Source organism: Nocardia cyriacigeorgica (genome assembly GCF_005863245.1).
Taxonomy (GTDB): Bacteria; Actinomycetota; Actinomycetes; order Mycobacteriales; family Mycobacteriaceae; genus Nocardia; species Nocardia cyriacigeorgica_C.
The window spans coordinates 1-229,372 of record NZ_VBUT01000010.1 but is presented as its reverse complement, the minus strand read 5'-3'; the positions used below and the strand labels follow the sequence as shown (position 1 = coordinate 229,372).

Here is a 229,372-nt window from a genome sequence, read left to right as displayed (position 1 = left end):
CCCTGGCAGGTGGCGCCCGCGCTGCACGCCAACAACATTTTCTCCTCGGTGACCCTGGACTTCACCGAGGCGATCATGACCACCCAGGTGGTGGAGCTGCACGTCGACGACTACTTCACCGGGCTCACCCTGATCGTCCCCAGCGAGGCCACCGTCGACCTCAACGGCCTCGACCTGGTGGGCTCGACCGCCAACAACAAGGTCCGCACCGGCCCACCCATCGGCCGCCTGCACCTGATCGTGCACGGCCGCACCCGCTTCGGCACCGTCACCGCCAAGCACCCGTTCATGTCGAACTGGCGCAAGCTCATGGGGTTCTGATGGCCGCTTCGACTGGTCCCGGATCACCCTGCCGGGAGCCGCGCCGCATCAGGTCGGCTTCGCCGGGCGAGGAGCCGGCGAGCGGGACCGCAGTCCGGCCGCGCCGGTTCGTCTCGAGGGAAGAATTCGCGGAGGGTACCGCCGGGGCGCCGATACTCGCCGCGGAGCAGGTTCGGGCTGACCTGGACGCTATCGCCCACAGCGAATTAGGCAGCCCGTACGACCGATGAGAATGGACGCCGCTCCCGCCGCGCGTCCAGCCGACTGGGCCGACCCCCGTTGCGGGCTCTGGAACCGACGCCGAGCCGCTGCCCGAGCTGAACCGGGTATGGGTTCTCGCTGTCTACTGGCGACGCCAACCGCCCGCGGTAGCCCGTGTACCTGCGGATTCGGGTAGATATTCGCCGGTCGCCGGGTGTTTCTACTCATGTGTGCCGCGCGTGCGGGAACGAGCATTTCAAGTATGGGTACAGCTATTGATCCGGTGCTGATCTCGCGGTTGTCGGGAGAGTTCGAGACGCTCGGCAACCAGATGTGGGCGTTGGGGCGCGACCTGGAGCTCTTGCGATGCCAGGTCGCCGTGGAGCGAGCAGGACGACCGGGCGGGGAGCCGTCGCCGGGCCCGTCCGCCGGGGCGAGCGCGGCGATCGCCGGCTCGGCGCGCACCGGCCCAGCGGAGGCCGGCGCGGCCGGCGCACCTGGATCCGCGTCGGGCGCTGCGAGTCCGGGTGAACCGGCCCGCGCCGCGGGGAAGGCCGAGGTGCGGGACGGCGATGCGGCAACCGAGGCATCGCGCGGTGCGGCGGTCGCAGCAGAGCGCGTTGACGCGAGCACAACCACCGCCGCCGTGCCGCAGGCCGATGAACCAGAGCGCTCAACGGGCAACGCCACGCCCGGGGCGTACGGGCCGGGTGGCCAGTACGCCCAGCCGGGTGGCCAGTACGCGCGACCGGGTGGCGGGTACGCGCAGCCAGGTAGCCGATACGCGCAGCCAGGTGGCTCGTACGGGCAGACAGGTGGCAACTACGCGCAGCCGGGCTGGGCTCCGCAGGGCGGCGTTCCGTATGGGGTCCCGCGGGGTGGCCGGGGGTGGGGTGCGCCGGCGGGGGCGTGGCGGCCTCCGGAGCGGCCGAAGCGGACGCCGTGGTGGCAGCAGGAGGGCGTGATCAGCCGGGTGCTTGCGGTGGCCGGGGTCGCGGTGACGTTGATCGGGGTGGTGATGCTGCTGGTGCTGGCGGCGCAGGCCGGGTTCTTCGGGCCGGTGCCTCGGGTGGTGAGCGGTGTGGCGTTCTCGGCGGCGCTGGTGGGCGCGGGGGTACGGGTGTTCGGGCGCAGTGGTGGGCAGGTCGGGGGAATCGCCTTGGCGGCCACCGGTATTGCGGGTGGTTACCTGAATGTAGTCGGCGTTACCACGGTGTACGGGTGGTTGCCGCCGGTGGTGGGGCTGGCGCTGGCCTCGGCTGTCGCGGCGGCGGGGGTGTGGCTGGCGATGCGGTGGAATTCGCAGACGCTGGCCGTGCTGGTGGTGGCGGGGGCGGCGGTGCTGTCGCCGGTGGTCACGGTGGAACTGGCGCTGCTGGGGTTCCTGATCGTTCTGCAAACTGCCTGCGTGCCGGTGCAATTGGCGCGCAACTGGCCGGTCCTGCACGTCATCCGCACGGCGCCCGCGGTGCTCGCAACACTGGCCGCGATTGCCGTGGCCACCTTCGACAACCCCGAGCGGGCGCGGTTGTACTGGCTGCTCACCGCCGCGGTGGCGATCGCGGCCGTCGGGTTGGTCGGTGCGGTGCTGGCGGTGCGCAAACGGTCCGGCGATATCACCGCCACGATCACCCTCGCGATGGCGGCCACGCCGCTGCTGGCCGCGCCGGTGATGTTCGAGCGCCGCACCTCGGTGCTCGTTGCCGCGCTCTTCGCCGCGGTTCTGCTGGCCGTCGCGGCAACGGCGGTCGTGCCGAAGCAGCGTGTGCACCAGTTCATTCCGCCGCACACCGCGATCACCGCGGCCGTCGCCGGCTCGTTCGCGCTGCTCGAGGCGTGCATCGGGGTGACGAATGTGCAGACCCTCCCGATCGCGCTGTTCCTGGTCACGCTCGGCTTCCTCGGTGTCGCCGGACAGCAGCGCAATGCGGTAGCCGCTGGGATCGGCGCGATGTTCGCGGTGCTCGGCGCGCTGGTTTTCCTCGACAGCGCGTCGCCGGAAACCCTTGCGGTGCAACGATTCGCCGAGGAGCAGCTGGGCATCTCGACGCTGCTCGCCGCGCTGCTGGCCCTCGCGGTCGTGGTGGTGGGCGTGTGGGCGGTACGCAGGCTGCCCGGAATCGACGGCGATGTCGCCGACGCGGTGCTCTGGGTGACCGGGAGCCTGGCCGGCTTGTACGCGGTGACGGCGGCGACGGTGTCGATCGGCGTGGCCTCGGGTGCCACCGATGGGTTCCTGATCGGGCACAGCGCCGCGACCATCGCCTGGATGGCCGCCGCCACCGCCGCCCTGCTCTACGGCCTGCGCAAGCTCTCCCGCTCACCGGCCGTGGCCAAACTGGCGCTCGGCTCCGGCCTGCTGGTGACCGCCGCCGCCCTGGCCAAACTGTTCCTGTTCGACCTGGCCACCCTCGACGGCCTGGTCCGCGTCGCCGCCTTCCTCATCGTCGGCGTGCTGCTCCTGCTGGCAGGTACCCGCTACGCCCGCGCCTTCGCCGACGCGGGCAACGAGAACTCGCCGACGCCGTAAACGGCGCGAGCGGAGAAACCCGGCGGAGATCCGCCGGGTTCTTTCGTCGGTGGGACGGCCCTATTCGCTGTCGCGCCGCCGCAGCAGCTCGTTGACGCTGACCGTGCGCCCATCGCCGGAGTGGTGGCGACCCTGGTCCGGCGGCGGGGTGCGGCGGCGCGAGGAGCGCAGTTCGGCCATCCAGTTCTCGATGCTGCTGCGGCTGTCGTCGCCGGGTTCGGGTTCGGGCGCCTGCGCCGAATCCGATGGCTGTGCGGGGACTTCCGTCGTTGCCGACTCGTCGGGTGCCGGCGCCGGACTCGCCGATGCACCCGGCGTGGAGACGCGTGGCAGTAGCGGACGCGGTGCCGCCTGCGGTTCCGGTGCAGGAGCCGGCGAAGGTGCCGGAGCGGCTTCGGTGGACGACCCGGAACCGGGCAGCGGAGGCAGCCGGTCGGGCGCGGGCTGCTCGGGCACCCGGAAGTACGCCGTCGCCGTCGCGTCATCCGGAGTCGGCTCTGCGCGGTGGGTGGGTGCGGAGTCGGTGGGGGCACGGTGTGGCGCCGGGTCGCCGTGGCGGGCAGGCGATTCGGCACCACCATGGCGGGGGCCGGGCTCACTCGCTGTGGCGCTGAACGGATCACGCTGCGGCCCAGACGTTTCCATCGCACCATTGCCGTGACCGACGGGTTCACCGAACGCCGCGAACGGCTGCTCCGGCGGGTGCGGACGCGGACGCGTCGGATCGGCGGGACCGAACTGGCCGCCGAAAGCGGATGAGCCCGCAGCGGATTCGCCCGAGTTGCCCGGACGCGATTCGGCCGAGTGGCCGGGACCCGTTCCGCCCGAGTGGCCCGCACTCGTTTCGGCTGAATGGCTGGGAGTGGGTTCGCTCGCGTGGCTCGGCGTGGAACCGATCGAACCGCCGATGACACCGGACTCCGACACCGGTGCGACCTCACCGGCCACCCCGGCATCGGGCGTGACCGTGCGCGGCGGCCGGACGCGTTCGGAACCGCGCGGTTGCGGGGAATCGGGCGTCGACCGCAAGGTCGATCCGCCGGTCTCGCCCGCACGAGGCTCCGGCTCCGGCGGCGTCGCGTGCGCCGCGCGCGGCCTGGTCGGATCCGGCGGCACCGGCATCGGAATGTGCTGCGTGGACGACGCCCCGCGCGGCCGGTTCGGTTCCGGCGGAAGGGCATCCAGGCGCTGGGTGGGCGCCTCGGCCTCGATCTCCTCCACCGTGCGCGGGCGCCGCGGCGTCTTACGCTGCTGGCTTTCCGGCATGGCGGGCATCTGCATCGTCACCGGATCGGTGATGGGGGTGGTCTTCACCAGGTCGACGACCTCGCCCTTGGTGGGCCGTTCGTCGTCGAGGATGGGTTCGCCGAGGCCGATCTTCTGCTGAATGCGCTTCATCCAGGCCGGCGCCCACCAGCAGTCGTCGCCGAGCAGCTTCATGGTGGCGGGCACCAGCAGCATGCGCAGGATGGTGGCGTCGATGAACAGCGCCGCGATCATGCCGTAGGCGATGTACTGCATCATCACCAGATCGGAGAACGCGAACGCACCGGTCACCACCAGCAGGATCAGCGCGGCCGCGGTGATGATGCGGCCGGTGTGCGCGGTACCGATGCGCACCGCCTCGGTGGTGGAGGCGCCCTGTGCGCGCGCTTCCACCATGCGAGATATCAGGAACACCTCGTAGTCGGTGGACAAGCCGTAGACCACCGCGATGATCAGCACCAGCACCGGCGACATGATCGGCTGCGGAGTGAAGTTCAGCAGATCGGCGCCGTGACCGTCGACGAAGATCCAGGTCAGGATGCCCAGCGTCGAACCGAGGCCGAGCGCGCTCATCAACGCCGCCTTGATCGGCAGCACCAGCGACCCGAAGGTCAAGAACATCAGCACCGTGGTCACGAACAGCACCAGCGCGATCATCAACGGCATGCGGTCGATCAGCGCGTCGATACTGTCCATGGTGAACGCGGGTTGCCCGCCGACCAGCAGCCGGACGTCGTCGGGAACCTCCATCGCCCGCAGGTATTCGATGGTGGGCCGGTAGTCCTCGGAGTCGATCAGCGTCGCCGTGGTGCGGTAGACGTCGGTCTGCTCGGTGGAGCGCGACGGCACCTCGAACTTGCCCGCCAGGCCCGGCGCCTCGCTGGCCTGCTTCCAGACCTTGCCGACCGAATTGCTGTTGTCGGAAACCATGATCAGCTGCACCGGATCGGATTTGCGCAGCGGGAAGATCTCGTCGAAGTTCTGCTGCGCCATCCTGGTCGGGTTGTCCGGCGGCAGATACCGTTCGTTGATGCCGCCGAACTGGAGGTTCTTCACCGGGATGATCAGCAACAGCAACAGGATGGTGATCGGGATGGCGATCTTGAGCGGATGCTTCATCACCCAGCGGGTGGAGCGACCCCAGAAACCGTTCTCGACTTCTTCGGCCGTCTTGGTTTTGCGGAACCACTTGAGGCCGAACTTGTCCACCCGCGGACCGAGGATGCCGAGCATGGCGGGCAGCAGCGTGATCGAGGTCAGCGCGGCCAGCGAAACCGTGGCGATGGTGCCGTAGGCCACCGACTTCAGGAAGCCCTGCGGGAACAGCAGCATGCCGCCGAGGCTGGCGATGATCATGGTCGCGGAGAACACCACGGTGCGCCCGGCCGTCATCACCGAACGGCGGACGGCGGCCGGGGTGTCGTAGCCCTCGGCGAGTTCTTCGCGGAATCGGCTGACGATGAACAGGCCGTAGTCGATCGCGAGACCGAGGCCGATCATCGACACCACGTTGGAGACGAAGGAGTTGACGTCGGTGAAATTCGTCAACGCCATGACGATGCCGTTGGCGCCGATCACCGTCAGGCCGCCGACGATCAACGGCAGCGCTGCGGCCACCACACCGCCGAAGATGAAGAACAGCAGGATCGCCACGGCCGGAATGGCCAGGACCTCCATGCGTTTGGAGTCGCTGGCGATGGTGTCGTTGAGAGTGCCGGCGACCGCTTGCAGGCCCGCGACCTGCACGTCGACGCCGTCGATATAGAAGACGTCCTTCACCGCACGGAAGTTGCGCACCATCTCGGTGTCGTTGTCGCCGACGATGGCGATGGAGGCGAAGGTGTGCTTGCCGTCCTTGGAACCGAACAGACTCGGTTGCGCCGGACCGGTTTCGGTGGCCCAGTAGGCGCCGTTGATCTTGGCGATCTGCTCGGGATGTTCACGCGGCAGCCGGTTCAGGCTGTCGATGATCTTGCTGCTGAACTCCGGGTCCTGGATGGTCCTGCCCTCGGGCGCGGTGTACAGCACGATCACGTCGCTGGTGTGATCGCGGCCATAGGCCGAGTCGGAAATCCGCGCCGCCTCGGCCGATTCCGAGGTCGGGTCGTCCCATCCGCTGTTGCTCAAATGGTCGCCGAGTCCGAGACCGTAGCCGCCGAGAGCCAGCAGTGCGGCCACGACGACGCCGATGACGGCGAAACGTAGTCGGTAGACCAGATCGCCCCAGCGGGTGAACACTAAGCGACTCCTTGTGCGGGGCGAGAGGTGAGCAGCGCCGACAGCGGCCGGAACGGCTGCAGCCAGGCACCCTCGTCGGGCAGCGAGTCGAGGCTAACCCGTGGCAGCGGTTCACGGAACACGCCGGGAATGTCCTCGAGATCGACGAACTCGAGGGTATCGGATGTGACCGCCCAGCTCGCGTGCTCGCGGAAGCCCAGTACCTGGACGGGCACACCGTCGGCGGCGATCTGCTCGAGCGGCTCACGGAAGGCCTGCCCGTCGGCGGAGGCGACCATGATGCCCGCCAGGCCGGCGCCGCGGCGGCGCATGGCGATATGGGCGAGCATGTCGGCGTCGACATCGGAATCTTCGTCGATCTTGGGTTTGGCGAAGACGGCGTAACCGACGTTGCGCAGCGCCTCCACCCACGGCCGCACCACATCGGCGGTGCCGGGCGCGATATTGGTGAACACCGTGGCCTCGGGTTCCACCCGCTGCCCGGCGCCGACCGACAGCTCCGCGGTGCGCGAAAGCAGCCAGCGGCCGAGGGCGTCGAAACGGGGACGGTAGGCGGCGGTCGGCCTGCCGCCGAGGATGGCGCCGAGTCCCATGTCCAGATTGGGGGCGTCCCAGACCAACAGCACTCGGCGGATATCGGCGGTGTCGGCGCCGCGCACCTCGCCGGCAACCTCGTCCGCGGCCGCTGCCATCTCACTGACGCTCATCATTCGATCTTCCCCCATATGAACTCGGTGATAGCGCTTCCGGCGCGATGGGCCTTGCCCTCGAACTTGGTGACCGGGCGCTCGAAACCGATCGGCGCGCTGTCGCGATGCTCGGCGCTGACCCCGCCGGTGGTCTCGTTCAGGCCGGTCAGCAGGGGTTCGGCGGCGCCGACCTCGGCGATGTGCTCGGCGTAACCCGCGTGATCGGTCGCGACGTGCAGCACACCGCCCGGCTTCAACCGGTTGGCGATGAGCGCGAACGTCGCCGGCTGCAACAGCCTGCGCTTGTGATGGCGGGCTTTGGGCCATGGGTCGGGGAAGAACACGCGCACGCCGGTCAGCGACTCTTCGGCAATCATGTTCTCCAGCACATCGACGGCATCGCCGCGCAGCAGCCGGATGTTCCGGATCTCCTCGCGCTCGATCGCCTGCACCAGCTGGGCCAGGCCGGGCTGGTAGACCTCGATGCCGATCAGGTTCAGATGCGGTTCGGCCTGCGCCATCGCTGCGGTCGCGGTGCCGGTACCGCAGCCGATCTCGATGACCAGCGGGGCCGAACGGCCGAACCAGGCGTCGGCGTCCAGCGGTTCGTCGGCCACCTCGCGACCGATCAGCGGCCAGGTGCGATCCCAGGATTTCTGCTGGTTGGGAGTGAGAGCGCCGCGCCGGGACCGGAAACTGGTCACCCGTGGATACAGGCGGGACCCGGTCTTGGACCGCCGGCCTGCCTCAGCCGGAGCCGATGCTGTGGACGGTGGGACCGGAACTGACTCGTCTGTATGGTTCGCGGCGTCGTTCACACGTCCATTGTCCAGCATCGGGTGTTCTACGGCGCAGGCGACCGCGTGGTTACCGGGCCGCGCGGGCGGTAAACGGGCATTGACCGGCCCTTGACCGGGTCAGGCTGAATCGACCTGGCCTGACCCGGAGGGCCTGCGTGGTGACGCTGCGCTACCGCCTCCGGCCCTTGACCGGATCAGGCTGTATTGCCTTGGCCTGACCCGGAGGGCCTGCGTGGTGACGCTGCGCTACCGCCTCCGGCCCTTGACCGGATCAGGCCGCTTTCGCCTGTTCGACCTCGGTGACCGGCGGCTCGGGTGCGCGCAGCGGACGTCCGAGCGCGACCAGCACCGCCGTGCGCGCCATCTCCAGCAGTCCGCGCACGCCCACCGGCGAGGCGAGCACCGACCAGACCGTGCTGTCGCGCGCCTCGGTGACCGGCTTGCCCGCGAGCCGGGCGTCGAGCCAGTCGAGGGTGATCGGGGTGGCCAGCGGCAGCAGCGAGAAATGCTCGCTGAGCCGGTCGCGCACATAGGTGACGTCGGCGCCGCCCTTGCGGTAGCGGTGCACCTGACCGTCGATGCCGTCCATGTGGATGACCTGGTCGTGCACCGGCTGCACCACCAGCACCGGGCATTTCGGCGCGGTATTGCCCAGCCGCAGGTCGTCGAGCATGGCCTGCATCTCCGGTGCGGCCAGGATCTCGTCGAGCGGACGCGGCAGGTAGTCGTCCATCTTCTTGTTGGCCAGGCCGAGCACGGCGGCGATGGTGGTGGACCGTTCGGCGCGCGCGACCAGCTCGAGCCCGTCCGGGGTGAGTTCGTTCTGGATGATCGCACCGAGCGCCGGATAGATCCGGCGCAGCGCCGCGATCACGATGGCGGGCAGGCCGGCGAAGTAGCCGCCGTTGAGCCGCTGGAAAACCTGACCGGGATCGCCGACGGGAGCGCCGAGCACCGCACCGGCGATATCGAGTTCGGGTGCGTAGGTCGGCGCCATCTCCACCAGCCAGGAACTGGCCATCCCGCCACCGGAATAGCCCCACGCCGCGATCCTGGTGTCCGGGCCGAGGCCGAGCGGGGCGAAGGCGAGCGCGGCGCGGATGCCGTCGAGGGCGCGGTAGCCGGGTTCGCGCGGCGCGCCGAAGTTGCCGCGCGGGCCCTCGTGGTCGGCGATGCTGACCGCCCAGCCACGCCGCAGCGCGTTCGCCACCAGCAGCCATTCCAACTGGGTGATCGACCCGAGCGCATGCGCCCCGCGGCGCAGGGCATAGGAGGGCGAACACCGTTCCGAGACCGCGTCCATCGCGGATTGAAAGGCCAGCAGCGGGCGGGATTCGGCCGGTTCGGCGCCGTGCGGCAACAGGACGGTGGTGACCGCGGCCTCGGGTGTGCCGTGCAGGTCGCAGCTGCGGTAGAGCAACTGCCAGGCCGAAACCTTCTGCGGTACCACGCCGAACAGCGCCACCTCGACCTCGCGGCTGCGCAGGATGGTGCCGGCGGGCTTGTCCGCGAATCCGGGCGGCGGGCGGTGGAACGGATCACGGCTCGGCAGCAGCGTCGTGTCCGTGGCGCCGATGGTCGTCGTGGGATCGGCACTCGGCCGGGTCGCCCTGTCGCGAGTCATCGCAACCTCCTCGTCGAGGCCCGATGCACGATCTCGGGCACTTCCAGCGGCGTCTCGCCGCCGCGCGGTCCGGCTCCGCGCGTGTGTCGCCCGCTCGTCGTGAACGAAAAGTCAAGCTACGCACCGACTGTGGTGCCGACCATCTGGTCAGGGTAAGTTACCCGGCATTCGCCGGGCCAGCCCCAGCGGATAGTACGGCACGGTGTGACGAAGCCCATTACGCTGCCTGGCATGGGTGGTCCGACGGTTTTCATCACTGGCGCTGCGGCGGGCATCGGCCGCGCCACGGCGCTGCTTTTCGCTGCCCAGGGCTATCACGTCGGCGCCTACGACGTCGACGAGGTCGGGCTGACGCGGCTCGCGGCCGATATCGGCCAGGCGGGCGGCAGTGTGCGCACCGGGCTGCTCGATGTGACAGACACCACAGCGTGGACCGAGCGGCTCGCCGAGTTCTGGGACGACGCCGGACGCCTGGACATCCTGATCAACAACGCGGGCATCCTGCGCGCCGGGCCGTTCGAATCGATCGACCTCGCCCAGCATCAGGCCATCGTCGATGTGAACCTCGGCGGCGTCATCAACGGCACCCATTCGGCATTCCGCTATTTGCGTGACACCCCCGGCGCCCAGGTGGTGAACCTCTGCTCGGCCTCGGCGATCTACGGCCAGCCCGAACTCGCCAGCTACGGCGCCACCAAATCCGCGGTCAAAGGCCTGACCGAGGCGCTCGACCTGGAATGGGCGCACCACGACATCCGGGTGATCGCGATCTGGCCGCTGTTCGTGGCCACCGCGATGGTCGACGGCGTCAACACCAAATCCACGCGCTCGCTCGGCGTCCGGCTGACCGCCGACGACGTCGCCAACGGCATCTGGTCGGCCACCAGGAAACAGGGCAGGCTGCCGCGGGTGCACTACGAGATCGGCGCGCAGGCGAAACTGCTCGCCACCGCGGCGAAATACGCGCCCAATTGGGCGGTGCGCACGGTGAACAAATACGTCAGCGGATCGTGAACCGGCCCGCACCGGCGCCCGCCCCGACTTCTGAGACAATGCCCGCAGAACTCGACAGGGGGGTGCGCACCGATGCCGAAAGCCGCCGGACCGGATGGAACCATGCTCGACCGACGTGAGCACACGCGTGAGCGCGATCAACTCGACGAACTGCTCGATGTCCTGCGCCAGGGCCAGGGCAACGACCCGCAGATCGGCTACCACGCCGGGCTCGCGGTAGAGCGCTGGCGGATGCCGCCGCGCATCCAGGTCACCGGCCGTGCGCACACCGGCCGCACCACCGTGCTGCACGCGCTGGCGCTGATGTCGGCGGTGGAGACCGGCCCGGTGGACGAACCCGGCCTGCCCGATCCGGTGCTCGACGGCGACATCATCGTCTACGTGCTCGCCGCCGCACCCGGCCCGGCCGATCTGCGCATCATCGGTTCGCTGCCGCCGGACCGCACCATCGTCGTGCTCAACAAGGCCGACGCGGTGGGCGCCCGGTGGGCCGACGCCGTCATCGCCGCCGAACAGTACGGGCGCGAGCTCGGCCGTCAGGTGCTGCCCGTCGTCGCCTCGCTGGCGGTGCGGACCAGGGCCGGAGCGGTCACCGAGGCCGATCTGGCGACGTTGCGCAGGCATGCGGGCAACACCGATCCGGCCTTCACGCTCTCGCCGGACCTGTTCACCTCGCCCGGCGCGGGCCCCGATGTCGCCGAGCGGACCCAGTTGTTGCAGCGCTGGGACCTGTACGGGGTGAACTGCGCGCTCACCGTGGTCCGGAACCAGCCGGAGATCACCGGCCAGGCGTTGTTGCAGGTCCTGCACGCCGCGAGTGCGGTGGACCCGCTGCACAAGCTGCTGCACCGCCGCTACGAGCAGGTCTCGGCCCAGCGCGGCGGCGAGCTGCTCGACGAACTCACCCGGCTGGCCGCGCGCGCCGTTCCCGGTGACGGCGGCCGCGCCCGTGACGTGCTCGAGGACTACCTCTACGGCGACGACGCCCTGTGGACCGGGCTGTGCGCCGGCCTGGCGCATCCGTCGGTCGCGCACTTGGCCGCGGGCTATCCCTCGCCCGCGCCTGCCGACGCCGACGACGCCCTCGACCGGGCCGCGCGCTGGCGTTCGCTGGTCTCCAGCGATATGCCGCCGGCCGCTCGCCGCGCCGCGGTGCGGGTGCACAACGGCTACGTCCGGCTATGGGAGCGAATGAGCAGTGCCGGTCTCTGATCCCCCGGAACACCCCTCGCGCACCGATTCCGCCGCCTCCGTCGCCGCGCTACCCGCGGAGCTGGAAGCGGTGGTGCAGCGATGGAATCCGCAGGGGATGGCGTTGCTGCGCGCCGTCAGCGGTAACGGCAACGCCTCCGGTGTGGTGCTGATCGGCCCCGATGACGCCAACACCACACTGTTGCGAACCGAACTGGCCCGCTTCGAACCACACGTCGACCTCACCGATCCCGTCGCCGACGCCCGCGCCGCCGTCGAAACCACCTCACCATCGGGCGAAGCGCCCGCCGCGGTGGCGCTGATCCTGCTCGACGCGGGCACCACCCTCGGCGCCGGTGTGCTCGACATGGTGCGCGGGCTGCGCGCCGGCGGCACCAGGGTGCTGCTGGCCATGAACGGCATCCACGCCCACCAGGATTGGCGCGCGGTGCGCGAACGCGATCTGGCGCTGCTGGCCGGGCAGGGCATCACCGATATCGATATCGTCCCGGTCTCCGCCCGGCTCGCGGTGGCCGCGCGATCCTCCGGCGATACCGCTCTGCTGGACCGCTCCGGGCTCGCCGCTCTGCACGCCGAGCTCACCGCGGCCACCCTCGGCGCCGCCGACGACGGTGCGGACCGGCTGGCCGCCGTGCGCACCCGGGTCCTCACCGATACCAGGGCCCGCATCGTCGAACAGGTCGCCTCGCTGCGCGCGGGCACCGCGGCAATGCGGCTGCGCGAGGAACGCGCCACCCTGCTCGCCGGGCGCGACGGCGGCCGGGCCGCGGCCATGTCCACGCTGCGCAGCCAGCTGCATCTGGCCCGGCTGGATCTGATGACCGAGGTCGGCGCCCGGGTGCGGGCCCTGCACACCGCGGCGCGCGCCGAACTCGACCGGCTCGGCCGCGGCAGCATCGGCGACTATCCGGATCGGCTGCAACAGGCGGTGACCGAACTGGCAGGCGCCGTCGACGTCGATATCGAACACCGGCTGGCCGAACTGGCCGCCCGCGTCGGCGGCCCCGACCCGGGCCCGGTGCGCCGCGATCCGCCGCCGCGCGTCGGCCCGGATCCCGAGCCGCGGCAGCGGGGTGTCGAAGATCACCTCATGATCGCGCTCGGCGCGTCGGCGGGTGTCGGCCTCGGCCGGCTGGTGGTCTCGCCGTTCAGTCTGGTGCCCGCGCTCGACGTGGCGACCGTTCCGGTGACGCTGTTGCTCGGCGCGGGCGTGGCCGCCTGGGTGGTGCGGGCGCGCGCCCAGCTCGCCGACCGCAATCACCTCCGGCAGTGGGTCGCCGACGCCCTCGTCAATGTAAAAGCCCAGCTCGAGCAGCGTGTCGGCACGGCGATGGTGGAGGCCGAAGGGCAGTTGTCTGAGCGGGTGGTGCGGGCGAGCACCGAACGGATGGTCGAGATCGACCGCAAGGCGGCCGAACTGGAGGCCCGGCTGCGCCGCTATATCGCCGAACAACCCGGTCAGCTCGCGGCCTGTGAACGCGATATCGAGAGCATCGATCACTGGATGGCGTCGGCCGGACGTGGGACGAATGATCGGCACTGATCGGGGGTACCTATGAGGAACCCGATTCCGTACGGTTCGTCATATCGCGTTAACCTCTAGACAGGAACCTGGGCGTCCGCTTCGCCCTGTGCGCTGTCCAGCCGGCCGGCGTGATCGACGGGCCGTAGCGGGTGCCATCCAGCCAATGGTGGCGCTCGGTGGTTCGGGGCTGGTCACGCGCCGATTGGGCCAGGATCGAAACACCGCAGAACCGCCCATCTCAGGAGAGTTTTCATGACCTCAGCGACCATTCCTGGTCTTCGTGGATCCGACGGCAAAGCGCCGACCGAACACAGCGAACTGCTCACCTGGGTACAGGAAGTCGCCGAACTGACTCAGCCTGATCGGGTGGTCTGGGCCGACGGTTCCGACGCCGAATGGGATCGTCTGACGACCCAGCTGGTCGAGGCGGGCACCTTCAAGCGCCTGGACGAGAAGAAGAAGCCCAACTCCTTCCTCGCCCTGTCCGACCCGTCCGACGTCGCGCGCGTCGAATCGCGCACCTACATCTGTTCCAAGACCGAGGCCGACGCGGGCCCGACCAACAACTGGGTCGACCCCACCGAGATGCGCGCCACCATGACCGAGCTGTACCGCGGCTCGATGAAGGGCCGCACCATGTACGTGGTGCCGTTCTGCATGGGCCCGCTCGGTGCCGAGGACCCCAAGCTGGGTGTGGAGATCACCGACTCGGAGTACGTCGTCGTCTCCATGCGCGTGATGACCCGTATGGGCGCCGCCGCGCTGGAGAAGCTCGGCACCGACCGCCCGTTCGTGAAGGCGCTGCACAGCGTCGGCGCGCCGCTGGCCGAGGGCCAGGAAGACGTGCCGTGGCCGTGCAACGACACCAAATACATCACCCACTTCCCCGAGGACCGCGAGATCTGGTCCTACGGCTCCGGCTACGGCGGCAACGCGCTGCTCGGCAAGAAGTGCTACTCGCTGCGCATCGCCTCGGCCATGGCGCACGACGAGGGCTGGCTGGCCGAGCACATGCTGATCCTCAAGCTGATCTCCCCGGAGAACAAGGCCTACTACATCGCCGCCGCCTTCCCCAGCGCCTGCGGTAAGACCAACCTCGCGATGATCCAGCCGACCATCCCCGGCTGGCGCGCCGAGACCCTCGGCGACGACATCGCCTGGATGCGTTTCGGCAAGGACGGCCGCCTCTACGCGGTGAACCCGGAGTTCGGATTCTTCGGCGTCGCGCCCGGCACCAACCACAGCTCCAACCCCAACGCCATGGCCACCATGGACGCGGGCAACACCGTCTACACCAACGTCGCGCTGACCGACGACAACGACGTGTGGTGGGAAGGCCTGGAGGGCGAGCCCGATCACCTGATCGACTGGAAGGGCAACGACTGGTACCTGCGGGAGACCGAAACCCTCGCCGCCCACCCGAACTCGCGCTACTGCACCCCGATGTCGCAGTGCCCGATCCTGGCCCCCGAATGGGACGACCCGCAGGGTGTGCCGATCTCGGCGATCCTGTTCGGCGGCCGCCGCAAGACCACCGTCCCGCTGGTGACCGAGTCCTTCGACTGGCAGCACGGCGTTTTCATGGGCGCCACCCTGTCCTCGGAGCAGACCGCCGCCGCCGAGGGCAAGGTCGGCACCGTGCGCCGCGACCCGATGGCGATGCTGCCGTTCATGGGCTACCACGTCGGTGACTACCTGAACCACTGGATCAACGTCGGCAAGAACGCCGATGCGGCCAAGCTGCCGAAGATCTTCTACGTCAACTGGTTCCGCCGCGGCGACGACGGCCGGTTCCTGTGGCCCGGATTCGGCGAGAACTCCCGCGTGCTGGAGTGGATCGTCGACCGGATCGAGGGCAAGGCCGAGGCCGAGACCACCCCGATCGGCAACGTCCCCACCGCCGCCCAGATGGACCTGGAGGGCCTCGACGTCGACCCCGCCGACGTCGACGAGGCGCTGAAGGTCGACGCCGAGGAATGGAAGAAGGAGATCCCGCTCATCGAAGAGTGGTTCGAATTCATCGGCGACAAGCTGCCGTCCGGGGTGCGCGACGAATTCGAAGCCCTGAAGCAGCGCTTGGGTTAGTCACACCGCGTATTTCGATACCGTCCGCATCCTCATCGGGTGCGGGCGGTATTGATTTTCCCGCTCGGCCTGCGGTTTCGGCGCGACGCGCCACGGGTACCTGTCCGTTGTGCCGGGTTGAGCCTGTTGTGTGGCTTATGCTTTGGGTGTTCTTCCGTCTCACGACAGCACAGTTCGATTGCCAACAGTTAACTGATCGACTGAACTGCTTCCTCGATCCGCTCGTGGCGCGGAAGACAACCGCCGCCGACGACGCGATCGCCGCGCGAGAGGGTGTGGAGCATGGCCGATGGGTACACCGGATCTCCGGTAGCCGAACTACCGACCGCGGCACTGCCGCACGCGAGCACACCGTTGCGCAGGGCGGCGCAACGCCTGCAATCGGTCCTGCCGCCGGGCTGGTGCGTCGAAGTGGTCGACGCGCCCGGGTCCGCCGAGGATCCGCAATCGATTCTGCGCGTGGTTCAGCCCCCGGAGTGAGCCGGCCGTCGGCCGCCCGCCCCGGAGGCTGATTCGCTTTCTGCGCCGCTAGCCGGTCCAGCCGAGCGGCATCAGCACCGACTTCTGCTCGCAGTACGCGTCGACGCCCTCGGGGCCGTTCTCGCGGCCGAGACCGGAGTTCTTGTAACCGCCGAACGGTGCGCACGGATCGAACGCGTACCAGTTGATCGCGTACGTGCCGGTGCGCACCTTGGCCGCGATCTCGGCGCCGTGCTCGACGTCGCTGGTCCACACCGAGCCGGCCAGACCGTAATCGGAGTCGTTGGCCAGCGCGACGGCCTCGTCCTCGGTGCCGTACGGAATCACCGAAAGTACCGGCCCGAAAATCTCTTCCCGCGCGATCGTCGAGCTGTTGTCCACATCGGCGAAGATGGTCGGCTCCACGAACCAGCCCTTGTCCAGCCCCTCGGGCCTGCCGCCGCCGAGCACCAGCCGCGCCCCTTCGGCCTTGCCCTTGGCGATATAGCCCTCGACGCGCTCGCGCTGGCGCTGCGAGATCAGCGGGCCGAGTTGGGTGGCCGGATCGGTCGGATCGCCGACGGTCATGGTGCGCACATGCGCGACCAGCGCGTCGACGATCTCGTCATAGTGGCTGCGCGGGGCCAGGATTCGGGTCTGCGCGACACAGCCCTGGCCGGTGTTCATCAGGCCGGAGAAGGCCAGCGAGGGGATGCTCGCGGCAATGTCCATGTCGGGCAACAGGATTGCCGCCGATTTGCCGCCGAGTTCGAGCGAGACCGTCTTCAGCTGCCCGGTGGCGATGGCGCCGATCTTGCGGCCGACGGCGGTGCTGCCGGTGAAGGTCAGCTTGTCCACACCTGGATGCGACACCAGGTATTCGGAGGCCTCGGCCTCGGCGGGCAGCACCGAGAGCACGCCTTCGGGCAGCCCGGCCTCGGCGAAGATCTCGGCCACCTTGTTGGTGGTCAGCGGCGTCAGCGGGGAGGGCTTGAGCACCACGGTGCACCCGGCCAGCAGCGCGGGCCCCAGCTTGTTGGCCGCGAGGAACAGCGGCACGTTCCATGCAGTGATGGCCGCGACCACACCGCGCGGTTCCCGCGAGACCCGGGTGGTGCCGAAGACGCCGGTGCGCGTCTCGTTCCAGGGGAACGATTTGGCCAAGCCGGCGTAGTAGTCCAGCGCGGCCACGGCCGGGATCTGGTTGAGCGTGGTCGCCGCCATCAGCGGGGCGCCCATCTCGGCGGTGAGGGTGGCGGCCAGGTCGGCGCCGCGTTCCTCGATGAGGCGGGCGGCGCGGGTGAGCACCTGGGCCCGTTCCTCCGGCGGCGTCGACGGCCACGGGCCCGAATCGAAGGCGGCGCGGGCCGCCGCGACCGCGGCGTCGACGTCGGCCCGGTCGACGGCGGGAACGCTGCCGACCGGCTCCTCGGTGGCCGGGGAGATGACCTGGATGCGCTCGGTGGTGGCGGGCGCGGTCCAGCGGCCGCCGATGAACAGGCTGTCGTAATCCATGAGAACACGTTACAGTTTTGTCGCGCCGTTGTCTGTAACAGGTTTCAGTTTGATCTTCGCGCGCTGCCATGAGCTGCGTGAATTCCGACCTGTCGGTTCGCTTTTCGTCAGAACGCACTATTGCGTTCTGTTGCTGGAGCGTGGATGCTGTAGCTACTGATCAGCTCGCTCGACCCATCGAACCGATACCGCAATTGGGGAGTCCGATTCATGGCGGTGCAAGTGATCGGCCGGTCGTTGATGACCAGCGACCAGACCGAGCATCAAGCTAAGAGCGTTGGCAGCGGCGGCTGGGTAGTGTCCTTCCTACCCGGCCGCACCTTGACCATGGAGCAGGCAACCGCCGCCATGCAGGCCGCGGAGGCGGTCGCCATGGTCGGCACGCTGGCCGATCTGGTCGGGTTGACCACGCTGGAGACCGTGGGCCTCGCCATGCAGGAATCGCCCTGGCAGGAAGCCCGGCACGGCACCAGGGGCCGGCGCCTGGCGCTGTGGGCGCGCTGATAAGCGATCGTCTGTTCCGCCGTCCGAGAACGACGTTCAGTCCGGTTTGATCGCGACGACCACCAGGTTGCTGACCAGTAACTCACGCAACCACGGGATGCGAACCAGCCACCAGGCCCACCGCGGGTGATAGCGCGGGAACACCGCGAACACCTGGGCAGGCGTCCGCTGCGCCCACCGCAAACCATCGGCCGCGCGCACCGCGAACATCGACCGGCCGAACCTGTTCTTGGGCTCGCGGCCATGCTTGCGCACATACCGGCGCGCGGCGTACTCGCCACCCAGGTAGTGCCACGGACCGGTCTCGTGCCCGCCGAACGGGCCGTGCCACACCGTGTAGGACAGCACGATCACCCCGCCCGGCCTGGTCACCCGCACCATCTCGTCGGCCATCAGCCACGGATCCGGCACGTGCTCGGCGACATTCGAGGAAAAGCAGATATCGACCGCGCCATCGCGGAACGGCAACGCCATCCCGGAACCCCGCACCGCGCCCGGCACCGTCAGCCCGGCGGCATGCAGTTCCGACGGGTCCGGCTCCACGGGGATGTATCTGGCGCCGGTGCGGGCGAACTCGTCGGCGAAGTAGCCCGGGCCGCCACCCACGTCGATGATGGTCGCTCCAGCCAGCTCCCTTCCGGTCACGTCGGCATAGAAATCGCTGATCATGGCCGCGCTGTCGGTGGCGAGGCCGCCGTAGAACACCGCGGGCGCGGTCTGCTCGAAGCGGAAACTGCTCAGCAGCCGGATCGACCGGCGCAGGGTGGCGCGCTCGGCGAAACGGGGACGCCGTCGCCCGGCCCGCGCGGCTGCGGGTACGGGCGCCCGCCCCGGTCGCATCCGGGCCTGCGGGGACCACCCAGTCGTTTTATCGGCTCTGAGCACGGCGCCGAGTCTCGCACAATCCGCCGTGCGGCACGGTAACGGCTGCCGGCTGGGGCTGCCTGCGTTGCTCGATTGCGGCCCGTGTCGGCCGGGTGCGGCTGCTGGAATCGGCCGGGTGCGGCTGCCCTGTGTCCGTCGGGGTCGGATGCCGGTCTACGGCCGGTCAGGGCCGGGTCGGCGGCCGGTCAGGGCCGGGATCGGACCACGGCCGGAAGCCGTCCACTAGGGTGTACGACGATATCCGACGTTCCCGACGGGGACCCGACGACCGGAGAAGCTCGACCGTGCGCGAAGTCCTACTGCTCTGCTGGCGCGACACGGGGCATCCGCAGGGCGGGGGCAGCGAACGCTACCTCGAGCAGGTCGGCGCCCACCTCGCCGCCCGCGGCGTAAAGGTCACCCTGCGCACCGCCCGCTACCCCGGCGCGGCCCGCAGGGAAACCGTCGACGGCATCGACATCAGCCGGGCCGGTGGCCGCTACTCGGTGTACCCGCGCGCACTCGCCGCCATCGCCCTCGCGCGCCTCGGCCTCGGACCGCTGCGCGGCATCCGGCCCGACGCGGTGATCGACACCCAGAACGGCATCCCGTTCTTCGCCCGCGCCGCGAGCAAGGCGCCGTCGGTGGTGCTGGTGCATCACGGGCATCGCGAGCAGTGGCCCGTCGCGGGCAAGCTGGTGGGCCGGATCGGCTGGTGGATCGAATCGCGGCTGTCGCCAAGGGTGCATCGCGACAATCAATACCTGACGGTTTCGCTGCCTTCGGCAGAGGAATTGACGACGCTCGGCGTCGACGGATCGCGCATCGCGGTGGTACGCAACGGCGCTGAACCTGTTCCAGTCGATGCCCCCACCGGCGCCGCCGAAACCCGTACCGCCGAGCCGAGAGTGGTGGTGCTCTCACGGCTGGTGCCGCACAAGCAGATCGAGGACGCCCTCGCCGCCGTCGCGCAACTGCGCGGCCGGATCCCCGGCGTGCAGCTCGACGTCATCGGTGACGGTTGGTGGGCCGACAACCTGAAATCGGTCGCGGCGCAGCTGGGTATCGCCGACGCGGTCACCTTCCATGGACACGTCGACGAACGCCGCAAACACGAACTGCTCGCCCGGTCGTGGGTGCACGTCATGCCGTCGCGCAAGGAAGGCTGGGGGCTCGCGGTGATCGAGGCGGCGCAGCACGGTGTGCCGACCGTCGGCTACCGATCCTCGCGCGGGCTCACCGATTCCATCGTCGACGGCGTCACCGGCGTTCTCGTCGACGACGTCGACCAGCTGGCCGAATCGGTCGCCGAACTGCTCGACGACGCCGCCGCCCGCACCATCATGGGCGAGAAGGCGCGCTCGCGGGCGCGGGAATTCTCGTGGGAGAGTACGGCTTCCGGGGTGTATCAGGTGCTGTCGGCGGCGGCGGACGGGCGCAAGGTATCCGGGCTGATTCCGCCGGTGTGAGTTAGGGGAAGTGCGTAGTCCCGGGGCGGCTCGAGTTGGCCGAGGCTGCGATTCCGGCCGGGACGCGTGCTGCTCCCGTGTGGTTCACGGCATGTGCTCGTGCGCAGGCCGTTCGACGGCACCCCGCGCTTCCCCCGCCGGCCCGCCTACAGCACGTCGGGTGCGGCAGGCAGCGATGCGGCACCGGACCTCCCGATGCCGGTGCTGACACGGTGTGCGGCTGATGTGTCGGCCGCTCCTCAGCGATTTCGGTCTGATCGACGCAGAGTCGGCACGAACGTGAGCAGCGGGGCCACGAGTAATGCGGCCCAGAGTATGTGGGCGCCGATCACCAGCGGGCGGTGTGCGCTCGATCGCTCGGCGATGGTGCCGGGCACGCGGTAGAGCGACAGATCCGGGGTCCGCAACATCGGGTCCAGTTGGGCGAGCGTCGTTTCCGACTCACCCATCGGCCCGGGAGTGCGGTGTTCGACCAACACCCAGCCCACGCCGAGCGTGGCGAGTTCCGTCGGCGAACCCCCGTCCAGCAGCAGTTGTTCCACCCTGCGCGCCCTTGCCCCCTCACCCGACACTGTCCGCCCGCGCACCGGCAGCTCACCGGTCTGCAACACATCGTTGGGCAGCATGCGCGGCGCGGGATCGAGCACCGGGGCGCTCCCGCTGTACGGAAACTTCCGGAACATCCCGCCCGGCAGGACCGCTACGTCACCGGGTCCGTCCACCCGCGCGGCCGCTTCCTGCCACGCCGCCGGATACCGCACCGCCCGCATCTCCCCGCCGACGCCCCAGGCCAGGTCGATGAGCGGGAGGATAAGCGCCGCGATGAACAGTGCCGCGACCGCGGTGACCGCGGGGCCTGTCGTGGACGGTCGGTGGGCCGCCACCGATGCGCTGTCCGGCTTCGGAGTGGCAGGGTCGGGCCCGGAATCCGGCCCAGGGGTGGTGGCGCCGAACCGTTGCGCGAGGACGACGCATCCCGCTGCGGCGCAGAGGACGTACGCGGGCATCGCGAGGGCGACGTATTTCTGGGTGTCGCGCAGCAGGCCTGCGCCGGGGACTTCGACGACGAGCCATTCGAGAACGTCCATGCCCCAGGCGGTTGCGCCGAGGGCAGGCAGCAGCACGGCCGCGACTGCCAATCCGACGAGCCTTCGGCCGGTGCGGGCAGCTATGGGGTCGGGGGTGGGTGTGGACCGATCGGAGGGCGGCCGGTCGCCGTCCGTGGCTGCCGGGCGGAGGTCGGTGGCGTCGGTGTCGGTTTCGTCGGGTCCGGGGGTGGCCTGTGGAGGCGCGCCTGCTGAGGTGAGCGGAGTGCTGCGGGCCGCGGGGGCAGGGGTGGATGTGGACAGATCTGAAGGCGGTCGATCGCTGTCCGTGGCTGCCGGGCGGGGGTCGGTGGCGTCGGCGTCGATCTCGTCGGACACGAGGCCGGCTTGGGGGCGAGAGTCGGTTCTGTCGGCGTCGGTCTCGTCGGGCGCGGGGGTGGCTTCCGGCCGAGCGCCGGAGGAGACCGGAGCGCTATCGGTAGTAGAGGCGCTGCCGGTGGTGGTTCGGCGGCGAAGGAATCCGCCGGCCACGGTCCGGACGCCGAGGGCGACCAGGACCAGCAGGATCGCGGTCCCGATGAATGCGATGGGTGTGGTGCGTGACCAGGGGACGGCGTCGGCATTCCAGATGCCGCCGAGCCCGGCGAGGCTGCCGAGGGTGCCGAGGCCGGGTTCGGCGCGGGCGGCGAAGGCGGCGATGCCGGCGGGGTCGGAGGTTTCGGTCCCGGCTCCGGAGGCGATGGTGGCGACCAGCCATGGGGCGGAGGCGGCGATCAGCAGCGCCAGGACGCCGGGGAGATTGCGGCGTCCGGCCACGGTCAGGCCGACGAGGCCGGCCAGCAGGGCGCCCGTCGGCGTCAGGCCCGCCGCCGCGAAGCTTCCGGCCAGGACCGCCCAGTCCCGGTATCCGCGGCCACTGTCGTCCTGCGGCCCAGGGCTTTCCCGGCATCTGCTGCCCTGCCCGGTGCTGTCATGTCCGCTGCGCACCGCAGCGTTGCCTTGTCCGGCGCCGCGCCCCGTGATGCGCTGCTCGCCGCTGCGCTGCCGGACGCCGTCTTTTCCGCCGATCCGCTGCTGAAGCCGATGCGCCGCGAGCGCGGTCCAGGGCAGGGCCGCGTATCCGGTGAGCAGGCTCCAGTGGCCTTGCAGGAGACGTTCGGCGACAAAGGGATTCCAGATCGCCACCGTGACGGCCACCAGCTGCGCCGCCGTCGGCACCCGCAGCAGCTCACACGACAGGACCGCCGCGCCGTATCCGGCGGCCCACAGCGCGGCCAGCAGGATCGCCTTCACGATCAGCCCGCCGTCCACCACCGTCGACAGCGTCGCCAGCAGCGCGTCCTGCGGGACGGCACGCGGAGCGGCGTCACCGAGGCCGAGGGCGGAATCGGTGAGATAGGACCGCGGCGTACTCACCGCATCCCGCAGCAGCAGATAGCCCGGCCCGAGCAGTGGACCCGCGACGACCAGCGTCAGCAGTGCGCTGTACACCGCCGGAACGACCGCCGCCCACCGACTGCTCCGAGCACCCGCACTCACGACCGAGCATCCTCGGCGGGTTGGCGGGCGGCTGTGTAGAGCACCAGAACCGCGACGATGGCGGTGGTGGTGCCCGCGACGCCGGCGGCGGTGATGATGAGCGCGGGGATGGTGCGGGCGAAGGCCAGCATGAGGGCGACTTCGATGGCGAGGCCGAGCCAGGTGAGCCCGGCCAGCGCGGTGCGGTCGACGGCGATGGCCGACAGCAGCGCGCCTTGCAGCACCGCGAGAACGGCGCCGTGCAGGGCGAACAGCCACAGCAGCCCCTGGATCGGCGCGTAGTCCTCGCCGGCGAACAGCGGCGCCAGCGGGGCCGCCACCGCCGCGCCGAGCACCGCGAGGACGCCGATGCCGGACAGCACCGCCAGCGCCGAGCGGATCGCGCTCGCCGAGTGCGCGGGCTGGGCCATCCGCGGATACAGCACCATGCCGACGGCGGCGGGCAGCCAGAAGGCGATCTTGGTGGCCATCGTGGCCAGCGCGTACCGGCTGGCATCGTCCTCGTTCAGCACGATCCGCACCACGATCAGATCCGCCGACGACAACGCCATCAGCGCCGCCTGCACCTGCGCGGCCCGCACCACCGCGATCACACCCGCGAACCCGGCGTTCGGGACCGGGGCGTAGAGATCCAGCGCCGCGCCGTCGAGCGCGGCGGGTGGCTCGCCGTTGTCCGGCACCACGGCCGCCTCCGAGGAAGGCCCGGCCACGTACCGCGCGAAGACCGCCGCACCGGCGATGCCGAACGCCGCCGCCCACAACGCGGGCCCGGCGCCCACACCCAGCGCGAGTACCACGATCGCGGGCAGTACCCGCGCGATCCCGGCCGCGCCGAGCACCACGGCCAGTCCGCGAAACCGCCTGCCGCCCTGGAGAACGCCCTGCTCACCCGACAGCATCACCAGCGCGGGCGCGGCCATCAGCGCCGCCGCGCAGGCCACCGGGCTCACTTCGAGCACCACGGTCACCACCGGGATCAACGCCGCCGCCACCGCCGCGACGATCACGGCGCACCGCCACTGCAACCCGCGCAGCGCCGTCACGCTCGCACCGCGCACCAGTTCCCTCGCGACCACGTTCTGCAACGCCAGCGCGGGCACCGCGCACAGCAGCTGCACCGCGAGCAGGCTGGCGAATTCGCTGTACCCGGCGACGCCGAGCCAGCGCCCGGCCAGCAGCTGAAGTAGGTATCCGGCCACATTGGCCGTCATCGCGCCCGCCGTCACCAAGCTCAGATCCGCCACGACGGGTAGGCGACGAACAGCAGGCACGCCCGCCATCGTCGCACCCCGCACCCCGGCCGCGCCCCTCCGCCCCCGACGCCGCGCCGGGCCGCGCCCGAACGCTCACCGCGCGCGTGGGTTCGACGCCCGCCGGACACCGGCTGCGCACACAAACAACTCGGCTCCCCTGGCGCGATGCCAGGGGAGCCGAGTCGATCAGTGCGTGTCTACCGCGGAGGGATCAGGGCTTCTCGGGAAGCTTGATCGTCTCGGTCGGCGCGTCCGCGTCACCACGGCGCGGGCTCGACGGTGCGGTGGGAGCCGCGGGAGCCGGGCGACGCGGCGGCACACCACCACGACCGGCCGGAGCAGCGGCGCCGCCACCGCGCACACCGAGGACGATGCCCGCGATCAGCGCGATCACGCCGACGACGCCGAGGATGATCGGCACGATGCGCCCGAACAGCGACAGCTTGTCGATGTTCTCCTTGGCGACCGACAGCTGCGATTCGATGGTCGGCTCGTCGAAGGTCAGGGTCGCCTTCAGCGCGGTGACCTCGGGCTTGTCGCCGGTGCGGCCGTAGTACATGTGGATGGCCTCTTGGCCGTCGACGACGGTGCCGGTCTCCGGCTCGATGTACAGGTCGCGGGTGTTGGTGTACCAGCGGTCCATCGAAATGTCGCCTTCGCCCTCGATACCCCACTTGGCGGCGGGCAGCTCGAGGCGGAACGCGGGGTTCTTGGTGGCCTCGTACAGGTTGGCCGGCTCGACGACCTGGCGGAAGTGGTAGACGGTGGTGCCGTTGATCTCGGTCTCCTCGATGAACTTGGCATCGGAGGTGACGCGGGCGGTCCGGTCGAAGTACGGGTAGTCCTTCTTCTCGGTGCCGATCGGGAATCGGTACTGCAGGCCTTCACGCTTGAACGGCTCGGCGACGCTCTCGCCTTCCTTGTTCACCGTGCTGGCGATGGAACCGTTGGGGTCCTCGTCCACCGGCTCACCGGTCTTGCGGTCGATGGTGACCCGGTCGATCTCGGCGGTCAGCAGACCAGTGTCGCCCTGCTTGTCGGTGCGCCGGAGCGTGGTACCCGCCTGGACGGTCATCTTCTCCGCGTCCGAGGGTTCCTCGACGGTCACGAACCGCTGGAAGACCAGGGGAACGTTCTGGTCGACCTTCGCCGAGCCCTCGGGGGCGGTCAGCGATTTGGCGTCGAGCACGAGGCTTTCCTGGCCTGGCACATTGGTGGCGATGGTGGTGATCTCGAGGTCGAGGGGAGTCTTCGCCATCTTGCTCAAGGTATAGGTCGGGATCATCAGCGCGGCCACGATGAGCAGCGCGCCGAGGCCTACGAGCAGGCAGGCAACCGTCCTTTTGGTTCCGGCACTCTGTGCCATGCAAAGTCTCCTCGTTGTAGAACACGGGTCGCTCCGTCGGTACTGTGGGCATGCCACAGCACTCGTGAGCCCCGACACTAACAGCCCGGTGATGAACCACGCCGTGCCGAGGCCGGAATCGGACCTAAAATCGCCCGAGTCTAGCGCGAAAAGTGAAATGTCGGATTCTCATGTCGAAATCCGCAGGGCAGACTGGACCCGATGATCGCCACCGCACCCACCACCACGGACGCCCCGGCTCGTCCGCGCGCCTTCCTGCCCGCATTGGAAGGCATGCGCGGCATGGCGGCACTGGGTGTCCTGCTCACCCATGTGGCGTTCCAGACGGCGGCGACCGGGATTCCGGTGCTCGGCCGGGTGCTGGAGCGCTTCGATATGGCGGTGGCGGTGTTCTTCGCGCTGTCGGGGTTTCTGCTGTGGCGCCCGCACGCGGCTGCTGCCCGTGGGCTCGGCACCGCACCCGGTGTGGGCCGCTACCTGCGGCACCGCGCCGCCCGCATCCTGCCCGCCTACTGGGTGGTGGTGTGCGTGGTGCTGGTGTTGCTGCCCAGCGCGGCCGATACCGCGGGCTTCCGGGTGTGGTTGTCGAATCTGCTGCTGTTGCAGGTGTTCATCCCCCTGACGCTGACCGACGGCTTGACCCAGATGTGGAGTCTGTCGGTCGAGGTGGCCTTCTATCTGGTGCTGCCGCTGCTGGCTTTCGCGCTGTCGGGCCTGCGTGGTGCGGCGGCGCGGGCGCGGATTCCGGCGGTGCTCGGGCTCGCGCTGATCAGTCTGGGCTGGAATTTCCTTCCGGTGCCCACTCCGGACGCCATTCACGCCGACAATTGGCTGCCCGGATATCTGCCGTGGTTCGCCGCGGGCATGCTCTTGGCCGAGGTGATATTCGATAGCCGTCCGCTATTGCGCTTCCGGCGGATCGCGGGAAATCAACTCCTGATGTGGAGCGTGGCGCTGGTCGTGTTCCTGATCTCGGCGACGAACTTCGGCGGCCCCGCCGGGCTCACCCGCGCCGAGCCCTGGCAGTACGCGGCGAAGATGGGCCTGGGCGCGCTCATCGGATTCACCCTGCTCGCGCCGCTGATCCTGCGCGACGCCGAAGCGAAGCCGCACCGCTGGCTGGAATCCCCGGTCTGCCAGGCCATCGGCCGCTGGTCCTACGGCATCTTCATCTGGCATCTGGCGGTGCTGTCGATCGTGTTCCCGGTCTTCGGCATCGTGCCCTTCAGCGGTGATTTCCTGCTGGTGCTGACCCTGACCGTCGCCATCACGCTCCCGATCTCCGCCGCCAGCTACGCGCTCATCGAAGAGCCGGTCCGCCGGTATGTGCGCCGCCGCGAGCAGCTGGTAGCGGAGCGCAAGGAGCAGGCCGCCGCCAAGGCGTAGCGTCGACCGGCTCGCCCTATGGCAGTTGATCGGACTCGGGTGTTTCCCCTTTGCGCCCGCGCGGCGGCAGCGCGGCGATGCCGACCGCGATGACGGCGATGAGGGCGGGCAGCTGCACCCACAGCGAACCACCCATGTAGCCGGTCGGGGAGCGCCACGGTCCCGTCGACAACGCCGCCGCCGAGAGCGCCGTGCCGACACCGGCGATCACCACCAGCGCGGTACGCGGAATGCGGTGCACGAAGCGGATCAGGGCGAGACCGGCCGCGGTCAGGGCGGTGCCGACCGGACCGGAGATGATCGTGGTCGCGGCGGCAAGGCCGACGGCGGGGACCCAGCGGGAGCGCCAGGTGTGCGGGGCCGGGCCGTCCGGGAGCGGGCGGCCGCGACGCGGAATGGCCAGGGCGACAAGAGGGATCAACAGCAGCAGGCCGCCGAAGATGGCGAGGCGGTACCAGCGGTCGACGGGGAACGCGACGGTGATCGGGCCTTCGACGTCCTCGGGCAGCAGCCAGCCCTGCTTCCAGCCGTCGACCACGACCGGGTCGAGTTCGCGGCCGTCGGCGGTTTCGGCGGTCCAGCCGACGTTGGTGCTCAGCGGCAGAACCAGCAGCTGAGGGCCTGCGGTGACCGGCGGATTCGGTACCGGGTCGACGGCGGGGTTGTCCAGCCGCAGCCGGTCGACGAAGAACAGCTCGGTCGGCGCGGCGATGACATCCACGCGGCCGGGGAACAGGTCGACGGTCGGGGCCGCGGTCTGTGCACCGTCGGCTGCGGGGGAACCAGCGACATCGGCCTCGCTGTCCGTCGAGCCCGGATCGGCGAGCGGCGCACCCGATTTGGGTCCTGGCGTACCCGGTTCGCCCGTCGGCCCATCGACGCCACAGACCTGCGCCGAAACCGGTGCCCCCGACAGCAGTTCCGCAGCGGTCGCGGTGACCGAGGTCTGGAAGACCGCTCCACCCAACGCCACCGTCGGCCCGTCCGCGCAGCCGATGGTGATCAACCGGTCCGGGTCGGCGGGCGCCGGGTAGTCCGGTCCGAGCACCGACACCTCGGCGAGTCCGGGCGGCTGGGTCTGGGCGAAGCCGAGCGCGGTGCGGTCGAGTACCGAATCCCAGCTCTGCAAGGTGAGTTCGATCCGGTCGGTGACGGTGGGGTGCAGTGCGATCCGGGTCGTCTCGTCGTCGAGTTCGCGTACCTGCGGTCCATTGCCGAGGTTCACCGCGACCGACGTCGGCGCGGCCGGGAGCCCGCCCAGCGAGGCGGTGATGTCCAGGCCGGTCACCAGCGCCGGTTCCGGCAGCTCGATGGTCAGGGTGGGCCTGCCGCCGAGCAGGTTTCGCACGGTGTCCTCGGGTGCGGTCCAGCTGGTGCGCGGATCGCCGTCGGTGGCGGCGAAGGCCGAACCACGCAGGTCGCCGACGTCGGAGGCGCCGCGGGCGATCGGGCGGCGCGGGTCGGTGAGCAGCGCTTCGAGCGCCGGTCCCTGGCGGGTGCGCAAGGTCAGCTCGGGCGTGACGGTCAGGCCCTCGGGCACCGACAGCGTCCGCTGGAAGGCGCCGAGTTCCTCCGGCGCGAGCCCGAGGCCCTTCCCGCAGCGCACCCGGTCAGGCGCATCGAAACACGCACTGCGACCGGGGAATTCCTGTCCCAGATCCCAGCCGGCGACGGTCGCGCCTTCGGGTGCGGGTGGCAGCACCGTGCGGTGCTGGATGTCGACGCGCACCGGGGCGTCGCGCACCGAATAGTCGTCGAGGGTGAGTTCGCTGATGCCGAACTGGCCGCCCGCGGTGCCGTCCCTGGTGCGGATGGCGGTGATGGTCATCCAGCTGGTCGTCCCCGCGGGCAGCGAAATCGACACCTGCGCACCGGGTTCGGAGATGCGGGCGGACACACTGCCGTTGTCGGTGCGCACCTCCACCCATTTCACCGGGTCGCCGATGGCGGCCGCGCTGGTCGTCACCTTCAACAGGCCCGCGCGGATGGGCTTGTCGAGGTCGAGCCGAAGCCATTGCCCCACCGCGCGTTCGGCGCCATTGCTGACCCAGCCGGTCGCGGGATCACCGTCGACGGCCGCCGCGGTGGAGCTGCCCGGCGCAGAACCGCCGATCTGGGTGGCGTCGGCGGCGGAACTGGATGCGGTGACGGTCGCGCCGGACCATTCGCCGCGTACCAATTCCGCACCGGGAACCGGATAGTCGGGCACCAGATTGTGGGTGCGGCGCGCGTCGTCGGGTGCGCGCAGGGCCGAATTGTGGTTGTCGACCTTGCCGAAATCGGTTTCGCGGGCCATCGGGGTATCGGTGATGGTCACCGGACCCATCGGCAGCCCGGCGCGCGCCCGGTCGGCCGCGAGCAGCCTGGGGTCGGCGCCGGCGCCGGGATCGCGATTGAGTCGTTCCAGCACTTCCGGCCCGCCCTGCACGGTTGGCACGGTGCTCAGTGGGACGGTGTAGGCGCCGGGCAGCTCATCCGGTGCGCCGGTGCCGCTGCGCAGCTCGGCGGGGGTGCCCGGCGCCGGTATATCCACCCGGTAGATCTCGACGGCAGGGTAGGCGGGGCGCAGATCGCCGTCGGCGACCAGCCCGTCGGCGATGACGCCGGTTTCGATCGGGTTGCCGAATTCGGCCACCTTGCGCAGTCCCGGCGAGTTGTCGAGCGCCTGATGGGCGAGCATGGGCCGGGTCGAGCGCGAGGTGTCCGGGTCCAGGTCGTTGCGCAGCACCACCACGCCGATGCCCTGCCCGGCCAGCGTCGCGGCCAGCCCGGCGGAGGGGCGGCCGTCGGCGATCAGCCGCTGCACCGAATCCATCGCGCGGATGGTGCCAGGCGGGTTCAGCGGCACCGCGTCGCGAACCGCCCACGGTGTCCGCGCCAGCGCTTGCAGCGGTTCGTCACGGGTCAGGCCCCACACCTGACTGCCGAACGGCGCCCCCGGCACCACGAGCGCACGGGTGTCGGCGGCATTGTCGTTCAACCACTGCGCGGTCTGGCGCCAGTACTCGGGAACCTCGTCGTAGGCGCCGCGCGGGGCCAGCTTGCCGGTCCAGGCCAGCGAGGTGGACAGCGCGAGCGCGGTGAGGATCAGCGCGGTCACCGCCACTTTCCGGTCCCGTTCGGGATGGGCGAACGCGCTGCGCCAGACCGGCATCGGCACCGAGGCGGGCAGCGGAACGCGGGCGATCAGATGCGCCAGGCCCAGCACCAGCGGGATGCGGATGAGCGGCTCGAGCTTGTGCACATTGCGCAGCGGCGCGCCCGTCGAATCCAGGAACACCCGCACCGATTCGGCGAACGGTCCGCCGAGTTCGCCGACGTATCCGGCGGTGATGCCGACGAGTCCGACGCACAGGATCAACGTCAGCCGCCCGCGTCCCGGCATCGACCGCATCGCGAGCCCGGCCATGCCCGCCGCCGCGATCAGGCCGGTGGCCAGCACCGCGGCCGGTTGGGTGACCAGCACCGCGCCCGCGATGCGTTCCGGCGAGACGAACGGCGTCCAGCTGTCGGTGCCGCGCAGCACCTCACCGAGCGAGGCCCACTGGGTGGTGACGCCGGAGGATTCGATGTAGTCGAGGAACGGCGGGCTCACCCGGCCGAGCAGCAGCAGCGGCACCGCCCACCAGAACGTGGCGAGCACCAGCAGCGGAACCCACGCCGCGGTGAACCGCCACCAGCGGCGATTCGGCCGGTACGACGCCCACCACAGCAGCGCGGGCAGGAACGCCGCGACGGTCGCCACCGCGTTCACCGCGCCCATCAAGGCCAACGCCAGCGCACTGCCCGCGGGTGAGCGCGCACCACCGCGTCGTCGCTGATACGCCGTACCGAGTGCTGCCGGGGCCAGCAGCACCCACGGCGCCAGCACCATCGGCAGCGTCTCCGAGGAGATCGACCCGAGCGTGGTGAGCACCCGCGGCGAGAGCGTGAAGGCCACGGCGGCGATCACGCGCGAGCCCCGGCTGCCGATGCCGAGCGTTTCGGCCAGCTTGACGATCCCCCAGAACCCCGCGAGCAACAGCAGCGCCCACCAGATCCGCTGGGTCACCCAGGCGGGCAGCCCGAGCAGATCGCCGAGGGAGAAGAAGCTGCCGTGCGGGAAGAAGTACCCGTAGGCCTGGTTCTGCACCTGCCCCATCGGGGCCTGACTGCTCCACATGTGCGAAGCGCGGTCCAGGAAGCCGAGCGGGTTCTCGGCCAGGTCGTATTTGGTGTCGGCGACGGTGAAGCCGGGCGCCTGGAGGAACGTCAGCAGGAAGGCGGCGACGACGGTGCCCGCGAACCAGCGCCTCCCGAGGGGCGCGGTTTCTTCGGGTGCCCGATCCGCCCTGGGTACGCGTGTGGAAGGCCGGTCGGCGTCCGGTCGGCGCACGGAGGTTGCGGTGTCGTCGGGCATCACGTTCGTATCAGTCGGCGTCGCGGGCATCGGGGCGAGCGATCGCGCCTACCCGCCGGATCACGACTATCGGAAGCGCAGACGGCAGAAGGGAACGACTCGCGATGTTCTCGCGTGCGTCCGGACCACGGTGCCGCGCAGGGTCGACGCGCGGCACGGTCAGCGGATCGCTCGCGACGGGCGCGAGCGATCCGAGAGAAACCGAGGGTGGATCAGCGGCTGCCGTATTCGACGTTGTTCAACAGCGAGGAGTCGGCGTCGCCGCTGCGGTCGATCTCCGGGCGGGTGTTCTGCTGCACTGCCGCCGTGATGATGAACACCGCGATCGCACCCAGGACGGCGCCGGCGACCGCACTAGCGGCACCAGGTACAGCAAACTTCATCGGGGCACTCCAATACTTCGCGGAAGGCAGGTATTCCCGGCCAACCTAGCAGGACTTCGGGGATTCGCGTATGCGCAGGTCTGCTATAGCGAAAAGATATTTCCGGATCGGCAGGTGACGGGGCACACCGGGCGGGCGACCGAGGCCGAGGTCCGCGGGCAGATCTGCGGTGGCCGTATTGCTCTGCGCCGTTCTCGCCGAGGCACAGACCGAACCCGCGACGGACGAACGCCGGCGGCGGTCACGGTCGCTGTCGCGGGTCGGCGGTAGTTCGCGGCGCGATTCGGCCGTGCTTCGAATCGCGCCGTGGCGGTGTCGACGATTCCGGGCGTGGTGCCGGCGTCGACCGGATCATGTCGGCAGCGCGCAGTTGAGACTGTCGAGCAGGGTGCGCAGTTTTGCGGTCGTCTCGTCCAGTTCGATCCGGGGCTCCGAGGCCGCGACGATCCCACCGCCGGCGAACGCGCGCAGCGAGAGCCCGTCGGCCGCGATCTCGGCGCAGCGGATCGCCACCACCCAGTCGCCGTCGCCGTCGGCGTCGCACCAGCCGGCGGCGCCACCGTAGAACCCGCGGTCGCCTTCGAGTTCGATGATCGCCTCCAGCGCGTCCGGTGTGGGGGTCCCGCACACGGCGGGCGTCGGATGCAGCAGCAGCGCCAGTTCCAGGGCGGTGGGCGCGGGATCGCGCAGGGTGCCGGTGATCGGGGTGCCCAGATGCCAGACCTGCTGGGTCTGCACCAGTTCGGGGCCCTCCGGGATCGATAGCGATGAGCACAGTGGGCCGAGCTTGTCGGCGATCCAATCGATGACGAAGGCGTGCTCATCGCGATTCTTGGTGCTGGACAGCAGTTCCCGGGCCTGCACGGCGTCGGCGTCCGGGTCAGCCAGGCGGGGTAGGGTGCCCGCGAGCGGATGCAGGGTGACGGTCGTGCCGTGCCGGGAGACCAGCACCTCGGGCGTCGCGCCCACCAGCGCCTCGCCCGCCCGCCCGGCCGGGGTCAAATCCACCGCGTAGACGTGTGCGCGCGGATGCCGGGTGAGCAGATGCGCAGCCACCACCTCAGCGTCCAGCGGTTCGGCGGCAGCGGCGAGCACCGACCGCGCCGCCACCACCTTGCGCAACGGCCGACGGGTATCGCCGAGCTGTTCGACCAGTTTCGCCACCCGCGCCAGGTGCTCGCCGGTGCTCGGCAGCTCGCTGATCACGCTGACCGGCGGCAGTTCGGGAACGGCGGCCGGGCGCCACGGTCCAGCGGTGTGCTCCACCCGCCCCGGCACGCTCAACGCCGCCGGTTCGCGCGGGTCGAAGGGCAGGGCGCCGACCACCATCGCGGCCGTCCCGTCGCGCAGCGCGGTGACCGCCCGCTGTGCGTCATCGAAGGTGGCGCGTGTGTCGTACGCCCGGACCACACCGTCCGGGGCGGCCAGCAAGAACCCGTCCATAGCCCGACGGTAGCCCCGGAATTCCCGGAGTTGGTGAGCTACGTCCGCCGGGGCGACGTAGATCTCATCGAGCCTCGGCCGGGCGCCGGCGGTGTAGCGAAGGCGTCGACCGGGATGACCGCTGCCGACTGAGGCCGCACATCGCAGGGCCGGGCGGCCGGTTCACTTGGCCGGCGGAACCAGGAAGACCGGCCGATGGCAGTGCTTGAGCACCGCGTCGGCCACGCTGCTGTGCAGCAGCGCGCGGATGCCGGTGGCGCCGCGGGTACCGGCGACGATGACGTCGACATTCAGCTCGTCGGCGCATTCGACGATGGCGTTCCAGATCGTCGAGGTGCATTCGGCGGTTCTGGCCTCGGCGTTGAGTCCGGCCAATTCGGCCAGGCGCACACCTTCACGATTGGTTTCGCGGGCCGAGACGTAGGCGACGTCCTCGATCTCCTCGTCGGGAACCCATTCCGGCTGCATCACACCGGAGAGCCCGGAGATGCGGGCGGCCTGGCGCACCATGGGTTCCCATGCGGTGAGCACGACCGCGCGATTGGCCGTGAGGAACCGCCCGGCGTATTCGATGGCCCGCTTGGCGTGGTCGGACCCGTCGTAGGCGATGAGCATCAGATCGCAAGGCACGGCGACCTCCCGGTGGTCTCCTGGCTACGTCCTCAGGTTACTCCCGGACCGGGCCGGTGAGCGGCTCCCGCGCGGGCGCGCTCACCGCCGATGGGCGGTGCGGATTACCGTCGACCCGTGCGCGCGGATTACCGTCGTTATATGCGCAAGACGCCTCTGGTCCTGTTCGCGGTTCTGGCTGCCATCGCGACCGGATGTTCCGGTGGTGATGCCGGGAATTCGGCCACCTCGCGCCCGGTTGCCACCGAGGCGACTCCGGCCGCCACGCCCGGCGCCACCACCACCGCCGAACGCGACTGTTCGGCCGATTATCTGGCGAAGTTCACGCCGCGTCAGAAGCTGGCCCAGCTGCTCACCGTCGGTGTCAACAGCACCGCCGACGCGCTGGCCGTGGTGCGTGATCACCAGGTGGGTGGCATCTTCATCGGCGGCTGGACCGATCAGTCGCTGCTGGCCGACGGTCAGGTGGAACAGGTGAAGGCGGCGGCGAATGTGCCGCTGATGGTCACCATCGACGAAGAGGGCGGGCGCGTCTCGCGGGTCAGCGATCTGATCGGCCCGGCGCCCTCGGCCCGGCAGACCGCCAAGACGATGACCACCGAGGAGTTCTACACCGCGACGCTGGAGCGGGGTAAGGCGCTCAAAGACCTCGGCGTGACGGTGAATTTCGCGCCCGACGTCGACGTCAGCAGCCAGCCGGACAACTCCGTCATCGGCGACCGATCCTTCTCCGACGACCCGATGGTCGTCACCGAGTACGCCGGCGCCTACATCCGCGCGATGCGCGAGGTCGGGGTCGGCACCGTCATGAAGCATTTCCCGGGGCACGGCGCCGGTTCCGGCGATTCGCATCTGGGCGCGGTGCGCACCCCGCCGCTGGATCAGTTGCAGAACCGCGATCTGGTGCCGTTTCGCGATCTGGTCGGTTCGGGTGCGGGCGTGATGGTCGGGCATCTGGACGTGCCGGGACTGACGGCGCCGAACGTGCCCGCCAGCATCAGCCCGGCGGCGATGGAACTGCTGCGCAAGGGCACCGGTTACGGCGCGGCCCCCTTCGACGGGCCGATCTTCACCGATGATCTCGGCGGCATGGCGGCCATCACCGATCGCATGAGCATTCCGGAGGCGGTGGAGGCCTCGCTGGTGGCCGGTGCCGACAACGCCCTGTGGATCACCACCGATGCCGTTCCGCAGGTGCTGGACCGGCTCGAACAGGCGGTGTGGAGCGGGCGGCTGCCCATCGCGCAGGTGGACGCGTCGGTGTTGCGGATGGCGTGGTTCAAGGGTGCGCCGCTGCACTGCTGACAGGCCCGCGGCGAAAAACTCATTCTGAGCGACTGCCGGGCAAATCTGTCCAACAAGAACTTACCTTGGAGTAATATAGGGTGCTCACCCTGTAGTAGGAGAGCGGATGGCGGGCGGAACGAAGCGACTTCCTCGGGCGGTTCGTGAGCAACAAATGCTCGACGCCGCCGTCGAGGTGTTCTCGCGTAAGGGTTTCCACGAAACCTCGATGGACGCCATCGCCGCCGAGGCCAAGATCTCCAAGCCGATGCTCTACCTCTACTACGGTTCCAAGGACGAACTGTTCCGCGCCTGCATCCAGCGCGAGGGCCTGCGGCTGATCGAATCCGTCGCACCGGCCGGAAATCCGCTGCTGTCCCCGCACGAACAGTTGCGCACCGCGCTGGAAGGCTTCCTCGGTTTCGTCGACCACAACCGGCATTCCTGGCAGGTGCTCTACCGCCAGGCCATCGGCCAGCAAGCCTTCGCCTCCGAAATCGAGAACGCCCGCGAGCGCGTCATCGAACTGACCGCCAAACTGCTCGAATCCAGCGCCAAGCACGCCGAACCCGGCACCGACTTCGACGTCGTCGCTGCGGCCGTCATCGGCGCGGGCGAGGCCATCGCCGACCGCGTCGCCACCGGCCGAATCGAAGTCTCCAAGGCCGTCGACCTCCTCGACGACCTCGCCTGGAGCGGTCTCGCCGGCCGCAAAAAAGCCGAATAGCCCCGCGAGCGCTACATGAGCGAGGGCGCTACTCGCGAAATGCCTCAGCCATGTAGCACTCGTGCGGGCTCTGAGGGGGCGCGGGCGGCGGCGGAGTTGCCGCGCGGCGCGGTAGGTGCGAGAGTTCGGGGCGTTCTACGGGGCCGGGGATTTCGGCAAGACTTCGCGGAGGGGACGTTTGTTCGGGTTGCTGAAGCCGTGCGCGCACAGTGCGGCGAAGTACGGGGTGGATCCACAGCAGTGGCAGGCGCATATGTGCGGGCTGTGCCTGGGCCTGCGCGACGGGCACGGGCAACTTGCCCGCAGCGCCACCAATACCGATGCCATCGTGCTGAGCATGCTCACCGAGGCGCAGCGCGAAGGCCGGGTCGAGCGGATCTCCGCCGGACCGTGCGCGCTGCGCGGCATGCGCCGGGCGCAGGTGGCCACGGCTGATTCGGCGGGGATCATGCTGGCCTCGACGGCGTCACTGCTGTTGGGCTCGGCCAAGATTCGTGACCACGTCGAGGACGACGGCGACACCTCAGTGCTGACCCGCCGTCCCATGGCGAAGATGTCGACCCGCTGGGCCGACGCCGCCCGCCGCCAGGCCCAACTGATCGGCTTCGATGTGGAACCGCTTGTCGCGGCGCTCGATTCGCAAGCCGATCGCGAACGCCGCGCGCACCTGCTGACCCTCGACGAGCTGACCGAGCCCGCTCAGCTGTGCGCCGCGGAATTCTTCGCCCACTCCGCCGTGCTCGCAGAGCGGCCGGACAACATCGCGCCCTTGCGCGAGGCCGGCAGGCACTTCGGCCGCATCGCCCACCTGGCCGACGCCATCGAGGACTTCGAGACCGATCGCGAACGCGGCCGGTTCAACCCGCTCGTCGCCACCGGCACCGGCATGCCGCAGGCGTATGACCTACTGCACCAGTCGGATTCGCGCTTGCGTGCCGCCATAGCGGCGACCAATCTCGGAGACCGGCCCGCGGTGCGATGGATGCTGCTCGACCCGCTACACGCGCTGATGCGGCGCATCGGGCGCGGCGCGGGGGCCGTGGCCCACGTGTGCTCGGTCGCACCGCTTGAGCCGGAATTCCCGGACGGACGCCGGGCCGAGCGCGGCCGCTTCGGCGCGCAGGCGCGCAGGGACCGCACCGGCCATCGTCCGCCGACCCGCCGCCCCGGTATCGCCGAGGCCATACCCGCCATCCTCGGCATCTACTGCACCGGATACGCGTGCTGCGCCGACCACACCAATCCGTGTAACGGTGAACAACGCCCGGCCTGGTGGAAAGAAAACCTCGGCAATTGCTGCGATGGCATCGACTGCTGCTCGAACTGCGGCAGTTGCTGCGGCGGGGGTGAAGGCGGGGGCGGTTGCTGTGATGGCTGCTGCTGCAACGGATGCGGTTGCGACTGCTGAACCGAAAGAGCCGCGCACCCCGGAAGGTGCGCGGCTCCAGTCGCATCGCCCGAATCCGCTCAGCGCAGCGTCGCCGTCAGATGCGGGTATCCCTTCTTCGGGTGCCGCAGCGCCAGATCCCAGCCGCCGTCGGCCTGATCGGCGTACAGGTTCACCGTCGACGGCAGGAAGATCGGCTTACCGAACTTCACCGAATAGGTGACCTGTTCCGGAATCCGGCCCTCGATCGATCCGAGAACCGTTGCCGCCGACCACATGCCGTGCGCGATCGGCTTCGGGAAACCGAACGCCTTGGCGCCGAGGGCGGAGGTGTGGATCGGGTTGTGGTCGCCCGAGGCGGCCGCGTACCGGGTGATCGTCGGCTGATCCACCCGCAGGGTGCGCAGCGGGGGCGGCGGCACCTCGTCGGGCTTGGGTTCGGGCTTGGGCCCACCCGAGAGCGAGGTGCGCTGCTGGTGCAGGAAGGTGGTGACCTGACGCCACACCAGCTCGCGGCCCACCCGGATCTCGCTGATCGCGTCGACCAGCAGGCCCTTCGGATGCTCGCGCAGATTCTCGATATGGGCGGTGATGTCGAGCGGTTCGCTCACCGAGATCTCGCGGGTCCGCTCGATGACGTTCTCCGCGTGCACCGCGCCCACCGCGACGAACGGGAAGTCGCGCTGCACCACCAGCTGCATCACCACCGGGAAGGTGAGGATGAACGGGTAGGTCAGCGGCAGCGAATCACCGAACCGCAGGCCCGTCGCCCGGCAGTAGGCGGCCAGGTGATCGGGATCCACGCGCACGCCGTCGAGCTTGATCTCACGGTCGGGCAGCGTCGGCTTACGCGCCGAGACCAGCGGCAGCGGTACCGAACCGAGCGCTGCCTTCAGGTACAGCTTGCCGTTCTTCGGCGGCTCGGTGAGGGTGATGGTCTCGGTCATCATGCTCCGATCAGGCTCTGACCGCAGACGCGAACCACGTTGCCGTTCACCGCGTTCGACGCCGGGCTGGCGAAGAAGGCGATGGTCTCGGCGACGTCGACGGTCTGGCCGCCCTGCAGCAGCGAGCTCATCAGCCGGCCGGCCTCGCGGGTGGCCAGCGGGATGGCGGCGGTCATCGCGGTCTCGATGAAGCCGGGGGCGACGGCGTTGATGGTGATGCCCTTCTCAGCCAGCTTCGGCGCCTCGGCGTTCACCATGCCGATGACGCCGGCCTTGGACGCGCCGTAGTTGGTCTGGCCGCGGTTACCGGCGATACCGGCGATGGAGGACACGTCGATGACGCGGCCACCGGCCTTCAGTGCGCCCGAAGCCACGAGGCCCTCGGTGATGCGGTGCGGTGCGGCCAGATTGACGTTGATGACCGAGTTCCAGCGGCCCTCGTCCATGTTGGCCAGCAGCTTGTCGCGGGTGATGCCGGCGTTGTGCACGATGATGTCGATGCCGCCGAAGCGTTCGGTGGCGAATTCGGCCAGCTTCTGCGCGGCGTCGGGGGAGGTGACGTCGAGCGCAAGCGCGGTGCCGCCGACCTTGTTCGCCGTCTCCGACAGCGCCTCACCGGCGGCCGGGATGTCGGCGACGATCACCTGGGCGCCGTCGCGGGCGAAGACCTCGGCGATGGTGGCGCCGATGCCGCGGGCGGCGCCGGTGACCACGGCGACCTTGCCCTCGAGCGGGCGGTCCCAGCTGGCCGGGGCCACGGCGTCGTCCTTGCCGACCCGGAAGACCTGGCCGTCGACGAAGGCCGACTTGGCCGAGAGCAGGAACCGCAGCGTCGATTCCAGGCCGGTGGCGGCGGCGGAGGCCTCCGGGTGCAGGTACACCAGGTTGGCGGTGGCGCCGCGCAGCAGTTCCTTGGCGACGCTGCGGGTGAAGCCCTCGAGCGCGCGCTGGGCGATCTGCTCGTCGACGCTGGAGGCCAGTTCCGGCGTGGTGCCGATGACGACGACGCGGCCGGAGGCGGCGATGCTGCGCATGGCCGGCTGGAAGAACTCGAACAGTTGCGAGAGGTCCTCGATGGTGCCGATGCCGGTGGCGTCGAAGACCAGCGCGCCGTACTTGGTGCCCTGGCTGGGGGCGTCGGCGAAGGTGTAGTCGGTCAGCAGGGCGCGGATCGGTTCGGCGACCCGGCCTTTGCCGCCCAGCAGCACCGGACCCGGCAGCGCGGGCTCACCCTTGACGTAGCGCCGCAGGGTTTCCGGCTGCGGCAGGCCCAGCTTGCTCGCGAGGAAGGCGCCGGGGGCGGAATGGACGAACGATCCGTAGAGGTTGGGTGCACCCTTGCTCTTGGCTGCCACGATTCCCACCTTTTCTGTGCTCGATGTCTTGGATGTCGGTGCGTCCCCCTGATTGCGCTCGCATCACTCCATAGGCTGCCTGACCAGCGGCGCAGGCTTCGCCCGTGAGGTGCGCGAGCGCACAATTGCGGGGTGCGGTATCGACAACAAACTTACTCCAGAGTAAGTTTAATGTAAACCGATTGCGACCGGGCGCCGAACCGTGTGGAGGGGTTCCGCACCAGCGCCCGGGACGCGGCGGAAGATCCCGACGAGACCTTGGAGACTCGAGTGACTAGCAAAGCCCGTTCGACGAAGAGCCCGGCCACCACCACCAAGCAGCCGCGTCCGGTCGCGATCGTTGGCGGTAACCGGATTCCGTTCGCTCGTTCCGACAAGGCGTACGCCCACGCCTCCAACCAGGACATGTTCACCGCCGCCCTGGACGGCCTGGTCAGCCGCTTCGGCCTGCAGGGCGAGCGGCTCGGCATGGTCGTCGGCGGCGCGGTGCTCAAGCGGGTCGGCGAGCACGGCATGATCCGCGAGAGTGTGCTCGGCAGCAAGCTCAGCCCCTACACCCCCGCCCACGACCTGCAGCTGGCCTGTGGCACCGGCCTGCAGGCCATCGTCACCGTCGGTGACGCCATCGCGGCGGGCCGTATCGACGCCGGCATCGGCGGCGGCACCGACACCACGTCGGACGCGCCCATCGGCGTCAGCGAGGGCATGCGCGAATGGATGCTCGACGCCAACCGCGCCAAGACCAACAAGGACCGCCTGAAGCTGGTCGGCCAGCTGCGCCCGAGCATGCTCGGCATCGAGATCCCGCGTAACGCCGAACCGCGCACCGGCCTGTCGATGGGTGAGCACGCCGCCATCACCGCCAAGGAATTCGGCATCGCCCGCGAGGCCCAGGACGAGCTGGCCTACCTGTCGCACAAGAACATGGCCGCGGCCTACGACCGTGGTTTCTTCGACGACCTGATCACCCCGTTCCTCGGACTGACCCGCGACGACAACCTGCGCCCCAACTCCTCGATCGAGAAGCTGGCCACCCTGAAGCCGGTCTTCGGCGTCAAGGCCGGTGACGCGACGATGACCGCGGGCAACTCCACCCCGCTCACCGACGGCGCCTCCGCGGTGCTGCTGTCCAGCGACGAATGGGCCGCCGAGCGCAACCTGCCGGTGCTCGCGCACCTGGTGGACTCCGAGGTCGCCGCCGTCGACTACATCCACGGCCCCGACGGCCTGCTGATGGCGCCCACCTACGCGGTGCCGCGCATGCTCGCCCGCAACGGCCTGACCTTGCAGGACTTCGACTACTACGAGATCCACGAGGCCTTCGCCTCGGTCGTGCTCGCCACCCTGCAGGCGTGGGAGTCCGACCAGTACTGCAAGGAGCGCCTCGGCCTGGACGGCGCGCTGGGCTCCATCGACCGCAGCAAGCTCAACGTCAACGGCTCCTCGCTGGCCGCGGGCCACCCGTTCGCCGCCACCGGCGGCCGCATCGTGGCCTCGACCGCGAAGATGCTGGCCGAGAAGGGCTCCGGCCGCGCGCTCATCTCCATCTGCGCCGCGGGCGGTCAGGGCGTGGTCGCGATCCTGGAGCGCTGATCCGCTCCGCGTTCGCGCGGAATCCGATGTGCGGGGTGGCATCCGGCAGTGCGCCGGGTGCCACCCTTTTGCGTTGTCCGGCCTCGGGTGACAGCAGCGGCATTCGCTGCCGAGCTGATGTGCGTTACTGTTTTGTGATCTTTTGCATGCCATTCGGTCGATAATCCGGCGGCGATATGCCGCGTGGCGACGTCGACAGTCCCGCAATTACCAGGCGATCTCCCTTCGATTCCACTGATTCCGCGGACGCAACTCCCGGCGCGTGGCATGGTTGCATTTGCCGGTCAGGGTGTGTTTACCTGCTCGTAACCTGCTGGGCTGTCGGGGCCGGGGTGATCGATCGGTGTTTCGGCATCCGAGCCGGTTTGTCCGGAATGTGGCTATCCGCGGGAAATGTGCTGTCACAGCGCGCATTTCTTGAATTCGAGCTCGAGAAATCGAGCGTGCGAAGAGGAAGGCTGAACGGCTGATGCGTATCGGAATAGTGCTTCGAGCGGCAGTGGTGTTGCTCGCTGCCGCGGTCGGGCTGGGCCTGGCCACGGCGCCGGCCGCGGCCGACGACCTGGACCGCTATCTGGATCTGCCGCTGGTGAACCGCAATGCCGAAGCCGGACCGGGCGGCGTGCACCCGGACCTGCCCTACGACGCGGCCCAGCTGCGCGGCCTGCTCGACCAGGCGCGCGCCGAGGGCGTCGCCCCCACCCGCTACGCCGCCCTGCTCTATCAGTACTGGCTGGTGGACGCCACCAACAAGGCGGGAATCGACCTGCGCTCATGGAATCCGCGGGCAGGCGTCGAGGCCAATCGGCAGAACCTGATCCGGTCCTACCGCTACTACGAAGATCTGCAAATGGCGCACCGCGAATTGCAGTGGGCGGGCATGGGCGGCCAGGTCGGCGCCGATTTCGGGGGCGGCCTCATCGATTTCGAGCTGATGAGCAACATCTATTCGCTGCCCGGCCTGTCGGAATCGGCGCGCAGGGTGATCGGCGCGGTCGAGCAGGCCGCGGGCCCGCAGGCCGTCGCGATGCTCCCGCGTGGACTGGCGGCGCTCGCCGAGGCGGGACCGCGGATCACACCCGAGGACCTGCACTACATCATCGGGATGATCCTGGTGATGCAGAAGAACATCTTCTCCGACCTGATGCCGATGCACGACGCTTACGTCACCACGGGGCTGCCCGCGCTGGAGGAATTCCAGGCCGCCGGGCTCTTCGGCGCCGACATCATGAACGCCTGGCGCGATATCGCCTCCGGTGACCGCGACCGGATCGCCGCGGGCAACGCCACCCTGCTGCGCCGCGAACAGGAATGGGCGATCGGCGGGCAGTGGGACGCGGTCCGGGCCTATAAGGGCGCAGTCGGTGAGGCGATCACCTACGTCAGCGGTGCGGCCGGTTCGCCGTCGGTGGCCGGTGTCGCTCCGCCGCGCGAATTCAATCCGGTGCGAATTCCGTTCACCATGGCCGACGGCAGGCCCGCGCTGCTGACGATGCCGCTGCCGGATTGGAACTGGTCGGTGCTCGACGCCCGCTGGGAATACATCACCTCCGAGCTGCTGCCGAAATACAAGTGGCAGGTCGAAAACAATTGGCCCGCATTGGAAGCGGTCATGCGCACGCCATACGAGGTCCAGATGGAAACGCATCGCCCGCTGCTGAATATCCCGCAGCTGCTCGATTCGGCGGTGCGGCAGATGAAGGTGACGCCGGTGGGCGCGGAAATGGCGGTGAACTGACCATGAAGGCAGCACAATTCATGCGCTCGAACCAGCGGCGGAACGGCACTCGCTCACTGCGCCGTCCGCTGACCGCACTGTCGGTGGCGGCGCTGACCCTGTTCGCCGGTGCCGGAATAGCCTTCGCGCAACCCGCGCCCCCGGAGCCGTTCGTGCCACCGCGTACGCCCGGCCTCGGCGAAGTGTTCAACGGTTACGTCATCGGCACGCTCCAAGGCGCCACCCTCGCCTCACCGGGCGAAGCCTTCCAGGCCCTGCTCGCCAACGACCCCTTCTATCAGGAACCGCCGCTGACCGGCGACGAAAAGCCCGGCACGGTCCTGAAAGCCAAGAGGGTCGACGTCATGTTCTCCGGAGTGAAACCGGCGAACCTCGATGCCTACAAACTGATGTACGTGACCACCGGCGTCGACGGTGTCACCCCGGTGATCAGCACCGGCATCCTGATGATTCCCGTCGGCGGCAAGCCGAACGACCAGCGCAAGCTCATCTCGTATCAGGAGGCCAACGACAGCGTCGGCTGGTCCTGCCATCCCAGCACCCAGTGGACCGGCGGCGATCCGCTCGACGGCGCCTCCTGGTCGGCGCTCGGCCCGCTGGCGATGCTGTTCGGCAAGGGCTACGCGGTGATGATCTCCGATGTCGGCAATGACGCCGACCGCAAACCGCACGGCGTCTTCGCAGGCAAATTCGCCGCCCACGCCCAGCTCGACGGCGCCCGCGCGGCTCTGAACTTCCGGGAAGCGGGCCTGGATCCCAAGGCCCAGGTGGGTCTGTTCGGTATCGCCGGCGGCGGCGTCGGCGCGGGCTTCTCCGCCGAACTCCAGCCCACCTACGCTCCGGAACTGGATGTGAAAGCGACTGTGCTGGAAGGAATGGTGGTCAAGCCACGCAACTTCATGCGCGTGGCCGACGGTTCGGTGGGTTCGGGCTTCGCGTTCGCGACCCTGCTCGGTCTCGAGCCCTGGTATCCCGAGATGAAGATCGACGAAAAGCTCAACCCCGCGGGCAAAGCCATCGCCGACTTCTTCCGCACCCAATGCCAGACCCCCGCCTACTTCGGTATGCCGTTCGTCCCGCTGAAGATGCTGTTCAAGTCCGGTCTCAACCCCGCCGACGAACCGGCGTTCCAGCACGCCTACGACGACAACATCCTCGGCCAGGCGGGCACGCCGAAGTCCAAGGTGCTCATCACTTCCTGCGCCGCCGACGACTCGTTCATGTCCTTGGTTCCGGCCGCGGATTCCCGCGAACTGGCCGATATCTACCGGTCCAAGGGAACCGACGTCACGTACGCGCCGTCTAATTGCAGCATGATCCGCATGATCACCGACCTCTACGGTTGGGGCACCGATCTTTTCGGTATGCAGACCATCGATTGGCTTGATGCGCAGTTCGATTGATGCGGTAGGTGCCGCCCGGTCCGTGGGATAACGGCCGGGCGGCCGGCGGATCACGGCGGGTCGAGACGGCACTCCACGTCGGCCGCCGGTAGTTTCCCGTCGAGCAGGAAAGTGTCGACGGCGTCGGCCAGACATCGGCTCGGAAGCCCGAGGATGCCGTGCCAACGCACCGCACGCAATGTGACCAGCCGGGATTCACTCATCGCGCGCCGCATGGACTGCGCACCCGAATAGGGGGTGCGGATATCACCGTCGGCGTGCAAGAGCAGCACCAGCACAGAATGCTGGATCCGGGTCGGCGGCTCGAGTGGCGCGGGCCAGAACGCGCACGGTGCGATGTTATTGAACAGCGGGCCGAAGATCGGGCGCTCGATCCGGCTGCGTTCGATATTGCGCCAGTACCACTCCGGATCGCGCGGCGCGGCGACGTCACCGCATTTGACGGCCATATGCGCTTCGAACATTCCGCCCGATCCGGCCCACCCTCGCACCGCCTCCCACAGCGGAATCGGATGCACAACCGCGCCATCGCCCGCTGCTCGCAGCTGCTGAAGGAGCTCGGCCAGCCGGGCGGCATACGGCCCCAACGACAGCGCGAAGTTCAACGTCGTGAGCAAAATATCGTCGTCGACCGTCAACCCTGCGATCTCGATCGGTCGCTGCGCGACTCGCGCCATGAGGTCTCGAACGGTGGCCAGCACCGTCTCGGCGCTGTCGCCCAACTGAAACTGTTGCTGCTCGACGGCCACCTTCTCCGCCCACACCGCCAACGCGGCCTCGTTGGCCACGCCCGAATCCTGGAACAGACCGAGCCAGTACCGTTCCGGGTCGACCACACTGTCCAGCAGGATCCGGTCACTGTGTTCCGGGAACATCTGGGTGAACACCGCACCGAGGTAGCTGCCGTAGGACGGCCCGTAATAGCTGATCTTCGACTCACCGAGCACCGCGGCGATCATCCGCATGTCCCGCGCGGTGTTGCGGGTATTGATATGCGGTAGCGCCGCGCCCTCCGCCCCGATGCACAGTGCGGCCAACTGCGCGGCGCGCTGGACATCGCGATCGAAGGCCGCACGATCCTGGCCCGGCTGGGCATCGCCACCCGGCACCCGGCCCGGGGGCCATCCGCAGCTGACCGGCGTGGACTGTCCTACTCCGCGCGGATCGAATCCGATCAGGTCGTAAGCCGCACGCACCTCGGCCGACAGCCCGTTGCCGACCGCATCGCCCGGGTCGAGACCCGGCGCCCCAGGGCCACCGCTGTTGGTCAGCAGAACCCCACGCCGCCGAGCCGGGTCGGTCGACGGCACCCGCGAGATGGCGAGGCTGATCGTCCGTCCGCCGGGCGCACTGTAATCAAGGGGCACCCTGATCTCCGCGCATTCACCGCGCACAGCGATCAGATCAGGATCCGAACATCCATGCCACACCACCCGCTGACGCTCGAACGGTTCGAGTCCGGACCCTGCACCGACAAACCCGGCCCCGGTCCGGGCGAATGCGGCTCCGGTCCCGGCGAGCCCGGCTCCCGCTCCGCCCACCCCAGCCGCAGTCCGGGCGATTCCGGCCGCCGCATCGCCGAATCGGGCTTCCGCTCGGGATTGGGTACCGAGCCCCACGACGCTCGCCAGGGCTGCGCCGACGGTGACAAAGGCAGCGAAGCGCTGAAACCACCTGGCGTGCATATGAATCCCCTCCTGAGGGGAAGGTTATCGCGGGTGCGGTGGCAGGACAACGAAAATCCTCGCACCGCCAGCCGGCCCCGGACCTCGTCCGATGCGCGCTCTTTGTCGGCTGTTCCGGCGGTCCGATACACGGCAACCGGGCATGATGAGGACGTTCGGCCCCGAATCCACCGCCCTGTCGCCGAGGAGGTACCGGTGCTACCCGTCACGTACTCGATGAGCGTTTCGCTGGACGGTTTCATGGCCGGCCCCGGCGACGACATCAGCTGGACCGCCCCGGAGCCGGAGATCTTCCGCTTCCACATCGAGCAGACCCGCCACCTCGCCGGGATCGTCTGCGGCCGCAAGCTCTACGAGGCGATGCTGGTGTGGGAGACCGCCGAGGAAACCATGACCGACGAGGCGGAATTGGAGTTCGCCCGCATCTGGCGGCCGATCCCGAAGGTGGTGTTCTCGAAGACCCTGGACTCGGTGCAGGGCAATGCCCGCCTGGCCACCGACGATCTCGCCACCGAAATCGCGCGGTTACGGGACCAGCCGGGTGACGGCGTGGTGGAGATCGGCGGCGCCACCCTCGCCGCGGCCGCCATCGCCGAGGACCTGATCGATGAGTACCGCCAGTTCGTCTACCCGATCATCCTCGGCGCGGGCACGCCGTTCTTTCCGCCGCGCGCCGAACCCCTCGAACTGGAGCTGGTGGAGTCACGGGCACTGAGCCCGACCGTCGCCTACCTACGCCACCGCCGCAATCGCTGAGTTCCGCGGGTAGCCGCTCGAGCCGGCCTTCTTGATATTGATTCCCGGGCCGCCGCTCGAGTCGGCACTACATCGGGTGGTCGTTGAACACGTCGAGTCGGTTTCGGCACAGTCAGTCGATGCCGTCATCCAGGTCTTCCCACGACACCGAGACATCGAACGGCACCAGTGTTTCGATGGCGCGGCCCCCACGCGTGCGGCTTCGATGTGCCGCCGACACATAGCTCCCACTCGAGTCCAGCGTCAGCATCTCGACCGACACAGCGGGACCATCCTCGTTGGCCATCCGGACAATCCAGTAGTTGGGAATCCCGAACCGCGCGTACTCGGCGCGCTTATCCACCAGGTCGGCGGTCACGGTCGTCGGCGAGACGACCTCGACGACCAGCAGGGTATCCGCGACAGTCGGCTTGCGGTTCCACCGCGGACGGGGTTCGTCGATACAGCGGTAGACGATCACGTCGGGGCGTTTGTAATGAAACGGGACTTCGGACACCAGCATGTCGATATCGCGGTTCACCCGCACGCACGGCTCATCCGCAGACCGCTTCTCCTTGGCGTCCAACAGCGCCCGCTCGATATTGCGTGACACCGCGTTGTGGTTCGGCGACGCGGATTCGCAGTGAATGATCATCCCGTCTTTGATCTCGATCCGCCGCGCCAGATCTTCCGGCATGGCCAGATAGGTGTCGATGTCGACGGCGAGGCTGTAGGTTTCCGGGGCCGACCAATCGAATGCTTCCGACACGCTGACCATCCTTCGATTCGAGTCGAGGTCATCGTAGAGCAGGCTTCGTGGGCGTATGGCCAGCCTTCCGCCGCCCGGCCCCTCGCTTCACATAAACGGTCGATCCGGGTACACCTGCACGGACGTCCACTGGCGAGCGTAGGTCTCGTACGGCTGTGTGGTGATGATGTCGGCGGCCGGTAGGACGAGGTCGAAGGTGGCCTTGTCGAGGTGGGCGAGGGTGGGGACGATGACTGCTTCGGCGCGGTGGGCGTAGATAGCTGCCAGTAGATGTTCGGTGCGGTGCTCGGTGGCGGCGGTGTGTTCGATGACGTCGCCGGTCAAGGTGTATCCGAGTCGTGCTGCCCGGGTGATGATCTGGGCTCGGTCGAACTCGGCGGCCACGCCAGACAGGTCGGTGCGCAGGTATCCGACCGCCGGGGCCGGATCGTTGTCGTTCATCGGCTCAGGGCTCCAGGTAGAGGCGCTCGCAGGGCAGGCGGGTCAAACCCGTTGTGGCCCCGGGGAGGATCGCGGCGGATTCGGTGTGGCGCAGGGACCACTCGCGCAGAAACGCCGTCGCCGCGGAAACGCAGGCCGCGTAGTCGAAGCGGGCGCCGTGCAGGAACACGCTCAGGTGCACATCCGGTTCAGTGGGGCGCGGTGAGGTCATGGGTTGGTCCGGGCGGAATCCGGCGTTGGCCGGGTGTGAGGCACGTTTCCACTGGTAGAGCGGATGTTGTCGAACGCTGGTTGCTGCATGAGGTGTGCTTCCCCTCGACTCGGGCCGGATTGAGAAGGACTGTGATGACGCGCGATACACCGAAGAGTAAATCGATTAATTTAAGCAGACAAGAAATCCGCGAATCATGGCCAAAATTCGCGCTAGAGTGGGCCTTGTCTTCATACGCCACTGGGAGGGAGTGTCATGGTCTCGGCCTCGCCGACTGTTGCGGCATGGGAACTCGTCCTCCGCATTCGAGAGCAGAGCAAGGCGTGCGGGATCAAGGCTGTCGCGATCCAGAAGGCGCTGGATGTCAGCGCAGCGTACTGGTCACAGGTGATGAACCATCGCGGCATCCTGACCGAGGAGAAGCTGATCCAGCTCATCGAACTGCTGGATTTCGATGCGGACGAGCGAGCCGAGCTGCTCGCGCTCCGCAAGGTGGCGAAGGAGCGCGGCTGGTGGGCGGAGTACTCGTCGATCCTGCACCCGGAACTACTGCGGTATTACGGACTGGAGGACGGCACCCGGCATTTGCGTGACGTCGAGGGGAGTGTGATACCCGGACTGCTCCAAACCGAGGACTACATCCGGGCCTTGATGTCCTCGGTGGTCTCAACTCGCCCGACGGAGGCTGAGCGCCGGGTGCGGATTCGGTTGCGCCGCCAGCGCTTGCTGGAGCGCCGGGACCCGCTGCAGCTTTCTGTTGTCCTCGGTCAGGCCGTCCTGATGCAGCAGGTTGGCGGGCCTGACGTGCAACGTGCTCAGTTACGGCATCTCATGGATCTTGCTGACAGATACGCCGGCAACTTGGATCTCCGGGTCGTTCCCTTCGACGCGCAGGGATCGGCCGCGAGCCTGAACGTGTCGACCCTGCACCTGATGGATTTCGATAGCGTCCGGCTGCCGACATTGGGCTGGCTCGAATCAGCGATCCATTTCGAGGTGATCGAGGACAGGCCACGGATCGAAACGCTCGAGTACCAGTTCAAACAGGTCGTCGGCATCGCCCTGGATCAAGATGCGTCACTTCGACTGATTGATCGGATCGCCACCCGGATAAAGTAGGCGGCATGCGCGCCGATTGGTTCAAGTCCACTTTCAGTGGCGGTGAGGGAGCGTGCGTCGAGGTCGCGCACCGGGCTACCACCGTTCTGATTCGCGACAGCAAGTACACCGGCCCCGCCACCGATCAGCCGATCATCGAGGTCCCCACCTCCCACTGGCGCCGATTCCTCGACGACTGCCTGAGCGGCAATCCCACCACCATCCCCGGCATCCTCACGCTGGCCATCCATCCTGATGGGTCTGCCACGCTCGCTACCCCCGAGGGCACGGAACTCGCCTACACCCCCGCCGAATGGGATGCGTTCGTCAAGGGAATCGCGGACGGCCAGTTCGACCGCTCCTGAGCGTGAGCGCGGCCCGATCGGCAAGATTTTGCCGATCGCGTCCTGTTGCGTTCGGGCTGGAGCGGACACCGGCCATATCGGCAATATTCTGCCGTTCGGCTGCTCATGACGGTGCACCTCCGGACGCGGGTTCAACGCTGTCTCGAGGGCGAGGGTGATGGGCCACGAGCCGGGAGGATGACACGCTCGGCCCGCGAGGGAGGCTGATCGAGCGGCAGTTCTCCCGGCCTGCCCGGTCGATTTCTGCGATCCTTGATTCGTCGCAGTCCTATCCCGAGGTGCTCGTATGCTCAAGCCTCTCTTCGTGACCACGGCGAGCTATCTCGCGGCCGTCGGTCTGGCCTTGATATTCGTGCCGTCGCAGTTCGGCGTCGGTGCGGTGCCCGACGATGCGTCGCCGGAACTGATCGCCCTGCTCCGGCTGCTCGGCGGGCCGCTGCTGGGGATCGCGGTGTTGAACTGGACCTCGCGTAATGCGGAGCCGGCGTCGGTGCGTGGCACTGTGGTGCCCGCGAATATCGTCGGCTTCGGTGCTGTCGCCGCCAACGATGTGTGGGGCGTGTTCAGCGGCGATGCCCGCGACCTCGCCGCGGTGTTCCTCGTCGTGCACCTGGGCTTCACGCTCGGCTTCCTCTACGTGTGGGTGCGCAGCCGGAGGGCGTGAAGGCGCAGCTCAGGCGGGTGGGTGTTCGGCGTACCACCGGTCGATCAACGCCGGAAGCTCTTTGCCCATCCACACGAAGAATTCGTGCATCTCGCGTACCCGGGAAGCCTGCTCGCTGTCCGGGTCCTCGAACAGGGCCAGCCCGCGCGAGGTCATCGCGGTCAGGTCCTCGTACTGGGTGCTCTGCTGGCGGGTGAGTTCGGGGAGCACGCCCGCGCGCAGGATGTAATAGTCCTTGCGGTCGCCCGGTTTGGAGATCTTGTCGACCCAGCGCATCGTGGTGAGGTTTTTCAGCGCATTGGAGATGGAGCCCTTCGACGCCTGCAAGGCATCGGCGATCTGCGCGAAGGTCTGTTCGGGCGGCGAGCAGACCATCAGCCAGCCCATGGCGCGGCCGGTCATCCGGACCAGGCCCATGCGTTCGAGCACGAGCGCGAAATCCTCGACGAAGGCCAACTGCTCCGGGGTCGGGGCCGCCGGAAAGCGTTCCGAACTGGTCATCGGTCGAGTATCCCTTCCGGGGTGGAGAAACGGGAAAACGGGGCGGGCCACCTCGGCCCGCCCCGTACGTACTGTTCACACCGCCAGATCCCGGCGATCGAAGCACACCAGCGCCGCGATCAGCGCGAGGCCCGCGCACACCGCCAGCACCGCGAGGTGCCCTGCGTTCCAGCCGTTGACAAGCGGGGAATCCCCGTTGGCGTAGTAGAACGGCGAGAGCTTGCGCAGCCAGTCGTCGCCCAGATTGTTGGCCAGGTATCCGGCGACGGTGAGCAGCGCCGCCACACCCAGCGCCAGTGCACGCTTGCCGGTTGCCGCGCCGACCAACAGCGCGACGGCTCCCGCGAACAGGGCGAGCAGTCCGAGCCCGGCGCTGGCAGCGACGATATTGCCGGTCGCCACCTCGAGGTTGCCGGAGTCCGCGCCGGCGACCACGCTCACCGTGAGCACCACGCTCACGATCGCGACCTGAACCGCGAGCGCGGCGAAACGCTGCAACAGCAGCCCGGTGCGGCTGATCGGCTGGGCCAGCAGCAGATCCAGGCTGCCGTTCTCTTCCTGGGTGGCCGTCCTGGTGGCGATGGTGACCGCGAAGATCAGCATCAACAGCAAACCCATCAGCGAGTACACCGTGGAGTTGAGAAACCCGGTGCCGCTGGCGAAATCGCTGAGCCCCATCGCGTCGTACATGCTGTTCTGCTGGATATCGAGCGAGCCCTGCTCTTTCAGCGATTGATAGGACGGCAGATAGATCATCGGGACGATGGCCAGGCCGATCGACCAGCCGATCAGGCCGCGGCGCTGTTCTTTCAGGGTCTGGGTGAACACTGTGCGCTTCATATCGAATTCTCCTGTGCGGAAGGGTGAGTGGGGTCAGCGGCCGTAGAGGCTGAAGAAGATCTGTTCCAGGTCCGGTTCGTTGGACAGCACGCTGACCAGCTGGTATTTGGCGGCGACCTTGAACAACGCGTCCACCTCGCCCTCGGTGGTGCAGCGCAGGGTGGTGCCCTCGATGTCCAGATCGCGCACGCCGGGCAGGCGGGTGAAATCGTCGGGGAAGATCTCCTCGCCGAACGTCAGCTCGACCGCACGCGGCGAACGCCGCCGCAGATCCTCGACGTTCTCGGTGCCGAGCAGTTTCCCGGCCCGCATGATGACCGCGCGGTCGGCGGTCTGCTGCACCTCGGTGAGGATGTGCGAGGACATGAACACCGTCTGCCCGTTGCCCTTGGCCTCGGTCACCAGGTCCAGAAAGCGCTGTTGCAGTAGTGGATCGAGCCCGGAGGTGGGTTCGTCCAGGATCAGCAGGTCGGGGTTGTGCATGAACGCGGCGATGATGCCGACCTTCTGCTTGTTGCCCTTCGACATCGAGCCGACCTTCTTGGACAGATCCAGGTCGAGCAGCTCGGCCAGTTCCGCGATGCGGCGCTGGGTGACGTCGCCGCGCTGGTCGGCGAGAAAGGTCAGCAGTTCGCGTGCCGACTGGCGGCCTTCGATCGCCAATTCGCCGGGCAGATAACCGATTCGGTGACGCAGCTCGGCGCCGCCGGCGCGTGGGTCCATGCCCAGGACTTCCACGCGGCCCGAGGTCGGCCGGATCAGGTCGAGCAGGATCCGGATGGTGGTGGATTTGCCCGCGCCGTTGGGGCCGAGAAACCCGAACACCTCACCCTCGAACACCTCGAGGTCCAGATCGGTGAGCGCGACATGCTTGCCGTAGTGCTTGGTGAGGCCCTCGGTGCGGATGGCGGCGGTGGTCATGATGCTCCTTGCAGAGGATTCCGTTAACCGGTTCAGTCTTGCGAGTTCCGCAATGACTGATGTGTTCAGTAAAGACTGAACATAGAGAACCTGTCAAGATCTCGCGGGGAGCTTCGTTCTGGCGATCCGGTGATCTGCCTATGACCTGCGGTTATGCATCACGGGCTGCGATTCGGCCGGACCGGGCGTGGCGCCGCCACCGCCCATCGGCACCGTTCCGGGGCCGGGGACAGGGTCGAACGGCGATGGTCCGGCCCGACGCCGCATCGAGGCTGTGCCGGGTCGATCGAGTTCGGTCGCGGGCGACTGCCGACTGTTCAGGCGTTGACCGGCGCAGGCTTCGGCGTCGCCGACTCCAGCGTGCTGCGCAGGTTCACGATCACGGTCCGTCCGAGCGCGTTGTTGCCAACGCCGCCGATCACCGCGCCGATCCCGGCCGGAATCACCTTGCCGAACATCAGCGCACCGCGTCGCACCACGAATTGGACCAGGAAGCGCTTCATGGTCGAGTCGTCCATGCGGTTCAGTCCCGGAATCCAGTTGCCGAGCGCGTCGGCCCACTTACCGGCGGTATGGCCCGCCGTCTGCCCCAATGCCTTCGTCCCGGCCTGGCCGAGCACCACCGCCGAGACGAGGTGGCTGTCGAGGATCTCCTCCGGCGACTTCCCGTGCACCGTGGCGGCACCAGTGGTCAGCACGCTCGAGGCCTCCAGGAACACCAGCGTGTCGGCGCCCGTCGCGAACAACGCCACCACCGTGCCCACGCCGGGAACCGCCGCACTCAACCCGACACCCACACCGCTCGCGGTCACCGCGATCAGGTACTGCCGCTCCAGCCGACGCACGATCTGCTCCGGCGTTTCCTCCGGATGCCGGTCCCGCAGCCACCCCGCGTACTTCGCCACCACCGGCGCCTGCGTGTGCGCGGCGCGATCCAACGCCGACACCACACCCTTGTCCAGGAATTCCCGCAGCATAGAACCAGCCTCCTAGCCTCCCGCCGCACCACGACGGTCGTTCGGTACCCAGAGTCGACACACGGGAAGCGCCGATCCTCACGCGCCCCGGCCGATGATCCTGATCACCCGGCGCGCCGGCCGTGCCGAATATAACCCGCCCCCTCGAGCTGGGCCGCAGACGCGCAGGTCAGGAAGGTCTATCGGATTACTCCTTCGGGAGCTCGTTGTGGCCGCCGAAGGCCTTGCGCATGGCGGAGAGCATCTTGTCGGCGTAGTGGGATTCGCCGCGGGAGGAGAAGCGCTGGAACAGGGCCGCGGACAGGACGGGGACCGGGACGCCGATGTCGATGGCGGCGTCGACGGTCCAGCGGCCCTCGCCGGAATCGGAGACGCGGCCGCCGAAGGAGTCGAGATTCGGGTCGGCGTGCAGGGCGGCGGCGGTCAGATCCAGCAACCAGGAGGCGACCACCGAGCCACGGCGCCACACCTCGGTCACCTCGGGGATGTCGATGTCGTAGCGGTAGTACTCGGGGTGCTCGAGCGGGGTCTCCTCGGCCGAATGCGCCCCGCCGTCGTAGTCGACGCCGATATCGGCCTTGTGCAGGATGTTGAGGCCCTCGGCGTAGGCGGCCATGGCGCCGTACTCGATGCCGTTGTGCACCATCTTCACGAAATGCCCTGCGCCGGCCGGCCCGCAGTGCAGGTAACCCTGTTCGGCGGGGGAGGGCTCGCCGGTGCGACCGGGGGTGCGGGGCGCGGCGTCCACGCCGGGAGCGATCGAACGCAGCAGCGGCTCGAGGTACTTCACCGGCTCGGCCTCGCCGCCGATCATCAGGCAGAAGCCGCGGTCGCGGCCGAAAACGCCGCCGGAAGTGCCGATATCGACGTAGTGGATGCCCTTGGGCGCCAGTCGCTCGGCCCGTTCGATGTCCTCGTGATAGCGGCTGTTGCCGCCGTCGATGATGATGTCGCCCGGCGCGAGCAGTGCGGCGACCTGGTCGATGACGGCGCCCGTCGCGCCGGCCGGAATCATCACCCACACCACGCGCGGGGTTTCCAGGCGCGAGACGAACTCGGTCAGGTCGGTGGTTCCGGAGAACGAGTCGCCCAGTTCGGCGCTGAGCTCGTCGATATGCGGAGCGTGGCGTTCGTATCCGACGGCGGTGTGCCCGTCGGCGACGATCCGGCGCACGATGTTGGCGCCCATCCGTCCGAGGCCGATCATTCCCAGCTGCATGCCATCATCTCCTCGTTCGTCGTCACCCCTGGTCGCGCACGATTGTCCCGCGCCGGAGGAAATTGATGTGGCAGGCGGGTGTAACGCGGCGAATGCGGCGCCGATAGACAGATCGGCTCCGTGTAGTTGCCAGACCCCCGACCCGGCAACTGCACGGAGCCTTTTGGTGTGCGAACTGCGACTTTGCCCATCGTTTGCTGGATCGCGATCCGGTGTGATCTGTGCGGCACTGACGTCGTCGGTGCCGACCGTTATCGTTGGGCGAGCGCGCACCGCGCGAGAAACTTGTAACCCGATGTGGGGAGGACGATTCGTGACCGGCGAGTCGAACACCGGACGCGGCGAGAGATCCGAGCCCGCCCGCCGCGCACAGCCCACCAACGGCGGGCTACGCCAGTTCCTCGAATCGGCCCGCGCCCAGCAGCAACAGCAGCGCCGCGAGGCCGAGCAAGCCCAGCAGCTCCAGTCGCCACAGGAGTCCCAGCAGGCGCAGGAACCGCGACAGCCGCTCGTGGACCATCGGCACCCGCAGTCCCAGGATTCACCAGCACGGCCGGGCCTAAACGCGCAAAATCCGCGCAACGCCGAGCGGCCCGGCAACACGCCGCCCGGCGAGCCCTCCCCGGCGCATCAGCCCGACCCCGCGCCGGCATTCGGCCGCGCCACCTCACCCCTCGACCGCGCGACCCTGCGGATCCCCATGCCGGCCAACCCGCCTGGATCGTCGCAGGAGCGCCCGCAGAGCGCGCCGGAACCGCGTCAGGGGCACATGCCTGAGCCGTCGCCCGAGCATCTGACGCAGCGGCTGCCCGTTCAATCGAATCCGCCCCGCCCGCGCCCGGAGCAGGCGCGATCCGCCGACGCACCGCAGGAACCGCTGACGCGCCGTCTCCCGGTCCCGCCTACCGCGGGTGCGCCCACGGCTCACCAGGTCGATGACACGGGCGCGACCGACGCGCTCCCGGTCGAGCAGCCCCATCGAGGGGGAGAATTCACCCCCGCCTCGGCCGCCGACATGCCCAACGGCGCCGCTCGCCCCGGCCCCGGTGTCGCTACTCCGATAGAAACCGCTCGCTCCGGATCCGGCGTCGAAACGCCTAATGGTGGACGTCGCCCGGGCCCCGGTGTCGATGCGCCGAGGGGTGCCGGTCGTCCCGACTCGGTCGGCGGTGCACCCTTGGGTTCCAGTAGCACCGCCCCGACCGCCGATGCGCTCAACCGTCCGGGGCATCCCGGCTCCGACCCTGGTTCGAGGAGCGGTGCCCGTCGTCCGGGCCCGGCTTTCGATACGCCGAAGGCCACCGATCGCCCCGACGCGGCCGGGGATTCGCCCACCGAGGTGATGAGTGCGGTCCCACAGGCCGCAGGCCGGGAAGACAATCCGCAGTCGACGCTGCGATTCGCGCCCGCAGCGGCGCCGGCACCGCAGGAACCTGCCCAGCCTGCGCACGACCGCGAGGGGGCGCACGACCAGGAGACAGCGGCCTACACCGCATCCGAGCGCACTCCTGCAACGCAGGAGACCACCGCCTACCCCCACTCCGCGCAGAGCCCGGCGAATCAGGAAGCCGGTTACGACGATGACGAGCAGGGCGCTCCCCGCCCGCCGGCTCCACGCGCGCCGGGTGAACGTCGCCCGATTTCCCGGCAACCGGAGGAATCGAAGAAGCGGCCCGAGTTCTTGGAGATCATGCGGTCGCCGAAGGCGCGCAAGATCGGGATCGCGGTCGGCGCCCTGTTCGGCCTCGGCCTGCTGGGGTATGTGGCCGATCTCGCGATGTCCTCGGGTGAGGTGCCGCGTGGTGTGGTGGTCGCCGGGGTCGAGATCGGTGGCATGGACAAATCCGCGGCCGATGCTCGCCTGCGCGCGGAACTGGATGGGCGCGCGGGCCGGGAACTGCCGGTGACGATCGGCGACGTGCAGACCACGCTGGTGCCCGGTTCGGCGGGGCTCAGCGTCGACTGGGACGGCACCTGGGACCGGATCGGCGGCCAGCCGCTCAACCCGATCACCCGCGTGACCTCGCTGTTCGGCACCGAGACCGTCGAGGTCGATACCGCCGTCGACGAGGAGGCGCTCGGCGCCACGCTCGACGGGCTACGCGTGCACGACCGGCCGACCGTCGAGGGCACCATCGTCTTCGAGAACGCGCAACCGGTGGCGGTGGCTCCGGTCCCCGGCCGCGTGCTCGATGCGGCTGCCGCCCGCGATGTGCTCGTGCACAACTGGGTCGCCGGCACGCCGATGAACCTGCCGGTGGTGCCCGCGCCGGTCGCCGTTCGCCAGGACGCGATCGACCAGGCGTTGCGGCAGATCGCCCAGCCCGCGGTGTCGGCGCCGGTGATCTTCGACGGCAAGGGCGGTAAGGCCCAGCTGGTTCCCGAGCAGATCGCCACCATCGTGTCGTTCGCGCCCGACGGCAACGGCGGGCTCACCCCGCGCATCGATCAGAAGGTCGCCACCGACCTGCTGGCCCCGCAGCTGAAGGAGTCCGAGGTCGAGCCCAAGGACGCGACCTTCACCCTCTCCGGCGGCAAACCGACGGTGGTTCCGTCGGTGGTCGGCGACAAGATCAACTGGCAGAAGACCCTCGAGCCGCTCGCCACCCTGCTGGCCGCCCCCGCGCCGCAGCGCACCGCGCCCGCGGTGTACGAGAAGGTCGAGCCGAAACTGACCACCGAAGCGGCCGCGGGCCTCGGAATCGTCGAGCCGATGGGCGAATTCACCACCGGCGGGTTCAGCGGACCGTCCGGGGTGAATATCCGGACCGTCGCCAGGAAGGTCAACGGCGCCGTCGTCAAACCCGGAGAAACCTTCTCGCTCAACGAGTTCACCGGGCCACGCGGCACCGCCGAGGGCTATGTCGAATCCGGCATCATCGACCACGGCAGGCCGAGCAAGGCGGTCGGTGGTGGCATCAGCCAGTTCGCCACCACCCTCTACAACGCCGCCTATTTCGCGGGTCTCGAGGACACCGGCCACACCGAGCACAGTTATTACATCTCGCGGTATCCGGCCGCCCGGGAAGCGACGGTGTTCGACGGCGCCATCGACCTCAGTTTCCGCAACAACACCGCCAACGGCATCTATATCGAAGCCTCGGCGAACAATTCCGAAGTGACGGTGCGGATCTGGGGCACCAAGACCGTCGAGGTGGAATCCATCACCGGCGAACGCACCAAGCCGACCAAACCCAAGACCATCACCCTGCCCAAGGGTGAGGGCTGCATCGCAACCGAGGGCGCTGACGGATTCACCGTCAGCGACACCCGGGTGATCACCGATATCGCTACCGGCAGGGAAGTGTCGCGGACAACGCGCACCGTGAAATACGATCCGATCCCGATCGTCAAATGTGAATAGCGGCTCGCCCGGCCATTACGCGCCGGGCACCAGCCGGTACAGCATCCACGGCCGCCTCGGGAATTCCGGCGCGTAGATGCGCGCGATCATGCCCCGGTTGCGCCGGGTGACGGGGTCGCGCACCAGCACGCGATCGCGGTGCAGCTCGTCGGGCCGCAGCGGAGCGGTCCACATCCGGTCCCATTCCGGTGCGCGCCCGCAGCGGTCGGCGATCTCGGCGATCCGCTTATCGTCGGCGAGCCCCGGCGACAGCACCCGGAACGCATTGACCAGCAGCCGCGCCTCGGCGGACCATTCGGGCAGTACCGCTTTCGCGGCGGGGTTCAGGAACATCCATTCCAGCGCGTTCGTTCCGGCCTCGACGCCGGGAAACCATCGCTGATACGCGGAATTGGCGGCGACGATATCGAAGGTCGGCAATACCTGGAAGCAGGCGGGATGGGTCAGGCTGCGTAGATCCGCCAGGTCGTCGGGGGTCGGGGTGTCCGGTACGGCACCCAGCCCGCTCGGCAGGAAGTCGGGGCGAGTAAGGCTGCCGATATGCCCGCGGAACCACACCGGCACCTGCAATGCGTCGAACAGCTGCGTCAGGGTGTCCGAACTGGGTTCGCGCGCACCGCTTTCCACCTCTTCGGCGACCACGCGCGGAATGCGGGCCCGCACCGCCATTTCGCCGCAGCTCATTCCTACCGAATGCCGCCGTTCCCGAACGTATTCGCCGATCGTGTAGCGCTGTTCGATCATGTCCCCTCACCGCTTTCGCCTGAAACCACGAAACCGGCACAGCAGAGCGCGCTGGAAACTGCCGCTGCCGCGCCGGATGACTACATTGCGCAGAACTCGGTACCGAGAAGGCAAACGATAGGCGCCGATCCCTACCTCGGCGCATTCCTACACCGAGTCGTCGCTCATTCGTTACCCCAGCCTTCGAAAGCATTGCAGCGAAAGGCAATCGGTATCGCGCGCAGAGTATGGCACACCGGCGCGCCCGCGGCAGAGGCGGCCGTGGCCGAGCGGATCAGCGGCGAAAACGCCTCGGGCAGGCGAGAAATCGGCTACCGACGGGTCGCGCCCCTACAGCGGCGTGCGCATCAGGATGACGTTGTACTGGTTGTGCACGGTGAGCAGGAAATACAGGTCGCTACCGGTCTGGTAGGGGTAGATCATCGGCGCGTACGCGGTGGGGAGAGCGGCCGCTTCGATCAGCGTGCGTGGCGGGCTCCACGGGCCTTCCGGCGCGGGTGCGGTGCGTAGCACCACCGAGTTGGCGGGGTCGGTGGTGAGCATGACGTACTGGCCGAGGTGGTCGTTCCACTGCACCGACAGTTCGGCGACCCCGCCGACGATCGGCGCCGCGGCCTTGGCGTCGTTGGGTTTCCAGCCGTGGCCGTCCCAGTATTCGTAGGCGTCGAGGTTGGCGATCTCGTGCTCTCTGACCCGGGAGATGTAGCCGGCGTGGTCGCGGCCCGCGGGCGTGCCGTACTTGTAGACGTAGCCGCCGCTCTTGACGAAGGCGTTCTGCTGGAACTTCTCGAACCCGTCGACGTTGGCGCGCCGGGTGGTCGGCAGCTGCGCCCAGGTCTGGCCGCCGTCACCGGAGACGGCGAGGGTCGCGAAATTGGTGTCCCACTTGCCGTGGTCGCCCCAGTGCCGCACCGACATCATGGACATGTACTGCACCCCGCCCACGGAGATGCCCGCGGTGGGGATGAGGCTGATCTCGATACCCGGAATCTTCGGGCTCGGCAGCGGATTGGGCACCACGCCGTCGAACATGATGCCGTCCGCCGGGTTCGGATCATGGCTGCGGAACAGCACATTGCTCGTCCACGCCCACACGCTGCCGGCCAGCAGGTTCGGCACGCCGAGCCCGGCGCTGTCGCCGAAGGCGGTGATCATGCCGCCACGCCCGTCGTCCCACATGATGCCGAGATCGGTGCCGAGCACATTGGCGCGCTGGGTCTGGTTCGGGCTGTCCATCCCGGTGACCTGGAAGACCGCCTGCGTCGGGCCCGGCAGCGCGGGCAACCCACGCGGCTGACCATTGATTCCGGGAATCGGATTGACGTTGTTCGGATCCGCGACGGCAGGCCCCGCGAGAACCATCGAACACACCGCCCCCACCGCCCCGGCGCGAGCGAGCGCAGCCAACGACCGGTTCAGCTTCAACGTTTCCTCCTGGCCAGATCCCACCGGTTCCGAACGCAACGAGAACCTTATCCGGGCCCGCCGACACCCGCCAGATGACGACGACCCGGGATACACGAAAAGAGCGGCCCGGAAGAGATCCGAACCGCTCTTTTCACTTATGCCTGACTACCTCAGAAGGCCGCCTCGTCCAGCTCCATGATGTCGTTGTCCAGGTTGGACAGCACGGTGCGGGTGGCGGTCAGCTCCGGCAGGACGTTGCGGGCGAAGAACTGCGCGACCGCGACCTTGCCCTTGTAGAACGCCTCGTCGGCACCGGTGACGCCCTCGTCCAGCTTGGCGCCGGCCACCTCGGCCTGACGCAGCAGCTGCCAGCCGATGAGCAGGTCGCCGACGGCCATCAGGAAGCGCACCGAACCGAGGCCGACCTTGTACAGCTCGGTCGGCTGCTCCTGGGCGCCCATCAGGTGCCCGGTCAGGGTGGCGGCCATGGCCTGCACATCCTCGAGCGCGGTGGCCAGCAGCTTGCGCTCGCCCTTCAGCCGGCCGTTGCCCGCCTCGGAGTCGATGAACTTCTGGACCTGGCCGGCCACGTGCGCCAGCGCCACACCGCGGTCGCGGGCGATCTTGCGGAAGAAGAAGTCCTGCGCCTGGATGGCGGTGGTGCCCTCGTACAGCGAGTCGATCTTGGCGTCGCGGATGTACTGCTCGATCGGGTAGTCCTGCAAGAAGCCGGAGCCACCGAAGGTCTGCAGCGATTCGGTCAGGTACTGGTAGGCGCGCTCGGAACCGACACCCTTGACGATCGGCAGCAGCAGATCGTTGACGCGGAACGCGGTGTCCTTGTCCGCACCCGAGACCAGCTGGGCGATGTCCTCGTTCTGGTGCGCGGCGGTGTAGAGGTACACCGCGCGCAGGCCCTCGGCGTAGGCCTTCTGCAGGGCCAGCGAGCGACGCACGTCCGGGTGGTGGGTGATGGTGACGCGCGGAGCGGTCTTGTCGGTCATCTGGGTGAGGTCGGCACCCTGCACGCGCTCCTTGGCGAACTCCAGGGCGTTCAGGTAACCGGTCGACAGGGTCGCGATGGCCTTGGTACCGACCATCATGCGCGCGTTCTCGATGACGTCGAACATCTGCGCGATGCCGTTGTGCACCTCGCCGACCAGCCAGCCCTTGGCGGGGATGCCGTGGCCGCCGAAGGTGACCTCACAGGTGGCCGAGACCTTGATGCCCATCTTGTGCTCGACGTTGGTGACGAAGACACCGTTGCGGTCGCCCAGGGTCTGGGTCTCGAAGTCGAAGTGGTACTTCGGCACGAAGAACAGCGACAGGCCCTTGGTGCCGGGGCCTGCGCCCTCGGGGCGGGCCAGCACCAGGTGCATGATGTTTTCGAACAGGTCGTCGGAGTCACCGGAGGTGATGAAGCGCTTGACGCCCTCGATGTGCCAGGAGCCGTCTTCCTGCTTGATGGCCTTGGTGCGGCCGGCGCCGACGTCGGAGCCCGCGTCGGGCTCGGTCAGCACCATGGTGGCGCCCCAGTTGCGCTCGGCGATGATCTGAGCCCACTTCTTCTGCTCATCGGTGCCGTTGTTGTAGAAGACCTGCGCGAAGCCGGCGCCCGCGCCGTACATCTGCGCGGGCGGGTTGGCGCCGAGGATCATCTCGCTCAGCGCCCAGACGACGCTGGAGGGCGCGCCGAGGCCGCCGAGCTCCTCGCGAACGCCGACCTTCATCCACTCGCCGTCTTCGAGGGCGCGGTAGGACTTCTTGAAGGCCTCGGGGAGGGTGACGGTGTGGGTCTCGGGGTCGAAGACCGGCGGGTTGCGGTCGCCCTCGACGAAGGAGTCGGCCAGCGGGCCCTCGGCCAGGCGCCGGACCTCGTTGAGCATTTCCTTCACGGTGTCGGTGTCCAGGTCACCGTAGGCGCCGCTGTCCAGCACCGAGCCGATGCCGAGCACCTCGAAGAGGTTGAACTCCAGGTCGCGGACGTTGCTCTTGTAATGGCCCATGTCTGCTACTCACTCTCCATCGAGTTGGTGCGGTCGGTTGTTCTGCCGTTCCCGCCCGTTGTCGCCTCCGGGTAGCCATACCGGTTTTCCGCATGCTACTCGCGGGTAACTTATTCGCCATATTACCGGCCAGTAAGGCGGTCGCAAAGACGAAAACCGCCAATGTGACGCGTTGAACACGCGACCCCTCGCCGAGTCGGGGCTGGCAGCTGACCTGCGGTTACTGTGAGGTGTGCGGATCGAGACGAGTGCCGGGCCCGCCGAGGTGCAGCTGCGCCGCCCCCGCGAGGCGAAGTTCCTGCTGCTGCTCACCCACGGCGCCGGTGGAGGCGTCGATACCAAAGACATTCTGGCTGTTCGCGATTCGGCGCTCGCCGCCGGTGGGGCGGTCGGGCTGGTGACGCAGCCGTACCGGGTCGCGGGCGGCCGGGCGCCGGGATCGGCGGCGAAACAGGACGCGGCCTGGGTGGAGATCGTCGAAGCCGTGCGCAGGCGCGCGGGCAAGAAACTGCCGCTCATCCAGGGCGGGCGCAGCAATGGGGCGCGGGTGGCGTGCCGGACCGCGCTCGAGGTGGGCGCGCACGGGGTGATCGCACTGTCGTTTCCCCTGCATCCGCCGGGCAAGCCGGAGAAATCCCGGCGGGAGGAGCTGCTCGCGACCGGCGATATCGAGGTGGTCGTGATCAATGGCGGCAGCGATCCCTTCGGCATCCCGGATCCGGGTGATGCCGCCGAGGTCTGCGTTATCCCAGGTCAGCCGCATTCCTTCCGGGCGGGGTTCGACGTCATCGCGGAGACGGCGGGTGCCTGGTTGCGGCGGTGGAGCGGGTAGTCGGTATCGCACCGTGTCGGCCGGCGTGTCGGATGCGATGCGCGTCGGACCGGGTCACTCTGCCGGCGTCGGCCCGTCCGGCTCCGGTGCGAGATCGGCCCGACGGGCGATGACTAGGGCGTCGATGGCATCGCGCCCCTCCGTCGGCCGCTGGATGCGGTCGGCGACGCGGATGTGGATATCGGGCAGGCCCTCGAGATCGGTGACGATGTCGTCGGGTGTGAACAGGATCTGCGGGTCCTGCGGTCCGCCGTAACCGTCGGTGAGGTTGGTGCTGTCGTGGCCGAGGACCAGCAGGGTGCCGCCGGGGCTCAGCAGCCGCGCCACCTGCCGCACCAGCGGGCGGCGTTGGGCGGCGGGCAGATGCAGGAACACCATCAGCACCAGTTCGTAGGGGCCGGTGAGGCCGGTGGACTCGACATCGGTGAGATCGGCGCACTGCCAGGTCAGCCGCTCCCGGACCGACCGCGACAGCCGGGTCGCGACCGTCCGTCCCTTGTCGATGCCCACCTGCGAGAAGTCCACCGCGTGTACCCGCCAGCCGTGGGTCGCCAGCCACAGCGCGTTGCGGCCCTCGCCGCAGGCCAGATCGAGGGCGCGCGGCAGATCGGGGACCACGCCGTCGGGGCCCGGATGCAGCGGCGTCACCCGGTCCAGACCGAAGACGTGTTCCACCACGGTGCTGTTCGGCGGTGCGCCCCACACCAATTCACCCTGCGCGTACCGCGCATCCCATTCGGCCGCGTCCATGATGGTCAGTGTATTGACCCCCGTGGGGACAACCCGGCGAACGCGGCGCGGCAGGTAGACGCGACGGCGAGACCGCGGCGCCCCGGGCCGAGCAACTCCCGGCCCCGAGGTCAGGCGGAGAACTCGGGCAGCCACTCCACCGGCGTCGTCGCACGGATGTGGATCAGCGCGTCGAAGGCGGCGGCGAGCGAGTCGACCGCGATGAGGGCTTCGTCGTCCTTGGCCGGGTCGTAGATTCCGCTGATCGTGCGCAGTTTCGCCGGCCCGCGCCGCCACCGGTCGACGGATTCGGGAGCCTCGCCGTGCAGGTCGACGACGAAGGCGGGCAGATCGACCGCGCCCAGCTGGGCGTCGATCAGCTCGGGCGCCGGGTCCGGCGCGATCGCGAGACCGAGATCGCCGTGATGGAAGCCGATCGCCACCGAGGCGTAGCGCTCGCCGAACGCCGCCCGCAGATGGACGCCCGCGCCGCGGAATCGGTCCGGCTCGGTGCGTCCGACGCCCGCACCCGTGCCCGCGGTGTGGCCGATCCCGTCCCAGTAGACGATCTTCGCGCCGGTGCGCCGCTGCCGCTCGATGATGGTCTCGGCCGAACGCCGCTCGTCCCTGGCGAATCCGCCCTGACCGGCGACGCTGTACCGATGGAAATCGACGATCATCCGCATGCGCGCGGCGATGTCGTCCGGAACGCCGGTCAGTTGTTCGATCAGCCGCTGGGCGTCACGGGCATGCTCGATGAACGGACGGCCGGGATGAATCCCCTGATGACGCTGGACATGTTCGTCGACGCGGTGCGCGGTGCGGATCGGCTCGAGATGGGATCGCAGCTGCGCCAGCGCATCCGGTGCGTGCTCGCGGACGTGATCGAGGACCGCGTCGTAATCGGCGGGTTCGGCGGCGGGCGGTTCGATGCCGAACACCGTCACCGGATCGTCGGGATGCTGCTCGTTGAACGTCCGGATCCAGTCGAGCGCGGCCACCATGTCCGCCGTCCGCCACGGCCGCCAGGCCCCGGCGAGCGCCGCCGCCGGATCGCCCTGCCCGGTGCGGACGTAGGCGTCGAGCCGGTCGCCGGAGCGGGCGCCGTCCTGAATCGCCAGGGCACGGAAACCGTGCTGCTGCACCAGCGCCCGGAAGATGCGCTCGCGCACGCCGAAGGTCTGCCGGGAGAACCGGGTCGACTCGCCGAGGCCCACGACGGTCGCCGCGGCGAGTCGTGCGATCAGTGGATCGAGATCGGTGCCGACGCCGTCGGCTTCGGTGCGCAGCGGCTGGGCGCGGGCGCGCAGCCAGTGCTGTATTTCGGTGGTGTCCGAGCTCAGTTGCGCGGTCATGATGTCCTCCCGGGTGATCGTGTGTCAGCCCAGGCTCGTACATCAACCTTTGTTCAGGTCAAGCGCGCGACATCGGCCGACTCCGGTTCGGACGAGACGGCCCCGCTCCGGCAGGACGCAGCCGAGCCGATCGGTATGCATCCGCGCGCCAACAGCTGCGCGCATGGAGCTGCTTGCCAGGCCGATCGCGCGCGACGGGCACCCGAACGCACCGATGCCCGCGCGGACGGTTCACTACCCAGGAATCGACTGCCGAACCGGAGCCGAGCAGCCATGGGCGTACCAGTGGTGGACGAGAACTCTGACGGGCCGGTCGGGTCGATGCCGGAGCCCGCCGGGAACCACGCGGGCATCGTGACAGCGGACCCGATCTACAGGCGCGTGCGCATCAGCAGCACGTTGTACTGACTGTGCACCGTCGTCAGGAAGTACAGATCGCTCCCAGTCTGATACGGGAAGATCGAGGGCGCGTACGCGGTCGGCAGCGCGCGGGTATCGATCAGCACCTCGGGAGCGCTCCACGGCCCCACCGGCGAGGACGCGCGGCGCATGACGACCGAGTTCCACGGGTCGGTGGTGAGCGAGATGAACTGGCCGAGATAGTCGTTGTACATCACCGACAGCTCGCCGACGCCGTGCATGATCGGCGCCGCCTTGTTCACGTCGCGGATCCAGCCCGCGCCGTCCCAGTACTCGTAGGCGCCGAGGTTCTGCATATCGGGCTCGCGCACCCGCGAGATGTAGGCGGCGTTGTCGCGGCCGGACGGCGTGCCGTAGACGTAGACGAAGCCGCCGTCCTTCAGGAAGGCGTTCATCTGGAAGTTGGCATTGCCGCCCTCGTTCGGGCGCCGGGTGGCGGTGAGATCGGCCCAGGTCTCGCCGTTGTCGGCGGAGGCGGCCAGGCCGGAGAAGTTGGTGGTCCATTCGCCGGGCGCGTCCCAGGTCTTCACTGACATCGTGCTCATGTACTGCACCCCGCCCACCGAAATGCCGGCGGTGGGGATGCGGCTGATCTCGAGGAACGGAATCTTCGGGCTCGGAATCAGATCGCGGGCCTGACCGAAGACGTCGCGCACCACGCTGTCGAAGTAGATGCCGCCGGAGGGGTCCTTGGTGTGGCTGCGCACCAGAATATTGCTGCGCCAGGCCCACATACTGCCCGCCAGCAGGTTGGGGAAGCCGAGGCCCGCGGTATCGCCGAAGGCGGTGAGCATCTCGCCGTGGCCGTTGTCCCACATGATGCCCAGGTCGGTGCCGAGCACGTTGTAGTTCTGGGTGACGTTCGGGCTGGCCATTCCCGTCACCTGGAAGACGGCCTGGGTGCGGCCCGGTAGATTCGGCAGGCCGTTGGTGCCGTTGAGCACCGGGATCGGGTTGATGGCGTTGGGGTTTGCCGTGGCCGGGGCGGTCGCGGTGAGAAGCAGGGCCGATGCGCCCGCGAGCGCGGACATCAGGATGGACGCGGTTCTGCTCACAGGGTGGGCCCTCCGGGGTCGCGCCGAAACGGGCCTCGATCCACGGAACGCACGCGTGTGTCGTGCACCACATTTCGACTGGCTGGCAAATCGTCGGAAATGCTAGCAGTGAAATCCCCAGAATTGGGGGGTTGCGCCTGCGACCGGCCGATTACCAAATCTATTTCGGTGTTTTTCCACCCGATCCCAATGCGCGCCGCACGATCAGCGGCAACTGCGCAGCACGCTCGAGGGCGAACGCGCGGCGGGCCGAGGCCTGCCAGGCCCGGTCGATGAGGCGTTTGGCGGCGGCTACGGCCTCGGGCGGGCGGGCCGCGATGCGGTCGGCGAGCTTCTCGGCCTCGGCCATCGGATCGGCGCTGATCTCGGTGATCAGTCCGATCCGGGCCGCGTGCGCGGCGTCGACGGTGTCGGCGGTCATGGCGAGCAGCAGGGCCTGATCGGCGCCGACGAGCCGGGCCAGCGTCGCGGTGCCGGTCATATCGGGGATCAGGCCGTGCTTGACCTCCATCACCGAGTATTCGGAATCGGGGGTGCCGAAACGGAAGTCGGCGGCCAGGGCCAGTTGCAGGCCGCCGCCGTAGCAGCGGCCGTGCACGACCGCGATCACCGGGACCGGCAGCCGGCGCCAGGCCCAGCACGCCTCTTGGAAGGTATTGGTGCCGCGCCAGGGCAGCGGAACGAAATTGCGCACGATGGCGAGCGGATCGCCGGTGGCCTCGGCGATATCGAGTCCGCTGCTGAAGCTCGGCCCCTCGCCGGAGAGGATGACCGCGCGCACTTCGCGCCGCTCGGCCACGGTATGCGCGGCCGCGACCAGATCGCGCAGCATCTCGATGGTCAGGCCGTTGTGCTTGTCCGGGCGGTTCAGCGTGACGTAGGCGCGTTCGCCCTCGAATCGCACCGCGATATATGAGCCCATGGCACTATCTTACTCTGCGGTAAGTTCAGCTGCGGGGCGCTTTCCGAGTACTCCGGGTCGTATCGGTCCGTGGCGCCGGTTCGCTGAGCGGGAGAGCGAGCCGAAGCCGGGTCACGCGCGGCCCACCTCGCATAGTGTCGATCCCGGTGGTCGTCGACGATCCGATGACGGCCAGGTGCTGCCCATCGAGAGGACATCCCATGACCGATCTGGTGCTGGTCGAACGGCGTGATGCGATCACCGTGCTGACCGTCAACCGTCCCGAGGCCCGCAATGCCATCGACCTGGCCACCGCCAAGGCCATCGAGGCGGCCGTGGACGCGTTCGAAGCCGACGTGGAAGCCCGGGTGCTGGTCCTCACCGGCGCCGGCGGCACGTTCAGCGCCGGAATGGATCTGGTCGCCGCCTCGCGTGGTGAGATGCCGATGACCCCGCATCGCGGACCGCTGGGGATCGCCGCGAAACCGCCCGCCAAGCCGATGATCTCGGCGGTCGAGGGATATGCCCTCGCCGGTGGTTTCGAGCTGGCGCTGTCCGGCGACATGATCGTCGCCGCGCGCGACGCGCAGTTCGGGATCCCGGAGGTCAAGCGCGGTCTGGTGGCGGCGGGTGGTGGTGTGCTGCGGCTGACCCAGCGACTACCGCGCAGCACCGCGGCCGAACTGGCGTTGACGGGCGGGCGGATCAGCGCCGAGCGGCTGTATCAGCTCGGCCTGATCAACCGGGTCACGGAGCCGGGCGGTGCGCTCGATACCGCTCTCGAACTCGCCGCCGAGATCGCGGCGGCGGCCCCGCTGGCCGTCGCGGCGAGTAAACGGATCATCGACGAATCGCCGGACTGGAGCACCGCCGAAGCCTTCGCCAAGCAGGGCGAGGTCGCGTTGCCCGCGCTGTTCTCCAAGGACGCCGCCGAGGGTGCGCTGGCCTTCGCGCAGAAGCGTGAGCCGCAGTGGCAGGGGCGCTGACCCACTAGCTCGTCTGGCGCGGCCGTCGCCTCGCAGGGGGAGGCGACGGCCGGTCGCTCTCGGCTGACCGAGCGGGTGCAGCGGCACTCGCGATCAGCCAGCGGGGTTGTCGTTGAAGGGGGTGTGCCGGCCGGCTCGCAGGGGCGGCGGCTGCCGGTCAGTCGAGTCGGTCCAGCGGCGCTCGCGCGGCCCGCGGGGTCGTCGGCGATGGGTGTGCGCGGCTGTCTCGCCGGGAGGCGGCCGGTGCCGGTCAGCCGAGTCGGTCCAGCAGCACGCGCGCGCAGCCGTCGGGATCGTCGTAGAACGGTGTGTGCCCGCTGCCGTGCAGCGTGATGTGCTCGGCTCCCGGCAGTACGGCCTTGGCGCGGCGCGCCTGGGTGGCGTAGGTGAGCAGGATGTCGCGGTTGCCCCACGCAATGGTGACCGGGAGGTCGGCCAGGGCGGTGGGGTCGGGGAGGCGGAAGTCGGTGAAGGAGGCGAGGGCGTCGTCGAACCCGGGGGCGTCCATGGCGCCGACGGCGGTGGCGACGGCGATCTCGGTGTCCAGCGCCCAAGGCTTGCCGATGACAAGGCTCAGGAAGGCGGTCCGCCCGGCCGCGGTGCCGAGTACTTTCCGCAGCGCGGGGCGCAGGCGGTTGCCGATGGCCTTCGACTTGCCCAGCGACTGCTGGCACCAGATCCGGCCGGGAGTATCCCAGAAGCCGATCGGCGAATACGCCGTCACCGAGCGGGCCAGCCCGCGGGCGCCGAGGGTGAGCGAGATGCCGCCGCCCATCGAGTTTCCGGCGAGATGCGGGCGTTCGATGCCCTCGGCGGCGAGGAAGTCGGCCAGGGCGTCGGCGAGGGTGGCGACGGTGGTGTGCGGCAGCGGCGCCGATTCGCCGAAACCGGGCAGATCCACCGCGATCACCTCGAAGGATTCGGCCAGCGCCGGGACGATCGGCTCCCACACCTGCCTGCGACTGCCGACGCCGTGCACCAGGACCAGCGGTTCGCCGGTGCCGAATCGGTCGTGGGCCAGGGTGCTCATCGTGGGACTCCGATCGCTCTTGTGGGCCGTCAGATTAACAGCAGGCGCATGCTGTCAGTTCGATTCCGAGGGTGGGCAGCTGGCCCGGTGACCGGTACGATAATTGGTATGGCAACGCGTAAGGTCACCCTTTCGCTGGACGAGTCCGCCTGGTCGTTCGCCGAACAGGCCGCCGCCCGCGCGGGAATGTCACCGTCGGCCTGGATCTCCAAGGCCGCGCGCCGCGAAGCCGTGCGCACCGGCGTCGGGCCGATCCCCGCGCCCGCCGACATCTCCGCCCAGGCGGCGAGAGACGCGGCCGAGATGGCCGCCGCGGAGGAGGCGATGCGTGCGCAGGGGTGAACTCTGGCTGTATCACCCGCACGGATCGCCACGACACCGCACCGTCGTGCTCATCAGCAGCGACGGCATCAACGAATCCCCGCGCCCCTGGCTGATCGCCGCGGAACTGCTCGAGCAGGATCCGCAGGACATCCTCGCCGTTCCGCTCGGCTCGCTGGGCTGGGTGCACGCGGGCAATATCGGCCGGATCTATCGCGGCTGGCTGGCCGAACGGGTCGACGAGGCAGACGCCGAGACGATGGACCGCCTCGATACCGCACTGCGCGCCGCTATGGATCTCTGAGGATCTGTGGAATACCCGGAAAACGTCGTTTCGGGTTGCGGACTTCGTATCGCTGCGACTACACACGGGCGTGGATCCGCGCCGTCACGCGCTGCGGACCCGCCGGCCCGGCGCCATCGCCGGCCCGGCTGCTACACCCCTGAGAGAGGAATTCGGTGCGGATCAAGCTGATTGCCACGGCGCTCATCGCCCTGCCGCTGCTGGCTGCGTGCGGCGGCAGCGATGCCGAGGCGGCCACCGTCACGGAGGCGGACCTGTCCAAATCCATGCAGGACAAGGGCATGCAGGACAAGGCGCTCGCCGATTGCGTGGCGAAGGTGTTCGTCGCCGAGGGCATCTCCCAAGACGGTCTGCGCACGCTGATGTCCGGCGAGCACGACCCGCAGGCGCCGGACTCGGAGAACTTCGGCATGAGCAAGGAAGACGCCGACAAGACTCGCGCGGCGCAGGCCAAGATCGTCACCGAATGCGTGAAGCTGCCGAGCTGACCCGATGAGCGGCGCGCGGATCAGATCGCGATGACGATCTCGATCCGCGCCCGCGACCCGTCCACCAGATCCTCGGCGAGGCGCACCGGCTTCTTCACCGGCAAGATGTAGGTGGCCCGGGATTTGTCGGGGAACAGCGACGTCGACCAGCGGCTGCCGCCGATCGTCACCCGGACCCGCACCGAGCCGAACCCGCCCGCGCGGTGCCCGTACAGCTCCTCGATCTCGTCGGCGATGTCTTCGGGCAGGTCCACGAAATGCCATGAGCCCTGCCCGTGGTGCTCCCACACCCGCGCCGTGAAGGTGTATCGCCCGCCAGTCACGCCGTGACCATAGCCCGCGGCACCGACAGGTAGTCGTTTCGATCGCGCTGCGCGTAACCGGTGATCTCGGCGGCGGTCTGGGCGATCGTTGGCCGATGACATCCGCGACTTCTGTTTCCGACGCTGAGCTGGACGCGACCTTCGCGCCGATTTTCGACCGGATCGCCGCGGGCGCGGTCGAGCGCGAGATCGACCGGAGATTGCCGCACGAGGAGATCGGCTGGCTGAAGGCGGCCGGTTTCGGCGCGCTGCGGGCACCGGTGGAGGCCGGTGGCTTCGGCGTCACCGTCCGGCAGCTGTTCCGGCTGCTCATCGACCTGGCCGCCGCCGAATCCAATCTGCCGCAGGCATTGCGGGTGCATTTCTCGTTCGTCGAGGATCAGCTGCTCGCCGAACCGGGGCCGACCCGCGACGCCTGGTTGCGTGCGGTCGGTTCGGGCACGCTGGTCGGCAATGCCATCACCGAGCCGGGCGTCGGCGCTGTCGATCGCTACCGGACGACGCTGACCCGCCGCGGCGACCATTGGCTGCTCAACGGCGTCAAGTACTACAGCACCGGTTCGCTCTACGCCGATCACATCCTGGTGGCGGCCGACCGCGACGGCGAACGGGTCGGAGTCCTGGTCGACGCCGACGCCGACGGGGTCCGTCAGCACGACGACTGGGACGGTTTCGGTCAACGGCTCACCGCCAGCGGCACCACCGAATTCACCGATGTGGTGGTCACCGAGGAACGTATTCTCGGCCCGGGCTACGGCGCGCCGGGCCCCACCTATGCCACCTCGTATCTGCAACTGGTCCAGCTCGCGGTGCTCGCGGGTATCGCCGCACGCGCCGAACGCGACGCCCGCGCCTGGGTCGTCGAACGCACCCGCACCTACACCCATGCCGCCGCGGACCTGCCGCGCGAAGATCCGCTGGTGCAGCAGGTGATCGGGCGGCTGTCGGCGGCCGCGTTCGGGGCGCGGGCGAGCGTGCTCGCGGTGGCAGATGTGCTCGATGAGGTGCTGGACGCTGGGGCAACCGACGAAAAGGCGCTGGCAGCAGCCGAATTGGCGGCGGCCCAGGCGCAGCTCGGCATCATCGATACCGTGCTCGCGGCCACCACCCAGCTGTTCGAGGTGGGCGGGGCGTCGGTGGTGTCGGAGCGGCTGCGGCTGGACCGGCACTGGCGCAATGCCCGCACCATCTCGGTGCACAATCCGGCGATCTTCAAGGCGCGGGCCATCGGCGATCACCTGCTCAACGGCACCGAGCTGCCGTTCGCGTGGAGCGCGGGCGCGCGCGGCGAGGCGGCGACCCGATGACCAGGCGGATCCGTTTCAATGCCTTCGATATGAACTGCGTCGCCCATCAGTCGCCCGGACTGTGGCGTCATCCGGAGGATCAGTCGCACCGCTACAAGAGTGCGCGCTAGTGCTCCGTCTTTCGCAGGGGAGATGGAGGCGCACGGGAGGCCTGCCAAGAGCCGAGGGTGCCTAGATGGGGCGGCTCTGCTGCTCAATGTACTGCCGCAGCACACTGATCGGAGGGCCTCCCACCGATCCGGCGAAATACGAACCCGACCATAAGCGCTGCGCACGCCAGTAGTGGCGAACCAGTTCGGGGAACTCCTGCCGCATCCGCCGCGATGACACGCCCTTGAGACTGTTCACCAGCTTCGACAGAGCGACTTTTGGGGGGAAGTGCACCAGCAGGTGGACATGGTCGCTGTCGCCGTTGAACTCGACCAGTTCGACCTCGAAGTCCGCGCATACCGCCCGCATGATCTCCTCCATCCGTTTCAGGTGCCGGTCGGCGAACACGCGATGCCGATACTTGGTGATAAAAACCAAATGTGCGTGAAGGATAAAAGTGCAGTGTCTACCAGTACGAATATCGCTGATGGCGGTCATAAACCAATGCTAGACTTGTGTGGTGCAGCTCCGATACCAGTACCGCCTGAACCCCACACCGGGGCAACAGGCGGCGCTGGCGCGCGCCTTCGGGTGCGCTCGGGTCGTGTTCAACGATGCGATCGCCGCACGCGAACAAGCGCGCCGCGACGGCCTGCCGTACCCGAAGGATGCGGAACTGTCCAAAGCCCTCTCCGCGGCCAAGGCCACGCCCGAGCGGGTGTGGCTGAGTGAGGTGTCGTCGGTGGTGTTGCAGCAGGCACTCGCCGATGCGAACACGGCCTACCGCAACTTCTTCGCCTCGGTCACCGGGAAACGGAAAGGCCGCAAGGTCGGGGCACCGCGATTTCGGTCTCGCCGCGACCACCGGCAGGCCATCCGATTCACTCGCAATGCTCGCTTCGCGGTCACGACGGGTCGGAAATTGCGCCTACCGAAGATCGGCGACGTTGCGGTCCGCTGGTCTCGCGACTTGCCGTCCGAACCGTCGTCGGTGACGGTCATCAAGGACTCTGCGGGCCGGTACTTCGCGTCGTTTGTCGTCGATCTCGACCCGCAACCGCTGCCCGAGGTCGATATCGAGATCGGTGTCGACTTGGGGTTGACCACGTTCGCGGTCTTGTCCAACGGTAAGACCGTCGCCTCTCCGAAATTCCTGCGCCGAGCCGAACGCCGACTCCGCAAAGCGCAACAGGACTTGTCCCGCAAGGACAAGGGCAGCAATAACCGGGCCAAGGCACGCTTGCGGGTTGCCAAAGCCCACGCCAAGGTCGCCGATGCCAGGCGCGACTTCGCGCACAAACAGTCCACGACACTGATCCGCGAGAACCAAGCGATCTATGTCGAGGACTTGTGCGTGACCGGTTTGGCACGGACACGGTTGGCGAAGTCGGTCCACGACGCCGGGTGGGGCATGTTCACCCGGATGGTCGAGGAGAAAGCTGCCCGATATGGGCGGCACTTCGGCAAGGTCGATCGGTTGTTCCCGTCGTCGCAAACCTGCTCGACATGTGGGCGGGTCGATGGAAGGAAACCGCTGTCGGTGCGGGAATGGGGGTGCCCTTGCGGCGCGGTCCACGACCGGGATCTGAACGCCGCGATAAATATCCTCGCCGCCGGACGGGCGGAGAGGCGAAACGCCTGCGGAGGGGCTGTCAGCCTTTCCGCCTAGCGGGAAGCGAGCCCCAGTGAAACAGGAACCCACCGAGAGCGTCCGGCACGACGCTGGTAGGAATCCTCGGCCTTCAGACCGGGGAGGACGTCAAAACCAGGCCGACGAGTGTGTGTGTGTCGTCGTAGTCGGTTCAGAACGAGGCGAGGAAGATCCCGGCCACGGCCTCCAACCCGAGGCGGTCGGTGGTGTCGAAACGCCCGGGCAGCGGGCTGTCGAGATCGAGGACGCCGATCAGCTCACCCTCGCGCACCAGCGGGATCACGATTTCCGAGCGGGTGTCCGCGTCGCAGGCGATATGCCCGGGGAAGGCGTGCACGTCGGGGACGAGCTGGGTGACGCGGGTGGTGGCGGCGGTACCGCACACCCCCTTGCCGAGGGCGATCCGCACGCAGGCGGGTTTGCCCTGGAACGGGCCGACCACCAGTTCGTGTCCGTCGAAGAAGTAGAAACCGGCCCAGTTGAGGTCGGGCAGGGTGTGGAACAGCAGCGCGGACAGGTTCGCGGCATTGGCGATCCGGTCGGATTCGCCGGCGACCAGCGCCCGCGCCTGTTCGGCGAGCCCGCGGTACTGCTCGGTGCGGTCCCCACTCAATTCGGTGACGGTGAACGACATGCCGCCATGGTATGCGTCATCGTCATACGGTCTCCCTATTGATTCTGCGTGATCGCAATACTGCCGGAAGAGATTGGACACCAGCACCATTCACCCATGACAACGCAGCATTCCGCTTCCCGCTCCACCCGTTCGGCCGCGGTGATCGGCGCCGGCCAGACCGGCGTCACTGCGGCCCTCGGCCTGCTCGACGCAGGCTTCGACGTCACCCTCTACAGCGATCGCGATCAGCGTGCGCTGCGCGACGATGTGCCCGCCACCGGCACCGCCCTCGAATTCGGCGAGACCCAGCAGGCCGAGGCCGCGCTCGGCCTGGACAGCTACACCGGGCGCGCGCCACGGCACACCGGCCTCAGCGCGCGCATCGTCGGGCCGGACAAGGCCGAGCTCATCGCCTTCGACGGGCAGTTCGACGGCTATGTCGGCGTCGCGGTCGATACCAGGCTCAAGGCCGACGATCGGCTCACCACCTTCCGTGAGCGCGGCGGCGCGTTCCTCGTCGAACCGGTCACGCCGGAAACGCTGGACACCATCGCCGCCGCCAATGACCTCACCCTCGTCGCGACCGGCAAGGGCGGTCTGTCCGACCTGTTCGCCATCGACCCGCAGCGCACCGTCTACGACAAGCCGCAGCGTTCCCTGCTGACGGTCACCGTCACCGGTCTCGGCCACGATCAGGGCGTGTTCGCCCATCGCGGCCCGGCCGGCGGTGCGCACAGCGGCTTCTCCATCATCGCCGACCAGGGCGAAGGCTGGTGGGGTCCGTACCTGCACAAGGACGCGGGCCCGAGCTGGGCGTTCCTGGGTTGGGCGCGGCCGGGCAGTGAGTGGGAATCGCGGTTCGCCGCAGCCGATTCCGCTGAATCCGCACTGCGCATCGTCAAGGACCTCTACCGCGATTTCGCCGAATGGGATCTGCCGGAGGTACTCGCCACCGAGGTCATCGCCGAGGACCCGCATTCCTGGCTGAAGGGCGCGGTGCGGCCGGTGGTCCGGGCCGGGGTCGGCCACACGGCCAACGGTCATGTGGTCGCCGCTCTCGGTGACACCGCCGTCGCCTACGACCCGATCGCCGGGCAGGGCGCGCAGAGCGGTCTGATCCAGGCGCAGCGGCTGATCGCGGCGGCCGCCGTGCACGACGGTCCGTTCGACGCGGCCTGGCTGCAGGCGCAGTACGACAGCTTCCTCGCCGCCCGCAGCGACGCCGCCAACAAGGTGACCAGGCTGTTCCTCAGCGATCCCGCTCTCGGCGAGATCGCCGAGCTGTTCTTCGCGGCCGCGGCCGTCGACCCGCGGTTCGCCTCGGCGCTGGTGGGGTTGCTGCACCGCCCCCAGCCCCTGCTCGCCATCGACTCGGCCGCCGACGCCGCCGCCTACATCACGCAGGTCACCGGCGTCGACGCCACCGAGTTGCTCGGACGGTTCGCGCCTGCGGGCCGGTTCGAGCGGTCGTCGTTCGCGCCCGCGCTCGCCGTGGGCTGACTCGCGATCCGATCGCACAGATTCAAACCCTCGTCCGGTAACGGGCCCGGTGCTGGAGTGGATGGTGCGCCGACCGTCCACCCGGCACCGGCCCGGCAACCACGAACCCGACCTTGGAGCGACTATGACCACCGAGCAGATCACCGACCGGATCCGGTTCGCCTACTGGGTGCCCAACGTGAGTGGTGGCCTGGTGACCAGCGATATCGAACAGCGCACCAGCTGGGATTTCGAGTACAACAAGAAGCTCGCGCAGACCGCCGAGAACAATGGTTTCGACTACGCGCTCTCCCAGGTGCGCTACACCGCCTCCTACGGCGCCGAATTCCAGCACGAATCCACCTCGTTCAGCCTGGCCCTGCTCGGCGCCACCGAGCGGCTGAAGGTGATCGCCGCGGTGCATCCCGGGCTGTGGCATCCGGCGGTCCTGGCCAAGTTCGGCGCGACCGCCGACCATCTGTCCAACGGGCGCTTCGCCATCAATGTGGTGTCGGGCTGGTTCGCCGGTGAATTCACCGCACTCGGTGAGCCGTGGCTCGAACACGACGAAAGATACCGGCGCAGTGCCGAATTCCTCGAGGTGATCCGCAAGATCTGGACCGAGGACAATGTGAACTACGGCGGCGATTTCTATCGCATCCGTGATTTCACGCTGAAGCCGAAACCGCTCAATTCCCCGGAACGCCCCAATCCCGAACTGTTCCAAGGTGGTAACTCGACGGCGGCACGCCGCAACGGTGGTCGTTTCGCCGACTGGTACTTCTCCAACGGCAAGGATTTCGACGGCGTCACCGAACAGCTGGACGATCTGCGTGCGGTCGCGCGCGAGCATCAGCGGGAGGTGAAGTTCGGCCTCAACGGGTTCATCATCGCCCGCGACACCGAAAAGGAAGCCCGCGACACCCTCCGCGAAATCATCGAGAAAGCGAACAAGCCCGCGGTGCAAGGGTTCCGCGATGCCGTCCAGCAGGCCGGTGCCTCCACCCGCGACGGCAAGGGCATGTGAGCCGATTCCACCTTCGAGGACCTCGTGCAATACAACGACGGCTTCCGCACCCAGCTGATCGGCACACCCGAGCAGGTGGCCGAACGGATCGTGGCCTACCGCGACCTCGGCGTCGATCTGATTCTCGGTGGATTCCTGCACTTCCAGGAGGAGATCGAATACTTCGGCGCCAAGGTGCTGCCGCTGGTGCGGGAACTGGAGGCGGCGCGCACGCCCGTCGCAGCCGGACGATGACCGCCGTCGCCGCCGACCGCATCACCTCCGCCGCGCACGCCCGCGCGGTGGCCGGCCGGCTCGCGCGCGAGTTCGCCGAAGGCGCGGCGGCGCGGGATCGGGATCGCGAGTTGCCCTATGCGGAAATAGATCAGCTGGCTTCCTCCGGACTGCTCGCCATCACCGTGCCCGCCGAGTACGGTGGCGCGCAGTTGCCGCCGAGCGTGGTCGCCGATGTGGTGCGCATTCTCGCCGCGGCCGATCCGAATATCGCGCAGATCCCGCACAGCCATTTCGTCTATCTGAACCTGCTGCGATTGGCCGGCTCGCCGCAACAGCGGAGCAGGTATTTCGGGGCCGTACTCGACGGGGCCCGGATCGCGAATGCGCAATCGGAGCGATCGGGGGCGACGGTGGCCGATATCTCCACCACCGTCCGGCCGTCGGGTTCCGGCTTTCGCGTAGACGGCACCAAGTTCTACTGCACCGGTTCACTGTTCGCCGACATCCTCGCCGTGCTCACCCGGCTCGACGATCCGGACGGCCGGTCCGGGTTGCCGCCGGGGGAGTACGTAGCGTTCCTGCCCGCCGACACCGACGGCGTCCGGATCGTCGACGACTGGCACGGCATCGGCCAGCGCACCACGGGCAGCGGGACCGTCGAGTTCGATGGTGTGCTGGTCACGCACGATCAGCTGGTCGCCCGGGCAGCAGCGGTCGGCGCACCCAGCGGCTACGGCGCGTTCGCTCAACTGCTGCACGCGGCGATCGACACCGGCATCGCACGCGGAGCCCTCGCCGCGGCAACGAAATTCGTGCGTACCAAGTCGCGGCCGTGGTTCGAGGCGGGCGTGGATCGGGCCGTGGATGATCCCCTGCTGATCCAGCGTTTCGGGGAATTGGCGGTCGCCGTGCGAACGGCCGAGGCCACGCTGGCAGCCGCCGGGACTGCGGTCGACGCCGCAACGGCGGCAGTTCCGCACAACGTCGATCACGCCGACCCGCCGCGTGAGTCCGCAGGCCTTCCGGTACTCGACGGTGCTGCCACTGTGGCACTTCCGCGCGAAAGGCGCCATGGCGAGTCCGCACAGCACGACGTGTCGGCAGCGCTGTCATCCGAGTCCGCCGGGACCGGGCATACCTCCAGCTTCCCTGCGCTGTCACTCGACGCAGCCCAGCCGTCCGACCAGCGATCACTCGCCGCCGAGGCGTCGCTAGCGGTCGCCACCGCCAAGATCGTGGCCGACCGCGCCGCGAATGAGGTATCCGCCGCACTCTTCGAGGTCTCCGGAACGCGCAGCGCCGCAGCGGAAGCCAATCTGCACCACTTCTGGCGCAATGCCCGCACGCACACCCTGCACGATCCGGTCCGGTGGAAGTACCAGCACATCGGGCGGTCGGTGCTGCACGGCACACCGCCACCGCTGCACGGTGTGATCTGAGAAGTGAGGAGACGAAAGTGGCAGTGACGGTGGTCGTCGGCAATCCGAAACCCGCCTCGCGCACCCTGACCGCGGCGACGCTGCTCGCCGAAACCCTGCGACCGGAGTCCGACCCGGCCGTGGTGGATCTGGTGTCGTTCGGCCCGGCCCTGCTGTCGTGGGGTGACCAGCAGGTCGGCGAGGCGGTGCGCACGGTTGCCGCCTCCGAACTGGTGGTATTCGCCAGCCCCACCTTCAAGGCCACCTACACCGGCCTGCTGAAGCTGTTTCTCGAACAGTTCGACGGCGGCACCGGATTGGCCGGGGTGGTGGCCGTACCGCTGATGCTCGGCGCCGGACCAGCGCACGCCCTCGCATCCGACCTGCTGCTCAAGCCGGTTCTGGTGGAACTGGGTGCGACGGCCCTGCCCGGGCTCTACCTGTCGGATCGAACCTTCCGCGACGACGGCGTCATCGCCGCCTACGCCGAGCGGTGGCGGCCGGTGGTCGCGGCGCTGGCCGGAACAGGAGTGCCCAACCATGGATGAGCTGTTCTCCTCACCCGCCGACGGCGCCGGTCTGCGCCGCGCGTTCGCGAATTTCCCCAGCGGCGTCGTCGCGGTCTGCGCCCGGGTCGACGGGGTACCGCACGGTTTGGCGGTGGCGACCTTCGTGCCCGTCTCGCTCGATCCGCCGCTGGTGTCGTTCTGCGTGCAGAACACCTCCACCACCTGGCCGCGATTGACCGGCGCCGATCAGCTCGGGTTGAGCCTGCTCGGCACCGACCAGCAGGACGCCGCGCGTGCCCTCGGCAGCAAGTCCGCCGATCGCTTCCATGGCCTCGACCTGCATCACGGCAGTGGCGACGCGGTGTTCATCGACGGTGCCTCGGCCTGGATCGAAGGGACCGTGCAAGCGCAGGTTCCGGCGGGTGATCACCAGGTCGTCATCCTCGGCATCGACCGCATCGCCACCCATCCGCACCGCGAACCGCTCATCTTCCACGGCTCCCGCTTCCGGCTGCTGCGCGCCGGCTGAGTCGCGACGCGCCGTCGTCAACCGGACACGACACGCGCGGGCGTCCGGTTTCGGTCGTGGGGGTTGCGGTGTCCCGCTGGGTAACCCATCGTGGAAGGCGCTGGGTCAAGGCTTGTGTTCTACAGTCCAGTCGTACCCGAACGACGAGCGAAGGGGGCCGAAGTGGCGCGAACTGTGCGGATCGATCCGGATGCGGTGAACACATACAAGGTGGTCGCGGATCAGGTGGCAGGTGAGCTCGCGGGTGCGGCGGCCCAGTTGGAGCCGGGCACCGATATCGCTCGCATCGCCGCCGGAGTCGGGCTGCTCGGCGCCGATTTCGCGACCGAGTTCGTCGCGGCCGTCGCCGACGACCACACCGCGCTGACCACGGCGGCGACGCTGGTCACCGCCTACGGGCAGACGGTGCAGGGGCAGGCCGCGGCGGCCGCCGACCAGGACTCGACCACCGCCGCCGCACTCGGCCGGGCGGGTGAGCAGGCATGAAACCGATCTCCGATCCGCCCATGGTCACGGTGCTGGCCGAACCGCTGCGGCGCTTGCGTTCCGGGCTCGGCTCCGGCGCACCCGCCCCCGACCAGCAGGTATTGGGCGCGTTGACCACCGCATCGGCCACCGCCGACGCCACCGAATCCACCCAGACCCGTGGCCTGCACGCGCTGGAATCGTCGTGGACGGGGCAGGCCGCCGATACCGCGGTGCCCGTCATCCGCACCACGCGCAGCGAGATCGGCGCCGTCGCGGACCGGGGCCCGCTGTACGCGGCGCTGCTGTCGGACGCGCACGGCACCAGCAGCCGCGCCGCCCGTGAGGTCGACGTCATCATCGACGATTTCCGCCGCGACGCCCGCGCCATCCTGGACACCGCCACCTCGGCCCCGGAAACCGATGCCGTCATCGACCGTGCCGCCCAAGCCATCCGGGAGGCGCTCGGCGTGGTGAACACGGCCCAGGGCGAGATGGACGGTCATCGGCAGCGATTGCGCGATATGGGTCCGATGACGATGACCACCCCGCAGGGCGTGCTCACTACCCCTGGTACCACCACAACCGTGCCGGGAACGGTCCCCGGCCAGCCGATGGACCCGGCGCTGGTGATGCAGTTGCAGTTGCAGCAGCAGCTCGTGGCCGCCGGCGTGCAGCTCGGCACCACCGCCATCGACGCCGGGGTGGAACTCGGCACGAAGATCATCGACCGGATCGCCGATGTGGGCCTGAAAGTGGTCGACACGGTCGGCGCGCAGGCAGGCACCGCGATCGAGCAGGCGCTCAACCCGGACAAGGCCGACGACGCCAAGACCGGCCCCGCCTCGACCGCACCGGCCGGCACCCCGGGCAACCCCGTCCCGCCGAAGGCCTTCGACTTCGGTGGCGGGCCCGCACCGAAACCGGAGACGGCCCCGTCGGCCCCCGGTGCGGCGATGGCAGCGCCGCCCCCGGCCCCGCCGCGGTCGATTCCGGCCGAGCCCAAGCCGTCCGACAACGGCGGCGGTGGTGGTGGGCCGTTCGCCGCGCCGCCCCCGTCCTCGGGTGGGCACCACGGCGGCATGGTCATTCCACCGGGCACCGGTCAGGGCGGCGGCGATCAGGAACGCAAGCCGCGGCCAGGGCAGCTCGGTGTGACCGTTCCCGCGGCCCTGCCGACCATGGTCACCGCACCCGCGATCGGCGCCGACGACGACCGATGAGCGACAACCCGTTCGACCCCGGGCTGCCGATGGTGCGGGTGCCGCCGCCGCGCAAACGCGGACGCCGGCGCAGGCCGCCACCTGCGGCCGGCGCGCAGCCGGACGGGCCGGGACAACGCGAAGGCAGCTGGGACGACTGGCTCGAAACCCCCACCGGCCCACTCGAACCGCCTGCGGCCACCGAAAAACCCGCCGACGACGAGCTCGAACAGTGGCAGCAGGAACCGGAGTACGACGCCCCCGAGGAGACGGTCGCCGCCTACCTCGATCACGAGCCGTCGCTGCTGCCGCCGCTGATCGATCGCAGCGGCAAGATCGGCGGCGGCAGGCGCGTGCCCAAGGCGAAGCGCGCGACCAGCGAAGACGGTAGCGGCGGCGGCCGGGCACTGAGCATCCTGATGGGTGTCGGCCTCGCCATCGGAATCGCGGCCGTCGCCGTCGTCATCTCGACCTCGACCGACGGCGACGACAAGCGCACGGTGACCGCCGACGTCCGCGGACAAGCACCCAACGCGGCCGAGCAACCCAACGGCGGCAACCAGCTGCCGACCGCCACCGCCGCGCCCACATCGGCACCACCCGAGTCACCCGCCGAATCGCCGCCATACGCCGCCGACGGCTGCGTGCAGCAACTCGACGGCACCGACGGCGCCGTCGTCTCCGGAACACCCACCGGCGGAACGGGTTCCGGCGCCGACGCGATCTTCGGCTTCGAACACGCCTACTACGTCGCCCGCGACGGCCACCGCGCCCGCAATTTCGTCACCGCCGACGCCGCCGTCTCCGACGCCGCGGGCATCGACCGCGGCATCGCCCAGGTCCCCCTCGGCACCCGCTACTGCGTCACCATCACCCCCCTCGCCGATTCCGCCCCCCAGCGCTACCTCGTCGACCTGGTCCAGCAGTACCCCGGCGAGCCCCCCGATACCTTCCACCAGATCATCACCGTCGCCACCCTCGACGGCCACACCCGCATCACCCGCATCGAAAAAGCGCCGAGCTGACCGGCATCCAGTGGTTGTGAGCTAGATCAGCAGCGACGACGGTGCGCGTCCCACCATGTCCCGCGCCGTCCGCGACAAGTGCGCCTGATCGGCGAACTCCGCGTGCGCGGCCGCATCGGCCACCGATCCGGTGGGCAGCACGCCGATGGCGGAGCGCAGCCGTCGCCACCGCCGCAGCCGGGCCAGTGGAACGCCGATCTGTTCGTCGACGAGGTAGCGCAACCGCGGCGCGGACAGTCCGACGGTTCGTGCCAGCTCGCCCAGCGTCGGCACCTCGAGCAGATGCTCGAGCGCTCGGGCCACGCGCGGATCGAGAGGACCGGGCTTTCCGGCGAGCCGGGTGATCTCCCGGCGGAGCGCGGCCAGGTCGGGTGCGCCGTCGAGGTCATCGGAGATCGCCAGTGCGTTACGGAGTCGTCGCTTGCTGCGCTGGGACAACGCGATCGGCCCGGTGCCGCGCGGCAACAGCGGGGTGTCGAGGAAGATCCCGATGTAGCCATCGGAGATATGGCTGGCGTGCGGCCACCGGGGCGGGATCAGCACAGCCGGCGGCGTCAGGAGTGCACCGCGCTCGACCGCGGCCGGGCCGTCGCCGATAGGAAGTAGCAGCTTCCAGGCCGGGTGCTCGTGGCGGCCGGCCGACGCGCTGCCGGTATCGGCGAACACGGCCGTCGACTCGTCGCAGGCGAACAGCACGCGGCGATCGTTTCGTTCAAGCCGCCACAGGCCCTCCGGCGACATGCTCACCCCATGCACGCTATCGCAGCCACCCTGCTCGGACTGTTCCTCATCGGCTGCGGCCTCGCGCACTTCCTGGCCCCCGCGTACTTCGCGAGCCTGGTGCCCTCATGGCTGCCACGGCCGAAACAGCTTGTCGCCGTGTCGGCCATCGCCGAGATCGTGCTCGGCACGATGCTCATCGTGCCCGCCACCCGCGCCCTGAGCAGCTGGCTCACCGCCGCCATGCTCGCGGTCTATCTGCTGCTCTGGCTGGACCGTCTGCGCACCGCGACCGGCCCCCGCCGCGCCGAGGCCGCCGGTGTGGCGGTCAACGCGGGATACCTCATGTGGGGCGGATATGTCGCGATGGCGGGTGGGTGAGCGCCGCGGCCCACAAGAGTTGACCGGCGCGGCGCTTGGTCTGATAAGCTCGCGGACGCGCGAACGCGTATGCCGATGTAGTTCAATGGTAGAACTCTTGCTTCCCAAGCAAGTAGCGCGGGTTCGATTCCCGTCATCGGCTCAGAGCGAAGGCCCCGGGTGATCCCTCACCCGGGGCCTTCGCGTTCGTATGGGCTGTACTCGGGACGTGAACGGTTGCCTGCTCCGCCGCGACGTCGAGGTCGGCGTACTGACCTGCGCAGTCTTTCGTCCGGGGGCCGTCGCGGCAGAAGATCGTTATCCTGCGAAAACAGCGAACGGCGCCGGAGCGACCCGCACAGGACGGTCCGCGCCGCGCTTGGTGGACGGGAAGTTAGGAACACCCAGCACATGAGCACGACCACGCACGCATTCACCGACGACGCGCTGGGCGAGATGGACGCGGTGGCGCTGGCCGCCGCGATTCGCGACGGGCAGGTGGGGCGGGCCGAGGTGATCGAGGCCGCCATCGCACGCGCACAGCGAGTGAACCCGCAGCTCAACGCGATTCAGGTCGAATGCTTCGCGCGGGCGCGGGCCGCGCAGCCGACCTCGGGGGTGTTCTCCGGGGTGCCTGCTTTCGTCAAGGACAACACCGATATCGCCGGGCTGCCCACCTGCCACGGTTCGGCCGCCTTCGATCCGCGTCCGGCCGCGCGCACCAGCGGGCCGGGCGCGCAGTTCCTGCATCCGGGGTTCGTCGCGCTCGGCAAGTCGACGCTGCCGGAGTTCGGGCTGACCGCGAGCACCGAGTACGCCGACCGTCCGCCGACGCGCAACCCGTGGAACACCGACTACTCCGCCGGCGCCTCCTCGGGCGGTTCCGCGGCGCTGGTCGCGGCGGGCGTGGTGCCGATCGCGCACGCCAACGACGGCGGCGGCTCGACCCGCATCCCCGCCGCCGCCAACGGCCTGGTCGGCTTGAAACCCACCCGCAACCGGCTGCTCGACCAGCCCGGCGCCCGGCAGCTGCCGGTCCACCTGGTCGCCGAGGGCGTACTGACCCGGTCGGTGCGCGATACCGCGCACTACCTGGCGGCAGCCGAACGCTTCCACACCAATACCAAGCTTCCGCCGATCGGCCTGGTGGAAGGCCCGAGCGAGCGACGGCTGCGCATCGGCGTGATCCGCTACGACGTGCGCGGCCGGGCCGTGCACCCGGAAACCGGCGCGGTGCTCGACTCCGCGGCCGCGGTGTTCGCCGGTCTCGGCCATGAACTGGTGGAGACCAGGCTCGAGGTCGACGAGCAGTTCATCGAGGATTTCAAGCTGTACTGGGCGGCGGTGGCGGCGCTGCTGTCCACCTCGTTCCGGATCGCGCAGCGCAAGCATTTCGATCCGCGGCGGCGCGATCCGTTCACCAAGGGACTATCGGCGCTGGCGACGAGCAGGCCGCTGAGCGTGGCGCGGGCGGTGCGCAGGCTGCGTACGGCCCCGGCCATCTACGACCGGCATTTCACCGCGGTGGATGTGCTGCTCACCCCGGTGCTCTCGCATCCGGCGCCGCTGATCGGCGATCACTCACCGAACCTGCCGTTCGATGAGCTGTTCGCCAAGCTCGTCGACTACGTCGGTTTCACCCCGCTCAACAATGTGGGCGGCGGGCCCGCCGTGTCTTTGCCGCACGGGCGCATGTCGGCGAACCTGCCCGGTTCGATCCAGCTGTCGGCCCGCCGCGGCGCCGAACGCACGCTACTGGACCTGGCCTACCAGTTCGAGGCGGCGAGCCCGTTCCCGCGGATCACCGACGTGGCGGCCGCGCGGGAACAGAGCGCGAGCTAGGCGCGCCGGCTGGACTGCGCCGGAGCGGCCTTAGGCATCGGCAGTGGCGCGCCCCCTGGACCCACGCCTCGGTCCAAGGATGACGCCGGCGACTCGGTCCGGAAAGAACCTGCACCCGCCGGGCGCGAACCTACTGTTCCGCCCACACGCCCAGCTCGTTCCAACTCGGGTCCGTGAAATGGAACCGCCGCCCGCCGGGGAACTCGTACGGCCCGTTGACAACGGTCCCGCCCGCCGCCTCGACCGCCCGCACCGAGCCGTCCAGATCGTCGGAGTACAGCAGCACCAGCGGGCCGCCCTGACGCGTCTGTTCGGCCAGCGCCAGCCCTCCGACCTCGGGTTTTTCCGAACCGGCCGGGTTGCGGATGCCAGCATAGGCAGGGCCGTAGTCGTTGAACTGCCAGCCGAACGCCTCGGTATAGAAGCGCTTGGCCGCCGGCAGATCGGTGACCGCGATTTCGATGTAATCGATGGCGTGATGGCGGTGGCCGCCTGCGTCGGTATCGGACATGGACCGATGATGCACCGGGGGTACGACAACTTCCCGGTGACCGGCTGCCGACGGCCTGGCAGCCCGCCCGTGCGGGTGCTGCTTTACGCTCGTTCGCGTGCTGCTTTCCGATCGTGACATCCGCGCGGAGATCGCCGGTGGGCGTCTCGGGCTCGAGCCGTTCCAGGAAAACCTGATCCAGCCGTCGAGCATCGACGTGCGCCTGGACGGGATGTTCCGGGTGTTCAACAACACCCGATACACCCATATCGACCCGGCCCAGCGGCAGGACGAGCTGACCAGCCTGGTCGAGCCCGCGCCGGGTGAGCCGTTCGTGCTGCATCCGGGCGAGTTCGTGCTCGGCTCCACCCTCGAGGTGTGCACCCTGCCCGACGATCTGGCCGGTCGCCTGGAGGGTAAGTCGAGTCTGGGCCGGCTCGGCCTGCTCACCCATTCCACCGCCGGGTTCATCGATCCCGGTTTCAGCGGTCACATCACGCTGGAGCTGTCGAATGTGGCGAACCTGCCGATCACGCTGTGGCCGGGCATGAAGATCGGCCAGCTGTGCCTTTTCCGCCTGACCAGCCCCGCCGAGAACCCCTACGGCAGCGCCACCACCGGCTCCAAATACCAGGGTCAGCGCGGCCCGACGCCGTCGAAGGCGTACCTGAACTTCCCGCTGCCCAGCCTGGACCGCTGACACCCGCCCCCGCTCGGCCCGGCGCACAGCTTCCTCGTCTATGCGCTCGGGCCGAGCGCGGCCGCGATCAGTCCGGCCGATCCGAACCGACCGCGAGGGCGGCGGTGACGATCGTCGACAACGGCGGCAGCGGCCTGCCCCGCTCGGGTGGTTCGACCCAGTGACAGCCTTCCCTGGTCCAGCGGCCGAGGCCGGTGGGCAGCATGACCGCGCTGCCGACGGCGGGGATGCCGATGTCGAGGCGGTTGAGCACCTCCATGATCTGCGCGCCCGGCCTGCTGTCGGGGGTGGCCAGAAAGCTCCAGCGGATCTGCCTGGCCAGCATGGGAACTCGCACGCCCTGCTGTTCCAGGGCCGCGCGGACCTTCTCGGCCCGCCAGGTGGGTAGATGAATCACGCAGGCCCGTGCGGTGATCGGTAGCATCACGAACCCGCCGCGTTCGGTGACCACCAGCCCGAATTCGTGCCGGTAGAAGGCCGCCCAATCGTCGATCGTCCTGAGTTTTTCCACGTTCATCGCGTAGCCCCCTGGCCCGCTGACGCCGGGCCGGTCGGAGTCGGATTCGCCACCGATTCCAGGCTCGCGGTAATCCCCGGCGCGCCACAAGCGCCTACACGCCGGCGTTCCACTGCCCTTGCGCTGCCAGTTATTCGGGTCGAAAAGGCATGTGGCAGCGCTCACAATTTGCTCGTAACCTGTGGAGGACGTTTCGTTCGAAGGGAAGACAACGTGGTCCGGCAGTGGTCAGGGAAGGAGACCCGGGCGCTGCGCGACGCCATGCGGATGAGTATCCGGGAGTTTGCCGCCCATTTGGGGGTGCATCAGCGCCTGGTATCCAAATGGGAAGCGGGCGGCAGCCGGGTGCATCCGCGCCCGGTGAACCAGGCCGCGCTCGATACCTCCCTGGCCAGGTCCGACGATGTGGTGCGGGCACGGTTCGCGGAGCTGATCAGTCAGCCCGCCACACCGCGATTCGACGCGCGAGCCGGCGACTCGGCGCACAGCAGTTATTCCAGCGACGCGGAACTCTTGGACCTCATAGACGCCGGCGCGGTGAGAGGCGATGCGTTAGCAGCGATTTCGGAGAGGGATCTGATAATGGCGGCTGCCCACGAGGCCAGTGAACACGCGAGCCGGGCCGAGAGCACCAATATCGGCGCGATGACATTGGAACAGCTCGACGCCGACGTCACCCGAATCGCCAACGACTACGTGCATATTCCGCCGGTCCCGATGATGGTGGAGATGCTGCGGGTGCGGCGGCGGGTGTACCGGTTGCTGGAGGGGCAGCAGCGTCCCGCCGATACCAGTCATCTGTATCTGCTCGCGGGTAGCTTGTCCGGGTTGCTCGCCAACGCCAGCACCGATCTCGGCCATTACGACGCCGCCGCCGAACAGATCCGCGCTGCCAGGGCCTACGCCGAATTATGTGGGCACAACGGATTACGCGCGTGGACCCGCGGCATGCACGCGCTCATCGAGTACTGGTCCGAGCGGCCCCGCCGGGCGGTCGAATTGGCCCAGAGCGGATTGGAATTCGCCGATTCGGCGACGGCGCGGGTGCGGTTGAGCAATATCGAGGCCAGGATCTGGTCCAAGATCGGCAGCGCCGCCGATACCGAGCGCTGCCTGCGCGCGGCCACCGACGCCCGCGGCGGCTCCGGTTCGGACACCCTGCACGACGGCGTCGGCGGCGTCTTCGGATTCCCGGACGCGAAGGCGCAGTACTACGCGGGCGCCACCTATATCCATCTCGGCATGGCCGAACCCGCCCTCGCCGCGACCGAGCAGGCGATCGAGCTGTACTCCACCGGCCCAGCCTGGCAGCGCTCCTACGGCGCCGAGGCCCTGGCGCGAGTCGACTCGGCCGCCGCGCACCTGATCAACGGCAGCCTCGACGGCGCCACCGAGGCCCTGCACCCGGTGCTCGGCCTGGCCGAGGACAAACGCATCGCCCAGCTCGAGGAACGGCTGACCGGTGTGCGGCGCCGCCTCGCCGCCCCCGCCTTCGACGGCGCCACTGAGGCCGCCGCGCTCGATGAGCGCATCGAGGAGTTCTGCGGCACCACCGCGGCGAACGGGCTCGCGGCGGGTTCGCCGGGGTGAACGCTGCTACTTCGGCTGGGTGGGCTCCATCCCGGAGCACAGCCATCGCCCGTCGACCTGTTCCATCATCACCGTCAGTTCCTGACGCACCGTCTGGGGAGCCTCGAAGGCTTTTGTCACGGTGTGCTCGGAATGAACACTCACCTCGGCGCGCTTGTCATCGCCGGATTGATACGAGCACTGGACGTCATTGCTGGTCGACGACATCTGTGTCAGGACGATGAGCTCGCGCACCTGGGGGAATGCGCTGTTGAAGTCGGTTTTGTACCTTCCGGTCGATCCGGCGTCGATGGCCCGCTGGTAGGAATCCAGATCGCGATAGTCGTAGGTGGACATCAGGGCAGCGAAATCGCACGCCGCCCGCTGTGCCGCCGCTCGCGTATCCGGCGTCCGCCGCTCGGTCTGCGTCGGCTGGGTCTGCGTCGGCTGGGTTTGCTCGGCAGCCGGTGAGTCGCCGATCGCGACACCGATCGCCACCCCAGCACCGCCGATCACCAGCACAGCCGCGACCGCCGCGCTGATCAGGGCGATACGGCGACGTCCGGGCTCGCGAGGTGGGGATGGTGGCTGCGGCCCGGCGAAGGTGGGGTAGGGCATCGGCGCGCCCGGCTGCATCGGCCCGTCGGGCCCGCCCGGTCCACCTCGCCCGCTCGGTCCGCCTGATTCGACAGGTCGGCCCGGTCCGCCCGGTTGACCCGTCCCGCTCGGTCCGCCTGGTTGACTCGCCCCGCTCGGCCCTCCTGGTTGACCCGCCCCGTCCGCCCCGCCGTTTCCGCTGTCCAACCCGGTCTCCTCCACCCGCAGTTACGCCGGTCACCCTACGGGATGACGGGGCGGGGAGTCGGAGAAGCAAATCCCGAGGATGGCACCATGGAGCGGTGAGCACTGGTCATCATCATCGCCCGCCGCGTGTTCTGGAGCAATCCACGAAGCTGCAGGACGTCGTCTACGAGATCCGTGGACCGGTACTCGCGCATGCGGCACGGCTGGAGGCCGAGGGGCATCGCATCCTCAAGCTCAATATCGGCAACCCGGCGCCGTTCGGTTTCGAGGCCCCCGATGTGATCATGCGCGACATCATCGCGGCGCTGCCGTACGCCCAGGGCTACTCCGAATCCAAGGGCATCCTGTCGGCCCGGCGCGCCATCGTCACCCGCTATGAGCTGGTGCCCGGCTTCCCCGAGCTCGACGTGGACAGCGTCTACCTGGGCAATGGTGTCTCGGAGCTGATCACCATCACCATGCAGGCGCTGCTGAACAACGGCGACGAAGTGCTCATCCCCGCCCCCGACTATCCGCTGTGGACCGCGATGACCAGCCTGGCGGGCGGCACGCCGGTGCATTACCTGTGCGACGAGTCCAACGGTTGGCAGCCCGATATCGCCGACATCGAATCGAAGATCACCGACAAGACCAAGGCGCTGCTGGTGATCAACCCGAACAACCCCACCGGTGCGGTGTACTCCACCGAGGTGTTGCAGCAGCTGGTCGACCTGGCACGCAAGCATCAGCTGTTGCTGCTGGCCGACGAGATCTACGACAAGATCCTCTACGACGACGCCAAGCACATCTCGCTGGCCACGCTCGCCCCCGACCTGCTCTGCCTGACCTTCAACGGCCTGTCCAAGGCCTACCGGGTGGCCGGCTACCGGTCCGGCTGGCTGGCGATCACCGGCCCGAAGGAGCATGCGGCCGGCTTCATCGAGGGCATCGACCTGCTGGCCTCGTCACGGTTGTGCCCGAATGTCCCCGCCCAGCACGCCATTCAGGTGGCACTCGGCGGACACCAGAGCATCGAGGACCTGATCCTGCCCGGCGGCAGGTTGCTGGAACAGCGCGATGTGGCCTGGGAACGGCTGAACATGATCCCCGGCGTCTCGTGCGTCAAACCGAAGGGCGCGCTGTACGCGTTCCCGCGGCTGGACCCGAACGTGTACGAGATCTACGACGACGCCAAGCTCATTCTCGACCTGCTGTTGCAGGAGAAGATCCTGATGGTTCAGGGCACCGGGTTCAACTGGCCCAACCACGACCACCTGCGGATCGTCACCCTGCCGTGGGCCCGTGACCTGGCCGTCGCCATCGAACGCTTCGGCAACTTCCTGTCCAGTTACCGCCAGTAGCCGAACACCGTCAACGGGGCCAGACCCTGGTTCCTCTGGTGAAAACAGACTTCATGTTCGAGTAATCGCGGTTTTTGGAGACTTACTAGCGCAAAACAAGTTCTTTTGTGTACAGTGGGCATCGGCGCTTTCGAGCGCCCGGTCGGGTTGTCTACCCCCCCTGGACAAGCCGACCTTGTGGGTCAGGCTGCCTACCCCCCCTGGGCGCCACCCTGCGGCCGGCGGAGACATCCCCCTGCTCTCCGCCGGCCGGTCCGCAGTTCCGCCTCTCCGGGATTTTTTGGCCAGACTTAGGCGCGGGGTTCCTTGCGTTGGCGGGCGGCGGTTAGGCATAAGGGCGAGTTAGCCCGTACCCGGTGAGTTACCCGGATCTTGCGAGATCAGTTGGTGCGGTGGGTGAAAGACCAGCTGGGCATCTTTTCTGAAGCTTGCGGCGGCGGTTGGTGGCGGGATGAGTTTGGTCGTGTCCGATGGGACTATTCGCAGATCTCGCGAGTTTGGTTGGTGCGGTCGGCAATAGGGGTTGTGCACCACATCTGCTGGTCTTCGTGGCGGTCTTGGCTGCTCCCGCTGCTCTTGAAAATCACGTCCATTAAGCTCGGCGCGTGAGCGACCACCATCACCATCATGATCACTCCGGGCCGATTGCTATCGGGGCTACCGCTGCGCGGGTCGTTGTCGGGTTACTAGCGGTCATCGGGGTGGTCGTGGTGATCGCCACCATCGCGTTGTGGCCGAGTGAGCAGCAGGTGGATATTCCGCTGCCGATGCAGAACGCCGGGGGTGGGGCGGTGCAGACCGAGGCGGGGACGGTGGTGTTGCAGGACATGGGGGCCTGCGGTAGTCCGTCGCTGGGCAAGGTGTTCGCGGACAAGCCGGACCCGCCTGCCACCAACGCCTATACCTGCCAGCGCAGTCTGATCGCCATCGAATCCGGCCCGCACGAGGGCAACCACACGCTGCTCGAGATCGCGCCGGGGCCGGGGCAACCGGAATTGAAGGCGGGCGACCACATTCGGATCGTCCGGCAGACCGCGCCCGACGGGACCCCGCTCTACTCCTTCGACGACTACGCGCGCGGCCTGCCGCTGACGCTGATCGCGCTGGCCTTCGTCGTGGTGATCATCGCGGTCGCCCGCTGGCGCGGACTGCGCGCACTGCTCGGACTCGGATTCGCGTTCGGTGTGCTGGTGATGTTCATGCTGCCGGCCCTGCTGGACGGCAAACCGGCCATTCCGGTCGCGCTGGTCGCGGGCTCGCTGATCCTGTACGCGGTGCTCTACCTCGCGCACGGGGTGAACCTGCGGACCAGTTCGGCACTGCTCGGCACCCTGACCTCGATGGTGCTGGCGGCGGTGTTGTCCTGGGTCGCCATCGGCGTCACCGACCTGACCGGCCTGTCCGAGGAACAGAACACCAACGTCGCCACCTACCTCGAACACGTCAGCATCACCGGACTGCTGCTGGCGGGCTTCATCATCGGTTCGCTCGGTGTGCTCAACGACGTCACCATCACACAGGCCTCGGCCGCCTTCGAGCTGGCCGCGCTGGACGAGGGCGCCTCGCGGCGAGAGATCTTCGCCGCCGCCATGCGCGTCGGCCGCGACCACATCGCCAGCACCGTCTACACCCTGGTGCTCGCCTACGCCGGTGGCGCACTGCCGCTGCTGCTGCTGTTCAGCGTCGCCGGGCGAGAGATCCGTGACGTCCTGGTCGGCGACGCCGTCGCGATCGAGATCGCCCGGTCCGCCGTCGGCGGTATCGCACTGGCCCTGTCGGTGCCCCTGACCACCGGTATCGCGGTGCTGCTCGCGCGCCCGTTCGGCTCGGCGAAACCCGCACCGCAGGTGACCAACCGGCCCCGGCACGCGAAGGCCTGACGCCGATCAGCCCGCTCGCATTACTGACGCGGGCCCTCGGACCCGGACCGCAGGGGCCCAACCGGCCGCGCCACGCGAAGGCCCGACACCGGTCAGCTCGGTCGCAGAGTCGCCGCGTGGGCCATTCGGATCCGGGACTCCCCACTGCGGATGATCAAGCGATCGCGGGACGCGAAGACGCGCCGTCGGTCAGCTCGCTCGCAGTGCTGCCGCGTGGGCCCTTCGGATCCGGGAATCCGCAGCGCCGATGACCAACCGGCCGGCGACAGGCGAACTCCGCTCAGCGCGGCGGAGGCGGCGGGAACAGCGGCGGGATGGTCGGAACGATGATCGGCGGCAGTCCAGGAACCACCACGATGGTGTTGGGTCCGACGGTCGTGGGTTCGGGCTCCACCGGACCTCGACGCTGCGGCGGCGGCACGGCGATCGCCTCCTCGGCCTCGGTGGTGGTGGGCGCAGCGGTCTGCGGATGCGGGGCGCTGGCGCGTGAGGGCGTGGTGGGCAGCGGGGAGGTATTGCCCTCGCTGGTGTGGGAATCGCCTTCCAGCACCTGCGGTCCGTAGCCGAGTCCGAGACCGATGGCGGCCACCACGGCCAGCGCGCTCACCGTCAATGCGGCACCGCTGATCTCGCGGCGCCCGCGCCGGCGTTCGGTGGGCGCCGACAGCCACGAAGGCGCCAGTTCATCGTCGTCGAAGACCGGCGCCGGTGCAGGATGCGCGGCCACCGCGACCGGACGGGGCGCGCGCACGGCCCGGGCCAGCAGCGCCGCACCGCGGGCGGCGACCGTCTCCGGATCCTCCGGAACCACCACCGGCAGCCCGAGCGAATGCTCCAGAACCCGCGCGACCAGCGGAATCCGGGCGCCGCCGCCGACCACGAGCACACCGTTGACGGGCATGCCCGAGCGCATCACCACCTCGCGCGTCATCCGCGCGGAGGACTCCACCGCCAGCGTGATCAGCGCTTCGAAGTTCTCCTGCGCCAACAGCACCAGGCCTTGTTCGCTGGGTAGCGCGACCGCGGTATTGCTCGACAGCTGTTCCTTGGCCTGCCTGCACAGCGCGTCCAGCTGCGCCAACCCGGACGGGTCGTGCGGGTGCGCGATGCGCCCGGAGGCGATCTGCTGTTCGCGGATCAGCGAGTCGATGTAGTCGCCGCTGATATCGCTGGTGCGTTCGGTGTGGCGGACCTGCCTGGTCTCGACGTCGACGATGCTCACCGACAGCCCCGAGCTGCCGAGGTCGTAGACGACCAGCATGGACGCGCCGCGGATATCGCCGCTGCGCTCGGCGAATTCGACGATCGCGTTGAGTTCGGGAACCAGCTCGTAGTTGGTGACCTGCTGTTTGGCCATGGCCGCGCGCAGCGCCCTCGCCTGCTGGTCGGTGCGGTAGGCGATGGCGGTGGCGGCGATATCGGGGGACGCCTCGAGCGTCACCCCGACGGCCTGGGCGGTGAGTTCGGCCGGGTCCTGCTCGGCTACCGGAACGGTCTGGAGGTCGAAGGACTGCGCGGCCAGATGCTCGTGCTGGTACCCGGTGTGGGGGCGGGCCAGCCGAACGGCGCAGGCCCCCACCGCAACTCCAAGTACCGAACCCATCAGCTGCTCATCTTCCCGCTCCACGACATGTGAGCCCGCACCGTCTACTCGCGGCGGCTCGTCCACGAACCCTACCGACCGTGATCCGCGGAGTTCGCGGCAGTGCTGGCCGTTTACCTGATGGCCCCCGCCTCGACTGGCAACTCTACGGTGTGCCGAGCCCCGCGTACACCCATCCGGCCTCCCGCCAGGTGGCCGGTAGGAGACAGTTGCGGCCGTCGATGATGGACCGCGACCGCACCACCGGATCCAGGTCGTGCGGTCGCAGCGCGGTGAATTCGGACCATTCGGTCAGTACCAGCACCACGTCGGCGCGATCGCAGGCCTCGGCGACCGAGGTGGCGTAGTTCAGGGTCGGGAACACCCGGCGAGAATTTTCCAGCGCCTTCGGGTCGTACACGGTGACCACGGCGCCGTGGAGCTGCATCATTCCGGCGACGTTGAGCGCCGGCGAATCGCGCACATCGTCGGATTCGGGTTTGAAGGCCGCACCGAGCACCGCGACGTTCGCGCCGAGCAGCGATCCACCGCAGGCCTTGGCGGCCATATCCACCATCTTGGTGCGGCGGCGCATATTGATGTTGTCGACCTCGCGCAGGAAGGTCAGCGCGTGGTCGGCGCCGAGTTCACCCGCGCGGGCCATGAACGCCCGGATGTCCTTGGGCAGACATCCGCCGCCGAATCCGAGACCGGCATTGAGGAAGCGGCGGCCGATGCGGGCGTCGTAGCCGAGGGCGTCGGCCAGCACGGTGACGTCGGCGCCGGTGGCCTCGCACACCTCCGAGACCGCGTTGATGAACGAGATCTTGGTGGCCAGAAAGGCGTTCGCCGATACCTTCACCAGCTCGGCGGTGGCTAGATCGGTCAGCAGGAACGGGATGTCGGCGGCGATCAGATCGGCGTAGACCTCGCGCAGCAGTTGTTCCACCCAGGCGGATTCGGCGCGGTCGCGGTCGACGCCGAGCACCAGCCGGTCCGGGCGCAGCGTGTCCTGCACCGCGAAGCCTTCGCGCAGAAACTCCGGATTCCATGCCACTTCGACATCGGTGGAGGTCAAAGCCCTGGCGCGGGCGCCGAGTTCGGCGGCGGTGCCGACCGGGACCGTCGACTTGCCGACGATCACCGACGGCCGCTCGAGCATCGGCGCCAGCGTGTCGATCACCGCGTGCACGTATTTCAGGTCGGCGGCGTATTCGCCCTTCTTCTGCGGCGTGCCGACGCCGAGGAAATGCACGTCGGCATGCGCGGCCGCCTCCTCGTAGGAGGTGGTGAAGCGCAGTCGTCCGGCGTCCAGGTTGCGGCGCAGCACCGCCTCCAGCCCCGGCTCGTAGAACGGCACCACCCCGTCCGAGAGCTTCGCGACCTTGCCCGGATCGACATCCACCCCGATCACGTCGTGCCCGAGTTCGGCCATACACGCGGCGTGCGTGGCCCCCAGGTACCCGGTTCCGAAGACTGTGCATCGCATGATCGATTGGTAAGCCGCGCCGGTGGCTACTCCGCCACACCGAGGCAAGAGTCCGGGCAACAATAGATGTACAGGGAGTGGAAACTCGCTTGAACTGCGGGTTTGCCTGTGGTCGCCGGTAGGGCCGGAAGCCGGTCCGGGCGCGAGCTGGTCAACCGACGAGGGAAACCGGCGGCTCCGATTCGAAGGCGGTGTGCAGCACTTCGGCCAGCTCCGCTGAGGCGCCCAGCCGGGCGTCGCCGATCCGGTCCACCGCGATCCCCGGTGTCCACGAATTGAGGACGACAGCGCCACGGAAACCGGACACGTCCGCCGGCCGGACCACCTCGGTCCGCTGTGGCACCCCGGCCGCCTGGAGCTGTCGGCGAACCGTGCCCATCATGGTGCCGGTGAGCACGGCAGCCTCCGGCCAGACGACGGCGTCCCCATCCCAGAACGCGAGATTCCAGATCGAGGCCTCGGACAGCCGCCCCTGCCGGTCGACGAACGCGACGTCATCGAAGCCATCGGCACGGGCGCGGCGCATGTAGTAGGTCTTGGCGCCCTCACCGACATGTTTGATCTCGGGCATGAACCGCTCGTGTTCGACGATCGCGAGCGAGAGCGGGCCACGCGGACCGTTCGCGGGGACGGCGGTCCGGATGAGCGTGTGCAGCGACGGCTCGGCGGAGCCGTTGGTGAATTCTCCGGTGGAGTCGAACACGGTGAGCACCAGCGACAGATCGGGCGGGGACGCCGCGACCGCGGTCCGCAGGTCGTCGAGGAAGCGTTCGGGTGCGAGTTCGGCACCGAACAGCTGCCGGGACGCGTCGACCAACCGGCGTAGGTGCAGGTCGAGTCCGCGCACGGCCCCGGCGCGCACCTGCATCGCGGTGAAATGCGCGAACCCGGCGAATGCGCGGGAAACCAGTGCGTCGGGGTCGGCGGGCTGCCCGTCGATCAATGCCAGAGCCGGAAATGTGCTCATGAATGCGAAGGTAAGCCTTGATACCGGTATCAAGGTCAAGCCCGCACGTGGAGGGCGCGTGCTTGCCCGCCGCGGTGTCTATCTGCGCTGGCGCACGGCCCGGATAGGATCGGGCGATGCGGCGGATCGGCGGAACTGTGCTGGTCGTCTGCGTGGTGCTCGCGATCGTCACAGTCGCGCTGTGGCCGGTGTATGTGCGGCCGCAGACCGAACAACCCGCGCCCGCCGACGCGATTCTAATCCTCGGCGGCGCGCACGACGGGCGTGAGGAATTGGGTCTGACGCTCGCGCGGGACGGTTATGCGGCGCGGGTGCTGGTGTCGAATCCGTACGAACACAGTGCGCTGGTCAACCGGATCTGCCATGGCGGATACAGCTTCGACGTGGAATGCTTCGACCCCGAGCCACGCACCACCCGTGGTGAGGGCAGGTATCTGGCTCGGCGTGCGCGCGAGGAGGGCTGGACGCGCGTCATCGTGGTGACGTTCACACCGCATATTTCCCGTGCCCGTTACATTCTCGGCGAATGCTGGTCCGGGGAACTGCTTTTCGTGGATCCGAAGCCGAAGCTTTCGCCTGCGCGCTGGGCCTACGACTATCTCTATCAGTCCGCCGGTTACGTCAAGGCGGCATTCGAGGACTGCTAGGTTTCGGTGCCGAATGCCGCGCTGCCCGGCGGCGGATCCGGGCAGCGCGGGCTCTCACGGTCTGGTCAGGCGGGCGTAGCGGTTCACATGGTAGGCGCTGGAACCGAATTCGTTCTCGATCGCGGTGAGCCGCTTGAAATAGTGGCCGATGGCCAGTTCCTCGGTCATGCCCATCGCTCCGTGCAATTGCACCGACTGCTGGCCGATGAAACGCGCGGCACGCGCGATGGTGACCTTCGTTGCGGAAATGGCGCGAGCCCTTTCCGACGGCGAGGCAGACAACGCGAATGCCGCCAAATACGCGGCGGCCGTGGCCTGTTCGAGTTCCATATACATATCCACCATGCGGTGCTGCAATACCTGGAACTGGCCGATCGGCTGCCCGAACTGCTGACGCTGTTTGCTGTATTCGACCGTATCGGCGACGACCTTGCGCATCAGCCCGACCGATTCGGCGGCCACCGCGGCGATCGCCTCTTCCAGGGTCGCCTCGATGATCGCGGTCGCCTCGCCCTCGGCGCCGAGCAAGGCCGTGGCGGGCAGGCGGAAGCCGGTGAAGGTGAGATCGGCGGCCTGCCGGTCGTCGATGGTGCGGTAGCTGTGCACCTCGAGTCCCGCCGACGGCGACGAGGCGTCGAATTCGGTGAGGAACAGCGATACGCCGTCACGATCGCGCCGGTCGCCGCCGGTGCGGGCGCTGATGATCAGATGCGTGGCCAGCGGGGCGCTGGTGACCACGATCTTCGAACCGTCGAGCACCCATTCGTCGCCGTCCTTGCGGGCGGTGAGCGAAATATCGTGTGCGGATTCTCCCGCCGAGGCCTCGAGGCTTGCGAAGGCGGTACGCGCGCTGCCCGCGACGATTTCCCGCAGCACCGCGTCGGCCCGCTCGCCGCCGGCCCGTGACAGCAATCCGCCGCCGACCACTACCGTGTCGACGAACGGTTCCACCACCAGGGCGTGGCCCAATTCCTCGGCGATGACCATCAATTCGGTCGGACCGCCACCCATGCCGTCGACCCGCTCGGACAGCGTCGCGCCGAGAATGCCGAGCTCCTCGGCGAAACCGCGCCAGATCTCGGGCTGCCAGCCGGCCACGGATTTGGCCGCGCTGCGACTTTTCTCCAGCTCGTACCGCGCGGTCAGGAACCCCGCGACGGAATCGCGCAGCAACTGCTGTTCATCGGTGAGTGAGAAGTCCATCAGAGCCCCAATGCTGCCTTGGCGAGAATGTTCCGCTGAATTTCGTTGCTGCCCGCGTAGATCGAACCCGCGCGGTCGTTGAAATAACGCAGCGGCGCGACGGCCTGCCACTGCGGTCCGCCGTGATAACCATCGGCCGGTGGCGTGAACTCGGCAATCGGGCCACCTGGTTTGGTGGCGTGCGGCTGGTAGGCCCGTCCGCGCGGTCCGGCTGCCAGCAACGCCAGTTCGGTGAGCTGCTGGCTCAGTTCGGTGGCGAGGATCTTCAGCATAGACGAGGCCGGGCCGGGGTCGCGGCCCTGCGACAGCGCCGAGATCGTCCGGTATTCGAGAATCTCCAGCACATCGGCGCGGATGCGGGCATCGGCCAGGCGCGCGGCGAATCCGGCGTCGTCGATCAGCGGGCCTCCGTCCGGTCCCGGCTGCTCGGCCGCCGCCTCGGCCAGTTCCTGCGCCATGACCTGCAGGGCAGGCGCGGCCGCGCCGCCGCGTTCGTGCACGAGCACGTACTTGGCGACCGACCAGCCCTCGTCGACGCGACCCAGCACATTGCGCTTGGGCACCCGCACATTGTCGAAGAAGACCTGGTTCTGCACCTGCTCGCCCGAGGTCATCACCAGCGGCCTGACCTCGATGCCCGGCGAGGTCATATCGATCAGCAGGAAGGTGATGCCCTGCTGTTTCTTGCCGGTGCGCGAGGTGCGGACCAGGCAGAAGATCCAGTTCGCCTCGGTGGCGTGGGTGGTCCAGATCTTGCTGCCGTTGCAGATGAAATCGTCGCCGTCCTCGACCGCGCTCATCGTCAGCGATGCGAGATCGGATCCGGCCTCGGGTTCGGAGTATCCCTGGCAGAAGAACACCTCGCCGGTGAGGATGCCGTTGAGGAAGAACTGCTTCTGCTCGGGCGTGCCGAAGGCGATGATGCCCGGCGCCACCATCCGGATGCCCATCGGCGACAGCGGCGGCGCACCGGCCAGCGCCAGCTCCCGGTTGAAGATGTAGTGCTGGGTGAGGGTCCAGTCGCAGCCGCCGTACTCCACCGGCCAGGTGGGCGCGGCCCAGCCACGCTCGTGCAGAATCTGCTGCCACCGCATGCTGGCCTCATGGTCGGGATAAACGCTCGTTGCCAAACGCCCCGCCGCCCGCAGCTCCGGCGTCAGCTTCTCCCGCAGGAACTCCCGCACCTCTTCCCGAAAGGCCGAATCGGCCTCCGACCAGTCGAAATCCATCCATACTCCCGAGGGCTGTGCATAGTCGCCGCAGCGCCCGCGTCCCGGGCACCCATGAGAGAAGTTATCCGCAATTCTCGCATGGAGTCAAACTGAAGGCATATGCCATCAGGTGAGGTGATGCTGCGTGGGCCGTCGCTCACGCGGTTCTGCCATGCTGGGCTCATGGGTGTCTTGACCAGGTGGTTGACGTTTGTTGCTGCGTGGCGCGATACGGCATCGGCGCACGCCGATCCCCGCATCCGGGCCGATGGCTCGGACCTGCATTACCTCGACGTGCCGGTGCCGGTGCCGCGCCCCGAGCGGGAACCCTTGGACACCGAGTAGGCCGAGTCTTCGCGGGCATCCTTGCTTACCCGCGTAGGCGGTACGCGGCGGCCGGCTCGGACTCGACGTATTCGGCCCAGGTCTGGGTGCCGTCGGCGTGATCGGGGCAGGTGTTGGCGCCGGCCCGGAAGGCGCCGGCGACCCGACCCGGGACTGGTAGACGCATCGTCCGGGTGGGGCGGCCGCGTAGGGCGCGCCAGGTCTCGGTGAGTTCGGCGAGGGTGTGTACGTGCGGGCCGCCGAAATCGGGCGCGTGGCCGAGTGGCGGGCCGTCGATGAGTTCCGCGACCCTGGTCGCCACGTCGGCGGCTGCGACGGGTTGGAAGCGAAAGTCGGTCGGGAGCGGCGCGATCGGCCAGCGCTCCACGGTGCGCAGCGCGAAGGCGATCAGCTCATGGAACTGGGTGGCGCGCAGGATGGTGTGCGGGACACCGCTGCCGGCGATCAGGCGTTCACAGGCCAGCTTGTTCTGATAGTAGGAGAACGGGATTCGGTCGATGCCGACGATCGACACGTACAGCAGGTGCTTGGCATCGCCCGCAGCGGCGAGCAGATTCTCGGTGTGCTTGCGATCGTGCCGCCCGGCGCGCCGGAAATCCGAGGCGGCGTGCACGATGAGTTCGGCTCCCGCGGCGGCCTCGGCCACACCGGCACCGGTATCCAGGTCGCCGACGTGGGTTCCGGCTCCGGGGCGCCGGGACAACACCCGGATCTCGTGGCCGGACGGTCGCATCCGCTCGACGATCAGCTTGCCGAGCGCGCCCGTGCCGCCGGCGATCAGAACTGTGCTCATATCGTTCGGCTCCCCTCTGGCCCAGCGGATTTCGCGGGCCGCTGAGACGACTCGACCCGGGCCACTGTGTGGGACCCGGGTCGAATCATTGTTGTTCAGTTGTGGACGGTCAGCTCTTCCGGCCCGGCGCCTTCGCTCCGGACTTGAATCCGAGACCGCCCGGCTTGGCGGTGGGCAGCGGGGCGTCCGCTGCGCCGTTGCCGTTGGCGGGGGTCTCAGCGGATTCCGTCGCGGTGGTCGCCGACGCGGTTTCCGCAGGCGCCGAAGCTGTTTCGGACGAAGCCGGGGCCTCGTCGGCCGCCGACTCGGCCGGAGCCGGGTCCGCCGCAGGAGCCTTGGCGCCGGGCGCTTTCGGTCCGGGGCGCTTGAACCCGGACTTCATGGCCAGACCCTTGGCGGCGACGGTCGGCATGGATTCGGCAGGCGCCGAGGCCGATTCGGTCGCGGCCTGCGCCGGAGCCGATACCGTTGAAGCCGAAGCCGGTTCCGCAGGAGCCTCGTCGGCCGGAGCCGATTCCGCCGGAGCAGCCGGAGCCTTGGCGCCGGGCGCCTTCGGTCCGGGGCGCTTGAACCCGGACTTCATGGCCAGACCCTTGGCGGCGACCGTCGGCTTGGTCTCGGTGGGCGCCGACGCCGATTCGGTGCTTGCCGCAGCGGTTTCGGCGGCAGGAGCTTCAGCAGCCGGAGCCGCCGCAGCCTTGGCGCCGGGAGCCTTTGCCGCGCCCTTCATCGCCAGACCCTTGCCGCCGGGCGCTTTCGCCGCACCCTTCATGCCGAGTCCCTTGACCGGGGGAGCCGCCGGAGTCTCGGCAGCGGCCTCGGCCGGAGCTTCCGCCTTGGCACCGGGTGCCTTGGCGGCGCCCTTCATCCCAAGACCCTTGGCCGGGGCCGGAGCAGCGGCTTCGGTCTCGGCCGGTGCCGCGGCCTTCGCACCGGGCGCCTTGGCCGCGCCCTTCATACCCAGACCCTTACCGGGAGCCTTCGCCGGGCCCTTCATGGCCAGGCCACCACCGGCCGGCGCGGCCTTCGCCGCGGCAGGGGCCGCCTCGGCGACCGGCTCGGGCTCGGGTTCGGGTTCCGGCTCGGGTTCGGCCTTGGGCTCCTGGATGACGGTCAGGTTCTCGGTCAGCTTCGCCGGCTCGACCCGCTCGATCGCGTCCAGCATCAGCTGGGCGACGTCGACGACCTCGACACCCTCACCCTTGCCGTCTTCCTGGCGCGCGGTCACACCGTCGGTCAGCATGACGCGGCAGAACGGGCAGCCGGTGGCGATCTTGGCGGGGTTGGTGGTCAGCGCCTCGTCCACGCGGTCGATGTTGATGCGCTTGCCGAGCTGCTCTTCCATCCACATGCGGGCACCACCGGCGCCACAGCACATGGAACGCTCGCCGTGGCGCGGCATCTCGACCAGGTTCGAGCCCGAGGCCTCCATCAGCTCACGCGGAGCGTTGTAGACCTTGTTGTGCCGGCCCAGGTAGCAGGGGTCGTGGTAGGTGACGTTCTGCGACACCGAGGCCACCGGCACCAGCTGCTTCTGCCGCACCAGCCGGTTCAGCAGCTGCGTGTGGTGCACCACCTCATAGGTGCCGCCCACCTGCGGGTACTCGTTGTTGAGCGCGTTGAAGCAGTGCGCACAGGTGACGACGATCTTCTTCTTTTTCTGCTCGACACCTTCGAACACCGAGTCCAGCAGTTCGATATTCTGCTGCGCCAGCTGCTGGAACAGGAACTCGTTGCCCGCGCGGCGCGCCGAGTCACCGGTGCAGGTCTCTTCCTGACCGAGCACCATGAACTTCACGCCCGCGGTGGCCAGCAGCTCGGCCACGGCCTTGGTGGTCTTCTTGGCGCGGTCCTCGTAGGCGCCGGCGCAACCGACCCAGAACAGGTATTCGTAGCCGTCGAAGCTGTCGGCGTCCTTACCGAAGACCGGAATGTCGAAGTCCAGCTCGTTGATCCAGTTGAGCCGGTCCTTGGCGTTCTGGCCCCACGGGTTGCCCTTGTTCTCCAGGTTCTTGAACAGACCGGCGAGCTCGGACGGGAACTCCGACTCGATCAGCACCTGGTAGCGGCGCATATCGATGATGTGGTCGACGTGCTCGATGTCCACCGGGCACTGCTCGACACACGCACCACAGGTGGTGCACGACCACAGCACCTCGGGATCGATGATGCCGCTGACGTCCTCGCCGCCGACCAGTGGACGCTCCGCCTCCGCACGCGCGGCCTCGGAGATCTTGGCCAGCTTGGCCTCGTCGGGCTTGCCGTCGGCGTCGACCAGGCCGATCTCGTCGCCACCCATGTCCTTGCGGCCACCGGCCAGCAGGTACGGCGCCTTGGCGTAACCGTGGTCGCGCAGCGACATGATCAGCAGCTTCGGCGAGAGCGGCTTACCGGTGTTCCAGGCCGGGCACTGCGACTGGCAGCGACCACATTCGGTGCAGGTGGTGAAGTCCAGCCAGCCCTTCCAGGAGAAGTCCTCGATCCGGCCGGCACCCAGGGTGTCGGTGTCGGGGTCGACATTCTCCATATCGAGGGCCTTGCCCTTGGACATCATCGGCTTGGCGGCGCCGAGGGCGACGTCGCCGTCGTCTTCACGCTTGAAGTAGATGTTCGGGAAGGCCGACAGGCGGTGCCAGGCCACACCCCAGGTGATGTTGCGGCCGACCATGTACAGCCAGATCATGCCGGACATCAGCTTGACGAAGGCGAAGATCGAGATCAGCGTGACGTTGGCCGGGATGATCTTGGCGATCTGCCCGGTGATCGGGTCGGTCCAGGCGGAGTGCCCGTGCAGCGACAGCACACCGGCCTTCACCAGCACCATGCCGAGGCCCTCGGCGAGCACGACCCATTCCACGAAGTAGGCGGGGCCGAACTTCGATCCGCTGAAACGCGAGAGCCGATCGGGCAGCCGCGGGTGGTTCAGCTGACGGATGACCATCAGCGTCACGATGCCGACGACGGTGCCGACGCCGAGGATCTCGTCGCCCAGGTGGAACCACCAGGTCTCACCGATCAGCGGCCACGACCAGGTGGGCTTGAAGGTCTGGCCGTAGGCCATGAACCAGAACTGCGCGCCCGCGATGAAGCCGACCATGACCAGCCAGTGCGCCCAGCCGACGGTGCGGAATTTGTTCATGCGGGTGTGCGCGATGAACTCCACGAGCATCTGCTTGAAGCGCGGAAAGAACGGCCGCCACCGATCGGGTGCGGACTGACCGATCATGATCGTCCGCACCATGGTTCCGGCGCCGCCGAAGAACGACACCCAACAAAGGAGGCTGAGCGCCGCTCCAAGGGTGCCCAGCGTCACGGTCAGGGCATTCATGTCGCGACCTTTCTATAGAGGCAACACGAGCTGTCGAGGCTGTGCGCCTCGGGTTGGCTCGTATCCTAACTGCCAGTAAGTTACCCGCCAGTAACAACTGGTGTCCAGCGTAGGATCTGCGGTTGGCTGGTGCCCCATCTTCCTGGGGGTTGACCGCCGATTCTGCTGTGATCAAGCTCACATAAGTGGATTCGATCCATATGCGACCTGAGCTGTTCAACACCGTAAAGGGCATGCAGAACCGGGTATGAGATAAGGACAGGCTTACCCGAGCGCATTCGTAACCACACGTAAAGAATCTCGCATCTGGACTTTTGTTCGACTAGGCTCACGGCGTTCTGTTCTGTGTGCCTGTCTTCACAATGCTCGGAGGGGATTTCGGTCCGGCCGACCGGAATGAATGAGCTCGCTCGTGAGGCGTCCACGGCATACGGACAACCTGATGATGGATTGGAAACTGAATGAAACTCCGCAAGACCACCGCGGTTGCCGCGATGGTGACCGGCGCGATGGCCATGGGGTTCGGCACGGCCCACGCTGAACCCGCAGCCGAGGCGGCACAGCCCATCAGCTATTCCGTCAAGCTGGTCGACAAGACCGTCGTCACCACCCTCAAGAACGGCACCTTCGAGCTGACCAAGTCCTCGAAGGACGTCAAGAAAGACGACGTCTACCTGATCAAGGACGAGAAGGGTGCGACGGTGGTCTCGCTGCCGATCGCGTTCAACGTCGCCGACGTCGTGGTGCCGGTGAAGCCCGTGGTCAAGGAAGAGGGCAAGGTCCTCGAGCTGACCCCGGACAAGGCCGCGGTCCCGGCCGACAAGCTGGCCGACAAGAAGGTCAACGCGGTCAACCTCGGCCTCAAGTCGGTGGCCTCGCCCATCGAGAACCAGCGCGCCCAGAACGAGTTCGCCAGCCAGTTCGGCATCGCCACGGCGGTCGGCGGCTTCCTCGGCACCGCGATCGGCGTGGTCGCGGGCGGTCTGATCGGCACGGCAGTCGGCCTCGTCGAGTGCCTCACGATCGTCGGGTGCATCGCGGCGATTCCGACGATCGTCGCGTTCGCCGGTATCGGCGGCATCCTCGGGACGATCGCGGTCGGTGGCCCTGCCCTGGCGATCGCTGGTATGGACCTCATCAACACCCTGAACGCGGCTCCCGGCACCACCAAGTGGTCCGACGAGAACATGAAGGGCGGCAAGTAATTGCCGTAAGGCAATTCGCGCCGCGAGCACCGGCCCGTCCCGAAAGGGGCGGGCCGGTTTGCGTTTGCGGGACGGGGTCCGGACGGTGGCGTCGCGAGTTGGACCGGGGCCCGTCGATCCTCTGCGCTCCTCAGGTGTCCGAAAGCCCTGGGGTAACCCGGAGTTCATCCGCCGTTCGTTCGCGGCGCTGCGAGGCGTTCAGGCGGGAATACGGAGCAGACCCGAGCGAGCGCACAGCGCTGACGACATGAACGCAGGGCGCCGCGCACAAAGTCCGGCCGCGCCCCCTGCATGACGGGCGCCTCGAATGCCTTACGCCGCAGCGGTTGCCGCCCAGCTGTCAGCGCATCCCACCACTGGTTCGCAGCCTGTCGTCTATCGGCGCACAAGCCCGTCGCAAACCCACCCGGGAAAAGCGAAGAGGCCGGCAGCACGAATGCTGCCGGCCTCTCGACGTCTCTGCCGAGCGTAGAATCTAGTTGGTGCGGATTCGCAGGCCCGGGTTGTCCGAGAGCACCACGCTGACGGGCTGGGCGAACAGCTGCGGGGTGTTGCCGGTGAGGGCGCCGATCAGGTTGGGGATCTCGCAGACCGGGAAGTCGGCCACCGAGGAGGCGCTCGAAATGCCGAGGGCCAGACGGCCGGTCACGATCGGGCCGCCGCTGTCGCCGGGCAAGGCGCAGATATTGGCCGAGAAGCTCTGGGTGAGCTGGCGGTCGCCGACCTGCACGGTCTGATCGACGGCGTTGACCACACCGCAGCTGAAGCCGGTGCGCGAACCGGACTTGCAGACGGGCGCGCCGACGACCGGCGTCGCGACACCCTCGACCAGGACCGGAGCGGCGCCGGGCACGCGAACAGCGTTGTTGGCGAAGCGATCCCGGGCCTGGTCGGCGATGCGGACGATGGAGTAGTCCTGGTTGCCGAGCACCGACTTGCTGAAGGTGCCCAGCCGGCCGCCGAGCTTGTCGCCGGGCAGCAGTTCGTGCACGGCGGCGGCGTTACCGCCACCGGCGCTGCCGATGTCGGGGTTGCAGTGGCCCGCGGTGACGTTGACGGTGGCGCCGTCACGGTCGATGCCGTTGAAACCGAAGGAGCAGCGCAGCGAGGTGCGTCCGGCGACCGAGGCGTAGCCGTCGCCACCGGCCAGCGACGCACCGGTGACCTCGGCGATCGGGTCGGCCGACGGCAGCGCCTCACCGGCGACCGGCGGGGCCATCACGATGACGCGGGCCGGGTCGACGAAGCTGGGCATCGGCAGGCCCGGCTTGTCCACCCGCACCGCGATACTGTTGTTGACGGTGTCGATGACGACGCCGCGCACCAGCGAGGCCACCGGCTCCGGCTGTTCGTCGAGCCAGCGTTCGAAGGCGCTCTTCTCACCACGCAGCGCGGACTGGCTCTTGGCGACGTTGCGCACCTCGAATCCGGCCGATTCGGCGGCGGCACGAGCCTCGTCGATGCCGGAGCCGGGCGCGAGGGCGACGACGGCCTTGCCCGCGTCGTCGAGCCACGCACCGCCGAACACCTGCGGGAACTGCCGCTGTGCGGTGGTCGCGAACGCGGCGACCTGCTGGGCGAGATCGGCGCGGCGCAGGTATTCGTCGGCCGAGATCTTCAGGTCGCGGGAGACCGCGGTGATGAGCTCGGCGGGCAGCCCGGGATCGGTGTCGGGCTGGGCTGACGCGACCGCCGCGGTGGGGCCGAACAGCAGGATCGCGGCCGATGCGGCGATCGCGGCTTTTCGCATCCCAGTCCGTTGCGGAGCGGTCCGGTGCGACCGGAAATGACCTATGCGTGGCAGGAGCATGACCAGACTATATGGGGTCTCACGCGGGATGCCTACTTGTTCGGCCGACCGGTTTGCTCGAATCCGGACAGATCAGGCGGGGTGCGAGGCACTGTGGGCCGCCGGGTTTGTAGGTCGCCACTGATCTTGTGCGGATGACCTTGTCGATCACCACGAATGCCACGATCACCACAACGCGAACCGGGCCGTCCGCACGCTGGTACTCAGCGCTCGGACGGCCCGGATCTGTTGTTCGGAAAAGCCTTGCGGCTCAGCCCGCGTTCGGGCGGGTGCGCACGGTGATCCCGCTGCCCACTCCACCACCGGCGGAGGCGTTGATGTCGGCCAGGATCGGGCGGATCGGGATGCCGAGGGTGGCGGTGCCGCCGTACTGGGCCAGCGCGATATTGGCTTCGTCGCAGCTCGGCGCCTCGGCGGCATTGGAGCCGCTGGTGATGCCGAGGGCGAGGGTGCCCGAGACGATCGCGCCGCCGCTGTCGCCGCCGAGGGTGCAGGCGGTGCTGGCGAAGCCGCGCACGGTCTTGGATTCACCGTCTGCGGTGAACAGCTGGGTCTCGACCCGGTCGGCCACCACGAAGCCGCAGGTGAAGGTGGACGACTGGCCCGACTTGCAGACCGGGGCGCCGATCACCGGGTCGGCGATGCCGGTGACGGTGAGCGTGGTGCCGTTGGCGCCGCGCACCGACGGCTGGTCCATGCCGGCCCGCACCGCGCGGTCGTTCAGCTTGATGACCGAGTAGTCCAGGCCGCTCTGACCGCCGAGGTTGGCCCGCACGAAGGTGCCGAGCTCCGGGCTGGCCGGGATGTCACGCACATTCGGCATGTAGACCCCGGCCTGCTGGTCGCCCTTGCCGAGATTCGGATTGCAGTGTCCGGCACTGATATTGAGCGCGTTACCGGCGGCGTCGACGCTGTTGAAGCCGAACGAGCACACATCGACCCCACGCAGCGCGGTGTCCTTCAGCGAGCCGGGCGCGCTGATGTAGGTGTCGCCGCCCATCGGGCGACGTTCGACCGGGCCGCCGCCGCCCGGCGCGAGGATGACCTTGATGTTGGCGATCAGCGTCGGCAGGTTCAGCATGTGCCCGACCGGGGTGTTGGCGACGCTGAGCACCAGCTGGCTGTTGAGGAAGTCGATGGCCACCGAGTTGATCGCGCTCGACAGCTCGTTCGGCAGCGTGCTGATCCACTGGTTCAGCTGGGTCAGCGAGGTTTCCAGATTGTCCGCCGACACCGGGGCCAGCCGGGTCTGGTAGCCGTCGGCGGCGGCGATCTTGGCGGCGTCCGGCGAGGTCACGGCGACGACCGGCTTGCCGTCGGTACCGATCCAGGCACCGGCGAACGCGTCCGGGCGCTCGGCACGGAACTCACGCGCGTAGCTGCTCAGCTGCTGGGCGCGGGCCGAACGATCCAGGTACTCGGTCGGGGTCATCTTCAGGTCGCGCGAGATGGCCTGCACCAGCTCGGCCGGTAGCTCACCGGGTTTCAGCTGCGGGGCCTCGGCCACGGCGGGGCTGGTGCCGAACATGGGGGCGAGGAGAACGGTCGAGGCGATGGCAGCCTTGACCGCGGCGCGACGCGCCACCGACTTGCGCATGAAGTCCCTTCGTCGGCACAGATGTGCCGGGTAATCCGTGGCCACGGGCAGAATCCGTTGGCGCACAGCCTACGTGGAGCTATGAACCGGTGGTGCGCGGGATACCGCTGTGACCGGTCAGCGGATCACTTTATGCCACACATCACACCGGTCGCCACTCGTGTCTGATTATCGCCGGGTGCCGGGGATTTCCAGGGCGGGCGGCAGCGGCAGCTGCGGCATCGGCCGGAACGGTCCGGTCGTCGTCGGCCTGCTCGTGCTGGTCGACGAGCTGCCGGTGCTGGTGGGCGGCTCCGAGGTGGGCGGGGGCGGCGGGCTGCTCGGCGGCGGCGGGGGCGCGGGTTCCGGTTCGGTGGTCGGCGCGACCGTCACCGGCGGCTCCTCGGTGACCGGCGGGGCCACAGTGGTCGGCGGCGGCGCGACCGGCAGCGGGCCGGGCGGCGGCGCGTGCGGGGTGGGGCTCACCGTCACCTGTTCGGACTTGGCGTCGCGCATCGGCGGAATGGGGGTGCTGTCGTCCTCACGGAAGAGCACGGCGACACCGATGCCGCCGAGGATCAGACCGAACAGCGCGGCCACCGCGATCAGCACGGGTGTGCGGCTGTTGGTGGCCGGTTTCTCGGACGTCGCGGCCGGTTCGGCGGGTGCGGCCTCGGGCGCGACCGCGGCCATCTCGGTCGCCATCTCGGTGGCGGGCGGTTCGGCGATCGGGATCGCGGCCGAATACGCCTGCGCGACCGGCTCCGGCGCCGGAACCGCGGGAATGATGTCGGTGTCGAGGGTCGAGTTCTCGGCCGTCGCCGGATCGGGCGGGGTGTTGCCCGCGGGCGTGGCCAGCACCGCGGTCAGCGCCGTGGCGGCCGCTCCGTAGGCGTAGACCCGGGCCGGGGTGTCGGCGCCCGCGTCGGCGGGCAGTTCGCTCGCGGTGGGCAGTTCGGCCTCGCTGACCAGCACCACCGAACGCAGCCCCAGATAGTCGAGGGCATCGCGCAGGGCCGTGATCTGCTCCTGCGGCCAGTCGCCCGGATGGGTCGCGTAGAACTCCGCGGCGCCGTTCAGATGGTCGGCGGTGAGGTTGATCAGGCAGAACAGGGCAGTTGCCACCAGGTCTTCGGCCCGGTAGGCGGGTCCGTCGTCGACCGAGATCCCGGCCGGGTCGCCGACGGCTTCGGCGAATCCGGTGATGGTGTGGGTGTGCCCGGCCGGCGCGGTGCCGCCGAGTTCGGCGTCGCCCTCGTCGGACATGTGCAGTACCGGCTCACGGACGATGTACTCCGGCTCGCCGTCGTTGGTCACGATCGCCGCGGTGCACTCCTCGGCGGCGATACGCAGGCCCACCCCAGTGGCCATCCTCATGTCCTCGCTTCGGCGTCCTGCTCGATCCGGATCGTTGCGCGGGACGGCCACACCAGTAGCGAACCGTGTCCCATTGCGCTGAGCATCGACAATAACTCCGCTCGGGACCCGGCACCGATCCGGCGCCGGATCCGGGACACATGGTGCCCGACGGTTTTGGCCGAGATGTAGAGCCGCGACCCGATCTCGCGGTAGGTGAGGCCGAGCAGCAGCAGCTCGGCGACCTGCTGCTCACGGTCGGTCAGCGGGGTCGCCGGCGCGGGGCTCGGCGGCGGCGGGTCGGCGGGGGCGCTCGCGTGCAGGTGGTGGCCGGCCAGCGCCCGGCGGTCGGCGATCGCACCGGGATCGGCGCCACTGGCCACGGCCGCCGAATAGAGGCGCACCGCGTCGACGCCGCCGGCGCGATCAGCGGCCGCGACGAGGAATTCGGCCAATCGCTGATCACGCACCCCGGACGCGGCGAACAGCAGCGCGGTATCGGGGCGCAGCAGGCCCGCGTCGAGCCGGGTGGTGAGCAACCGCCGCTGTACCGTGACGAATCGCTGGGCGCCGAGCTGGGCTCGCAACGGTGCGACGGCGGCCGCGAGCAGCAGATCGGCGTCGGTCACCAGGGCCGTCGCCCGCGCCCGGTCGACGAGATCCTGGGCCGAGGCGAAATCGATATCGAACACCTCGGCCAGCTCGCTCGCATCGAGCCCGGTGCCCGCGCTCGCGACGACCAGGGTGTCGAGCAGGTCCGGTGCGAGATCCGCGAGCAGGCTGGTGGCCCAGTCGGCGACCGCCAGATCCACCGCGGCGACCGCGGCATCGCGGCGGGCCGCGCAGGCAGCGCGCAGGGCGGCGACGATCCCGGCGCGAATACCGCCGGTGCAGGCGTGAATGTACTCGGCGAGCGGGCGCGGCACGAGCAGGCCCAGTTCCCGGGCGAACGACAGCAGCTCGGGCAGGCCGAGGGTGCGCAGTTCGATGACCCGGCCGTGCCCGGCCAGCGTTTCGGTGAGGGCGCGCAGGCCGGGGTCGTGCGGACGCGGTTGCGCCGCGACGACGACGGTGTGGCGGCGGGCGCCGACCACCGCGCTCAGTATCTGCATGTCATCGGCGGTGAGCAGGTGGATGTCGTCGATGAGGACGGCGCGCCGGGCCGCGGTCTCGTGCTCGGTGCCCGCGAGCAGACGTTTCGGCAGGGTCGCCAGATCGTCGAACACCTTGACGTTATGCGAGGTCAGCAGGTCGCGAGCCGCGCCGAGCAGAGCGGACTTCCCGGTGCCGGCGCGGCCACGCACCAGGTAGGCCGGCGGTGGGCCATCGCGGCGGTTCAGCTCCCGCAACATCGCCTGCGCGAACGGCATGGACTCGAATCGGTGACCCGGCCCGGGGTCGGCCTCGCCACGGCGCTCGGCCGATCCGACCGCGGCCGGATGCTGCGCGCGCGACGCGGCGGGCCCCTCGATCGCACCCGGTCGCGTCGCGGTGACGGGCATTTTCGCCGCCGGTGGATCGGTGCCCGGTGGTGAACCGTTGTGTTTCGGTCGTTTCGTGTTGTTCGCGATCTCGGCTGTCATCTGAACCCCCGTCCGAGCCTAGGCGCAGCGCACCAGGCGTTCGAGTGTTTGCGTCCTCCCACCGAAGTTTTCGATCTCGGCCGCGCCGCTGTTAACGGCCCGCCGGGCGTCAGACCAGCAGCGATCCGTATCCCATCGCGCGCAGCATGGCCAGCAGCTCCGAGCGCGAACCGGCGCCGAGGCGACGGCGGATCCTGGCGACGTGGTGTTCGACGGTCTTGGCCGAGATGTAGAGCCGAGCGCCGATCTCCCGATAGGTCAGGCCGAGCAGCACCAATTCGGCGACCTCGCTCTCCCGGTCGCTGAGCAGGCCGTCGTCGCCGGTGTCGGAGGCGGCGGCACGTCGTGGCGGGGTGATCGGGGTGAGCGCCGACGGGCGGGCGTCGGAACGCACCGTGCGCGCCAGCTTGAGCAGCGAGGTCGCGGTGGCGGAATCGGGCGCGGCCAGCGCGGCATCTCCGGCGAGGCGCGCCGCGTCCCAGCTCAGCCCGATCGCACCGAGTTCGGCCACCGCGGCCTCCACGCGGCCGGCGTGCACCTCGCCGCGCAGCACCAGCACCCAGGTGCGGCCGGCGTCGGCGAGGGCGGCCGCGTGCCGGTCGCCCGACTCGGCGGCGGCCTTGAGCGCGTGGGCGTGCGGCAGTAGTTCGTCGGGGCGCTCGCGGGCGATGGCGGCCTGCACGCCGTACCAGTGGAACAGGTTGGCCCAGGCCGGCGGGTGGCCGAGCCGATCGAGCAGCGTGTGGGCGCCCGCGACGAGCGCGGTCATCCGGTGGTCGTCGCCGCAGCGGATGCTCGCCAGCCACAGCTCGCCGATCGGGAGCAGCGTGAGCAGATCGGCCTCCACCTCGTCCAGCAGCGGCTGGGCCGCCTGCCAGGCCTGGGTGAGCGCGGCCTGATCACCGCTGCGCCGGGCCAGACCGACCGCGGCGGCATGGGCGAGCAGCGCGTCGCGGACGTCGAGGCCATCCCAGTCGACGGTGGCGAGCGCGGTGGTGGCGCCGGTTTCGTCACCGCCGGCCAACGCCGTCCAAGCGGCGAGCACCGGCAGCTGGGCGCCGGTCGCGCTGGTCCGGCGCAGGGTCTGGGCGGCGCGCGCCGGGTCGCCGGTGCTCAGGCACAGCAGGACGGCAGCCGAGGTGGGAGTGCAGGGCGCGAAGCGCGTAGAGGTGGTGTGGGTGGCGCGAGACAGGGTGGCGATCGCGTTGGCCGTATCGCCCGCACGTCCGTGCAGGGAATGGCCGAGAGCCTCGGCGACCAGCCGGATGGGGGTGGTCGCTTCGGTCGGCGGCCATCGGCCCGCGCTCGCCGCCATGGCCGCGGCGGCGTCGGCGTCACCGGCGAGGTAGAGGACCGCGGCGCCTTCGGCCCACTCGGCGCCCGCTCGGTCGGGACCCAGCCAGGCGTAGAGGCGGGCGGCACGGTCGGTCAGGCCGCGACGAGTCAGGAGGCAGGCGCACAGACGCACGGCGGCAGCGAGATTCGCGACGGGGACATCGTCGCGGGCGAGCAACGGCTCGGCCAGGCGCAGCGCGGTGTCGTAATCGCCGTCGTGCGCAGCGGCGTGGGCCCAGCGCACGGCAATGGCGTCGCGGTTCGCGCCGGCCTGCGCGGCGGCGGCGTAGTAGCGGACGGCGTCGTTGCCGCTGTTCTCGGCTGCGGTGCAGAGGAATTCGGCCAGGCGCGCATCGCGCACACCGGATTCGGCGAGCAGTACGGCGGTGTGATCGCGCAGCAGCCCGGCATGCAGGCGGGCGGTGAGCAGATCGCGCTGAATCGTCAGGAAGCGGCGTTCGCCGAGCAGTGCGCGCAGCGGCCGCACGGCCGGCGCGAGCAGCAGATCGGCGTCGGTGATGAGCGCGGTGGCTCTGGCGCGGTCGATCAGATCGCGGGCGGTGCCGGGATCGACGCCGAGCACCTCGGTGAGTTCGCCTGCGTCCAAACCACTTCCGGTGGTAGCGACGGCCAGTGTGTCGAGCAGAGCCGGATCGATATCGGTGAGGACCGCCCTCGCCCAGGCGTCGACCGCGGCGTCGACGGCCTCGATGCCCGCATCGAGGCGACCGTGACTGGCCGCGGCCAACGCCGCCACCACACCACCACGGATGCCGTCGGTCTGCTTGTGGATATGCGCGGCCACCGCGCGCGGCACCGACAGGCCGAGTTCTCGTGCGAACGGGGCGATCTCGGCGACCCCGAGCGGGCGCAGTTCAGCGACCCGGCCGCGCCGCAGGGCGGCATCGAACAGCGCGCGCAGCCGCGGATCGTGATGGCGGGGCCGGGCTGCCGCGACGACGGTATGAGTGCCGGAATCGATGGCGGCCCGCAGGGAGTCGAGCTCGGCGTGGTCGAGAACGTCGACGTTGTCGACCACCAGCGCCGCGCCTGCCGACGCGCCGTTGCCGCGCGGGCTGTCGAGGACCGTGACGCCTCGTTCGCGCAGCTTGGCTCGTACCGCCTCGAGCAGCGTCGACTTGCCGGTGCCGGAACGTCCGCGGATCAAATGCACCACGGGCGCTTCGGAATCCAGTTCCCGGAACAGCTCACGGGCACAGGGCAGCGTGTCGAAGGCCGCGGCCGGTACCGGTTCAGCCACCGGAACCGCCGAGTATCTCGCCCGGCGCGCGCAGCACGGTGCCAACGGTGCCGCCGACACCCTCGACGGTCTCGCCGAGCGTGTCGGTCAGGCCGTCGGTGGGTAGCTTCGGCGTCTGCGCGGGCGGCTGCTGCGGGGCCGGAGCCGGTGGTTGCGGTGCGGGCGCGGGCGGAGGTGATTGCGGTGCGGGCGGCGGGGCCTGCGGTGCGGGCGCGGGGGCTTGCGGTGCGGGCTGTGGCGCCTGGCCCGGTCCGGAGGCGGCGGGCGACGGTGCCGAACCGGGCTGACCGGCGGGGGCGCCCTCGCGAGCGGGTTGCGAGTTGACGACGGTGACAGCTCCGGGCGTAGACGGATTCGCTTGACCTGCGCCATCTTTCGATGTCCCGGAATCGGCGACGGTGCCCGCCGTGCCGCCGGTGGCCGCCGATCCGTCACCGGGGGTGGTCGACCCGCCGGCCGTCGCGGGCGTGCCCGCCGTCGACGACGTGGAATGCTCCGGGGCAGCAGGATGCTGGGTGCCCGTCCCGGCGCCCGTGCTGACCGCGACGGTGCCGGTGGCGAGCAGGCCGATCGCGGCCGCGGCGGCCGCGACGATGGCGATCCGGCGGCGGCGAGTCCGGGCGGTTCCCGGCGTGCGGGTGTCGGCCGGGAGGGGCAGCGAGGTCGGCGCGGATACCGGGCGGGCCGACTCGGTAGCCGGTTCGCCGGACTCGTCGGACATGGTGCCGATCGCGGCGAACGCGACGGTTTCGACGGCCGTGTCGGCGAGATCGGCGGCGAGGGCCGACGCGCCGAGGGCACTCGTGTGCGCCGGTTCGGCAGCCGAGACAACCGGTAGGCCGAACTCGGAGGAGATGAGTTCGGCGAGCAGCCCGATCGCGCCGCCACCGCCGGTCAGCAGCACCTGCTGGACGTCACCGATATCGATGCCCGCGCGGTGCACAGCGTCGCGGATCAGGTGCATGGAATCGCGCAGCGGCGCACGGAGTAGATCTTCGAGTTCGTCGCGCACCAGCCGGACGGTGGCGCCGTCCGGGCCGGAGCCGGTCGTCACCACCGTCGCGGTATGTGTGGAAAGCTCTTCTTTCGCAATTCGGCAGCGTTCCCGCAGCGCCGACAATTCGCGTTCGACGGCGGGGTCGAAGGGGTCGGCAGCAAATTCGGTGGGAGCGTTTGCCAGCACATAGCGCATGGTCAGCAGATCGAATTCGGCGCCGGCGATATCGGTCGAATACGCGGGAGTGCCGAGCAGCTCGATTCGATCACCGGTCCGAACCACCGAGACGGTCAGGCCGGTGGCGCCGAGATCGTAGACGAGGACGGCGCCGTCGCCGGTGGCCGTCCGGCCAGCGGCGCACGACCAGCGCACTGCCGCAACAGGTTCCGGGATCAACGCGATATCGGGCAGGCCCGCGTCGTCGAGAGCGGTGCGCAGCACGGAGACGGTGTGCGCGGTCCAGTGCGCCGGATGGCAGGCGACCACTGTCGCGTCGGCGTCGGCCGCCTCGTCGACGAGGCGGGCAATAGCCGTCGCTACCAGGTCGGATGAGGTATGAGAGGTGCCGTCGTCGGCGAGCATGGGCACCGGGTCACCGACTCGCGACAGGAACCCGTCGATCCGCACACCGGGCGCGTGCCTGCCGCCGTCGGTCGCCTCGCTGCCGAACAGCGCGGGCGCGCCGGGAACCAGGCGCAGCACGGTCGGATGGGTCAGGACCGCGGCACTGTCGATGCCGGGTTCGCCGTCCCGGCTTGCCAGTACGGCAACCGAATTCGCCGACCCGACGGTAATGCCGAGCGCCAGACGCTGTGTCATGCCGAAGATCCCCATTCGAACCGAGTGCCGCTGCCGATACCGAGATTGTTTGATAAGGAAACGAATCGGGGCGCTGCCCGACTCAACCCGCATGTCGGTTGCTGGGTGTCCGCTGTTACCGGCTCGGGGTGATTCGGGGAAATTCCCCTAACGGATCGAATGCCCCTAATGGGTGCGGGGGCGCGATTGTGGGGCTTTGCCCCGTTCCGGAGTAACGACTCGCGTCCCTAGCGTGAAATGCATTCCAACGACCGCGGATTTTTCGGTCCGCTGAGCCCAGGAGACGATTCTCGATGACACCCAACGCGATTCTCGAGTTCATCCTCGACCTGCTGCGCGACCCGGAAGCCGCGGCCGGCTACTGCCTCAACCCCTGCCAGGCCCTCGCCTCCGCCGGGCTGCCGGACGTGACGCCCGAAGACATCACCGCCGTTGCCCCGATGGTTGCCGAATCGGCGCTGGTCAGCGGCGGCTCCCAGCTGACGGCCATCATCGCCGCGGGCGCCCAGACCGCCGCAGGCGCCGCCCTCGGAGCCGTCGGCGCGGTAGGCGCGGGCGCCGCCGCCAACGCCGGCCTGAACCTCGGCGCCGACCTCGGCCTGAACCTCGGCGGCTCCGCCGACACCGACCTCGACATCGACCTCGGTGGTGGTGCGAACACCGGCATCGATATCGATCTGGGTGGCGGCGCCGACACCGATATCGACATCGACCTGGGCGGCGGCCTGAACACCGGCCTCGACCTCGGCGCGATCGTCGACGGCGCCATCGACATCGGCGCGAACCTCGGTGGTGATCTGGCCGGTGGTATCGGTGGTGCGATCGACACGGGTCTCGAACTGGGCGGCGATCTCTCGGCCGGAGTAGGCGGAGCCATCGATACCGGACTCGAGCTGGGCGGTGACCTGGCGGGCGGGATCGGCGGTGCTATCGACACCGGACTCGACCTCGGAGCCGGCCTTGGCGGTGTAGCCGATGGTGCGATCGACGCAGGTCTGGAGGTGGGTGGCGACCTGGCCGCCGGCATCGGCGGGGCTGTGGATACCGATCTCGATAGCAGCATCGGCGGCGCCCTCGACACCGGTCTCGAACTCGGTGGTGAGCTGGGTGCGGGCCTCGGCGGCGCGATCGACACGGGTCTGGAGCTGGGTGGTGACCTGGCGGGCGGCATCGGTGGTGCGATCGAGACAGATCTCGGCGCGGTGGTCGACGGAGCAATCGGCAGTGGGCTCGAACTGGGTCTGGGCGGCTCGTCGGACGCCGGCGTCGACCTCGGTGGTGAGCTGGGGGCCGACCTCGGCGCCGGTGTAGGCGGTGCTGTCGACGCCGGGCTCGATCTCGGCGGTGATCTCGGAGCAGATGTGGGCGGCGCCATTGATGGTGCGCTCGACACCGGTGTGGGGCTCGGCGGCGATCTCGGGGCCGGCATCGGCGGGGCTGTGGATACCGACCTCGATGGAACCATCGGCGGCGCCCTCGACTCCGGTCTCGAACTCGGTGGCGAGCTGGGCGCCGGAATCGGCGCTGGTCTGGGTGGCGCTGTCGACAGTGGACTGGATCTCGGGGCTGGTGTCGGCGGCGCTGTCGGCGCGGGGCTCGAAGTAGGTGGTGACCTCGGAGCAGATCTGGGCGGCGCGATCGAGGGTGCACTCGAAACCGGTGGGGAACTGGGTGGTGATCTCGGTGCGGGTGCCGAGGCCGGGCTCGGTGGTGTTGTCGGCAGCGGTGCCGAGTTGGGTGCCGGTCTCGGTGGTGCCGTAGACGCGGCGGCCGGGCTCGGTGCGGGTATCGGTGGTGCGGTAGAGGCAGGTGCCGGGCTGGGGGCAGAGCTCGGCGGCGAGCTGGAAGCCGGGCTGGGTGGTGCGGTCGGCGCGGGGCTCGGGCTCGGTGCCGATGTGGCGGCCGGAGTCGGCGGTCTTGTCGATGCGGGCGCGGGTCTCAGCGGTGGAGTCGGTGGGGCTGTGGATGCCGGCGTTGATCTGGGTGGGGCTGTGGATGCTGGTGCGGATCTGGGGGCGAATGTGGGTGCGGAGTTGTCCACAGGGGTTGAGGGTGTGGTCGAGGCCGGGGCTGGGCTGGGGACGGATCTGGCGGCCGGAGTGGACGGTGCGGTGGAAGGCGGTTTATCCACAGGGCTCGGCGGTGTCGTCGGGGCCGCGGGGGATTTGTCCACAGGCGTGTCGGGCGATCTGGCCGGTGCCGTGGGCGCGGGGCTGGACGGAGCTGTGGATACCGGGGCGGGGATCGGAGCTGGAGTCGGGTCGGAGCTCGAGGGCGCGGCGTCCGGCGGCGTCGAAGGAGGGGCACAGGCCGGGGCCGATCTGGGGGCGACGATGGCCGCCGGGCTGGGGACCGTGGTTGGCGCCGGGGCCGAGATCGGTGGGGATGTGAGCACCGGGCTCGAGGGCGTCATCGAGGCGGGCGGTGACGCCGGTACCGGGCTCGAGCTGGGGCTCGGCGGATTGTTCGGTGGAGAAACCGACCTGTCCGCCGGTGTGGACGGGGCTGTGGAAGCTGTGGGTGAATTCGAGAGCGGTTTCGGCTTGGGCGCGGTGCTCGGGGCAGAGGCGGCAGGTGGGCTGGGCGCCGGACTGTCGTCGAGTGTCGATGCTGTGGTCGAAGGCGGTGCCGACGCCGGCGCGGACCTCACCGCAGGCTTGTCGTCCTCCGCCGACGCTGTCGCCGCCGCGGGAATCGCCGCCGTAGCGGAGGCGGGCGCCGACCTGGAAACGGGGTTGTCCACAGGTCTTGGTGGAGCCGCAGGGCTCGGTGCTGAACTCGGTGGGCAGCTGGGGACGGGCCTGGAGACGGGGTTGTCCACGGGTGTTGGTGCTGCCGGTGATCTCGGTGCCGGTGTGAGCGGTGCGGCCGACGTGGTCGCGGGCGCGAGCGCGGAGCTCGGCGGCGGCCTGGCTGCCGGTACAGATGCCGTCGGCGGGATCGGTGGACAGCTGGGGACGGGCCTGGAGACGGGGTTGTCCACAGGCGTTGGTGCTGTCGGTGACCTCGGCGCCGGTGTGAGCGGTGCGGCCGCCGGGGCCGCAAGCGCCGGAGCCGAGCTCGGCGGCGGGCTGTCCGCAGGTGCGGATGCCGCCGGCGAATTCGGTGGGCAGTTGGGGACAGGTCTGGAAACGGGTGTTTCCGGCGGAATCGATTCGGCCGTCGGAGTCACCGGCGCGGCAGGGACCGGCCTCGAAACCGGCCTCGGTGGTGCCGCCGACGCCGGGCTGGAGCTGGGTGGCGGTGTCGATGCGGCAGCCGGTGCCGCCGGAACGCTCGGCGCGGACGCCGCGGCCGGTATCGGTGGCTCCGCCGCGGGCTCGGTCGACGTCGCCGCCGACACCACAGCGGACCTCGGGATGTCGGCGAGCTCCACCATCGATTCCACGGCGAGCACCTGGTCCACCGTCGACGTCTCCAGCGCCTTCGGTTCCGGCCTCGACGGCGGTATCAGCGGCGAGTCCGGCCTTTTCGCAGACACGGGCATCTCAACCACCTCGCCCACCGTCGACTCCGACGACGCTCTGCTCTGACCCGAAGGTCGCACCGAGAACCCGAGAAGGAGAACAACCGAGATGGTTGTACCGGCCACCACAACACCGCCTGCGGCCTCGCTGCTCTCGGTGCTCGGTGAGACCATCGCCGCCGCGCGCGCCGCGGATCGCGGTGATCTGGTCGCCCGCCTGGAAACGGCGGCCGACCGGGTCCGCGATCCGCGGCGGCGGATCGTGATCGCCGGGCAGCGCGATCAGGGCAAGAGCCGGTTCGTCAACGCGCTGTTGAACAGCGATCTCTGCCCGGTCGGCGACGACGCCACCACCACTGTGCCGACGGTGCTGTCGCACGGCCCGGCCACCGACGCCTACCTGGTGTTCACCGGCGCGGACCGCTCCCAGGAGGAGCGCGTGCAGGTCGACGACGTCGCCGCCGCCACCCGCGCCCCGGTGGTGGCCGATCGCCGAGCCGCCCGCTTGGAGATCACCGCCCCGAATCAGCTGCTGGCCGACGGGATCGTCCTTGTCGACACCCCTGGCATCGGTCAGGGAAACAACAGCACCGCATCCATTCTCGGCATGGCACCCGCCTCCGATGCGGTGCTGGTGCTCTCGGACGCCTCCACCGAACTCACCGAACCCGAGCTGGCGTTCCTGCGGCAGGTCCGCCAACTCTGCCCGGCGGTGGCCCTGGTGCTCACCAAGATCGACCTGTATCCGCATTGGCGTCAGGTGGCGGCCGCCGATCGTGCCCATCTGGACCGCGCGGAGCTGCCGGTGCCGATCATCGCGGTGTCGTCGCTGCTGCGTTCGCACGCGCTGCGGTTGCAGGACAAGCAGCTCGGCGCCGAATCCGGTTTCGGTGTGCTCTTCCAGTTCCTGCGCGAGCAGGTGGTGGCGCGCGATCTGCGGGCGACGCGGATCGCGGTGTCGCGCGATATCCATTCGGCGGCCGAACATCTGGCGCTCGCCCTCGGTAGCGAGCTCGTCGCGCTGCGCGATCCACGGCAGGGCGCGGCCGCGGTCACGGAGTTGCAGCAGGCGAAGTCGGCCGCGGAGGAATTGCATCGCCGCACGGCGGCCTGGCAGCAGACCCTCGCCGACGGGATCACCGATCTCGCGGGCGACGTCGACCACGATTTGCGTGACCGGCTGCGCACGATCGCCCGCACCGCCGAGGAATGGATAGACGACCATGATCCCGGCCGGCATTGGTCGCGCATCGAGGAATGGCTCACCGGCACAGTCGATTCGGCCCTTGGTGACAACCTGCTGTGGACGGGTGCGCGCGCGGAGCGGCTCAGTGAGCGGGTGGCCGAGCATTTCATCGAACTCGGCGCGGTCGATCTGCCCGATGTGCGTCCCGGCGAGCAGGACGACCAATCCCGTTCGGCGGCGGTCACTCTCGCCGATCTGGAACCCGATATCGGCGTGGGCAGCAAGCTGCTCGTCGGTATGCGCGGTTCCTACGGTGGCGTGCTGATGGTCGGCCTTGCCAGCACGTTCGCCGGTCTGGCCCTGCTCAATCCGATTTCGCTCGGCGCGGGTGTGCTGGTGGGCGGCAAAGCGTTCCGCGACGATGCGAAAACCCGCTTGGCCAAGCGCCGCAACGAGGCCAAGGTCGCGGTCCGCCGCTACGTCGACGATGTGGCGTTCCAGGCAGGCAAGGAATCCAAGGACCGCCTGCATCGCATCCATCGAGCGCTGCGTGACCATTACACCGGCGTCGCGCAGCGCAGCCTGCGTTCCATCGACGATTCGCTGCGCGCCGCGCAGGAGGCCGCGACCATGGAGTCCGCCCGCCGCGCCGAACGCTGCGCGGAGCTGGAACGTCAGCTGCGCGCGGTGGCCGCGCTACGCAATCACGCCGACGCCATGCGTCCAGCGGAGTTGCGGTCTACCGAGACGGGATCGGCCGCGGCGCCGGATATCAGCCCGGTACGGTGACCGCGTGAGAGCGGAGCTCGAGACCGAGCCGGGAATCGTGACCGAGGCCCGCGGGCTGATCGCGGCAGCGCGCCGGGAACTGGCGGAGGTGCCGCGGGCGCGCGGGCTGCTCGCCGACTGTGCGCGCAGGCTCGATCAGCCGTTGCGGGTCGCGCTGGCCGGCTCGCTCAAAGCCGGCAAGTCCACCCTGTTGAATTCGCTGGTCGGACAGCAGATCGCGCCCACCGACGCCACCGAGTGCACGCGCGTGGTGACCTGGTATCGCAACGGGCCGACGCCGGCGGTCACCGCCTTCTCCGCCGACGGTCGCGCGGCGAACGTGGTGGTGCGCCGCGGTGGCGGCGCGCACGGCTTGACCTTCGATCTCGACGCCCTGAACTGGGGTGCGTCCGGCCCGCGCGAGGTGGATCACTTGGAGGTGGAGTGGCCTGCCGCGACGCTGGCCGCCACGACGATCATCGACACTCCCGGCACGTCGTCGCTGTCTCGTGAGGTGTCGGCTCGCACGGCCCGGCTGCTGACGCCGGAGGATACGAGCATTCCCGGCGCCGACGCCGTCGTCTATCTGTTGCGCAGGCTCGACGAGGCCGACATCCGGTTCCTGGAGCGGGTCGGGACGGCCGGTGGTGGCTCGGGCCCGCTCGGTGTGATCGGGGTGGTCTCGCGCGCCGACGAGATCGGCGCGGGCCGCATCGACGCCCTGCATTCGGCGCGCGAGGTGGCCGCCGGATTCGCCGCCGAACTGGAACGGACCGGGCTGTGCCAGGCGGTGATCCCGGTGGCGGGGCTGCTGGCATTCGCGGCCGCGACATTGCGCCAGCAGGAGTTCGCCGCCTTCGAGGCGCTGGCCGGGGTGCCGATGGAGGAGCTGTCGGCCGCGCTGCTGTCGGCCGACCGCTTCGCCCGTCCCGATCTGGCGCTGCCGGTCGCACCCCAGTTGCGCGCCCAGCTCGCCGATCGTTTCGGGCTGTTCGGCATCAGGCTGGCGATCACCCTGGTGCGGCTCGGCGCGCGCGATAGCACCACGTTGGCCGCCGAACTCACCGAACGCAGCGGTGTCAACGAATTGCGCTCGGTGCTCGACGTGCAGTTCGGTCAGCGCGCCGATCAGCTCAAGGCGCATTCGGCGCTCAGTGCTCTGGACCGGGTGCTCACCGCCTATCCCGGCACGGCGGCCGACGCGCTGCTGCCGCAGGTGCGCACGCTGCTCGCCGACAATCATGGTTTCACCGAGTTGCGTCTGCTGGGCCGGTTGCGGACCGAGGAGCCCGGTCTGCCCGAATCCGAGTTGGCCGAACTGGTCAGGCTCATCGGCGGGTCCGGCGTCGCCACCCATCTGCGGCTGGGCGTGCCCGCGGATACCGATATCCAAGCCCAGCGTGCCGAAGCCGTCGCCGCCGCACGCAAATGGCGTGCGCGCGCCCAGCATCCGCTCGCCGACCAGTTCACCGCCACCGCCTGCCGTACCGCGGCGCGCAGTGCCGAAGGCGTTCTCGCCCAGCTCACGCCACGGATGTGAGCCGATCCGTGCGTGGCGCCTGCTCCCCGTGCACACTGGAAAGGGATGGGACAGCGAGATGTGGCGCACGCATTGCTGGACCGGGCGGGTACCGGGTACGCCGCCGCGGCGGGCATCCAGCTGGCCGATAAACCGGCACCGCTGTTCCAGCTACTGATGCTGTCGGAGCTGCTCAGTACGAGAATCTCGGCCGATCTCGCCGTCGACGCGGCCAAGGAACTCATCGACAGCGGATATCGCACGCCGCAGCGCGTCGCCGATGCCGACTGGCAGGAGCTGGTGGACGCGCTCGGCCGGGCGCACTACCGCCGATACGACGAATCCACCGCCTCCCGCTTGGGCGCGATGGCCGCGACCGTCCTGGACCGCTACGACGGCGACCTGCGCAAACTCGCCGAGGAAGCCGACCACGACCCCACCCGCGCCGCCGAACTCCTTCAGCAGTTCAAGGGCATCGGCCCGGTCGGCGCCGACATCTTCCTGCGCGAAGTGCAGGACGTGTGGACCTGGGTGCGCCCGCATTTCGACGAGCGCGCACTACACGGCGCCGAACGCGTCGACCTGCCCACCGACCCCGATCGGCTGGCCGAGCTCGCTCCGCGCGGTCACGTCGCGGATCTGGCGGCCGCGCTGTTCGCGTCACGCTCGACGACGACATCGCCGAAGAGGTGCGCGCCGACAGCAGGTGATCCGGCTCATGCGCGACCGCGCTCCGGTCCGGCCGTGGTCACCATCCTGCCGACCTCGGGCGGTCGGCAACGCGTTCGGGGTGTCGTCGCTTCCCAACCGGCGCCGGTCACCGGCCGAGGCCGGCGTGCCAGCGGTGCAGCATTTCGGCAGGTCTGCGACCCGCTGCCCATGGCCGTCCGCATTCCGGCGGCCCAACCGCCGCGGGCTCCGGTGTCGGCGCTCAATCCGGCTGAGCCAGTTCCTCATCGATGCTCATGCGCAGCGCACCGAGCAACTCCTCGAACTGCCGCAACACCTCGGGCGGATAGCCGTCCAATACGGCGTCTTGGCGCGCGTTGACCGGTGCGAAGAACTCATCCGCCAGGCGTTTGGCCTCCGCGCTCGCGCGCAGCGTCACCACCCGCCGGTCCTCGGCTTCGCGTGAGCGGCGCACGTAACCTGCGCGTTCGAGCCGGTTGAGCAGGGCCGTCATCGCCCCGGACGACAGCGGAATGCGTTTGCTCAGCAACGCGGGTGACAGCGGAGTGCCTGCTTCGTCCGCGGCCGCGATCTCGAGCAGGGCGAACGCGTCGGTGGAGTGCACGCCGAGCGCGACCGCGAAGCGCCTGCCGAGCTCGGTGAAGCTCGCGCCGTACGCCATCAGGCTGTCGGTCAGCTGCCGACGCTGCGCCGCGGTGCCGGTCGTCCGGTCCGCCATGTCTGCCTCCGTTCGCGCGCTGTTCTGGATTGACAACCTACCGACTCCAATTAACCTTCACCATCAAGTATCTTTACGATGGAGGTAAATTGAGTACATCAATCGAGGCGCCGACCAGGCGGGCGTGGCTGGGATTGATCGCGGTCTCACTCGGCGTCGCGCTGATCGTGGTCGACCTGACGATCGTCAACGTGATCGTCGCGCCGATCATCGACGACCTGGGCATCAGCTCGATCCAGGCGCAATGGGTGCAGGAGTCCTACGCGATCGTCTTCGCCGCGCTGCTGCTGCTCGTCGGCAGGCTGTCGGACCTGTACGGCGCGCGCAAACTGTTCCTGATCGGCCTCGCCGTCTTCGGGCTGACGAGCCTGCTGGCCGCGCTCGCGCCCGGCGGAGCCCTGCTGATCATCGCCCGATTCGCGCAGGGCATCGGCGGCGCGTTGATCCTGCCGACGTCGTTGGCGCTGGTCAACGCTGCCTTTTCCGGTGAAGCCAGGGGCCGGGCCTTCGCGGTGTGGGGCTCGACCATCGGCGCGGCCGCCGCGGTCGGCCCGCTGCTCGGCGGTTGGCTGGCCGATTTCTCCTGGCGGTGGGCCTTCGGCATCAATATCCCCGCGGTGGTGCTGATCGCGGTCGGCGTGCTTCGCTTCATGCCCGCATCGACGCCGGTGCGCGGGCGCGTCGACGTCATCGGTGCGCTGCTGTCGATCTGCGGTCTCGGGCTGCTGTCCTTCGCGCTGATCGAGGGACGCGTGCACGGCTGGCTACTGACGACCGAACCGCTGAGCCTCGGCGGATTCGACTGGAGTGGCGGACCGTCGCCGGTGCTCGTGGCGTTCGTGCTGTCGGCGGCGACGCTGCTGGCGTTCTGGCTGCGGCAGTCCCGGCTCGGCCGGGCCGGCGGCGAACCGCTCATGGACGTCACGCTGTTCGGTATCAGCTCGTTCCGGCAGGGCAATGCGGTGACGCTGCTGGTGGGTCTGGGCGAGTTCGGCATCATCGCGGTGCTGCCGCTGTGGCTGCAATTCACCTTGGGCTACACCGCCTTGCAGGCCGGGCTCGCGTTGGTGCCGCTCGCGGTCGGCAGCTTCTGTGCCAGCGGCGCCAGCTTCTCGCTCACCGCCTCGGTGTCGGCGCTGGGTCAGGTGCGCATCGGGCTGGTGCTCGAGGCCGTCGGCCTGGTTCTGCTCGGGCTCTTCGCCGCCGCGGACAGCGCGTGGTGGGCGATCGCGCTGGCCCTGTTCATCTACGGCATCGGCGTCGGCTTCGCGACGGCGCAGGTCACCAATGTCGCGCTGGCCGACGTCCCCGCACCGAGCGCGGGTCAGGGCTCGGGCATCCAGACCACCGCCCGCGAGCTCGGCTCGGCCCTCGGCATCGCCCTGCTCACCACCCTGTTCTTCAGCGCCCTCGGCAACGGCGTCCGCGACCGCCTCACCGACACCGGCCTGCCCGATGAGCAATCCGACCAGTTCGGTGCCGTCATCACCGACAGCGCCGGCTCGGTCATCCCGGCCCTCGCCGCCGACCCGTCCACCGAACCCGTCGCCACCGCGGCCCGCGAAGCCATGTCCTCGGCCGTCGAACTGTCGAGCTACCTCTGCGCCGCCCTCCTCGCCGCCGCCCTGCTCGCCACCCTGCTCATGCGCCCTACTCGCGCGGGCGACGCACAGCCCGGCGAGCAGCTCGACCGCCAGTAGGCGGACGCCCGGCGGGCTGGGCGAGCCCGACGCCCGGCGCACGCCGGGACCGACCGCAACCTCGGCATGCGTCCCCGCCGCCCGGATCACCTCCGGCCGGGCGGCGGGAAGCAGTCCCGGGAAGGATCGACGGCGGTTGCGGCCGGGTTCGGAAAATTTCCCGAGTCGCGGGGAATAGAGGCGGGGTGCCGCTGGTTGAGGTGATCGAGCAACATTGAGTGTATGGCGCTCAAGTTTGACTTGACGCCCGGTGTGGGCGGCGGGCAGGATTGAGCCGACCACGCTCAGTGTTGCTGGGACCGTGCTCCGTGCAGTGTCAGGGGCTGGTCCATGGCGCGGTACCGCGCCTGCATGGGCTGACAGCCCCGACACCACACAGGCATCGAAAAATAGGAGGAAACAATGGCTCGTGCGGTCGGAATCGACCTCGGGACCACGAACTCGGTCGTCGCCGTTCTCGAAGGTGGTGAGCCGGTCGTCGTCGCCAACTCGGAGGGTTCGCGCACCACGCCGTCGGTCGTCGCGTTCGCCAAGAACGGCGAAGTGCTGGTTGGCCAGCCGGCGAAGAACCAGGCAGTGACCAACGTCGACCGCACCATCCGTTCCGTCAAGCGCCACATCGGCACCGACTGGACCGTTGGCATCGACGACAAGAAGTACACCCCGCAGGAAATCAGCGCTCGCGTGCTGATGAAGCTCAAGCGTGACGCCGAGGCCTACCTCGGTGAGGAGATCACCGACGCGGTCATCACCGTCCCCGCCTACTTCGAGGACGCCCAGCGCCAGGCCACCAAGGAAGCCGGCCAGATCGCGGGCATGAACGTGCTCCGCATCGTCAACGAGCCCACCGCGGCCGCGCTGGCCTACGGCCTGGACAAGGGCGACAAGGAACAGACCATCCTGGTCTTCGACCTCGGTGGCGGCACCTTCGACGTCTCGCTGCTGGAAATCGGCGAGGGCGTCGTCGAGGTCCGCGCGACCTCCGGTGACAACCACCTCGGTGGTGACGACTGGGACGAGCGCATCGTCAAGTGGCTGGTCGACAAGTTCAAGGGCACCTCGGGCATCGACCTGACCAAGGACAAGATGGCCATGCAGCGGCTGCGTGAGGCCGCCGAGAAGGCCAAGATCGAACTGTCGTCCTCGCAGTCGACCTCGATCAACCTGCCCTACATCACCGTCGACGCCGACAAGAACCCGCTGTTCCTCGACGAGCAGCTGACCCGTGCCGAATTCCAGAAGATCACCTCGGACCTGCTCGACCGCACCCGCGCGCCGTTCCAGTCCGTGATCAAGGACGCAGGCATCAAGGTCTCCGATATCGACCACGTCGTGCTGGTCGGTGGTTCCACCCGTATGCCCGCGGTCTCCGAGCTGGTCAAGGAACTGACCGGCGGCAAGGAGCCCAACAAGGGCGTGAACCCGGACGAGGTCGTCGCCGTCGGCGCCGCCCTGCAGGCCGGTGTGCTCAAGGGTGAGGTCAAGGACGTCCTGCTGCTCGATGTCACCCCGCTGTCGCTGGGCATCGAGACCAAGGGCGGCGTGATGACCAAGCTCATCGAGCGCAACACCACCATCCCGACCAAGCGTTCGGAAACCTTCACCACCGCCGACGACAACCAGCCGTCGGTGCAGATCCAGGTGTTCCAGGGTGAGCGCGAGATCGCCTCGCACAACAAGCTGCTCGGCTCCTTCGAGCTGACCGGTATCCCGCCGGCCCCGCGCGGCGTGCCGCAGATCGAGGTCACCTTCGACATCGACGCCAACGGCATCGTGCACGTCACCGCGAAGGACAAGGGCACCGGCAAGGAGAACACGATCAAGATCCAGGACGGCTCCGGCCTGTCCAAGGAAGAGATCGACCGGATGATCAAGGACGCCGAGGCGCACGCCGCCGAGGACAAGGCCCGCCGCGAGGAGGCCGAGACCCGCAACCAGGCCGAGTCGCTGGTGCACCAGACCGAGAAGTTCATCAAGGACAACGAGGACAAGGTGCCCGCCGACGTCAAGGAGAAGGTCGAGGCGGCCATCGCCGAGGCGAACGAGGCGCTCAAGGGCACCGACATCGCCGCGGTCAAGTCGGCCGTGGAGAAGCTGGCCACCGAGTCGCAGGCGCTGGGCCAGGCGATCTACGAATCGTCCGCCGCCGACGCCGCGGCTTCCGGTAACGGTTCCTCCGCGTCGGCCGACGACGATCAGGTCGTCGATGCCGAGGTCGTTGACGAGCCCGTCGACACGGAGAAGAAGTGACGAACGCGAACGCTGGGAACTCCGAGGAGCCGATCAGCTTCGTCGACAAGCGCAAGATCGATCCCGAGACCGGTGAGGTCAGGGAGCCGGCCGGGGCGGGCAATGGTTCCGCCCCGGCGGATCCGGACACTGCCGTCGAGGGCGATGCCGCCCAGGTCGACGGCGCCGAGGTGCCCGTGTCCGACGCCGCGGTCGAGCTCGCCGAGCGCACCGCCGACCTGCAGCGGCTGACCGCGGAGTACGCCAACTACCGGCGCCGGGTCGAGCGCGACCGTAAGGCCGCGGTCGACGCGGCGAAGGCGGGCGTGGTCACCGAATTGCTCGGCGTGCTCGATGATCTCGATCGCGCCAGGGCGCACGGCGATCTGGAATCGGGGCCGCTGAAGTCGGTTGCCGACAAGCTGAGCGACGCATTGCGCAAACAGGGTCTCGAGGAGTTCGGTTCGGAGGGTGAGCCTTTCGATCCGACTCTGCACGAGGCGGTGCAGCACGAGGGTTCCGGTCACGATCCGGTGATCGGCCTGGTGATGCGCAAGGGTTATCGGTTCGGTGACCGGGTGCTTCGGCACGCGCTGGTGGGGGTAACCGACGGCGTGGGCGATCTGCCCACCCCCGCTCCCGCCGATCAGGGCGAGGCGCCCGCACCGGACGAGGCCGAGGCATCGGATGCTGATGCCGGCACGAACGAAGGATAAGAGCGCGGCCGAGCCGCACCGTACAAGAGGAACGAAAGGAGGAGATGCCCGGTGAGCCAGCGGGAGTGGATCGAAAAGGACTTCTACAAGGAGCTGGGCGTCTCCTCCGGTGCCTCGCAGGACGAGATCAAAAAGGCCTACCGCAAGCTCGCGCGTGACCTGCACCCGGATGCCAATCCCGGCGACACCAAGGCCGAGGAGAGGTTCAAGACCGTCAGCGAGGCGCATGCCGTGCTGTCGGATCCGGTCAAGCGCAAGGAATACGACGAGACGCGCAAGCTGTTCGCCGGCGGTGGTTATCCGCGCGGTGGATTCACCCCCGGCGGCGCCGGCGGCGGATTCTCGCAGGAGTTCAACCTCGGCGACATCTTCGGTGCCGGCGCGACCGGCGCCGACGGTGGCCTCGGCGATCTGTTCGGCGGCCTGTTCAACCGGGGCGGCACGCGATCGGCGAGCCGGCCCCGGCGCGGATCCGATGTGGAGACCGAGACGACCCTCGGTTTCCGCGAGGCCGCGCAGGGCGCCACCGTCCCGCTGCGGATGACGAGTCCCTCGCCGTGCACCACCTGTCACGGCAGCGGCGCCAAGCCGGGAACCAGTCCGCGGGTCTGCCCGCACTGCAACGGCACCGGCGTGATCAGCCGCAACCAGGGCGCGTTCGGGTTCAGTGAACCCTGCGACGACTGCCGCGGTACCGGTTCGATCATCGACAATCCGTGTGTGGACTGCCACGGCAGCGGTATCCAGAACCGGACCCGCACCATCACCGTCCGCATCCCTCCGGGTGTGGCGGATGGTCAGCGGATCCGGCTGGCCGGGCAGGGCGAGGCCGGGTTGCGCGGCGCGCCCTCGGGCGATCTGTTCGTGACCGTGCACGTCAGCCAGGACCGGGTCTTCGGCCGCAGCGGCGACGACCTGACCCTGGTGCTGCCGGTCAGCTACAGCGAACTGGTCCTCGGCACCACGGTGTCGGTGCCGACGCTGGAGGGCCGGGTCGGGGTGAAGGTGCCACCGGGCACCGCCGATGGCCGCATCCTTCGGGTGCGCGGTCGCGGTGTGCCCAAGCGCGGCGGCGGAGCCGGTGACCTGTTGGTCACCGTCAAGGTCGCGGTGCCGCAGAAACTGGATGACAACGCCACCGAGGCGCTGCGGGCGCTGCAGGAGGCGGAGAAGGCCAGCGGTTTCGATCCGCGAGCAGGATGGGCAGGTGCGTGATGTCCGGAGATCCGAAGCAGGCGTCAGGTGGGCCGTCAGGCCGGTCCTCGAACGGACCGTCGCGAGCCGAGTACTTCATGATCTCGGTGGCGGCCCAATTGGCCGGTATGCATGCGCAGACGCTGCGCACGTATGACCGGCTTGGGCTGGTGACGCCACAACGCACTTCGGGCGGCGGGCGACGCTATTCGGCCAGGGATGTGGAGTTGTTGCGTGAAGTGCAGCGGCTTTCCCAGGACGAGGGCGTCAACCTGGCGGGCATCAAACGCATCATCGAACTCACCAATCAGGTCGAGCAGTTGCAGCAGCGGGTTGCCGAGCTGAGTGCGGAACTGGAACGCGCGCGGGTGAATTACCGTGCGGATCTGACCCCGCCGCAGCGCAGCACCGCGCTGGTGGTGTGGCAGCCGCGCCATCGCCGGTAGCCGTTCGCCGGATGAGTTCTCGGGCCCCGGCCCGGTTCAGGTAGTGGACCGGGCCGGGGCCCAAGCTGCGTCCATGATCGTTTCGGATTTGCCGATAGGTCGCTGTCGGATGCGAACTTCATTGTGAAGCTTGCATATTGAGTGGTCGAGTGACGGATTTCACCCGATTTATCCAGTCTTGCAGTCGGTTTCGCTGCGAATTCGTACGCAATACCCTTGTTTTGTCGGAATTACACGTGGGATGTTTCGTCCGTCCATTCCACTGCCGGCAAACCTCGCCTACACTCCAAGCCACGGCTGCTGACGAGTGTCCCGCAGCACCTCACTCGCCGGCACGGATAGTGCTCGAATGCGAAATGGGGTTGTGGCACATATGGATTCGCGGACCGTCGCGTTGATCAGGACGACGTTCAAAGCGGTTGCCGCGGAAGAGGGTGGGGCGGAACGGTTGTCCAAGTCGTTTTATTCGATCTTGTTCGCCGAATATCCGGGTGTCCGCGATTATTTTCCCGCGGCGATGGACGCACAGCGTGATCGCCTTGTCAAGGCCATCGGATATGCGCTCGACCGGCTGGAGGAGCCGGAAAAGTTGCTGCCGTTTCTCGCCCAGCTCGGCCGCGATCACCGCAAGTACGGCGTCCAGCGGGCGCACTACACGGCGGTATCGGAATCGCTGAAGACAGCCATCCGCCGATTCGCCGGTTCGGAGATGTGGACCGACGAGGTCGAACGAGCCTGGACCGAGGGCTTGGCGCTGATCTCGGAGACCATGATCGGCGCCGCCGAACAGGAGAGCACGCCGCCGGTGTGGACCGGAACCGTTGTCGAACGCCGCGAGGTGCTACGCAATTTGGCGGTGATCCGCCTGCAATTGGACCAGCCGATGCAGTACGCGGCGGGTCAATACCTGAGCGTGCAGATCCCTTCGCGACCACGGATGTGGCGATATATGTCGCCCGCGGTCCCGGCGAATGCCAACGGCGAAATCGAATTCCATATTCGCTCGGTGCTCGGCGGCTGGGTCAGCCCGGCGATGGTCGGCAATACCGTGGTCGGCGATCAGTGGCTGCTCGGCTCCCCGCTGGGCGGGCTGGGAATTCCGCGCAATGTGAAACGCAAAATGCTGATGATCGGCTGCGGCACCGGGATCGCGCCGCTGCGCGCCCAGCTCATGGCAATGGCGCAGCGACGCATCAATCCCAAGGTGCACCTGTTCGTCGGCGGCCATCATCCCTGCGATCTCTACGATCTGGAGACGTTGAGCAGGCTCGCGGTCGCCAACAAATGGCTCACCGTCACCCCGGTGACCGAACGCGACGAGAACCCGTGGTGGTACTACGATTCCGGCGAATCGGAAAGAACCTGGCCCGGCCTCGAACCACGGGTGACCGGGCAGATCGGGAAGATCGTCGCCGGCTACGGCGCATGGGCCGACCGTGATGTGCAGATCGTCGGCTCACCCTCCATGGTGCAGACCACCAAGTTCCGGTTGATGGCCACCGGAACCCGCGCCATGAACATTCGGCACGACCCGCTCTTCTGAGCCGGAGCCGGGATCAGCCGCCCTCGTACTGAATTCGTTCCGCGGGCGTCCCGGTGTCCAGCAGCCGCTGCATGGTCGCACGCGTCATCGCGGGGGAGCCGCACACCAGCACCTGATGCCGGTCGAACGCGCCGTGCGAGCCGACCACCTCCGCCAGCGTCCCGTACAACATCTCATCGGGTGCGAAGCCGATATCGACGCGGGAACGCTCGTACCATTCATCCGGCACAGCGGGATCGTCCGGGCTCTCCACCACCGGAACCACTGTCAGCCACGGCAATTCCTCGGCCAGCAGCGTCAGCATGTCGGCCGCGTACAGATCGCGCGGCGACGCACCGCCGACGAACAGATACGTGGGAGGCTGAACCTCGCGGCGGGCCAGTTCCAGGATCTGCGAGCGCATCGGCGCCAAACCGGTTCCGCCCGCGATCATCACGACCTCGTCGCCCTCGGGGTCGACGAAGAACGTGCCGGCGGGCGCGCCGATCGTCCACTCATCGCCCGCCGCGGTATCGGCAACGATCCCGCCGCTGCACCAGCCGCCCGGCACGGTGCGCACATGGAACTCGAGTTTGCCGTCAAGCGAGGGCGGCAGCGCGGGCGAGAGCCTGCGCCGCAGACCGGGGAACTGCGGCACCCGCACCTCCACCGATTGGCCGGCGGTGAACGGCACGAATTCGCCGATCAGCCGGATCACCGCGAGATCATGGCGCAGCCGATGATGACCAACAACGGTCGACTTCCACACGGGCGCTTCCGGAATCGCGCCGTTGCGTGGCGCATGCGGATCGATGTCCATACCTACTCTCAGACGGGATCGGAACTGATGATCGACTCCGGTGTGCCCACCGCCAGCAGTGCGCGCCGGGTATCGGCGATCATCTTCGCCGAGCCGGCGATCTGGATCTGGCGATCCGACCACGACCCGAAGCTGGCGACCACCGCACCGAGATTACCGACCAGGCGCCGGTGCATGCCGTAGGGCGCGTCGGCAGCCGGATGCGGATACCACCACGGGTTGGTCTTGTGCTCGCACACCGGAACGATCGTCAGCCACGGGTTGCTCTGCGAGAGCTGCCACATGTTCTCCACGTCGTACAGATCGCACGGATACACCCCGCCGATGAAGAAGTGCACCCGAGGGTTGATACCGCGCTGTCCCATCTCGATGAGCTGGGCGCGCAGCGGCGCGATTCCGGTACCCGAGCCGATCATCAGGACGTCCCGGCCGCTTTCCTGATCCACGTGCAGCCCACCCAGCGGTCCGCCGATCAGCCAGCGGTCGCCGACGGTGGTCTCGTTGACGATGGCCGGGCTCACCCAGCCGCCGCGCACCTTGCGGACGTGGAATTCGATCTCGCCGTAGGGGTTGGCCGGAATCGCCGGTGACAGGTATCGCCACATCTTCGGCCGCTGCGGCACCGCGACCGGCACGTACTGACCGGCCTGATAGGGGATCGGGCTGTCCGATTGCAGCCGCACGATGGCCAGGTCGTCGAGCACATGCCGGTGGCCGACGACGGTGGCCTCCCAGTAGGGCGGGGAGTCGTCGGAGTTGGCGCCGATGGCCATGGCGGCGGAGATCAGCAGGGCGACGTCGCGCCAGCCGTCGGCCAGCTCATCGCTCCAGGCGGCGCCGTTGTAGGTGCGCGCGGCCGCGAACAGGGCGCGTCCGGCGAGGTCGTAATGGGAGGCTTCGACCCCGTATTTGCGGTGATCGCGGGCCAGCTGTTCGAGGAACTTCTGCGCCCGGTCCCAGTCCTCGAGGTGATCGAGCATGTACTGGATGGCGGTGACCAGGCGTTTCGGCTGCATATCCATGGCGGGCGGGAACAGATCCCGCAGCCCGGGATTCTCGGCGAACAGGTGACCATAAAACGCACTGATCAACCGCTCGGGTCCGTGCGGTGAATCGACCACCGAACGGAAGTTGGCGCGGACCAGCGCAGCCGAACGCGCATCCACGGCGTGGGCTTCCTTTCCCTCGAAGAGCTGCCCGGGGACCTACCCGTAACCGGCGGTCCTCCGTCGAGGCAAGTATCCCTGAAAACGCCGTGGTCATGTGGGTATGGGCAGGTTACCGGCATTTGTCACATGTTGGATGCGCAACACCGGTTCCGCGGTCACGGTCGCGGCGTAGCGTTCGGGTCGAGTCCGGCTTGCCGAGGTCGCTAGAATCGGCAAAGTTGAGCGGAACAGACTCAACCTTTCCAGCGTTGAACCGAAGGACACCGTGCCGAGGCGATGGCAGCCGCTGTACGCACTCGGCACCGGGGAGATTATCGACCAGTAGGAAGGTGCTTTGTGGACTCGTTCAATCCCACCACCAAGACCCAGGCGGCGCTGACCGCTGCCTTGCAAGCGGCCTCGGCCGCGGGTAACCCGGAGATTCGTCCGGCGCACTTGCTGGTGGCGTTGCTGGATCAGACCGACGGCATCGCCGCCCCCTTGCTGAAGGCCGTCGGTACGGATCCGGCGGTCGTACGACGCGAGGCGCAAGAGATCATCGACCGGTTGCCGAGCGCGACCGGCGCCACCACCACCCCCCAGCTCGGCCGCGAAGCACTGGCCGCGATCACCGCCGCGCAGCGACTCGCCACCGAGATGGGCGATGAGTACGTGTCCACCGAGCACGTCATGGTCGGCCTGGCCGAGGGCGATTCCGACATCACCATGCTGCTCACCAAGTACGGCGCCACCGCCGACGCCCTGCGCGAGGCGTTCACCGCCGTACGCGGCAGCGCCCGGGTCACCAACCCGGACCCGGAGGGCAGCTACCAGGCGCTGGAGAAGTACTCCACCGACCTCACCGAGGCCGCCCGCTCCGGCAAGCTCGACCCGGTGATCGGCCGCGATACCGAGATCCGGCGCGTGGTGCAGGTGCTGTCGCGGCGCACCAAGAACAACCCGGTGCTCATCGGTGAGCCCGGCGTCGGCAAGACCGCCATCGTCGAAGGGCTGGCCCAGCGCATCGTCGCCGGTGACGTCCCCGAATCGTTGCGCGGCAAGTCGGTGATCTCGCTCGACCTGGGCGCCATGGTGGCTGGCGCGAAGTATCGCGGTGAGTTCGAGGAGCGGCTCAAGGCCGTGCTCGAAGACATCAAGAACAGCGCGGGCCAGATCATCACCTTCATCGATGAGCTGCACACCATCGTCGGCGCGGGCGCCACCGGTGAATCGGCGATGGACGCGGGCAACATGATCAAGCCGATGCTGGCCCGCGGCGAGCTGCGCCTCGTCGGCGCCACCACGCTGGAGGAGTACCGCCAGCACATCGAGAAGGACGCCGCGCTCGAGCGTCGCTTCCAGCAGGTGCTGGTCGGTGAGCCGTCGGTGGAGGACACCGTCGGCATCCTGCGCGGTATCAAGGAGCGCTACGAGGTGCACCACGGTGTGCGCATCACCGACTCCGCGCTGGTCGCCGCGGCCACCCTGTCCGACCGCTACATCACCTCCCGGTTCCTGCCGGACAAGGCGATCGACCTGGTCGACGAATCGGCCTCGCGGCTGCGCATGGAGATCGACTCGCGTCCGGTGGAGATCGACGAGGTCGAACGCGCGGTGCGCAGGCTCGAGATCGAAGAGGTCGCCCTCGCCAAGGAAACCGACGAGGCGTCCAAGCAGCGGCTGGAGAAACTGCGCTCGGAACTGGCCGACTCCAGGGAAAAGCTCAACCAGCTCACCACCCGCTGGCAGAACGAGAAGAACGCCATCGACCAGGTCCGGGTGCTCAAGGAGGAGCTGGAATCGCTGCGCGGCGCCTCCGAACGCGCCGAACGCGACGGCGATCTGGGCAAGGCCGCCGAGCTGCGCTACGGCAAGATCCCCGCGCTGGAGAAGCAGCTCGCCGAGGCCGAGAAGGCGTCCGCCTCGGCCGGCGACGGCGAGGTGATGCTCAAGGAAGAGGTCGGGCCCGACGATATCGCCGAAGTGGTGTCGTCGTGGACCGGGATTCCGGTGGGCCGCATGCTCGAGGGCGAGACCCAGAAGCTGCTGCGCATGGAGTCCGAACTCGGGCGGCGCGTGGTCGGACAGGACGAGGCCGTGCGGGCGGTGTCGGACGCGGTGCGCCGGGCCCGCGCCGGTGTCGCCGACCCGAACCGGCCGACCGGCTCGTTCATGTTCGTCGGCCCGACCGGCGTCGGTAAGACCGAGCTGGCCAAGGCGCTGGCCGACTTCCTCTTCGACGACGAACGCGCCATGGTCCGCATCGACATGAGCGAGTACAGCGAGAAGCATTCGGTGGCGAGGCTGGTCGGGGCGCCGCCCGGATACGTCGGCTACGACCAGGGCGGTCAGCTCACCGAGGCGGTGCGGCGCAGGCCCTACACCGTTGTGCTGTTCGACGAGATCGAGAAGGCGCATCCGGATGTGTTCGACATCCTGCTCGCCGTCCTCGACGAGGGCCGGCTGACCGACGGCCAGGGCCGCACGGTCGACTTCCGCAACACCATCCTCATCCTCACCTCCAACCTCGGTGCGGGTGGCGACAAGGACTTCGTGATGAACGCCGTGCGCTCGGCCTTCAAACCGGAGTTCCTCAACCGGCTCGACGACGTCGTGATGTTCCATTCGCTCAACGAGGAACAGCTCGAGTCCATCGTCGACATCCAGCTCGAACAGCTGCAAAAGCGGCTGGCCCAGCGCAGGCTGACGCTGGACGTCAGCGGTTCGGCCCGGTTCTGGCTCGCGGTGCGCGGCTACGACCCGGTCTACGGTGCGCGGCCGCTGCGCAGGCTGATCCAGCAGGCCATCGGCGACACCCTCGCCAAGGAACTGCTCGCCGGCGAGATCACCGACGGTGACACCGTCAAGGTCGGCGTCAGCCCCGACGGGGACGGGCTCGTCGTCGGCAGGTGAATCCCCCGAGACGGGCGTCGCGGTCTTCCGAGAGGAATGCCCGCGGCGCTCGTCCCTCGTACGCTGGGTGCATGACCAACCCGAACGATCCGTGGGGGCAGCGGCCGGACGATTCGCCGACCGAACACCTGGGTCCGCCGGGTGGTTCCGGCACCGAGCCGCTGCACACCACCGAATACACCGAGGCCTACGGGCCGACGGCGTATCCGGGCGGCGACCAGTACGAGCCGTGGAAGCCACCGTCCAACCCGACCCGTGAACTGCCCACCTACGACAGCCAGTGGGGTGGGTACGAAGGTCAGCAATGGCAGCCGCCGGCCCAGCCGACCCCTGATCCGGCGGCGATGGGCGATCTCGGCGCGATGCCGCCCTCGGGTGAACCGCCGCGTCCGCCCAAGCGCAACACCGGATTGTGGATCGGCCTCGGGCTGGCCGTGGTGCTGTTGATCGCGGTGGCCGGTGCGGTCGCCGGGCTACTGTTCGGTGGCGGCGATTCCAGCCCGTCGGCCAGTGACACCGCGACGTCCTCGCTGCCGACCGCGGGCCGCACCCCGAACCCGACGCCGGGGCCGAGCACGCCGCCGCTGGTCATTCCCAGCCTGCCCGGGATCGAAGGCATCGACGGCATCGGCGCCACCATGGGCACCATCACCGCCAACAACGCGGGCACGCTCACCGTCAGCTCGATCGGCGGCTCGACCGTCACGGTGACCACCGACGCGAACACCCAGGTGATCTCGCTGTCGGGCGGGTCGCCCGCGGATCTGCCCACCGGCGAACTCGTGGTCGTCCAGGGTGACAAGGCGCCCGACGGCTCGATCCACGCGAAAATCATCATCAGCACCGCGCTTCCCGGCGGCGGGCGATGAGAAGTTCCGTGATCGGTCACAAACGCTGCGGCGCGCGCGGGTGGTGCCGGGCAAACCCCCGGTCGGCTCGATAGGCTAGACGGCGATGACGGCTATGTGGTTCGGGTTGGCGGCGATCGCACTCGTGGGTGCGGTCGTACTGCTGTATTTCGATCGGCTCCAGCGGCAGCGGACCGGTCACGCGCGCCAGGTCTGGGCCAAGGCCCAGGGCTATACGTATGTGTCGGTGGAACCGGCGCTGCCCTCGACGTGGCGGCGCGGTGCGCTGGCCAAGCTGGGCTATCTGTCCGCGGTCGACGTGGTCTCCGGTATCCGCAAGGGCGAGAAGTTCGTGCTGTTCGACCTCGAGGATTCCGCGACGCTGGTGGCCGTGCGCAGGCAGATCGGCTCCGATATCGACGTCGATATGCGCCTGAAGACGGCGTCCCCGCCCAAGGACCACGATCTGGAACTGCTCGGCGCTATCGGCGACCGGGTGGTCTTCGCGACCAACCCGGAAATCGCCAGGCACGCCGTCGACCAGCGCATGGTCGCCTTCATCGAGACGCTGCCGGAGACGGTGCAGATGCTGTGGAGCGAGGGCAACTGGACCCTCGGCATGCTCTCGGTCGGCACCTCGGCCAAGGAATGGGAAACCGCCATCGACGCGGTGCTGCGGCTGTCCGGTCTGCTGCATGTGCTGCCGCCGGTCGCCGAGCCGCGCGGACTCGACCCCGAAGGCGGTCGCCCGCACGGCCGTTCCCGCGCCAGGGCCGCCGATATCGATGAGCCCGACGAGCGTCCGGCGCGCGTCGCCCCGCCCCGGTTCCGCGACCCCGAACCGGAACCCGACGACGCCGACTACGACGAGTTCGACACCGGTTACGACGATTCCGGCTATGACGACGCCGACTACGACGACTCCGATTACGACGAACCCGAGCCCGCCGAGTCCGAGCACGATGAACCCGGCGTGATCGGAGCCCGGCCCGCGTCCAGGGCCGACGAGGCCCGTCCGGCCCCGGCCGACGCCGGCCGCGATCGCGATGCCGCGAGCCGTCCCGACGGGCCCGCCCCCGAGCCGCCGTCCTCGCGCCGCCCCAGCCTGGCCGTCGTCCCCGACGCCCGCCCGGCCGCGCGGGAGGAGCGGGTCGCCGAACGCATCGAATCCGTCGACCGCAGCAGCCGTCCCGGCGACTTCCGCGCCCCGGCCTCCGACGACGACGCACCGCAGCTACCCGGCGGACCGTTCCACCCCGGATTCCGCCCGTATCAGGGTCCGGTGCCGAAGTAACCCGCTCTGCTCGCCGCCCGCGGCGCACGCCGTACCCTTGACGCGCAGGTGCTGGCGGGCGGACTTCGCCGAAACCGCTGTGACGCGACTCGTTGAACACACGCGGAAGGACTCAGATGATCGATCAGGCAACAACCGACCGGGACAGTTTGGCGGCGCTGGTGCGCGAACTCGCCGTCGTGCACGGCAAGGTGACGCTGTCCTCGGGTAAAGAGGCCGACTACTACGTCGACCTGCGTCGCGCGACGCTGCACCACCAGGCCGGGCCGCTGATCGGCAAACTGCTGCGCGAGCTGGTTGCCGACTGGGATTTCGATGCCGTCGGCGGGCTCACCATGGGCGCTGACCCGGTGGCGCTGGCCGTGATGCACGCGCCCGGACGTCCGATCGACGCGTTCGTGGTGCGCAAGGCCGCCAAGACCCATGGCATGCAGCGCCAGATCGAAGGCCCCGACATCGTCGGCAAGCGGGTGCTGGTCGTCGAGGACACCACCACCACCGGCAACTCGCCCCTCACCGCCGTGCGCGCGCTGCGTGAGGCCGGCGCGACCGTCGTCGGGGTGGCGACCGTGGTGGACCGGGAGACCGGCGCCGATCAGGTCATTGCCGCCGAGGGGCTGGAGTACCGCTCGATTCTCGGACTGAAGGATCTGGCTCTGGGCTGAGTAGTTGCCCTCCGCTAGCCTGGTGCTGATTTATTCGGTAGTCGAAGGGTCGTGTGAGTCGCCGTGGTGAGCATTGCAGTCAAGAAGGGCCGCGACAATGTCGCGATGCTCGGTATCGGTGCTTACCGGCCGCAGCGCGTGGTCAGCAATGACGAGGTGTGCGAGGTCCTCGACTCCACCGACCAGTGGATCTACGAGCGCACCGGCATCCGTAACCGGCGCTGGATCAGCGGCGACGAAACGCTGCGTTCGATCGCCGCGGCCGCCGGTGACCGCGCGCTGAACAACACCGGCATCGACCGGTCCAAGATCGGTGCGTTGATCCTGTGCACCTCCAGCTGGCTCAAGCTCACCCCGCACGGCGCCCCGACGATCGCCGCCGACCTCGGCATCAACGGCATCCCCGCCTTCGACCTGACCTCCGGCTGCGGTGGATTCGGCTACGGCCTCGGCGTCGCCGCCGACCTGATCCGCGCCGGTTCGGCCGAATACGTGCTGGTCATCGGTGCCGAGACGATGACCGTCGGCCTCGATCCCACCGATCGCGGCACCGCGATGATCTTCGGTGACGGTGCGGGCGCCGTCGTCGTCGGCCCGAGCGAGGAGAACGGCATCTCCCCGACCGTCTGGGGCAGCGACGGCGAGAACGCCGAAGCCATCGCCCAGGACGTCGACTTCCTCGAGTTCATGAACAAGGCCCAGGCCATGCAGGGGACCGACCCGGCGGTCGAGCCGATCGGGCGGATGTCGCTGCGCATGGAAGGCCCGAAGGTCTTCCGCTGGGCCGCGGTGACCTTGCCGCGCGCGCTGGCCGACGCCCTCGACAAGTCCGGGGTGTCCAAGGAAGACATCGAGGTGTTCGTGCCGCACCAGGCCAACGCCCGCATCAACGAGCTGATGAAGAAGAACCTCGGCCTGGCCGAGGACATCCCGATGGCCAACGACATCGAGAACACCGGCAACACCTCGGCCGCCTCGATCCCGCTGGCCATGGAGGAAATGCTGGTCACCGGCAAGGCCAAGGGCGGCCAGCTGGCGCTGCTGCTCGGCTTCGGCGCCGGACTCAGCTACGCGGGACAGGTCGTCACCCTGCCGCCGAAGCCCGCCGAGCCGAGCTTCTAAACGGTATGCGCCCGTTCCGCGCCGGGTACCTGGCCGCCACCGCCGTCACCGTGTTCGGCGCGCTCACCGGCCGTGACAAGCTGCAATGGGCGGCCAAGCCACTGATGATGCCGCTGCTTGCGGCCGACGTCGCCGGCAACTCCGCCGAGCTCGACCCCACCGATCGGACCGTGCTGCTGAGTTCGCTCGGCGCGGCCACCGTCGGCGATGTGCTGCTCATCGACCCCGACGACGACCGCAGGCTGATCGCCGGTGCGTCGTCGTTCGCGGTCATGCAGGCCGGGTACGCGACGCTGTGGTGGCGTCGGGGTGCGCGGCCGCAGCCCGCGATCGCCGTGCCGCGGGTGCTGGCCTGGATCGGGGCAGGCGCGTTGCTACGCGCCAAGGCGCCCGCGATCGCGGCCCCGCTGACCGCCTACGGTGCGACGCTGGGTTCGGCGGCGGTACTGGCCTCCGATCCCGCACTGGCTCCGGGCGCGGAAAATGTTGCGGGACTGAATATTCCGAATGCCGATCCGCGCAGCCGGCTCGGGCTCGGCGCGCTGCTGTTCACGGTGTCCGACGGTTTGATCGTGCTGCGCCGGTTGTTCGCGCGCGGTGAGCGGTCGCGGCGGGTGACCGAAGGGGTCATCTTGGCGACGTACGGTGCAGCGCAGTACTTGCTCGCCGATCCGAAGGCGCACGCGGATCGGGGCTGAACCGGGTGCCTGCGCGGCAGCTGCTCCGCTGTCCTGCCCGAATGGTTCGCTGCGGCGACCGACTCCGGTCCGTGCCGCGGTGCATTGCTCGCGAATGTATCTGCGTGTGGATGCGGTCTACCAGCCCGGCTCGTGCACAGGGCAGCCCGGATTCACAGGCAGAACATCACCCGATCCCGGTTCTCCGGATCCACCCGGATCGAGATGACCTCACCGACCCCCAACCGCTCCTTATCGGCTGGCGTCACGTCGTAAACAACGGTGCCCCGGTAACTTTCGGCCCCCGGCACGGTGAACTCCAGATCCAGCTCGGTCAACTCACTGTGATGATCCGTCCACGCCAGCGGCCGCACATGCTCCACCCGCGCCCACCCCTCGATCCCATGCCGCGCCAGCCGCCGATCCGCCTTCGACGGCCGCTCCACCCACATCAGCCCGATCCCGATACACGACCCGAAGATCCCCACCAACGCCATGATCTGAAACGGCACCGTCCCGTCCGGCGTATGCTGCACCACCCACCCCAGCCACACCGCAAGCAAAATCAAGTACCCGGCCGTCACCCCGAGCACCACCCGCAACACGCGAACGTGGTCCATCGCCATCACCCCGTGATTCCAGGATAAGCCCGTTACCGCCCGTCGAAAGATTCCAAGTTGTACCGCGCGCCGGTACAACTTCTGTATGCGGTTTCAGACGTACAGCGAGACTCGTGCACACCTGGCGGAAACGCTGGACAGCATCATCGACGATCAGGAGGAAGTCGTGATCACCCGCTCAGGGAAAGAGTCCGTCGTGATGCTTCCGCTAGCGGAATACGAGTCGATCAAAGAAACCGCGTACCTACTTCGCTCGCCCGCGAACGCGCGTCGGCTGGGTGAGGCCATCGCGCGGGTAGAGGCAGGCGAGTTCGAGCGGCAGAAGCTGATCGAAGAATGATCATCGCCTGGGACCATCCGAAACGGCAACGAGGGCATCGGCAAGCCCGAGCCCCTCAGGCATGAACTATCGGGCTATTGGTCACGACGCATCAACGATGAGCACCGCCTCGTCTACCGTCTGGACACCGACAGGGTGACCATCGTGGCCTGCCGCTACCACTACCGCTGAACGGCCATCTCCCGACGCGACAACTCTCCTCAGCTCCTGATGAGCGGAATTTATAGGTCTATTTTCCGCAATTTGCCAACGGTTGCCTACGGTCGAGGGCTACCGTTGGCTCACGGTCGTCTCCTGTCGGGGGGGGAGCATCCGTCCGGGTCGCCCCGGAACCCAAGAAATGGCCTGTGGCAAGGGGTTTCCGCCCCTGCCCGCTACCAGGAAGTCCTGATGAAGCTCTCGACCAATCGTCCCGTACATGCTCTTGGTGTGGCTGCGGCAGGAATGCTGGCCGCCTCGGCGCTGCTGTTCGCCGCGCCGGCGGCCTCCGCTGATCCGCTCACCGATCTGCTCTGCAACTCCGGCTCGGCCCAGTTCTGCCCGCCCCCAGCACCCGCACCGGGTGCACCTGCACCGGGAGCCCCGGCGCCAGAAGCGCCTGCGCCCGGAGCTCCCGCACCGGGGGTCTACTACAAGAACTGCGATGCGGCCCGCAACGCCGGCGTGGCACCCCTGCACCGCGACGATCCCGGCTACGCGCCGCACCTCGATCGCGACAATGACGGAATCGCCTGCGAGTAGGTGTAGTTCGCCGAGATCACTGCTCCGCTGCGGCTGCAACAGGCCGAGGGCTGCCGACCTGCCGCGTCGGCCGCGGCGGAGCGGATCCGACAATCTGGTCGGTTAACCTGACGGGAACTGTCAGGTTTCGGTGCCAGGATCGAGCACCATGACGACCCGCTACTACACCGCCGCCAGCCTCGACGGTTACATCGCCGACCAGAACAACTCCTTGGACTGGCTGATGGCCGTAGCCGACGCCGACACCGCGACCAGTGATGTGGACGAGTTCCTGCTCGGCGTTGGAGCGATGTGCATGGGCGCGACGACCTACGAATGGATGGCGGCCAACAACCCGCCCGAGTATTGGCCGGACAATTACGGCGACCGCCCGTGCTGGGTATTCACCCACCGCGACCTGCCCCCGATCCCCGGAGCGAACCTCCGATTCGTCGCAGGCGACGTGCGCCCGGTGCACGCCCAGATGACCGAAGCCGCTGGCGACCGCGATATCTGGATAGTCGGCGGCGGCGAACTGGCCGGGCAATTCGCCGACGCCGGCCTACTCGACGAGGTGATCGTCGGCATCACCCCGGTCACCCTCGGCGCCGGCGCCCCACTACTGCCGCGCCGAATCCTCTCGGACCGCATGCGGCTGGTCGAGGTCGAGCAGATGGGGCAATTCGCCAAGCTTGCTTACCGGTTGAGCTGACCGGGGACCGGCCGGGCTCAGTCGCGCGTCGCGCCGTCCGGCCAGATGACCGTCACCGGTATCCCGCGTTCGCGTGCGGCGGCGACCACGTCCGCGGTGCCGCCGTACCCGCGAGCCGGCTTCCCGTCCCACACCGCGAGCAGTTCGTCGGCTTCGTCGAGCATCCTTTCGCTGCCTGCCTGGTGCGCTTCAGGATCCGAGCTGTCGCGGTCGAGTTCGATGACCTTGGTGGCGGCGGAGCGCAGTTCGTCGTACACGGCGTGATGCTCGGTCGGGAGGCTGTCTCGGTATTCGTGGGCGGGAACGACGACGACAAGCTCACCGCCGCGCTCGAGTACCGCCTGCGCGAACAAGCTATCCGGCCCGTCGGCTAGGCAGCTGATCCCGGTGAGCCTGCCGTCGTCCCGCTTCCCCACTTCAGCCTGGAGCGCGGCGTCGACCAGGGCCGTGACGTCCGGAGGCAAACCCCGATGCCCGGTAATGGCGATCTTGGTCAATTCTCACCTCGTCTGTACAGAGTCGCCAGCACATCGTCCAAGGGCTGAGCCTCGGTGGTCGAGGTCGGCAGGGTCGATCGGAAGGTTCGCGCCGCGCGTGTGATCCGCTCGCTGCGATATTCGAGGCCGACTCTCAGCGCATCAGCCGCCAGTGCACACCCTGCGGCAACATCACCGCTGCGGGCCAGCACGTGGGCATGTTCCACCTGGGCCAAAGCGCGTGGCTTCGCTGTGCACAACGCGGGTGCGGCGGCGCGGAACGCGCTGCGGGCGGCGTGGTGGTCGCCGAGCCGACCGAGTGCGCTGGCTCGATATCGCGCTGCCTTCGGTCCGTCGAAACCGAACACCCATGGCCATCGCGGTTCGCCGCGTTGGCGGTCGGCCAGCATTTCGGCCCGTCGCAGGGCATCGAGCGCGCCCGCCCGATCACCGTTTGCGGCGTAGGCGATGGCCAGCAATGAAGACATCCAGGCGCTCGCGCTATCCGGGGCGTCGGGCGGCCAGCTGAGCAGATGCGGTGCCTATCAAGGTCAAGCCGGCGCGGCTGTCGCCGGTCTCCACCGCATAGTGGCCGAGACTCGCGGTCATATAGGCGACCAGCAGGGGGTGCTGGGTGCGTTCGGCGTATCCGATCGCGTCCGAATATCGCCGCCGCGCCGCCGCGTCGTCACCACGATCGGCGGCAAGCCAGGCCGCAAGCCCGGCAGCTTCGGACAGCACGCGAAATCCACTCGAGGTCCGCAACCGATCGCGCACAACCCCGATAACAAGGTTCAGGTGGGCGTCGACTGCCGGTGCCACCCGATCCGACGGCATCGATGACTCCATCCTGCGGTAGTGCGCTGTCGGCCCGGCCAGGTTCTCGACCAGGTCGGTCTCGGATGGGACGGTGTTCGTCAAGACCGCGCCCGCCCCGGCGGCGAGTGCGCTCTGTAAGAACTGCTTTCTATTCACGTCGTCGTCATTCGTCGAACGTCCGGGCCGCGCGAACCCGAGTTCGGCATCGGTCGCCACGTTCAACACCGCACGTAGCGCGGATCGGTAATGCTTTCTCGGCCACGTTGTCTCGCCTCGTTCCCACTTGCCGACGTGCCGCTCGTCGACGGCGCCGGGTTTGCCGGTCGCCCGGAATACGTGGTCGTTGACAGCCTCCGCCAGCTCTTGGCGGGTCATCGAATGGCCAGGTGCGCCAGGCGACTCCATCCGCAACCGAGCCGCGACAAGCAGATCGTTCCGTTCGGTCACGGGGTGGCCTCTCTGCTGGACCTACCCAAAGGATAGACGCTCGGCAGTAGCCGTGAATCGCAATGCCCACTGCTTTCCCAGCAGCTTCCACCTGGTCTGCCGTCGATCCACGGACCAGCTCGGACGAACCTGAATCCAGCCCCGTCGCCGGGTCGAACCGATGCCCCTCGGCTCCCCGGCGATGGGTGCTCGCCACACCGAACCGAGAGAAGGGGCGGCATGAATCTTCCTGCACGAATGGATCGTTCGGCCGACGCGGATGAATCCGCGACGACGGACGAAAGCTATCGCTACCTCCAGCGCAGCGATGGGTCGTGGTCCCTGGTCGGCGCGGACGGATGGGAGGTCGAGTTCGCTGATCTGGATGCCGACACGCTGGCTGCGATCGCGGCAGCCGTTGCTCTCCTGCCGTTCGACCTCGACCCGACCTCAACAGGATCTCTGGATCCACAGTGATCGCGGTGCCGGGCTGCCCAGCGTGCCCACGGGGGCGAAATTCCAGCAAGGACTACGAAAGGAGCGAAACTCGATGGACGCGAAGGTGTGGCCGATCGGCTATCCGCACGATGCGCCCGACGGGCCGATGCCAGTGCTCGAAGCGCACCTGACGATGCAGCGGCACCGATCGTGCCGAGTCGGAGAATGCCCGCGCAAATCGGCCGCATGGAAGTCGCTTGTGGAAGCCGGTCGGATTACACCGGATTCGGGCCGGGCTTATTGAACGCCGTCGCGCGAGCGAACGAGTCCTTCTCAGCACGGTGCGCCGCCTCGGCTCCTTCGATATCCCAACCGCGGGCCAGCTCGAAATAGCGTGCAGTCTGTGTCCGCCGCTCATTGTATTCCTCCAGGGCGGCGGCCACTACGGCCGCGTCAGTTTGATGTCCGCCTAGACGTTTCGCTTGTTTCAGGGCGTCGTCGTCGATCTCGATGTGAAACAACGTCATCGTGCGCCTCCGCTACACAGATGTTTGCGTACACCGATTGTGAATTATCGAGCACGGACGGCCTATTGGGCTACGCCTTACCCCCGCAACCGCAGCACCGCCATCACCCTCCGATGATGGGTCTCCGAGGGCGGCAGATCGAGCTTGGTGAAGATGTTGCCGATGTGCTTTTCCACCGCCCGTTCGGTGACGGTCAGCGAGCGCGCGATGGCGGCGTTGGTGAGGCCCTGGGCCATCAGCTCGAGCACTTCGCGTTCGCGCGGGGTGAGCCGGTCGAGGGCTTGTTGCTGGCGGGAGGCGCCCATCAATTGGCTCACCACCTCAGGGTCGAGGGCGGTGCCGCCGGTGGCGACGCGGTCGAGGGCTTCCATGAACTCGCGGACGTCGGCGACCCGGTCTTTGAGCAGGTAGCCGACGCCGTTGGCGCCGCCGGCGAGTAGTTCGGTGGCGTAGCGGGTTTCGACCCACTGGGAGAACACGAGTACGCCGGTGAGCGGGAATTTGCGGCGCAGTTCGATGGCGGCGAGCAGGCCCTCGTCGGTGTAGGTCGGCGGCATCCGGACATCGACCACGGCGACGTCGGGTGCGTGTTCGGCCACCACCTCGGACAGATTCGTCGCATCGCCGACCATCGCCACCACCTGATGCCCGCGTTCGGCCAGCAATCCGGCCAGCCCGTCGCGGAGGATGGCGCTGTCCTCCGCGATCACCACCCGCAACGAGTCCGGTTGAGCCGCAGCGGTACTCATCGCGGACCCGCTGTCGGCAGGGTGATGGTGACAACGGTCGGCCCGCCGACGGGACTGTCGACGGTGAGGCTGCCGTCGACGCTCGCGGCCCGCGCCGCCAGCCCGGCCAGCCCGCTACCGGCCACCGGCTCACCCGGCATCGGTTGCAGCACACCACCACTGCCGTTGTCGCGAACCGACACCACCAGCGAATCGTCACCGGAGGCCAGCACCGACACCCAGGCATGGCTCGCACCAGCGTGTTTCACGACATTCGTCAGCAGTTCCGCGACGGAGAAGTAGGCGATGGCCTCGATCGCCGGATGCGGCCGCACCGGCAGATGCACCCGCAGCTCCACCGGCACCGAGCAGCGCGCGGCCAGCGTCTCCAGCGCCGGTTCGAGACCCAATTCCAAGGCGGGCGGATGGATTCCGCGTACCAGCTCGCGCAGCTCCGTCAGCGCCTCCTTGGTGCTCGCGTGTGCGTCGGCGATCAGGTCGCGGGCATCGCCGCCGTGGCTGAGCCGCTCCTCGGCTCGGCCCAGCGCCATCGCGATGGTGACCAGCCGCGCCTGCGTGCCGTCGTGCAGATCGCGTTCCAGTCGGCGCAGGGTGGCGGCGGAATCCTCGACGACGACGCGCCTGCTCTCCTGGAGATCGGCCATGCGCCGGTCCCGCGCGGTCGGCGCGAGCAGCCAGATCGCCAGCTGCCGATGCACCAGGCACACCACCCGGAACAGCCACGGCAGCAGGAAGCAGCCGATCACACCGAGCGCCGCGAACCCGAGCACCCGCGGCCAGGTGTCGATGTAGAAGTCGCCGAAGTTGGCCAGCGAATGCCGCTCCACACCGTTGGAGTCGATATTGGTCGGGGTGAACAGGTACCACGGCAGCGGCGAGATCGCGGTGAAGCCGATCATCGCGGTCGCGATCAGCACGAAGTATCCGCCGACCATGCCGACGATCGACTGCACGACAACGAACGCGAGTGCCCGCCAGCTCGGCATATCGGTGAACGCCGAGGTGAGACAACCGATCAGGCCCGGCTTCGGACGGAACGGCGGCGGTGGATCCAGCGGAGTGCCGAGCAGATCACGCACCAGCGCGCGATAGATATGGCCCCAGAGCCGTCCGCCGAGAATCACCAGCGCCAGCACCGGGATGCCGATGATCGTCATCGCGACCAATACACCCCCGCCGCCGGCCAGATATACGTAGGCAGTCCCGAGCCCGCCCAACAGACAAGCCGCGATCAGAAAGGCGAGTTCTTTCCAGGTCCTGGCGGTGAACGGCGCACGGAGCACGGCGCGCAGCACGCGCGTCCCGGCCGGCTCGGCAGTGGCGGCCGGCTTGTCCAGTACCAATGTCTGGGTGACGGAATCGGTCATGAGCTCCATGTTCGTCGGGGCGGACGGCCCGATCGAGGGCGCTGACCACCGGGTCGATGGTGTAGCTCGCCCCACCATGGTGCCTGTCCACGGTTAACATCACCGCATGACATACCCACCGCAGCAGCCGCCCGGCTCCGATCCCTACGGTGCGAACCCCTACGGCTCGGACCCCTACGCTGCGCAGCCCTACCCCGCGCAACCCTATGGTGCGCCCGGTTATCCACAGCCCTACGGCTACGGGCCGCAGCAGGATCATCCGCAGGCCACCACCATTCTCGTGCTCGGCATCCTCAGCCTGGTGATGTGCGGCATCCTCGGCCCGTTCGCGTGGTCGATGGGCAAGAAGGCGCTGGCCGAGATCGACGCGTCCGGGGGCATGATCGGGGGCCGGGGGAACGTCAAGGCGGGCTACATCTGCGGGATGATCTCCTCGATCCTGCTGATCATCTCGATCGTCTTCTTCATCCTGTACATCATCATCGTCGTCATCGCGATCGGCGCCTCCGCCTAGTTCGCCCTGCCGGGCTCGGGGGCTCCCACCACGGGAATTAGCATCGACGGCGTGACCGACCTCGCGCCGGATGTGCCGGAACAGCTACCCGGCCCCACCGAATGGGGCGAGCATCCGCATGGCGTCGGCCCGTGGGCAGACGAGTTCGGCGGGCAGCCACCGGACGATCCGCGACTGGATCCGGTGCTGCTCGCCGAAGGCGATCGCCGCAATGTGGTCGACGCCTACCGGTATTGGACGCGCGAGGCGATCGTCGCCGACATCGACGCGCGCAGGCACCCATTCCATGTCGCGATCGAGAACTTCGGGCACGACGCGAATATCGGCACCGTCGTCCGCACCGCCAACGCGTTCGCCGCGGCGGCGGTGCACATCGTCGGCAGGCGGCGCTGGAATCGGCGCGGCGCCATGGTCACCGACCGCTATCAGCACATCGAGCATCACACCGATATCGCGGCGCTGCTGGAGTTCGCTCGTCGCGAGGATCTCACCGTCGTCGCGGTCGACAATGTGCCCGGATCGGTTCCGCTGGAAACGGTTCAGTTGCCGCGTCGCTGCCTGTTGCTGTTCGGGCAGGAGGGGCCCGGCGTCACCGAACACGCCCGCGACGCCGCGACGCTGACGGTCTCGATTGCGCAGTTCGGATCCACCCGCAGCATCAACGCCGGCGTGGCCGCGGGCATCGCGATGCACGCGTGGATCCGTCAACATGCCGATCTGACCACAGCCTGGTAACAATTGGGCGGCGAAACCCGGTGCCGACCTGGCACCATTGAGCTATGACCACGCGGAGGGACGCACGGCGTCAGGGGGATTTCAGCGAGCCGACGCCCGCGTTGTGGTCCGAACGTGCCGATATGGCCGAATCGGCGATCATCTCCCGGCATCTGCGCCCGCTGTGGGGGATACCTGGCACCACGCTCGGCGTGGTCGGCTGGCCCGCCACCAAGCGTGAGCGCCTGTTCCTGTCCTGGCATTACTGGTGGCAAGCCCATCTGATCGACTGTGCCGTCGACGCCGCCACCCGCGTGCCGACTCCCGCTCGCCGCAAACGGATCAGCGCCTTCGCCCGCTCGCATCGCCTGCGCAACATCACCGGGTGGACCAACCGCTACTACGACGATATGGCGTGGCTGGCCATCGCTTTGGAGCGCGCGCAGCGGACCCAGGACACCGAGGAGGCGCCGGGCGCGCTGCTCGCATTGGAGAAGCAGCTCTACGAATCCTGGGATCCCGACACCGGCGGCGGCATCCCGTGGCGGGTGGGCGCCGACTACTTCAACGCACCCGCCAACGGCCCCGCGGCCATCGCGTTGCTGCGGCTCGGCCGTCACGAACGCGCCGCCGAGATGGCCGACTGGCTCGACGCCACCCTGCGCGACCCCGAAACCGGCCTCATCCTCGACGGCATCCACCTGCCCTCCGGTGAGATCGAGCGCCCGGTCTTCACCTACTGCCAGGGTGTGGTGCTCGGCCTGGAGACCGAACTCGCGGTGCACACCGGCGAGGCGAAACACCTCGAGCGAGTCCATCGCCTGCTGGCCGCTGTCGAGGACCGGATGACCACGCGCGGCGTGGTCCAGGGTGGCGGCGGCGGCGACGGCGGCCTCTTCAACGGCATCCTGATCCGCTACCTGGCATTGGTCGCGTTGATGCTGCCCGGCGACGACGCCGAACAGGAAGCCGACCGCCGCTGCGCCGCGTCGATCGTGCTGTCCTCGGCGAAGGCCGCGTGGGCGAACCGCCTCGAAGTCGAAGGCGAACCGCTGTTCGGCCACGACTGGAGCAAGCGGGCCCAGCTCCCCGGCGGCAGCTCCGGCGCCGGATACTTCACCTCCGGCGGCTCGGTGACATCATCCAAGGTGCCCGAACGCGATCTGTCGGTGCAATTGTCGGGGTGGATGCTGATGGAGGCCGCGCACATGGTGAGCGCGGCTGGGCTATGAAACCCATTCGAAGTCACGAGTTGCTGTCGGTCATCTGTGGGAGACTTCGATTACCGAGCTATTGGGAGGAGGTGGCTGCATGGCGATGCACTGGCCCGATCATCTACTGACCTTGGCGGACTGGGATGCGCTACCGGAGGACAACAGTCGCAGCTACGAGCTCGTCGAGGGGGTACTCATCGTGTCACCGAGGCCGCTGGCGTTGCACCAACGTGCAATCTGGCGTCTGGCCGGGCAGCTGGAATCACAACTTCCTGAAAAGCTCGGTGCGCTGCCGGAAGTGGAACTCATTGTGGACGCCAAGGCTCCGCCCACGGTCCGGATTCCCGATCTGATCGTTGTGCCGACGACGGAGATCGAGGGCAACCCTGCGCGGTGGGACGCCGACGACGTGCTCCTAGCGGTGGAGATCTTGTCCGACGGTTCACGGCGCACCGATCGTGTGACGAAATTCGCCGAGTACGCCGAGATCGGTATCCAGTGCTACTGGCTGATCGACATCGAGCCTCCCGTGCATCTCACCGCCTACGAATTGGTCGATGACCACTACGAACTTGTGGCAGATAGCACGAACCACGTCACACTTGATCTGTCCGGCACCCCGGTTACGGTCGATCTGGCAAGCCTGACCAGTGCTCGCGCTCGGTAGGGCCACACGGACCGATCTCAGTGCTCCGGCACTCCCGCTGCGTCCAAGTCGAAGTCCTCGGCCGGCTGCGCCATCTCCTGGCGGTACTGGCGGATGCCGAGGATCGTGCCGATGATCAGGCCGACGACGAGCACGATGACGACGGCGGGCATCAGCCAGGGGACTCGCTGGATGAAGCCGCCCGCGTAGTAGCCGATGAGCAGCAGGACCGGGGCCCAGAGGATGGCGCCGATGGTGCTGGCGATGGTGTATTTGCGGTGGTCCATACCTGCCGCGCCGGCGACCATCGGGCACAGGGTGCGCACCCAGGGGATCCAGCGGGCGACGAGCACCGCGACGAAGCCGTGCCGGTGCAGCATCTCGGTGACGCGCGCGAGGTTGCGGGTGTTGATGTAGCGGCCGTTCTTGCGGGCCACCAGATGGTGGCCGGTGCGGCTGCCGACGACGTAACCGACCTGATTGCCGGCGATGGCCGCGACCATCGTGCCCAGCGACAGGCCCCAGACCTGCGCCTCACCGGAGGCGTGCGAGGCCATGACGACGCCCGCGGTGATCAGCATCGAATCGCCGGGCAGGAACAGGCCGATGATGAAGGCGCACTCCAGGAAGACGAACGTCAGCACGATCGTCCAGACGAGTGCGGGTCCCGCCGAGATCAGCGGTTCGAAGCTGCCCAGTGCGAGGGTTGAGGACGCCGGCGTCACTGCGATCAGCGCGTGGTCTCGTTCGTCGACGCCGTCAGCTCGACATCACGGGCGGGATCGATCTGTTCGGCGGCCGAACCGCGGCCGAGCAGCTTCTTCGCGACGGCCATGATGCCGGGCAGGATCGAGACGAACACGATGAGCAGGAAGATCGCCTCGATGTGGTCGCGGATGAAGGCGACGTTGCCGAGGAAGTAGCCGAGGACGGTCACGCCGCCGCCCCACAGGATCGCGCCGACGATGTCGAAGGCGACGAACTTGCGGTAGTTCATCGTGGACACACCCGCGAGCACCGGCATGAAGGTGCGCACGATCGGCACGAACCTGGCCAGGATGATGGTCTTCGGGCCGTGCTTTTCGAAGAACGCGTGCGTCTCGGTGACGTAATGCTTCTTGAAGAACCGGCTGTCTTCCTTCTGGAACAGCGCGGGCCCGATGGCCCGGCCTATCCAATAGCCGGACTGGTCGCCGGCGAAGGCGATGAAGGTGACGGCGGGCACCAGAACCCAGATCGATACCGGCGGATCCGGTTGCGCGGCCAGCAGGCCACCGGTGAACAGCAGCGAGTCGCCCGGCAGCAGCGGGAACAGCAGACCGGTCTCGATGAAGACGATGACCAGGATGGCCGGGAGGACGGCGTGCTGCAGCCAGGTCTCGGTGAGCAGGTACATCGGATCGAGCAACTGAGTCAAGGCAAGGTTGCTTGTCACCGCGTCGGAGGCTGCGAGCGCAATCACCCGGCCCACAGTACCGGGTCGGGACCCGCCTGCCCCGGTCAAGGCTCGGAGGAGGCAGCGCAGCGTGACCACGTAGAGCCTCCGGGGCAGGCGAAATCCAGCACGAGCCACCATCCTGACCGCGCATCGATCCCCTGATATCGGCCGAAAGCCCGCTGTCTTAGGGTGGGCCTGACAAAATTGTCTTTTGCCGCACAAAACACGGAGGTCTTCACAGTGCCCATCGCGACTCCGGAGGTCTACGCCGAGATGCTCGGTCGGGCCAAAGCGAACTCCTTTGCCTTCCCCGCGATCAACTGCACGTCGTCGGAGACGATCAACGCGGCGATCAAGGGCTTCGCCGACGCCGGCAGCGACGGCATCATCCAGTTCTCCACCGGTGGCTCGGAGTTCGGTTCCGGCCAGGGTGTGAAGGACATGGTGACCGGTGCTGTCGCGCTGGCGGAGTTCGCGCACGTGGTGGCGGCCAAGTACGACGTCACCATCGCGCTGCACACCGACCACTGCCCCAAGGACAAGCTGGACGGATTCGTCCGCCCGCTGATCGCGATCTCGCAGGAGCGGGTGAACGCCGGGCGCAACCCGCTGTTCCAGTCGCACATGTGGGACGGTTCGGCCATCCCGATCGACGAGAACCTCGAGATCGCCAAGGACCTGCTGAAGGCCACCCGGGCCGCCAACATCATCCTCGAGGTGGAGATCGGCGTCGTCGGCGGTGAGGAAGACGGTGTCGAGGCCGCCATCGACGAGAAGCTCTACACCTCGCCTGCCGATTTCGAGAAGACCATCGACGCGCTGGGCGCGGGCGAGAACGGCAAGTACCTGCTCGCCGCCACCTTCGGCAATGTGCACGGCGTGTACAAGCCGGGCAATGTGGTGCTGCGTCCCGAGGTGCTGGCCGAGGGCCAGCGGGTGGCCGCGGCCAAGCTGGGTCTCGGCGCCGACGCGCAGCCGTTCGACTTCGTCTTCCACGGCGGCTCGGGCTCGCTGAAGTCCGAGATCGACGATTCGCTGCGCTACGGCGTGGTGAAGATGAACGTCGACACCGACACCCAGTACGCCTTCACCCGGCCGGTCGCGGGCCACATGTTCACCAACTACGACGGTGTGCTCAAGATCGACGGCGAGGTCGGCAACAAGAAGACCTACGACCCGCGCAGCTACCTGAAGAAGGCCGAAGCGTCCATGGCGGCGCGTGTGGTCGAGGCGTGCAATGATCTGAAGTCCGCGGGACGGTCGATCAGCGCCTGACCCACAACCCTGGCGGGGGCAACAGCACATGAGTCTCGAGGTGCGCCTGCTCGGGCCCGTGCGGCTGCTCGTCGGCGGTGAGCCGGTGGCGGTCGGCGGGCCCAAGCCGCGGGCGTTGCTTGCGGCGCTGGCGGTGAATCGGCGGCGCGCGGTGTCGTCGATGGCGCTGGCCGACATGGTGTGGAACGAGGATCCGCCCGATTCCTACGCGGCGAGCCTGCAGGTTTTCGTCTCGAATATCCGTAAGGCGCTGCGTAATTCGGGTATCGACCCGGCCGCGGTATTGCGCACCGAGTCCTCGGGCTATCGGCTCGAGATCGCCGAAGAGGCCTGCGATCTGGGGCGTTTCGAGGCTGCCCGCGATGCCGCCGCCAGGGCCGCCGAGGTGGGCGACCATGCCACGGCCGCCCGCCTGTTCGGTACCGCGCTGCGCGAATGGGACGGCCGGGCATTGGCCGATCTGGCGGGTCTGCAATTCGCCGACGGGTTCGCCACCGCCATGGACGAGGAACGGTTGCTCGCCGCCTCCGCCCGCATCGACGCCGAAATCGCCTGCGGGCGGGCGTCTTCGGTGGTCGGGGAACTGGTGGCGATGACCACCGAGCATCCACTGCGGGAGCCGCTGTGGGGGCAGCTGATCACCGCGCTCTACCTGTCCGGCAGGCAGGCCGACGCCCTCGACGCCTGCCGCCGGGTGCGCACCGTGCTCGCCGACGAGCTCGGCATCGACCCCGGCCCGGCATTGATCGAGCTCGAGCAGCGGGTGCTGCGCCAGGAACCGTTGAACACCGTCGAGTTCAAGCGGGCCGAGCGGATGGCGGCGGCGATGACCGAGACCGTCACCGAGGTGCCCAGCGCGGTGCGCAGCGGCCAGATCCTGATGCCGGACGGGCGCGCGGTCGCCGTGGCCCAGGCCGGCCTGCGGATCGGCCGGATGACCGATAACGACCTGGTCATCGACGATCCCAAGGCCAGCCGCTACCACGCGCAGATCCTGCCGAGCCGGGCCGGACTGCTGATCAAGGACCTGCATTCGGCTAACGGCGTGTTCGTCAACGAACTGCCGATCGAGACCGGTGCGCTGCTGGCCGACGGTGACGCCATCCGGATCGGCGGGACTGTGCTGGTCTTCCAGGCCGCGCGGTAGTCACCGGGCTTCGCCGCCGAATCGGTGCGGTGGTGCCTGGTGCGGCGCGTGCGGTCTTCGCGCGAATCGCCGCGATCCGTGCCAGGCGCTGATCAACTCCGTCCGCGGCAACCTCGTCGATCCGTCACGGTTCGCCGGGTTCGCATGCGACACCGTTGTGGTCGGGATCCAGCCGCAGCGAGTATCCGCGCTGTCCTTGCCGGATCGGCGCCTCGCCCTCGCGCCGGGCTTCGCCGCAGGTCAGATAGAACGGCGACTCCTTCGGTGTGGTCGATCCGGTGGGCCGCTGATGTGGTTCGTCGAGTTGGTTCGGTGAGGTCTGCCAGTCGGTGGTGCTGTGGCCGTCGGATCGGTCCGGTGCGGCGATGGCCAACGGCGCGAGCGCGATGGCGATTCCGGACAGGCAGGCGGCCGCCGCACCGGGCAGCGCCCGGCGGGGGATGGGCGCGAACTTCATGGTGAATCCTGACAACGCAGCGGACGTGCTCTGACTCCCCGCCGATTATCCGCCCGATCCGGCGCTGCCACCACCGTCGTTCGCGCGAGTTCGGCCGGTCCGGCAGCCGGTGGGCCGGTAGGGTCACACGCTGGTGCGGAACTTCCACGGATAGCCATGGAACGAGGGGTCGACGATGGCGAGGCGGGTGATGGCCGCGCTCGGCGCGGTGGTCTTCGGCGCGGGTGCGATGGTGTGCGCGGAGCCGGTGACAGCGGACGCGGGACCGCAGACAGGTGTGCCGGGCAGCGGGCCGTGCCGCACCGATCCCACGCCGACGCATGAGCCGCTGATCCCGGAAACACTCGAGGTGCCGATTCCCTACCCGGTCATCACCGTGCTGCCGCCGCAACCGCCGGAACCGAAACCGACCCGGGTGCAGATGGATCTGCCCGCCGATCCGTGTATGGATCCTTGCCCGGATCTGACCGATGAGCCCGCGCAGCCGCCAAGTCTTGCCGAGCAGCTCGGCATCCCGGAAATCCTGTTGAGCCCCAAACCGTTCCACTTCGCGATTCCCGGTCCCGGGCCTGATCCCGGTCCGGTACCGCCGCCACCGCCGCCGGTCCAGCCGCCGGTCGAGGCCGCACCGCAGACGGCTGTCCGGCCCGCCCCGAAGGTCGGCGCGGTGCGCGAGGTGGCCAAGCAGACCGGGGCGAATTCGGTCAACCGCACCGATAAGCGCTGGCAGGTGCAGGGCACCGACCTGGGCATCATGTGGGAATCGGCGCCCGGCGAGATCGCCACCGCCTTCGGTGACACCGTCGGGCGCGGCTTCCATCCGCCGGGCGGCATGGGCGGCGACTGGCGCAGCAATGTGCTGGCCTTCAGCACCGACCGCACGCTGGACGACGGTATGACCTACGACCGGATGGTCACCGACAGCCGCTGCCACGCCGCCGAGGTGCTCTCCAGCCGCAAACTCGACAACGTCGAGGTCACCACCATTCCCACTTCGGGGTTCGCGCTGGGCGAGCGGCAGTACATGAGCTACATGTCGATTCGCACCTGGAACAGCCTGCCCGGCACCTTCTTCACGAACTACGGCGGCATCGCCTACTCCGACGATCACGGCCAGACCTGGACCAAGGATCCGCACGCGCGCTGGGACAACATCTTCGGGCTCGCGAATTTCCAAGTGAGCGCGATGGTTCCGCACGGCGAGCACGTGTACATGTTCGGCACGCCGAATACCCGGCTCGGTGCCGTCGGGCTGGCGCGGGTGCCCAAGGATCAGATCCTCAACACCACGGCGTATCAGTACTGGCGCGACGGCTCCTGGACGCCGGTCGGCGGCGCGGGTGCTGCCACTCCCGTCGTCAACGGGCCCGCCGGTGAGCTGTCGGTGCGATATGACGCCGAACGCGACGTCTGGCAGATGAGTTACCTGGACACCGCCAAGGCCGCCATCGTTGTGCGCGAAGCGAATTCGCCGCAGGGTGTGTGGTCGGATGGCACGCCGACGGTGACGGTGCGCGATTACCCGGAGCTGTACGGCGGATTCATCCACCCGTGGTCATCGGGCAACGACCTCTACTTCAACATCACCACGTGGAGCGATTACAACGTCTACCTGATGCACGCGAAGCTGGAATGAGGCGAGCAGCTGAGCCGAGCTCGACCTCGCTGCTCAGCGCGAACTCGGACTCGCGGTTGAACCCGGATTGGGACCTCGCTGCTCAGCCGAGCCGGACTTCGGCGATCGCGCGACCGAAAAGCTTGCGGCCCTGCGATTTCCCGGACAGCACGACGGTCGCGGTGCGTCGCTGCGGATCGAGTTTCTTGATCCTGCCGGAGAACTCGACGGCGCTGCGGGCGTCGGCTTCCACCGGCACATATCCGGCGAAGCGCACGCTCAACGATTCGATCGCGGTCGGATCGCCCAGCCAGGAGGTGAGCTTTCCGCCGGCCAGGCCCATGGTGAGCAGGCCGTGCGCCACCGTCGTCGGCAGGCCCGCCAGCTTGGCGGCGTGCTCGCTGAAATGGATGGGGTTCGAGTCGCCGGACACGCCCGCGTAATTCGCCAGATCGCCGCGGGTCAGCCAGGAGGTACCGAGGTCGATCTCCTCGCCCTCCGACAGCCGATCGAACTCGGGGACCGGATGTACCGGAGCCGGGGCAGGGGTCGAGGCGGTGTCGAGCGTGTTGGCGTCCAATTCGATGAGCGCGCCCAGATCGCCGAGCGCGGTGTGCGCGACGTCGGCGCGGCCGTGCATCATGATGTTCGCGACCGCTTCGGTGATATCGGGGGCCACCTCCACCCCGCGCCTTGCCACGATCGTGGACGAACCCACCTGCGCGATCTCGTCGTCCTGGTTCTTCAACACGAAGTTCACGTGGATGAAGTCGTTGTCGTTGAATTGCCGGATCGATTCGATCTCGACCTCGCTGGTGATCCGGTCACCGGCCACCATCGGCCGGTGCACCCGGAACACCTGGTCGGTCTGCAGGATCTGGGACAGGTCGTATTCGGTGAGCACCGAATCGAGCAGCGCCCTGGTCGCGGTCATGCCGATCACCGAGGCGAAGGTCGGCGGGGCGATGACGCCGTCGTAGCCCAGCTTGCGCGCATCGACCTCGTGCTGATGCGCGCGGTGATCGTTCTGCACCGCGCGCGCGAACTCGCGGATCTTTTCCCGGCCCACCTCGTAGTGATCCCGGATCCGGAATCGCCGCCCCGCGAGCTTTGCCGTCCGCACCACCTCGTCCGGCCGCGCCATCGATTGTTCCCTGCCCATGATCCGGGCCATGCTACTGGCGATTCGGACCAGCGACCAGCTAGGAGGGGGTAACTGTGACCTTCGATACCGGATACGGCGTGCTCGCCGCCGGATCGTTACGGTGCGCTGTCCGGCGGGTCACAGACCTTCCAGCCGTCCTCGGTGTGCTGGAGATCGAACGTCCGCGCCGAGCGCGCCGGATCCGCCTTGGTGTAGACGGTGGCCTGGGCGATGGCGGTGTTCTCGGTGATCCGGATGGCCTGGATGTGCTCGACCACCGGGATACTGCCCTGCTCCACCGACTGCTGGTGCACGCCCGCGAACTGATCATCGGGAATGCCCCGGTAGAACTCGTGCAGCGAACCGCAGGTGGTGGATCGCAGGGTCTCCAGATCGCCGTTCTTCAACGCCTGGGTGTAGCTGCCGATGGTTCTGCGGATCTGCGCCTCGGGCGAGTTGTCCTCTCCGCCGACGACCGCTACCAGCACCACGGCGATGAGCCCGACCACCAGCACCACAGCACCGGCCACTGCCAGCAACCACCGGTTGGATCGACGACCGGACTTCGCCTCGGGTTCCGGCGCAGCGGGCTCCACCCGTTGCGGTGCCGCCACCGGACGCGGCTGCGGCGGACGCGGGCCGCCCGCCAGCGACTGCGCGGGCGTCGTCGGCTGCATATCCGCGGGTGAGGGCGCGCTGCCCGGGCGCTGCTTGGTACCGGGCCCCTGCTGCTGGGCGCCGGCTGCCGCCGCGGGGTTCGCGGATTTCGGTGCGCCTGACTGTCCACCCTGCTGTGGTGGTTTCTGCCCTGGTCCGCCGGGACCGCCGTGCGGTGCATGCTGCTGCGGCCGTCCGGGAGCGCCCTGCCCGGGCCCGCCCTGCTTCGGTCCTCCAGGGGCGCCTTGTTGCGGGCCGCGCTGTTGCGGCGCCTTCCGCAACGGCCCGCCGGGGCCACCGTGCTGTGGACCCTGTGGCGGCACGCCACCGTGCTCGGGACCCGACGGCCCGTGCGCGCCGGCCTGCTTCGGCCCCGCCGCCGGACGCGGCGTGGTCGGCGGCTTGCTCAGCGGCTGGCGCGCACCAGCGCCCGCCACCCGATCGGTGCCGGCAGGGCGCTGTACCGGAATGGCGACGGTCTGCGCGTCGGCCGGGTTCGGCACCGCGCGCATCTGCACGGTCTCGGCGTCGCCGGTGGGGTCGGCGGCGGTGGGCGCCGGATCCGAGGCGCCGGGGGCTTCGTCGCCGTCCGCGGCGGCATCCGCAGCATCGGAGCCGTCGGTCGACTCGTCGGTACCGTCCCCCGGCGCTCCCTGCGCCGACGCGGCGGGTCCGGCGTTGTCCGCCTGCTCGGCGGTGTCGTCGGTGCGTGCGGCGTCGGCCCCATCGACGGGCTCGGCGTCATCTGCCGATTTCGTGGCGTCGGCACCATCGGCGGCGGTGCCTCGGTCCGCGTCGGCCGGCGTGCCCGCTTCGGCGCCCTCGCCGGCCGCGCCGGAGGCGTCAGTTTCGGCCGCCGCGGCACCGGCTCCCGCGGCAGCGGTTCCAGCAGCGCCGGCCGCGGTGGCGCGGGCAGGCTTGTCCGAGCTGGTTGCGGCTGCGGGACCTCGGCCGGTGGGATCGGACGTCTCGTCAGTGGCGGGCCGGCCTCCCTCGGCGGCGTTTGCTTCGGATCCTGCGGCGGCGGCTCCCGCATCAGCGCCCGTCGCGGTGGGGCGGGCAGATTTGTCCGAGCTGGTTGCGGCTGCGTGACCTCGGCGGGAGGGATCGGACGCGTCGTCAGCAGCGGGCCCGGCACCGTCGGCCGCGGAGCTGCTCTGCTCGGATGAGCCTGCGGCTTTCGGAGCGTTCGAGGCAGCTGCGGCTGCCTCGGCGGCCGGGGCGACGCGGCGCATGGCGACAGTCTTCGCATCGGCATCAGCGTCGTCGGTGATCGGCCGGCCGGATGTGCCCTGCTTCCCGGCGGCGCCCGGTGCCGGGATGGCCTCGGTCTCGGCGTCATCATCGGCGCCCGACGGAGGTTGTGGCGCAGGTGAATTCGTGTCCGTGGCGGAATCGGAGACGCTGCCGGCGGGTGTATCCGCGCTGCTGGTGGCCTCGGCGGTCCCGGTCGAGTTCCGCGGTTCGGTACGGCCTTCCGAACCACCGGCGGGCACCTGCTTCAACGCCTTGGTGGGCGCATCGGGGTCGGCGTCGGATGTGTTCGTGGCGGTCGGCGAGGTGGGCTGGGTCCCGTCGGCGGCAGAGGTGGGCGGTGCGGCCGGGGCGTCCGTCGTGCGGGCGTCGGCGGGTTTGCGCACCGGGTTCTTGTCGTCGTTCGGGTCGGACACCACTACCCCTCGCTCAGCGGAACATTGTGAACTCGACGGCCAGCCTAATGCGCCGCGCCCCACCCCGGCTGCCAATGCCCCGCCGCGTTCCAGGCCGCCCGGCCCAGCGTGTTGGCGGACCTGCTCGCGCCGGAGTTCACCGGCCCGGGGGTGGCGCAGCACGCCCCTCGCGTCGATCGTCTCGCGTCCCCCGTCGGCCGGCCCTGCGCCGCGCAGACCAACCGGACCCGATCGCCCCGCGCATCCCCACCACCGCACCGGCGGTGCACAATGAACCCCATGACCTCGTTCGGTGATCTGCTCGGACCGCAACCGGTACTGCTGCCGGAAATCTCCGATGCCGAGGACGCGCTCCTCGCCAAGGCCGATCCGGTGCAGGTCGCGGCCGATCATCCGGCCGCCTCGATCGCGTGGGCGCATCTGGCCGAGGCCGCACTCGCTCGCGCGGAGGCCGCAGGGGAAGGCGTCAACCATGACGTCGTCGCGGCCTACGCCTTCGCCCGCACCGGCTATCACCGCGGCCTCGATCTGTTGCGCCGCAACGGCTGGAAGGGTTTCGGCCCGGTGCCGTGGAGCCACGAGCCCAACCAGGGTTTCCTGCGCAGTGTCGGCGCGCTGGCCAGGGCCGCGCGTGCCATCGGCGAATCCGACGAATACGCCCGCTGCCTCGACCTGCTCGAGGATTGCGATCCGCGCGCCGCCGCGGAACTCGGCCTGGATTGACAACCGGACAGACCCCGAGTTGATCGACCCGAACTCTCGCGTCGCCCTCGCCCGGGCCGGTGGCGTGGACCGGCTGCGCAGCTCATGGACGCGCCTGCGCCTTTCCGCGCTGCCGATCCTGCAGTGCTCGCTCGGCGCCGCGCTGGCCTGGTTCATCGCGCACTACGTCATCGGGCATACCCAGCCCTTCTTCGCGCCGACGGCGGCTGTGGTGTCGATCGGCATCTCCTTCGGCGCCCGGTTGAAGCGTTCGGTGGAGCTCGTCGTCGGCGTGGCGGTCGGCATCGGCATCGGCGATCTGTTCATCTCCCAGGTGGGCACCGGGGTCTGGCAGATCGCGCTGGTCGTCGGCGTCGCCATGAGCCTGGCGGTGTTCCTCGACGGCGGCACCATCATCGCCATGCAGGCCGCAGGTTCGGCCGTGCTGGTCGCGACGCTGCTGCCACCCGCTGCCGGTGGTGGGTTCTCCCGGATGATCGACGCGCTCGTCGGCGGTCTGGTCGGTGTGGTCGTCGTGGCCGCGATCCCGTTGCATCCGGTGCGCCGGGCCAGGGAGCAGGCCGCGGAAATCCTCGGCGTGATGGGCAAATCGCTGGTCGACGGTGCGGCGGGCCTGCTCGAACAGGACGCCGACAAGGTGCACAACGCGCTGACCGCGGTCCGGGCGACCCAATCCCAACTGGACTCACTGCGCAAGACCCTGGAGGGCGGCCGGGAGATCAGCCGCATCTCCCCGCTGTACTGGAATTCGCGCAAACGGCTCGAACGCATCCGCGCGACCGCCGACCCGCTCGACAACGCCGTCCGCAACACTCGCGTGCTGCTGCGCCGCGGCCTGACCCTGGTGCGCGACGACGAGATCCTCGATCCCCGCCTGATCGACGAGGTGGAAAGCCTCGGTCACGCCGTCGATGTGGTGCGCCGGATGATGCTGGCCGACCCCGGTGAACAACCCGATCAGGCCGAAGCCGCCCGGGTGCTGCGCTCGGTTGCCAAGGGCGCGCGTCCGGAGCTCGTTGCCGGGGCAGGGCTTTCGGCGCATGTGGTGTTCGCGCAGGTGCGTTCGACGGTGGTCGATCTCATGCAGGTGTGCGGTATGCAGCGCATCTCCGCGATCGCGCTGCTTCCGCCGACGGTGCCGAATCCGTATGTGCGGCCGGAGGACTGAGACCGGCGCGGGCTTGTCCCGGTGGATCGCAACACCCTGAGCGGCCACTGACCAGCGTCGAACCGTCGCCGCGCCGAGGACTACTCGATCCACCCCGCGTATGCCCGCTTCGTCTGCGTGCGCGAGCCGCGGCTGCGGCGGCTGCCGGGTTGATCTTCGCGTAGTCCGCTACTCAGGCGATGCCGTCCACCCGTCCCTACGGTGAGAACCGACCGAGCCGACGAGGGGTGGCGCGGTCACACACTTCGCCGCACGTCGCGACGCGCAACCGGCCATTGTTGGTGTGGTGGCCGGCGAGCTGGGGCCGCGACGCACCGGCGAAGACCAGGGTCGTCCGGTCCATCGACCGGGCGGCCCTGTGTTGTGTCAGGTCCAGAAGCGGGTGAGATATCCGCCCCAGCGTGACCACAGCGACGGCACCCCGGACAGCTCGTAGAGCGCGTACACCGCGTCGAAGAACACCTGGTTGATCGCCGGAGTGAACAGCAGCGCGAACAGGATCAGCATGCCGAACGGCTTGAACTGGTCGAGCGCGCGGCGGGTCTGATAGCTCAGCGACGGCTCCAGGATGCCGTACCCATCCAGCCCGGGAATCGGGATCAGATTCAGCAGCGCGGCCGTCACCTGGAGAAACGCCAGGAAGCTGAGCCCGAACCAGAACGCGGCATGTTCCTCGGCGCTGCCGAACAGCCGCACCACGATCAACAGCAGCGCCGCGCACGCCACATTCACCGCGGGCCCGGCACCGCTGATGATGCGCTGGATCCGGGTGGAGAAATTGTGCGCGTGTACATAGACCGCACCGCCGGGCAGACCGATCCCGCCGAGCGCGATGAACACGATCGGCAACACGATCGACAGCAGCGGATGGCTGTACTTCAACGGGTTCAGGGTCAGGTAGCCGCGCAGCTCCACCTCGCGGTCGCCGGCCCGCCACGCCACATACGCATGCGCGAATTCGTGCAGGCACAGGCTGACGATCCAGCCGAACACCACCAGCAGGAACACACCGGCCTTGGCGCGCACCGAGTCCAGATCGGCGTCCCAGGCCAGCGCCCCGCCGAGCACGGTGATCGCGACGACCAGCAGGAAGATGGGGCTAGGCCGCACCGCACCGGAGCGGCGGGCCTGGGTGGGAAAGCTCATCGGACCAGCAGCCAGGGTTCGTGATGACGGTAGAAGGTCGATCGCGGCACGGTGCGATCACCGGCGATGCCGTCCCGGGTGACTCGCGCGCCGGGGGTGCCAAGCTGTGCGGCGCGCCCGCTGACCCATCGTCGTTTGCGCACGCCGCGCTTGACGGTGGCGCGCACGCCGGGCAGTTCCAGTGTCGGCGAGACGAGCATGGCGGCGACCTTGCCGGAGAACAGCAGCGTGTCGTCGACATACGCTTCGCCCTCGAGCTTTTCGCCTCCGACCCCTTCCAGCCTGGCGCGCCCGACGAGCACCGTTCCGGTGTCGTCGCGGATCAGCGGCACCTCGGTGGCCCGGCCCTCCAGCGCGCGTTTGGCCGCGGCATTGCCGGTGCCGGTCTCGTAGGCGCGGGAACCGTAGGTCTTGTCGACCGGGACGTAGCCGATTTCCACGTTCAGCCGCTCGGTGCGCATCAGATGGGTGAGCACCGTGGCCAGCGCGGCGTCGTCACCGAGCACGATCAAGCGGGGCAGGCTGTCGGCGGCGAGCACCGGGAGCAGTTCGTCGATCTCGCCGGTATCGGGTATCGCGTCGGTCTGGGTGGTCGGCTGGGAGGCGAGGGCAATCGGTACCGGTGCGCCGTCGCAACGGAGAACGTGGGTACTCAAACTGCCGTACACCCTCCTCGAATCCGGCCGACTCCCGTCGGTCGCACTACCGCTTCACCCGGACGCCTTCGACATCCACTAGCAGCAACCATAGCCGTGTTTGTTCGGCGCCGCCTGCGGCTGTGTTTTGTCTTGCACCGCCTGCGGCGTCGCGGTTCGCGGCCGCTGGGTGTCTCGCGCCTCCGCTGCCGCTGCTTGCCTTCGGCGTGCGCAGCGGCAGCGGAAACGCGAGACGGGCCGCGAACATTGATGCTCGGTCTCGCTTCGCTCGAAATCGGAGGTCTGACCGGCCGGTGTTCCTGGTCGCGGACGGCTTGCGGCGATGCGTTGCCGGGATCGCAACCAGGGTGCTGCGCCCGGCCCGACTGGGCCCGCGCAGGTGGTCTACTAGACTGTGCTTCCGGCCACCGCCTCGATACGGGCAGGTAGCTGCAACACACACGGTGTTGCGCGTCGAACCGTAGGAGACACGACCATGCCGGCAATCGTCCTCATCGGCGCCCAGTGGGGCGACGAGGGCAAGGGCAAAGCTACCGATCTACTCGGTGGGCGCGTGCAATGGGTGGTTCGGTACCAGGGCGGCAACAATGCCGGTCACACCGTGGTGCTGCCCAACGGTGACAACTTCGCCTTGCACCTGATCCCGTCCGGCATCCTCACTCCCGGCGTCACCAACGTCATCGGCAACGGTGTCGTGATCGATCCCGGCGTCCTGCTCGACGAGCTCGCCGGCCTCGAGCAGCGCGACGTCGACACCTCCGGCCTGCTGGTCTCTGCCGACGCGCACCTGATCATGCCGTACCACGTGGCCATCGATAAGGTCACCGAACGCTTCCTCGGCAACAACAAGATCGGCACCACCGGCCGCGGTATCGGCCCCTGTTACCAGGACAAGGTCGCCCGCGTGGGTGTCCGGGTCGCCGACGTGCTCGACGAGAAGATCCTCACCCAGAAGGTGGAGGCCGCGCTCGAGTTCAAGAACCAGGTGCTGGTCAAGATCTACAACCGCCGCGCGCTCGAACCGCAGCAGGTGGTCGACGAGGTGCTCGAGCAGGCCGAGCGTTTCAAGCACCGCATCAGCGACACCAGGCTGAAGCTGAACCAGGCGCTCGAGCGGGGCGAGACGGTGCTGCTGGAAGGCTCGCAGGGCACCCTGCTCGACGTCGACCACGGCACCTACCCCTACGTCACCTCGTCCAACCCGACTTCCGGCGGCGCGGCCGTCGGCGCGGGCATCGGACCCAACAAGATCAGCACCGTGCTCGGCATCCTCAAGTGCTACACCACGCGCGTGGGCTCGGGCCCGTTCCCGACCGAGCTGTTCGACGAATCCGGTGCCTACCTGGCCAAGACCGGCGGCGAGGTCGGCGTGACCACCGGCCGGGCCCGCCGCTGCGGCTGGTTCGACGCCGTGATCGCCCGCTACGCCACCCGCGTCAACGGCATCACCGACTACTTCCTGACCAAGCTCGACGTGCTGTCGAGCCTGGAGACGGTGCCGATCTGCGTGGCCTACGACGTCGACGGTGAACGGGTCGAGCAGATGCCGACCACCCAGACCGAGTTCCACCACGCCAAGCCCATTTACGAGGAAATGCCCGGCTGGTGGGAAGACATCTCGCACGCCAGGACCTTCGAAGACCTGCCCGCCAACGCCCAGGCGTACGTGCGGCGGCTCGAGGAACTGTCCGGGGCGCGGATGTCGTGCATCGGCGTCGGCCCGGGCCGGGATCAGACGATCGTCCGCCACGACGTGCTGGAGAACTAGCCGCCAAGCGGCAGACGGACGACGTCAGCGACCGGCAACACGCGGCCGCTACATCTGTCTGCCCCCTGTCACAACGGCCGGTCACCCCAATTTTCGAGCGAAGCGAGACCGAGCCCCAAAGTTCGCGGGCCGTCTCGTGTCTCAGCGACCGCTGCGCACGCCGGAGGCAAGCAGCGGTTGCTGAGACACGAGACACCCAGGGGCCGCGAACCCGCGTCGCCGAAGGCGACGCAATCAAACACTTGCCTCTACAGTAGGTAAATGGCTCGGAACTGGCCGATGATCGAACGCGCGACCGAATTCGAGGCGATTCGCTCCGCGCTCACCGGTGACGGCCCGGTCGGTGCGGTGCTCACCGGGGACGCGGGTGTCGGCAAGACCACCCTGGCCAGACAGGCCACGGCGGCGGTGGGCGGCAATGTGCGCTGGGTGGCGGGCACCGAATCCGCGCGCAGCATTCCGCTCGGTGTATTCGCCCATATGGTCGGGGTATACACCGCGCACGATCCGGTGACGTTCATGTCGGCCGCGCGCGAGGCGCTGCTGGCCGACGGGCCGATCATCATCGGCGTCGACGACGCCCATCTGCTCGATCAGTTGTCGGCGACGCTGTTGTTGCAGTTGGCGATCGACCGTGCCGCCCGCATCGTCGCGACCGTGCGCAGCGGGGTCCAGGTGCCCGACGCGGTCACCTCGCTGTGGAAAGACGGGCATCTGCTGCGCATCGATTTGAACCCGTTCAGCCAGCGGCAGAGCGTGGATCTGGTGGAGTCGATGCTCGGTGGCCAGCTCGAGGGTTTCACCGCGAATCTGATGTGGGAATCGTCGGGCGGTAACGCGCTGTTCCTGCGGCACTTGGTCGAAGGTGCGCTGGAAGCCGGTTCGCTGCGTCAGGTCAACGGGGTCTGGCAGTTGCGCGGGCGCGCCGCGGTCACCTCGGAACTGGCGGCGCTGCTGGAGGATCGGGTCGAGCAACTGCCTGAGCCGGTGCTGCGGGTGCTGGAGCTGCTCACTTTCTGCGAGCCCATCGACCTCGAGGTGATGGCCGAACTGGCCGGCGAGGAGGCGGTGGAGGCGGCCGAGAACCGCGGCGTCATCCGGGTGGTGGAGAACTCCCACGAACTGGTGGTGCGCTACAACCATCCGCTCTTCGGCGAGGTCATCCGGCGCAGGCTGGGTATCGCCTCGGCGCGGCGCCTGCGCGGGCGGTTGTATTCGGCGTTGAGCGAGCGTCCGATCAACTCCGCCGCCGACCGGATCCGGCTGGCCGAACTGGCCCTGGACAGCGACAAATCCGCCGATCTGGAACTGTTCGAAGCCGCGGCCGCCGATGCCATCGGTTTGGCGAATCTGCCGCTGGGCGAACGGTTCGCGCGGGCGGCGGTGGAACGTCGCGGCGGCGTGGAATCGGCGGATCTGCTGGCGCGGGCGCTGCTGTGGCAGGGCCATCGCATCGAGGCCGAACGCACCCTGGCCAGCTTCGACCCGGATCAGCTCAACGAGGTGCAGCTGGCGCGCTGGGGCAGCACGCGGGTGTCGAATCTGCTGTGGGCCATGGGTGATGCCGACCGCGCCGACGAGGTGCTCGCATTGGTGCGCTCGAAGGTGAGTCATCCGAAGATCGCGGCGATTCTCACCGGTCTGGCCTCGGCGTGCGCGGTGAACGAGAACCGCATCGACGACGCGTTCGACGACGCCGAATCAGTGATGAACACCGAGGACGCGCCGCCGTGGGCGGTGTGGTGGGCCTCCTTCGGCGGTGGTCTGGCGCTGGCGCTGATGGGGCGCGGTGAGGCCGCCCGGCAGTACGCCCAGCGCGGACACGAGGTCGAATCCCACATCGACGGACTGAACCGCTTCATGTCCACCCACGCCGAGGTACTCGCGCTCACCTTCACCGGTGATATGGAAGGCGCGCGCCGCTGCGCCACCGCCTATTTCGGCTACTCGGCGCCGGGGCAGTACCTGGCCTGGGGGATGTCGAAGATCTTGCAGGGCACCGTCGATGTGGCGCAGGGCCGGTTCCCGGACGGTATCGAACATCTCGAGCAGGCGCTGGCCGCCTTGAGCACCGAAGGTGCTGCGGCGTGGATGTTTCCGGCGCGGTTGCGGCTGGCCGAGGCGTATTCGGCGCTCGGCCGGGCCGGTGACGCCGCCGAGGCCATCGCCGGCGCCACCGAGCGCGGCGGCAGGCACAGCGCCGTCTACGAACCGCAGCTCGAGATCGCCAAAGCGTGGCTGGCCGGTGCCGAGGGCACGATCACGCCCGCCATCCGCATCGCCATGAACGCCGCCGACGCCGCCGCCCGCGCCCGTCAGCACGCCATCGAGGCCATGGCATTGCACACCGCGGCCCGCTTCGGCGAGCATTCGGTGGCGGGCAGGCTCGCCGATCTCGCGGCCAAGGTCGACGGTGAGCTGGTGCAGGTGCAGGCCCGGCACGCCGTCGCACTCGCCGCACACGACGGCCCCGGACTCGATGCCGCCGCAACGGAATTCGAGCGTATCGGCGCGATGCTGTCGGCCGCGGACGCCGCCGCGCAAGCCGCCTCGGCCCACGAACGCGCGGGCGACCGGCGCCGTCTGCTGGAATCGGCGGCCGCCGCGAATCGGCTCGCCGCTGCCTGCGGCGGGGCGAGCACGCCCGCGCTTCGGCAAGCGGCGCAACCACTTCCGCTCACCGCGCGCGAACGCGAGATCGCGAACCTGGTGGCGGCGGGCCTGACGAATCGCCAAATCGCGGACCGGCTCACGGTTTCGGTGCGAACGGTGGAGGGACACCTGTACCGGGCGTGCATCAAGATGGATGTGACGGACCGGGAGTCGCTCGCGGCCCTGCTGCGCGGGGAGACGCCGTGCTGAGTCGGTCGGTACGGCAAACAGCGAGCCGGTAATGTGCGCGTGGCATAGCGCCTGGTAAAGGGGCATGGCCGACCGCCGACGCCAGGCGAATCGATTTGACAGCTTCCCGATGGCTACGGATATCGTGCCTGCGATCGCGCCGAACGGCGGGGGAAATCGCACGAGTTTCGATGGTGGTGTTCGGCGTGGGTCGTCGGTACGAAGAAGTGAAGAATCCGGCGGCCAGGCGGGCGCTGCGGCCGCTGATCGGGGCGCTGCCGCTGGCGCTCGCGGTCGCCGCAGCGGGCACCGCGATGGCCGATCCGCAGCCTGGGGTGGTCACTCCCGGCGCTCCGGCTCCCGCCAATCCGTCGCCACGTCAGCCCGGCGTCGTCGATCCCGGCCCTCGCGGCTCCGACCGGCTGGCGCCCGAGATCGAGGCCGAGCCGGAGCTGCGTTCGCTCCAGCCCGCTCCGCCGCAGACCCGCCCGATTCCGGACCGTTCCGAGCCGGCGCCGCCCATTCAGCCGCAGGAGCTGCACGCTCCGCGGCCCGTCGAGCCGGTCGCACCCATCGCGCCGCCGCCTCGGACGCTGCGCATCGGCGACTTCACCAGCCCCGTCCCCGACGAGGTGCCCAACGATGTGCTCGCCGGGGTGAACGGCACCGCCGCCCAGGCCGAGGCCGCCATCGCCACCGGTGGACGGTCCATCGGCATCAACCCCAGTCGTTCCGACAAGATCGCCGCGGCCACCGCGGCGGGCGCCGTCGGCGGTGCAGTCGCGGGCGCGGCGATCGCTGGTGTGCCCGCGGCGGTCGTCGGCGGGCTCGGTGGTGCCGCGATCGGCGCGGGTGCCGGATTCGTCGTCGGCGTCGCGGGCACGGCCGCTGCCGGCGCGATCATCACCGCCGCCACGGCCATCCCGACCGCCGGTGCCGCGGCCCTGCCCGCGCTGGGTGCCGCGTTCGTCGCCGCCTGGCCGGTCGCCGCAGCCACCACGGGTGCCGGTGCTGCCATCGGCGCCGGTGTGGGAGCGGCCGCGCTCGGCATCCCGGCGGCTGTCGCCGGCGGTGCGGTCGGAGGTGTGCTCGGTGGTATGGGCGGGGCGAGCGTCGGCGCCACGCTGTAGGTCAGAACAAAGTCGGTTCCCCGATACCCGGTGTCCGTTCGATCTGCAGCAGCCGCTGCTTGGTGTCGATGCCGCCGGGCCCGGAGAACCCGTGCAGGCCGTGGTCAGCGGCCAGCACCCGGTGGCAGGGGATGATCAGCGGGATCGGGTTGCGCCCGAGGGCTTGTCCGACGGCCTGGGCCGCGCCCGCCGCGCCGACGCGTTCGGCCACCTCGCCGTAGCTGAGGGTGTGGCCGGGGTCGATCTCGCGGGTCGTCTCGTACACCGACCGGTGGAACTGCGGGATGGTGCTGGTGTCGAGGGTGATCCAGCGCAGGTCGTCCAGCTCGCCGTCGAGGTGGGCGCGAATGCCTGCGATGGCGTCGGCGATCACCGCGGCCGGTTCGGATTCGATCACCGGACCGAACTCCGGGCTCTCCCGCAGGATCCGCGTGCGGGTGACCTCGGGGCTCGCCTCGGGTAGCTGGAATCGCACCACCGCGTCCGCGCGCCACGCGATCGCGCAGGTACCGATCGCCGTATCGAACAGTGCCGCCGTCACCGGCGAGCCGACTGCTGCGTTCATGGCCGACAGTCTGCCCGGTACCACCGACAAGTGAGATCAGACCAGTCCAGTAGGCAAAACTGGACTGGTCTGATCACTGGGCCGGTCACGCCGACGGTTCGGGCCGGCCGCGCCGTCGCGCCGGGGAGTCATCGCCGCGCGGTTCCTCGTCCTCGCGGCGGGCGTACACCGCGGCGATATCCCGGAACAAGCGCTGTTCGTCATAGTGCGAAACCGGCAGATTGCTGAGTGGATCCCGCGGCCGCAGCCGGTCCACCTCCCAGCTTTCCCCGGAATGGCGTGGCGCGTAGTAATAGCCGAGCAGACTGAAGATCACGATGACGGCGAGGGTGACGAGCAGGGTCATTTCCCCAGCGTGCGACAACTGGCCTTGCCGATAAAGAGCCACTACCGCAATACTGGACTGTATGGCGACACGTGTGATCGGTGCGGCGGGTCTGGCTCGCGATCTCGGCAGCTGGCGCGACCCGGAACCCGACGGGTCCTCGCGCAAACCCGCGCGCCCGGCCTACCTGGCGTTGGCCGAAGGGATCCGGCTGCTCATCCACGACGGTCGCGCGCCGCTCGGCATCGCCCTGCCCAGTGAACGCGACCTCGCCGCCACACTCGGCGTCAGCCGCACCACCATCACCTCCACCTACTCGCTGCTGCGCGAGCACGGCTACCTGATCACCCGGCAGGGTTCGCGCAGCACGGTCGCGCTGCCGCCGAGCATCCAGCACGACGGCAGCCGCCCGGCGAAGGGCATTCTCGCCATGATGGCCGGTTCCGATCAGCCGACCGTCGACCTCACCTATGCCGCCATGACCGCGCCGCCGGAGATGGAGCAGGCGTACGCGACTGCGCTGCAAGGTATTCCGTCCTATCTCGGCACCCACGGCATGGATCCGGTCGGCGTGCTCGCCTTGCGGGAAGCCGTCGCCCGCCGGTACACCGAGCGCGGCCTGCCCACCGATCCGGAGCAGATCCTGGTGACCCTCGGCGCCCAGCACGGCCTGCGCCTGCTGCTCAACGTGCTCGCCCCGCCCGCCGCGCGGGTGCTGATCGATCACCCCACCTACCCCAATGCCATTGAAGCCATCCGTGATGTCGGCGCCCGCCCGGTGCCGGTGCCGCTGCGTCCGGAATCGGGCTGGGATCTCGACGGAATCCGCAGCGCCGCACGGCAAACCGCCGCCTCGCTGGCGTATCTCGTTCCGGACTTCAACAATCCGACCGGCCTGCTCATGCCCGCCGAGGACCGCGCCGAACTCGCCGCGATCGCGCGCGAGACCAGGATGTCGATCATCATCGACGAATCCATGGCCGACCTCGCGCTTACCGACGACGTGCCGCCCCCGCCGACCGCCGCGTTCGCCCGCGGCACCGAGATCATCACCATCGGTTCGGCTTCGAAATCGTTCTGGGGTGGTCTGCGCGTCGGCTGGATTCGCGCGGGCCAGTCCCTGATCACCCGCCTGCTCGGCATCCGCGCCACCGTCGACCTCGGCACCCCGGTGATGGACCAGCTGGCCACCACCTACCTGCTCGAGCACGCCGACACCATCCTGGCCCGGCGCCGCACCCAACTGCGCGATCAGCGCGCCGCACTGCTGGACGCCCTCGCCGAGCATCTGCCGGATTGGCAGGTGGCTACCGGCGCGGGCGGCATGTCGTTGTGGGCCCAGCTACCCGCGCCGGTCTCGACTGCCTTGGCGGCCACCGCCCCCAACCACGGCGTCCTGCTCGCTGCCGGCCCCCGCTTCGGCGTCCAGGGCGCCTTCGAACGTTTCCTGCGCCTGCCCTTCACCCACCCCGAGGCCGACCTGCGCCGTGCCACCGAATCGATCGCCCGCGCCTACGAAACCCTGAGTCCGCGTGCGGCAGAACCACTCCAGCCGCTGACCTGCTACTGACGACACCCGCCGCCGGGGTCGATGCCCGCCGCCCCCGCTCCGGGATTACGCTGCACACTGGCCCGGTCATCGGCCGGTGCCGACCACTGTTCCGAACGGTCCCCCGACCTCTCGTGGAAGGTGTCGACATTGCGCGTCCAGCAGAGCGTGCCGTCCGAGGACACCCGCTCCTGGTTGATGACCGCCGCCGACTTCCGGCTCGACGCCGACGCACTGGCCGTACTACGCGAGACCTTCGATCGGGACACCGCACTCGACACCTGGCTGCCGGCGGACCGGCGGTACCGGCATCGGGCCTACCAGTGTTTCCGGCTCGACGTCGGCGCCGATCTGGCCTTCACGGCGATCGATGAGCCGCTGTCGTATTTCCAGTCGGTGGAGGTGAATGCGATCGCGGGCGGGATCGAACGCAAGTTCGCCCAGATCGGGGCCGCGCATCCGGTCACCCCCATCACCGCCCGGATCGCCAGGACAGTCGCGCGGGGCTTGCTCGCCGCCGGTGTGCTCGATGCGGACAAGACGCCGCACTGCCTGGTGGACGCGCACTACATGCGCATCATCGCCCCGGGCGAGCCCGCGCCCGAAGGCGTGCACCGCGACGGCCTGCTCGCCGGTTCCGCGCATCTGATCGGGCGCAGCAATATCGCAGGCGGCCTGTCGAGCATCTTCGATGCGGGAACCCGCGACGAGATCGGCCGGTTCGAACTGACCGACCCGATGGACTCCTACGTCTTCGATGACGAGCAGGTGCTGCACTACACCAGCCCGGTCGAGCCCGAACAGCCGGAACGGCCCGCCTATCGTGACGTCCTGCTCACCGGATTCCGGCCGGCGTGAACCACCACGATCTGGACCGGTTGCTGCCGGACGCACAACTGCTCGAGCTGGCGGCGGACATCACCGCGGTCCCCTCGTTCACCGGCCTGGAGACCGAACTCGCGACCGTCGTCCGTGACCTGCTGCACCGCAACGGCATCCACACCTACCTCCAGGAAGTGGAGCCGGGCCGGTGCCAGACGATCGCGCGCCTCGGCCCGGATACCGGCGTCCCCGCACTGCTGCTCAACGGGCATCTCGATATGGACCCGCTCGGCCGCGACCACCTCGATGATCCGTTCACCGCCCGATTGGTCGGCGACAAGCTCTACGGGGCTGGTCTGCACAATATGAAAAGTGGTGTGGCGGCCATCCTCGCGGCCGCCATCGCGGTGCGGCGCAGCGGTATCCCGTTGCGCAGGCCACTGCTGCTGGAATTCGTGGCCGGTGAATTGCAGGGCGGGGTCGGCACTCGGTTCGCCCTCGACGCCGGGCTCACCGCCGAGGCGGCGGTCGTTCCCGAGCCGTATTCGGTGCGGCGGATCATCACCCGCACCGCGGGCGTGCACAAGTTCGCCCTGGTGGTGCGCGGTCGCACCGCGCACACCAGTCGCCATGACGAGGGCGTCGACGCGATCGCTGTCCTACGGCGCGTCCTCGATCTGCTCGACGCCGCCGAATTGGGTCTGCACAACGCGGATTTCCCGCCGCTGCCACGTCTTCAGGTGGCCTCGCTGATCGCCGGCCGCGGCGAAGCGCACGACCCGTCCGGGGTCAGCTATCTCGCCGACAAGGCTACAGCGCTGATCGACCTGCGGTACCCGCCGCCGTATGAGCCGCCCGACGTGGCGCGTGCGCTCGACACGTTCGTCCAGGACGCGCGCCGCTGGTATCCGGAGGCCGATATCACCGTCGAGCATCCGGTGGATCCGGTGTTCCGGGTCGGTGGCACCGATATGCCGCCCATGGACGTCGCGGCGGACGGCGCGCTGGTCCGCGATCTGGTCGAACTGCTGCCGCAGGTCTCGGAGTTCACGGTGACCGAAACCGGTCTGGCGCTGCCGTATTCGTTCTGCGGCAACGACACCACCCACCTCAGCCGGGCGGGCATCGAATGCTGCCTGTTCGGCCCGCGCGGGGCAGGCGCCGATACCGAGCACCACGTGTTGTTCAGCGAAATGCGGGCCTGCGCGCGCACTCTCGCCGCACTCGTCTTGCGCCGCTGCGCCTGAGGATCGTCAGTTGTCACGCAGCATCTCGGCCCGCACCTGTTCGGCGAGCGTGACGCCGATGCGTTCGTATTGCTCCAGCGCCCGCGCCAGCAGTTCCTCGGCCGATCCGTCGGTGGACGTGCGCGCCGCGACATGGGCGAGCCCGCGCAAGCCGTCGGCCAGCCCATGCGGGTCGCCGATCCGCTCGGCGACGGCCATCGAATCGGTGTAGTACCGCCGCGCCGCCTCGTAGTCACCGAAATGCCGTTGCACATGGCCGAGCCCGCGTAACGCGTCCACCTGGCCGAGCGGATCGTTGATCGCTTCGGCGATATCGTGGGCCTGCTGGAACATCTCGCGCGCCCGCTCGTACTCACCCGTTTTGCGGGCGATATTGCCGAGCCCCCACAGGGTCCAGCCTTCGCCGTAGCGGTCGTGGATGTGGCGTGCGATATCGAGCGCATCATCGAAATAGCCACGGGCAGTGTCCAGGTCACCCACCAGCCGTTCGATATGCCCCAGCCCGCGCAGGGCATCGCCCTCGAGTTTGCGGTGATTGAGGCTGCGTGCGATGCCGAGCGCGTCGGAGTAGTGCCGTCCGGCCAGCCGGTGATCGCCCATCCGCCGGATCACCTCCGCATATCCCCACTGCACCGCGGCCACGCGGACCGGATCGCCCATCTCGTTGGCGATCTCGAGTGCGCGTTCGGAACATTCGCGCGCGGTCTGGTAATCGGAGGCCGCCCGCTCCACATGCGCGAGCCCGTCGAGCGCATCGCATTCCGACGGTCGATGCCCCAGCTGACGTGCGATCGCCAGCGCATCGGTGAAATGAGTGCGCGCCCCCGCGTGATCGCCGGTGATGCGTGCGGTCTGGCCCAGTTCGCACAGCACATCCGCATGGCAGCGCAGGTAGCCGAGTTCGACGGCGATCGCTTCGGCGGCCCGGAATGTGCTGCGGGCCTGCGCGTGGTTTCCGACCAGGCGGTCGATGCGCCCGCGTCCGAGCAGCGCCCACGCCTGGCCGCGCCGGTCATCGAGGATGTCGGCGATCTCGTAGGCCCGCTCGTAGAGCCGGTGCGCGCGCGACCACTGACCCGATCCGGACAGGTGCGCGGCCAGCAACCGGGCCAGCTCGCTGACGTCGGCGCCCGGCGGTGCGGCCTGGACACAGCTGAACAGCATGTCGCCCTCGGCGGTGAGCCAGGCGCGGGCCCGGTTGGCCTCGTCGGAGGGATCGGACAGATGTTCGCTGCCCGCCGGATCGAAGACGTCGAGCCTGCTGGCTCGCCACGCGATCGTCAGCCCGTGGGCGATGAGCCGTTCCAGCACCGCAGCGTGCTCGCGCGGTGAGTCCTCGCGTTCGGCGTGCAACCGGGCACACAGCCGGGTCAGATCGTGCATCCGATAGCGCGGGCCGGTCGGGCCGCTCGGCGCCGGATCGAGGAACCCGGCTTCGAATAGTCTGCGCACCAACAGCTTTCCCTCATTGAGTGGAACCGCCGCGATGGTCGCCATGGTCTCCGCGGTCACCTCAGGGCCGGGGAACCACCCGAGCAGCCGGACGGCACGCTGGTGTGCGGACGAGGCAAGCCGCTGATACGACATCTCGAAGGCCGCGCGCAGCGATTCGTCCTCGGCGGCGAACCGGTCGAGGATGTCCTCCGCCGCCGAACTCCCGGCCGAGCGGCCAGCATGCGTGTTCTTGATATCGGCGGTGAGCGTGGCGAATTCGGCCGCCACATCGGCGAGCATATCGGCGCCGTGATGAGCGATCTGGCCTCCGATCAGCTTGATCGCCAACGGCAGCCGCCCCGACGTCCGCAGAATCTGGCGCACCGAGGCGCGGTCGTAGGCGGAACCGAGATTACCCAGCTTGACCAGCAGTTCCTCGGCTTCGGCCCACTCCATGACCTCGAGCCGCAGCGGCGCCGCCTCGGCCAGCCCGGTGAGCTTGCTGCGGCTGGTGATGATCACGAAACAGCCGGGAGCCTGCGGCAGCAACGGTTTGACCTGCGCGCTGTCGAGCACGTTGTCGAACACGATCATCATCCGCTGCCCGCTCATCGCCGAACGCCAGCGCACCGCGCGACCACCCGGATCGGCCTCGATGATCTCGCGCGGCACACCCACCTCGAGCAACAGTTGTTCCAGGACGTCGCCGGGATCGCGCGGCTCGCGACCGGCGGTGTATCCGTGCAGATCGACCCACAGGGTGCCATCGGGAAACCGCCTGCCGAACGCCGCCACCGCGTACCGCGCCAGCGCCGTCTTGCCGATGCCGGTGAGCCCGTCGATCACGTGCACGGCCGGACCGTCGCCGTAGAGGTGGTCTTCGACGCGTTGGCGCAGTTGCGCTTTCGAGCTGTTGCGGCCGGTGAAATTGGGGACCTCGGCCGGTAGGTCGCCGCCGGTGCGCACGGGGACGTCATCGGTGCCGCGCCGGGCCACCGCCTCCTGGAACTCCAGCCGTTCGGTGAGCGGCATCTGCTCCAGATCGGCGATGTCGACCAGCTGGTCCCAGGTGGTGCCGTAGATCGTGGCGAGGGTTTTCAGCGCGCGGATCGTCGGCCGGACGCCGGCGCCGTCCTTGGCGAACGGCCAGGCCTCGTACTCGGAGATCCGGCTGGCCTTCATGGCCGCGTTCGCGCTGCCGGTGATCTCGTTGTAGCGGTCGGCGACCGCGGTCTGAGTGAGTTCGTTGGCGTATCGCCACGCCGCCCGCGGCCGGAAACCGCGTTGGCGCAGTTCACCTGCCAGCAGTTCGATCAGCTGGTGCCGGGTGAGGCCCAGTTCGGCGAGCCGGTTGCGTAGCCGTCTGCGTTCCTCGGCGCTGACGATCCCGGTGGCACGCGAGGATGCGGATCGGCCGGCTCGCTCCATAGCGTCACCTCCCGTGCGATCCGCCGGGCACGGGAGAACCGGAGAATCGAGACGCTGATTGTGATAATTCCTTGGTATCAGCCGCATTCTGCCAGGTCAAGGAGCCGGCCCGCCCCAAGAAATCAGGTTCCGCGCTGGGATCGCGGCGCGCCGGGGCGGGCTGGGATGCTCGATGTGTCGACCGGTCGAGGGGTCCGGTCGTCGCACGAAAGGGGTTATCGCGATGGCGATTACGGCCACCGAATGGCTGATCATCAGCGATGTCGCGCTGGAGGCGGCGTTCCGCGTCGACGTCCCCGAGCCGCATCGGGGCCGCTGGGTGCTGTCGTATCTGCCCACGCACCGCAGGCTCACCCGCGATCAGGCGCTGGCGGGCATCGTGCTGGCCGAGATGATCCTCATGGGCCAGCACAACCCGTGCCATCTGGATCCGGATATCGCCCGGATGTATGCCGCCGAACTCGATCTCACGCTGGTCGAGGTGATGACGCTGCTCGCGGTGCGCGGCACGCCATCGCAGGATCCGGCGCAGGATGCCGGCGTGGATCCGACCACGATGACGGCCGCCTGAAACGCCGAACGGCCGGGGCCCCACGAGGAGCCCCGGCCGTTCGGCGGTCCTTGGTTCAGTCCGCCCACACCGAGTCGATCGGCGTCGCCGTGGTCGGCGGCGGCGTCGGGGTGGGGTTGGGGGTGCGGGAGAAGCGCGGGGCGGGTGCGTGCTGGGTGATGTTCTCCAGCTCGACCAGCGCCTCACGAGCCTTGATGTGCTCGTTTTCGGTGGCTTCGGAGAACGTCAGCACCGGGGTGACGCAGGCGTCGGTGCCGATGAAGATCTCGGTCCACTCGTCGCGGGTCTTGGTGCGGAAACGTTCGGCGAACAGCTTCTTCAGGGTGTCCTGGCCCGCCGGGTCGATCTGGTAGGGCAGGCCGTCGGGGTCGATGCCGAGTCCGGCCAGCAGCTGCGCGTAGAACTGCGGCTCGATGGCGCCGACGGCCATGTATTTGCCGTCGGAGGTCTCGTAGGTGTCGTAGAAGGACATGCCGGTGTCGAGCAGGTTCGTCCCGCGCTCCTCCGACCAGGCGCCGGAACCGCGCATACCCCAGATCATGTGCGAAAGGGCAAGCGCGCCATCGACCATCGCGGCGTCGATGACCTGGCCCTTGCCGGAGGTCTGCCGTTCCACCAGCGCGGCGAGGATGCCGAACACCAGGAACATCGAACCGCCGCCGAAATCGCCGACCATGTTCAGCGGCGGCACCGGGCGCTCGCCCTTGCGGCCGATGGCGTGCAGGACGCCGGTGAGGCTGATGTAGTTGATGTCGTGGCCGGCGCGGTCGGCCATCGGGCCGAACTGGCCCCAGCCGGTCATCCGGCCGTACACCAGGCGCGGATTGCGGGCCAGCACCTCGTCGGGGCCGAGGCCCATGCGTTCGGTGACGCCGGGACGGAAGCCTTCGATCAGCACATCGGCCTTATCCAGCAGACCGAGCACCTTCTCGACATCTGCGGGATCCTTGAGATTGGCCTCCACGATGGTGCGGCCGCGCAGCTGCGGGCGGTCGAATCCGCCGGGCAGCTGACCCGCCCGCTGCACGCGCACCACGTCGGCGCCGAGATCGGCCAGCAGCAGTGCGGCGTGCGGACCTGGGCCGATACCGGCCAGTTCGATAACCCGGATGCCCGCGAGCGGGCCCTGCGTGGTGGATGGAGTGCTCACGCCCTACCTCGGTTCGTCGTCGAATCCTGCGCACCGGTTGCCGGTGCTCGTCACCGGGAGCCGCCCGGAGACTGTATTGACAGTACGACAATAGCCCGGACCACTGTGACCCGTACCTCCATGCTGCACGACCTCGGGCGATAGGACAGAATTCGGACATAAGGTTCGCCCGGTGTACCGGGGAGCGTCCGCCGGCTGGGTCGGGCCTCCCGTTCGCATGGCGTGAGCGCATCAGGGCCGGCGCAGGTGTCGAAGGCCGCCGCGCCGACAACGGAGGGATTACTCAGTGAGCGTGTGGGGCGAGACCGTCGTCGGCCTGGTGATCGTGGTCGGCCTACTCGGCATCGTCATCCCGATCCTGCCCGGCGTCATCCTGATCTTCGCCGCCATCGCCGTCTGGGCCTTCCTCACCGGCGGCGCCACCGCCTGGACCGTCTTCGCGATAAGCACTGTCCTGCTGGTGATCTCAGGCGTCATCAAATACACCTGGCCCGGCCGCAAACTGAAAGAAGCCGGCGTCCCCAACCGCTCCCTCTACCTCGGCGCCATCCTCGGCATCATCGGCTTCTTCGTCATCCCCGTCGTCGGCCTGTTCGTCGGATTCATTGCCGGCGTGTACATCTCCGAACTCCAACGCGTCCGCGGCCAGCGTTGGTCCTGGCAATCCACTTGGCATGCGGTGAAGGGGGTCGGCCTGTCCATCTTGGTGGAACTGCTCGGTGCCCTGCTGGCCGCCGGCGTCTGGCTCGCTGCCGCGATCGTCGTCTGAGTCCGAGCCTGAACCTGCCGCTAACTCCAGCGCGGTCTATCCGCCGCCGAATGCATTGGTCTGTAATCACTGATGCCGGGCGCAAGGGTTCGGAAAGGGTTCGGCAAGGAGGGCGGGGTTTGCTTCTGGGCATCCGGTGCTGCCGAACGGCAGTGCGATGTCGAGGGAGGAACCGCCGTGTTCGATTGGTACGTATGGATGCTCGTGTTCAGCGGCACGCTCATGCTGGTGATGGCTGCCGTGAAGGGCGGGCAAAGTGAGGTGTCGCGGTGGCTCAACGGGGCGTTCGGGGCCGGGTTTCTCGCCTACGCAGGGTATTTGGCGTTCGTGTTCGAGGGTGGCAGCTACCTGATCTTCTTCCAGGCGTTCATCCTGCCGGTGCTGATGGTGGTGAACTTCGTTCGCTCCACCGACTGGAAGGCGCTCACCACCCGGCCGACGCCGACGCAGCAGGCGTGGCGGGCCTACCAGAAGGAGCAGGAGCGGCTCGCGAAGCTGTGAGCGGGCCGTCTTGCCTTGCTGAAGCAGCTCACGTAGCCGTTCTGGGCTCCTGTCCTCCGGAAATTAACTCGATGTAATTAGCTCGTGATAAAGGTTCGTTATTGCTTCGTTATACACCTGAGGTGTGTTCCGCTGTACTGCGCATGTCTATGAATGAAAGATCGACGCTCGGATCGACTGGACCGAACAGATCACCGTGACGTTTTTCGAATCAATTCGAAGGCCGTGGTGAACAACGCTCGTCCGCCATCGGCCTCGATGTGAGCATCGGAGGACCGCATCATGGCATCATCTGACGACGACGTTCGATATTCTCGCCGGCTGCGCCGGGCAATCCTGCTGGTACTGGGTTCGGCTGCGGCGCTGTCGCTGCTACCGGGCACGGCGACGGCGCAGTCGCCGAAGGTTCCCGGCATCGGGGCCTTCGAAATTCCGGGTAATGCACCCGCACTGGAGGGCTTCACGGCTCCGAAAATCGACGACATTCCGGTAGGTGAAATTCCGCGCCGCACGCTCGGAGATAATCCCGCGCTAGTGCCCGCAGGCGCCCGATTCGCGGCGCAGGAGCCGGCCGCCACCGTGGAGCTGGTCGAATTCACCATCCCGCCGCTACCTGCGGAAATATCGCCGCTGCCGTTCGCGCTACCGCCGGTTCCTGGCATGCAACCACCCGCACCCGCGACTGTCCCCGAGCAGACCCGTGGCGAGGCCGCGATCACTGCCGCCCGCAGCAAGCTCGGCGCGACCTACGTACCCGGCGCGACCGGCCCCAACGCTTTCGACTGCTCCGGCCTGGTGCAGTGGTCCTACCGCCACGCGGGCGTCGACCTACCGCGCACCAGCCATCAGCAGCTCGCCGCCGGAACTCCCGTCTCGCGCAACGATCTTCGCCCCGGCGATCTGGTGTCGTTCTACGGTGGCGGCCACTCCGCGCTGTACTCCGGCGGCGGCAAGGTCATCCACGCCGCGACATCCGGCGAAGGCGTCGTCGAATCCGACATGGCAACAATGCCATTCGCGGGCGCGCGCCGGTACTGAGTTCGACTACTCCACGATGGGCAGCGGAACCGTATCCGTCGCTTCCGATTTCGGCAGCTCCGCCCGCGGAATGGGCATCGTCGGCGCGGGCGGGGCGTGCAGCGGAAGCGTCGGGTCCGGGTCGGTGGCCTCCCGCTGCACCGGTGGCAGCCGGTAGAAGGCGCGGGCGTTGTCTTCGAGGACCTTGTGCATATCGGTGCCGACCACGTCGCAGATCAGGTCGACGTCCGAGTCTTCGAACGGCCGCCCCGCGCGGGTCCCCGGAAGGTCGGTGCCGAACATCAGGGCTTCCGGGTTCACCGCGTGAATACGGCGCAAGGCGGTCGCGACATCCATGTCGACGCGGCCGAACCCGGTCGCCTTCACCCTGGCACCGCGGTCGACCAGATCCAGCAGGAACGGCAGCCCCTCCTCGGACATGCCCATATGGTCGACCGACAGCGCGGGCAGCTTCAGCACCACCGGTTGCAGCGAGGCCAGCATCTGGCCGTCGATATAGACCTCGACATGCCAGCCGGCCAGCTCGTAGGCGCGCACCGCCTGCAACGTCATGGCGGCGATGTCGGCGGCGGCGCGCTTGAGGTTGAACCGCAGCGCCCGCACCCCCACCTTGTCCAGCTCGACGATCTCCTCATCGCCCGCATCCAGCGGCAGCCGGGTGACGCCGACCCAGCCCTCGCCGAGTTCGGCCAGCGCCGCCCGCAGATAGCTCTGATCGCTGCCCTGGAAAGACGCGCTGACCACGGCCCCACCGGTGACGTCGAAGCGCGACATGCGCTTTCGATAATCGTCGATGGTGTAGGGCTCCGGCAGGTAGCCCTCATTTTCGATCAGCGGAAACCGCGGATCGATGATGTGGACATGGGCATCGAACACGTGTACAGCATGCCAGCTTCTACTTGGCGGCGCCTCCGGCACCGCGGTTCGCGGCCCCCGGATGGCTCGGTTCTCCGCTACCGCCGCTTGCCTTCGGCGTACGCGACGGCAGCGGAGAACCGAGCCGGGCCGCGAACTCTCGTGCTCGGTCTCGCTTCGCTCGAAATCGGGGGTCCGGCCGACCGATGTCTACCGTCGTCCGGTTTCCCGGTACCGAGTGAGGCGGTGATCAGACCTTGTGCGGCTCGCTGGCGCGCAGCATGTCCTCGCGCTCGACGACCTTGACGCGCTCGCGGCCTTCGGGCTCGCCGAGGGCGCGCTCGTGGGCGTCGAGGCGGTACCAGCCGTCCCAGGTGGTGAACGGGATGCCCTTGCCCTCGAGGAACTCGATCACCGCTTCGGGCTCGGGGCGCTGGGCGGGGGTGAAGTCCTTGCTGTCGTCGAGCAGGCAGGCCACGGTCTCGTTGGCGTCGCCCTTGGTGTGGCCGATGAGGCCGACCGGGCCGCGCTTGATCCAGCCGGTGACGTAGGTGGCGGGCATGTACCGGGCGGGGCCGTCGGCGTCTTCGTCGGCGAGTACGCGACCGGCCTCGTTGGGCACCACGCCGGCCTGATCGTCGAACGGCAGGTTGCTGATGTTCTGCGACAGGTAGCCGACGGCGCGGTAGACCGCCTGCACATCCCAGGTCTTGTATTCGCCGGTGCCCTTGACGTTGCCGGTGCCGTCGAGCTGGGTGCGTTCGGTCTTGAGGCCGATGACCTTGCCGTTCTCGTCGCCGATCACCTCGGCGGGCGATTCGAAGAAGTGCAGGTAGAGCCGGTGCGGGCGGTTGCCCTGATCGCGGATGGCCCACTGCTCGAGGGTGTTGGCGACCATGTCGACCTGCTTGGAGTGGCGGCGCGCGGCCTCGGAGCCCTCGTCGTAGTCGATGTCCTCGGGGTCGACGATGACCTCGATGGTCGGCGAATGATCCAGTTCGCGAAGCTCCAGCGGGGTGAACTTGGCCTGCGCCGGGCCGCGGCGGCCGAAGACGTGCACCTCGACGGCCTTGTTCTCCTTGAGGCCCTTGTAGACGTTCGGCGGGATCTCCGTCGGCAGCAGCTCGTCGCCGGTCTTGGCGAGCACGCGCGCGATGTCGAGCGCGACGTTGCCGACACCGAGGACGGCGACCTTCTCCGCGTCCAGCGGCCAGGTGCGCGGCACGTCCGGGTGGCCGTCGTACCAGGAGACGAAGTCGGCGGCGCCGTAGGAGCCGTCCAGGTCGATGCCGGGGATGGGCAGGGCGCGGTCGGCGTTGGCGCCGGTGGAGAAGATCACCGCGTCGTAGTAGACGCGCAGGTCGTCGAGGGTGATGTCGGAGCCGTAGTCGATATTGCCGAGCAGGCGCACCTGCGGCTTGTCGAGCACCTTGTGCAGGGCGGTGATGATGCCCTTGATGCGCGGATGGTCGGGCGCGACGCCGTAGCGGATCAGGCCGAACGGCGCGGGCATGCGCTCATACAGGTCGATGGACACATCCGCATCCGACTTCATCAACGCGTCGGCGGCGTAGATACCGGCCGGTCCGGCACCCACGATCGCGATGCGGAGCGGGCGTGCAGCTGCGGTCTGTTCGGTCATCGTTTACGCGCACCTTATTGGTCGAGACAGTTAATGGGCGTCGGTGTTTAGCTTAGGCTAACTTGACGCACGGCTGGATTTCACCTGCACGGCACCGGCCGCGATCCCGCCGATTCTATCGGGGGCCTCGCGAGCGGCCTCGGGGGACCAAGGGATCATCAGCTCATGAGCGATCAGCAGCCCGATCCGGGCCAGGCCCGGCGCGAACCGGCCGACGAGCGCGAATCCGAGGATTCGACCCGGTCGATGGCGCCGTTCATCATCGCCGCGGTGATCGCGGCGTTCGTGCTCGCCGTCATCGTCATCGCCGAGCTGGTCTCGCCGGTTGAGAAAAATGTCACAGAGGCCGACCGGGTGGCCGCCGCGGTGCGTGACTTCGGCGAGGTGAGTTCCCGCTACGGCCTGCTGCCGCCGGAGGAAGCGGTCTGCCCGGACTTCGATCCGAAGCGTTCGCCGATGGCGGGCAGGCTGGACGAGGGCGAGACCGGAAAAGCCGTAGAAATCACGAAACTCGAGGATGTGAAGGTCGAGGGCGATCGCGCGACGGCCACCGTCACCAGCAAGGTCGACGGCACCGAAGCGACCGGAACCTGGACGCTGAAACGGGTCGACAGCACCTGGCTGGTCTGCCACTGAACCCCAGCGCAACGCCCTGATCGGGGGTTTGACAGGGCAACCCCCGGCCAGGCAATCTCATTTCAGGTCATGAGTGCCAGCGTCAAGCCCCGGCTTGCTGGCCGGCAACCCTCCTCCGCGGTGGGGTGCTCCGGGTGACGACCTGGCGCGCATCGAAGCCAGATGCGGCAAGTGCGGATTCTCGAGGAAGGTGCCACACATGACTTATGCCGGCGACATCACCCCGAAACAGGCGTGGGAGATTTTGCGCGACGATCCCCGAGCGGTCCTGGTGGACGTGCGGACCGAGGCCGAATGGAAATTCGTCGGCATCCCGGACACCAGCGCCATCGACCGGCAGACCGTGCTGATCGAATGGGTCGACGGCACCGGCGCGCGCAATCCCGATTTCGCGCAGCAGCTGCGCACCATCCTCGACGGGCGCGATCCGGATGCCCCGGTGGTGTTCCTGTGTCGCTCCGGTCAGCGTTCGGCGCATGCCGCCGCCCTGGCGACCAGTGCGGGCATCGAGCCGTCGTACAACGTCAGCGAGGGTTTCGAGGGCCCGCTCGACGAGTTCGGTCACCGCGGTGGCGCCGGCTGGCGTGCCGACGGCCTGCCCTGGCGGCAGTCGTGATCACCGGCGGCGCGTTCGACCGGCCGCTGCCGGAGGGGGTCGGCCCGGCCACCCTCGGCGTGCGTGGCGGCCTGCGGCGTTCGGGGTTCGAGGAGACTTCCGAAGCGCTGTATCTGACCTCGGGTTTCGTCTACGAGAGCGCCGAGGCGGCCGAGGCGGCCTTCACCGGCGACGTCGAGCATTTCGTCTACTCCCGCTACGGCAACCCGACGGTCGCCACCTTCGAGGAGCGGATGCGGCTGATCGACGGCGCCGAGGCGTGCTTCGCCACCGCCAGCGGCATGGCCGCGGTCTTCACCGCGCTCGGCGCGCTGCTCGGTGCGGGTGACCGGCTGGTGGCCGCGCGGAGCCTGTTCGGTTCCTGTTTCGTGGTGTGCAACGAGATCCTGCCGCGCTGGGGCGTGGAGACGGTGTTCGTCGACGGCGAGGATCTCGACCAGTGGGAGCAGGCGCTGTCGGTGCCGACCACCGCGGTGTTCTTCGAGACGCCCGCCAACCCGATGCAGACCCTGGTCGATGTGCGGCGGGTGAGCGAGCTGGCTCATGCTGCGGGTGCGAAGGTGGTGCTGGACAACGTCTTCGCGACGCCTCTACTGCAACGCGGCTTCGAACTCGGCGCCGATGTGGTGGTGTATTCGGGCACCAAACACATCGACGGGCAGGGCCGGGTGCTCGGCGGCGCGATCCTCGGTTCCGAGGACTACATCGGCGGTCCGGTCAAGAATCTGATGCGCCACACCGGCCCGGCCTTGAGCCCGTTCAACGCGTGGACGCTGCTCAAGGGCCTGGAGACCATGCCGCTGCGGGTGAAGCATTCGACCGAATCCGCCCTGCGGATCGCGCGGTTCCTGGAGGGCAACGACGCCGTCAGCTGGGTGAAATACCCCTTCCTGGAATCACATCCGCAATACGATCTGGCCGCGAGCCAGATGAGCGGCGGCGGCACCGTGGTCACCTTCGAGTTGAAGGCGCCCGAGCACGAGGCGAAGAAGCGCGCCTTCGAGGTGCTGAACCGGCTGCGCATCGTCGACCTGTCCAACAACCTGGGCGACGCGAAGACCCTCATCACCCATCCGGCCACCACCACCCATCGGGCGATGGGCCCGGAAGGGCGCGCCACCATCGGGCTGACCGACGGTGTCGTGCGGATCTCGGTGGGGCTCGAGGATGTGGAGGATCTGCTCGGGGATCTGGAGCACGCGCTGAGCTGAGGCTCTTACCCTGCGGAAAGGCCGGTGCCCACTGCGGGCGCCGGCCTTTTTCGCACTCGAACCATTGACAGTATGCTGTCAAACATGACAGCATACTGTCATGACCACGAAGACAGTGCATGTAGCCGTTTACGATCTGCTCGCCGATTGGGAGGTTGGTGCGGCGATCGCGCAGATCAACCACAACACGGGTTTGCAGCGCGAACCCGGCAGCTTTCAGGTCCGCACTGTCGCACCGCTCGGGGAGACCGTGACCACCATGGGCGGGATGCGCATCGTGCCCGATCTGGCCCTGGCCGAACTCGACGCCGACGACAGTGCGCTGCTGATCCTGCCGGGATCGGAACTGTGGGATCGCGGCGGACTCAGCGGATTCGCCTACGCGGCAAGGAAATTCCTCGAAGCGGGTGTTCCGGTCGCCGCCATCTGCGGTGCCACCTTCGGTCTGGCCAAGGAGGGCCTGCTCGACGACCGCAAACACACCAGCGGCGCGGCCGAATACCTCGCCGCCAGCGGATACGCGGGCGCGGGCAACTACGTCGACGCCCCGGCGGTGACCGATCGCGGTCTGATCACCGCGGGTCCAGCCGCGCCGTGGGAGTTCGCCCGCGAGATCTTCGCCGAGCTCCGCCTGTTCGAGCCGCACATCCTGGACGCGTGGTACCGGCTGTTCGCCCAGCGCGACGCGTCGGCGTACCCCGTGCTGGCCGAGTGGGAGGCGCGGGCGGCCTCGTGAGTGTCGAGCCCGAGCGGCCTGTCGCCGCGCACGCCGAGCAGGATCTGTTCAGCACCGCCGCCATCACCACCTTCCGGTTGAACGGCCAATTCCTCACCATCGCCGAGGAATTGGCCGCCCCGGCGGGGATGACCGCCGCGTGGTGGCAGGTGCTCGGCGCCGTGCTGCGCGGCCCGCTGTCGGTGGCCGGCATCGCCCGCGCCATGGGCATCACCCGCCAGAGCGTGCAGCGCATCGCCGATCTGCTGGTCGACAAAGGGCTGGCCGAATACCGCCCCAACCCCGCCCATCGCCGCGCCAAACTGGTCGCCGTCACCGAAGCCGGCCGCGAAGCCATCGCCAGGATCCGCCCGCAACACGCGGCCGTGGCCCAGCGCCTGGCCGACGAACTCGGCCCGGACTTCGCGCCGACCGTCGCGGCCCTCGTCCGCCTCAGCGAAGCACTCGACGCCATCGGCTCGCCAGGGGAGTGAAGCCGCGAATCGGTCAGCGTGGGGCGGTGAAATCGATCTGGCGGTTGGCGTTGGAGAGGGCGGTGACGACGCAGGTGCCGATCGGTCCGGTGCGGTCGTAGAGGGTGGCCGTGCCGACCGAAATGCCCGCCGAGGCAATGGTGTTGTCGGCGCGCAGGCCGAGTTCGTGGCCGATCGGCAGGCGCGCGAGGGTGAGGGTCATATCGGCGTTGATGTAGCCCTGGCCATCGGAGCCCCAATGGCAGACGTGGTTGGTGGAGTCGCCGAGGATGGCCGCCCGCTGGAACGGCGTGAGCTCCTCGCCCGCGACCAGCGGCGGCAGGCCGTGCCAGGAAACCTTGCGGTCGGCGTTCTGGTTCGCGGCGATGTCCTGCGACCACTCCCGGTCGCCGCTCTTGAACATGCCGCGCTCACCCTCGGGCGAGAGCCGCCGCTGCGGCACCGGCAGGTCCAGATCCTGGCTCCACACCTGGCCGGGCGGCTCGGAACCGGTGGTCAGGAACACCGCGGTCGCGCGGGCGCGTACCTCGTCGTTCTGGATGACGCGGGCATCGGCCACGAGGATCCGCTTACCCTCGCGCACCACCTCGCTGCGCACCGCGAGCGGCTCGTTCAGCACCGGACGGAACAGATCCGCTGTCATCCGGGCCGGGACGAAGCCCGCCGGGCAATGCGTCTCCAGCTGACGGCCCAGCGCCCCGCAGACCCCGGTGCCGCCGATCTGGTTCGGCGACCAGCGGCTGACCGCGAGCTTCTCCGGGACCAGCAGGTCCCCATCGCTGGTGAAGAAACTGAACATCCCGTCGGCACCCTTCGCGCGATCGTTCGTTCTGCGAACGTAACACGTGCCGGTTTCCGCAGGGCTGCCCGTTCAGTCGGCGAACGGCGTCTCGGTACGGCCGATGAGATCGGCGACCGAATCCACCACGAGGGTGGGCCGGTAGGGGTACTGCTCGACGGAGGCACGGGTGGAGATGCCCGAGGTCACCAGCACCGTCCGCATGCCCGCCTCCATCCCGGAGATGACGTCGGTGTCCATGCGGTCGCCGATCATGGCGCTGGTGCGCGAATGCGCGCCGATGCGGCGCAGCGCCGAACGCATCATCAGCGGATTGGGTTTGCCCACGTAGTACGGCTCCCGGCCGGTCGCGCGGGTGATCAGGGCGGCGACCGAACCCGTCGCGGGCAGCACGCCGTCGCGGGAGGGGCCGGTGGCGTCGGGGTTGGTGGCGATGAACCGGGCGCCGCGCTCGACCAGCCGGATCGCGGTGGTGATCGCCTCGAACGAATACGTGCGGGTCTCGCCGAGCACCACATAGTCCGGGTCGCTGTCGGTGAGCACGTAGCCGATCTCGTGCAACGCCGTGGTCAGCCCGGATTCGCCGACCACATAGGCGGTGCCCTCGGGGCGTTGGTCGTTGAGGAAGGTGGCCGTGGCCAGCGCGGAGGTCCAGATCGCCGACTCCGGGATGTCGAGACCGCTGTGGCGCAGCCTGGCCTGGAGATCGCGGGGCGTGCGGATGGAGTTGTTGGTGAGGACCAGGAACGGGATCTCCTTGTCCCGCAGCTCGGCGAGGAACTCGTCGGCGCCGGGGATCAGATGATCCTCGTGCACGAGCACACCGTCCATATCGGTCAGGTAGGAAAGGATCCGATCGTCTGCGGAGGTCACCCGGCCAATTGTCCGCTATCGAATGCGCTGCGGCGCGCATTGCGTGACACATCACGGTGGTGTGCGCCCGTGGCGCGACGACGAGCACCTGGCGAATATCGGGATCCGCCATGACAGGCGCCCGGGCAACGCCGGCGCGCGCGGGCTCAGGCGGACCGGGCGGTCACCTGCTGCGTGGCGGGCGGTAGACCGTAGAGATCAGCGCAGGCCCGCTACCGCGACATCGCTCGGCCCGACCGGGCGTGTGGCGTTCGAGGACCAGCGATTCACCCGGCGGGGTTCAGCAGCCGCGCCCCGCTGGTTATGGTCGAGGGCGGACCGCGCCGAGTGAAGTGCGGTCAGCGATATCGGACGCGGCGCCGGGAACAATCCCCGGCGGCCCTCGGCTGTATCGGGCGATCGCGCAAGCGATGCGATGGTGTGCGGTAATCCCGCACGAAGCGACAGGAGTGGCGCAGGTGGCGGATCTCAAACTCGGGTACAAGGCGTCGGCCGAACAGTTCGGGCCACGGGAACTGGTGGAGCTGGCGGTGCTGGCCGAGGAGCACGGCCTCGACAGCGCGACGGTCAGCGACCATTTCCAGCCGTGGCGGCACAAGGGCGGGCACGCGCCGTTCTCGCTGGCCTGGATGGCCGCGGCCGGTGAGCGCACCGAGCGCATCCTGCTCGGCACCTCCGTGCTCACCCCGACCTACCGCTACAACCCGGCGGTGATCGCGCAGGCGTTCGCCACCATGGGCTGTCTGTACCCGAACCGGGTGATGCTCGGCGTCGGCACCGGCGAGGCGCTCAACGAGATCGCCACCGGCTACACCGGCGAATGGCCGGAATTCAAGGAGCGTTTCGCGCGGTTGCGCGAGTCGGTCGAGCTCATGCGCGCGCTGTGGACCGGTGAGCGCACCGATTTCGACGGCCAGTACTACCGCACCGTGGGCGCGTCGATCTACGACGTGCCCAAAGACGGTATCCCCGTCTACATCGCCGCCGGCGGCCCGCTGGTCGCCAGGTACGCCGGCCGCGCCGGTGACGGTTTCATCTGCACCTCCGGCAAGGGCATGGACCTCTACACCGAGAAGCTGATGCCGGCCGTCGCCGAGGGTGCGGCCAAGGCCGGCCGCGAGGTCGCCGATATCGACCGGATGATCGAGATCAAGATCTCCTACGACACCGATCCGGAACTGGCGCTGGAGAACACCCGGTTCTGGGCGCCGCTGTCGCTGACCGCCGAGCAGAAGCACTCGATCACCGATCCGATCGAGATGGAGGCCGCCGCCGACGCGCTGCCGATCGAGCAGATCGCCAAGCGCTGGATCGTGGCCAGCGACCCCGACGATGCCGTCGCCCAGATCAAGCCGTACCTGGACGCGGGCCTCAACCACCTGGTCTTCCACGCACCGGGGCACGACCAGCGACGGTTCCTGGACCTGTTCCAGCGCGATCTGGCGCCACGGCTGCGCGCGCTGGGCTGAGCGCGGCGGCCGAGCCCACCGGCGCGGTGTGTGCGCTGGGCGGGCGCGGTGGCCGAGCCCACCGGCGCGGTGTGTGCGCTGGGTCGGCGCGGTGGCCGAGCCCACCGGTGCGGTTGTGCGCTGGGCTGAGCGCGGCGGCCGAGCCCACCGGTGCGGTGTGTGCGCAGGCAGCGCCGGGGGGCTGGGCCACGATTGCCGCGCGGCGACAAAGCTTCGGCGCCGATGCTGCTCGAGCCCACCCACGGACAGCGATTTCAGTTCTCGGCGTGGTCGATCGAGTGCTCATCGCCCAGGTCGGGTGATGGCAGCCCGCGGCGTCGGGCATTGCCGGAATACGCGAATCAGGCGCGGGTGAGCGCGAAGATGCGCAGATCGCGGGTAGTTCGTTCGCGGTACGCGGCGTACGCCGGCGTGACCTCGACGAATCGCTGGTAGATGGCGTCTTTGGCGTCGTCGGCAACCGGCGTCGCGGTGACCGGAATGGTCTCGCCCGCGATGACGACCGTCGCCGCCGGATTCGCCAGCAGGTTCGCCGTCCACGCCGGGTGATGGGCCTGGCCGAAGTTGCTGCCCACCACGTAGAGGGTGTCGCCGTCGTGCACATACAGCAACGGCTGGGTGCGCGGCTGCCCGGATTTGCGGCCGGTGGTGGTGAGCAGGATGACCGGCGCGCCGATCGGCCCGAGCAGGGTGCGCTTGCCGTTGGTGCGGCGCAGTACCGCGCGGTCGGCGGGGGTCAGGGTGCGGATCAGCCACGAACCGGGCTTGCTCGCGGCGATCGGATGCGCCAGCCGCGAGAGCAGACTGTCGCGGGAACCCCATTGCGTATTCGGAAACGGCTCGGCCATTCCGGGGACTATATCCGCGCGCCGCGGGAGCTTCCTGCCACCGGTGTTGTACACGGCACAATTCCGATGCTCGCCGTCGCCCGGTCCGATTGCCACCCGTTCACTAAGCTCTGGCCTATGGCCGACCTAGCTCCGTCCACCGTGTACATCGCGTCACCGGAAGGCGACACCGGCAAGAGCACGGTGGCGCTCGGCGTCTTGCAGATGCTGTGCGCGACCACCGCGCGGGTCGGGGTGTTCCGGCCGATCACCCGCTCCACCGACGAGCCCGATTACATCCTGGAGCTGCTGCTCGAGCACAGCACGGCCGATATCGAGTACGCGCAGGCCATCGGCGTCACCTATGAGCAGGTGCACGCCGATCCGGACGCCGCGATCAGCGAGATCGTGATGCGGTTCCACGAAGTCGCCAAGGTCTGCGACGCGGTGGTGGTGGTCGGCAGCGACTACACCGATGTGGCCAGCCCCAGCGAGCTGCGCTACAACGCCAGGATCGCGGTGAACCTCGGTGCACCGGTGCTGCTGGTGGTGCGCGGTTCCGAACGCAGCCCCGACGAGGTGAAGCAGCTGGCCGAGCTGTGTTCGTCGGAGCTGTCGGCCGAGCACGCGCAGCTGGTCGCAATCATCGCCAACCGCTGCGCGCCCGATCAACTCGACCAGGTGTGCGCGGCGTTGTCCGGTTTCGCGGTGCCGTCGTGGACGCTGCCGGAGGTGCCGCTGTTGATCGCGCCGACGATGGCCGAGCTGTGCGCCGCGATCGACGGCGAGATGTACAGCGGCGATCCGGAGCTGCTGCATCGCGAGGCCATGAAGATCATGGTCGGCGGGATGACGGCCGAGCACATTCTGGAACGGCTCGAAGACGGCGAGGTCGTCATCGCGCCGGGCGATCGGTCCGACGTGCTGCTCAGCGTGGTGAACGCGCATGAGGCCGAAGGCTTTCCGTCGCTGTCGGGCATCATCATGAACGGCGGACTGCTGCCGCATCCGGCCATCGCCCGCCTGATGACGGGTTTGAAGCCGAAGCTGCCGATCCTCACTACCAACCTCGGCACCTACGACACCGCGGGCGCCGCGCACCGTACCCGCGGCCGCATGTCCGCCGACAATCCGCGCAAGGTCGATACCGCGCTGGCGCTGATGGAACAGCACGTCGACGCCGGCGAGTTCCTGCGCAGGCTGGAGGTGCCGCGCTCGACGGTGGTCACCCCGCAGATGTTCGAATACCAGCTCATCGAGCGGGCCAGGGCCGACCGCAAACGCATCGTGCTGCCCGAAGGCGACGACGACCGGATCCTGCGGGCAGCCGGGCGGGTGCTCCAGCGCAAGATCGCCGACCTGATCATTCTGGGCGACGAGACCGTCATCCGGGCCCGCGCCGCCGAGCTCGGCGTCGACATCGCCGACGCCGAAGTGCTGGACCCGCGCACCTCCGAACACTTGGAAGAGTTCGCCCGCGAATACACCGAACTGCGCAAACACAAGGGCATGACGTTGGAGCGGGCGCGCGAAACGGTCGCCGACATCTCCTATTTCGGCACCATGATGGTGCACAAGGGCATTGCCGACGGGATGGTGTCGGGCGCCGCGCACACCACCGCGCACACCATCCGCCCGTCGTTCGAGATCATCAAGACGGTGCCGGGTGTGTCGACGGTGTCGAGTGTGTTCTTGATGTGCCTGGCCGACCGGGTGCTCGCCTACGGCGACTGTGCCGTGGTGCCGGATCCGACCTCCGAGCAGCTGGCCGATATCGCGATCTCCTCGGCCGCGACGGCCGAGCGTTTCGGGATCGATCCGCGGGTGGCGATGCTGTCCTACTCCACCGGCGAATCCGGCAGCGGCGCCGATGTGGACAAGGTGCGGGTGGCTACCAAACTGGTCCGTGAGCGCGCGCCCCAGCTCTTGGTGGAGGGCCCGATCCAGTACGACGCCGCGATCGAGCCGACCGTGGCCGACGCCAAACTGCCGGATTCCGAAGTCGCCGGCCGGGCAACGGTATTCATCTTCCCCGACCTCAATACCGGCAACAACACCTACAAGGCGGTGCAGCGCAGTGCGGGCGCGATCGCGATCGGCCCGGTACTGCAAGGCCTGCGCAAGCCGGTCAACGATCTGTCTCGCGGCGCGCTGGTCGCCGATATCGTCAACACCGTCGCCATCACCGCGATCCAGGCGCAGGGCGAATGAGCCCGGCTGTCGGGCCGGTCACAGGGGCGGAACAAGCGGGGCGGGGGCCGGGTTACCGGTGGTGTGCCGGTGCGGTGCTCGCGCCGGCGGCGGAGGAGGCGTGATGGGTAACGAACGGGTGCTGGTCATCAACTCCGGCTCGTCATCGATCAAATATCAACTGCTGGAGCCCGATTCCGGGGTGGTGGCGGCGTCCGGGCTGGTGGAGCGCATCGGTGAGGACGACGGCCGCGTCGTGCACACCGTGGACGGGCGGACGGTTGAGCGCCGCGGCCCGATCGCCGATCACACCGCCGGGCTGCGACTGGCGTTCCGGATGTTCGCCGAGTCCGGGCACGACCTGTCCGGCGAGGGGGTGGCCGCGGTCGGGCATCGGGTGGTGCACGGCGGCGAGGTGTTCTACCGGCCGACGCTGCTCGACGATCGCGCCATCGCCACCATCTCCGAACTGTCCGCGCTCGCGCCGCTGCACAATCCGGCCAATGTCATGGGTATCGAAGCCGTGCGGGAACTGCTGCCCGATACCCCGCAGGTGGCGGTGTTCGATACCGCGTTCTTCCACGACCTGCCCGGTGCCGCGAAGACCTACGCGATCGACGCGAAAGTGGCTCAGGCACACGGTATTCGGCGGTACGGATTCCACGGGACCTCGCACGAGTACGTGTCCCGCCGGGCGGCCGAAGTGCTCGGGCGGGCGCCGGAAGAGGTCTCGCAGATCGTCTTCCACCTCGGCAACGGCGCCTCGGCGTCGGCCATCCGCGACGGCAGGCCGATCGATACCACGATGGGCCTGACCCCGCTGGAGGGCCTGGTCATGGGTACCCGCTCCGGCGATCTGGACCCCGGCATCATCGCGCATCTGATGCGCACCGCGAATATGGACATCGACCGGGTCGACCAGCTGCTCAACCGCAATTCGGGCCTCAAGGGCCTGTCCGGCGTCAACGATTTCCGTGAACTGCGCAGGCTCATCGACGGCGGTGATCAGGCCGCGCGACTGGCCTATGACGTGTACATCCACCGGCTGCGCCGCTACCTCGGCGCCTACCTGATCGAACTCGGCGGCGTGGACGCGATCACCTTCACCGCCGGCGTGGGGGAGAACAGCCCGGATGTGCGCGCGGACGCGCTGGCCGGGCTCGAGCGGTTCGGGATCGCTGTCGATCCGGAACGGAATACCGCGAAAGACCGCTCAGCGCGGTTCATTTCGCCCGCCGGCGCGGAGGTTGCCGTGCTCGTCGTGCCGACGAACGAGGAACTCGCCATCGCGCGCGCTGCGCGGACGGTCGTCGCCGAGCAGGGGTAGGCCGAGCACCGCCGGCGTGTTCGACGTGCGAGCCGCGCATCTGCCGGCGTGTTCGAGGGGTGTGGCTCCGCACCTGCCGACGTGCTCAGAACCAGGTCTGCGCCCGGATGGCGTTGGCGAGATCGACCAGTGCGTAGCGATGAGTGCGGTTGGGGGAGATGCGAGCCAGGGTGCGCAGGCCCGCTTCGGTGCCGTCGCGCAGATCGCGTTCGGTGAACGGCTCGCCAAGCAGGGTCGCGTCCGGGCGTTTGGGGGTGTGGCCGGCCTGCAACCAGGCCAGGGCGGTGCCGAGCACCAGCAGCCGCAACTGCACCGAGCGGTGCTCGTTCGACGGTAAGGCCTGGACGCGGGCGGCCGCGAAATGCAGGGTGGTCTCATCGAGTTCGGCGGGCGGAGCCGCGGTGAGCAGCAGCAGGACGGCGGTCATCCGCGCGGTGGTGAAGTAGCGGGAGGTGGCGGGCACTTCGTCGAGGGCGTGCACCGCGTCGTCGACCCGGCCGGCCGCGATCAGCTGCCTGGACAGGCCGAACGCCGCGCTCACCACGCCGTGGTCGGTGCGCCAGACGGTGGCGTAGAACTTCTGCGCGTAGGCGCGCCACTGTTCGGGGTCGGGCGAATCCCAGTGTTGCAGCACGAGTTCGGCGGTCGCGGCGAGCGCCAGCTTGGGCGCGATCTCGCCGGGCAGCACACTCAGCACGGCGTCGAAACGGGCGAACGCCTTCTCGAAATCGAGTTCCACCAGCTCGGCCAGGCCGGTGTACCAATCCACGCGCCAATCGCGGGCGGCCGCCGGGATACCGGCGAGCACATGCGTCACCGCCGCGGGCTCGCCGCGGTCCAGATGCACGCGCGCCTCCGCCAACCGCAGCTCCGCGTCGAGATTCGGTGGTGCGTTGTCCGGGTCGGCGGCGGCCCGTTCTCGCGCGTCGTCCAGCGCCTCCAGGGCGTGCTCCGGGTCCGGGTGCACGGCGGCCGACAGCAGCGGTGCGGACGGATCGGCCGGGTCGACGAGCGGCACCGGAAGCGCAAGTGCCACCTCGCGCGCGGACAGCTTGGTGCTGCGTGGGATGCCGTCGGCGTAGGCGTCGGTCTGCCCGATCAGCTCCTCGGTGCCGAACCCGGCGCGCTGTGGAGTGAACACTGTGGACAGTTGTGGATGTTCGACGCCGGTCTGCATCGCCAGGATCTCGCGCAGTACCCCGGCCAGCTGCGCGGACATGGCGCGAGCGGAAGGGAAGCGGCGGGCCGGATCCGGATCGGTGGCGCACAGCAGCAGCCGGTAGAAGAACTCGTGCTCGGCCAGCACCGGATGCTCGGCCGGGTCGGGGATGCCGTCGAGGTAGCGCCCGTGCTCCATCGGCATGTCGACGGTCAGCACGGCCAGCGTGCGGCCGACCGTGTAGATGTCGGTGGCGACGGTCGGCCCGGTCTTGGCGATCTCCGGCGCCTGGAAACCCCTGGTGCCGTAGAGATTCCCGTACGCCTCGATGGTGGCGACGGCGCCGAGGTCGATGATCTTCACCTGGTCCTCGGTCACCATGACGTTGTCGGGTTTGAGGTCGTTGTAGGTGAGGCCGATCGAATGTAAGTGGTCCAACGCGGGCAAGACCTCGAGCACATACGCGATGGCCTCGGCGATCGGCATCCGCTCGGGCCGCGGATAACTGTCGAGGATGTCGCGCAGCGAGCGGCCGCCCACGTACTCCATGACGATGTAGCCGACCGTGGTGCCGTCCGAACCGGTGTGCTCCACGAAATTGTGGATCTTGACGATGCTCGGATGCGCCACCTCGGCCAGGAACTGCCGCTCCGCCATCGCGACCGCCTGCGCCTCCGCGTCCTTGGCGTGCAGCAACCCCTTGAGCACCACCCACCGATCGCTGACATTGCGGTCGATCGCCAGATAGATCCACCCCAGCCCGCCATGCGCCAGGCAGCCCTGGATCTCGTACTGCCCCGATACCATGTCGCCCGGATGCAGGGAGGGGCGGAAATCGAACGGCGCGCCACAGTTGTCGCAGGTGCCGACCGTGGTCCCCGGATGCGTCGGCGTCGTCCTGCCGACCGGCGAACTGCACCGCCAGCAGAACCGTTTGCCCTCCGCCACAACGGGATCCGGTAGCACCGCCTCGCGCGGATCGGCAGGTTCCACCGTCGGAATCTCCACCAGCCCGGCGCCCAACTTCCGCACCGCGGGACGGGAGAGTGCCGTCCGCACGCTGCGGCCCGAGGTCCGCATGGTGGCGGCCGAATCGCTCGCCGGGGTGCGGGTGCGTCCAGGGGTTGCCTCGGTTCCGGGGAAAGCCTGGGTGCCGGGGCCGAGTTGGGTGCCCGCCGAATCCTGAGGTCCCGGGAAGGCCTGGGTGCCCGGTGATGGCTGCGCGCTGTCGTCGGCTCGGCCGCCGTGGGCGGCTTGGGTGCCTGGAAGCGCCTGGATTGCGTCGTCGGCAGAGCTGCCTGCGACTGCTGGGGTGTGCGGGACCTCCTGCGCCCCGGAATCAGCGTGCGTGCCGGGGAAGGCCTGCGGAGCGTGCTCGGGTGTGAACATGGTGGTCGGAGCAGGTATCCCGGCCGGTGCGGGCGGCGGAGGTCGGTCACCCTCGCCGACGTCGCGCGATTCCCCGTCGCCCGGTTCCCGGGCCGACGGAGCTTGCGGGTCGGGGGGCGACGAGGTTGCTCCGTGGAGCGGCGCCGACGTATCCGGAGTCGGCACGGGAGCATCGAAAGGCCGAGGTGTGGCTCCGGTGTCGGCCTTGGCGTGGCGACCGCGGGTGGTGGACGGGCGTTGTGCGGGGCGGGTGGGTTCGGAGTCGGCCGGGTCGGTGGCAGGTCGGCGCGCACCGGCGTCCGCAGCACCACCGGCGTCCATGGCATCACCAGCTCCCGCGGCATCGCCGGATGCCGCGGGTTCTTCTGGGTCGACGCCGGTGTCGTGCATGGTCAGTCCTGGTAGACCGGTTCGGGCGGGCGGGGGGTATCGCCGAGGACCGACAGCCAGCGGTCGTAGATCTGGGTCCAGGTGCCGTCGGCGCGGATGCGGGCCAGGGTGCGGTTGACGAAGCGCACCAGATCGTCGTTGCCCTTGGAGATGCCGATGCCGTACGGCTCGTCGCTGATGCTCGGGCCGACGATGTGGGTGTAGGGGTCCTGTGCGGCCAGGCCGGCCAGGATCGCGTCGTCGGTGCTGACGGCGTCGACCTGGCGCTGTTGCAGCACCACCAGGCAGTCGGCCCAGGTGGGCACGGTCAGGATGGTGGCCTTCGGCTCGTAGCGGCGGATGTGGTCCACCGAGGTGGTGCCCGCCACCACGCAGACCCGCTTGCCGGCCAGGTCGGCCAGGCTTTCGATACCGGAGCCCTTCACCGCGAGCACCCGCTGATGTGCGAGCAGATAGACCGTGGAGAACGACACCCGTTGCCGCCGATCGCAAGTCACGGTCATGGTCTTGACCACCAGATCGACCGAATGCTCTTGCAGCGCCTTCTCCCGGTCGGCCGAGGACAGGCTGCGGTACTCGATCAGATCCGGGCTGCCGAGCAGATCACGGGCGACCTCGCGAGCGATATCGGCGTCGAAGCCGACGATCGCGCCGCTGATCGGATCGCGGAAGCTGAACAGGTTGGAGCCGGCGTCCAAGCCGACCACCAGTCGCCCACGGGCGCGGATGGCGTCGAGAGTCGGCCCGCTGGTGGCGTTGTCGGGCCGCAGGCTCGCGGTCGGATCGCCGCAATCGGGTTCGGGTTTCGGTGACACGCTCGTGTCGGTCCCGATGGTGGCCGCTTGCGCCGGCAGCGGCGGCTCGGTGAAATCTATACCGTCGATGCCGGTGCGGGTGACCGGCTCCGCGGTGCAGCCGCCGATCAGTGCGACCGCGGCGAAAACTAGCGCCGTGCGAACGGTTTTCATCGATACTCCCGCAGTCGGGGCCAGACACCGAGGGCGACGCAGGCCGCGCCGAGGATGCCGAGGATCAGCGCGCCGGGGGCGAGGAAGTCCAGCACGCGCGCGCTCTGAGAGATGTCGTCGCGCAAGGTGTCCCTGGTATCGGCGATTCCGGAGGCCAGCGCGTGATCGAGCGCGTCCACCTGGGCGGCGGAATCGTCGGCGCCAGGACCGGTCGCCACCGCGGCGGCGGCGACGAAATCGCCACGGTCGAGGGCCTCGTTCATCCGTTGATGCGCGCTATGCCAACGGTCGAGTGCCGCACGGGCATCCGCGGCGCCCGGGGCGTCGTCGGCGAGCAGTTCGGTGAGTCTAGTGCGGTTGGCGTCGTAGGTGAGGTCGTAGTCGCCGGTGGCATCGCGGCGCACCAGCTTCAGGGTTTCCGCGGACCTGGCCTGCTGGGCCAGGATGCGGCTTTCGGTCAGGCGGTCGGCCGCACGGGCGGCGTCATCGCGGCCGCGGATCATCGCGGTGGCCGAGATGGATCCCGCCACCACTGTCCAGACCAGCAACAGCAGCACCGCGCCTGCGGCGAGCAGCAGTCCGGGATTGAACGTGCGGTGCCAGCGGCGCGCGAAATCGACCTGGGCCCAGATCAACCCGGCCAGGGCGAGGACCAGCAAGGCGATCGCGATCCACGGCGGCCGGACATGACGTCGCTGTGCGTCGTCGACCGCGTCGGAGCGATGCTGCTGGAGTTCGCCCGCCATCGGCAGCAGCCTGGTCTGCATCTGATTCGACGCTTCACTCAGGTAGGCCGCGCCCACCGGATACCCGCTGCGGTTGTTGGCTCGCGCCGTCTCGATCAACCCGGTGTACACCGGGAGCCCGGTCGCGATGCCGGTGCGCAGCCGCTGGTCCGGGCCTTCGCCGGACAGTGCGGCGAGTTCGGCCGCCGATTCGCCGACCGCCTGGCTGTAGCGGTCGCGCACGTGCTGTGGTTCCAGGCCGCCGGAGATGAACGCGGTCGCGGCGGCGGCGTCGGCCACCGAGAGCGAGGTGTAGATCCGGTGTGCGGAGTGCGCATCGGGTTCGGTTTCGACCAGGAGCACGTCGAGCCCGTTCTGGCGTTCGTTGACCGTCGCCGCCGTCGTCGCGCCGGCGGCCAGGCACACCACGGCGAGTAGTAGGCCGACTCCGATCAGCCGGCCCGGCGTGGACCGGGCGAAGGATCGTAGATTGGCCGGGTCGAGCTGCTCACGCATCGCCCGCACATGCGGACGCACCGGGAGCCGTCGCCCACTCCCGTTCGGCGGCTCGGAATCGGTCGCCGGCTCCTGTACCGCCGCCGCCCGATCCGCTGCCAACCGCGTCATGTCCACCTCCCCGCTCAGGGGCGCCTGTTTGCGCTGTTTCGGAGCCTATTCTGTCTGGCCCCATCCCGTGCGCCGACAACTCATCCGGTCTCTGTGACCGGCCGTCGACGTCGGTAACCGGCCAAGGTTAGTGCCCGGAGGCCGATGTGTGGGGCGTGTGGCCGATCCCGGCCGGGTCGGCCGGGTGTCGCGCGGAGGCCGCCCACTCCAGGCGGCGCGTGCGGCACTATAGGAGTGCCAGGTGACGAGGATGGTGCGAAATGCGTGGTGACGGCGACGGCTGGTCGCGCGGACCGGATGGGGTCCGCCACTGGGGAAAGTTCGGGGCTGCCGGTCTACTGCTGCGGGCGCCGCTGGAGGGCGGCGGCTCGGCGGTCCTGTTGCAGCATCGTGCGCCGTGGAGTCATCAGGGCGGCACCTGGGCGCTGCCCGGCGGCGCCCGCGACAGCCATGAGACGCCCATGCACGCCGCCGTCCGAGAGGCCTGGGAGGAAGCCGGAATCGCCTCGACCGATCTGCGGGTGCGCGCCGAACGGGTGACGGCCTGCGCGCCGAGCGGCTGGACCTACACGACCGTGGTCGCCGATGCGGCGCACACCTTGGCGACCAGCGCCAACCGGGAAAGTGTCGAGCTGGCCTGGGTACCCGAAGACGAAGTGGACGCCAGGCCGCTGCATCCCGGCTTCGCCCTCGCCTGGCCCGAACTGCGCGCCGTCCCCGCTCGGGTGGACCTGGCCGGTATCGCCCAAGCGCCCGCCTTGGCCGCCGCCCTGCCCCGCACCGTCGATCTCGCGGAGCAGGGGTTCATCTGGCTGCACGCCGTGGCCGACGGGCCGGGCGATTTCGCCACGATCATCGAAGGGCTCGCTGATCTCACCGAGCACGATTCCGTGCAGGACCGGCCAGAACCCGCTCGGACGCTGGCTTTGACGACGGGCCAGATCCTGTCCTGAGCGTTCGGCACCCGCCTGCCCGGCCAGTCGCCGGTGATCTCCGGTCGGCCCGCATTAGCGCGGTCCGGCGGTGGACTCGGCGGTTGAGCGTCCGCGTCCGATCGGCCGCTCGATCCACGACCTGATCGGCGACCTATGTGGTCGGCCTGTGCCCCGCGTGCTCAGACGTTGGCGAGCAATGCGGCCTTGAGCTCGCGCGCCGCGGCTTCGGGATCTCGCGCCTCGGTGATCGCCCGGACCACAACGACCCGGTCGGCGCCCGCCTCCAGCACCTCGGGCAGCCGCTCCGCATCGATACCGCCGATGGCGAACCACGGACGCGTCGGATGCGCTTCGGCCGTGGAGCGGACCAGGTCGAGCCCGGCGGCTTGGCGGTTCGGTTTGGTCGGCGTCGCCCAGACCGGTCCGGTGCAGAAGTAATCGATGTGCTCGTCGATGGCGGCCAGCCCGGCCTGCGCGCGATTGTGGGTGGAGCGGCCGATCACCACGTCGGGGCCGAGGATGCGGCGCGCGTACCACGGCGGCAGATCGCCCTGACCGAGATGCAGCACGTCCGCACCCGCGGCGAGCGCCAGATCGGCCCGGTCGTTCACCGCGACGAGCGCGCCGTGCCTGCGGGCGGCGGCCTTCAATTCGGCGAGGGCGCCGAGCTCCGCCTTGGCCTCGAGCGGGCCGAACTTCTGCTCGCCCGGTGACCCCTTGTCGCGTAGCTGGATGATGTCGACACCGCCGGCGAGCGCGGCCTCGGCGAACTTGGCCAGATCGCCCTTTTCCCGTCGGGCGTCGGTGCACAGATACAACCGCGCGGTAGCCAGGCGCTCCCGTGGCGGCAGCGGTCGGTTCGGGTGGGAGGGTTGCACGCCTTCGACCGTAGCCGCGCTACCGTGGGTATGCGAACACGAGGAGGAACCGATGCCCACTCTGGCCGTCGTCGGTGGCGGCGCCATCGGGCTCGCCGCGGCATGGCGGGCCGCGGAGGCCGGGTGGACGGTCACCCTGTTCGATCCGGCTGTCGCCTCCGGCGCCTCCTGGGTTGCCGGCGGAATGCTGGCGCCGCTGTCGGAGGGCTGGCCGGGTGAGGACGCCGTCCTCGCATTCGGCGCCGCCGCCCTCGCGCACTGGCCCGTGTTCGCCGCGCGGCTGGAAGCCACCACCGGCACCGACGTGTACGTGGCCGAGCAGACCCTGACGGTGGCGCTGGACGCCGCCGACGCCGCCGACCTGCACACCATTGCCGACTGGGTCGGCGGCCACGGCCACGACCTGCGGATTCTCGACCGCGCCGGAGTGCGCGAACTCGAACCGGGGCTCGCCCGCACCGTCCGCGCGGGCATGCTCGCCACCGCCGAGCCCGCCATCGACAACCGACTGCTGCTGAGTGCGCTGCGCGTGGCCGTCGACGCCGTCGGGGTCGAGGTGCGAGCCGAATCCGTTGACGACGTCGATGCCCTGCCGCACGACCAGATCGTGCTGGCCGCGGGCGCCGCCTCGGCTCGGCTGTGCCCGCAGCTGCCGGTGCGTCCGGTCAAGGGTGAGATCCTGCGGCTGCGGCATCGGCCGGGTGCGCAGCCCGTTCCGACCCGGGTGATCCGCGCCCGGGTGCACGGCAGGCCGGTGTATCTGGTGCCGCGCGAGGACGGAATCGTGGTCGGCGCAACGCAATACGAGGCGGGCTTCGATGTGGCGGTCACCGTCGCCGGAGTCCGCGACCTGATCGCCGACGCCGAGGCCATCCTGCCCGGTATCGGCGAATACGAACTGGCCGAGGCGAATGCGGGCTCGCGCCCGGGCACGCCGGACAATCTGCCGCTGATCGGCAGGCTCACCGACCGAATCGTCGCCGCCACCGGCCACGGCCGCAACGGCATGCTCACCACCGCCATCACCGCCGACGCGGTGCTGGCCGAGCTGGCGGGCGCCCCGCTGCCCGAGGTGGCTTCGGCTGATCCGCAACGCTTTTCGGCGCCGTCCGCGCCGGCTGTTTCATCCGCAGGAGGAGTTCGATGACCGCGCTATCTGTGCCCATCGGTGTCACCGTGAACGGCCAGGACCACGAGTTCGCCGAACCGCTCACCGTGCGCGAGCTGCTCACCCGGCTGGATCTGCCCTGTCAGGGTGTGGCGCTGGCCGTCGACGGCGCGGTGTTCCCGAAATCGCGTTGGGACGAGCCGGTCGGCCGCGGCTGGCAGATCGACGTGCTGACGGCGGTCCAAGGTGGCTGACCAGGTTTCCCCCGACGCCCCACTCGAGATCGCGGGGCGGCAGTTCGGCTCCCGGCTCATCATGGGCACCGGCGGCGCCGAGAGCCTGGCCGTGCTGGAGGAGGCCCTGGTGGCCTCCGGCACCGAGCTGACCACCGTCGCCATGCGCCGGGTCGACGCGGCAGGCGGCACCGGCGTGCTCGACCTGCTCAAACGCCTGGATATCGCGCCCCTGCCCAACACCGCCGGCTGCCGCACGGCCGCCGAGGCGGTGCTCACCGCGCAACTGGCCCGCGAGGCGCTCGACACCAACTGGGTCAAGCTCGAGGTGGTCGCCGACGAGCGCACCCTGCTGCCCGATCCGATCGAACTGCTCGACGCCGCGGAAAAGCTGGTCGACGCCGGTTTCGTGGTGCTGCCCTACACCAATGACGACCCGATCCTGGCCCGCAGGCTCGAGGAGGCGGGCTGCGCGGCGGTGATGCCGCTCGGCGCACCCATCGGCACCGGCCTCGGCATCGGCAATCCGCACAATATCGAGATGATCGTGGCCGAGGCGGGCGTCCCGGTGATCCTGGACGCGGGTATCGGCACCGCCAGTGATGCCGCGCTGGCCATGGAACTGGGCTGCTCGGCGGTGCTGCTGGCGACGGCGGTGACCCGGGCCAGGCAACCCGCGCTGATGGCCGCCGCCATGGCCGACGCCGTTCGCGCCGGTCGACTGGCGCGCGAGGCCGGGCGAATCCCCAAGCGCTTCTGGGCTCAGGCGTCCTCGCCCGCCCTCGGCTGACTCGACCTGGACGCCGAGGGTAAGCCTGCCCCGTCGATCGGCCGAGCGGTCCGAGTTCGCCGCACGGCGGACCTACCCGGGCGGCCGACTACCGTCGTCGTGAGTCCGCCGACCACGCGGCAGACTCCGGGACGACCGGGGGTCCCACCCGGGGACTAGATCATCCTCGAGGATGATCGACGACAAGCCTTTATACCGACGCGCGCCGGCGAATTCTGCGCAATGCTGTAGGCATGATCGAACTGAAGGGCCTGACCAAGCACTACGGGCAGACCGTCGCGGTTCAGGATCTGACCTTCACCGTTCGTCCCGGACAGGTGACGGGCTTCCTCGGACCGAACGGCGCCGGTAAGTCGACCACGATGCGCATGATCCTCGGGCTGGACCGGCCGACCGCCGGAACCGCCCTGATCAACGGCAGGCCGTACCACGACCTGGACCAGCCGCTGCGCGAAGTGGGCGCCCTGCTCGACGCCAAATGGGTGCATCCGAACCGTTCCGCGCGCGCTCACCTGCAGTGGATGGCCGCCTCCAACGGCATCCCGAAATCGCGGGTCGAAGAGGTGCTGCGGCTGGTCGGCCTGTCCGAGGTCGCCGGTAAGAACGCGGGCGGATTCTCCCTCGGCATGTCCCAGCGCCTCGGCCTGGCCGGCGCCCTGCTCGGCGATCCGCCGGTGCTGCTGTTCGACGAACCGGTCAACGGCCTCGACCCGGAGGGCATCCTGTGGATCCGCCGGTTCATGCAGCGCCTGGCCGCCGAAGGACGCACCGTGCTGGTGTCGAGCCATCTGCTCTCGGAGATGGCGCAGACCGCCGAACACCTGGTGGTGATCGGGCGCGGCAAGCTCATCTCGGATTCGACCACCCAGGAATTCATCGACCGCGCCTCGGAGTCGTCGGTGCGGGTGCGCAGCCCGCAGCTCGATCAGCTGCGCAGCATTCTCACCTCCAACGGCATGACCGTGCGCGAGGACGGCACCGGCCAGGACGGACCGGCGCTGATGATCGCGGGCGTCACCAGTGACGCGGTCGGCAAGCTGGCGGGCGCGAACGACATCACGCTGTTCGAACTCGCGCCGCAGCGGGCCTCGCTGGAGGAGGCGTTCATGCGGATGACCGGCGGCGCCGTGCAGTACCACGGTGGCGGCGTCGGGACCGACGATCAGGTGATGGGAGGTGCGCTGTGATCGGCGTGCTGGAAGCGGAACGGATCAAACTGACCTCGACCAGGTCACCGTGGTGGTGCTCGGTGATCGTCGTCGTGCTCGGCCTCGGCCTCGCGGCGTTGTTCGCGCTGGTCGTGCGCACCGCGGGGACCGAATCGGGTGAGGTGCCCTCGCTCGACATCGGCACCGTGACCGCGGGCGTGTCCGGCTTCGGCGTCATGGTGCTGATGATCATGGCGGCGCTCACGGTGACCAGCGAATACCGCTTCGGCGTCATCCGTACGACGTTCCAGGCGGTGCCGAACCGCAACCTCGTGATCCTCACCAAGACCGCGCTCGTCGGGTTCTACGGCGCCGTGCTCACCACCGTGCTCGCGTTCGGTGCGTTCCTGGTCGGCAAGCTGGTCGGCGGGTCCGAAGCGGCCGCCACCCTGGTGCTGGACGGCCACTGGCGCACGATCTACGGCCTGCCCATCTACACCTTCCTGTGCGTTGCGCTGGCCATCGCGGTCGGCGTGCTGGTGCGGCAGTCGGCGGCGGCGATCTCGCTGATCGTGCTGTGGTCGCTGCTCATCGAGCCGCTGCTGGGCGCGTTCGGCAGCTTCGGCCGCAATGTGACTCCGTTCCTGCCCTTCGCCAACGCCAACCGCTTCCTCGCGGTCGAAGAGCCGGTCGGCAACTGGCACTGGGGTGTGTGGGGCAGCCTGCTCTACTTCATCGCCTTCGTCGCGATCGTGTTCGGAGCTTCGCTGTTCGCGGTGAACCAGCGCGACGCCTAGCCCGAATGTATGGACTACCCGAGTTGCCCTCCCTCGCCACTCGGGTTGGTGGGTAGCAGACCTTGTCGGGAGGTCAGCGCCCCTCGCACCGTCCGCCACTGCCCGGCGGACGGTGCGGTACTTTCCGGCCCGGTGCGAACTTTCGCACCGGGCCGGTGCCGTTTATCGCCGTCACCGGCGACGGGTCGGCTGGGATACCCTCGGGGCGTGAGCAGAACACCTTCCGGCGGTGCGGTGTCCGGACCGGAACCGGAAGCGAACGGCGCGGATCCCGGCGCCGCCGATTCCTCCGCTCGAGGCGGGTCCTCCCGCCGTCCCCGGCCGCGCGCGATCGCGGCTCTGATGACCGCGGCCAACCAGCGCCCTGACGTGATCGGTGTCCTGCGCAAGGCCCGCGAACAGCTGCCGGGCGATCCGTCCTTCGGTGATCCGCTGTCGGTCTCCGGTCCCGGAGGTCCGCGCGCGGTCGCGCGAGCCGCGGACAAGTTCGTCGGCCCCCGCCCGAGCGCGGCACGCGAGATCGGCTTCGGCGCGTTGCAGGTGTGGCAGGCGGCGCTGGAGCGGGTGGGCCGTGGCCGGGGCACCCAGGAAGTCACCGTCATGTTCACCGACCTGGTGTCGTTCTCGAAATGGTCGCTGTCGGCCGGTGACGAGGCCACGCTCGAACTGCTGCGCCGGGTGGCCAAGGCCATCGAGCCGCCCATCGCCGAGCGGGGCGGTCAAGTGGTGAAACGCATGGGTGACGGCGTGATGGCGGTGTTCCCGACCGCCGACGCGGCGGTGAAGGCGGCGGTGGCGGCCAAGCGGGCGCTGGCCGAGGTCAGCGTGGACGGCTACACCCCACAGATGCGGATCGGCCTGCACACCGGCACGCCACGGGAGATCGGCGGCGACTGGCTCGGCGTCGACGTCACCATCGCCGCGCGCGTGATGGAAGCGGGCGGCAACGGCCGCACCATGCTGTCGGAGGCCACCCTGCGCTCGGTCTCGCCAGGGGTGCTCGAGGAACTCGGGTACACGGTCAAGCCGTATCGGCGAGGGATGTTCGCCGCGCCATTGAGTGGTGTGCCGGAAGATCTACGCATCTTCCGCCTCACGAGTAGCTAGCTAGCTAGATAAGCCAGACGACGGCGCCCACTGCCGCCAGCACCGCGCACACGCCCAAGGCGATGGCGAGCGGTCGTGCGGTCTTCCAGGTCGTGTAGGCCCCGCCGATGAGGAATCCGGCGAGAGCGAAGAGGAAGACCACGGCGACATCGGAGGACATGGTGCCGATTGTGCCGTTCGATGGCCGCGCGCCGGCAGTCGGGCCTTCGCGCCGCTGCGCCATTCCGCTCCATCAGGCCTTCTCGCCTGCGACGATTCGACGTGGACGATAGCCCGCAATTAACAAGCACGCAAGCTTGATTTTTTCCGGACCGGCTGTGATGCTGGTGGCGTACGCGGATTCCGGGCGCCGTGACGGTGGCCCGCGATCGCGACGGCCCGATCCAGCGCGACAGGAGGCATACCCGCTGATGAGTAGGCTGGCCGACGATCCGGACGTCATCCGGATCGGCAACTGTTCCGGGTTCTACGGCGACCGGTTGAGCGCCATGCGCGAGATGCTCGAAGGCGGGCCGCTCGACGTGCTGACCGGCGACTATCTCGCCGAACTGACCATGCTGATCCTGGGCCGGGACCGGATGAAGGATCCCGGCCTCGGTTACGCGAAAACCTTCGTCAAGCAGATCGAGGAGTGCCTCGGGCTGGCGCTGGAACGCAATGTCCAGATCGTCACCAATGCCGGTGGACTGAACCCGGCGGGCCTGGCCGAGAAACTGCGTAAAGTCGCTGCCGAGCTGGGTCTCGAGGCCAAGATCGCGCATGTCGAGGGCGACGATCTGTCCGGCCGCGCGGCCGAACTAGGGCTCGGCTCCCCGCTCACCGCCAATGCCTATCTCGGCGCGTGGGGCATCGTGGAATGCCTGAATTCCGGCGCCGACATCGTCGTCACCGGACGGGTCACCGACGCCTCGGTGATCGTCGGGCCCGCCGCCGCGCACTTCGGCTGGGAACGCACCGATTACGACCGGCTCGCGGGTGCGGTGGTGGCGGGCCACATCATCGAATGCAGCACCCAGGCCACCGGCGGCAACTACGCCTTCTTCACCGAACTCGAAGACCTCGGCCGCCCCGGATTCCCGATCGCCGAGATCCGCCGCGACGGCAGCAGCGTCATCACCAAGCATCCCGGCACCGGCGGCGCGGTCACCGTCGATACGGTGCAGGCCCAGCTCATGTACGAAATCCAGGGCGCGCGCTACGCCGGGCCGGACGTGACGACTCGGCTCGACACCATCCGGGTCGAGCAGGAGGGCCCCGACCGTGTGCTGATCAGCGGAGTCACCGGTGAGGCGCCGCCGCCGCAATTGAAGGTCTCGCTCAATATTCTCGGCGGATTCCGCAACGAGATGGAGTTCGTGCTCACCGGACTCGATATCGAGGCGAAAGCCGCACTGGCGCAACGTCAGCTGGAATCCTGGCTGACCGTGCGTCCCGCCGAACTCGACTGGACGCTGGCCCGCCTGGACCGCCCCGATGCCGACACCGAGGAGCAGGCCAGCGCCCTGCTGCGCTGCGTGGTGCGCGATCCGGATCCGAACAAGGTGGGCCGGGCCTTCTCCAGCGTCGCCGTGGAATTGGCGCTTGCCAGCTATCCGGGATGCAGCTTCACCACGCTGCCGGGCAATGGTTCGCCCTACGGGGTGTACACGCCGGGCTTCGTCGATGCGAGCGAGGTGCCGCATGTCGCCGTGCTCGCCGACGGCACCCGCGTCGATATCGCGCAGGCCGCCGAAACCCGCGCGCTCGAGCCGGTTCCCGCACCAGAAATTCCGGAACCCTTGGCGAGCAACGACACCCGGCGCGCACCGCTGGGCGCCATCGCACTGGCCCGCAGCGGTGACAAGGGCGGTGACGCCAATATCGGCGTCTGGGTGCGCACCGATGAGCAGTGGCGCTGGCTGGTGCACACGCTCACCGTGGAGCGGCTGCGTGAGCTGCTGCCGGAAACCGCCTCGCTCGAGGTCACCCGGCATGTGCTGCCCAACCTGCGGGCGCTGAACTTCATCATCTCCGGTCTGCTCGGCAAGGGCGTGGCCTACCAGGCCCGTTTCGATCCGCAGGCCAAGGGGCTCGGCGAATGGCTGCGCTCCCGTCATGTCGATATTCCGACCGAATTGCTAGAGGGTGCCCGATGAGTGTCTGGGATACGCCGGAACGAAAAGAGTTGCGCGCCACCGTGCGCCGGTTCGTCGAGCGGGAGGTGCTGCCCGACCTCGGTGCTTGGGAGCGGGCCGGTGAGCTGCCGCGCGAACTGCACAAGAAGGCCGGTGAGCTCGGACTGCTCGGCATCGATGTCCCGGAATCGGTGGGCGGGTCCGGCGGTAATGCCATCGACGCCGTGATCCTCGGCGAGGAGTTCCACCAGGCCGGCGCCTCCGGTGGTGCCTGGGCCTCGTTGATGACGTGCGGGATCGCGTTGCCGCACATCATCGCCTCCGGCAATACCGAGCAGATCGATCGCTGGGTGCGCCCGACGCTGGCCGGTGACCTGATCGGATCTCTGGCGATCACCGAACCCGGCGGCGGTTCCGACGTGGGCCACCTGACCACCTCGGCGGTCCGCGACGGCGACCACTACGTCATCAACGGCGCCAAGACCTTCATCACGTCGGCCTGCCGCGCCGATTTCGTGGTGACCGCGGTGCGCACCGGCGGGCCGGGTGCGGGCGGGGTGTCGCTGGTCATCGTGCCCACCGATACGCCCGGTTTCACGGTGGCGCGCAAGCTGGAGAAGATGGGCTGGCTGGCCTCCGACACCGCCGAACTCTCCTACGAGGACGTTCGAGTGCCGGTGGACAACCTGGTCGGCGCCGAGAACACCGGATTCGCCCAGATCGCAACGGCTTTCGTCAGCGAGCGGGTCGGCCTCGCGGTGCAGGCCTACGCGCAGGCCCAGCGCGCCCTGGATCTCACGCTCGAATGGTGCCGCAACCGGGAAACCTTCGGTCGTCCCCTGATCAGCCGCCAATCGGTGCAGATGACGCTCACCGAAATGCACCGCCGCGTCGACCTGGCCCGGGTCTACACCCGCGCGCTGGTCGAGCGGCACACTGCCGGTGAACAGGGCCTCATCGCCGAGGTGTGCTTCGCCAAGAACACCGCCGTCGAGACCGCCGAATGGGTGGCCAACCAGGGCGTTCAGCTGCACGGCGGCATGGGCTACATGCGCGAATCCGAGATCGAACGCATCTACCGCGACGTCCGCATCCTCGGCATCGGCGGTGGCACCAACGAAATCCTGACCATGCTGGCGTCGAAAGTATTGGGGTACCAGTCATGACGACCTTCCGTTCCACCCTCGATCCGTCGTCGCCGGAGTACACCGCGGCCGCGGAGGCGATGACGGGCAAGCTCGCCGAGCTGGAGGCCGAATTCGCCAAGGCCATCGCCGGCGGCGGCCCGGACAAGGTTGCCCGTCATCACAAGCGCGGCAAGCTCACCGCGCGTGAGCGCATCGAACTGCTGCTCGACGAGGATTCACCGTTCCTGGAGCTGTGCCCGCTGGCCGCCTGGGGCAGCGAGTTCCAGGTGGGTGCCTCGACCATCGCCGGCATCGGTGTGGTCGAGGGCGTCGAATGCATGATCGTGGCGCCGGATCCGACGGTGCGCGGAGGCACCTCGAACCCGTGGACGCTGCGGAAGACGTTGCGCATCAACGAGATCGTCAAGCAGAACCGGCTTCCGGTGATCTCGCTGGTGGAATCCGGCGGTGCCGATCTGCCCACCCAGAAGGAAGTCTTCATCCCGGGTGGCGCGATGTTCCGCGATCTCACCCAGGCCTCCGCGGCGGGTATCCCGACCATCTCGCTGGTGTTCGGCAACTCCACCGCGGGCGGCGCCTACATTCCCGGCATGTCCGACTACGTGGTGATGGTCAAGGAGGGCGCGAAGGTGTTCCTCGGCGGCCCGCCGCTGGTGAAGATGGCCACCGGTGAGGAATCCGACGACGAATCCCTCGGCGGCGCCGAAATGCACGCCCGTGTCTCCGGTCTGGCCGACTATTTCGCCGCCGACGAACAGGACGCGATCCGGCTCGGACGCGCCATCGTGCGCAGGCTGAACTGGAAGAAGCAGGGCCCGCAGCCGCGCAGCGACGTCATCTCGCCGCTGTACGACCCGGAGGAATTGCTCGGCATCGTGCCGTCGGATCTGAAGATCCCGTTCGATCCGCGCGAGGTGATCGCCCGCATCGTCGACGGCTCCGATTTCGACGAGTTCAAGCCCATGTACGGATCGAGCCTGGTCACCGGTTGGGCCGAACTGCACGGCTACCCGATCGGCATCCTCGCCAACGCGCGCGGTGTGCTGTTCTCCGAGGAATCGCAGAAGGCCACCCAGTTCATCCAGCTGGCCAACCGGTCGAATACGCCACTGTTGTTCCTGCACAACACCACCGGCTACATGGTCGGCAAGGAGTACGAGCAGGGCGGCATCATCAAGCACGGCTCGATGATGATCAACGCGGTCTCCAACTCGAAGGTGCCGCATATCTCGCTGCTCATCGGCGCCTCCTACGGCGCGGGCCACTACGGCATGTGCGGGCGCGCGTTCAACCCGCGGTTCCTGTTCGCCTGGCCCAGCGCCAAATCCGCCGTGATGGGTGGCGCGCAACTGGCCGGTGTCATCACCATCGTGCAGCGCGCCGCCGCCGAGGCGAAGGGCCTGACCTTCGACGAAGACGGCGCCGCCGCCATGAGCGCCATGGTCGAGGCGCAGATCGAGGCCGAATCGCTGCCGATGTTCCTGTCCGGGCGCATCTACGACGACGGCATCATCGATCCGCGTGATACCCGCACCGTGCTGGGAATGGCGTTGTCGGCCATTCACACAGCCCCGATCCAGGGCGCCGAGGGCTTCGGCGTCTTCCGAATGTGAGGCGGTCGGCGATGACAACTCCGATTACCAATGTCCTGGTCGCCAATCGCGGTGAGATCGCGCGCCGGGTGTTCGCCACCTGCCGCCGCATGGGCATCGCCACCACGGCGGTCTACTCCGACGCCGACGCGGCCTCCCCGCACGTCGCCGAGGCCGACGCCGCGATCCGGCTGCCCGGCAACACCCCCGGCGAGACCTACCTGCGCGGTGAACTGATCATCGAGGCGGCGCTGTCGGCCGGAGCCGATGCGATCCACCCCGGCTACGGATTCCTCTCCGAGAACGCCGAATTCGCGCGCTCGGTGCAGGAGGCCGGGCTAGTGTGGATCGGACCGCCGGTGGCCGCCATCGAACAGATGGGCTCCAAGGTCGAGTCCAAGAAGATGATGGACGCCGCCGGGGTACCCGTGCTGGCCGAACTGGACCCGGCCGAGGTCACCGAGGACCATCTGCCGGTGCTGATCAAGGCCTCGGCCGGCGGTGGTGGCCGCGGCATGCGCGTGGTGCGTGAGCTGAGCGAGCTGTCCGGGCAGATCGAGGCGGCGCGCCGTGAGGCCGAATCGGCGTTCGGCGATCCGACGGTGTTCTGTGAGCGGTACCTGGAGACCGGGCGGCATATCGAAGTCCAGGTCATGTCCGATACCGCCGGCACCACGTGGGCGGTGGGTGAGCGGGAATGCTCGATCCAGCGTCGTCATCAGAAGGTCGTGGAGGAGGCGCCGTCGCCTCTGGTCGAGAAGATCGACGGCATGCGCGATCGGCTGTTCGAAGCCGCGCGGCTGGCCGCCGAGGCCATCGGCTACGAGGGTGCGGGCACGGTCGAATTCCTGGCCGATGAAAAGGGCGATTTCTTCTTCCTGGAGATGAACACCCGCCTCCAGGTGGAGCATCCGGTCACCGAACAGACCACCGGACTCGACCTGGTCCGATTGCAGTTGCAGGTGGCGTCCGGGCTGCCGCTGCCACCGGTGCAGCCGGCCAAGCGCGGGCATTCGATCGAGGTCCGGCTCTACGCCGAGGACCCGGCCCAGGATTGGCAGCCCCAGAGCGGTCCGGTGCACAAGCTCGATATCCCGTTCACCGCAGGCGAATTCACCGTTCTGGAACAGCCGGGAGTGCGGCTGGACACCGGTGTGGTCGACGGTTCGGTGGTCGGCGTGCACTACGACCCGATGCTGGCCAAGGTCATCTCTTACGCCGAGACCCGCGCCGAGGCCGCCCATCTGCTGGCCACCGCCTTGCAGCGGGCCAAGGTGCACGGCCTGGTCACCAACCGCGACCTGCTGGTGCGGGTGCTGCGGCATCCGGCGTTCCTGGCCGGCGACACCGACACCGCGTTCTTCGATACGCACGGTCTCGACGCACTGTCGGCGCCGCTGGTCAGCGAGGCCGACGAGGCGTTGTCCATCGTCGCGGCGGCGCTGGCCGATTCCGCGGCCAACCGTCGCGCCGCGCGCGTGGCCGGCGGGATCCCCAGCGGATGGCGCAACCTCGCCTCCGCACCGCAGACCAAGTCCTATGAGAGCCGGATCAGCGGCACCCATGAGGTGCGTTACCGCTTCACCCGCGGCGGTGTCCAGATCGAAGGTCACGACGGTCTGGAGCTGATCGACCTCACGCCCGAACGCGTGGTGCTCGGCGTTCCCGGGGACCGCGGCCCGGTGCGCAGGCAATTCGAGATCTCCCGCTACGGCGATCTCGTCTGCGTCGACTCCCCGCTCGGCCCGGTCGCCGTGCGCAGGCTGCCGCGCTTCACCGACCCGGCCGATCAGGTGGCCGCGGGCTCGCTGCTCGCGCCCATGCCAGGCAGCGTGATCCGGCTCGGCGCCGCCGTCGGTGATCAGGTCGAACACGGACAGCCGATCCTGTGGCTGGAGGCGATGAAGATGGAACACACCATCGTCGCCCCCACCAGCGGCGTCCTCAGCGAACTCAACGTGACCGTCGGCCAGCAGGTCGAGGTCGGCGCGGTGCTCGCCGTCGTGGACGAGCCCTCGGAAGATCAGGAGTAGGTCATGAGCTTCATCGAATCCGACGAGCGCAAGGAGCTGCGGGCCGCCGTCGCCGCGCTCGCCTCGAAGTACAACTACCGCGACTACGTGCTGCCGAAGGCGCGCGCCAACGAGCCGCTCGACGAACTGTGGGCCGAGGCGGGCAAGCTCGGCTTCCTCGGCGTCAACCTGCCCGAGGAATACGGCGGCGGTGGCGCGGGCATGTACGAGCTGGCGCTGGTGATGGAGGAGCTGGCCGCCCAGGGCGCCGGTCTGCTGCTCATGGTGGTCTCCCCGGCCATCTGCGGCACCATCATCACCAAGTACGGCACCGACGAGCAGAAGGCGGCCTGGCTGCCGAAACTGTCCGACGGCAGCGGCAAGATGGTCTTCGGCATCACCGAACCGGACGCGGGCTCCAACTCGCATCAGATCACCACCACCGCGCGCCGCGACGGTGACGACTGGATCCTCAATGGCCGCAAGATCTTCATCTCCGGCGTCGATCAGGCCGAGGCCGTGCTCATCGTCTCGCGCACCGAGGACCACAAGACCGGCAAGCTCAAGCCCGCCCTGTTCATCGTCCCCACCGACGCTCCCGGCTTCCAGAAGACGCCGCAGGAGATGGACATCATCGAACCGGACCACCAGTTCACGCTGTTCCTCGACGACGTCCGGCTGCCCGCCAGCGCGCTGGTCGGCAAGGAGGACGCCGCACTCATGCAGCTGTTCGCGGGCCTGAACCCCGAGCGCATCATGGGTGCCGCGATGGCCGTCGGCATGGGCCGCTACGCCATCGACCGCGCGGTCGAATACGCCAAGGAACGCACCGTCTGGAAGACGCCGATCGGCGCGCACCAGGGCATCGCGCATCCGCTGGCGCAGGTGAAGATCGAGCTCGAACAGGCCAAGCTGATGATGCAGAAGGCCGCCACCCTCTACGACGCCGGCGACGAGATGGGCGCCGCCGAGGCCGCGAACATGGCCAAGTACGCGGCGGGCGAGGCCAGCATCAAGGCCCTCGATCAGGCCATCCAGACCCACGGTGGGGCCGGTTTGACCAGCGAATACGGGCTGGCCGCCATGCTCGGTGCCGCGCGCATCGCGCGGATCGCGCCGGTGAGCCGGGAAATGATCCTCAACTTCGTCGCCCAGCACTCGCTGGGACTGCCGAAGTCCTACTGATCCCGGTCCCGGCCCCGCATCGCTCGGTGCGGGGCCGGTCGGGCGCCGGATTGGAGATTCGGATGAGTGAGCGCCGCGGGCGAGCATTCAACACAGCCGAGGCCTCGGTCTTATCGATGCCGAGTGCCGGAGAGGTGGAGTCATGAGCGAAGCGCCGTTCGTGCGTTACGAGGTCGCCGACGGGTTCGCGACACTGACCTTCGATTCACCGCATAATCGCAATGCGTTGTCGTCCAAGCTGGTTCGGGAGCTGCTCGCCGGAATCGATGCGGCGGTCGCCGATCCCGCGGTGCGCGGCATCGTGCTCACCCACACCGGCAATACGTTCTGCGCCGGTGCGGATCTGAGTGAAGCCGCCAACGCCGACCCCGCCACCGCGGCCGATCAGCGCACCCGTCAGATGATCGACGTGCTGCGCGGGCTGGTGGCCGCGCCCAAACCGGTGATCGCCCAGATCGACGGCAATGTGCGGGCGGGTGGCATGGGCATCATCGCCGCCTGCGATCTGGTGGTGGCGGGTCCGTCGAGCAGTTTCGCGCTCACCGAGGTGCGGATCGGCATGGCGCCGTTCATGATCTCGCTGACCCTGTTGCCGCGGCTGAACCAGCGCGCGGCCAGTCGCTACTACCTCACCGGTGAGAAATTCGACACTGCGGTGGCGCAGCAGATCGGGCTCATCACCATCGCCGCCGACGACCCGGCGGCCGAGGTCAAGCGGCTGTGCGGTGAGCTGCGCAAGGGCTCGCCGCAGGGGCTGGCGGAATCGAAGAAGCTGGTCAACGCGGCGCTGCTGGCCGGGTTCGACGCCGAAGCCGAGGAACTCGCGCAACGCTCCGGCAGCTTCTTCGGCACCCCCGAGGTGATCGAGGGCATGACGGCCTTCCTGCAGAAGCGCCCGCCCAGCTGGGCACAATAGGCCCATGGCGACACCCCACGAACCGAAGCAGGACCGCAGCCGGGCCACCCGGCAGCGGCTGCTCGAGGCGACCATCGACTGTCTGGCCGAGATGGGCTGGGCGGCCGCGACGGTGGCCGTCGTCGCCGAACGCGCGGGGGTGTCGCGTGGGGCCGCCCAGCATCACTTCCCCACCAGGGAAGACCTGATCACCGCGGCGCTCGAGTACATGTTCGACACCAGGACCGAGCAGGCGAAGGCGGAGGCGGAAACCGTCGCCGCCACCGCCGTCGGTGTCGGGCGGACCGAGGCCGTGGTGGCGGGACTGGTCGAGTCCTACACCAGCCCGCTGTTCAAGGCGGCCTTGCAGGTGTGGACCCACGCCGCCGCCGACCCCGCGCTGCGCGAACGCATCGTCCCCCTGGAGGCCCGCTTCGGCCGGGTGTCGCACCGCCGCGCGGTCGAAGCCCTCGGCGTCGACGACGCCGACCCGGTAGCCCACCACCTCGTCCAAGCCACCCTCGACATGGCCCGCGGCCTCGGCCTCGCCGACGTGCTGACCGACGACTCGGCGCGGCGCAAGCAGATCGTCCACCAGTGGGCGGTGACGTTGCATGCGGCGCTGGAGAACGGGCGATAGGGCGCCAAATTTGCATAGGGGACGATGGATGCCCTACGTGGTACCCTACGTTTATGAAGGTCAAGACGAGCGTTTACCTGGATCAGGAGCAGACGTCGCGTCTCAAGCAAGCGGCTGAGGCGGCGGGCCGTTCCGAGGCGGACCTCATTCGGGAAGGTATCGATCTGGTCTTGCTGCGCGCACCTCGTGCGCCGCGGAAGCGGGAATGGCCGTCGTTCGATTCGGGTGATCCGCAGTTCGCAGCGAAGGCGGACGAGCACCTTCGCACCGCATACGAACGTTGAGCTTTTTCATCGCCGATACGTCGGCGCTCATCGCTGCGTATGACAATTCCGCACCGCAGCGGGATCGGGTCCGTGAGTTGCTCAGCACCTCGGTCGCCGTCGTTTCTCCGCTGGTTCTGGACGAGGTGGACCACCTGCTCATCGCCCGGTTCGGGAAGGACCGCCGTATCGCCGACCTCGTCCTGGACGATGTACTGACTTCGGCGGAAGAAGGCGCCGTTCTCGTACCGCCTGTCGATCACCACGATCTCCGGGTCGCACAACGGCTCATCACCCAATTCGGCGGATTGCGGCTGGACCTGGCGGACGCGGTGAACATCGTTCTCGCCGAGCGATATTTGACCAACGCCATCGTGACGCTCGACGAGCGTGATTTCCGTGCGGTGGCGCCACTGACGCCGTCGTTCTCATCGTTTCGTTTGTTGATCCAGGACGGATCCGACTGAACTCCGGGTTTGTCGGGTCGGATAGCCGCGGAGGCGGTGGGGAACAGCGCGGGATGCTTCAGTTGTGACGTGTCGGAGTCCGCGGCCTGCGGAGTTTCCGATACTGCACAATTTCGGGTAACCGCGTGTCCACGGCTGTTAACGTCGGCCGCGGAGGTGGCAGATGAGCGGGGAACTCGATGTCGACGTGGTGATCGTCGGTTCCGGGTTCGGTGGCAGTGTTTTGGCGCTGCGGCTGACGGAAAAGGGCTATCGAGTCGCGGTGCTCGAGGCGGGGCGCCGCTTCGCCGACGACGAGTTCGCGGCGACGAACTGGGATATGCGCAAATACCTGTGGGCGCCCAAACTCGGCTGCTACGGCATTCAACGCATTCACCGGCTGCGCGACTGCTTCATCCTGGCCGGCGCGGGTGTGGGCGGCGGATCATTGAATTACGCCAACACGCTGTACAAACCAGGTCCCGCGTTCTTCGCCGACCGGCAGTGGGCAGATATCACCGACTGGGATGACGAGCTGAGCCCGTTCTACGAGCAGGCGACCAGAATGCTCGGCGTGGTGCGCAACCCGCATATGACGCCCGCCGACGACGTCATCCGGGCGGTCGCCACCGATATGGGCGTCGGCGAGACTTTCGTGCCCACGCCCGTCGGGGTGTATTTCGGTGAACCCGGCAAAACCGTGCCCGACCCCTATTTCGGTGGTGTCGGACCGGACCGCACCGGCTGTATCGAATGCGGCGAATGCATGAGCGGCTGCCGCCACGGCGCCAAGAACACGCTCGTCAAGAACTATCTCGGACTAGCCGAAAAGGCTGGGGCACAAGTGCATCCGATGACGACGGTCACCGCGATCCGCCCGCAACCCGACGGCACCTGGCTGGTCGACACCCACCGCACCGGTTCCTGGACCCGGCGCGGCCGCCGCACCTTCCGCGCCGGTCGAGTGGTGCTGGCCGCCGGCACCTGGGGCACCCAGCGCTTGCTGTTCAAGATGCGCGACACCGGCGTGATGCCGGACCTGTCGAAACGTCTCGGCGTGCTGACCCGCACCAATTCCGAAGCCATTCTCGGTGCCGGCCGCACCGAGGTCGACCCGGATATGGACATCACCCGCGGCGTCGCCATCACCTCGTCGTTCCATCCCACCCCCGATACGCACGTCGAACCCGTGCGCTACGGCAAGGGCTCCAACGCGATGGGCCTGTTGCAGACCTACCTCATCGATGGCGGCCACCGGATCCCGCCGTGGGTGCGGGTGCTGCCGGTGGCGTTGAAGCAGCCGATCCGCACCGTCCGCCTGCTGCGCACCCGTCAGTGGAGCGAACGCACGCTGATCCTGCTGGTCATGCAATCGCTGGACAACTCGATCACCACCTACACCAAGCGCGGATTGTTCGGCCGCAAGTTCGCCAGCAAGCAGGGTTACGGCGAACCCAATCCGACCTGGATCCCCGCAGGTCACGAGGCCACCCGTCGCGTCGCCGAGAAGCTCGGCGCCACCGCGGGCAGCACCTGGCCGGACCTGTTCGACGTCCCGATGACCGCCCATTTCATCGGCGGCTGCGCCATCGGCGCCGACCCCGACCACGGCGTCATCGACTCCTACCACCGCGTCTACGGCTATTCGACGTTGAGCATTGTCGACGGCGCCGCCATCTCCGCCAACCTCGGCGTCAACCCGTCGCTCACCATCGTCGCCCAGGCCGAACGCGCCGCCGCCCTCTGGCCCAACAAAGGCGAGGTGGACACCCGCCCGCCCATGGGCACTCCGCACCGGCGCATCCCACCGGTGCCGCCCCGCAACCCGGTGGTTCCAGCGCACGCGCCCGCGGCCTTGCGCCTGCCGATCGTCGGTTTCGGCCCCCAACCGGCCCCGCAGCGCGGCGAAGTCGGAGCTTGATCGTCAGGTGCGGGCGAGCATTTCAGCCCGAGGCCGAGCCGGGCCCGCCCCGCCGACATTCCCCGCGGGGTGCGGAAGCGGCCTGCCGCCCCGCCCTCGACGCCCGGCGCGAGCTCTACCTCGCCGACTCCGGCGCCGCCATCAGGCGAGCAACGTCGGTTCGAGAGTCGAATCCAGCACCCACTGCCGGTACCCCGGATGCGCCTGCACCACCGGAACCGCGAGCACCTGCGGCGTCTCATCCGCATGCTCGGCGTCGGCGCGTTCGATGATCGCGCCCACCAGCGACCGCCGGGTATGCAGGATCACCAGGTTCTCCCCATTGGCGTGCACGGCATCGTTCCACCGGTAGATCGACCGCACCCCGGAGATGATGTTGCCGCACGCGGCCAGCCGATCGGTGATCAGACTCCGGGTGAACTCGGCCAGCCATTCCGGATCGTTCGCGGTGATCGAGACATCAACGATTTCCTCGGACATGAGGGCATTGTCTCTCAGGCGTGCCGAGACCGGCGATCCGCGCCATCGATCTACAAGCCGAACGCGATCCCCGTGCCTCCGCTGCGCTTGCGCCCGAATTCGTACAGGGCGACACCGCGACGCTGTGCGGTCTCATGAGTCGTCGCGGCTGACGACCGGGGCCACCGATCTTCCTGATGCGCGGCTGCGGCTCATACCAGATACGGCACCAGGGCTTTTCGATCCTTCGGATAGTCCGCGAACTTCTCTCGGTACCACCGATGGGTGGCGAAGGCTCGGGGTACCAGGTTGCCCGCGGTGATCAGGAAGATCACGACACCAGCCAATGACCAGGTGAGCAGCGCGAAGCCGGCCCAGGCGATCAGTTCGCCGAGATAGGCTGGGCTGCTGACGAATCGGAACCCGCTTCCGTGCGGAATGCGATATTCGGTGGCTCCCGGGTTGTCCTTGTCCCGCAGGTTGCGCACGATCCATTCGGACCGGACCAAGAGCGTGAACCCGCCGAGATACACCACGACGCCGATGAGGAAACGCGGATCGGTCAACCATTCGGTCCCGTACTGATTCAGGTAGTCCTGGCTGAAAAAGGACCCGTTCAAATAGCCGTGCATCGCGGTGACGAATACGCCCGCTGCCAGCACGGAAACATTGAAACTGCTGCGCTTGCCCGGCACCTGCCGGATGGACAGCGGGAAGAACCAGCCGCGATTGGCGTAGTGCAGCAGCCAGATTCCCGCCAGCACCATCGACGTCGGCTCGAAGCGGTTCGGCCCGGCCAGGTAGAACACCGCGAATACGACGGTGGCGGGAAGCTCCATCAACCACCAGCCGAGCTTCGGATTGAGGTTGAACCCGATATTCGTCGACGCGAATCGCCCGTACGGGCTCTGCATGAACAGGCCGCCGACGATGACGAACGCCGCGAAGGCGAACGCGATCGTCAGCACGGTGTCATACGCGGTGTTACCGGTGTACCAATCCATCGAGGTCCTCGGTGTTCAGGGGCGGCTCTTCCGGCGGAATCCGTCGGCAGGTCTCAAACTAGAACAAGTTCTATTTCCTGTCGAGGGTCGGTGCCACCGGCGATGGGTGGCGGGCAGGTCAGGTGGATGATCTGCCGGTGAGTACCATCCCGGTTGTGGTACGACGCGCAGGCCAGGGGGTAAGAGACGTTCCTGGGCGACGCGTCGATGCGCGCACCGAGCGGTGGCGCGAGCATCGGGTCAAGGTGCGGGCGGAGTTCGTCGACGCGGCATTCGAGGCGTTGGGAGCCTTCGGGCCCGAGGTGAGTATGGGGGAGATCGCGAAGGCGGCGGGCGCGGCGAAACCCAAGCTCTACCGGCATTTCGCGGACAAAGCCGATCTGTACGACGCGATCGTGGATCGGATGCGGGACCTGCTGTGGGAGCGGATAGTCGACGGCGTCGATCTCACCAATGATCCGGTGCGTGAGCTGATTCGCCGCGGCGCGAACGAATACGTGGCGGTGGTGACGCAGCATCCGAACGTTTTCCGGTTCATTCTGAACGGGCATTTCGCTCAGCGCCGGGACAGTTCAGCGGAGTCGCCGCGATCGTTGCAGTCGGCGCGGCAGGCGGCCAGGCAGGTGGCCGATCTGTTCGTGGGATCGGTGGCCGAGCGTCCGGTCGACCCGAAGGGGGTCGAGCTGGTGATCTATTCGGTTTTCGGTGCGGTGGCATCGGCCACGGATTGGTGGCTCGGAGCCAACCTGCGCGAGGATCCGATGCCGGTGGAGCGTTTCGTCGCCTATCTCACCGAGATGGTGTCGGCCCTGGCCTGCGCGGATGCCAGGCTCAGCGGTTTCACCATCGATGCCGATCAGCCATTGCACCTCGCCTTCACAGCGGACTGAGCGAACCCGCTCCGCAGCCGGACCAACTGTGCCGCGTGCACTCGAACCACGCTGTTCTCGCTGTGCCGCGCCTTTGAGGCCAACGGTGCTTCGCGACGACCTCAGTATGCGCCGGCCCACCGACAAAAACGGGTCACGACAGGCCCGTGGACTCCAATCGCCACAGCGGTGACACCGGCCCATGGCCTTTGCCCAGGTCATAGGAGGCCTCGAGGCAGCGCCGGGTCCATTCCTTGGCGAATTCGAACGCGTCCGGCACCGAGTAGCCGTGCGCGAGTGCGCAGGCCAGCGCCGCGGCGAGGGTGTCGCCGCCGCCGTGGTCGTTGCCGGTGTGGATGCGGGGCGCGGTGTATTCGAGGAACCGCTCGCCGTCGAAGAGCAGGTCGGTGCTGTTGTCCGAGGACCGCAGATGCCCGCCCTTGACCACCACCCAGCGCGGCCCGAAGGCATGCAGAGCCTCGGCGGCCCGGCGGGCACTGGCATCGTCGGTGACCTCGACGCCGCTGATCAGCCGGACCTCGTCGAGGTTCGGCGTGACGATCGTGGCGATCGGGAACAAGGTATTGCGCACCGCGTCCAACGCCTCTTCGTGCAGCAGCGGATCACCGTGCATCGAGGCCGCTACCGGGTCCACCACCAGCGGAATCTCCCCGTCCCGCCCGATCCCGACCTCCCGGCAGACCTCCGCCACCGCCTCGATGATGGCCGTCGACGCCAGCATCCCGGTCTTCGCCGCCCCCACCCCGATATCCCCGACCACCGACCGCACCTGATCGGCCACGATCTGCGGCGGAATCTCGTGGAACCCGCTCACCCCCACCGAGTTCTGCACCGTCACCGCCGCCACCGCCACACACGCGTGCACCCCGCACAACGCCATGGTCCGCGAATCCGCCTGAATCCCGGCCCCACCCCCGGAGTCCGTCCCGGCAATAGTGAGCGCCCGAACCGGCGTCCGGCCACTGGGTACCAAGGGCAGCAATTCCACCCGCTCACCTTATCGGGGAGGGTCAGGCGGGCTTTCGCCGTCGGGCCGGTAGGCGTCGACACCCGCCTCGTTCTCCGTTCCGGGGCGCCCCAGATCCTGAACGAACCCGTCCTCGAGTAGCAGGCCCCAGCGTCCGTCCAACCACTGCACCCATCCCTTCGGCTCATCGTCCACGCCGTCACCCCGCCTCGTCCCCGGCCGATCGCCGGCGCTCCGGATGCGCAGCCCAATACCGAGCCATCACTCCGTCGATCTCCTCCTGCAACCGCGGCTGCCCGGCCTGCCGCCGCAATTCCTCCGCGATCCGCACCAGCGTTTCCCTGTCCGCTCTGCTGGCGTCGTGCAGGATCGCCTGTACTTCCGCCAATTGCTGCCGGTCCAACTTCCCGCGCCGCCGGAGCCTCATCGCCGCCTCCGAGCGTGCATCCTCGGCTGTAAGACGAGCGCCTCACGCCAGGACGTGCGGCCGCCTTCGCCCACTTCACGGGCACATTCGCGCAAACCGGCGATTCGACCTTCTGTCAGGGCCGACGCGCTCATCAAGTGCTTGGTGTTGTCCACTCGCCCACCATGATTGATGCGGCTCAGCGAGGGGAGGGGTCAAATCCCCGATGCGCCTGTTTGCTACCGCCCACGATCGAGCGCTGAGAACAGCTACTTCGGTCGACGGAACTGCAACAGGGGTACGTCGTACAAGCTGGGATCGGCAATCCGGTCCATCTCGGGTGCAAGAACTTCGACGACGATCATTTCGGTGAGGAAGACAACCGTGGCATTGAGCAGGTGGCTGGTGTAGCCATTGGCTGCCTGCTCTTTGAGGCCAACAGCAACATGGATATGGAATGAAGAACGATCTTCAGCGGGACTGTAGGCGATAGTTCCGCCGCCGAACGCTTCGACGTTGCTCAGATGGACCTTTGACCAGACCGGCGCGTCCGGGTTCTCCAGCTTGTCACATGTCCCGACGAGGTCGACCTCACTGAATCCGGCGATGAACGACGGGATATAGCCCTGGCGAATTCCGTGCACGCGGCAGAACTCCGTCAGCGATCCGAAGAAATCATCTCCGTGGTCGAAGGCGACGGCGAAGGTCCTTCCGATCGTTAGTTCATGCGCACGCATCAATGCTCCCTGCTGACATGTTCCGGCCATGGCCATGCTTCTTGGTCTGCAAAGCCGCCCGCGACCGCGAAGACGGCTGCGAGCACCGATCGTTCCCGTGTCGTCGACAGCGCAGTCTGTAGGAGGAGTCGCGCCTTGAGGGGATGGATATAGCCGCCGCGCATCAACCCCCGGTTGAGGAGATCCTGCTCCGAGCCGGCGAAACCATATGTGGATGCCAATACGGTTCCAGAGCCGGTACGAGATGCCAACACCACGGGAATCCTCTCGGCGATTGCCTCGAGGGGCTGGACCAGGTCGGCGGGAACGTGCCCCGCACCCATCGCGGCGACGACGAGCCCGTCGGCCTCCGAAGCCAGGGCCGACAACGACCGTGGGTCTTCCCCGAGTGCGATGGTGGCGATCGGCACCCGTAGATCAGGGTTCGGCGGTGCCGGCATGGTGGCGCGGTTCAATTGCCGGTTGACCACACGTGCGCGGCCTTCGACTACAAAGCCGACCGGGCCCCCATCAGGCGAAATGAATGTCGCGGTGCTGGTGGTGTGGCTTTTGCGTACGCGGCACGCTGCATGGATTTCGTCGTTGAAGACCACCAGACATCCCAACGATCGGGTGCTGGGATCGGCTGCTGCACTGATGGACGCCATAAGATTCGCCGGACCGTCGGGGCCAGGAAGGGTCGGATTACGCATTGCGCCGGTGACGACTATCGGAAGGTCGAGAGTGTGCAAGAGGTCGATCAGGTAGGCAGTCTCTTCGATGGTGTCGGTGCCCTGCGTAACCACAACCCCGTGAATGTCCGGTGCGCGATCGGCTATCGCGGCGGCGAGCTCGACGACATCGGCGATTCGCAGTGACGCGCCGGGACATTGCCGAAAATTCACGACGTCGATATCGATGGGGAGCTTGTCGAGTCCAGGTACCGCCGAGAGCAGCTGCTCGGCCGACAACGCGGGTGTGACGGCACCGTCTTCTCGGCGGGTCATAGCTATCGTTCCGCCGAGCGCGAAGACCGACACGCGGCGCCGTCCAGGTTTGGTCACTTCGGCAGCCTACTGACTCGCCCGCCCGACGTCGGCAAGAAACCGGCACGCACGTTCTAGTCCAGCAAGAGACAGTAGGCGGCTACGAGGCGGAACCAAGCCTCCACCACCATAGTTGGCGATATCGCGAGCACGTTCGACCAGCCAGGTCCAATCCAGGGACAGGTAGTCGGCGAGGGCGCACAGTCGCTGCGGTGGTGTAGCCATCCTGATGATCGAGTGTGTACTGGCCCATCCCACCGTGTCGGAGAACTCTGTCAGCACCGGCTTGCGGTCGGTGATATCGACATGCCATATCTGGTCCGTGTTCACCCAAGTCGCAACGACCGCGCGTCGACCGCGATCGAGCACAAATCCCGGGGTGGCGGTGTATTCCGGCTCGACACAGATGGCGATCCGGATTCCCATGGACTCGATCAGTGCTGCTGTCAGCAGCAGCAAGATACGTTCGCGCCTCCCTGATGCAGCAACTGCGTCCTGCGGAATGCAGAACGCGCGCACTGGCTCTGCGTCAGTGTCCATGTCCGCGGTAGCCAACAGATAGTTGTACTTGTGAGTGAACAACAACCACGTACATGCCTCCTCGCCACGCTGCTCGCGGGCCCAGAAACGAGGTGGGCCCGCGAGGCGGCTTGCGTGATGAAGAATGTGGCGGGCGCAGACATCCGACCCGAGCCACATCGTCGATACCGGCGACAGATCAGCGGCTGAATCGCGCCCGACAGCCGAGCGTGCTTGCCCCTCCAGGCTATTCAGCCGCGCTGTCGCGTCGGCCAGGTACACGTCGTCATCTAGGAGGGCGTCGTCGAGGTTCGTCACCGCCCACATGATCGCCAGGGTGAAGTCATCGAGCAGATACGCGGGTGGGAAGAGCAGCGGCGAGCCTGGATTCGCGGCCGTGAGGCGAGCTCGCGCGCGCCGTCGATCCAAGCCGTAATACTGGTTTCCATCAGGGGTTTTGATCGAAGCGAGCAGCATCGACCGCCGCGGCGTTCCCAGCGATTCCTCGCGGAGCGCACCCAAAGAGGTTGTGATAACCCGGCCGTCATCGAGCACAGCCGGAGCGACGACCACCGGTGTCGACGTGCCTGCGAAGTACCGGCCAGGAGGTGTCAGCAGGTATCGGGCACGGTCACTGGCGACCGAGTCCACCGGCTCGGCTACGAGGTCCGGGAACCCTTCACCGCCGTCGCCGGGGTCTCGGCGGCTGACTTGGTCCGCTTTCGCTTCGCGCCACAGCTTGAACAGCTCTCCACCGGCATTCAACGCCGTTTCCAGTGCGTGGATGAGTTCCGCCGACGGTAGGTTCTTGTTTCGCTCAGCGTGCGACACGTACTGCCGGGTGTAGCCGATCAGGCTCGCCAGCTGAGGCTGGCTCAGTCCTGCCAGCTCACGTCGCCGTTTGATCTCGCTCGACAATCGTGCTGCCGACTGTCGGGGCTCATTGCCCGCCTCACGGTCCGTAGTCAACGCGATCCCCTCGAAACCTCACCGACCACCGAATCCTGCTAACGGGCAAGCAAGCCTCGCAAGGAAGTTGCCCCCTACTCACCCCGAGTCGGACGGATTCGTAGTCGAACCAGTCGCAGGCAGGGATGAGAACAACTGTAACCTTCGTCTCAATCGCGAAGAACGATACAGGCGGCTCCGCCAACCTGAGTTCGCACGGCGTGAACCCCTGCGGCTTGCGATGGCCGGCTGCTCGGCGCTGGAGGAGCACCCGGATGGTTCGGAACATTCGGTGACCGAGGACCTGATCTGGGACGACGAAAGCAACGATGTGACTGTGGCTCTGACCCGTGAGTACCTACGGCCGAACCAGGCGATTACCCTGCGCTGGGAGGTTTCCCGTGAGCACGCGTGACGCCATCGAGACGGCCATTCGGGCGTGGGATCGGCATGAGACCGATCGTGGTGCTCCCGCAGTGATCGACTTCGATTTCCATCCCCCGGAGGAGGGCGCGCCCTCCCCAGCTCCTGCTGACAGGCTGACGACTCTGCGTCGGCTCTGCGAATTGCTCGATGAGACGGACGAGCCGGCGCTGTCTCAGCGAGTCCGTGCTGATGTTGCCTATCTGCGCGCGCTCATGGGTGAACGCCTCCCGCTCGACACCTATGTCCGTGCGACGCAGGGTTGCCCTGCCAACGGCTGGCCCGACACCTACGTCAGTGAGAAGGGCGAGATCGCGCGCGAAGCGGTAGCCGCATTCGGCGTCACGTGGGGCGAGAACACCCGTCGTGAGCTAGCTGAAGTCGAAGGAGTTCTCGAACCCGAAAAGGCCCCCGACGCTATCCGCGCCGCCGCCGCCGAATACGAGCCCGCGGTGCGGCGGGCAACCAACACGACGGCAGACTACGACCTCACCATCGAGGCGGCCGATGTCGACGCCTACTGGGCGTACTGGCTCGACGGTGCCGGTCACAGGGTTCGTCTGAGACTCAATACCCGCAACGCGAGCTACACAGTCGTGCAGGCGCGCCAATTCGCGCTGCACGAAGTTCTCGGCCACGGACTTCAAAGCGCCGCCATCGCCGCCCGCTGTGCGACAGAGGACGTGCCATGGGTTCGACTTCTGTCTGTACACGGGCCCCAGCAAGTCCTGCTCGAAGGCTGGGCCCAGGCTGCACCACTATTCATCACGCCGGATGACCCAGCTCTGGTCACCCGAGTACGCCTCGAACACTACGCCCAACTCGTACGCTCGGAACTCCATCTGGCAATCAACGCTGGAGCATCAATCGAGGATTGCGCATCGCGAGCAAGATCGCGAATTCCTTGGTGGACAGACGGGTACGTCGCCGACTTGTTGACGGACCGCAGCACCAATCCCCAACTCAGGACTTACATGTGGGCCTATGTGGCAGGCATCGACTGGTTCGTCAACCTCGCAGATTCTGCTTCACCCGTGCGAGACACGGTACTGTTCGAGGCCTATCGCAGTCCTCTGACACCCGAAGCCCTCCAAGGCCTTTGGCCGGGAGGGCCGATGATCGGCGGGCCTGGAGTTACTTCCTCCTGAGTCGCAGGCCGTGGGGTACCGAACGAAACGCAAGATGCTCGGGTTCGACTATTGCCGCTGGCCCGGCCGACGGTAGATCGTGCGCTTGCCCACGCCCGCTACCTGCTTCATCGTTCGTGACTCAGCTCGGCCGGCCCACATCCTCACCGACCTGGTCGCGGGCAGGTCTCCAAGGACGATGCCATCGTCACATCCGAGGCGGAAGTCCTGCACCCTGCTACGCGCCGGATGCCCTTCGATCAGACGATGCCCATTTCATCGAGACTGCGTGCGGTGAGAATGCGCGCCGTCCACGAATGCAACTGCTCAGAACTCGCCCGGCCCACTGCCATGGCCACGTCAACCGGAACAGGCCCGAACTTCAGCGCCAACTGCTCGATCAACGTCTCCGCGCGGCCTTCAGCCCGGCCTTCGAT

201 protein-coding genes, 1 tRNA gene, 4 pseudogenes and 1 riboswitch (1 of these 207 cut by a window edge) are annotated in these 229,372 nt (G+C 68.6%); of the genes and pseudogenes, 114 read left to right on the top strand and 92 right to left on the bottom strand.

Annotated elements, in window-relative coordinates:
- A protein-coding gene (locus FEK34_RS24160) for a DUF1707 SHOCT-like domain-containing protein (protein ID WP_138451416.1) crosses the window boundary here: on the top strand, positions 1–321 show its end. The gene continues 348 nt to the left of window position 1, outside the view; the window shows 321 of its 669 coding nt (coding positions 349–669); the start codon falls outside the window, past its left edge; it ends in the stop codon at positions 319–321.
- A gap of 463 nt (positions 322–784) precedes the next feature.
- The gene (locus FEK34_RS24155) at positions 785–3,052 is read left to right on the top strand and encodes a DUF2339 domain-containing protein (RefSeq protein WP_249359548.1); all 2,268 of its coding nucleotides are present in this window, start codon (positions 785–787) and stop codon (positions 3,050–3,052) included.
- 60 nt (positions 3,053–3,112) lie between these two features.
- Here FEK34_RS24155 and FEK34_RS24150 read toward each other — a convergent pair whose 3' ends face one another.
- From FEK34_RS24150 to FEK34_RS24135, 4 genes are all read right to left on the bottom strand, one after another.
- Positions 3,113–6,556 carry an MMPL family transporter gene (locus FEK34_RS24150; RefSeq protein WP_138451301.1) on the bottom strand — a complete coding sequence of 1,148 codons (3,444 nt, stop codon included), beginning with the start codon at positions 6,554–6,556 and terminating at the stop codon, positions 3,113–3,115.
- Entirely contained in the window at positions 6,556–7,263 is a 708-nt protein-coding gene (locus FEK34_RS24145) for an NYN domain-containing protein (protein ID WP_036541350.1), read from the bottom strand. Before FEK34_RS24145 ends, FEK34_RS24150 begins: the two co-directional genes overlap by 1 nt.
- On the bottom strand, positions 7,263–8,081 hold the full coding sequence (gene trmB, locus FEK34_RS24140; RefSeq protein ID WP_138451299.1) for a tRNA (guanosine(46)-N7)-methyltransferase TrmB: 819 nt from the start codon (positions 8,079–8,081) through the stop codon (positions 7,263–7,265). The genes FEK34_RS24145 and trmB overlap by 1 nt, the downstream gene beginning before the upstream one ends.
- 235 nt (positions 8,082–8,316) lie before the next feature.
- On the bottom strand, positions 8,317–9,669 hold the full coding sequence (locus FEK34_RS24135; RefSeq protein ID WP_138451297.1) for a lipase family protein: 1,353 nt from the start codon (positions 9,667–9,669) through the stop codon (positions 8,317–8,319).
- A 231-nt stretch (positions 9,670–9,900) separates the two neighbouring features.
- Between FEK34_RS24135 and FEK34_RS24130 the strand changes: the two genes are divergently transcribed.
- The 5 genes from FEK34_RS24130 to FEK34_RS24110 all read left to right on the top strand — a co-directional run bounded on the left by FEK34_RS24130 (position 9,901) and on the right by FEK34_RS24110 (position 15,985).
- Positions 9,901–10,683, top strand: coding sequence for an SDR family oxidoreductase (locus FEK34_RS24130; protein WP_138451295.1), 783 nt, complete (start codon positions 9,901–9,903; stop codon positions 10,681–10,683).
- A 72-nt stretch (positions 10,684–10,755) separates the two neighbouring features.
- Positions 10,756–11,895, top strand: a complete 1,140-nt coding sequence (locus tag FEK34_RS24125) for a hypothetical protein (protein WP_171048360.1) — start codon at positions 10,756–10,758, stop codon at positions 11,893–11,895.
- Positions 11,882–13,438 (top strand): hypothetical protein, encoded by a 1,557-nt coding sequence (locus FEK34_RS24120; RefSeq protein ID WP_138451293.1) that lies wholly within the window; start codon positions 11,882–11,884, stop codon positions 13,436–13,438. Before FEK34_RS24125 ends, FEK34_RS24120 begins: the two co-directional genes overlap by 14 nt.
- Before the next feature lie 234 nt (positions 13,439–13,672).
- Positions 13,673–15,505 carry a phosphoenolpyruvate carboxykinase (GTP) gene (locus FEK34_RS24115; protein ID WP_138451291.1) on the top strand — a complete coding sequence of 611 codons (1,833 nt, stop codon included), beginning with the start codon at positions 13,673–13,675 and terminating at the stop codon, positions 15,503–15,505.
- Positions 15,506–15,787: 282 nt separating this feature from the next.
- Positions 15,788–15,985 (top strand): hypothetical protein, encoded by a 198-nt coding sequence (locus tag FEK34_RS24110; protein ID WP_138451288.1) that lies wholly within the window; start codon positions 15,788–15,790, stop codon positions 15,983–15,985.
- Positions 15,986–16,033: 48 nt separating this feature from the next.
- Here FEK34_RS24110 and FEK34_RS24105 read toward each other — a convergent pair whose 3' ends face one another.
- A complete protein-coding gene (locus FEK34_RS24105; RefSeq protein ID WP_138451286.1) occupies positions 16,034–17,479 on the bottom strand; it encodes an aldehyde dehydrogenase in 1,446 nt (481 codons plus the stop codon).
- Between the two features lie 210 nt (positions 17,480–17,689).
- Here FEK34_RS24105 and FEK34_RS24100 point away from each other — a divergent pair, with 210 nt between their 5' ends.
- Positions 17,690–17,983 (top strand): hypothetical protein, encoded by a 294-nt coding sequence (locus FEK34_RS24100; RefSeq protein WP_138451284.1) that lies wholly within the window; start codon positions 17,690–17,692, stop codon positions 17,981–17,983.
- A gap of 36 nt (positions 17,984–18,019) precedes the next feature.
- On the opposite strand, the gene FEK34_RS24095 is transcribed toward FEK34_RS24100, so the two are convergent.
- The gene (locus tag FEK34_RS24095) at positions 18,020–18,823 is read right to left on the bottom strand and encodes a class I SAM-dependent methyltransferase (protein ID WP_138451282.1); all 804 of its coding nucleotides are present in this window, start codon (positions 18,821–18,823) and stop codon (positions 18,020–18,022) included.
- Between the two features lie 329 nt (positions 18,824–19,152).
- Between FEK34_RS24095 and FEK34_RS24090 the strand changes: the two genes are divergently transcribed.
- Positions 19,153–20,316: a glycosyltransferase family 4 protein gene (locus tag FEK34_RS24090; protein ID WP_138451280.1), complete on the top strand. Its 1,164-nt coding sequence runs from the start codon at positions 19,153–19,155 to the stop codon at positions 20,314–20,316.
- A 239-nt stretch (positions 20,317–20,555) separates the two neighbouring features.
- On the opposite strand, the gene FEK34_RS30970 is transcribed toward FEK34_RS24090, so the two are convergent.
- From FEK34_RS30970 to FEK34_RS24065, 3 genes are all read right to left on the bottom strand, one after another.
- Positions 20,556–22,901: a hypothetical protein gene (locus FEK34_RS30970; protein WP_249359546.1), complete on the bottom strand. Its 2,346-nt coding sequence runs from the start codon at positions 22,899–22,901 to the stop codon at positions 20,556–20,558.
- Positions 22,898–24,181, bottom strand: a complete 1,284-nt coding sequence (locus tag FEK34_RS24070) for a polysaccharide biosynthesis protein (protein ID WP_138451278.1) — start codon at positions 24,179–24,181, stop codon at positions 22,898–22,900. The genes FEK34_RS30970 and FEK34_RS24070 overlap by 4 nt, the downstream gene beginning before the upstream one ends.
- Positions 24,182–24,365: 184 nt before the next feature.
- A complete protein-coding gene (locus FEK34_RS24065; protein WP_138451276.1) occupies positions 24,366–25,520 on the bottom strand; it encodes a DUF3068 domain-containing protein in 1,155 nt (384 codons plus the stop codon).
- 201 nt (positions 25,521–25,721) lie between these two features.
- Here FEK34_RS24065 and FEK34_RS24060 point away from each other — a divergent pair, with 201 nt between their 5' ends.
- Entirely contained in the window at positions 25,722–26,906 is a 1,185-nt protein-coding gene (locus tag FEK34_RS24060) for an acyltransferase family protein (protein ID WP_138451274.1), read from the top strand.
- Between the two features lie 16 nt (positions 26,907–26,922).
- On the opposite strand, the gene FEK34_RS24055 is transcribed toward FEK34_RS24060, so the two are convergent.
- The 4 genes from FEK34_RS24055 to FEK34_RS24040 form a co-directional block, all read right to left on the bottom strand.
- The gene (locus tag FEK34_RS24055) at positions 26,923–31,305 is read right to left on the bottom strand and encodes an alpha-(1->3)-arabinofuranosyltransferase (RefSeq protein ID WP_138451272.1); all 4,383 of its coding nucleotides are present in this window, start codon (positions 31,303–31,305) and stop codon (positions 26,923–26,925) included.
- A gap of 212 nt (positions 31,306–31,517) precedes the next feature.
- Positions 31,518–31,688: a DUF2613 domain-containing protein gene (locus FEK34_RS24050; RefSeq protein ID WP_081597515.1), complete on the bottom strand. Its 171-nt coding sequence runs from the start codon at positions 31,686–31,688 to the stop codon at positions 31,518–31,520.
- Positions 31,689–32,039: 351 nt separating this feature from the next.
- Positions 32,040–33,131: an isochorismate synthase gene (locus tag FEK34_RS24045; RefSeq protein ID WP_138451270.1), complete on the bottom strand. Its 1,092-nt coding sequence runs from the start codon at positions 33,129–33,131 to the stop codon at positions 32,040–32,042.
- 162 nt (positions 33,132–33,293) lie between these two features.
- Positions 33,294–33,761: a universal stress protein gene (locus tag FEK34_RS24040; RefSeq protein WP_138451268.1), complete on the bottom strand. Its 468-nt coding sequence runs from the start codon at positions 33,759–33,761 to the stop codon at positions 33,294–33,296.
- 141 nt (positions 33,762–33,902) lie between these two features.
- On the opposite strand from FEK34_RS24040, the gene FEK34_RS24035 reads away from it, so the two are divergent.
- From FEK34_RS24035 to FEK34_RS24025, 3 genes are all read left to right on the top strand, one after another.
- Entirely contained in the window at positions 33,903–35,066 is a 1,164-nt protein-coding gene (locus FEK34_RS24035) for a glycoside hydrolase family 3 N-terminal domain-containing protein (protein WP_138451266.1), read from the top strand.
- Between the two features lie 106 nt (positions 35,067–35,172).
- Positions 35,173–35,772: a TetR/AcrR family transcriptional regulator gene (locus FEK34_RS24030; protein ID WP_036541284.1), complete on the top strand. Its 600-nt coding sequence runs from the start codon at positions 35,173–35,175 to the stop codon at positions 35,770–35,772.
- 178 nt (positions 35,773–35,950) lie between these two features.
- Positions 35,951–37,180 (top strand): DUF5685 family protein, encoded by a 1,230-nt coding sequence (locus FEK34_RS24025; protein WP_138451263.1) that lies wholly within the window; start codon positions 35,951–35,953, stop codon positions 37,178–37,180.
- A 59-nt stretch (positions 37,181–37,239) separates the two neighbouring features.
- Here the strand turns inward: FEK34_RS24025 and FEK34_RS24020 are convergent, their stop codons facing one another.
- Both FEK34_RS24020 and FEK34_RS24015 read right to left on the bottom strand, forming a co-directional pair.
- On the bottom strand, positions 37,240–38,109 hold the full coding sequence (locus tag FEK34_RS24020) for a MaoC family dehydratase (protein ID WP_138451261.1): 870 nt from the start codon (positions 38,107–38,109) through the stop codon (positions 37,240–37,242).
- Positions 38,106–39,461, bottom strand: coding sequence for a 3-oxoacyl-ACP reductase (locus FEK34_RS24015; RefSeq protein WP_138451259.1), 1,356 nt, complete (start codon positions 39,459–39,461; stop codon positions 38,106–38,108). The genes FEK34_RS24020 and FEK34_RS24015 overlap by 4 nt, the downstream gene beginning before the upstream one ends.
- Before the next feature lie 270 nt (positions 39,462–39,731).
- Here FEK34_RS24015 and FEK34_RS24010 point away from each other — a divergent pair, with 270 nt between their 5' ends.
- From FEK34_RS24010 to FEK34_RS24000, 3 genes are all read left to right on the top strand, one after another.
- Positions 39,732–41,054 (top strand): acetyl-CoA C-acetyltransferase, encoded by a 1,323-nt coding sequence (locus FEK34_RS24010; RefSeq protein ID WP_138451257.1) that lies wholly within the window; start codon positions 39,732–39,734, stop codon positions 41,052–41,054.
- 469 nt (positions 41,055–41,523) lie between these two features.
- On the top strand, positions 41,524–42,792 hold the full coding sequence (locus tag FEK34_RS24005) for a hypothetical protein (protein WP_138451255.1): 1,269 nt from the start codon (positions 41,524–41,526) through the stop codon (positions 42,790–42,792).
- Positions 42,793–42,812: 20 nt separating this feature from the next.
- On the top strand, positions 42,813–44,195 hold the full coding sequence (locus FEK34_RS24000) for a lipase family protein (RefSeq protein ID WP_138451410.1): 1,383 nt from the start codon (positions 42,813–42,815) through the stop codon (positions 44,193–44,195).
- A gap of 50 nt (positions 44,196–44,245) precedes the next feature.
- On the opposite strand, the gene FEK34_RS23995 is transcribed toward FEK34_RS24000, so the two are convergent.
- Positions 44,246–45,562: an alpha/beta fold hydrolase gene (locus FEK34_RS23995; RefSeq protein ID WP_249359544.1), complete on the bottom strand. Its 1,317-nt coding sequence runs from the start codon at positions 45,560–45,562 to the stop codon at positions 44,246–44,248.
- A 513-nt stretch (positions 45,563–46,075) separates the two neighbouring features.
- Here FEK34_RS23995 and FEK34_RS23990 point away from each other — a divergent pair.
- Entirely contained in the window at positions 46,076–46,636 is a 561-nt protein-coding gene (locus tag FEK34_RS23990; RefSeq protein WP_138451251.1) for a dihydrofolate reductase family protein, read from the top strand.
- A gap of 112 nt (positions 46,637–46,748) precedes the next feature.
- Here FEK34_RS23990 and FEK34_RS23985 read toward each other — a convergent pair whose 3' ends face one another.
- The 3 genes from FEK34_RS23985 to FEK34_RS23975 form a co-directional block, all read right to left on the bottom strand.
- Complete coding sequence (locus tag FEK34_RS23985; RefSeq protein WP_171048359.1) at positions 46,749–47,384, bottom strand: Uma2 family endonuclease; 636 nt, start codon at positions 47,382–47,384, stop codon at positions 46,749–46,751.
- An 87-nt stretch (positions 47,385–47,471) separates the two neighbouring features.
- Positions 47,472–47,825: a hypothetical protein gene (locus tag FEK34_RS23980; protein WP_138451248.1), complete on the bottom strand. Its 354-nt coding sequence runs from the start codon at positions 47,823–47,825 to the stop codon at positions 47,472–47,474.
- Positions 47,826–47,829: 4 nt separating this feature from the next.
- Positions 47,830–48,036, bottom strand: a complete 207-nt coding sequence (locus FEK34_RS23975; RefSeq protein ID WP_138451246.1) for a hypothetical protein — start codon at positions 48,034–48,036, stop codon at positions 47,830–47,832.
- A gap of 255 nt (positions 48,037–48,291) precedes the next feature.
- On the opposite strand from FEK34_RS23975, the gene FEK34_RS23970 reads away from it, so the two are divergent.
- The 3 genes from FEK34_RS23970 to FEK34_RS23960 all read left to right on the top strand — a co-directional run bounded on the left by FEK34_RS23970 (position 48,292) and on the right by FEK34_RS23960 (position 50,163).
- Positions 48,292–49,155, top strand: coding sequence for a DUF5753 domain-containing protein (locus FEK34_RS23970; RefSeq protein WP_138451244.1), 864 nt, complete (start codon positions 48,292–48,294; stop codon positions 49,153–49,155).
- A 5-nt stretch (positions 49,156–49,160) separates the two neighbouring features.
- On the top strand, positions 49,161–49,499 hold the full coding sequence (locus FEK34_RS23965; RefSeq protein ID WP_138451242.1) for a DUF397 domain-containing protein: 339 nt from the start codon (positions 49,161–49,163) through the stop codon (positions 49,497–49,499).
- Between the two features lie 286 nt (positions 49,500–49,785).
- Entirely contained in the window at positions 49,786–50,163 is a 378-nt protein-coding gene (locus FEK34_RS23960) for a hypothetical protein (RefSeq protein ID WP_138451240.1), read from the top strand.
- A gap of 9 nt (positions 50,164–50,172) precedes the next feature.
- On the opposite strand, the gene FEK34_RS23955 is transcribed toward FEK34_RS23960, so the two are convergent.
- The 6 genes from FEK34_RS23955 to FEK34_RS30150 form a co-directional block, all read right to left on the bottom strand.
- Entirely contained in the window at positions 50,173–50,664 is a 492-nt protein-coding gene (locus FEK34_RS23955; RefSeq protein WP_138451238.1) for a GbsR/MarR family transcriptional regulator, read from the bottom strand.
- Between the two features lie 75 nt (positions 50,665–50,739).
- Positions 50,740–51,504, bottom strand: a complete 765-nt coding sequence (locus FEK34_RS23950; RefSeq protein ID WP_138451235.1) for an ABC transporter permease subunit — start codon at positions 51,502–51,504, stop codon at positions 50,740–50,742.
- Between the two features lie 33 nt (positions 51,505–51,537).
- Entirely contained in the window at positions 51,538–52,425 is an 888-nt protein-coding gene (locus FEK34_RS23945; RefSeq protein ID WP_138451233.1) for an ABC transporter ATP-binding protein, read from the bottom strand.
- A gap of 317 nt (positions 52,426–52,742) precedes the next feature.
- Positions 52,743–53,402 (bottom strand): hypothetical protein, encoded by a 660-nt coding sequence (locus tag FEK34_RS23940; protein WP_138451231.1) that lies wholly within the window; start codon positions 53,400–53,402, stop codon positions 52,743–52,745.
- 187 nt (positions 53,403–53,589) lie between these two features.
- Positions 53,590–54,621: a phosphogluconate dehydrogenase (NAD(+)-dependent, decarboxylating) gene (gene gnd, locus FEK34_RS23935; RefSeq protein WP_138451228.1), complete on the bottom strand. Its 1,032-nt coding sequence runs from the start codon at positions 54,619–54,621 to the stop codon at positions 53,590–53,592.
- A 388-nt stretch (positions 54,622–55,009) separates the two neighbouring features.
- Positions 55,010–55,147: a hypothetical protein gene (locus tag FEK34_RS30150; protein WP_171048358.1), complete on the bottom strand. Its 138-nt coding sequence runs from the start codon at positions 55,145–55,147 to the stop codon at positions 55,010–55,012.
- Positions 55,148–55,798: 651 nt separating this feature from the next.
- Between FEK34_RS30150 and FEK34_RS23930 the strand changes: the two genes are divergently transcribed.
- Positions 55,799–57,985: a VanW family protein gene (locus FEK34_RS23930; RefSeq protein WP_249359542.1), complete on the top strand. Its 2,187-nt coding sequence runs from the start codon at positions 55,799–55,801 to the stop codon at positions 57,983–57,985.
- 15 nt (positions 57,986–58,000) lie between these two features.
- Here FEK34_RS23930 and FEK34_RS23925 read toward each other — a convergent pair whose 3' ends face one another.
- The 3 genes from FEK34_RS23925 to FEK34_RS23915 all read right to left on the bottom strand — a co-directional run bounded on the left by FEK34_RS23925 (position 58,001) and on the right by FEK34_RS23915 (position 62,142).
- Positions 58,001–58,729, bottom strand: a complete 729-nt coding sequence (locus FEK34_RS23925; protein WP_138451226.1) for a helix-turn-helix domain-containing protein — start codon at positions 58,727–58,729, stop codon at positions 58,001–58,003.
- Positions 58,730–59,059: 330 nt separating this feature from the next.
- The gene (locus FEK34_RS23920; protein WP_249359540.1) at positions 59,060–60,091 is read right to left on the bottom strand and encodes a DUF4185 domain-containing protein; all 1,032 of its coding nucleotides are present in this window, start codon (positions 60,089–60,091) and stop codon (positions 59,060–59,062) included.
- Between the two features lie 215 nt (positions 60,092–60,306).
- Positions 60,307–62,142: an acyl-CoA dehydrogenase gene (locus FEK34_RS23915; protein ID WP_138451221.1), complete on the bottom strand. Its 1,836-nt coding sequence runs from the start codon at positions 62,140–62,142 to the stop codon at positions 60,307–60,309.
- A gap of 232 nt (positions 62,143–62,374) precedes the next feature.
- Here FEK34_RS23915 and FEK34_RS23910 point away from each other — a divergent pair, with 232 nt between their 5' ends.
- Positions 62,375–62,974 (top strand): alpha/beta hydrolase family protein, encoded by a 600-nt coding sequence (locus tag FEK34_RS23910; protein WP_138451219.1) that lies wholly within the window; start codon positions 62,375–62,377, stop codon positions 62,972–62,974.
- 54 nt (positions 62,975–63,028) lie between these two features.
- Here FEK34_RS23910 and FEK34_RS23905 read toward each other — a convergent pair whose 3' ends face one another.
- The 4 genes from FEK34_RS23905 to FEK34_RS23890 form a co-directional block, all read right to left on the bottom strand.
- The gene (locus FEK34_RS23905; RefSeq protein WP_138451217.1) at positions 63,029–63,724 is read right to left on the bottom strand and encodes a class I SAM-dependent methyltransferase; all 696 of its coding nucleotides are present in this window, start codon (positions 63,722–63,724) and stop codon (positions 63,029–63,031) included.
- Positions 63,725–63,834: 110 nt separating this feature from the next.
- A complete protein-coding gene (locus tag FEK34_RS23900; protein ID WP_138451215.1) occupies positions 63,835–65,058 on the bottom strand; it encodes an erythromycin esterase family protein in 1,224 nt (407 codons plus the stop codon).
- 371 nt (positions 65,059–65,429) lie between these two features.
- The gene (locus tag FEK34_RS23895; protein WP_138451213.1) at positions 65,430–66,533 is read right to left on the bottom strand and encodes a DUF4185 domain-containing protein; all 1,104 of its coding nucleotides are present in this window, start codon (positions 66,531–66,533) and stop codon (positions 65,430–65,432) included.
- Between the two features lie 160 nt (positions 66,534–66,693).
- Positions 66,694–67,455 carry a crotonase/enoyl-CoA hydratase family protein gene (locus FEK34_RS23890; protein WP_138451211.1) on the bottom strand — a complete coding sequence of 254 codons (762 nt, stop codon included), beginning with the start codon at positions 67,453–67,455 and terminating at the stop codon, positions 66,694–66,696.
- Between the two features lie 200 nt (positions 67,456–67,655).
- On the opposite strand from FEK34_RS23890, the gene FEK34_RS23885 reads away from it, so the two are divergent.
- The gene (locus FEK34_RS23885) at positions 67,656–68,420 is read left to right on the top strand and encodes a crotonase/enoyl-CoA hydratase family protein (protein WP_138451209.1); all 765 of its coding nucleotides are present in this window, start codon (positions 67,656–67,658) and stop codon (positions 68,418–68,420) included.
- Positions 68,421–68,670: 250 nt separating this feature from the next.
- Here FEK34_RS23885 and FEK34_RS23880 read toward each other — a convergent pair whose 3' ends face one another.
- Positions 68,671–69,450, bottom strand: a complete 780-nt coding sequence (locus FEK34_RS23880; protein WP_138451207.1) for an alpha/beta fold hydrolase — start codon at positions 69,448–69,450, stop codon at positions 68,671–68,673.
- Positions 69,451–69,558: 108 nt separating this feature from the next.
- On the opposite strand from FEK34_RS23880, the gene FEK34_RS23875 reads away from it, so the two are divergent.
- The 3 genes from FEK34_RS23875 (at position 69,559) to FEK34_RS23865 (ending at position 70,563) form a co-directional block, all read left to right on the top strand.
- Complete coding sequence (locus FEK34_RS23875) at positions 69,559–69,792, top strand: hypothetical protein (protein WP_138451205.1); 234 nt, start codon at positions 69,559–69,561, stop codon at positions 69,790–69,792.
- Positions 69,779–70,075 carry a type II toxin-antitoxin system PemK/MazF family toxin gene (locus FEK34_RS23870; RefSeq protein WP_138451203.1) on the top strand — a complete coding sequence of 99 codons (297 nt, stop codon included), beginning with the start codon at positions 69,779–69,781 and terminating at the stop codon, positions 70,073–70,075. Before FEK34_RS23875 ends, FEK34_RS23870 begins: the two co-directional genes overlap by 14 nt.
- Positions 70,076–70,230: 155 nt before the next feature.
- Positions 70,231–70,563, top strand: coding sequence for a hypothetical protein (locus FEK34_RS23865; protein ID WP_138451202.1), 333 nt, complete (start codon positions 70,231–70,233; stop codon positions 70,561–70,563).
- A 20-nt stretch (positions 70,564–70,583) separates the two neighbouring features.
- Here FEK34_RS23865 and FEK34_RS23860 read toward each other — a convergent pair whose 3' ends face one another.
- On the bottom strand, positions 70,584–70,886 hold the full coding sequence (locus FEK34_RS23860) for a DUF1905 domain-containing protein (RefSeq protein WP_249358243.1): 303 nt from the start codon (positions 70,884–70,886) through the stop codon (positions 70,584–70,586).
- A 95-nt stretch (positions 70,887–70,981) separates the two neighbouring features.
- Here FEK34_RS23860 and FEK34_RS23855 point away from each other — a divergent pair, with 95 nt between their 5' ends.
- The gene (locus FEK34_RS23855; protein WP_138451200.1) at positions 70,982–72,193 is read left to right on the top strand and encodes an acyl-CoA dehydrogenase family protein; all 1,212 of its coding nucleotides are present in this window, start codon (positions 70,982–70,984) and stop codon (positions 72,191–72,193) included.
- 171 nt (positions 72,194–72,364) lie between these two features.
- Here FEK34_RS23855 and tnpA read toward each other — a convergent pair whose 3' ends face one another.
- A complete protein-coding gene (tnpA, locus tag FEK34_RS23850) occupies positions 72,365–72,781 on the bottom strand; it encodes an IS200/IS605 family transposase (RefSeq protein WP_138451198.1) in 417 nt (138 codons plus the stop codon).
- Positions 72,782–72,803: 22 nt separating this feature from the next.
- Here tnpA and FEK34_RS23845 point away from each other — a divergent pair, with 22 nt between their 5' ends.
- Positions 72,804–73,952: an RNA-guided endonuclease InsQ/TnpB family protein gene (locus FEK34_RS23845; RefSeq protein ID WP_138451196.1), complete on the top strand. Its 1,149-nt coding sequence runs from the start codon at positions 72,804–72,806 to the stop codon at positions 73,950–73,952.
- A gap of 133 nt (positions 73,953–74,085) precedes the next feature.
- Here FEK34_RS23845 and FEK34_RS23840 read toward each other — a convergent pair whose 3' ends face one another.
- A complete protein-coding gene (locus FEK34_RS23840) occupies positions 74,086–74,568 on the bottom strand; it encodes a GAF domain-containing protein (protein WP_138451194.1) in 483 nt (160 codons plus the stop codon).
- A 96-nt stretch (positions 74,569–74,664) separates the two neighbouring features.
- Between FEK34_RS23840 and FEK34_RS23835 the strand changes: the two genes are divergently transcribed.
- The 8 genes and pseudogenes from FEK34_RS23835 to FEK34_RS23795 all read left to right on the top strand — a co-directional run bounded on the left by FEK34_RS23835 (position 74,665) and on the right by FEK34_RS23795 (position 82,420).
- A complete protein-coding gene (locus tag FEK34_RS23835; protein WP_138451192.1) occupies positions 74,665–76,050 on the top strand; it encodes a styrene monooxygenase/indole monooxygenase family protein in 1,386 nt (461 codons plus the stop codon).
- 124 nt (positions 76,051–76,174) lie between these two features.
- Positions 76,175–77,290: pseudogene (gene sfnG, locus FEK34_RS23830) on the top strand (dimethylsulfone monooxygenase SfnG).
- Complete coding sequence (locus tag FEK34_RS23825) at positions 77,287–78,711, top strand: acyl-CoA dehydrogenase family protein (RefSeq protein WP_249359538.1); 1,425 nt, start codon at positions 77,287–77,289, stop codon at positions 78,709–78,711. Before sfnG ends, FEK34_RS23825 begins: the two are co-directional and overlap by 4 nt.
- 17 nt (positions 78,712–78,728) lie before the next feature.
- A complete protein-coding gene (locus FEK34_RS23815) occupies positions 78,729–79,238 on the top strand; it encodes an NAD(P)H-dependent oxidoreductase (protein WP_138451190.1) in 510 nt (169 codons plus the stop codon).
- Entirely contained in the window at positions 79,231–79,728 is a 498-nt protein-coding gene (locus FEK34_RS23810) for a flavin reductase family protein (protein ID WP_138451188.1), read from the top strand. Before FEK34_RS23815 ends, FEK34_RS23810 begins: the two co-directional genes overlap by 8 nt.
- 162 nt (positions 79,729–79,890) lie before the next feature.
- Positions 79,891–80,214 (top strand): hypothetical protein, encoded by a 324-nt coding sequence (locus tag FEK34_RS23805; protein WP_138451185.1) that lies wholly within the window; start codon positions 79,891–79,893, stop codon positions 80,212–80,214.
- On the top strand, positions 80,211–81,416 hold the full coding sequence (locus tag FEK34_RS23800) for a hypothetical protein (protein WP_138451183.1): 1,206 nt from the start codon (positions 80,211–80,213) through the stop codon (positions 81,414–81,416). The genes FEK34_RS23805 and FEK34_RS23800 overlap by 4 nt, the downstream gene beginning before the upstream one ends.
- Positions 81,413–82,420, top strand: coding sequence for a hypothetical protein (locus tag FEK34_RS23795; RefSeq protein ID WP_138451180.1), 1,008 nt, complete (start codon positions 81,413–81,415; stop codon positions 82,418–82,420). The genes FEK34_RS23800 and FEK34_RS23795 overlap by 4 nt, the downstream gene beginning before the upstream one ends.
- Positions 82,421–82,441: 21 nt before the next feature.
- Here the strand turns inward: FEK34_RS23795 and FEK34_RS23790 are convergent, their stop codons facing one another.
- Complete coding sequence (locus FEK34_RS23790) at positions 82,442–83,161, bottom strand: helix-turn-helix domain-containing protein (RefSeq protein WP_249359565.1); 720 nt, start codon at positions 83,159–83,161, stop codon at positions 82,442–82,444.
- A gap of 9 nt (positions 83,162–83,170) precedes the next feature.
- Between FEK34_RS23790 and FEK34_RS23785 the strand changes: the two genes are divergently transcribed.
- The 3 genes from FEK34_RS23785 (at position 83,171) to FEK34_RS23775 (ending at position 85,342) form a co-directional block, all read left to right on the top strand.
- On the top strand, positions 83,171–83,521 hold the full coding sequence (locus tag FEK34_RS23785) for a DoxX family protein (protein WP_138451177.1): 351 nt from the start codon (positions 83,171–83,173) through the stop codon (positions 83,519–83,521).
- 71 nt (positions 83,522–83,592) lie between these two features.
- Positions 83,593–83,663 (top strand) — tRNA-Gly (locus FEK34_RS23780).
- 248 nt (positions 83,664–83,911) lie between these two features.
- Positions 83,912–85,342, top strand: a complete 1,431-nt coding sequence (locus FEK34_RS23775; protein WP_138451173.1) for an amidase — start codon at positions 83,912–83,914, stop codon at positions 85,340–85,342.
- Between the two features lie 130 nt (positions 85,343–85,472).
- Here FEK34_RS23775 and FEK34_RS23770 read toward each other — a convergent pair whose 3' ends face one another.
- Positions 85,473–85,853 (bottom strand): VOC family protein, encoded by a 381-nt coding sequence (locus FEK34_RS23770; protein WP_138451170.1) that lies wholly within the window; start codon positions 85,851–85,853, stop codon positions 85,473–85,475.
- Positions 85,854–85,950: 97 nt separating this feature from the next.
- Here FEK34_RS23770 and dcd point away from each other — a divergent pair, with 97 nt between their 5' ends.
- Positions 85,951–86,532 (top strand): dCTP deaminase, encoded by a 582-nt coding sequence (gene dcd / locus FEK34_RS23765; protein WP_138451167.1) that lies wholly within the window; start codon positions 85,951–85,953, stop codon positions 86,530–86,532.
- 67 nt (positions 86,533–86,599) lie between these two features.
- On the opposite strand, the gene FEK34_RS23760 is transcribed toward dcd, so the two are convergent.
- Positions 86,600–87,049 carry a hypothetical protein gene (locus FEK34_RS23760; RefSeq protein WP_138451164.1) on the bottom strand — a complete coding sequence of 150 codons (450 nt, stop codon included), beginning with the start codon at positions 87,047–87,049 and terminating at the stop codon, positions 86,600–86,602.
- 213 nt (positions 87,050–87,262) lie between these two features.
- On the opposite strand from FEK34_RS23760, the gene FEK34_RS23755 reads away from it, so the two are divergent.
- Positions 87,263–88,639 (top strand): helix-turn-helix domain-containing protein, encoded by a 1,377-nt coding sequence (locus FEK34_RS23755; RefSeq protein WP_138451160.1) that lies wholly within the window; start codon positions 87,263–87,265, stop codon positions 88,637–88,639.
- 6 nt (positions 88,640–88,645) lie between these two features.
- On the opposite strand, the gene FEK34_RS23750 is transcribed toward FEK34_RS23755, so the two are convergent.
- Positions 88,646–89,140: a hypothetical protein gene (locus tag FEK34_RS23750; protein WP_138451156.1), complete on the bottom strand. Its 495-nt coding sequence runs from the start codon at positions 89,138–89,140 to the stop codon at positions 88,646–88,648.
- A gap of 377 nt (positions 89,141–89,517) precedes the next feature.
- Here FEK34_RS23750 and FEK34_RS23745 point away from each other — a divergent pair, with 377 nt between their 5' ends.
- Both FEK34_RS23745 and FEK34_RS23740 read left to right on the top strand, forming a co-directional pair.
- The gene (locus FEK34_RS23745) at positions 89,518–90,762 is read left to right on the top strand and encodes a pyridoxal phosphate-dependent aminotransferase (protein WP_138451154.1); all 1,245 of its coding nucleotides are present in this window, start codon (positions 89,518–89,520) and stop codon (positions 90,760–90,762) included.
- A gap of 605 nt (positions 90,763–91,367) precedes the next feature.
- Complete coding sequence (locus FEK34_RS23740; protein ID WP_138451152.1) at positions 91,368–92,642, top strand: YibE/F family protein; 1,275 nt, start codon at positions 91,368–91,370, stop codon at positions 92,640–92,642.
- A gap of 280 nt (positions 92,643–92,922) precedes the next feature.
- On the opposite strand, the gene FEK34_RS23735 is transcribed toward FEK34_RS23740, so the two are convergent.
- From FEK34_RS23735 to FEK34_RS23725, 3 genes are all read right to left on the bottom strand, one after another.
- Positions 92,923–94,245 carry an Hsp70 family protein gene (locus FEK34_RS23735; RefSeq protein ID WP_171048357.1) on the bottom strand — a complete coding sequence of 441 codons (1,323 nt, stop codon included), beginning with the start codon at positions 94,243–94,245 and terminating at the stop codon, positions 92,923–92,925.
- Between the two features lie 145 nt (positions 94,246–94,390).
- Positions 94,391–95,713, bottom strand: coding sequence for a UDP-glucose dehydrogenase family protein (locus tag FEK34_RS23730; RefSeq protein ID WP_138451149.1), 1,323 nt, complete (start codon positions 95,711–95,713; stop codon positions 94,391–94,393).
- Positions 95,714–95,864: 151 nt separating this feature from the next.
- Positions 95,865–96,680, bottom strand: a complete 816-nt coding sequence (locus tag FEK34_RS23725) for an aminotransferase class IV family protein (protein WP_138451147.1) — start codon at positions 96,678–96,680, stop codon at positions 95,865–95,867.
- A gap of 116 nt (positions 96,681–96,796) precedes the next feature.
- Between FEK34_RS23725 and FEK34_RS23720 the strand changes: the two genes are divergently transcribed.
- A complete protein-coding gene (locus FEK34_RS23720) occupies positions 96,797–97,327 on the top strand; it encodes a YdcF family protein (RefSeq protein WP_138451145.1) in 531 nt (176 codons plus the stop codon).
- Between the two features lie 54 nt (positions 97,328–97,381).
- Here the strand turns inward: FEK34_RS23720 and FEK34_RS23715 are convergent, their stop codons facing one another.
- Entirely contained in the window at positions 97,382–98,530 is a 1,149-nt protein-coding gene (locus FEK34_RS23715) for an acyl-CoA dehydrogenase family protein (RefSeq protein WP_138451143.1), read from the bottom strand.
- Entirely contained in the window at positions 98,530–99,759 is a 1,230-nt protein-coding gene (locus FEK34_RS23710) for an acyl-CoA dehydrogenase family protein (RefSeq protein WP_138451141.1), read from the bottom strand. The genes FEK34_RS23715 and FEK34_RS23710 overlap by 1 nt, the downstream gene beginning before the upstream one ends.
- A gap of 165 nt (positions 99,760–99,924) precedes the next feature.
- Here FEK34_RS23710 and FEK34_RS30145 point away from each other — a divergent pair, with 165 nt between their 5' ends.
- Entirely contained in the window at positions 99,925–100,086 is a 162-nt protein-coding gene (locus tag FEK34_RS30145; protein WP_171048356.1) for a hypothetical protein, read from the top strand.
- Positions 100,087–100,111: 25 nt separating this feature from the next.
- Here the strand turns inward: FEK34_RS30145 and FEK34_RS23705 are convergent, their stop codons facing one another.
- Positions 100,112–100,879 carry an SDR family oxidoreductase gene (locus FEK34_RS23705; protein WP_138451138.1) on the bottom strand — a complete coding sequence of 256 codons (768 nt, stop codon included), beginning with the start codon at positions 100,877–100,879 and terminating at the stop codon, positions 100,112–100,114.
- Between the two features lie 109 nt (positions 100,880–100,988).
- On the bottom strand, positions 100,989–104,207 hold the full coding sequence (locus tag FEK34_RS23700) for a (Fe-S)-binding protein (RefSeq protein ID WP_138451136.1): 3,219 nt from the start codon (positions 104,205–104,207) through the stop codon (positions 100,989–100,991).
- 461 nt (positions 104,208–104,668) lie between these two features.
- Between FEK34_RS23700 and FEK34_RS23695 the strand changes: the two genes are divergently transcribed.
- Complete coding sequence (locus FEK34_RS23695; RefSeq protein WP_138451134.1) at positions 104,669–105,412, top strand: hypothetical protein; 744 nt, start codon at positions 104,669–104,671, stop codon at positions 105,410–105,412.
- Between the two features lie 475 nt (positions 105,413–105,887).
- Here FEK34_RS23695 and FEK34_RS23690 read toward each other — a convergent pair whose 3' ends face one another.
- The 6 genes and pseudogenes from FEK34_RS23690 to FEK34_RS23665 form a co-directional block, all read right to left on the bottom strand.
- Entirely contained in the window at positions 105,888–107,162 is a 1,275-nt protein-coding gene (locus tag FEK34_RS23690) for a S1 family peptidase (protein ID WP_138451132.1), read from the bottom strand.
- A 310-nt stretch (positions 107,163–107,472) separates the two neighbouring features.
- Positions 107,473–108,819, bottom strand: coding sequence for a S1 family peptidase (locus FEK34_RS23685; protein ID WP_138451399.1), 1,347 nt, complete (start codon positions 108,817–108,819; stop codon positions 107,473–107,475).
- 168 nt (positions 108,820–108,987) lie between these two features.
- Positions 108,988–110,169, bottom strand: a complete 1,182-nt coding sequence (locus FEK34_RS23680) for a hypothetical protein (RefSeq protein ID WP_249359536.1) — start codon at positions 110,167–110,169, stop codon at positions 108,988–108,990.
- Between the two features lie 2 nt (positions 110,170–110,171).
- Positions 110,172–110,438, bottom strand: a pseudogene (locus FEK34_RS31405) (response regulator transcription factor); the annotation flags it as partial.
- Positions 110,439–111,846: 1,408 nt separating this feature from the next.
- The gene (locus tag FEK34_RS23670; protein WP_138451125.1) at positions 111,847–114,333 is read right to left on the bottom strand and encodes a LuxR C-terminal-related transcriptional regulator; all 2,487 of its coding nucleotides are present in this window, start codon (positions 114,331–114,333) and stop codon (positions 111,847–111,849) included.
- Complete coding sequence (locus FEK34_RS23665) at positions 114,326–116,149, bottom strand: Hsp70 family protein (protein ID WP_171048355.1); 1,824 nt, start codon at positions 116,147–116,149, stop codon at positions 114,326–114,328. The genes FEK34_RS23670 and FEK34_RS23665 overlap by 8 nt, the downstream gene beginning before the upstream one ends.
- Before the next feature lie 293 nt (positions 116,150–116,442).
- On the opposite strand from FEK34_RS23665, the gene FEK34_RS23660 reads away from it, so the two are divergent.
- From FEK34_RS23660 to FEK34_RS23645, 4 genes and pseudogenes are all read left to right on the top strand, one after another.
- Entirely contained in the window at positions 116,443–119,682 is a 3,240-nt protein-coding gene (locus tag FEK34_RS23660) for an IniB N-terminal domain-containing protein (RefSeq protein WP_138451121.1), read from the top strand.
- A 42-nt stretch (positions 119,683–119,724) separates the two neighbouring features.
- On the top strand, positions 119,725–121,590 hold the full coding sequence (locus tag FEK34_RS23655; RefSeq protein WP_138451119.1) for a dynamin family protein: 1,866 nt from the start codon (positions 119,725–119,727) through the stop codon (positions 121,588–121,590).
- Positions 121,591–121,594: 4 nt separating this feature from the next.
- Positions 121,595–123,109: a dynamin family protein gene (locus FEK34_RS23650; protein ID WP_171048354.1), complete on the top strand. Its 1,515-nt coding sequence runs from the start codon at positions 121,595–121,597 to the stop codon at positions 123,107–123,109.
- Positions 123,110–123,154: 45 nt separating this feature from the next.
- A pseudogene (locus tag FEK34_RS23645) lies at positions 123,155–123,798 on the top strand (endonuclease).
- A 221-nt stretch (positions 123,799–124,019) separates the two neighbouring features.
- Here FEK34_RS23645 and FEK34_RS23640 read toward each other — a convergent pair.
- Positions 124,020–124,496, bottom strand: coding sequence for a MarR family winged helix-turn-helix transcriptional regulator (locus tag FEK34_RS23640; RefSeq protein WP_138451117.1), 477 nt, complete (start codon positions 124,494–124,496; stop codon positions 124,020–124,022).
- 89 nt (positions 124,497–124,585) lie between these two features.
- Between FEK34_RS23640 and FEK34_RS23635 the strand changes: the two genes are divergently transcribed.
- The 6 genes from FEK34_RS23635 (at position 124,586) to FEK34_RS23610 (ending at position 132,324) form a co-directional block, all read left to right on the top strand.
- Positions 124,586–126,196 carry a DHA2 family efflux MFS transporter permease subunit gene (locus tag FEK34_RS23635; RefSeq protein ID WP_171048353.1) on the top strand — a complete coding sequence of 537 codons (1,611 nt, stop codon included), beginning with the start codon at positions 124,586–124,588 and terminating at the stop codon, positions 126,194–126,196.
- Between the two features lie 402 nt (positions 126,197–126,598).
- A complete protein-coding gene (dnaK, locus tag FEK34_RS23630) occupies positions 126,599–128,446 on the top strand; it encodes a molecular chaperone DnaK (protein ID WP_138451115.1) in 1,848 nt (615 codons plus the stop codon).
- Positions 128,443–129,141, top strand: coding sequence for a nucleotide exchange factor GrpE (gene grpE / locus FEK34_RS23625; RefSeq protein WP_138451113.1), 699 nt, complete (start codon positions 128,443–128,445; stop codon positions 129,139–129,141). The genes dnaK and grpE overlap by 4 nt, the downstream gene beginning before the upstream one ends.
- 51 nt (positions 129,142–129,192) lie before the next feature.
- The gene (gene dnaJ, locus FEK34_RS23620) at positions 129,193–130,356 is read left to right on the top strand and encodes a molecular chaperone DnaJ (protein ID WP_138451111.1); all 1,164 of its coding nucleotides are present in this window, start codon (positions 129,193–129,195) and stop codon (positions 130,354–130,356) included.
- A 77-nt stretch (positions 130,357–130,433) separates the two neighbouring features.
- Positions 130,434–130,781: a heat shock protein transcriptional repressor HspR gene (locus FEK34_RS23615; RefSeq protein ID WP_283206615.1), complete on the top strand. Its 348-nt coding sequence runs from the start codon at positions 130,434–130,436 to the stop codon at positions 130,779–130,781.
- Positions 130,782–131,154: 373 nt separating this feature from the next.
- The gene (locus FEK34_RS23610; RefSeq protein ID WP_138451393.1) at positions 131,155–132,324 is read left to right on the top strand and encodes a globin domain-containing protein; all 1,170 of its coding nucleotides are present in this window, start codon (positions 131,155–131,157) and stop codon (positions 132,322–132,324) included.
- Positions 132,325–132,337: 13 nt separating this feature from the next.
- On the opposite strand, the gene FEK34_RS23605 is transcribed toward FEK34_RS23610, so the two are convergent.
- Positions 132,338–133,123: an FAD-binding oxidoreductase gene (locus FEK34_RS23605; protein WP_138451107.1), complete on the bottom strand. Its 786-nt coding sequence runs from the start codon at positions 133,121–133,123 to the stop codon at positions 132,338–132,340.
- 8 nt (positions 133,124–133,131) lie between these two features.
- Complete coding sequence (locus FEK34_RS23600) at positions 133,132–134,289, bottom strand: FAD-binding oxidoreductase (RefSeq protein WP_138451105.1); 1,158 nt, start codon at positions 134,287–134,289, stop codon at positions 133,132–133,134.
- 339 nt (positions 134,290–134,628) lie between these two features.
- Here FEK34_RS23600 and clpB point away from each other — a divergent pair, with 339 nt between their 5' ends.
- From clpB to FEK34_RS23570, 6 genes are all read left to right on the top strand, one after another.
- Positions 134,629–137,184, top strand: coding sequence for an ATP-dependent chaperone ClpB (clpB, locus tag FEK34_RS23595; protein ID WP_138451103.1), 2,556 nt, complete (start codon positions 134,629–134,631; stop codon positions 137,182–137,184).
- Positions 137,185–137,255: 71 nt separating this feature from the next.
- The gene (locus FEK34_RS23590; RefSeq protein WP_138451101.1) at positions 137,256–138,053 is read left to right on the top strand and encodes a DUF5666 domain-containing protein; all 798 of its coding nucleotides are present in this window, start codon (positions 137,256–137,258) and stop codon (positions 138,051–138,053) included.
- An 85-nt stretch (positions 138,054–138,138) separates the two neighbouring features.
- Entirely contained in the window at positions 138,139–139,326 is a 1,188-nt protein-coding gene (locus FEK34_RS23585; RefSeq protein WP_249359534.1) for a hypothetical protein, read from the top strand.
- A gap of 116 nt (positions 139,327–139,442) precedes the next feature.
- Positions 139,443–139,991 carry an orotate phosphoribosyltransferase gene (gene pyrE, locus FEK34_RS23580; RefSeq protein WP_036541023.1) on the top strand — a complete coding sequence of 183 codons (549 nt, stop codon included), beginning with the start codon at positions 139,443–139,445 and terminating at the stop codon, positions 139,989–139,991.
- Between the two features lie 63 nt (positions 139,992–140,054).
- Entirely contained in the window at positions 140,055–141,113 is a 1,059-nt protein-coding gene (locus tag FEK34_RS23575; protein ID WP_138451099.1) for a beta-ketoacyl-ACP synthase 3, read from the top strand.
- A 5-nt stretch (positions 141,114–141,118) separates the two neighbouring features.
- On the top strand, positions 141,119–141,811 hold the full coding sequence (locus FEK34_RS23570; RefSeq protein ID WP_138451096.1) for a lysoplasmalogenase: 693 nt from the start codon (positions 141,119–141,121) through the stop codon (positions 141,809–141,811).
- Between the two features lie 152 nt (positions 141,812–141,963).
- On the opposite strand, the gene FEK34_RS23565 is transcribed toward FEK34_RS23570, so the two are convergent.
- Positions 141,964–142,410, bottom strand: a complete 447-nt coding sequence (locus FEK34_RS23565) for a DUF3592 domain-containing protein (RefSeq protein WP_138451095.1) — start codon at positions 142,408–142,410, stop codon at positions 141,964–141,966.
- 85 nt (positions 142,411–142,495) lie between these two features.
- Here FEK34_RS23565 and FEK34_RS30490 point away from each other — a divergent pair, with 85 nt between their 5' ends.
- From FEK34_RS30490 to FEK34_RS23550, 4 genes and pseudogenes are all read left to right on the top strand, one after another.
- Positions 142,496–142,750: a type II toxin-antitoxin system Phd/YefM family antitoxin gene (locus FEK34_RS30490; protein WP_212748815.1), complete on the top strand. Its 255-nt coding sequence runs from the start codon at positions 142,496–142,498 to the stop codon at positions 142,748–142,750.
- A gap of 18 nt (positions 142,751–142,768) precedes the next feature.
- Positions 142,769–142,921 (top strand): annotated as a pseudogene (locus FEK34_RS30485) (Txe/YoeB family addiction module toxin); the annotation flags it as partial.
- A 219-nt stretch (positions 142,922–143,140) separates the two neighbouring features.
- The gene (locus tag FEK34_RS23555) at positions 143,141–143,491 is read left to right on the top strand and encodes an excalibur calcium-binding domain-containing protein (protein WP_138451093.1); all 351 of its coding nucleotides are present in this window, start codon (positions 143,141–143,143) and stop codon (positions 143,489–143,491) included.
- 148 nt (positions 143,492–143,639) lie between these two features.
- Positions 143,640–144,182, top strand: coding sequence for a dihydrofolate reductase family protein (locus tag FEK34_RS23550; RefSeq protein WP_138451091.1), 543 nt, complete (start codon positions 143,640–143,642; stop codon positions 144,180–144,182).
- Positions 144,183–144,199: 17 nt separating this feature from the next.
- Here the strand turns inward: FEK34_RS23550 and FEK34_RS23545 are convergent, their stop codons facing one another.
- Genes FEK34_RS23545 through FEK34_RS23535 form a run of 3 tightly spaced genes read right to left on the bottom strand, consistent with a single transcriptional unit; the run spans position 144,200 to position 145,924 of the window.
- On the bottom strand, positions 144,200–144,679 hold the full coding sequence (locus tag FEK34_RS23545; RefSeq protein ID WP_138451090.1) for a hypothetical protein: 480 nt from the start codon (positions 144,677–144,679) through the stop codon (positions 144,200–144,202).
- Positions 144,676–145,137, bottom strand: a complete 462-nt coding sequence (locus FEK34_RS23540; RefSeq protein ID WP_138451088.1) for a hypothetical protein — start codon at positions 145,135–145,137, stop codon at positions 144,676–144,678. The genes FEK34_RS23545 and FEK34_RS23540 overlap by 4 nt, the downstream gene beginning before the upstream one ends.
- Before the next feature lie 22 nt (positions 145,138–145,159).
- Positions 145,160–145,924, bottom strand: coding sequence for a hypothetical protein (locus tag FEK34_RS23535; RefSeq protein ID WP_138451086.1), 765 nt, complete (start codon positions 145,922–145,924; stop codon positions 145,160–145,162).
- Positions 145,925–146,143: 219 nt separating this feature from the next.
- On the opposite strand from FEK34_RS23535, the gene FEK34_RS23530 reads away from it, so the two are divergent.
- Complete coding sequence (locus tag FEK34_RS23530; protein ID WP_138451084.1) at positions 146,144–146,380, top strand: hypothetical protein; 237 nt, start codon at positions 146,144–146,146, stop codon at positions 146,378–146,380.
- A gap of 236 nt (positions 146,381–146,616) precedes the next feature.
- On the opposite strand, the gene FEK34_RS23525 is transcribed toward FEK34_RS23530, so the two are convergent.
- From FEK34_RS23525 to FEK34_RS23515, 3 genes are all read right to left on the bottom strand, one after another.
- A complete protein-coding gene (locus tag FEK34_RS23525; RefSeq protein ID WP_138451082.1) occupies positions 146,617–146,868 on the bottom strand; it encodes a type II toxin-antitoxin system VapB family antitoxin in 252 nt (83 codons plus the stop codon).
- Positions 146,869–146,945: 77 nt separating this feature from the next.
- On the bottom strand, positions 146,946–147,617 hold the full coding sequence (locus FEK34_RS23520; protein WP_138451080.1) for a LuxR C-terminal-related transcriptional regulator: 672 nt from the start codon (positions 147,615–147,617) through the stop codon (positions 146,946–146,948).
- On the bottom strand, positions 147,614–148,984 hold the full coding sequence (locus FEK34_RS23515) for a sensor histidine kinase (protein ID WP_249359532.1): 1,371 nt from the start codon (positions 148,982–148,984) through the stop codon (positions 147,614–147,616). Before FEK34_RS23515 ends, FEK34_RS23520 begins: the two co-directional genes overlap by 4 nt.
- Before the next feature lie 106 nt (positions 148,985–149,090).
- Here FEK34_RS23515 and FEK34_RS31310 point away from each other — a divergent pair, with 106 nt between their 5' ends.
- The 4 genes from FEK34_RS31310 (at position 149,091) to FEK34_RS23495 (ending at position 152,093) form a co-directional block, all read left to right on the top strand.
- Positions 149,091–149,498: a DUF4190 domain-containing protein gene (locus FEK34_RS31310; protein WP_348538141.1), complete on the top strand. Its 408-nt coding sequence runs from the start codon at positions 149,091–149,093 to the stop codon at positions 149,496–149,498.
- 51 nt (positions 149,499–149,549) lie between these two features.
- Positions 149,550–150,233 (top strand): TrmH family RNA methyltransferase, encoded by a 684-nt coding sequence (locus FEK34_RS23505; RefSeq protein WP_138451076.1) that lies wholly within the window; start codon positions 149,550–149,552, stop codon positions 150,231–150,233.
- Positions 150,234–150,355: 122 nt separating this feature from the next.
- A complete protein-coding gene (locus tag FEK34_RS23500; RefSeq protein ID WP_138451388.1) occupies positions 150,356–151,444 on the top strand; it encodes a glycoside hydrolase family 76 protein in 1,089 nt (362 codons plus the stop codon).
- 79 nt (positions 151,445–151,523) lie between these two features.
- A complete protein-coding gene (locus FEK34_RS23495) occupies positions 151,524–152,093 on the top strand; it encodes a Uma2 family endonuclease (RefSeq protein ID WP_212748814.1) in 570 nt (189 codons plus the stop codon).
- A gap of 17 nt (positions 152,094–152,110) precedes the next feature.
- On the opposite strand, the gene FEK34_RS23490 is transcribed toward FEK34_RS23495, so the two are convergent.
- Positions 152,111–152,797, bottom strand: coding sequence for a DedA family protein (locus tag FEK34_RS23490; RefSeq protein ID WP_014353426.1), 687 nt, complete (start codon positions 152,795–152,797; stop codon positions 152,111–152,113).
- 5 nt (positions 152,798–152,802) lie between these two features.
- The gene (locus tag FEK34_RS23485) at positions 152,803–153,468 is read right to left on the bottom strand and encodes a DedA family protein (RefSeq protein WP_249359561.1); all 666 of its coding nucleotides are present in this window, start codon (positions 153,466–153,468) and stop codon (positions 152,803–152,805) included.
- A gap of 246 nt (positions 153,469–153,714) precedes the next feature.
- On the opposite strand from FEK34_RS23485, the gene fbaA reads away from it, so the two are divergent.
- Positions 153,715–154,785, top strand: a complete 1,071-nt coding sequence (gene fbaA, locus FEK34_RS23480; RefSeq protein ID WP_267469020.1) for a class II fructose-bisphosphate aldolase — start codon at positions 153,715–153,717, stop codon at positions 154,783–154,785.
- Positions 154,786–154,813: 28 nt separating this feature from the next.
- A complete protein-coding gene (locus tag FEK34_RS23475) occupies positions 154,814–155,932 on the top strand; it encodes a BTAD domain-containing putative transcriptional regulator (protein WP_138451074.1) in 1,119 nt (372 codons plus the stop codon).
- Positions 155,933–156,056: 124 nt separating this feature from the next.
- Here FEK34_RS23475 and FEK34_RS23470 read toward each other — a convergent pair whose 3' ends face one another.
- Positions 156,057–156,389, bottom strand: a complete 333-nt coding sequence (locus FEK34_RS23470) for an excalibur calcium-binding domain-containing protein (RefSeq protein WP_138451072.1) — start codon at positions 156,387–156,389, stop codon at positions 156,057–156,059.
- 175 nt (positions 156,390–156,564) lie between these two features.
- Here FEK34_RS23470 and FEK34_RS23465 point away from each other — a divergent pair, with 175 nt between their 5' ends.
- Positions 156,565–158,025 carry a DUF4185 domain-containing protein gene (locus FEK34_RS23465; protein WP_138451069.1) on the top strand — a complete coding sequence of 487 codons (1,461 nt, stop codon included), beginning with the start codon at positions 156,565–156,567 and terminating at the stop codon, positions 158,023–158,025.
- Positions 158,026–158,107: 82 nt separating this feature from the next.
- Here the strand turns inward: FEK34_RS23465 and FEK34_RS23460 are convergent, their stop codons facing one another.
- Both FEK34_RS23460 and FEK34_RS30480 read right to left on the bottom strand, forming a co-directional pair.
- Positions 158,108–159,166, bottom strand: coding sequence for a fused (3R)-hydroxyacyl-ACP dehydratase subunits HadA/HadB (locus FEK34_RS23460; protein WP_249359531.1), 1,059 nt, complete (start codon positions 159,164–159,166; stop codon positions 158,108–158,110).
- A 98-nt stretch (positions 159,167–159,264) separates the two neighbouring features.
- Positions 159,265–161,475 (bottom strand): Rv0361 family membrane protein, encoded by a 2,211-nt coding sequence (locus FEK34_RS30480; protein ID WP_212748812.1) that lies wholly within the window; start codon positions 161,473–161,475, stop codon positions 159,265–159,267.
- A 279-nt stretch (positions 161,476–161,754) separates the two neighbouring features.
- On the opposite strand from FEK34_RS30480, the gene FEK34_RS23450 reads away from it, so the two are divergent.
- Together FEK34_RS23450 and FEK34_RS23445 are read left to right on the top strand one after the other, a co-directional pair.
- Positions 161,755–162,198, top strand: a complete 444-nt coding sequence (locus FEK34_RS23450; protein ID WP_138451068.1) for a DUF3151 domain-containing protein — start codon at positions 161,755–161,757, stop codon at positions 162,196–162,198.
- Between the two features lie 19 nt (positions 162,199–162,217).
- Positions 162,218–163,366: an FUSC family protein gene (locus FEK34_RS23445; protein ID WP_171048352.1), complete on the top strand. Its 1,149-nt coding sequence runs from the start codon at positions 162,218–162,220 to the stop codon at positions 163,364–163,366.
- Positions 163,367–163,732: 366 nt separating this feature from the next.
- Here the strand turns inward: FEK34_RS23445 and FEK34_RS23440 are convergent, their stop codons facing one another.
- On the bottom strand, positions 163,733–164,512 hold the full coding sequence (locus tag FEK34_RS23440; protein ID WP_138451066.1) for a site-2 protease family protein: 780 nt from the start codon (positions 164,510–164,512) through the stop codon (positions 163,733–163,735).
- Positions 164,509–165,168 carry a hypothetical protein gene (locus tag FEK34_RS23435; RefSeq protein ID WP_249359530.1) on the bottom strand — a complete coding sequence of 220 codons (660 nt, stop codon included), beginning with the start codon at positions 165,166–165,168 and terminating at the stop codon, positions 164,509–164,511. The genes FEK34_RS23440 and FEK34_RS23435 overlap by 4 nt, the downstream gene beginning before the upstream one ends.
- A gap of 475 nt (positions 165,169–165,643) precedes the next feature.
- Between FEK34_RS23435 and FEK34_RS23430 the strand changes: the two genes are divergently transcribed.
- The 3 genes from FEK34_RS23430 (at position 165,644) to FEK34_RS23420 (ending at position 170,907) form a co-directional block, all read left to right on the top strand.
- A complete protein-coding gene (locus FEK34_RS23430; protein ID WP_138451061.1) occupies positions 165,644–166,936 on the top strand; it encodes an adenylosuccinate synthase in 1,293 nt (430 codons plus the stop codon).
- Between the two features lie 261 nt (positions 166,937–167,197).
- Positions 167,198–169,798, top strand: coding sequence for a helix-turn-helix transcriptional regulator (locus FEK34_RS23425; protein ID WP_138451059.1), 2,601 nt, complete (start codon positions 167,198–167,200; stop codon positions 169,796–169,798).
- Between the two features lie 185 nt (positions 169,799–169,983).
- Entirely contained in the window at positions 169,984–170,907 is a 924-nt protein-coding gene (locus tag FEK34_RS23420; RefSeq protein WP_249359528.1) for a hypothetical protein, read from the top strand.
- 1 nt (position 170,908) lies between these two features.
- On the opposite strand, the gene FEK34_RS23415 is transcribed toward FEK34_RS23420, so the two are convergent.
- Positions 170,909–171,472 carry a methylated-DNA--[protein]-cysteine S-methyltransferase gene (locus tag FEK34_RS23415; protein WP_138451056.1) on the bottom strand — a complete coding sequence of 188 codons (564 nt, stop codon included), beginning with the start codon at positions 171,470–171,472 and terminating at the stop codon, positions 170,909–170,911.
- Positions 171,473–171,557: 85 nt separating this feature from the next.
- Positions 171,558–171,818: a hypothetical protein gene (locus tag FEK34_RS23410; protein ID WP_138451054.1), complete on the bottom strand. Its 261-nt coding sequence runs from the start codon at positions 171,816–171,818 to the stop codon at positions 171,558–171,560.
- A gap of 61 nt (positions 171,819–171,879) precedes the next feature.
- Here FEK34_RS23410 and FEK34_RS23405 point away from each other — a divergent pair, with 61 nt between their 5' ends.
- The 3 genes from FEK34_RS23405 (at position 171,880) to FEK34_RS23395 (ending at position 175,415) form a co-directional block, all read left to right on the top strand.
- The gene (locus tag FEK34_RS23405; protein WP_138451052.1) at positions 171,880–173,367 is read left to right on the top strand and encodes a PLP-dependent aminotransferase family protein; all 1,488 of its coding nucleotides are present in this window, start codon (positions 171,880–171,882) and stop codon (positions 173,365–173,367) included.
- A 129-nt stretch (positions 173,368–173,496) separates the two neighbouring features.
- Positions 173,497–174,204, top strand: a complete 708-nt coding sequence (locus FEK34_RS23400; protein ID WP_171048351.1) for a 2OG-Fe dioxygenase family protein — start codon at positions 173,497–173,499, stop codon at positions 174,202–174,204.
- On the top strand, positions 174,201–175,415 hold the full coding sequence (locus FEK34_RS23395) for a M20 family metallopeptidase (protein ID WP_138451048.1): 1,215 nt from the start codon (positions 174,201–174,203) through the stop codon (positions 175,413–175,415). Before FEK34_RS23400 ends, FEK34_RS23395 begins: the two co-directional genes overlap by 4 nt.
- A gap of 6 nt (positions 175,416–175,421) precedes the next feature.
- Here FEK34_RS23395 and FEK34_RS23390 read toward each other — a convergent pair whose 3' ends face one another.
- Positions 175,422–178,277, bottom strand: coding sequence for a tetratricopeptide repeat protein (locus FEK34_RS23390; RefSeq protein WP_171048350.1), 2,856 nt, complete (start codon positions 178,275–178,277; stop codon positions 175,422–175,424).
- A 223-nt stretch (positions 178,278–178,500) separates the two neighbouring features.
- Between FEK34_RS23390 and FEK34_RS23385 the strand changes: the two genes are divergently transcribed.
- Complete coding sequence (locus tag FEK34_RS23385; RefSeq protein WP_138451045.1) at positions 178,501–178,848, top strand: hypothetical protein; 348 nt, start codon at positions 178,501–178,503, stop codon at positions 178,846–178,848.
- A 55-nt stretch (positions 178,849–178,903) separates the two neighbouring features.
- On the opposite strand, the gene FEK34_RS23380 is transcribed toward FEK34_RS23385, so the two are convergent.
- The gene (locus tag FEK34_RS23380) at positions 178,904–179,998 is read right to left on the bottom strand and encodes a CaiB/BaiF CoA transferase family protein (protein ID WP_138451043.1); all 1,095 of its coding nucleotides are present in this window, start codon (positions 179,996–179,998) and stop codon (positions 178,904–178,906) included.
- Between the two features lie 286 nt (positions 179,999–180,284).
- Between FEK34_RS23380 and FEK34_RS23375 the strand changes: the two genes are divergently transcribed.
- The 3 genes from FEK34_RS23375 (at position 180,285) to FEK34_RS30965 (ending at position 182,306) form a co-directional block, all read left to right on the top strand.
- A complete protein-coding gene (locus FEK34_RS23375; RefSeq protein WP_138451041.1) occupies positions 180,285–180,767 on the top strand; it encodes a DUF456 domain-containing protein in 483 nt (160 codons plus the stop codon).
- A gap of 198 nt (positions 180,768–180,965) precedes the next feature.
- Positions 180,966–181,268 (top strand): hypothetical protein, encoded by a 303-nt coding sequence (locus FEK34_RS23370; RefSeq protein ID WP_249359526.1) that lies wholly within the window; start codon positions 180,966–180,968, stop codon positions 181,266–181,268.
- A gap of 282 nt (positions 181,269–181,550) precedes the next feature.
- Positions 181,551–182,306 (top strand): C40 family peptidase, encoded by a 756-nt coding sequence (locus FEK34_RS30965; protein WP_249359524.1) that lies wholly within the window; start codon positions 181,551–181,553, stop codon positions 182,304–182,306.
- 6 nt (positions 182,307–182,312) lie between these two features.
- Here FEK34_RS30965 and FEK34_RS23360 read toward each other — a convergent pair whose 3' ends face one another.
- Both FEK34_RS23360 and FEK34_RS23355 read right to left on the bottom strand, forming a co-directional pair.
- Complete coding sequence (locus FEK34_RS23360) at positions 182,313–183,182, bottom strand: amidohydrolase family protein (RefSeq protein ID WP_138451037.1); 870 nt, start codon at positions 183,180–183,182, stop codon at positions 182,313–182,315.
- 229 nt (positions 183,183–183,411) lie between these two features.
- Complete coding sequence (locus FEK34_RS23355) at positions 183,412–184,803, bottom strand: FAD-dependent oxidoreductase (RefSeq protein WP_036540959.1); 1,392 nt, start codon at positions 184,801–184,803, stop codon at positions 183,412–183,414.
- Between the two features lie 165 nt (positions 184,804–184,968).
- Here FEK34_RS23355 and FEK34_RS23350 point away from each other — a divergent pair, with 165 nt between their 5' ends.
- From FEK34_RS23350 to FEK34_RS23330, 5 genes are all read left to right on the top strand, one after another.
- Positions 184,969–185,439: an Rv0361 family membrane protein gene (locus FEK34_RS23350; RefSeq protein ID WP_138451035.1), complete on the top strand. Its 471-nt coding sequence runs from the start codon at positions 184,969–184,971 to the stop codon at positions 185,437–185,439.
- 65 nt (positions 185,440–185,504) lie between these two features.
- Positions 185,505–185,619, top strand: a riboswitch (SAM riboswitch).
- 19 nt (positions 185,620–185,638) lie between these two features.
- Positions 185,639–186,055 carry a rhodanese-like domain-containing protein gene (locus tag FEK34_RS23345; protein ID WP_138451033.1) on the top strand — a complete coding sequence of 139 codons (417 nt, stop codon included), beginning with the start codon at positions 185,639–185,641 and terminating at the stop codon, positions 186,053–186,055.
- Positions 186,052–187,266, top strand: coding sequence for an O-succinylhomoserine sulfhydrylase (locus tag FEK34_RS23340; protein WP_138451031.1), 1,215 nt, complete (start codon positions 186,052–186,054; stop codon positions 187,264–187,266). The genes FEK34_RS23345 and FEK34_RS23340 overlap by 4 nt, the downstream gene beginning before the upstream one ends.
- A gap of 100 nt (positions 187,267–187,366) precedes the next feature.
- Positions 187,367–188,002 (top strand): DJ-1/PfpI family protein, encoded by a 636-nt coding sequence (locus tag FEK34_RS23335; RefSeq protein WP_138451030.1) that lies wholly within the window; start codon positions 187,367–187,369, stop codon positions 188,000–188,002.
- The gene (locus FEK34_RS23330) at positions 187,999–188,475 is read left to right on the top strand and encodes a MarR family winged helix-turn-helix transcriptional regulator (protein ID WP_138451028.1); all 477 of its coding nucleotides are present in this window, start codon (positions 187,999–188,001) and stop codon (positions 188,473–188,475) included. The genes FEK34_RS23335 and FEK34_RS23330 overlap by 4 nt, the downstream gene beginning before the upstream one ends.
- Before the next feature lie 13 nt (positions 188,476–188,488).
- On the opposite strand, the gene FEK34_RS23325 is transcribed toward FEK34_RS23330, so the two are convergent.
- Both FEK34_RS23325 and FEK34_RS23320 read right to left on the bottom strand, forming a co-directional pair.
- Positions 188,489–189,274, bottom strand: coding sequence for a thioesterase family protein (locus tag FEK34_RS23325; protein WP_138451026.1), 786 nt, complete (start codon positions 189,272–189,274; stop codon positions 188,489–188,491).
- A gap of 72 nt (positions 189,275–189,346) precedes the next feature.
- Positions 189,347–190,105: an HAD-IIA family hydrolase gene (locus tag FEK34_RS23320; RefSeq protein ID WP_432760984.1), complete on the bottom strand. Its 759-nt coding sequence runs from the start codon at positions 190,103–190,105 to the stop codon at positions 189,347–189,349.
- Between the two features lie 500 nt (positions 190,106–190,605).
- On the opposite strand from FEK34_RS23320, the gene fgd reads away from it, so the two are divergent.
- Positions 190,606–191,616 (top strand): glucose-6-phosphate dehydrogenase (coenzyme-F420), encoded by a 1,011-nt coding sequence (gene fgd / locus FEK34_RS23315; protein WP_194979072.1) that lies wholly within the window; start codon positions 190,606–190,608, stop codon positions 191,614–191,616.
- Positions 191,617–191,957: 341 nt separating this feature from the next.
- Here the strand turns inward: fgd and FEK34_RS23310 are convergent, their stop codons facing one another.
- The gene (locus tag FEK34_RS23310) at positions 191,958–192,464 is read right to left on the bottom strand and encodes a nitroreductase/quinone reductase family protein (protein ID WP_138451020.1); all 507 of its coding nucleotides are present in this window, start codon (positions 192,462–192,464) and stop codon (positions 191,958–191,960) included.
- A 117-nt stretch (positions 192,465–192,581) separates the two neighbouring features.
- On the opposite strand from FEK34_RS23310, the gene pta reads away from it, so the two are divergent.
- Both pta and FEK34_RS23300 read left to right on the top strand, forming a co-directional pair.
- Complete coding sequence (gene pta / locus FEK34_RS23305; protein ID WP_138451018.1) at positions 192,582–194,654, top strand: phosphate acetyltransferase; 2,073 nt, start codon at positions 192,582–192,584, stop codon at positions 194,652–194,654.
- A 103-nt stretch (positions 194,655–194,757) separates the two neighbouring features.
- Complete coding sequence (locus FEK34_RS23300) at positions 194,758–195,960, top strand: acetate kinase (RefSeq protein WP_138451016.1); 1,203 nt, start codon at positions 194,758–194,760, stop codon at positions 195,958–195,960.
- Between the two features lie 85 nt (positions 195,961–196,045).
- Here FEK34_RS23300 and FEK34_RS23295 read toward each other — a convergent pair whose 3' ends face one another.
- The 3 genes from FEK34_RS23295 to FEK34_RS23285 all read right to left on the bottom strand — a co-directional run bounded on the left by FEK34_RS23295 (position 196,046) and on the right by FEK34_RS23285 (position 201,218).
- Complete coding sequence (locus tag FEK34_RS23295) at positions 196,046–198,508, bottom strand: serine/threonine-protein kinase PknG (protein ID WP_249359522.1); 2,463 nt, start codon at positions 198,506–198,508, stop codon at positions 196,046–196,048.
- Between the two features lie 392 nt (positions 198,509–198,900).
- Entirely contained in the window at positions 198,901–199,866 is a 966-nt protein-coding gene (locus FEK34_RS23290; RefSeq protein WP_138451014.1) for a glutamate ABC transporter substrate-binding protein, read from the bottom strand.
- The gene (locus tag FEK34_RS23285; RefSeq protein ID WP_138451011.1) at positions 199,863–201,218 is read right to left on the bottom strand and encodes a hypothetical protein; all 1,356 of its coding nucleotides are present in this window, start codon (positions 201,216–201,218) and stop codon (positions 199,863–199,865) included. Before FEK34_RS23285 ends, FEK34_RS23290 begins: the two co-directional genes overlap by 4 nt.
- Before the next feature lie 260 nt (positions 201,219–201,478).
- On the opposite strand from FEK34_RS23285, the gene FEK34_RS23280 reads away from it, so the two are divergent.
- A complete protein-coding gene (locus tag FEK34_RS23280) occupies positions 201,479–202,171 on the top strand; it encodes an NUDIX hydrolase (RefSeq protein WP_138451009.1) in 693 nt (230 codons plus the stop codon).
- Between the two features lie 161 nt (positions 202,172–202,332).
- On the opposite strand, the gene thiE is transcribed toward FEK34_RS23280, so the two are convergent.
- Positions 202,333–203,031, bottom strand: coding sequence for a thiamine phosphate synthase (gene thiE, locus FEK34_RS23275; protein WP_138451007.1), 699 nt, complete (start codon positions 203,029–203,031; stop codon positions 202,333–202,335).
- Positions 203,032–203,083: 52 nt separating this feature from the next.
- On the opposite strand from thiE, the gene thiO reads away from it, so the two are divergent.
- The 6 genes from thiO (at position 203,084) to FEK34_RS23245 (ending at position 208,214) form a co-directional block, all read left to right on the top strand.
- The gene (thiO, locus tag FEK34_RS23270; protein ID WP_138451005.1) at positions 203,084–204,178 is read left to right on the top strand and encodes a glycine oxidase ThiO; all 1,095 of its coding nucleotides are present in this window, start codon (positions 203,084–203,086) and stop codon (positions 204,176–204,178) included.
- A complete protein-coding gene (gene thiS, locus FEK34_RS23265) occupies positions 204,175–204,393 on the top strand; it encodes a sulfur carrier protein ThiS (protein WP_138451003.1) in 219 nt (72 codons plus the stop codon). The genes thiO and thiS overlap by 4 nt, the downstream gene beginning before the upstream one ends.
- Positions 204,386–205,162, top strand: coding sequence for a thiazole synthase (locus FEK34_RS23260; RefSeq protein WP_138451001.1), 777 nt, complete (start codon positions 204,386–204,388; stop codon positions 205,160–205,162). The genes thiS and FEK34_RS23260 overlap by 8 nt, the downstream gene beginning before the upstream one ends.
- A 233-nt stretch (positions 205,163–205,395) precedes the next feature.
- The gene (locus tag FEK34_RS23255) at positions 205,396–206,349 is read left to right on the top strand and encodes an ABC transporter ATP-binding protein (protein WP_138450999.1); all 954 of its coding nucleotides are present in this window, start codon (positions 205,396–205,398) and stop codon (positions 206,347–206,349) included.
- Entirely contained in the window at positions 206,349–207,107 is a 759-nt protein-coding gene (locus FEK34_RS23250) for an ABC transporter permease (RefSeq protein ID WP_138451376.1), read from the top strand. The genes FEK34_RS23255 and FEK34_RS23250 overlap by 1 nt, the downstream gene beginning before the upstream one ends.
- 234 nt (positions 207,108–207,341) lie before the next feature.
- On the top strand, positions 207,342–208,214 hold the full coding sequence (locus FEK34_RS23245; protein ID WP_171048365.1) for an adenylate/guanylate cyclase domain-containing protein: 873 nt from the start codon (positions 207,342–207,344) through the stop codon (positions 208,212–208,214).
- A gap of 4 nt (positions 208,215–208,218) precedes the next feature.
- Here the strand turns inward: FEK34_RS23245 and FEK34_RS30140 are convergent, their stop codons facing one another.
- On the bottom strand, positions 208,219–208,374 hold the full coding sequence (locus tag FEK34_RS30140; RefSeq protein ID WP_014353372.1) for a hypothetical protein: 156 nt from the start codon (positions 208,372–208,374) through the stop codon (positions 208,219–208,221).
- A 250-nt stretch (positions 208,375–208,624) separates the two neighbouring features.
- Here FEK34_RS30140 and FEK34_RS23240 point away from each other — a divergent pair, with 250 nt between their 5' ends.
- The 10 genes from FEK34_RS23240 (at position 208,625) to FEK34_RS23195 (ending at position 220,430) form a co-directional block, all read left to right on the top strand.
- On the top strand, positions 208,625–210,349 hold the full coding sequence (locus FEK34_RS23240; protein WP_138450997.1) for an acyclic terpene utilization AtuA family protein: 1,725 nt from the start codon (positions 208,625–208,627) through the stop codon (positions 210,347–210,349).
- A complete protein-coding gene (locus FEK34_RS23235) occupies positions 210,346–211,494 on the top strand; it encodes an acyl-CoA dehydrogenase family protein (protein ID WP_138450995.1) in 1,149 nt (382 codons plus the stop codon). The genes FEK34_RS23240 and FEK34_RS23235 overlap by 4 nt, the downstream gene beginning before the upstream one ends.
- On the top strand, positions 211,491–213,089 hold the full coding sequence (locus FEK34_RS23230) for an acyl-CoA carboxylase subunit beta (RefSeq protein WP_138450994.1): 1,599 nt from the start codon (positions 211,491–211,493) through the stop codon (positions 213,087–213,089). The genes FEK34_RS23235 and FEK34_RS23230 overlap by 4 nt, the downstream gene beginning before the upstream one ends.
- 11 nt (positions 213,090–213,100) lie before the next feature.
- The gene (locus tag FEK34_RS23225) at positions 213,101–215,101 is read left to right on the top strand and encodes an acetyl/propionyl/methylcrotonyl-CoA carboxylase subunit alpha (RefSeq protein ID WP_138450992.1); all 2,001 of its coding nucleotides are present in this window, start codon (positions 213,101–213,103) and stop codon (positions 215,099–215,101) included.
- A gap of 3 nt (positions 215,102–215,104) precedes the next feature.
- The gene (locus FEK34_RS23220; protein ID WP_104362114.1) at positions 215,105–216,265 is read left to right on the top strand and encodes an acyl-CoA dehydrogenase family protein; all 1,161 of its coding nucleotides are present in this window, start codon (positions 215,105–215,107) and stop codon (positions 216,263–216,265) included.
- Positions 216,266–216,407: 142 nt separating this feature from the next.
- Complete coding sequence (locus FEK34_RS23215) at positions 216,408–217,181, top strand: enoyl-CoA hydratase family protein (RefSeq protein ID WP_138450990.1); 774 nt, start codon at positions 216,408–216,410, stop codon at positions 217,179–217,181.
- 4 nt (positions 217,182–217,185) lie between these two features.
- Positions 217,186–217,800: a TetR/AcrR family transcriptional regulator gene (locus FEK34_RS23210; RefSeq protein ID WP_104362116.1), complete on the top strand. Its 615-nt coding sequence runs from the start codon at positions 217,186–217,188 to the stop codon at positions 217,798–217,800.
- A gap of 53 nt (positions 217,801–217,853) precedes the next feature.
- Positions 217,854–218,084: a ribbon-helix-helix domain-containing protein gene (locus tag FEK34_RS23205; protein WP_138450988.1), complete on the top strand. Its 231-nt coding sequence runs from the start codon at positions 217,854–217,856 to the stop codon at positions 218,082–218,084.
- Positions 218,081–218,530, top strand: coding sequence for a PIN domain-containing protein (locus tag FEK34_RS23200; protein ID WP_171048348.1), 450 nt, complete (start codon positions 218,081–218,083; stop codon positions 218,528–218,530). The genes FEK34_RS23205 and FEK34_RS23200 overlap by 4 nt, the downstream gene beginning before the upstream one ends.
- A 163-nt stretch (positions 218,531–218,693) precedes the next feature.
- Positions 218,694–220,430 carry a GMC oxidoreductase gene (locus FEK34_RS23195; protein WP_138450984.1) on the top strand — a complete coding sequence of 579 codons (1,737 nt, stop codon included), beginning with the start codon at positions 218,694–218,696 and terminating at the stop codon, positions 220,428–220,430.
- Between the two features lie 141 nt (positions 220,431–220,571).
- On the opposite strand, the gene cutA is transcribed toward FEK34_RS23195, so the two are convergent.
- Both cutA and FEK34_RS23185 read right to left on the bottom strand, forming a co-directional pair.
- Positions 220,572–220,910: a divalent-cation tolerance protein CutA gene (gene cutA / locus FEK34_RS23190; RefSeq protein ID WP_138450982.1), complete on the bottom strand. Its 339-nt coding sequence runs from the start codon at positions 220,908–220,910 to the stop codon at positions 220,572–220,574.
- A 191-nt stretch (positions 220,911–221,101) separates the two neighbouring features.
- The gene (locus tag FEK34_RS23185) at positions 221,102–221,893 is read right to left on the bottom strand and encodes a 3-oxo-5-alpha-steroid 4-dehydrogenase (RefSeq protein WP_138450980.1); all 792 of its coding nucleotides are present in this window, start codon (positions 221,891–221,893) and stop codon (positions 221,102–221,104) included.
- Between the two features lie 137 nt (positions 221,894–222,030).
- Between FEK34_RS23185 and FEK34_RS23180 the strand changes: the two genes are divergently transcribed.
- The gene (locus FEK34_RS23180) at positions 222,031–222,783 is read left to right on the top strand and encodes a TetR/AcrR family transcriptional regulator (RefSeq protein WP_249359520.1); all 753 of its coding nucleotides are present in this window, start codon (positions 222,031–222,033) and stop codon (positions 222,781–222,783) included.
- Between the two features lie 133 nt (positions 222,784–222,916).
- On the opposite strand, the gene thiD is transcribed toward FEK34_RS23180, so the two are convergent.
- From thiD to FEK34_RS23155, 6 genes are all read right to left on the bottom strand, one after another.
- Positions 222,917–223,771 (bottom strand): bifunctional hydroxymethylpyrimidine kinase/phosphomethylpyrimidine kinase, encoded by an 855-nt coding sequence (gene thiD, locus FEK34_RS23175; RefSeq protein ID WP_138450979.1) that lies wholly within the window; start codon positions 223,769–223,771, stop codon positions 222,917–222,919.
- A gap of 9 nt (positions 223,772–223,780) precedes the next feature.
- Positions 223,781–223,945 carry a hypothetical protein gene (locus tag FEK34_RS30135; RefSeq protein WP_171048347.1) on the bottom strand — a complete coding sequence of 55 codons (165 nt, stop codon included), beginning with the start codon at positions 223,943–223,945 and terminating at the stop codon, positions 223,781–223,783.
- Between the two features lie 4 nt (positions 223,946–223,949).
- Complete coding sequence (locus FEK34_RS23170; protein WP_138450978.1) at positions 223,950–224,177, bottom strand: hypothetical protein; 228 nt, start codon at positions 224,175–224,177, stop codon at positions 223,950–223,952.
- Between the two features lie 248 nt (positions 224,178–224,425).
- Positions 224,426–224,893 carry a PPC domain-containing DNA-binding protein gene (locus tag FEK34_RS23165; protein ID WP_138450974.1) on the bottom strand — a complete coding sequence of 156 codons (468 nt, stop codon included), beginning with the start codon at positions 224,891–224,893 and terminating at the stop codon, positions 224,426–224,428.
- Positions 224,893–225,936, bottom strand: a complete 1,044-nt coding sequence (locus FEK34_RS23160) for an asparaginase (protein ID WP_212748811.1) — start codon at positions 225,934–225,936, stop codon at positions 224,893–224,895. Before FEK34_RS23160 ends, FEK34_RS23165 begins: the two co-directional genes overlap by 1 nt.
- A 9-nt stretch (positions 225,937–225,945) precedes the next feature.
- Positions 225,946–227,355: a helix-turn-helix transcriptional regulator gene (locus FEK34_RS23155; protein ID WP_212748810.1), complete on the bottom strand. Its 1,410-nt coding sequence runs from the start codon at positions 227,353–227,355 to the stop codon at positions 225,946–225,948.
- Between the two features lie 322 nt (positions 227,356–227,677).
- On the opposite strand from FEK34_RS23155, the gene FEK34_RS31205 reads away from it, so the two are divergent.
- Both FEK34_RS31205 and FEK34_RS23150 read left to right on the top strand, forming a co-directional pair.
- Positions 227,678–227,800, top strand: coding sequence for a hypothetical protein (locus FEK34_RS31205; RefSeq protein WP_283206614.1), 123 nt, complete (start codon positions 227,678–227,680; stop codon positions 227,798–227,800).
- The gene (locus tag FEK34_RS23150; protein ID WP_138450972.1) at positions 227,787–228,956 is read left to right on the top strand and encodes a hypothetical protein; all 1,170 of its coding nucleotides are present in this window, start codon (positions 227,787–227,789) and stop codon (positions 228,954–228,956) included. The genes FEK34_RS31205 and FEK34_RS23150 overlap by 14 nt, the downstream gene beginning before the upstream one ends.
- Positions 228,957–229,372: the final 416 nt, after the last annotated feature.

Coding starts and splice junctions, on each gene's coding strand:
- FEK34_RS23715 (WP_138451143.1), bottom strand. CDS start 98,530: ATGGACTTCTCACTCACCGATGAACAGCAGTTGCTGCGCGATTCCGTC.
- FEK34_RS30140 (WP_014353372.1), bottom strand. CDS start 208,374: ATGTCCTCCGATGTCGCCGTGGTCTTCCTCTTCGCTCTCGCCGGATTC.
- FEK34_RS31310 (WP_348538141.1), top strand. CDS start 149,091: ATGACATACCCACCGCAGCAGCCGCCCGGCTCCGATCCCTACGGTGCG.
- FEK34_RS24005 (WP_138451255.1), top strand. CDS start 41,524: ATGCGTATCGGAATAGTGCTTCGAGCGGCAGTGGTGTTGCTCGCTGCC.
- FEK34_RS23810 (WP_138451188.1), top strand. CDS start 79,231: ATGGATGAGCTGTTCTCCTCACCCGCCGACGGCGCCGGTCTGCGCCGC.
- FEK34_RS24065 (WP_138451276.1), bottom strand. CDS start 25,520: ATGGCACAGAGTGCCGGAACCAAAAGGACGGTTGCCTGCCTGCTCGTA.
- FEK34_RS24095 (WP_138451282.1), bottom strand. CDS start 18,823: ATGCGACCGGGGCGGGCGCCCGTACCCGCAGCCGCGCGGGCCGGGCGA.
- FEK34_RS23425 (WP_138451059.1), top strand. CDS start 167,198: ATGGCTCGGAACTGGCCGATGATCGAACGCGCGACCGAATTCGAGGCG.
- FEK34_RS24130 (WP_138451295.1), top strand. CDS start 9,901: ATGGGTGGTCCGACGGTTTTCATCACTGGCGCTGCGGCGGGCATCGGC.
- FEK34_RS24060 (WP_138451274.1), top strand. CDS start 25,722: ATGATCGCCACCGCACCCACCACCACGGACGCCCCGGCTCGTCCGCGC.
- FEK34_RS30965 (WP_249359524.1), top strand. CDS start 181,551: ATGGCATCATCTGACGACGACGTTCGATATTCTCGCCGGCTGCGCCGG.
- FEK34_RS24035 (WP_138451266.1), top strand. CDS start 33,903: ATGCGCAAGACGCCTCTGGTCCTGTTCGCGGTTCTGGCTGCCATCGCG.
- FEK34_RS23655 (WP_138451119.1), top strand. CDS start 119,725: ATGGTTGTACCGGCCACCACAACACCGCCTGCGGCCTCGCTGCTCTCG.
- FEK34_RS23300 (WP_138451016.1), top strand. CDS start 194,758: ATGGGTAACGAACGGGTGCTGGTCATCAACTCCGGCTCGTCATCGATC.
- FEK34_RS23795 (WP_138451180.1), top strand. CDS start 81,413: ATGAGCGACAACCCGTTCGACCCCGGGCTGCCGATGGTGCGGGTGCCG.
- cutA (WP_138450982.1), bottom strand. CDS start 220,910: ATGTCCGAGGAAATCGTTGATGTCTCGATCACCGCGAACGATCCGGAA.
- FEK34_RS23700 (WP_138451136.1), bottom strand. CDS start 104,207: ATGAATGCCCTGACCGTGACGCTGGGCACCCTTGGAGCGGCGCTCAGC.
- FEK34_RS23705 (WP_138451138.1), bottom strand. CDS start 100,879: ATGAGCACAGTTCTGATCGCCGGCGGCACGGGCGCGCTCGGCAAGCTG.
- FEK34_RS23695 (WP_138451134.1), top strand. CDS start 104,669: ATGAAACTCCGCAAGACCACCGCGGTTGCCGCGATGGTGACCGGCGCG.
- FEK34_RS23570 (WP_138451096.1), top strand. CDS start 141,119: ATGCGCCCGTTCCGCGCCGGGTACCTGGCCGCCACCGCCGTCACCGTG.
- FEK34_RS23965 (WP_138451242.1), top strand. CDS start 49,161: ATGCGCGCCGATTGGTTCAAGTCCACTTTCAGTGGCGGTGAGGGAGCG.
- FEK34_RS23680 (WP_249359536.1), bottom strand. CDS start 110,169: ATGGCCACTGGGGTGGGCCTGCGTATCGCCGCCGAGGAGTGCACCGCG.
- FEK34_RS23430 (WP_138451061.1), top strand. CDS start 165,644: ATGCCGGCAATCGTCCTCATCGGCGCCCAGTGGGGCGACGAGGGCAAG.
- FEK34_RS23230 (WP_138450994.1), top strand. CDS start 211,491: ATGACGACCTTCCGTTCCACCCTCGATCCGTCGTCGCCGGAGTACACC.
- FEK34_RS23970 (WP_138451244.1), top strand. CDS start 48,292: ATGGTCTCGGCCTCGCCGACTGTTGCGGCATGGGAACTCGTCCTCCGC.
- FEK34_RS23415 (WP_138451056.1), bottom strand. CDS start 171,472: ATGAACGCAGCAGTCGGCTCGCCGGTGACGGCGGCACTGTTCGATACG.
- FEK34_RS23280 (WP_138451009.1), top strand. CDS start 201,479: ATGCGTGGTGACGGCGACGGCTGGTCGCGCGGACCGGATGGGGTCCGC.
- FEK34_RS23525 (WP_138451082.1), bottom strand. CDS start 146,868: ATGACGTTGTTTCACATCGAGATCGACGACGACGCCCTGAAACAAGCG.
- FEK34_RS23840 (WP_138451194.1), bottom strand. CDS start 74,568: ATGTCGTTCACCGTCACCGAATTGAGTGGGGACCGCACCGAGCAGTAC.
- FEK34_RS23735 (WP_171048357.1), bottom strand. CDS start 94,245: ATGGGTTCGGTACTTGGAGTTGCGGTGGGGGCCTGCGCCGTTCGGCTG.
- FEK34_RS23605 (WP_138451107.1), bottom strand. CDS start 133,123: ATGGACATCGATCCGCATGCGCCACGCAACGGCGCGATTCCGGAAGCG.
- gnd (WP_138451228.1), bottom strand. CDS start 54,621: ATGCAGCTGGGAATGATCGGCCTCGGACGGATGGGCGCCAACATCGTG.
- FEK34_RS23460 (WP_249359531.1), bottom strand. CDS start 159,166: ATGGGCAGGGAACAATCGATGGCGCGGCCGGACGAGGTGGTGCGGACG.
- tnpA (WP_138451198.1), bottom strand. CDS start 72,781: ATGACCGCCATCAGCGATATTCGTACTGGTAGACACTGCACTTTTATC.
- FEK34_RS23940 (WP_138451231.1), bottom strand. CDS start 53,402: ATGCTGCGGGAATTCCTGGACAAGGGTGTGGTGTCGGCGTTGGATCGC.
- FEK34_RS23960 (WP_138451240.1), top strand. CDS start 49,786: ATGCTCAAGCCTCTCTTCGTGACCACGGCGAGCTATCTCGCGGCCGTC.
- FEK34_RS23900 (WP_138451215.1), bottom strand. CDS start 65,058: ATGACCGCGCAACTGAGCTCGGACACCACCGAAATACAGCACTGGCTG.
- FEK34_RS24070 (WP_138451278.1), bottom strand. CDS start 24,181: ATGGCGGGCGTGCCTGCTGTTCGTCGCCTACCCGTCGTGGCGGATCTG.
- FEK34_RS23730 (WP_138451149.1), bottom strand. CDS start 95,713: ATGCGATGCACAGTCTTCGGAACCGGGTACCTGGGGGCCACGCACGCC.
- FEK34_RS23335 (WP_138451030.1), top strand. CDS start 187,367: ATGACCACGAAGACAGTGCATGTAGCCGTTTACGATCTGCTCGCCGAT.
- FEK34_RS23800 (WP_138451183.1), top strand. CDS start 80,211: ATGAAACCGATCTCCGATCCGCCCATGGTCACGGTGCTGGCCGAACCG.
- FEK34_RS24125 (WP_171048360.1), top strand. CDS start 10,756: ATGCCGAAAGCCGCCGGACCGGATGGAACCATGCTCGACCGACGTGAG.
- FEK34_RS30145 (WP_171048356.1), top strand. CDS start 99,925: ATGGGTGTCTTGACCAGGTGGTTGACGTTTGTTGCTGCGTGGCGCGAT.
- FEK34_RS23980 (WP_138451248.1), bottom strand. CDS start 47,825: ATGAACGACAACGATCCGGCCCCGGCGGTCGGATACCTGCGCACCGAC.
- FEK34_RS23725 (WP_138451147.1), bottom strand. CDS start 96,680: ATGAGCACATTTCCGGCTCTGGCATTGATCGACGGGCAGCCCGCCGAC.
- FEK34_RS23770 (WP_138451170.1), bottom strand. CDS start 85,853: ATGTCCGATACCGACGCAGGCGGCCACCGCCATCACGCCATCGATTAC.
- FEK34_RS23485 (WP_249359561.1), bottom strand. CDS start 153,468: ATGTACCTGCTCACCGAGACCTGGCTGCAGCACGCCGTCCTCCCGGCC.
- dnaK (WP_138451115.1), top strand. CDS start 126,599: ATGGCTCGTGCGGTCGGAATCGACCTCGGGACCACGAACTCGGTCGTC.
- FEK34_RS23890 (WP_138451211.1), bottom strand. CDS start 67,455: ATGGGCTCATATATCGCGGTGCGATTCGAGGGCGAACGCGCCTACGTC.
- FEK34_RS23615 (WP_283206615.1), top strand. CDS start 130,434: ATGATCTCGGTGGCGGCCCAATTGGCCGGTATGCATGCGCAGACGCTG.
- FEK34_RS23610 (WP_138451393.1), top strand. CDS start 131,155: ATGGATTCGCGGACCGTCGCGTTGATCAGGACGACGTTCAAAGCGGTT.
- FEK34_RS23885 (WP_138451209.1), top strand. CDS start 67,656: ATGACCGATCTGGTGCTGGTCGAACGGCGTGATGCGATCACCGTGCTG.
- FEK34_RS24000 (WP_138451410.1), top strand. CDS start 42,813: ATGCGCTCGAACCAGCGGCGGAACGGCACTCGCTCACTGCGCCGTCCG.
- FEK34_RS24055 (WP_138451272.1), bottom strand. CDS start 31,305: ATGCCCGACGACACCGCAACCTCCGTGCGCCGACCGGACGCCGACCGG.
- FEK34_RS23170 (WP_138450978.1), bottom strand. CDS start 224,177: ATGAGGCTCCGGCGGCGCGGGAAGTTGGACCGGCAGCAATTGGCGGAA.
- FEK34_RS23515 (WP_249359532.1), bottom strand. CDS start 148,984: ATGACCGATTCCGTCACCCAGACATTGGTACTGGACAAGCCGGCCGCC.
- FEK34_RS23255 (WP_138450999.1), top strand. CDS start 205,396: ATGATCGAACTGAAGGGCCTGACCAAGCACTACGGGCAGACCGTCGCG.
- FEK34_RS24050 (WP_081597515.1), bottom strand. CDS start 31,688: ATGAAGTTTGCTGTACCTGGTGCCGCTAGTGCGGTCGCCGGCGCCGTC.
- FEK34_RS23350 (WP_138451035.1), top strand. CDS start 184,969: ATGAGCGATCAGCAGCCCGATCCGGGCCAGGCCCGGCGCGAACCGGCC.
- FEK34_RS24020 (WP_138451261.1), bottom strand. CDS start 38,109: ATGATGACCGAGACCATCACCCTCACCGAGCCGCCGAAGAACGGCAAG.
- FEK34_RS23775 (WP_138451173.1), top strand. CDS start 83,912: ATGAGCACGACCACGCACGCATTCACCGACGACGCGCTGGGCGAGATG.
- FEK34_RS23385 (WP_138451045.1), top strand. CDS start 178,501: ATGGCGATTACGGCCACCGAATGGCTGATCATCAGCGATGTCGCGCTG.
- FEK34_RS24030 (WP_036541284.1), top strand. CDS start 35,173: ATGGCGGGCGGAACGAAGCGACTTCCTCGGGCGGTTCGTGAGCAACAA.
- FEK34_RS23880 (WP_138451207.1), bottom strand. CDS start 69,450: ATGAGCACCCTGGCCCACGACCGATTCGGCACCGGCGAACCGCTGGTC.
- FEK34_RS23855 (WP_138451200.1), top strand. CDS start 70,982: ATGACATCCGCGACTTCTGTTTCCGACGCTGAGCTGGACGCGACCTTC.
- FEK34_RS23450 (WP_138451068.1), top strand. CDS start 161,755: ATGACCTCGTTCGGTGATCTGCTCGGACCGCAACCGGTACTGCTGCCG.
- FEK34_RS23475 (WP_138451074.1), top strand. CDS start 154,814: ATGAGTCTCGAGGTGCGCCTGCTCGGGCCCGTGCGGCTGCTCGTCGGC.
- FEK34_RS23665 (WP_171048355.1), bottom strand. CDS start 116,149: ATGACACAGCGTCTGGCGCTCGGCATTACCGTCGGGTCGGCGAATTCG.
- FEK34_RS23825 (WP_249359538.1), top strand. CDS start 77,287: ATGACCGCCGTCGCCGCCGACCGCATCACCTCCGCCGCGCACGCCCGC.
- FEK34_RS23520 (WP_138451080.1), bottom strand. CDS start 147,617: ATGAGTACCGCTGCGGCTCAACCGGACTCGTTGCGGGTGGTGATCGCG.
- FEK34_RS23925 (WP_138451226.1), bottom strand. CDS start 58,729: ATGATCGAACAGCGCTACACGATCGGCGAATACGTTCGGGAACGGCGG.
- FEK34_RS23915 (WP_138451221.1), bottom strand. CDS start 62,142: ATGGGCCATTACAAGAGCAACGTCCGCGACCTGGAGTTCAACCTCTTC.
- FEK34_RS23185 (WP_138450980.1), bottom strand. CDS start 221,893: ATGGATTGGTACACCGGTAACACCGCGTATGACACCGTGCTGACGATC.
- FEK34_RS23685 (WP_138451399.1), bottom strand. CDS start 108,819: ATGCGCAAGTCGGTGGCGCGTCGCGCCGCGGTCAAGGCTGCCATCGCC.
- FEK34_RS23285 (WP_138451011.1), bottom strand. CDS start 201,218: ATGACGCGGTTGGCAGCGGATCGGGCGGCGGCGGTACAGGAGCCGGCG.
- FEK34_RS30490 (WP_212748815.1), top strand. CDS start 142,496: ATGCGGTTTCAGACGTACAGCGAGACTCGTGCACACCTGGCGGAAACG.
- FEK34_RS23550 (WP_138451091.1), top strand. CDS start 143,640: ATGACGACCCGCTACTACACCGCCGCCAGCCTCGACGGTTACATCGCC.
- FEK34_RS23790 (WP_249359565.1), bottom strand. CDS start 83,161: ATGTCGCCGGAGGGCCTGTGGCGGCTTGAACGAAACGATCGCCGCGTG.
- FEK34_RS23165 (WP_138450974.1), bottom strand. CDS start 224,893: ATGCGTGCGCATGAACTAACGATCGGAAGGACCTTCGCCGTCGCCTTC.
- FEK34_RS23390 (WP_171048350.1), bottom strand. CDS start 178,277: ATGGAGCGAGCCGGCCGATCCGCATCCTCGCGTGCCACCGGGATCGTC.
- pyrE (WP_036541023.1), top strand. CDS start 139,443: ATGATCGATCAGGCAACAACCGACCGGGACAGTTTGGCGGCGCTGGTG.
- FEK34_RS23225 (WP_138450992.1), top strand. CDS start 213,101: ATGACAACTCCGATTACCAATGTCCTGGTCGCCAATCGCGGTGAGATC.
- FEK34_RS23345 (WP_138451033.1), top strand. CDS start 185,639: ATGACTTATGCCGGCGACATCACCCCGAAACAGGCGTGGGAGATTTTG.
- FEK34_RS23355 (WP_036540959.1), bottom strand. CDS start 184,803: ATGACCGAACAGACCGCAGCTGCACGCCCGCTCCGCATCGCGATCGTG.
- FEK34_RS23325 (WP_138451026.1), bottom strand. CDS start 189,274: ATGTTCAGTTTCTTCACCAGCGATGGGGACCTGCTGGTCCCGGAGAAG.
- FEK34_RS23950 (WP_138451235.1), bottom strand. CDS start 51,504: ATGAAGCGCACAGTGTTCACCCAGACCCTGAAAGAACAGCGCCGCGGC.
- FEK34_RS23955 (WP_138451238.1), bottom strand. CDS start 50,664: ATGACCAGTTCGGAACGCTTTCCGGCGGCCCCGACCCCGGAGCAGTTG.
- FEK34_RS23785 (WP_138451177.1), top strand. CDS start 83,171: ATGCACGCTATCGCAGCCACCCTGCTCGGACTGTTCCTCATCGGCTGC.
- FEK34_RS23195 (WP_138450984.1), top strand. CDS start 218,694: ATGAGCGGGGAACTCGATGTCGACGTGGTGATCGTCGGTTCCGGGTTC.
- thiS (WP_138451003.1), top strand. CDS start 204,175: ATGACCGCGCTATCTGTGCCCATCGGTGTCACCGTGAACGGCCAGGAC.
- FEK34_RS23975 (WP_138451246.1), bottom strand. CDS start 48,036: ATGACCTCACCGCGCCCCACTGAACCGGATGTGCACCTGAGCGTGTTC.
- FEK34_RS23835 (WP_138451192.1), top strand. CDS start 74,665: ATGACAACGCAGCATTCCGCTTCCCGCTCCACCCGTTCGGCCGCGGTG.
- FEK34_RS23660 (WP_138451121.1), top strand. CDS start 116,443: ATGACACCCAACGCGATTCTCGAGTTCATCCTCGACCTGCTGCGCGAC.
- FEK34_RS24145 (WP_036541350.1), bottom strand. CDS start 7,263: ATGAGCGTCAGTGAGATGGCAGCGGCCGCGGACGAGGTTGCCGGCGAG.
- FEK34_RS23640 (WP_138451117.1), bottom strand. CDS start 124,496: ATGGCGGACCGGACGACCGGCACCGCGGCGCAGCGTCGGCAGCTGACC.
- FEK34_RS23410 (WP_138451054.1), bottom strand. CDS start 171,818: ATGACCCTGCTCGTCACCCTCGCCGTCATCGTGATCTTCAGTCTGCTC.
- FEK34_RS23205 (WP_138450988.1), top strand. CDS start 217,854: ATGAAGGTCAAGACGAGCGTTTACCTGGATCAGGAGCAGACGTCGCGT.
- FEK34_RS23530 (WP_138451084.1), top strand. CDS start 146,144: ATGAATCTTCCTGCACGAATGGATCGTTCGGCCGACGCGGATGAATCC.
- FEK34_RS23220 (WP_104362114.1), top strand. CDS start 215,105: ATGAGCTTCATCGAATCCGACGAGCGCAAGGAGCTGCGGGCCGCCGTC.
- FEK34_RS23470 (WP_138451072.1), bottom strand. CDS start 156,389: ATGAAGTTCGCGCCCATCCCCCGCCGGGCGCTGCCCGGTGCGGCGGCC.
- FEK34_RS23235 (WP_138450995.1), top strand. CDS start 210,346: ATGAGTGTCTGGGATACGCCGGAACGAAAAGAGTTGCGCGCCACCGTG.
- thiO (WP_138451005.1), top strand. CDS start 203,084: ATGCCCACTCTGGCCGTCGTCGGTGGCGGCGCCATCGGGCTCGCCGCG.
- FEK34_RS23290 (WP_138451014.1), bottom strand. CDS start 199,866: ATGAAAACCGTTCGCACGGCGCTAGTTTTCGCCGCGGTCGCACTGATC.
- FEK34_RS23295 (WP_249359522.1), bottom strand. CDS start 198,508: ATGTTCACACCCGAGCACGCTCCGCAGGCCTTCCCCGGCACGCACGCT.
- FEK34_RS23465 (WP_138451069.1), top strand. CDS start 156,565: ATGGCGAGGCGGGTGATGGCCGCGCTCGGCGCGGTGGTCTTCGGCGCG.
- FEK34_RS23370 (WP_249359526.1), top strand. CDS start 180,966: ATGCTCGTGTTCAGCGGCACGCTCATGCTGGTGATGGCTGCCGTGAAG.
- FEK34_RS23710 (WP_138451141.1), bottom strand. CDS start 99,759: ATGGATTTCGACTGGTCGGAGGCCGATTCGGCCTTTCGGGAAGAGGTG.
- FEK34_RS23720 (WP_138451145.1), top strand. CDS start 96,797: ATGCGGCGGATCGGCGGAACTGTGCTGGTCGTCTGCGTGGTGCTCGCG.
- FEK34_RS23905 (WP_138451217.1), bottom strand. CDS start 63,724: ATGGACGCGGCCGAATGGGATGCGCGGTACGCGCAGGGTGAATTGGTG.
- FEK34_RS24100 (WP_138451284.1), top strand. CDS start 17,690: ATGGCGGTGCAAGTGATCGGCCGGTCGTTGATGACCAGCGACCAGACC.
- FEK34_RS23495 (WP_212748814.1), top strand. CDS start 151,524: ATGGCGATGCACTGGCCCGATCATCTACTGACCTTGGCGGACTGGGAT.
- FEK34_RS23555 (WP_138451093.1), top strand. CDS start 143,141: ATGAAGCTCTCGACCAATCGTCCCGTACATGCTCTTGGTGTGGCTGCG.
- FEK34_RS24115 (WP_138451291.1), top strand. CDS start 13,673: ATGACCTCAGCGACCATTCCTGGTCTTCGTGGATCCGACGGCAAAGCG.
- FEK34_RS23210 (WP_104362116.1), top strand. CDS start 217,186: ATGGCGACACCCCACGAACCGAAGCAGGACCGCAGCCGGGCCACCCGG.
- FEK34_RS23215 (WP_138450990.1), top strand. CDS start 216,408: ATGAGCGAAGCGCCGTTCGTGCGTTACGAGGTCGCCGACGGGTTCGCG.
- FEK34_RS23405 (WP_138451052.1), top strand. CDS start 171,880: ATGGCGACACGTGTGATCGGTGCGGCGGGTCTGGCTCGCGATCTCGGC.
- FEK34_RS23240 (WP_138450997.1), top strand. CDS start 208,625: ATGAGTAGGCTGGCCGACGATCCGGACGTCATCCGGATCGGCAACTGT.
- FEK34_RS24045 (WP_138451270.1), bottom strand. CDS start 33,131: ATGGACGGGTTCTTGCTGGCCGCCCCGGACGGTGTGGTCCGGGCGTAC.
- FEK34_RS23320 (WP_432760984.1), bottom strand. CDS start 190,105: ATGGACGGTGTGCTCGTGCACGAGGATCATCTGATCCCCGGCGCCGAC.
- trmB (WP_138451299.1), bottom strand. CDS start 8,081: ATGCTGGACAATGGACGTGTGAACGACGCCGCGAACCATACAGACGAG.
- FEK34_RS24105 (WP_138451286.1), bottom strand. CDS start 17,479: ATGGATTACGACAGCCTGTTCATCGGCGGCCGCTGGACCGCGCCCGCC.
- FEK34_RS23875 (WP_138451205.1), top strand. CDS start 69,559: ATGGCAACGCGTAAGGTCACCCTTTCGCTGGACGAGTCCGCCTGGTCG.
- FEK34_RS23945 (WP_138451233.1), bottom strand. CDS start 52,425: ATGACCACCGCCGCCATCCGCACCGAGGGCCTCACCAAGCACTACGGC.
- FEK34_RS24155 (WP_249359548.1), top strand. CDS start 785: ATGGGTACAGCTATTGATCCGGTGCTGATCTCGCGGTTGTCGGGAGAG.
- FEK34_RS23760 (WP_138451164.1), bottom strand. CDS start 87,049: ATGAACGTGGAAAAACTCAGGACGATCGACGATTGGGCGGCCTTCTAC.
- FEK34_RS23585 (WP_249359534.1), top strand. CDS start 138,139: ATGACGGCTATGTGGTTCGGGTTGGCGGCGATCGCACTCGTGGGTGCG.
- FEK34_RS24135 (WP_138451297.1), bottom strand. CDS start 9,669: ATGACTCGCGACAGGGCGACCCGGCCGAGTGCCGATCCCACGACGACC.
- FEK34_RS23590 (WP_138451101.1), top strand. CDS start 137,256: ATGACCAACCCGAACGATCCGTGGGGGCAGCGGCCGGACGATTCGCCG.
- FEK34_RS23920 (WP_249359540.1), bottom strand. CDS start 60,091: ATGGTTCTCGCGGGGCCTGCCGTCGCGGATCCGAACAACGTCAATCCG.
- FEK34_RS23500 (WP_138451388.1), top strand. CDS start 150,356: ATGGCCGAATCGGCGATCATCTCCCGGCATCTGCGCCCGCTGTGGGGG.
- FEK34_RS23440 (WP_138451066.1), bottom strand. CDS start 164,512: ATGAGCTTTCCCACCCAGGCCCGCCGCTCCGGTGCGGTGCGGCCTAGC.
- FEK34_RS24110 (WP_138451288.1), top strand. CDS start 15,788: ATGGCCGATGGGTACACCGGATCTCCGGTAGCCGAACTACCGACCGCG.
- FEK34_RS23565 (WP_138451095.1), bottom strand. CDS start 142,410: ATGGACCACGTTCGCGTGTTGCGGGTGGTGCTCGGGGTGACGGCCGGG.
- pta (WP_138451018.1), top strand. CDS start 192,582: ATGGCCGACCTAGCTCCGTCCACCGTGTACATCGCGTCACCGGAAGGC.
- FEK34_RS23690 (WP_138451132.1), bottom strand. CDS start 107,162: ATGCGAAAAGCCGCGATCGCCGCATCGGCCGCGATCCTGCTGTTCGGC.
- FEK34_RS23310 (WP_138451020.1), bottom strand. CDS start 192,464: ATGGCCGAGCCGTTTCCGAATACGCAATGGGGTTCCCGCGACAGTCTG.